Origin of the sequence: Achromobacter deleyi, from assembly GCF_016127315.1 — a bacterium.
Lineage (GTDB): Bacteria > Pseudomonadota > Gammaproteobacteria > Burkholderiales > Burkholderiaceae_B > Achromobacter > Achromobacter insuavis_A.
Map to the genome: position 1 here is coordinate 3,946,480 of NZ_CP065997.1, position 226,464 is coordinate 4,172,943.

The following is a 226,464-nucleotide window of genomic DNA, read 5'->3' on the forward strand; positions in this document are numbered from 1 at the left end:
CGCGGGTAGATGTTGGAGCCGCCGGAAATGATCACGTCCTTGCTGCGGTCGGTCAGCGTCAGGAAGCCCGAGGGGTCGAGCCGGCCGATATCGCCCGTGCGCAGCCAGCCATCCACCAGTGTCTCGGCGGTGGCGGGGTCGTTGCGCCAATAGCCCTGCATCACGGCGTTGCCGCGCACCAGCACCTCGCCCTCGGTACAGAACGGCACCGCCCGCAGCGCGGCGTCGACCACGCGCAGTTCCATGCAGCTTTGCGCGGTGCCAACCGAGGCCAGGCGCGCCGCACGCTCGGGGTGGGCGGCGTCGGCGATCACCTCGCGCGACAGGGCGGTGATGGTCATGGGGCTCTCGCCCTGGCCGTAGATCTGCACGAAGCGCTGGCCCAGCACCGACAGCGCCTCTTCCAGGTCGGCCAGGTACATCGGCGCGCCGCCGTAGATGATGGTCTTGATGCCGCGGCCGTCGTGGCCGCCGGCGCGCGCCTGCTCCACCAGGCGCTTGATCATGGTGGGCGCGGCAAAGAACGACAGCGGACCGGTCTGCTCGGCCAGCGCGAAGATCTCGGCGGACTCGAAGCCGCGCGATTCGGGCACGATGTGGCGCGCCGCCTTGCGTACGTACAGCACGTGGTAGAGCCCGGCGCCGTGGGACATGGGCGCGGCGTACAGCATGCCGTCGCCGGGCTCCACGGTTTCGACGTCGACCGCGTAGCACAGGCCCATGGCCACCAGGTTGCGGTGGCTCAGCATTACGCCCTTGGGCCGGCCGGTGGTGCCGGAGGTGTAGAACAGCCAGGCCAGCGCATCGGCGGCCAGCGCCGCGGGCGGGGCCCAGGGCCGGGCGCCGCGCAGGCGGCCGCGTAGCCGGCGCCGTCGATCTCCAGGTGGCGGCAGCCCGCTGGCAGGCAGTCCGCCGGCAGGTCGTCGAGCCGGTCGGTGAAGACCACGCTGACGTCGGCGTTGGCGGCGATCCAGCCGACCTCTTTCGGATGCAGCTTGGGGTTGATGGGCACCGCCACCGCGCCCAGCCACCAGGCCGCGTACAGCAGCTCCAGGTATTCGACGCGGTTGCGCGCGAACAGGGCCACGCGGTCGCCCGGGGCCAGGCCGTGCTCGCGCCGCAGCCAGTCGGCCAGGGCGGCGGCGCGGCGGGCGAAGTCGCGGTAGGTGGCGTGCAGCCGCAAACCGCGGTGGAGGGCCGGCCGCGCGCCGTGTTCCAGCGCGGCCGCCTGCAACCAGTTGGCGATGTTCATGCCGTCACGCCCGCACGGCTTCGAGCACCGACGCGTAGTTCGCGACGGCCATGCCACCCATGTTGAAGACCAGCCCGAGTTCGGCGCCGGGGCATTGCATGTCGCCGGCGCGGCCGGTCAGCTGGCGGTAGGCCAGCGCGTGCATCGAGACGCCGGTGGCGCCCACCGGATGGCCCTTGGCCTTGAGCCCGCCCGACAGGTTGACGGGCAGGTCGCCGTCGCGCCGCACCGTGCCTTCGGCCAGCACGCGGTGGCCTTCGCCCGGCGCGGCCAGGCCCATGGCCTCGTAGATCAGCAGTTCGGCGATGGTGAAGCAGTCGTGCACTTCGGCGAAGTCCAGGTCCTGCAGCTGGATGCCGGCGTCCGAGTAGGCGCGCTGCATGGCGCGGTGCGGCCCCTCGAAGGCCAGCAGGTCGCGGCCCTCCAGCGGCAGCATGTCGTTGACCTGGGTGGCGGCGCGAAAGCGCACCTGGCGCGCATAGCGCGGCGCGCGCCGCTCGCAGGTCAGGACGACGGCGGCGGCGCCGTCGCTGATGGGCGAGCAGTCGGTCATGCGCAGCGGCGATGCGATCATGGGATTGCGTTGCGAGATCGTGTTGCAGAAGTCGGCGTCCAGCTCGCGCCGCAACTGCGCCAGCGGATTGCGCAGCGCGTTGGCGTGATTCTTGGCGGCGATGGCGGCCATGACCGGCAGCGGATCGGCATAGCGTTCGGCGTATTTCTCGGCCAGGCGCGCGAACTGCTGCGGGAAGCTCATGCCGCTTTCTCGCGGGTCGTTCTTGTAGCCGGCGCCGGCCAGGGCCTCGGTCACTTCCGGGGTGGTGCGCGACGTCATCTTCTCGACGCCGATCACCAGCACGGTACCGGCCGTGCCCGACTGGATCGCGCGCAGGCCGGCGTGGATCGCCGCGGATCCCGAGGCACAGGCGTTCTCGCAGCGGGTGGCGGGCTTGAAGCGCAAGGCGGGATGCGCCTGGTGCACCAGCGAGGCGGGAAAGGCGTCGGGCACCAGTCCCGCGTTGAAATGCCCCAGGTAGATGGCATCGATCTCGGCCGGGTCGACGCCGGCGTCCTCGATCGCCTCGTTGGCCGCCATCACGATGAGTTGCTCAAGATTCAGAGCGTCCAACTTGCCGAACGGCGTATGGCCGCTGCCCACGATCGAAACGCCCGAGTGATCGAACATGTCCTCTCCCCATGCACGGTGATGTGCGGCGGTGGTGTGCTTGTGCGAATCAAGTGTAGGACTGCCTCAATACGTATCTCTATACGTGCATCCACGTATGCGAATACGTAGTGGATCGCGGTTCGCGGTGGCCCGTACGTACCGCGATCATCGCCTTGCGATATCTGGAATCGGGTCGCGCCAGCGTGGCTATATGACGCATGAAATACGACGTAGAGGCCCGTATCAAGGCGCTTTCCGGCAAGTTCACCTGTGTTCTATCCGATGCTCCAGGCAGACGTTCACAAGCGAACGCGATGCGTTTTTTTGCTCGAAGAAATGGGGGTGTACGTACGTGTTTGGAGGCAGTGACGCGTCTGGAATTTTCAAATCATCTGTATAAGAATTCGTCGACGCGAGCATGCGGGCGGCAAGCAACGCACTAGAAAAAAACGTGCTGCCGCCAGGGTCAGAATGTCTTTCATAGGAAGAACAGATCATGACGGGTTTCGTATCGCTTTTGGTTGGAGACGGCAGTGTCCTGGTTCGTTGCGGCGAACTGCTGATGGCTAAGGGACACCGCGTACAGGCAGTGATTTCAACGGATTTGACCGTGCGCGCGTGGGCCGCCAAGGCCGGCATCCCGCAGTACGCCCTGGAAGACGCGGTCAAGCCTGAATCCCGGTTGTCGGCCGACATCCTCTTCAGTATCGGCAACTACGCGGTGATCCCGGACGCGCTGCTCGAGCGCGTGCGGCGCATGAGCATCAACTACCACTATGGCCCGTTGCCGGAATACTCGGGCCTGCACGTACCGGCCTGGGCGGTGTACGACCGCGCCACCGACTACGCCATCACCTGGCATCGCATTGGCGAGATCATCGACGGCGGCGGCATCCTCAAGCGCGTCGCGGTGCCGATCGAATCGACCGATACGGCCCTGTCGCTGGGCCTGAAGTGCGACGAGACCGCCATCCAGAGCTTTGGCGCGCTGGTCGACGACCTGGCCGCCGGCCGTGAAAGCGAGACGCCGCAGGACCTGTCGCGGCGCCGCTATTTCTCGCGCCATTCGCAATTCTCGGCCGAAGGCCTGATCGACTGGCACCAGGACGCGGAACAGATCGCGGCCATGGTGCGCGCCACCGACAACGGGCCGTTCAGCAGCCCGCTGGTGTGGCCCAAGGCGCTGATCGACGGCCGCGTGCTGGCCGTGCGCAAAGTCAGCATCGAGGCGCGCGCCGCGGGCGCGACGCCGGGCGATGTGGTGGCGGCCGACGCCTTCGGCGCCAGCATCGCCACCGGCAACCGCGCGCTGCGCCTGGAGGCGCTGTGCACGCTGGAAGGCGAGGACGTCGCCATCGCCGACCTGGTCAGCGCCGGCAGCCTGCAGGCTGGCGCGCGACTGGCCTCGGTCAGCGAACAGGCCCGCGCCCAGGTCACGGCCGCCGGCACCGCCGCGTCAGGGTCGACGGCCTATTGGCGCGGCCAATGGGCCGCCTGGCAGCCCTATCGCCTGCCGTACGCGCGGCCGGCGGCGGCCGAGACCAATACGGCGCCGATCGTGGGCAAGCTGCCCGCCGCGCCGCAGGGCGCGGGCCGTGAGCAAGCCTTCCTGGAACAGGCCGTGGGAGGCCTGTGCTCCTTCCTGGCGCGCGCTTCGGGCGTGGCGGACATCCACCTGGCCGTGGCGGTGCCGCGCGCCGAGGTGGCAGCGGACTGCCGCGACGTGTTCTGCGCGTGGGCGCCGGTGCTGGCGCGCCTGGACGCGGCGGCGGCGCTGTCGGCCAACTTGGCCTCCGTCGCGGGCGCCCTGGCGCAGGCGCGCCAGCATGGCCTGATCCGGCGCGACCTGATCGGCCGTGACGCCGCGCTCACCGCACGCCACGCGCGCGGTGAACTGACGCCGGACGTGCTGGTGTCCAGCCAGGTGCCGGCGGCCTATGCGGCGGACGAAGACCGGCCGGCGCTGGAATTCGTGCTGCTGGCCGGCAATGAAGCCTTTGAGCTGCATTTCAATCCGCGCAAGATCGCGCGCCGCACCGCGGCCCAGCTGGCCGCGCAGGTGGCCGACTGGTGCCGCCGCCTGCCGGCCTCGGCCGATCGCGCGCTGGGTGACGTCGAGGCGCTGTCGGCGGGAGAGCGGCAATCGCTGCTGGAGCAGTTCAACGCCACCGGCGACGCCGCCACGCTGGGCGCGGTGGTGCATGAACTGTTCGAGCACGCTGCCGCCCAGCACGAGGGCAGGGTGGCGCTGCGCTGTGCCGACCAGGCCATGTCCTATGGCGAGCTGAACGCCGCCGCCAACCGGGTGGCCGGCGTGCTGCGCGCCAAGGGCGTCGGCCGTGGCCAGTTGGTGGGCGTGTGCCTGGACCGTTCCATCGACATGGTGGTGGCGCTGCTGGCCGTGCTGAAGACGGGCGCCGCCTATGTGCCGGTCGACATGGCGTTTCCGGCGGAACGCATCCGCCAGATGCTGGAGGCCGCCCAGCCGGCGCTGCTGATCGCGCCGCCCGCGGCGCGCGACAACAGCCTGAGCGCCTGGGCCGAACGCTGCCTCGACCTGGGCGCGGCCCTGGCTCAGGCCGGCGACGACGGCGCCAACGCGCCGCGCACGGCGCAGCCCGACGACCTGGCCTATGTCATCTTCACGTCGGGATCCACCGGCAAGCCCAAGGGCGTGGAAGTCACGCACGGCGCGCTGGGCAACTTCCTGCTGTCGATGCGCGCCGCGCCGGGCTGCGCGGCCGACGACAGCCTGCTCGCGGTGACCACGATCTCCTTCGATATCGCGGCGCTGGAACTGTTCCTGCCGCTGATCAGCGGCGCCAGCGTGGTGATCGCGCGGCAGCAGGAGAGCCTGGACGGCCAGACGCTGCTGGACCTGATGCGCCGCCACGCCGTCACCATGATGCAGGCCACGCCCACCACCTGGCAGCTGCTGCTGCAATCGGGCTGGCCGCGCGCCGTGTCGCTCAAGCGCCTGCTGTGCGGCGGCGAAGCCCTGCCGCGCGCGCTGGCCGATGAACTGCTGGCGCGCGCCGAGTCGGTGTGGAACATGTACGGCCCGACCGAGACCACCGTCTGGTCCAGCGTCTGGCAGGCGCGGCCGGGCGAGGACATCGTCATCGGCCAGCCCATCGCCAACACCCAGCTGTATGTGCTGGATGCGAACCTGGCGCCGGTGCCGGCCGGCTTTGCCGGCGAGCTGTGCATCGGCGGCGCCGGCGTGGCGCGCGGCTATCACAAGGATGCCGCGCAGACGGCGGCGCAGTTCGGCCCCAATCCGTTCGCGCCCGGCGCCCTGTACCGCACCGGCGACCTGGCCTGCTTCAAGGAGCCGGGCAAGCTGGTGGTGCTGGGCCGCAATGACGGCCAGATCAAGCTGCGCGGTTTCCGCATCGAGCTGGGCGAGGTCGAGGCCGCCGTGGCCAGCCACGACGACATCGGCCGCGCCGTGGTGGTGGGCCGCAACGATCAACTGGTGGCCTACTGCCTGCGCAACAGCGCGCCGGCCAGCGCCGCGCAGGACCGCCGCGCCGAGAGCACCGCGGTGACCGAATGGCGCGATGTCTGGGACCGGGCCTACGAGCCCGGCGCGGCCGACCCGACCTTCAACACCGCCGGCTGGCACAACAGCTACGACGGCCTGCCGTTCGCCGCCGACGAGATGCGCGACTGGCAGCAGCGCACCGTCGACCGCATCCTGTCCACCGGCCCCGAGCGCGTCTTCGAGGTCGGCTCGGGCACCGGCCTGGTGCTGTTCGGCGTCGCGCCCAAGGTCGCCCAGTACCGCGCCATCGACGCCTCCAGCCAGGCGGTCGACCAGATCAACCGCCACCTGGGCGGCCTGCCGCAGGCCTCGTGCGAACACCGCCTGGCCAACGACCTGCCCGAGGTGGCGCCGGGCAGCTTCGACACCGTGGTCATCAACTCGGTGGCGCAGTACTTCCCCAGCGCCGGCTATCTGCTGTCGGTGCTGGACTGGGCCACACAGGCGGTGACCGAGGGCCGCATCTTCGTCGGCGACGTGCGCGACCTGTCGCTGCTGGAGGCGTTCCACGCGGACGTGGCGAATTTCCAGGGCCTGTGCAGCCTGTCGGCCGACGAACTGCGCCGCCGCGCCCAGCGCGGCCTGCGCTCGGAGCGCGAGCTGGCGCTGGCGCCCGAGTTCTTCGCCAACCTGCCGGCGCTGTATCCGCGGATCTCGCGCGTCGAAGTGCTGCTGCGCGACGGCGCCTACGTCAACGAGATGTCGCGCTTCCGCTTCGACGTCATCCTGCACATCGGCGCGCCGGCCGCCGGCCGCGCCAGGCCGCAGGCCATGACGGCGCTCGACTGGCGCCGCGACGGGCTCGACCTGGCGGCGCTGGCGCAGCGCCTGGGCAAGGCCGGCAAGCCGCTGGCCATCGCCAACATCCCCAACGGCCGCCTGGCCGACGTGCACCAGCGCGTGGGCCACGTGCTGGAGGCCAAGGCCACGGCCGAACCGGGCCAGTGGGTCGACCCGCGCGACCTGGCCCAGGCGGCCGAGGCGGCGGGCTGGCGCATGGCGATGCTGCCGAGCCGTTCGCGCGACATCTGGGCGTTCGACGCCGTGTTCTGGCAGGCCGGCGAAACGCCCGAGCTGGGCTGGCACGCGCCGCAGGCGCTCGACCGCGAGGCGCTGGCGCGCTTGGCCAACCAGCCCGCGGCCGGCGCGCCGCCGCGCCCCGCGCTTCAGCGCGTGCTGCGGCCGTGGCTGGAGGCCCGCCTGCCGGGCTACATGATTCCGGACTTCTTCGTCGAACTGGACGAGTTCCCGCTGACGCCGAACGGCAAGATCGACCGCAAGGCGCTGCCCGAACCCACCGAGGTGATGCTGGAGCCGGCGGTGCAGCCCACCAACGAGCTGGAACAGCAGTTGCAGGCGGTCTGGGCCGAGGTGCTGGGGCACGATCGCATCGGCATCAACGACAGCTTCTTCAAGATCGGCGGCAATTCGCTGCGGGTGGTGCGGGTGCAGGCCGAGCTGCAGAAGCTGCTGGGCCGCAACGTGTCGACCTCGACGCTGTACGAGCACTTCACCATCAAGGACCTGGCCGCGCACCTGGCCGGCAACAGGAAGGCCGCGCTCAACACGCCCAAGCGCCGCAACGCGCTGGCCGACGAGCCCATCGCGATCGTCGCGATGGCCTGCCGCCTGCCGGGCAACGTCAACAGTCCCGAGGACCTGTGGAACCTGCTGGAGCGCGGCGGCGACGGCATCGTCGAGGTGCCGCGCGAACGCTGGGACGCGGCCGCCATCTATGACGCCGACCCGGACGCGCGCGGCAAGTCGTACTGCATGCGCGGCGGCTTCGTGACGCCGATCGACCTGTTCGACGCGCCGTTCTTCGGCATTTCGCCGCGCGAGGCGCGGGCGCTCGATCCGGCCCAGCGCATGATGCTCGAAGTCACCTCCGAGGCGATCGAGCAGGCCGGCTATTCGATGGACCAATTGCGCGGCAGCCAGACCGGCGTCTTCATCGGCATCGGCAAGGGCTACCACGAGTACGGCCTGGCGCTGGCCGGCGGCCTGGCCGACCTGGACGGCTATGTCGGCACCGGCTCGGCCGGCAGCACCATGTCCGGCCGGGTCTCGTACGTGCTGGGCCTGGAAGGGCCCAGCATGACGGTGGACACCGCCTGCTCGTCGTCGCTGGTCACCACCCACCTGGCCTGCAACGCCTTGCGCCAGGGCGAGTGCGACCTGGCGGTGGCGGCCGGCGTGACGCTGATGCTGTCGCCCGACCTGCACGTGGAATTCAGCCGCCTGCGCGGCATGTCGCCGGACGGCCGCTGCAAGTCGTTCTCGTCCAGCACCGACGGCACCGGCTGGAGCGAAGGCGCCGCCGTGGTGGTGCTCAAGCGCCTGTCGGACGCGCAGCGCGACGGCGATCCGGTGCTGGCGATCCTGCGTGGCACCGCGGTCAACCACGCCGGCCATAGCGCCAGCCTGACCACGCCCAGCGGTCCCGCGCAGCAGCGCGTGATCCGCCAGGCGCTGGCCATGTCGGGCCTGCAACCGTCGGACATCGATTACCTGGAAGCGCACGGCACCGGCACCAAGCTCGGCGACCCCATCGAGGCCAACGGCCTGGCCGCCGTGTTCGGCGGCAGCCACACGGCCGAGCGGCCGCTGTGGGTCGGCTCGGTCAAGTCCAACCTGGGCCACACCCAGGCGGCGGCCGGCCTGGCCGGCGTCATGAAGGCGGTGCTGGCCATGCACCACGACAAACTGCCCATCACGCTGCACGTGGTCGAGCCGACCCCGGCGGTCGACTGGGCCGCGGCGCAGATGGCGCTGGTGCAGCAGGAGCAGCCATGGCTGGCGGGCGAGCGTCCGCGCCGCGCCGGCGTCAGCTCGTTCGGCATCGGCGGCACCAACGCCCACGTGGTGGTGGAGGAACCGCCCAAGGCCGCCGCGCCGGCCCGCGCCGCCAGGCCGGCGGCGACGCCGGAGTCGCTGCCGTTCGTGCTGTCGGCCTTCACCCTGCCGGCGCTGCGGGCGCAGGCCGACAAGCTGCACCTGCACATGGGCATGAACATCCAGGATCGCTTCCTGGACGTGGCGACCTCGCTGGCCACCACCCGCACGCACTTCCGCAAGCGCCTGGTGGTGTTCGCCAAGGGCAAGTCCGACCTGCTCGACGCGCTGGCGTCATACGGCCGCACCGGCGAGGTGCCGGCGGGCGCGGTCAGCATGGTGGATGAGCGCGACCGCGAATGCCGCGTGGCCCTGCTGTTCACCGGCCAGGGCAGCCAGCTGCCGCGCATGGGCCACGGCCTGTACCAGTCCAACCCGGTGTTCCGCCAGGCGCTGGACGACATCGCGCAGCGCTTCACCACGCTGGAAAAGCCGCTGCTGGAGGTGATGTTCGCCGAGGCCGGCAGCGACGACGCCGCCTTGCTCAACCGCACCGACTTCACCCAGCCAGCCCTGTTCGCGCTGGAGGTGGCGCTGTGGCGGGTGTGGGAAAGCTGGGGCGCGCAGCCCGAGCTGTTGCTGGGCCACAGCATCGGCGAGATCGCCGCCGCCCATGCCGCCGGCGTGTTCGACCTGGACGACGCCTGCCGCCTGGTGGCCGCGCGCGGCCGGCTGATGCAGGCGTTGCCGGCCGGCGGCGGCATGGCCTCGCTGGAAGCCAGCGCCGCCGAGGTCGAGGCCGCGCTGGCATCGCTCGGCCTGGCCGCGCAGGTCTCGCTGGCCGGCCTGAACGCGCCGCAGCAGACGGTGGTGTCCGGCGACCTCGCCAGCATCGAGCAGGTGGTGGCGCACTTCAAGCAGCAACAGCGCAAGGCCAAGCGGCTCGAGGTCTCGCACGCGTTCCACTCGCATCTGCTGGAGCCGATGCTGGGCGCCTTCCGCCAGGTGGCGCAGTCGCTCAACTACGCCACGCCGAAGCTGGCCCTGGTCAGCAGCCTGACCGGCGAACCGGCCCGGCGCGGCGAGATGACCCAACCGGAATACTGGGTGCAGCAGGCGCGCCAGGCGGTGCGCTTCAACGCCGGCATGCGCACGCTCCAGCAGCAGGGCATCAATGCCTTCCTGGAACTGGGTCCGCAGCCGGTGCTGTCCGGGATGGGCGCGGCCTGCCTGGCCGACGATGGCCCGGTGACGTGGGTGACCTCGCTCAATCCGGCCAAGGACGAGACCCAGACCATGCAGAAGGCCCTGGCCGAGCTGCACGTGCTGGGCGCGGCGGTGGACTGGCGCGGCTTCTTCGCCCCGTATGGCGGCGAACGGGTCAAGCTGCCCACCTACGCCTTCCAGCGCGAACGCTACTGGCTCGAGCCCATGCCCACCCGCGCGGTCGGCGCCGGCCTGAACGACGCCAACCACCAGCTGCTGGGCGGCGGCGTGCAGATCGCCGGCACCGACATGACGATGTTCACGACGGTGGTGGCGGCCGACGAACCGGCCTGGGTGCAGGAGCACCAGGTGATGGACGCGGTGCTGATGCCGGGCACGGCGTTCTTCGAAGCGATGCGCGCCGCGGGCCGGCAGGTCAAGGGCCAATGGGACCTGGCCGACGTGATCATCCTGGCGCCGATGGTGCTGGCGCCCGGGGTGTCGCTGCGCATGCAGATCACGGTGGGCGCGGAATCGGGCGGCGCCCGCACGGTGCACGTCTACAGCGCGCCGGAGTCGGACGACGCCGGCGAATGGCAGCTGCACGCCGAAGGCAAGCTGGTGCCGGCCCAGGCCGCGCGCCAGGAGTCGGTCGAACTGCCGCCGCCGGATGGCGATCCGATCGATGTGGCCGCGCTCTACCAGGACCTGCATGAACTGGGCTACGGCTACGGCCCGACGTTCCAGGGCATCAATGCCGCCTGGCACGTGGACGGCGATGTCTGGGCGCGGGTGGCGCTGCCGGAGGCCGCGGTCTCGTCGGCCATCCGCTATGGCCTGCATCCCGCGCTGCTGGATTCGTCGATGCACTCGCTGCTGCTGACCCAGCGCCTGAAGGCGCAGGTGGGCGACGATGTGTTCGTGCCGTTCGAGGCCGAACGCCTGTCGGTCTGGAAGGACGGCCTGGCCGAGGTCTGGGTCAAGGTGGCGGAATTCGAGATGGGCGAGGGCGAATTCTGGGCCTCGCTGGATCTGTACGACACCAGTGGCGAGCATGTCGGCCGGCTGCAGCGCCTGCATGCGCGCCGCATCGACCGCGCGGCGCTGCGGCGCCTGGCGTCGGCCGGCATCGACCGCTTCCTGTTCCGCACCGAGTGGCTGCCGGTCGAGGCGCCCGAGGCCGCGTTCGGCGGCACCTGGGGCTTGCTGGGCGGCGGCGGCACGCCGTGGGCCGACGAGGTGCGCACCCGTCTGATGCAGGCGGGGGCGCAGGTTGTCGACATCGCCCAGCTGAACGAGGCCGAGGCCTGCGATGGCGTGATCCAGTTGTGGGGCGGCGATGGCCAGGTGGTCGAGCCGTCGCACCGCCAGGCCGCCAGCGCGCTGCTGCAGGTGCAGGAACTGGCGCTGGCCGGCTTCGCCAAGCCCGTCATCTGGCTGACGCGCGGCGCGGTCGGCACCAGCAGCGACGATCCGGTGTCCGACCTGGGCGCCAGCCCGTTGTGGGGCCTGCTGCGCACCGCGCGCAACGAGCATCCGGAACTGGCCCTGCGCATCGTCGACCTGGGCGAGACCGCGGCCGACCTGGATACGCTGGCCGCCGCGCTGGCGCTCGAGGGCGAACCCGAGTGCGCACTGCGGGGCGCCAAGGTCCTGGCGCCGCGCCTGAAAAAGGCGCCCGCCAACGCCGGCCTGGTGTTGCCGGCCGAGGGCAACTGGCGCCTGGAGATCGCCACCAAGGGCCGCCTGGACCAGCCGCTGTCGGTGAAGACGCTGGTGGACGAGCCGCTGGCGGCGGGCGAGATCCGCGCCGCGGTCAAGGCCACCGGCGTGAACTTCCTGGACGTGCTGAACGCTCTGGGCATGGTCGAGATCCCGGCGTTAGGCCTGGAATTCGCCGGCGTGGTCACCGAAGTCGGCAGCGCCGTCAAGCACCTGAAGCTGGGCGACCCGGTGCTGGGCCTGGCGCGCGGCGCCTTTGGCTCGGCCATCGTGGTGGACGCGCGGCAGGTGGTGGCCAAGCCCGACAACCTCAGCTTCGAGGAAGCCGCGACCATCCCCATGACCTTCCTGACGGCGTGGTACGGCCTGCACGTGCTGGGCAACATGCAGCCCGGCGAGCGCGTGCTGGTGCATGCCGCGGCCGGCGGCGTGGGCATGGCGGCGGTGCAGCTGGCGCTGCTGCATGGCGCCGAGGTCTACGGCACCGCCAGCGAACCGAAGTGGCCGGCGCTGCGCAAGCTGGGCCTGGCCGATGACCACATCGGCACCTCGCGCAGCCTGGACTTCGCGCAGACCTTCGCCGAAACGGCGCCGGGCCGCGCCTTCGACATCGTGCTGAACTCGCTGGCGCGCGAGTTCATCGATGCCAGCTTCGCCATGCTCAAGCCGGGTGGCCGCTTCCTGGAAATGGGCAAGATCGACCTGCGCGACCAGGCCTGGGTCGAGGCCAACCATCCGGGGGTGACCTACCGCGTCTACAACCTGCCCGAGGCCGGCGTCGAGCGCATCCAGGAAATGCTGGGCGCCATCGCCGCGCTGTTCGCCGAAGGCAAGCTCAAGCCGCTGCCGCTGCGCACCTTCCCGCTGGACAACGCCTCCGACGCGCTGCGCTTCATCGCCCAGGCCCGCCACGTGGGCAAGGTGGTGCTGGTGCCGACGCAACGCCGCGGCATGGTCGATCCGGACGGCGCGGTGCTGGTCACCGGCGGCCTGGGCGGCCTGGGCCGCTACGTGTCGAAGTGGCTGGTGCAGAACCACCAGGTGCGCGAGCTGGTGCTGACCTCGCGCAGCGGCATGCGTTCGCCGGATGCCGAGGCCTTTGTCGCCGAGCTGGCCGAGCTGGGCGCCCGCGCCACCGTGGTGGCGTGCGACGCGGCCGACCCCGACGGGCTGCAACGGGTCATGGGCGAGTTCGGCGAAAGCCGGCCGCTGCGCGGCGTGGTGCACGCGGCGGGGGTGCTGGACGACGGCATGCTCGCCGGCCAGACGCCGGAGCGCTTCGACACCGTGCTCGCGCCCAAGGTCGACGGCGCCTGGCACTTGCACCGCCTGACGCAGGACCTGCCGCTGGACTTCTTCGTGCTGTTCTCGTCGATCTCCGGCGTGACCGGCGCGCCGGGCCAGGGCAACTACGCCGCCGCCAACACCTTCCTGGACGCGTTGGCGCATCACCGCCGCGCCAAGGGCCTGGCGGCGACCTCGGTGGCCTGGGGCGCCTGGGACGGGCAGGGCATGGCCGCGCGCCTGAGCGACGCCGACAAGACGCGTTTCAGCCGCCAGGGCATGGAGGCGCTCGGCCCGACCGAGGCGCTCGACCTGTTCGAGAGCGCCGTGATGAGCGATGCGCCGATGGCCGTGGCCGCGGCGCTCGACCTGGGCCGCCTGCAGCGCACGCTGGAGGACAACAACGGCGGCAGCGCGCCGGCCCTGTACCGCGAACTGTTCAGCCGCGTGGCGGGCGCGCGCGGCGCGGGCGGTGGCGGAGGCGGCGGCGCCGGCCTGCGCAAGCTGCTGGTGGACACCGCGGTCGAGCAGCGCGAGGCCGCGGTGCTCGAAGCGGTGCGCGCCGAAGTGGCCAAGGCGCTGGAGTTCTCCTCGCCGGAGGATGTGGACGTCAGCCTGCCGCTGCAGGATATCGGCATCGACTCGCTCACCGCGGTGCTGCTGCGCAACCAGCTCTCGGACATGACGGGCCTGGCCTTGCCGGCCAAGATCGCCTTCGACCATCCCAACCTGCGGGCGCTGAGCCAGTTCCTGCTGGAGAAGCTGACCGAGGCGGGGCTGGACAGCCAGGAGGCCCCGGCCGAGGCCGGCGCGGCGGCGAAGGAGGCGGCCGGCGGCCGTCGCCTGGACGACCGCGTGGCGCGGCGCGGCTACCTGGAGCCGGAATTGCAGTTCGACAACGTCATGACGATGGAGGCGGAACCGGAAGCGGTGTTCGTCACCGGGTCCACCGGCTTTGTCGGCGCCTTCCTGCTGCACGAACTGCTGCGCGCCAACATCATCGCCTATTGCCTGGTGCGGGCCGACGACGCCGAGAAGGCCATGGCGCGGCAGGTGGAGATCCTGCAGAAATACGATCTCTGGAAGCCGGAATACGCGGCCCTGCTGAACCCGGTGGTCGGCGACCTGACCCAGCCGCTGTTCGGCCTGTCCGAGCACGAGTTCGACCAGCTGGCCGGCCAGGTGGACGCGATCTGCCATTCGGGCGCGCTGGTCGACTGGATGCTGCCGCTGGACAACTACCTGGCGCCCAACGTGGTCGGCACGCACGAGGTGCTGCGGCTGGCCTCGCGCGGCCGCGGCAAGACGGTGCACTTCGTCTCGACCGCCGCGACGCTGCCGCGCCACCAGGGCTACGAGGTGTCCAAGGATGAGCGCGAGTACGGCTACCTCAGCTCCAAGTACATGGCCGAGCAGATGGTGGCGGCGGCGCGCTGGCGCGGGGCGCGGGCCTCGATCTACCGCCTGCCGTTCGTCGGCGCCAGCGCCACCAGCGGCCATTTCCGGCTGGACCGCGGCGACTTCCTGCACAACCTGATCTCGGGTTGCATCGCCATGGGCAGTTTCCCGCTGCTGGGGTCGGACATCGGCGGCGTGCTGCCGGTGGACTACCTGGCCGGGGTGATCGCCCAGGTGATGACGCGCGACCAGGACCGCATCGGCCAGGACTACGACTTCGCCAACCCGCAGGCGCCCGGCTTCAACAGCCTGGTGCAGTACATCCGCGGCGCGGGCGTGCAGGTCGGCAGCGTGCCGTTCGAGCAGTGGAAGGACGACGCCCTGGCGTACGCGCAGGCCAACCCCAAGAGCGCCATCGCGCGCATCGCGGCGGTGCTGGACGGCCTGGGCGTGCAGAGCGACCTGGAGCAGATGTTCGATTGCTTCCCGGTCGGGCGGCAGGTGTTCGGCGGCGAGGTCTATCCGTGCCCGCCGGTCGATGCCAGGCATGTCCAGCCCTATGTGGAGCGGATCGTGGCCGCCATGCCGGCCGCGCAGCAAGCGCAGGAGTTGTCGCCGGTATCCCAGCCGGCTTGAGCAAGTTCGACCCGTCGCCGGGGCAGCGCCATCCAGGCGCTGCCCGCCGGGCGGCGTCCTCAGACCGATTTCCACGACCCGTGGAGGATTTGAATGACTACCCTCGAATTGCAAGAGCAACCACAAACCGCCGCCCCGCAAGAAGCCCAGGGCACCGGCATCTGGCAGAAGACCGGCACCTTCCTGAACGAAGCGGCCGGCGTGCATGCCCGCCACCTGGTGCGCGTGCTGGACCGCTACACCGCGGATCCCGCCGCCGTGGCCTCGCGCCTGCCGCCGAACCGCGCCCTGAACAGCTGCTGCTTCTACCCCGAGCACCAGCCCACCCAGGTCATTCCCATGAACGTGGACGCCGACCTGGCGGGCAAGCTGCGCCGCGAACTGCGGTTGCAGGCCAAGGTGGCGGGCAGCTTCTCGGACACCTCGGTGGGCACCTATTTCCCGCTCTCGACCATGTTCGAGAACAGCGCCCTGTTCATCCCCTCGGCCAAGCGCTTCTACGACCGCAACCAGGACAAGGTGATGGAGCACTTCCCGCAGGCGGCCACCACCGTGGTCAACGCCTTCGTCGTGCCCGCGGGCAAGAAACCCTACGGCACCCATTCGGCCAGCGGCATCGCGCTGCAGATCCCGTCGCTGGTCAAGAAGGGGCTGGGCTTTCCCAAGCACTACAAGAGCTTCCACACCGCCCTGACGCCCACGCCGCTGACGCGCCAGCCGTTCGTCATCTTCGAGGACGCCGAGGTCGAGGCGCCCAACCTCAACTTCGTCTACATGAAGATGCTGGACATGGACCTGGAGCCCGAGGAAAGGGCCGCCATCGACAAGGCCCTGTACCTGTACACCGAAGGGCTGCTGTCCGAGATCGACCTGCCCACGGTGCGCGATTTCCTGATGGCCAAGTACTGGGAAAAGAAATACGCCGACAAGCCGTCCTCGGGCTGGTTCTGCGACTCCAAGGTGGGCCAGGCGCTGTTCTTCGACAACTACCGCGCGCACGCCGACAGCACCTTGCCGCAGGCCACCGAAGACCGCGTCACCATCGACTTCCGCTGCTTCTCCAAGGTGGAGTATCCGGCCGGCATGACCAGCGGCCTGGATTTCATCGTCGATCCCAAGGAACGCGCCTACCAGACCAAGCGCAAGCGCGCCGGCATCGAGTTCCTGCTGACGGCGCTGGGCTACCACGACATCGACGAATTCCTGAAGATGATTTTCGGCTCGCCCTACGGCCACATCAACCCGTTCGAGCTGCTGACCGACCTGCAGTTCGGGGTCTACAACAAGACGCGCCACCATCTGCTCGACCAGAACCTGGACGCGCACTACGAGCGGGTCGAGCGCCTGTACGAGCAGATCGAGCGCGACGGCGAATACGTGCTGCCGGAGCGGGCGCGCCAGTGCCTGGCGGCGATGGCGGGGAGCTGAGCATGGCGCAGCCGACCCCCGACGCGAGCCACGATCCGGCCTTCGCCGCCATCCTGGACCGCTACTTCGCCATCACGCGGGTGCCGTATGACGAGTTCACCCGCGCCTTCCTGCGCCGTTGCCAGTCGTTCTCGGTGAAGGCCAACGGCGGCGTCTACAAGTACTACCGGCGCGGCGCCGGCCCGACGGTGGTGCTGGCGCATGGCATCCACAGCCACCTGGGCAGCATGGTGCCGCTCGCCGAGCAGTTGCTGGACCTGGGCTACGAGGTGGTGCTGTTCGACATGCCGGCGCATGGCGAGGCCGCGGGCAGCGGCACCGACCCGGTGCAGGTGCGCGACTTCATCCGCAAGGTCTGCGCGCGCCTGGGCGAGGTCCACGCGGTGGTGAGCCATTCGCTGGGCGGGCTGTGGGCGTTGTCGGCCATGCACCAGGGCTTTCGCGCCGATGCCTTCGTCTCGATCTCGACGCCGTCCACCACGCGCTTCCTGGTCGAGAAGTTCGTCCAGCTCAACCAGCTGGACGGCGAGGTCGAGGCCCGGCTGTGCGCCGAGCTGGAGCGCCGCTACGGCGCCACGTTGTGGACCGACTACGCGCCCCGCCACATCGCCGGCGCGCTGGAGGTGCCCGGCCTGGTGATCCACGGCGCCAACGACGACTTCGTGCCGCCGGCGCACGCGCAGGAACTGTATGACGCGTGGCCCGGGGCCACGCTGGAGATCGTCGATGGCGCGGGCCACTTCGAGATCCTGGGCCTGAGCGCCGTGGGCAGGCGGGTCGGGGCCTATCTGCAGGAGGCGCCGGTGGCCGCCGCGGCATGACCGGCCCGTCCCGGCGCCGGCGGGGCCGGGGCGTTTCTTCCATAAAACGCTTTTGACAGGACTTGGGATCTCAGATGAAACACGCGACGCAAGTAGAAACCCTGCGGAAAATGTTCAAGCTGCGCGAAGTGGACCGCGACGAGGACATGCTGGGCCGGGTGGTGCAAGTGCCGGCCAGCGTCTATATGGACAATGGCGTGCTGGAGCGCGAACTGGACACGGCCTTTCGCGACTATCCGCTGGTGGTGGGCGCTTCGAGCCAGGTGCGCGAGCCGGGCTCGTACCTGCTCAGTCCCTGGGACCGGCTGCCCTTCGTGGTGGTGCGCGACAAGGGCGGCGCGCTGCGCGCCTTCCTGAACGTCTGCCGCCATCGCGGCGCGCGCCTGGTTTCGGGCAATGAAAAGGAACTGAAGTTCTTCACCTGTCCCTTCCATGGCTGGGTCTACGGCCTGGACGGCGAATTGAAGGGCGTGACCAAGCCCTACAACTTCCCCGAGCTGGACTGCGGCAAGCACAAGCTGGTGGAACTGACGGTGACCGAGCGCTCGGGGCTGGTCTGGCTGCATCCCACGCCGGGCGCCAGCATCGACCTGGACGCCAGCCTGGGCGCCGACATGAGCGACGAGATCGCCGGCTTCAAGCTCGACGAACTTTCCCTGCACAGCCGCAAGGTCAGCACGTTGAACGCCAACTGGAAGCTGCTGCTCAAGACCTACCTGGAGCGCTACCACGTGCCCATCCTGCACAAGAACACCATCGGCCCGGTGTTCGAGAAAGGGGTGATCGCGCACGTCGAGCACGGCCTGCACATCCGCATCGCCGCGGCCAAGACCAACCTGATGGACGCGGCGGCCGCCGATCCGCAATCGTGGCGCATCCTGGACTACGCATCGGTGTTCTACACGCTCTTCCCCAATACGTTCCTGATCAACCACGCCAACATCGTGTCGCTCAATTCCTTCTATCCGATTGCGCCCGACAAGACCATCTGGACCCACGACATGCTGTATCGCGAGGCCGATTACGCGGGCGAGGAAGGGCAGGCGACGCTGGCGCAGCGTTTCGGCAACATCGACGCGGTGTTCCATCGCGAGGACTTCGGCATCGTCGAAGGCGTGCAGGCCGGCCTGCGCTGCGGCGCCAATCCGCAGCACACGCTGGGGCTGGAGGAGGGGTTGCTGGGCATGTTCCAGCACAACATCGACCGCGTGACCGCCTGACGGAGTGCCCGACATGACCGGCATCGATTGGGTCTTTCTCTTCGGCACCGCGGCCATCCTCCTGACGCCGGGGCCCACCAACACCCTGCTGGCCGCGGCGGGGCTGGCGCAGGGCTTGCGGAGGGCCGCGCCGCTGGTGGGATTCGAGCTGGCCGGCTACCTGGTCGGCATCACGGCCTGGGGCCTGTTCCTGGCGTCGGCGCAGACGGCCTATCCCTGGATCGGCATCGTGGTGCGCGTGGCCAGCAGCGTCTACCTGGCTTATGTCGCGGTCAGGATCTGGTGCGCGGCGGGCGAGGACGTGACCACCCGCAGGGAGCCCATCGGCCCCTATGCCTTGTTCATCGCCACCTTGCTCAATCCCAAGGGCCTGGTGTTCGCCTCGACCCTGTTCCCGGCGCATGCCTTCGAGCACGCGCCCGGGTACCTGGCGGCGATGGCGCAATTCGTCTGCCTGCTGGTGCCGATCGCGTTCATCTGGATCAAGTTCGGCGCCGCGCTCGCCGGACAGCGCATCGGCTTCATCAACCCGGAAAGATTGCAGCGCACCGCCGCGCTGGTAATCGGGGTATTCTCTGTATCGATTGTTGGGTCCGCCGTTCGCTTGTCTCTGCTACCAGGATAAAACGACGTATGACGACTGAAAACAAGCTCTCCGCCGTTGCCGCCGCCGACTCGGGCGCCGCGCGCAAGCCTCGCAAGAAACCCTTCATTGCCAGCGTCATCGGCGCCGTGTTCGGCTTTGCCGGCACCGTGGCGCCCGGCGCCACCGCCAAGGTGGTGCAGAAGCTGCTGTTCACGCCGGCGCGGCTCAAGCCCTCGGAACCCGGACGCACCGCGCTGGCCCAGGCGCGCGCCGAACCGCATGAGATCGACGGCCAGACGGTCTATTACTACGTCTGGGGCGACAGCGGCCCGCGCGTGCTGCTGGTGCACGGCTGGGGCGGCGACGCCGCGCAGATGACGGCCTATGTCGAACCGCTGCGCCAGCGCGGCTACCAGGTCGTGGCGATCGACATGCCGGCGCATGGCCGTTCGACCGGCAAGCAGGCGTCGGTGCGCCATTTCGAGCCCTGCGTGGCCCACGCCGCGCAGGCCTGCGGGCCGTTCCACGGCGTGATCGCGCATTCGCTGGGCGCGGCCGCCGTCACCTTCGCCCTGTCGCGCGGCTTCAGCGTCGAGCGCGCGGTGTTCCTGGGCCCGGTCAGCCGCTACGACAGCGTCTGGGAATACTCGCGGCGCATGATGAACCTGCCGCCCAAGGTCATGCCGCTGGTGCTCAAGCGCGCCCAGGACTGGCTCGGCATCACCTTCCCCGAGATGGAGCCGGCCCGGCTGGCGCCGTCCATGAAGACGCCGCTGCTGATCGTCCACGACCGCGGCGATCGCGAAAGCCCCTTCGACGATGCGACCGTGCTGGCGCAGGCCTGGCCGGGCGCCGAACTGGTGGCCACCGAGAAGATGGGGCACACCCGCGCGCTGCGCGATCCTGCCCTGGTGGCGCAGGTGGCGGCCTTCGTCGCGCAATAGCCGGCCGCGCGGCGGGGCGTCCGCGCCGCGCCGGGGCCGGTGCTAGGCGCCTTGTCGTGTGAGCCGACCCTAGGCCAGCGCCATGCTCAGCAGCACCAGCGCCAGCAACGCGACATAGACCCGCGCGTGCAGCCGGTCGGGAATGCGCGGGATCAGCGGCGCCGCCAGCCGGATCCCCGCCAGCGAGCCCAACGCCAGCGCCGCGAAGGCCAGCAGATCGACATAGCCGATGATCCACGGCGCCAGCGGGGCAGGCAGCGCGCGCGCCGCCGCCATGTAGGCCAGCGTGCCGACAATCGCCACCGGCAGCGTCAGCGGATTGGCCATGGCCGCGGCCTTGGCCATCGGCAGGCCGCGGCGGCGCAGCAGCGGCACCGTCATCACGCTGCCGCCCACGCCGAGAAACGTGGCGATGACGCCGATCACCACGCCGCCGCCGACCGTCACGCCCTGGCCCAGCGGCCGCGCCGCGCGCGCTTCGTGCTGCGCCATGAAGCCCTGGCGCAGCAGGCAGTCGAGAATGGTCACGGCCAGGTAGGCGATGAAGGCATAGCGCACCACGTCGCCGCTGGCGCGGGTGGCGGCCCAGGCGCCCAGCAGCGCGCCCGCGCCGATGAAGGCGGCCAGCGGCCAGACGTAGGCCCTCACGATGTTGCCGGCGCGCTGGTGCTTGCGGGTCGCGGCCACCGAGTTGACGATCATCACGCAGGTCGAGGTCGCCACCGCGATGTGCATCGCCGCCTGGCCGATGGCGTCCTGCGCGCCGTGGGTGGCGGTCAGCACGCCGTACAGCACCGGCACCACCACGAAGCCGCCGCCAAAACCGAACAGCACCGTGGTCACGCCGCTCAACGCGCCGAACAGCGCCAATGTCACGTACAGCATTGCATGTGTCCTTTCCGGGGAAAACGCCACGATAGGGCGGCCGGCGGTGGCTTGCTTTCGAGGATTGGACAATAATGTTTGCAATTCGGCCAATCCCCGCCATGCGCAACAGCCACATCGACCTGCACGACCGCCTCGACCGCGCGGTGGTCGCCATCGGCAACGACTATCCGCCCGGCCACCTGCTGCCGGCGCACACGCACCGCCGCGCCCAGCTGCTGTACGGCGCCACCGGCGTCATGCACGTGGTCACCCGCGACGGCAACTGGGTGGTGCCGCCGCAGCGCGCCGTGTGGATCCCGGCCGGCGTGGCGCACCAGGTGCGCATGCAGGACGTCAGCACCCGCAGCGCCTATATCGAACCGGGCGCGGCCCGCGCCGGCAGCGCCGCCTGCGAGGTGGTCGAGGTGTCGCCGCTGCTGCGCCAGCTGCTGCTGGCGGCGGTCGACATGCCGGCCGACTACGACCCGGCCGGCCGCGACGGCGCGCTGGCGGCGCTGCTGCTGCACGAGGTGACGCGCGCGCCGGTGCTGCCGCTGCACATTCCGCTGCCGCGCGACAAGCGCCTGGCGCCGCTGTGCCGCGCCTTCATCGCCGCGCCCGACGTGCGCCAGTCGCCCGAGGCCTGGGCCGGGCGCCTGCACATGAGTCCGCGCACCTTCAGCCGCCATTTCCGCCAGCAGACCGGCATGGCGTTCTCGGCCTGGCGCCAGCGCGCCTGCGTGGTGCTGGCGCTGGCGCGGCTGGCGGCCGGCACGCCGGTGACGGCGATCGCGCTGGACTTCGGCTACCAGAGCCCGGCGGCGTTCTCGACCATGTTCAAGCGCGTGCTGGGCAGTCCGCCCACCAGTTATCTGCACCCGGCCGGTTAAGCGCCGCTGGTGGGCGTCAGCGCCGCAGCTTCATCGATACATCCGTATGCGTGCCGCGATCCAGGTCCGCGCCGCGGGCTTGCTCCCAGGCCGGCAGCGTGAGCAATTCGTTGCCCGTCTCGCCCGACTCGATGCGCCGCGCGATATCGTCGAGCAGCTGGGTACGCGTGGCGAATCCGCGTCCTTGCAGGCCGCGGGCGAATAGCCGGTACGTCAGATTGGGTTCGGCTCCCTTCATCACGCCGAGGTCGAGGATGCGGCCGTGTTCATCGCGCAGCAGCAGGTGGCCGGGACGGGCGTAGATGCGGTAGATGCGCCACGGCGAGGACACCGAGGCGTGGGCGCGCGGCGCGTCGGAGGGGGCGGGGCCGCCGGCCGGTGGCGGCGCGGGCGGCAGCAATTTCACGCAGGCGTTGGCGAAGCGGGCAATGGACCTTCGGATGGCGCTCACGCCGGGTGCGCGCCGCGTGGGCGCGCCGAAGGGACGATGGAAATCGCGTGCGGCGGGGCGTGCGCCGCGCGTTGGCAAAGAACATGGCGCATGGCCGTCTTCCTCCTGGATGGCGATACGGCGAGGTGACGCGCGTTCAAGCACCATCTTTGCAGGATACGCGCTTTATTAGCCGCCGCGTGGATTTGTGCGAGCGTCAATTGGAAACACCCGTTGACTTTCGTTGAACGCACACCCATAGTGAATCGGCAGCTTTTCGAGCATCGTGATCAACGTCCGGTATCGCGCCCCCGTGGGTGCCTCATTGTTCGCCATCCTTTCCTTGACTGGCTTGCTTCCCGGGCAGTGCCCGCCACGCAAGGAGTGAAAATATGGAAACCGGCATTGTGAAGTGGTTCAACGACGCCAAGGGCTTTGGGTTCATCATGCCCGAGAATGGCGGCAAGGACCTGTTCGCGCATTTCTCCGAAATCGTCGGTGACGGCCACAAGGCCCTGGTCGAAAACCAGCGCGTCAGCTATGTCACGGCGCAAGGCGCCAAAGGCCCGCACGCGACGCAGATTCGCGCAATGTGACCCGCGGGCCCGCGTGGCCCCGGGTCCACACAGGAGGATGCATGTTTCCCAACAACATGGTCTACAAGGGATACCGGCTGACTGCCAGCGTGTCCCGCATTGCGGTGGCGGGCAGCCACCGCCCCGCGTTCACCGCGACCGTGGCGGTCGATCTGGCCGGTGATGGCTACCCGTTGCACGATCCACAGTTGGTGCCGCTGTTCGCCTCGGGTGGTTTCGTGTCCTCACCGGTCATGGCGGTGGATGCCGCCATCCACCACGGGCGTGAACTGGTCGACGGCTACGTGAGGCCTGGCGCCCAGGTTCTCGCTCGCTAGAATGCCTCGGCGGGGCGCGCCTCAGGCGACGCCCGCGCCATACCAGAGCACGGCGAAGAAATGGCAGGCCGTGCCGGCCAGCACGAACAGGTGCCAGACGAAGTGGCCGTAGCGCCAGCGGTTGTCGAACACGAAGAACACCACGCCGCCGGTATAGGCCAGTCCGCCGGCCAGCAGCCACCACAGGCCGCCGGTCGGCACCCGCTCCAGCATCGGCTTGACGGCGATGACCACCAGCCAGCCCATCGCCAGGTACAGCCCGGTGGACAGGGCGGGCCGGTCGAGCCGCTTGCTGGCCTTCAGGCCCACGCCCAGCAGCGCCATGCCCCACACCAGGCCGAACAGCGTCCAGCCCCACGGGCCGCGCAGCGCGCCCAGCGCGAAGGGCGTGTAGGTGCCGGCGATCAGCAGGTAGATGGCCGAGTGGTCGAGCACGTTGAAGAGGCGCTTGGCGCGGTTGTCGGGCAGCGCGTGGTAGATGGCCGAGGCCAGGTACAGCAGGCACATGCTGGCGGCGAAGATCGCCGCGCCCGCGATGAAGGCGGCGTCGCCCTGGCGCACGGCCGCGACGATCAGGATCGGGGCGGCGGCCAGCGCGCCGGCCGCGCCCAGACCGTGACTGATGGTGTTGGCGATTTCCTCGCCCAGGGTCTGGCGGCGGTCGTTTGGGAACATGGTTTGCTGGAGGGGGTTAATTAGTCTTAGGGTTTCCACCATAAGGGTTTTGGGCCGCCCGCTCAAGCCGCATCGGAGCACGGGGCGGCGCGCCTTGATTTTCGGCAAACCGGGCGGGCATGGGGGCATTCGAAAAGCTGCGATGGCAAGTTACTGTGTGATACATTTCACTCGCTCAATCAGCCACCCGCAGAGGCGGCGCCACGCGTTATCGAAGGGCTGCGCATCCGGCGAGCCCGCACCAGACTCTTCAAGGGGAGGCGCTTCTATGATTCCGGCAATCGGCCTGATGGTTGGGGCATACATCGTCACGCGCATGACCGCGACGTTGACCCGGCCCGGCACCAGCAAAGTCGTCAAAGTGCTTTCCATCATCACGATCGCGGTGGCGTTGGTGTCCTGTCTGGAATTGCTGACGAGCGGCGCGGCGATCCAGTCCGGGCGGTTCTGAGCCGGGCCGGTCCCGGAGCATGATCAATGGCGCGCAGTCTTACCCATCTGTTTTTCACCGCCGCGAAGAAGCTGAGCCGCATGCAGCGCGCGGCCTTGCGCATCGCGGCGCCCAAGCGGGTGCGGCAGCGCGCCGCGCCGGCGCGGCCGGCCGCCACGACCCGCCCGGCCGCGCACAGCGCCACCGGCGTCGCGGCCCCGAGCCTGGGCAGCGGCCGCTGGGAAGCCTCGCGCCAATTCTCCGACGCCCATGGCCGCGGGCTGTCCTTCGCCCGCTACACGCCGTTGGCCGCGCCGCGCCAGGGCATGCCGCTGGTGGTGATGCTGCACGGCTGTCGCCAGACCGCGCTGGCGTTCGCGCGCGGTTCGCGCATGAACCAGTGGGCCGACGCCGGCGGATTCATGGTGCTGTATCCGCAGCAATCGATGACGCGGCAGGTGCAGCGCTGCTGGCGCTGGTTCCAGCCCGACGCGCAGCACGGCGGCGCCGAGGCCGACCTGATCGCCGCCCTGATCCAGGCCGAGGTGGCGCGCCACGGGCTGGACCCGGAACGCGTCTACATCGCGGGCCTGTCGGCCGGCGCCAGCATGGCCGCGCTGGTGGCGCTGCGCCATCCCACCCTGATCGCCGCGCTGGCGATGCATTCCGGGCCGGTGCTGGGCGACGCCCACAACGCCGCGGCCGGCCTGAACACGATGCGCCGCGGCTCGGTCAAGCCGTTGCTGCCGCTGTTGCAGGGCGTGGCGGATCCGGCCGCGTTCGCGCTCGGCATGCCGGCCATGATCCTGCAGGGGCAGATGGATCCGGCGGTGGCGCCGCGCAATGCCAGGCAATTGTTCGAGCAGTTCCGCGCCCTGAACGGGCTGGCGGCGGACGAGCCGACGGTCGAGCGGGTGCTGGGCCTGGGCACCGAGAAGGCCTATCGCCGCGTCGATCTGCTGCGGGGCCGCAAGATCGTGCTGCGGCTGTGCGAGATCACCCGCGTCGAGCACGGCTGGAGCGGTGGCGATGCCTCGGTGCGCTATCACGCGCGCAGCGGCCCCGACGCCTCGGCGCTGATCTGGCGGTTCTTCCAGGGCCAGCGGCGCGTGGCCGCATAGGGCCGCATAGGGCGGCGCGGCCTCCCGGCGGGCGCGGGGATGGCCGGACGCGGACCGGCGCGTTATTGTTCAGAAAACGGAAACAGAGATGTCGTCCCAGGCGCCGGCCGGCCATCGCGACGCGGCGCTAACATCGCGCCACGCCCGCAGACTTGGCGCCGTTCCCGGCGACCGGCCGGGCAAGCCTATTTGGAACTCATCATCATGTCCCTGTCCATGTACCAGGCCTCGGTGCCTGTCTTCATCCGCGGTTTGAGCGTGCTGGCCACGCTGCTGGAAAAGGGCGCCGCCCACGCGGCCGCCAACGGCATCGATCCGGCCGAGCTGGTCAACGCCCGCCTGGCCCCCGACATGTATCCGCTGTCGGGCCAGGTGCAACGCGCCAGCGATGCCTCCAAGTTCGCCACGCAGCGGCTGTCGCAGGTCGAGTCGCCCAAGTTTCCCGATGAGGAAACCACTTTCGAGCAATTGCAGAAACGTGTCGCCGACACCATCGCCTATCTGCGTTCGGTGCCGGCCGAGGCGCTTGAAGGCGCCGAGGGCCGCAAGGTCACGCTCAGCTTTGGCGAGTTCAAGCCCGAGTTCCAAGGCGACGCCTACCTGCTGACGTTCGCGCTGCCGAACTTCTATTTCCACGTCACCACCGCCTACGACATCCTGCGCCACGCCGGCGTGCCGATCGGCAAGCTGGACTTCCTGGGGCCGTACACGGCCTGACGCGGCGTCCGGGCGGCCCGGACGCCCGCGCCCGTCCGGACGAGCGTCGGACGGGCGCTTGCAGCGGCGTTTCAGCCCTGCTTCCTGGACGGGTCGCCGCAGCCTTCCATCTCGCCCATCTGGGCCATGTTGCGCTGGATCTCCTCGGGCGTCAGGTCTTCCTTGTGGGTGGCGATCGACCAGCGATGGCCGAACGGATCCACCACCTGGCCGTAGCGGTCGCCCCAGAACATGTCCGCCGCCGGCATGGTGACCTGCGCGCCCGCCGCCACCGCCTGCTTGATCGCGGCATCCACATCCTGCACGTACAGGTGCAGCGTCACCGGCGAGCCCTTGAGCGCCTTGGGCCCCAGGCTGCCCCATTCGGGGAAGTCATCCATCAGCATCACCACCGAATCGCCGATGCGGATCGCGGCGTGCATCACCTTGCCGCCGGGAGCCGGCAGGCGCGTCAGTTCCTCGGCGTTGAACGCCTTGCGGTAGAAGGCAATCGCATCCGAGGCGCCTTCGCACACGATGTGCGGGGTCAGGGTGTGCATGCCGTCGGGAATCGCTTTCTTTGCGGGGGTGGCCATGATGTGTCTCCGAAAACCGGGAAGAGGGTTGGGGTACGTGGGGACGGGTCGCGGGGGCGCCTGCGCGTTCCGGTCCGTCCTGTTCCTACGACGAACGGACGGCGCCGGGATCGACAGGCCGCCGCGCCTTTTTTTTCAACCGCGGGCCGACTTGGCCACCAGGGTGCTGAAGCCGCCCCAGCACATGCGCTTGAAATCGAACACGCCCTCGCAGGACATGCCCGTCAGGCGCGGGTCGGCCATGACCTTGGCGTTGATGCGGTCGCGTTCGGCCTTGCTGGCGAACGCGATCCACGAAAACACCACCGTCTCGCCCTCGCGCGCGCTGGCGGCGGCGCTGAACGAGCCGAAGCCCTCGCCGTCGATGTCGTCCGCCACGCACTCGCGGAATTCCAGCGCGCCGTATTCCAGCCAGATCGAGCCGGCCAGCTCGGCCATCTTGCGATAGGCCTCGATGTTGGCCTTGGGCACGCTCAGCAGGTAACCATCTATGTACTGTTCCATCAGATGCTCCTTGACTCCGTGTTGTTGTACGCGCCGCCCGCAAGCCCGCATCGTCGCGGCGGCCGCGCCGGCAGCGATGCCGGTAGATGTCACTGTATCGGGATCGGCGGCGCTTTCAGATAGGCGATTGCGACATTCTTGAGGGTGGATTGCGACAGGTCTGTCGGCGTATGCTTGGCGGCATGAAAAACATCGCTTTCCTGCTGCCGTCCGGCGCCAATATCGCGTCGCTGGAAACGGCCCGGCACGGTTTCCTGGTGGCCAACGAATACCTGGCCGCGCAGGGGCGCGCGCCGCGGTTCCAGGTGCGCACGTTGGCCGCCACGCGCCAGGTCAGCCTGGACGACGGCCGCATCACGGTGCAGGCCGACCTGGTGCTGGACGAGGCCCGCGATATCGACATCTGCATCGCGCCGCCGTTGCTGGGGGCGGTGTCCGACGTGGTGCTGTCCAACCGCGAACTGGTCGAATGGATCGCCCGCCACTACCGCGGCGGCGGCGAAGTGGCCAGCCTGTGCCTGGGCGCGGCGCTGCTGGCCGCCGGCGGCCTGCTCGACGGCCAGCAGGCGGTGGTGCACTGGGCGGCGCGCAACCTGTACGCCAGCCTGTTCCCGGCGGTGGATTGGAGCATCGACCGCGTGGTCCATTCCGGCAACGGCATCTACACCAGCGGCGGCGCCTTCTCGGCCGCGCACCTGGTGCTGCACCTGATCGAGAAATACACCGACCGCGACACCGCCATCTGGTGCGCCAAGTACTTCCAGCTCGACTGGAGCCGCCAGAGCCAGCTGCCGTTCTCGGTGTTCATGGGGCAGAAGGCGCACGCCGACCAGGTGGTGCGCGCGGTGCAGGATTTCATCGAGAGCCGCTACACCGAGAAAATCACCGTCGAGGACCTGGCCGACCGCCATGCGCTCGGCCGCCGCACGCTCGAACGGCGCTTTCGCCAGGCCACCGGCAACAGCATCGTCGAGTACGTGCAGCGCGTGCGCGTCGAGGCCGCCAAGCGGCGCCTGGAAAGCTCGCGCAAGAGCGTGTCGGAAGTGATGTACGAGGTCGGCTACAACGACACCAAGGCCTTTCGCGACATCTTCAACAAGTACTGCGGCATGTCGCCCGTGGGTTACCGCGAGCGCTACCAGTAGCCGGGCCGCCCGCGGCGGCCGTCAGCCCGCGCGCCGGCGGCGGAACGCCAGCCACGCCACGAATCCCGTGAAGGCCGCGACCAGCACGCAGATGATCCAGAAGCCGTGGTGGTCGTCCGACAGCGGGATGCCGCCCACGTTCATGCCGAACAGGCCCGCCATGATGTTGATCGGCAGCGCCAGCACCGTCACCAGCGTCAGGGTGAACAGGGTGCGGTTGTTCTGTTCATCGAGCCGCGCCGTCATTTCTTCCTGCAGCAGCTTGATGCGTTCGACCAGGCCGGCCATGTCGCCCAGCACCACCGAGAATTCCTCGGTGGATTCGCGCAGTTCCTGCACGTCGCGCGGTCGCAGCCAGGCGGGTGGCCGCGCCAGCAGGCGGAACACCGAGCCTGGCTCCGGCGCCAGCGTGCGCTGCAGCCGCACCAGCACGCGGCGGGTGGCGGCCAGGTCCAGGCGCCCCGGGCCGCCGCGCGCGGCCAGGAAATGATCCTCGATGCCGTCGACATCGACGCTGGCCTTGCGCACGATCTCCATCATCAGGTCGGCCTGGTCGCGCATCAGGTGCGCCAGCAGTTCGGCCGGCGACCCGAACGGTTCGCCGCGCCGCACGTGTTCGCGCAGGCGGTCGAGCGAGCGCAGCGGCTTGCGGCGCAGGGTCACCAGCAGCTTGCGGTGCGCGCAGACCCACAGGGTCGAGACCTGCGCCGGGGTGCGGTCGAAATCGAAGATGACGTCGTTGAAGACCGCCACCAGCGCGCCTTCCTGCTGCTCGATGCGGGTTGAGTGGGCCTCGCCGCCCAGCATTGCGATGAAGGTGTCGGGCAGGTCCAGGTGGGCCTGCAGCCAGCGCACGCAGCCGGCCTGCGACAGGTTCAGGTGCAGCCAGAGAAAGGCGCCGTCCTCGGGCGCGTCGCCATCCTGCGCGATGCGCGCCAGCAGGTCGGCGACCGCGGGCGAGGCGATTTCCGTGGCGGGGCCGCCGCCCTTGAACCGGAACGCGCAGATCAGGCCGGAGATGTCGGATTGGTAGTCGGCCGCTGCCGCTGGGGTCGTCATGATGCGCGATGGTGACGCGGCAATGTGACAGTCCCGCGACAACGGGCCGCCGGCCCGCCATCCCCGCTCTGCCGGGGGACCGCGCCACGGGGAAACCCGATATAAAACTTTGCACAGCCTCCATGATCCAGCGTTATGCATGGGCCTCGCGGGCTTGCCGGGCGGATCGGGAATTCGCCGTTGAATCAATGTGTTAGCCGTAGCGGGCGGTGGCCGCCCGAGGCCCGGCGCGGCCGCTTCCGGCCGTTTCCCAATTGCCCGGGCGCATGCATGATGGTGCCTCCTGTCGGGCCCGCCACGGCGCGCCTGTCCATGCATTGGGACTTTTCTTGATGACGGATTTCGATCTGACCTTGCACAACGGCCGTATCGTCACGGCCGACGCCGATTTCGTCGGCGACATCGGCATCGTGGACGGCGCCATCGCCGCGATCGCGGCGACGCTGCCGGCGGGCCGCCGCGCCATCGACGCGGCCGGCCGGCTGGTCATGCCGGGCGGCATCGACAGCCACTGCCACGTGGAACAGCTGTCCAGCATGGGCGTGCTGTGCGCCGACGACTGGCACACCGCCTCGATCTCGGCGGCCCACGGCGGCAACACCACCATCGTGCCGTTCGCGGCGCAGCATCGCGGCCAGTCGCTGCGCCAGGTCGCCGACGCCTACGCCGCCTCGGCCGCCGAGAAATCGGTGATCGACTACAGCTACCACCTGATCATCTCGGACCCCACGCCCGACACGCTCAACCGCGACCTGCCCGAGCTGATCCGCGCCGGCATCACCTCGTTCAAGGTCTTCATGACCTACGACAAGCTCAAGCTGGACGACCGCCAGCTGCTGGACGTGTTCGCCATCGCCGCGCGCGAGGGCGCGTTGCCGATGGTGCATGCCGAGAACAACGACGTCATCAGCTGGATCGCGCGCCACCTGCTGGCGGCCGGCCACACCGCGCCCAAGTACCACGCCGTCAGCCACGATCCGATCGCGGAAAACGAGGCTACCCAGCGCGCCATCAGCCTGGCCGCGGTGCTGGAAGTGCCGGTGCTGATCGTGCACGTTTCAACCCAGGGCGGCGCGCAGGCGATCCACGCCGCGCAGACGCTGGGCGCGCCGGTGTACGGCGAGACCTGCCCGCACTACCTGCTGCTGACCGCCGATGACATCGACATCCCGGGCGTCGAGGGCGCCAAGTTCTGCTGCAGCCCGCCGCCGCGCGACCCGGTGTCGCAGCAGGCGCTGTGGCAAAGCCTGGACAGCGGCACGCTGGCGCTGCTGTCGTCCGACCACGCGCCGTATCGCTACGACGAATCCGGCAAGCTGCCGGCCGGCGACGCCACCACCTTCAAGCAGATCGCCAACGGCCTGCCGGGCCTGGAAGTGCGCATGCCGCTGCTGTTTTCCGAAGGCGTGCGCAGCGGCCGCCTGACGCTGCAGCAGTTCGTGGCGCTGACCTCGACCAACCACGCCCGCATGTACGGCCTGTACCCGAAGAAGGGCACGCTGGCGGTGGGCGCGGACGCCGACATCGCGATCTGGGATCCGGAAAAGACCGTGACCCTGCGCGCCGCCGACCTGCACGACGCGGTCGGCTACACCCCCTATGAAGGCCGCCAGGTCACCGGCTGGCCCACCACGGTGATCAGCCGCGGCGAGGTGATCGTGGACGACGGCGTGCTGCGCGCCGAACGCGGCCGCGGCCAGTTCATCGCCCGCGGCCTGCCCGCCCCGCTGCAGAAGGCGCGCGAGATCAGCCCGCGCGCCGCCTTGCTGCGCAAGATTTTCCCGGCCGTGATCGAGTCCTGAGCGACACGGCCCTCAACGCATAGCGATAGAACCCCCGGAGACTGACATCGTGAGCAACGCAACCCATGCGCGCAAAATGGACCTCGCGGTCGCCCAGATGGGCGCCGTCAACCTGGCCGACACCCGCGCGGTGGTGGTCCGCCGCCTCGTCGAGATGATGCGCGAAGCCGCGGCCCGCAAGGCGGAGTTCGTGGTCTTTCCCGAACTGGCGCTGACCACCTTCTTCCCGCGCTACTGGATGGAAGACGCCGAGGCGGTCGATCGCTTCTTTGAAAAGAGCATGCCCAACGCCGACGTGCAGCCGCTGTTCGACACCGCGCGCGAGCTCGGCATCGGCTTCTACCTGGGCTACGCCGAGCTGACCCCGGAAGGGCGCCAGTTCAACACCGCCATCCTGGTGGACCGCCAGGCCAGGATCATCGGCAAGTACCGCAAGATCCACCTGCCCGGCCATTCCGACCACAAACCCGAGGCGCCGTTCCAGCACCTGGAGAAGAAGTTCTTCGAAGTCGGCGACCTGGGTTTCGGCGTGTGGGAAACCAACGACGTCAAGATCGGCATGTGCCTGTGCAACGACCGCCGCTGGCCCGAGACCTACCGCGTGATGTCGCTGCAAAGCGCCGAGCTGATCGTGCTGGGCTACAACACGCCGTCGCTGAACATCCACTGGAACGAGCCGGCGCACCTGCGCACCACCACGCACGAGATCGTGCTGCAGGCCAGCGCCTACCAGAACGCGGTGTGGGTCGCCGCCGCCGCCAAGTGCGGCCACGAGGACGGCCACCACATGATCGGCAGCTCGATGATCGTGGCCCCGTCGGGCGAGATCGTGGCCCGCTCCAGCGGCGAGGAAGACGAAGTCATCACCGCCCGCATCGACCTGGGCATGGGCCAGACCTTCCGCGACCACGTCTTCAACTTCGCCAAGCACCGCAGCCCGCAGCACTACAAGCTGATCATCGAGCGCACCGGCGCCGGCGAACCGCTGCCCGTGGCGGAAATCGACTAAGCCCGCTTGAGGATTGCCTGCGTCATCGCGGGCAATTCCTTTTTGACGATCTGGGAAAACTGCGTCAGGAAGGCCTTGGCGATGGACGGGGGCGGCTCGATCCGGGAATGAGACACGTACACGAACAGCGGAATCGCCGGCTCGATGCGGCGCACCACCAGCCCGTGCATCAGCGCGTCCGTCAGGCCATACGAGTCCACCAGCGCCACGCCGACGCCCTGGCGCACGAACGAGCACGCCGTCTGCGACGAGCGCACCTCGATCGCCGGGGCCAGGATGTCGTGGCCCTGCGGGTCGAGATGCGCGCAAAGCGTCTCGCCCAGCGGCGTGTCGCGGCTGTAGCCCACCAGCATCTCGCCGGCCAGCATGCCCGGCTGGATCACGCTTTCGCGCGCCAGGCGGTGGCCCGCCGGCAGCACGCAGACGATTTCGCCCTGCGCCAGCTCGGTGGTGATCAGGTTGGGATGTTCCGGCTTGAAGATGGAGATGGCGATGTCGGCGTAGCCCAGCAGCAGCTGCGGCAGCAGCGCGTCCATGCCCAGCGGCCGGTAGCGGATGCGCACGCCGGGGTTGCGGGCGCAGAACTTCGCCGTCGCCGCCGGGATCAACCACTCGCCGAAGCTGGGGCTGGACACCACGCTGACCAGGCCGCCGCCATGGCCGGCCAGGCCCGCGGCCATGTCGTTCAGGCGGTTGACGCCGGCCTGGATCGATTCCACTTCCTGGAACAGCTTGCGCGCTTCCTTGGTCGGATGCAGGCGGCCCTTGAAACGCTCGAACAGCGCATAGCCCAGGCGCAGTTCGATCGACGCCAGCACCCGGCTGATGGCGGGCTGGGTCACGTGCAGCAGCCGCCCGGCCGCGCTCAACGAGCCCGTGATCATGATGGCGTGGAATACCTCGATCTGGCGCAGATTCAACGGCGCGGAAGACCGGACCTTTCCGGGTAATTCAGACATGCTGCGTGATTTCCTCTTGACCTGGGCGAGGCTCGGATGCTTCCCGGCCCGCCTCTACTGCAAGGATTCTACTCAATCGTGCCCAACGCCCGCATTCTCCTCGTAAACCCGAATTCCCTGGACAAAGTGACCGAGGCCATCGGCCGCGCCGTCCAGCCGTTCGGCCATCTGCCGCTGGATTTCCGCTGCCTGACGTCCACCGGCGGGCCGGCCGGCATCCAGAACCAGGCCGAGGCCGACGCCAGCATCGCGCCCATGGCCGAGCTGGTGCGGCGCGAGGCGGCCGCCGCCGACGCCGTCATCGTGGCCTGCTTCAGCGATCCGGGGCTGCACGGCCTGCGCGACCTGGCGCCGGTGCCCGTGCTGGGTATCGGCGAGTGTTCGGTGCTGACGGCCATGAGCATCGGCGCCCGCGTCGGCGTCATCGCCATCGCCGGCGCCGCCATCCCGCGCCACCTGCGCTACTTCCGCGCGATGGGCGTGGCCGACCGCATCTGCGGCGAACTGGCGCTGGACCTGCGCGTCAGCGACCTGGCCGACGCCGAACTGGCGTTCCAGCGCATGGCGGCGGTGGGCAGGACCCTGCGCGACGCCCATGGCGCCGACGTGCTCATCATGGGGTGCGCCGGCATGGCGGACCTGCGCGCGCGGCTGGAAGAGGCCTGCGGCCTGCCCGTGGTAGAGCCGACCCAGGCCGCCGTGGCCATGGCGGTCGGGCGGATCTTCGGCCGCGCCTGAACGGCCCCGGGGGCGGCAGGGCATCGGCCATGCCGGCGCCATGGCGCCCGCATGGCCGATTTGGCGTTATGCCGCCTGCTGCACGTAGTGGCCGGCGGCCACCTGCACCAGTTGCGTCACGACCGGGTCGTCGCCCACCTTGCGGATCGGGCTGGGAATGTCGCGCGCCGCGCGCACGCTGCGCTGGTGGCGGCGGGCGGGGTCCGGCACCGGCACCGCCGACAGCAGGCGCTGCGTGTAGGCATGGCGCGGCCGGTGCAGCACTTCCTGGGTGGGGCCGATCTCGACGATCTGGCCCATGTACATCACCGCTACGCGATGGCTGACCTTTTCCACCACCGCGATGTCGTGCGAGATGAACAGGTACGACAGGCCCATCTCGGCCTGCAGTTCCTTCATCAGCTCGATGACGCGCGCCTGCACCGACACGTCCAGCGCCGACACCGGTTCGTCGGCCACGATGATCTTGGGATTGACGCTCAGCGCGCGGGCGATGCACAGGCGCTGGCGCTGGCCGCCCGAGAACTGGTGCGCGTAGCGGTCCAGGAACTCGCGCGGCAGGCTGACCCGTTCCAGCAACTGGGCGGCGCGCTCGCGGCGCTGCTCGCGGGTGTGGCCGCCATGCACCTTGAGCGGTTCGCTGACCAGGTCCCAGGCGTGCAGGCGCGGGTTGAGCGACGCATAGGGATCCTGGAAGATCATCTGGATGTGGCGCCGCATCGCCCGCATCTGCTCGGGCGTCATGTGGGTGACGTCCTGGCCGGCCAGGCGGATCGAGCCTGCGCTCGGCTGCACCAGCTTCATCAGCAGGCGTCCGGTGGTCGACTTGCCCGAGCCGGACTCGCCCACCAGGGCCAGCGTCTCGCCGGCGCGCAGGTCGAACGATACGCCCTCGACCGCGTGCACGTTGGCCACCACCTTGCCGAACGCGCCGGCCTTGACCGGGAAGCGCTTGGCCAGGCCCGACACTTCCAGCACGGGCGGGCGGTCTTGCACCACGGCTTCGTCGGGGGAGCCGTCGCCCAGCCGCGGCACCGCGGCCAGCAGGTCGCGGGTGTAGGGTTGCGCGGGCGCCTCGAACAGCGTCGCGGTGGCGCTTTCCTCGATCTTGTCGCCGTGCCGCATCACCACCACGCGGTCGGCGATCTCGGCCACCACGCCCATGTCGTGCGTGATGAACAGCACGGCCATGCCGACCTCGCGCTGCAGGTCGCGGATCAGGTCGATGATCTCGGCCTGCACCGTGACGTCGAGCGCGGTGGTCGGTTCGTCGGCGATCAGCAGCTGCGGCCGGCAGGCCAGCGCCATCGCGATCATCACGCGCTGGCGCATGCCGCCGGACAGGTCGCCCGGATACTGCGTCATGCGGCGTTCGGGTTCGGACATCTTCACCGCCACCAGCATTTCCTGCGCGCGCCGCCAGGCCTCCTGGCGCGGGATGTCCTGGTGCAGCAGATAGACTTCGGCCAGCTGGTCGCCCACCGTCATCACCGGGTTGAGCGAGGTCATCGGTTCCTGGAAGATCATCGAGATCTCGTTGCCGCGGATGCGCCGCAGGGCCGATTCCTCCAGCCCGAACAGGTCCACCTCGCGGCCGTCGCGCGGCACGAAGCGGGCGCTGCCGCCGGCGATGCGGCCGCCGGCGCGCTCGATCAGGCGCAGGATCGACAGCGCCGTCACCGATTTGCCGGAGCCGGACTCGCCCACCAGCGCCACCGTTTCGCCGCGGCCGATGGTGAAGTCCAGCGACTTCACCGCCCGATACGGCTGGGCGCGGGCGCCGAACTCGACGCTCAGGCCCTGCACCGCCAGTAAGGTCTCGGTCATGGAAAGTCTCCGTCAGGCGCGGCTGGGAAAGACGCGCGGTGACATGGCGTCGATGTCGCGGCCGGCGTAGTCGCGCTGCGCCACGGTCGCGATGGTCTGCGCCTGGGCGCGTTCCACTTCCTGCATGGCGCGTTCGATGTCGATGGTCAGCAGCTTGCCGTCCTTGACCACCTGGGCGCCGTCCACGTAGACGTCGCGGATGGCGCGGTCGCCGGCCGAGTAGATCAGGCTGCGCAGCGGCTCGCGGCCGGGGCGCATGTACGGATGCGACAGGTCGACCAGCGAGAAGTCGGCCTTGCCGCCGACCGCGATGCGGCCGATGTCGTCGCGGCCCAGCATGCGGGCGCCGTTGATGGTGGCGGCGTTGAACACTTCCTCGGTGGAGGCGGCGCGGAAGTGGCCGGCCTGCAGGCGGGCCACGTAGCAGGCCAGCCGCATTTCATCGAGCATGTTGTGCGGGAAGGTATCGGTGCCGATGCCGACGTTGATGCCAGCGCGCAGGTAGCGGCCCAGGAAGCTCAACGCGATGCCGCGCCGCACGAACACCGTGGGACAGTGCGCCACGTGCGCGCCCGAGCGTTGCAGCAGGCCGAAGTCGTCGGCATGCGGCCAGTACAGCGCGCGGTGGTCGTTCAGGAAGATGCCGTGGCCTATGATGAGGTCGCCATCCAGCAGGCCCTGGTCATCGAGCCATTCGATCGGCGTGCGGCCATGGCGGCGCGTCATCTCCGAGAACTCGACCACGCTCTGCGCGGCGTGGATCTGCATCGGGATGCCCAGGCGGCGCGCGGCTTGCTGCGCTTCCCTGAGCAGTTCGGGCGAGCAGGTGTCGACCTGCGACGGGCACAGCATGGCGCCCAGGCGGCCGCTGGGGTGGTTGATGGCGCTGTCGGCCACGGCCAGGGCGGCCTCGAACGACTTCTGCGCCGCCGCCTCGTCCCAGGTGTATTCGACCGAATGGCCGTCCGTTGTGCGCCAGGCGGCCGAGCGGAACATCGGGCCCAGCACTCCGCGGATGCCGGCCGCCGCCACCACGTCGGCCCAGCCGGGGCGCGGCAGCGACATGTCGACGAAGGTGGTCACGCCGCTCAGCAGCATCTCGGCCATCGCCACCTGGTTGGAATACTGCGCCGTCTCGATGCCCGAGCGGAACACCGGCATGTATTCGTACAGGGAACTCTGGCCCAGCTTGTCGCTGCCCAGCTCTTCCAGCAGGCCGCGGTTGCCGGGCTCGGAAGAGGGGTGGCTGTGGACGTTCACCAGGCCCGGCATCGCCATCAGGCCGTTGCCGGCCACGACCCGGTCGGCCGGCCCGGCGTAGCCCGTGCCGGCGTGGATCACGGTGTCGCCGCGCATCACCAGGTCGGCGTTCTCGATATAGACGTGCGAGCCCAGCGCCTCGTCCCAGGCCACCAGGGTGGCAAGGTTCTTGAAATGGGTGATGCTGGCTTGATTGGTGTCGCTCACGGGAGACTCTCTGTGCTGCGGAATCAGGGGAAAGGCGGCGCGGCGGAAGCCGCGCCGCCCGATGCGGCTTACTTCAACTCGATGTCCAGGCCCTTGTAGGCGGCGGCGCCGAAGATGCCGTGCGCGCGCATCGGCTTCAGGCGCGGCCCGCCCACCAGGTACAGCGAGTCGTGGTACAGCGGAATCCACGCCACGCCGTCGGAGATCTTGGTCAGCGCCTTGGACAGGATGGCGTCGCCGGTCTTGGCGTCCAGCGCCTCGCTGCCCTCGGCCAGCCAGCGGTCGGTGTCGGCGTCCTTCCAGTTCATGCGGTTCGGGGTCGGGATGCTGCTGGACAGGAAGTAGCTGTTGAGCGCCTCGCCCGTGCTCATGTAGCCGAAGCTCATGCTGAATTCATCGAATTCCTGCGTGGCCAGCTTGCCCCAGGCCGAGGTCGAATCGAACAGCTGCACGCGCAGGTCCGCGCCGACCTTCTTCATGTCGCCCTGCACGGCTTCCATGATGTCCTTCCAGTAGCCGGTGATGCCGTAGTGCAGCAGCGACAGCTTTTGGCCGTCCTTGTAGCGGTAGCCGTCCTTGCCCATCTTCCAGCCGGCCTCGTCCAGCAGCTTGTTGGCGGCGGCGGGGTCGTAGCGGTAGGCGTCGTTGGCGCCGGCCGGCGTGCTGGTGGCCAGCATGCTGGTGGCGGGCACGGCTTCGCCGAAGGTGATGGCCTCGGTCAGCGCCTTGCGGTTGATCGCCAGGTTGAGGGCGCGGCGCACGTTCACGTCCGTCAGCATCGGCTTGTCGATCTTGAAGCCCAGGAAGAAGGTCCAGTAGAACGGGTCCGCCTTGCTGACGAACAGGCGCTTGTCGGCCTTCAGGTCCTTGATGGCCCACTGCGGCAGGTAGCGCGACAGGTCGGCCTGGCCGCTCTGCAGCGCGGTCAGGCGGGTGCTTTCCTCGGGCACGATCTTCCAGATGATCTTGTCGACCTTGGGCGTCGGGTCCTTGTAGATCGCCGGGCCCCATTTGTAGCCGGCGTGGCGGGTCAGCACCACTTCATTGCGCGGCGACCAGCTCTGGAAGCAGTACGGGCCGGTGCCGTCGAAGGCCTTGACGCCGTAGTCCTGGCCCAGCGCCTTGACCTGCTCGATGTTGATGACCGAGTGCATGTAGTGCGCCATCTGCTGCAGCAGCTCGTTGTAGGGCTTCTTCAGCTTGTAGACCACGGTGACGTCGTCCGGCGCGGTGATGCTGTCGACCGGGCCGGCGCGCCAGCGCTCCAGGCCCTTGGTTTCCGGGTCCAGCCAGCGGGTGTAGCTGGCCACCACGTCCTTGGCGGTCATCTTGCGGCCGCTGCAGAAGGTGACGTCGTCGCGCAGGTTGAAGGTGTAGGTCAGGCCGTCGGGCGAGACGGTCCAGCTCTTGGCCAGCGCCGGCACCGGCGTCTTCATGTCGTAGTCCAGGCCCACCATGGTGTCGGCGGCCATGAACAGCACCTCGGCCGCGCCGCGCGCGGTGGTGCGGTGCGGGTCGTACTTGTCGGTGTCCAGCTCGCGCAGGATCAGGACGGTCTTCTCGGCCTGCGCCAGCGCCGGCGCGGGCGCGGCCAGCAGGCAGGTCAAGGCCAGCGGCGCGAGGGCCAGTCCCTGGATGATCTTCATGATGTGGTTTCCCCTGTATGGTTTGTGGTGTGGTCGGGCGTGCCGCGGTTCAGAACCGCAGCTTGGGATCGAGCGCGTCGCGCAGGCTGTCGCCCAGCAGGTTGAAGGCAAGCACGATGAAGAAGATGGTCATCGTGGGAATGGTCGAGATGTGCGGGAAGATCTGCAGGAACTTGCGGCCGTCGGCGGCCATGCTGCCCAGTTCGGCGAAGGGCGGCTGCGGCCCCAGGCCCAGGAACGACAGCACCGAGCCCAGCAGGATGGTGTGGCCCAGCTGCAGGGTGGCGTAGATCATCAGCATCGACGAGCAGTTCGGCAGCAGGTAGCGCGTGATCAGGTAGAAGTTGCCGAAGCCCATGGCGTGGCCGGCTTCCATGTATTCCTGCTTCATCACCACCATGGCCGAGCCGCGTGCGATGCGCGCCATGCCGGGAATCGCCGAAATCCCCAGCGCCAGCACCATGCTGGTGGTGCCCGGGCCCATCAGCGCCGACAGGCTCAGGCCGAACAGGATCGCCGGGAACGACAGCAGCACGTCGACCACGCGCATGATGACGCCTTCCAGCGGGCGGTAGTAGGCGGCCAGGATGCCGAGCAGGGCGCCCAGGCCCGAGCCGCCGATCACCGCCAGCACGCTCAGCATCAGCGTGGCGCGGATGCCGTAGATCACGCGCGACAGGATGTCGCGGCCCTGCACGTCGGTGCCCAGCAGGTAGCTGATGCCATCGGCCGAGGTCCAGCCCGGCGCCTTGCGGGCGATGGCCATGTTGGTGGAATACGGATCGTGCGGCGCCAGCCAGGGCGCGAACAGCGCCACCAGCACGATCGCGATCACCGCCAGCAGCGACAGCAGCAGGATCGGATCGCGGCGCAGGCGCGACGCGATGCGCGCCAGCGGCGTGGCCATGGCCTGGGGCGGCAGCCCGCCCATCGAGGAAGTGGTGCCTGCGCTCATGATTTGTTGCCTCGCGGATCCAGGTAGCCGTAGAGCAGATCCACGATCAGGTTGATGAGGATGAAGCCCAGCGCGGTCACCAGGATCGCGCCCTGGGCCAGCGGGAAGTCGCCGGCGAAGATGGCGCCGACCGCCATGCGGCCCACGCCCGGCCAGGAATAGATCTGCTCGGTGACCACCGCGCCGCCCAGCAGGTTGCCCACCTGCAGGCCCACCAGCGTCACGATCGGCAGCAGCGCGTTGCGCAGGGCGTGGCGCAGCAGCACGCGGCCTTCGCCGGCGCCCTTGGCGCGCGCGGTGCGCACATAGTCGCCGCTGAGGGTCTCGATCACGGCGGTGCGGGTGATGCGCGCCACCGGTCCGATCAGCACCGATCCCAGCGTCAGCGCGGGCAACGCCAGCGATTGCAGGCCGGCCAGGGTCCAGATCGGGCCGTTGCGGCCGATGTACGGCAGGATGCCGGCGCCGCCGATGTGCTGCACCAGCAGCAGGCCGACCCAGAACACCGGCAACGACACGCCCACGACCGACAGCGTCATGACGAAGCGGTCGGTCAGCTTGCCGCGGCGGTAGGCCGCCAGCGTGCCCAGCAGGATCGCCAGCGGGATCGACCAGACCACGCTGGCCAGCATCAGCTCGGCCGTCGCGCCGATGGTGCTGCCGATCTCGTCGATGACCGGCACGTTGGAGATCATCGAACGGCCCAGGTCCAGGTGCAGCAGGCGCCACACGTACAGGGACAGCTGCTGGACGATCGACTTGTCCAGGCCCAGTTCCTGGCGCACCTGCGCCAGTTCCTCGGCGGTGGCGGTGGGGCCGGCGATCACGGCGGCAGGGTCCGCCGGCGCGACCTGCAGGAGCACGAAGCACACCACCACCACGCCCAGCAGGACGGGCAGCGAGATCGTGAAGCGGTTGAGGATCTGGCGGATCATGCGAGGCCCGCGCAAGTCATACGGGTTGGCTCGGTGCGCGGCCCGCAGGCGGGCCGTGGGGGGGAAAAGTGAATGGGTCTCGGCATGACACAACCTTGTCTCTGTGTACGTCCAGGTGCTGCGGTGGCCAAAGAATGCCAGCGCGCCCAGGCGCCGTGGACCCAGGGAAATCCACTATGGGAGGACTTGGTCGTGTTTCTCTGTTTCCATGTCAACCGATTGAAAACAAAGGGGTATTTGATGTTTTGCCAACACCGGCGTTACGCCTGCGATAACGGGGTGTTATGACGCCTGCCTAAAGATTGATAGGGCGATCGACAGGGGGGCGACGGCGGCGCCGCGAGCCGGCGCCGCCGTGGGGATCACAGCGTATACCTGAGATTCAGCGCGAAGCGGCGTGGCGCGCCGTAGAAGTTGTAGAACCACGGGTCGCCGACGGCGCTGTAGTAGCGCCGGTCAAACAGGTTGTCCACGGTCAGGCCGATCTCCGCCTGGCGGCTGACCTGGTACTTGGCCAGCAGCCCGACCACCGTGTAGCTGCCTTGCCGTATGGTGTAGCCGTCGCCGGAATTGGAGATGGCGCTCTGCGCCCTGACATTGCCGCCGATGGTCCAGCGCGTGCCGGGCAGGCGGTAGGTGGTGTAGACACGCAGCAGGTGGTCCGGCGTGTTGGCGGCATACGGCTTGCCTTTGTCCTCTCCCTTGGCATAGGCGCTGTGCACGTAGGTATAGCCGGCGCCGAGCTGCCAGCCGGGCGAGAGTTCGCCATTGATGCCCAGGTCCACGCCCTTGCTGACCACCAGGCCCGAAGCCGAGTAGCAATAGCCCTTGCAGATATTGCTTTCATCGTAGGGGACGCTCGGATCCGTCTGCGCCAGGTTGGTCTGTTCCAGGCGGAAGAGGGCGGCGCTGGTGTTCAGCCTGCCGCCCAGGTATTCCCCCTTCAGGCCGATTTCATAATTCTTGCCCACGATCGGGTCGACCGTGCCACCGCTGGCATTGAGGTTGTCCTGCGGCTTGAAGATGTCGGAATAGCTGACGTAGGCCGAGTGTTCGCCGTCGATGTCATAGACCAGGCCGGCATAGGGGCTGACGACACCGCGCTCTTTCTGCGTGGGCACGCCCTCGTTGCGGTATTCGTACCCGCTCACGCGGGTGCCCAGGATGAGCTTGAGCGGATCGGCGAGGTTCAGGCGGGCGACGCCGTAGGCGCCGCGTTGCAGGGTCTCGTTGGGTTTGCTCCAGGGGGCCAGCGGTCCATCGAGCCGGGGGATGTCGGCGTCAAAGCGATAGATATCGACCGGCATGCCCGCGCCGTAGTACCCGCGCGAGCGGGCCTTCAGGGTCGACGCATTCACGCCGAACACCAGTTCGTGGTCGCGGCCGAACAGCGACACCGGCCCACTGGCGTGAAGGTCATAGCTGTTGGCCGAGAAGTCGCGTTTCAGCAATTGTTGGTAGAGGCGCAAGCCATTTCCCGTGGCGGGATCGAGCGTCCCGTACAGATAGCTCGACGCATTGTCCGCCTTGGCCTCGTTGTGACTGTAGCTGGCGCGCAGCTTCCAACCCGCGGGCAACTGCTGCGTCAGGTCGACGGTGTACATCCGGTATTCCTTGTCGATGCCGTCGTTGGCTCCGGCAAAGAACGCGGACCGGCGTAGCCGCAGGTCGCCGCCATCCGGCGCGGTCGGCACGCCCAGGTGGTTGTTGCCCTTGTTGCGCTGCCACTGGAAGCTGGCGCCGATCGTGGTGGTGGGCGTGATGTCGGCATCGACCACGCCGTAGAAGCCCTTTTTATTGTCATAGGCGTGGTCGACGAACGTATCGCTGTCGTCCCACAGCGCCACCGCGCGGCCGCGGACCTTGCCCGACGCCACCAGGGGGCCGGACACGTCGCCGACCAGGCGCCGTTTGTCCCACGACCCCACCTGCGCCTCCAGCTGCGCCTGGAATTGGCCGGTGGGGCGCTTGCGGACCAGGTTGACCGTGCCGCCGGGTTCGCCCGCGCCGGCCAGCAGGCCAGCCGCGCCCTGCAGCACTTCGACCCGATCCAGGTATGCGCTGTCCGGCGCCGGGCTGATGTTGTTTTCGCCGATGCCGATCGGGTTCATCATCCCGTCGTACTGCATTTGCAGCGCGAATCCCCGGCTGAAGAAATTCGCGCCGTCCGCGCCTTGCGAATTCACCACCACGCTGCTGGTGCTTTGCAGCACGTCGTTGATGTCGGTCAGGGCGAAGTCGTCCATCTTCTGCCGCGTGACGACGGTGACGCTCTGCGGCGTTTCTCGCAACGTCAGCGGCAGGCGGGTGGCGGTCGCGGTCGCGCCCGTGGTGTAGGAACCCGTGCCTTCGGTGGCGCCATCGCTGGCGAATCCCGTCACGGCGACTGGCGCCAGCGTGACGGTGCTGTCGCCGCCGGACCGCGGATGCACGATGTAGCTGCCATCGGCGCCGCGGGTGGCGGCCAGTCCCGAGCCATCGAGAAGCCGGGCCAGCGCCGTCTCGGCGCTGAAGCTGCCCTGCAGGCCCGGACTTTGGCGGCCCTGGACCAGGGCTGGCGGCGCGGCCAGCGGCACCCCGGATTCCGTGACGAACCTGGCCAGCGCGGCATCCAGCGGCCCGGCGGGGATGGCATAGTGGCGCAGGCCGGCCTGGCCGGCTTGCGCCTGGGCCTGCGCGGCAGGCGTCCAGGCGCTGGCCAACGCGCCCGCCAGGGTCAGATGGATCAGCGTGGTGAGCAGGACGGGCCGGGCGATCGGACGCGACGGGCGCGGGGCGGCGGATGGGGGGCGGCAAGACATGGGGAACGGACTTCCTGAAGCAGGTGGTTGATGTAACGACCACCTTCGCCACAGGTTCGGTGATCTCTCATGTCCTTAATCGAATGAGAGCCAAAAAAGTAGAAGCGGGCACCCGGTTTTCCCAGGGCAGCGGCAATCAGGCCGGTTCGAGGCTGATCCACCAGGACCAGCGGCGCTGCACCCGGATCGGCAGGACCTGTTCCAGCATGTGCAAGGCGCGCTCCGGCTCGGCCAGCGGAAAACCGCCGAAAACGGGCAGGTCGGCGATTTCGGGCGCCAGGCCCAGATGGCCGCGGAAATACGGCCGCAGATCGGCGATGACCGCGGACAGCGGCGTATGGCGCGCGACCAGCAGGCCGCGGGCCCAGGCTTCGCGGGCGGGATCGGCCTCTTCGCTGGCGGCGATCGCCTCGCGCGAGAAACGCACCTGCTGCCCCGCGTCGATGACGGTCCGGGTCCTGGCCGCGGCCGGGTGGATGGCGACCGATCCCTGGTAGACCGCCAGGAATGTCAGGTCCCGCTCCAGGCGCACGGAAAAACGCGTGCCGAGCGCCTGCAGCCGGCCCTGGGGCGTCTGGACGTAGAACGGCCGTGGGTCGCGTGCCGTATCGACCAGCATTTCCCCGCGCAGCAGGCGCAGCCCGCGCTGCGCGTCGTCGTAGCCGTCATCGATGGCGCTCTGGGCATTGAGCCACACGCGCGAGCCGTCGGAAAGCACCACCGTCCGCACCTCGCCCGTGTCGGTATGCACGTCTGCCGTCCAGGCGTAGGCCCATTCCGGCAGGGCGGTGTGGCGCCAGGCGGCCCAGCCCGTCAAGGCCGTGCCGGCAAACAGTCCCAGGCCGCGCAGGACCTGCCGCCGCCGCCGCGCATGCGCTTGTTCGTAGGCCGCAATCGCGTTGCCACGCGCGGGGCTGGATTTGATCGGCTCGAACCGATGGCTGATGCGTTCGACGTAGCGCCAGGCTTCACGATGCTCGGCGGCCGCGGCCAGCCATTCCTGCCAGCGCCGCCTGTCGTCGGCCCCCGCCTCGCCCGAGTTCAATGTGGCGAACCATTGGGCTGCCTGGCTCAACGCCTGGTGCGGCAACGCGTCTTGCGGCGCGTCGGCGGAGGGACTCAGCACCCGGCTTCCTCCTCGGAACCCGGGCCGCGCGGCTGGCTTGCCGGGCGGGGCGTCACGACCAGCCTGGCTTCCAGTTGCAGGCAATGCAGCATGGCCTGCGCGACGTAGGTCGTGATGGTGCGCGTGGAGACATTCAGTTCACGCGCGACCTCCTTGTGCGTCATGTCGCCCGCAACCGCCATGACGAAGGCGCGCCCGACCTTGGGAGGCAGGGTGCGCAGCATCGCGTCGATTTCGCGCAAGGCCTCCAGCACGATGGCCTGATGCTCGGCGGACGGTGCGACCGCTTCGGGCTGCGCGGCCAGTGTGTCGAGCCACGCCTGCTCGATATTGCGGCGGCGCCAGAGGTCCACGCACATGCCGTTGGCCATGCTGCGCAGATAGCTGCGCGCCTCGGGAGCGCTGCCGAACCGCCGCGGGACCTGGATGAGACGCAGAAAGGCATCGTGCGCGAGGTCGGCCGCGTCGGCGGCGCTGCCCAGCCTGCGGTGCAGCCAACTCTGCAACCAACCGTGGTGATGGCAGTACAGGGATTCGAATTCCGAGCGGGAAACCTGGTTGGGCACGATGCATTCCAGTAAGGAAGGTCGGGGTGTCGCCCGATTTTCAATAGGAATGGATATTATTATCATCCCTTCATGCGGCGCAACCCGACGCCGTCCGCACCCGCCGCGCCAGCCGTTCGAGCAGGGCGCTGGCCAGGCAACCGGCCAGCGCGAACGCCACCGCCACCCACAGGGCCCAGGTGGCGCCGGCGCGGGCATTGAAGGCAAAGCACGCCGCCACCAATGCCGCCCCCATCGTCTGGCCCAGCAGCCGCGCCAGGCCGGACAGGCCACTGGCCACGCTGGCGCGGTGCGCCGGCACGCTGAACATGATGAAGCGCTGGTTGGGCGACAGGAACAGCCCGAAGCCGGTGCCGCACAACGCCATGGACAGCATCACCGCCCACATCGGCGCGCCGGCCGGCAGCCCGCTCGCGGCCAGCAGGCCGGCGGCCAGCAGCGCCAGGCCGATCGCGCCCAGCAGGCTGGCGGACATGCGGTCCGACCACTTGCCCGAGAATGGCGCCAGGCAGGCGCCCATCACCGGCCAGGGCGCGATCAGCATCCCGACCTCGGCGATGTCGCGGCCCAGCGTCCGGTTCAGCAGGAACGGCAGCGCCACCATGGCCGCGCCCTGCGCCGCGAAGGCCAGCACGCACACCAGCACGGCCATCGAAAAGGACGGCAGGCGCAGCAGGTCCAGCGGCACGATCGCGTGCGCGCTCAGGCGTTCGCGGCGCAGCAGCAGCGCCCAGCTCAATGCCCCGAACCCCCAGACCAGCGCGGCGCTCCAGTCCGGCCGCGCCAGCCGTTCCAGCCCCAGCACGGCGAGCCCGAACGCCAGCGCGCACAACACGGCCGCGCCCGCATCGAGCGCTTTGCCATCGCCCGGCGAGCGCGGCAGGTGCCTGCCGGCCAGCGCCAGCGCCACCAGGCAGAAGGGCACGTTCACATAGAACAGCCAGTGCCAGCTCAACACCGTCAGCATCGCCGACGCCAGCACCGGGCCTCCGGCCAGCGACGCCGCCGCGATCATGGCGTTCAGGCCCATGCCCCGGCCCAGTTCCTCCTTGCGGTAGATGGCGCTGACCAGCGCCATGTTGCAGCCCATCAGCGCCGCCGCGGCCAGGCCCTGCGCCGCCCGCGCCGCTTCCAGCGACCACAGCGTCGGCGCCGCGCCGCACCAGACCGAGGCGGCCAGGAACAGCCACAGCGCCGGCAGGAACACCCGCCGGTGGCCGATCTTGCCCGCCAGCGCGGCAAGCGGCAGCATCGTCGCCACCATGACCAGTTGATAGATCGTGACCACGCCGATCACGTCGGCCGCGCTGACGCCCAGCTGCGACGCCATCGACGGCAGCGCCGTGTTGGTCATGGAGGTATCGAGCGTCGCCATCGAGATCGACAGGGACACGGCCAGCATCGCGTAACGGCGCGCGGCGGGTGTCAGGGGAGTGGGGGAGGAAGCGGGGGAAGCAGGCATCGCGGCACGCAGGGAGGCTGAAAAAGGGAGACCGAAAACGGGAAAACGGCCCCAGTATGAAAGTCGCGCTTCTTGCGGTGAATAGCAAAATCCGGAAAGCAGCCTTGCAGATATGAAATACTGGAACCGTTCAGGATTGCCGCGGAACGCGGCGAAAGCGAGGGCGGGGTGAACCGATCGGAAGGCATGGCGCTGCTGGTGGCGGCCGTGGACCAGGGCAGTCTCAGCGGCGCCTCGCGCGTCAGCGGGATTTCATTGGCGTCCGTCAGCCGGCGCATCAGCGCGCTGGAGGAGCGCGTGGGCACCCGGTTGCTGGTGCGCTCGACCCGCGCCCTGCGCCTGACCGAGGCGGGGCAGCGCTATTACGCCGAGGCCAAGCGCCTGCTGGCCGAGATGGACGAACTGGAAAGCAGCATGCGCGTCGATGCCGCCGAGCCCTCGGGCCGGCTGCGCGTCACGGCGCCGACGCTGTACGGCCGGGTGCACCTGCAACCCCTGCTCGCGAAGTTCCTGGTGCAGCATCCCAAGGTCGCGCTCGACCTGCATTTGCTGGATCGCCCCGTCAACCTGCTGGAAGAGGGCATCGACCTGGCCGTGCTGGTCGGCGAACAGCCCAGCTCCAGCCTTGTCGCCCGGCGCCTGGGCTCGATCCGCTGGGTCCTGAGCGCGGCGCCCGACTACCTGGCGCGCCATGGCACGCCCGCCAACCTGCAGGAACTCGCGCAGCATGACGGCCTGGTCTACAGCCATCTGGCGACCGAGGATGCCTGGACGCTGATGGACAAGGGCAGGCCGGCGACCGTGCGGGTGCGCACCCGCATGCGCTCGAACACCGTGGACGGCGTCGTCACGGCCGCGGCGGGCGGCGCCGGCATCGTCTATGCGCCGGCCTGGGCGATCGCGGACCACGTCGCCGCCGGCCGCCTGCAGCCGTTGCTGGTGGCCTCGGAAACCCCGCCCAGGCCGGTGTTCGCGTTGATGACCCACCAGCGGCTGATGGCGGGCAAGGTGCGGTCACTGGTGGAATTCCTCGCCCGGCACCTGCGCGAGAAATCCCTGAATGACCTGTGAGGCCGGGCGAGGGCGCGAGGCGCCCGGCCCGGGCTGGGAGAAGGTCAGCGTCCGTTCACCAGCCTGCCGCGCAGGCATACTGACGTTCAGGGGCCGGGGTTGATCCACGGTTCCCGCAACCGGAGCCATGGCATGGCAGTGCCCCAAGACAAGCAGGAATTGCTGGATGCGATTCGCGTCACCTATGAGAAACTGGCCGCCGATCTGGCGAGCGTGCCGCCCGACCGGGCGCATGACGCCACGCTGGAAGGACACGCGCGCGGCACCACGATGAGCGTGGCCGATCTGGTCGCCTACCTGGTCGGCTGGAACCTGCTGGTGCTCAAGTGGTGCGAGGCCAAGGCCGCGGGGCGGGCCGTCGATTTCCCCGAGACGGGCTATCGGTGGAACGAGCTGGGCCGCCTTGCGCAAAAATTCTATGCGGATCACGCCGGGCAGCCGTATCCGGCGTTGCTGCAACAGTTCGCCACGGTGCAGGCCCGCGTCGTGGCCTGGGTGGCGCAGGCCAGCGACGCAGCCCTGTATGGTTCCCCCTGGTACGAGAAATACACCCAGGGCCGCATGATCCAGCTGAATACGTCTTCGCCTTACGCCAATGCGCGCGGCCGGTTGCGCAAGTGGAAGCGGGCCAACGGACTGACGTGATCCCGGGCGCCGCCAGCCCGGGGCTCCGCGGCCGCCGTGGCGACGCGCCCCACAAATGCCTCCCGCGCTTGAACTTTGAGGATCGTGATGCCGGAAATTGATCGTCCAGCTCCCCTGGTCGACCCCTTGACACGAAATCAACCAACTAGTAGATTGGCTACATCGTAACGCCGCCCAGGCCGTCGCACCCTCCGCCGGATCCCTCCGGCCTCCGCGACGAGCCCGCGGCATATCTTCCCGCAATCCAGGCAATGCCCATGAGTTTGGAACTTTCCCCCCGCGCCACCGAGATCGTCGAGCAGACCCGGTTGCTGCTCGCCACCGGCGGCTATCACGGGTTCAGCTATGCCGACATCTCCGAACGGGTGCGCATCGGCAAGGCCAGCATTCATCACCATTTCCCGACCAAGGCCGACCTCGTGCTGGTCGTGATCAAGCGGCATCGCGAACAGGCCCGCACGGGGCTGGCGGCGCTCGATCAACACGTCGAGGATCCGCAGGCCCGGCTGACGGCCTACACCGAGTATTGGGCAGCCTGCATCCGCGACGGCAGCATGCCGATGTGCATCGGCGCGATGCTGGCGGCCGAGTTGCCGATGATTCCGCAGCCGGTCGCGGACGAGGTCCGCGCCTATTTCGGCGACCTGTCGGCCTGGCTCGGCTCGGTGCTCGCGGCCGGCGCCGCCAAGGGCCAGTTCCGTTTGCGCGACGGCGTGCTGGTCGAGGCGCAGGCGTTCATGTCGACGATCCACGGCGCGATGCTGACCGCGCGGGCGCTCGGTTCGCCCGAGGCGTTCGCGTCGATCGCGCGGGCGGCCATCAAGCAGTTGGCGCCGCCGGCCTGAGCACTACCGATGCGCGCCGCAAGGTGCGCCTTTTTTTGTCTTGCTGTACCGATCAACTAGTTGGTTGTTTTTTTGATTCACCCCGGGCCAGCCGGTCCACCCCTGTCCCCCGCGCCGCTGCTGTCTTCAGCCGGCAGGCAATTCCAAGGAGTCTTACCCATGCCCCATCCCATTTCGCCCCTCGGGGCCGCGCACACGATCATCAGTCTCGTCCCCGCCTTGGCGGGCCTGTACAGCTTCGTCCGCTACCGCGGCATCGACAGCGCGACGCCGGTCGGCAAGGTCTATCTGGGCGGCCTGCTGGCGGCGGTGCTGACGTCGTTCGGCCTGTCCAGCACGGGCGGGTTCAATGCCGGGCATGCGCTGGGCATCCTGGCGTTGCTGTCGGTCGCGGGGGCGCTGTTCCTGTCGCGCCTGTCGCCGCAATCAGGGGCGCGGGCCCATCTGTCGCAGCTGGGGTTCGCGTTCAGTTTCTTCCTGATGTGGGTGCCGGGGATCGCGGAGACGCTGACGCGGCTGCCGGTGTCGCATCCCTTGGCCGACGGGCCGCAGTCGCCGCTGGTGCGCGGTGCGCTGGCGACGTGGTTCGCGATCTTCGTGCTGGGCGCCATCACGCAGCAATGGTGGATCCGTTCGCAGCGCCGCGGCGCGCCGTCCCGCTAGCCAGGTGATGCCGCGCGCGTCGGCGCGCGCGGCCCAAGGGAGTCGCCATGAGCGCCAACGCCATCGAACCGATCGACCCGCTGCGCATCGACGCGATGCGTGACCCGTACCGTCTGGAACGCCTGCACGCGCAATCGCGGGCCGATCGCGCGATGCGCACGCGGGCGGCGGAATTCGCGCGCATCCACGCCGCGCACGCGCAGGCCGTGTCGGCGCCGCCAACGACGGCCGCGTCTCGACCAGCGCCACCGGCCGCGCCCACCGCCACAGCGTCATCCGCGCCGCCCGCCGCAGCCCCGAAAAAGGACGCGCCCGGCGTCGCGCTCGAACCCTTGCGCGACCAATACACGGCGCATTGCCTGAAGCTCGCGATCCAGGCGTTCCGTGATGAACAGGCCCGGCTGCAGGCGCGCACCGTCGCGACCAACCGGGCCGAGCGCGATGCCCAGGCGGCGTTGCAGGCGCGCGCCGAGGCCGCCAATGACCTGGGCACGATCCAGGGCCTGCTGCCGCAACTGCCGTATCGCTTCGTGGCGGGGCTGCCGGCGATCCTGCCGTCGCAGACCGTGGCGGCGCCCGGCCCCGCGCCCATCACGGTGGGGCCGGTGGCGCAGGCCGCGGCCTTGCGCAACGCCACCGACGACGCGCTGGCCGGCGATCCCGCCCAGCGCGCCCGCAACCGCCGACCGCGTCCCAGCGAGGAATGACGCGCGGCCGGCGCAACGCCGGCGGTACGCGCCCGACGCAGCCGTAACGGGCGCGGCCACAGCGGTCCGCGTCGCGGGCATATCGCAGGCACGCACAAGCGCGGCCGCCAGGGCATGCCGGCCAGCGCGCACCACGGCTTCGCATTCAGCGTGCCGTAAATCACCTTTCAAACTGCCTCCAAACCTAGGGTTAGTTCGTGTATCCGGCCATTTTCGGAAGGACTACATTGACTCATTACTTGGAACTAAGTCTCATTTTTTGGAACTTCATGGCCTCACTCGAAAACGCAGCCATCATTCTTCGCCTGATCAATAAGCTCAATCGCAAGGTCACGGTGACGGACCTGGTTGACCACCTGGAGATGCCGAAAAGCTCGGCGTCGCGCCTGTTGGCGCAGATGAAGGAACTGGGGCTGCTGGATCGTGAGGACAGCACCCGCGCCTACGGTCCCGGGGTGATGATCCTGGAACTCTCGCGGATGGTGCGCGAGACCACCTCGCTGTCCGCGCAGATGCAGGACGCCCTCAAGCGCCTCAGCGCGCAGAGCGGCCACACCGGCTACATCTCGGTGCTCGAGGGGCGCGACATCATGGTGCTGCACGTGCAGCAGGGCTCGCATCCGCTGCGCGTCACGACCTATCCCGGACACCGTTCGCCCAGCTGGGCCACCTCGACCGGCCGCGTGCTGCTGGCGCGCGACAGCGACGACAAGGTGGCCAAGCGGCTGGGCAAGCAGCTGCCGTTCATTTCCGACGAAGCGCCGCGAACCGTGCCGGACGTGCTGGCCCGGCTGCGCGACGTGCGCGAGTCCGGCTTCGCCGTGGCGATCAACGAGGCCATCCCGGGGGTGGCCTCGATCAGTTGCGCCGTGAGCGACCCGGTGTCCATGGAGCGCTTCGCCATGTGCCTTTCCTTTCCGGCGGCCCAGGCCGATGCCGCCAGCGTGCAAGCGCTGGCCGCGGACCTGCTGACGGAAGCCAGAAGCCTCGGCCGGATCGTCTGCGATCCGGCCTGGGGATCCCCCGTTCATGCCCTCCATGAGTCAGCACCATGATTGATTCCACCCCCCGCCACGCCGCCCAAGGCGGCGCCTCAGTGCAGGAAGACCCGCACCCGAGAGCGCTCTCGCTGTCCAACCTGGTCCTGCTGGCCGCACTGAGCGTGTTTGGCGCCGTGATCGGCATCCAGCTGATCGTGACCCTGGGCGTGACGCCCAACACGTCCATCATCGGCGCGCTGGTGGCGATGATCCTGGCCCGCGTGCCGATGCGCCTGCTGCGCTCCTACCGTTCGGTCCACACGCAGAACCTGGCGCAGACCGCCATCTCCTCGGCCACCTTCGGCGCGGCCAACAGCCTGCTGCTGCCGCTGGCCATTCCCTACCTGCTGGGCCGCCCCGACATGGTGCTGCCGATGTTCCTGGGCGTGGGGCTGGCGATGCTGCTGGACGCCTACATGCTGTACCGCCTGTTCGGCAGCTCGGTGTTCCCGGCCACCGGCGCCTGGCCGCCGGGCGTGGCCGCGGCCGAAGCCATCAAGGCCGGCGACCAGGGCGGCACGCAGGCCAAGCTGCTGGGCCTGGGCATCGTGGTGGGCGCGGTGGGCTCGTGGTTCAAGATCCCGATGTCGGCGTTCGGCGTGGCCTTCATCGGCAACATCTGGGCGCTGGGCATGTTCGGCCTGGGCCTGTTGCTGCGCGGCTATTCCGAGCCGCTGTTCGGCATGGACATCAACAAACAGTACATCCCGCACGGCGTGATGATCGGCGCCGGGCTGGTGGCGCTGATCCAGGTGGCGATGGTCATGCGCAGCAAGGCCGGCCCCAAGGCCAGCGGCCCGACCGGCCCCAGCGTCGGCAGCAGCCTGCGCCTGGGCGGAGTGGGGTACATCCTGCTGTCCGCCGGCATCTCGCTGCTGGCGGGGCTGTATGCCGACATGCCGGTGCCGATGCTGCTGGGCTTCATCGTCTACGCCGCGTTCGCCGCGCTGGTGCATGAACTCATCGTCGGCATCGCCGCCATGCACTCGGGCTGGTTCCCGGCGTTCGCGGTGGCCCTCATCACCTTGCTGCTGGGCCTGTTGATCGGCTTTCCGCCGCATGCGCTGGCGATCCTGTGCGGCTTCTCGGTGGCGACCGGTCCGGCCTTCGCGGACATGGGCTACGACCTCAAGGCCGGTTTCATGCTGCGCGGCAACGGCGCCGACATGGCCCTCGAACTGGAAGGCCGCAAGCAGCAGCTGATCGCCGCCATGCTGGCGTTCCTGATCGCGATCCCGGTGGTGTATTTCAGCTACGACGCGCTGTTCGCGGGCGGCCAGCTGCCGCCGGTGGCCAAGGTCTACGTGGCCACCATCAACGCCGGCGCCACGCCCGGCATCGCGCAGATGCTGCTGGTGTGGGCCATTCCCGGCGCCATCATCCAGCTGATCGGCGGCCCCAAGCGCCAGCTCGGCGTGCTGCTGGCCACCGGCCTGCTGATCGCCAACCCGCTGGCCGGCTGGGCCGTGGTGGCGGGCATCGCGCTGCGCCTGCTGATCGAGAAGGTCGGCGGCGAAAAGCACCGCAACCACATGGAAGTGTTTGCCGGCGGCATCATCGCGGGCGACGCCATCTTCAGCTTCTTCAACGCCGCCATCACCTCGCATTTTGGCAAGAAGTGATTCCCCCTTCTTGTCGTTTCACCCCGAAAGGAAATCCATCATGAGTCTTTCCCAGACATTGCAGGCCTTCGAAGCGCTGGACAGCGCGCACGCGTCGGGCCACACCGTGGTCAAGCTGCTCGAAAGCTATCCGGACGTGAGCGTCACCGTCACCAAGATCACCGGCGCCAACGGCTCCACCGATTTCGTGCGCATCATGATTCCCGGCGCCCAGGGCAAGCGCGCCGGCGGTTCGGCGCCCACGCTCGGCATCGTCGGCCGCCTGGGCGGCATCGGCGCGCGGCCGGGCCGCATCGGCCTGGTGTCCGACGGCGACGGCGCGGTCGCCGCGGTGGCCGCCGCGCTCAAGCTGGCGCACATGCAGGCGCAGGGCGACGTGCTGGCCGGCGATGTGATCATCGGCACGCACATCTGTCCCGATGCGCCGACCCGTCCGCACGAACCGGTGGATTTCATGGACTCGCCGGTCGACATGAAGGCCATGAACGAGCAGGAACTCAGCGCCGAAATGGACGCGGTGCTGTCGATCGACACCACCAAGGGCAACCGCATCATCAACCACAAGGGCTTCGCGCTGTCGCCCACGGTCAAGCAGGGCTACATCCTGCGGATGTCGGAAGACCTGCTGCGCATCATGGAGACGACCACCGGCCGTCCCGCCGCCACCTTCCCGATCTCGCTGCAGGACATCACGCCCTATGACAACGGCGTGTACCACGTGAACAGCATCATGCAGCCGTCGGTCGCCACCGCGGCGCCGGTGGTCGGCGTGGCCATCACCACCGAGAGCGTGGTGCCGGGCTGCGGCACGGGCGCCAGCCACGAGGTCGACATCGCGTCGGCCGCCAAGTTCGCGGTCGAGGTGGCCAAGGAATTCACCCAGGGCAAGTGCCAGTTCTTCGATCGCGACGAGTACGCGCTGCTGCTCAAGCTCTACGGTTCGCTGGCCCATCTGCAGGGCGAGCAGGCCGGCCAACACTGAACGCAACGCACCGGAGCGCCACCATGTCCGCCACGGCCAAGCTCGGCACCATCACCATCGGTCAGGCCCCCCGGCCCGACATCACGCCGATTCTCGAACGGCACCTGCCGCCCGGCACCGCCAGCGTTCACGCGGGCCTGCTGGACGGCCTGGCGCGGGACGAGATCGAACGGCGCTACGCGCCGCGGGCCGGCCAGGCCACGCTCATCACGCGGCTGCTGGACGGTTCGTCGGTGGTGGTGGACAAGGCCGCCATGCTGGCGCTGCTCAGGCAGAAGATCGCGGCGCTGGAAGCCCAGGGCTGCGCCTTCGTGCTGGTGCTGTGCACCGGCGCGTTCGACGACCTGCGCGCCGCGAGCGCGTGGCTCATCGAGCCGGACCTGATCGTCTCGCCCACGGTCGCCGCCCTGGCGGGCGCGCGGCAGGTGGGCGTGATCGTGCCGCTGGCGTCGCAGGTCGCGTCCGAGGCGCACAAGTGGCATGCGCTGCAACGCGCGCCGCTGTGCGCGGTGGCGTCGCCCTATGCCGACGACAGCGAGTCGCTGGCCGAGGCGGCGCGCGGGCTCAAGCGGCAGGGCGCCCAGGTGCTGGTGCTCGACTGCATGGGTTTCGTCGAACGCCATCGGACGGCGGCCGCGGCGGCGTGCGGCCTGCCGGTGATGCTGTCGAACGCGGTGATTGCGCGGCTGACGGCGGAGCTGCTGGCGCAGGCGGACTGATGCGCGCGTGTTGACGGCGGCTGGCTAGTAACGTATCGTTTTGCGCAGTTACTAGCCAGCTTTCGCCCATGCACTCCCGTTTCGACCGATTCCGCGCCACCCCCCTCGGGCAGCAGCTCGAGGCCCTGATCGACGAGCCCGGCCGCTACCTCGAGTACGCGGCGCTGTCGCGGGTCGGCTTGGCCGCCGTCGCGGCCATCAGCGACGACATCGAGACGGTATTTCCCGAGGTCGCGGCGGACACCACCGCGCGGCAGTTCTGCGGCGCGCTCGTGGCCGACCTGATGCGGCGCCATGGGCACGAGGTGGTGCAGGCGCGCGGCCGCGTGGCGGGCGCGATCTTCAGCTATGGCGCGGTGTTCAGCCCGCGGCCCGTGACGCTGCCGTTTGCCGGCGTCGTCGACGGCCTGGCGCGCATGCCGGACGCACTGGCCGGCCTGATGGCGCGCGTGCCCGCCGCCTGGCGCACCCGCCGGCCCGAGGGCACCGGCTTCTCGGCCACCGAACACGTCTGCCACCTGCGCGACCTGGATACCGTGTTCGCGCAGCGCATCGCGGCCATCCTGGCCGCGCCGCTGCCCCGCATCGATTCCGTCGACGGCACCGCGCTGGCGGCCGAGCGCGATTACCAGGAGCAGGACCCGGACGCCGCGCTGGCCTCGCTGCGCCGCGGCCGGGCGCAGCTGTGCGCCTCGCTGCGCAAGCTGGACGCGGCGGCGCTGGCGCGCTGCGGCCTGCGCGACGGCCTGCACCGCATGACGCTCGAGCAGATCGCGCGCGAGCTGCTGGACCACGACCGCACCCACATCCAGGAACTGGAAGAGCTGCTCGCCGAACTGGCCCCGCCGACCGCTCGCGGCGAAGGCGGCGCCGCATGAGCCGCGCGTCCGCCGCCCCGCCCGTGCTGCTGGTCCACGGCCTCATCGGCGCCTTCGACGTCGCCGCCGGCCTGCCGCGGCACGCCGCGCCGCCGCTGCTGGGCTATGGCGAACACCAGGCGACGCCGCCCGCGCGCATCTCGCTGCCGGCGCAGGTCGAGCACCTGCGCGCGTTCATCGACACGCATTTCGACGGCGTCGCGGTCGACCTGGTGGGGCATTCGGTCGGCGGCGCGGTGGCCATGCTGCTGGCGCATGCCTATCCGCAGCGGGTGCGCCGCATCGTCAATGTCGAAGGCAACTTCACCCTGGCCGACGCGTTCTGGTCGGCATCGGTGGCGCGCATGAGCGCGGCCGGGGCCGACGCCATGCTGGCGGGCTTTCGCGCCGATCCGCTCGGCTGGCTGGGCGGCGCCGTGGCCGAGCCGCGGCCGTGCTGGCACGATACCGCTCGCCGCTGGCTGGCGCAGCAGCCGGCCTCGACGCTGCGCGCCATGGCGGCCTCGGTGGTGGCGGTGACGGGCGCCCCCGCGTACCAGGACACCTTGCGGCAGGTGTTCGAGCGCCATCCGGTGTACCTGTTGTCGGGCGAGCGTTCGCATGCGGGCTGGAACGTGCCTGACTGGGCCTGGCGCGCCTGCGCCGGGCGGCAGGTGCTGGACGGCTGCGGCCACCTGATGATGCTGGAGCGGCCCGAGGTATTCGTGGCGGCGCTGCGCCACTGCCTGGGGCATGACGGCAACTGAGGCGGGCGCATCGGCTATATTGCCAGCGCCCCTTTTTTTCTCGCGGGCCGTCGCCGGCCCCACTGAATCCCATGCCCGAAAAACCCGTCGAACCGCAAGCCGTCCTCAGCCCCAACGCCCGCTACGCGATCTTCATCGTCGCCACGCTGAACCCCGGCGCCGACAACGCCGCCGCCGTGCGCGCCTGGTGTGAAGACGTCGGCAACCTGGTGCGCACCGTCGGCACGCGCGCGGTGGCGGCCGAGCTGTCCTGTGTCTGTGGCTTCGGCTCGGCCGCCTGGGACACGCTGTTCGGCGCGCCGCGGCCCGCTGGCCTGCATCCGTTCCGCGAGATCGGCACGGGCGAGCGCGTCGCCGTGTCGACGCCGGGCGACATCCTGCTGCACATCCGCGCCGAAGCCATGGACGCCTGTTTCGAGCTGGCCACCTTGCTGGTGGCCGCGCTGGGCTCGGCGGCCACGGTGGTCGATGAAGTGCACGGCTTCCGCTATTTCGACCGTCGCGCCATCATCGGTTTCGTCGACGGCACCGAGAATCCGCAGGGCTTCGAACTGCCCGGCTACACCCTGATCGGCGACGAGGACGAAGCCTTCGCCGGCGGCAGCTACGTGCTGGTGCAGAAGTACCTGCACGACATGACCGCCTGGGAAAAGCTGTCCACCGAACAGCAGGAACTCATCATCGGCCGCCGCAAGCTCACCAACGTCGAGCTGTCCGACGACGTCAAGCCGTCGTACTCGCACAGCGCCCTGACCACCCTGGAAGAGGATGGCCAGGAGATCAAGATCCTGCGCGACAACATGCCGTTCGGCCGCGCCGGCGCCGGCGAATTCGGCACCTATTTCATCGGCTACGCGCGTTCGCCCAAGCCGATCGAACAGATGCTCGAGAACATGTTCGTCGGCCGTCCGGCCGGCAACTACGACCGCCTGCTCGACTACAGCCGCGCCGTCACCGGCAGCCTGTTCTTCGTGCCGTCGGCCGAGCTGCTGGACGAACTGGCCGAACGCGAAGGCTGATCGGTCTCAGTCGGGGATCTGCGGCTCCACCAGCCGCATCAGCTGCGCCAGCGATTCCTGCCAGCCCAGGTAGCACATCTCCGGCGGAATCACCGCCGGGATGTTCTCCTGCACCACCGTCATCTCCGTGCCGCAGGAGACCTTGCGCAGCGTGATGGTGGTCTGCATCCGCCCGGGCAGGTTCGGATCGTCGAACTGGTCCGTGTAGCGGATCTTCTCGTCCGGCACCAGCTCCAGGTATTCGCCGCCAAAGTCATGGGCGTGGCCGGTGCCGAAATTACGGAACGACATGCGGTGCTTGCCGCCCACCCGGGCGTCCAGTTCATGGACCTCGCAGGTGAAGCCGTAGGGCGGCAGCCAGCGTACCACCGCGTCGGGTTCGAGGAAGGCGCGGTAGACGCGCTCCGGGGTGGTGCGCAGGACGCGATGCAGGGTCACGGTGCCAGTCGTCATGATGAATCCGCCTTTGAAGGGAAGTTGAGCGTACTGGGTCGACGTTCGAGCATCCCGCGGATCGACATGGCTGGCATGGGGATAAACCCTAGGTCGCCCGTGCGTCCGCCTCCGGCGGCGTTTCCCGCAGCAACACATCCTCATAGAAGGCGCCGATCGGCAGCGCGCGGTCGCGCACCTGGATCTCCAGCACCCAGATGCCGTCGGCGGGCACGAAATCCGCCTGCGCCAGCTGGTGCTTGCCATACAGCGCATGCGGAAAATCCGCCACGCGGTGACCCGGGATCTCGCGCACCAGCTCGCAGCCGTGCCGGCGGGCATGGTCCTCGGCGCGGTCGTACAGGGCAGCGCCGGTCAGGCCCCGCAGCCAGTCCTCGCGGGTGCGCTCGAACACCTGGCGCGCGGCCTCGGCGCAGCGCTCGCGGTCGGCGTCGGCGCCCAGCACGAACGTGTCGCCGTAGTCGCCCTCGTAGCCATCCCAGACCGGGCCGATGTCGACCACGAACACGTCCTCATCGCGCAGGCGGCGCTGGAAATCGGTGGGCTGAACCGCCGGCGATTGCGAGTCCGGGCCGAACCGCACGTAGGTGGGATGCCAGTTGTGCGAGGAGCCCATGCGGCGCAGGTGCGCGTCGGCCGCGTTGACCGCCTCGCGCGTGGTCATGCCGGGCCGCATCAGCGCGGCGATCTCGCGCACCGCGTCGCGCGAGCGGCGGCGCGCCGCGAGGATGCCGTCCAGGGTGAAGTGGCTGCCGACCCGTTCCCAGGGATGGGCGGGGGCGGCCGGCGCGCCGGCGGCGGCCGCGTCCTGCGAGGGCAGGAACGCCTCGGCGTGGAAGCGGTCGCGCGCCAGGCCGGCCGCGCCCAGCCGCTCGCGCGCCGCCCGCACCATCGCGGGGTTGCCGCAGGCGTAGACCACGGCGCCGGCCCAGTCATGGCCGGCGGCCAGGGCGGCGTCCTGCACGTGCCAGGGCCGGGCGGCGTCCGCCCCGGGCGTTTCCGACAGCACGGCGTGCCAGGCGAAGCCGGCGCCCTTGCCCTGCAGCGCATTGAGCAGCGGGCCCGCGTAGCAATCGTCCTCCGTCCGGCCGCCCCAGTAGAGCGTGACGCGCTTGAAGCGCGGGTCCCGCAACGCCTCCATCAGGATCGGGTGGATGCCGGCATAGCCGGTGCCCGTGGCCAGCAGCACCAGGTGTTCGATATCCGCCGCCCAGCCGTCGGCCGGCCAGACGCAGGCGCCTTGCGGGCCTTCCAGCGCCAGCGTATCGCCCGGCATCAGGCGCGGCAGGATGCTTTCGGTGAAGCCGCCGCCGGGCATGCGGCGAATATGGAATTCGAGCTGCGCCGGCGCGGCGGCGACGGGCACGTTGGCGATCGAGAAGGGGCGGTGGCTGCCGTCGTCCAGCAGGAAGCGCACGTGCTGGCCGGCCTGCCAGGTGAAGGCGGCGTCGCCGCGCACTTCGATGACCAGCCGGGTGACGTCGGCCGTCAGCGGCGCGCGCGACAGCACGGTGGCCTCGCGCCGCTGCATCGGCTGGGGCGGGGCCTGCCAATGCGGGAACTTCAGCGTCAGGTCGCTGGTGGCGCGGCATTGGCACATCAGCAGTTCGTCGTCGGCGGGGACGTAGGAACGCTCGTTGGGCGGCGTGATGCGTTCGTGCCGGCCGGCGGTGACCACCGCCCGGCAGGCGCCGCATTCGCCGCGCTGACAGGAAAAGGGCACGGCCGTGCCCTGGGCCAGCGCGGCGTCCAGGATCGAGGTGGCGCCATCGCAGGTGAAATGGCCGTTGGCGAGCGTGATGGTGTAGGTGGACATGGCACGGTTCCGAAAGACGGGTCGATGGGCGTAATGTAGGGATAGAATGGCTGGGTGAAATAGGGCCATTTCCATGAATATGAGCAAGCCACTTATATGAGCAAGCCACTGGTGCGCGATGCCCGGCTGGAATCCAGTCTCGACCTGCCGGTCGACCCGCCGCGCGCCGGCGAGTCCAAGCAGGCCTGGGTGTACCGGCAGATCCGCGAACGGATCCTGCGCGGCGTGCTGCCCTCGGGCGGGCGGCTGCCGTCCACCCGCGACCTGGCGGCGCGCTGGCACGTGGCCCGCTCCACGGTCGAGGCGGCCTACGACCAGTTGCGCGGCGAGGGGTATACCGCCGGCACGGTCGGCTCCGGCACCTACGTGGCGGCGGTCATCCCGGACAATTTCTTCCGCCGGGGCCTGCCGGGCGACGGCGGCGCCGCCAGCGCGCCGCGCCCGGCCGCGACGGCTGCCCGGGTAGCCGCCGTCGCGGGCGGGCCGGCCGCCGCGCCAACCGGGAGCGCCGATCCGTCGGCGCCGTCGCCGCGCCGTGAAGCGTCGTTCATGGCGCGCAGCGCCGATGCCTCTCTGTTCCCCATGGAAACCTGGCGCAAGGGCCTGATGGCCAGCGCCCAGCGCGTCACGCCGGCGCAACTGGCGCACGAGGATCCGCTGGGCTGGCATCCGCTGCGCGAGCAGATCGCCCGCTACCTGGGCGCCGCGCGCGGCATCGCCTGCGACGCCGGCCAGGTGGTGGTGCTGACCGGCATCCGCGACGGCCTGGACCTGAGCGCGCGCCTGCTGCTGACGCCGCAGGACAAGGTGCTGGTCGAGGATCCCGGCTATCTCAACGCCGAGCCGCTGTTCAGCCAGTACACGCGGCACATCGTGCCGATCGCCATCGACGAGCACGGCTTTTCGGTGGCACGCGCCCGGCGCCAGCGCGGCGCCCGGCTGGCGCACGTGACGCCGGCGCATCAGTCGCCCACCGGCGTCACCATGCCCGTGTCGCGCCGCCTGGAACTGCTGGACTGGGCCGCGCAGGCCGGCTGCTGGATCCTCGACGACGACTACGACAGCGAGTTCAGCTACGACGGCGCGCCCCTGGCGGCGCTCAAGAGCCTGGACGGCGGCGACCGCGTGATCCACTTCGGCAGTTTCAACAAGACCCTCTTCAATGCCTTGCGCATCGGTTATGCGGTGGTGCCGCGGTCGCTGGCGCCGGCGTTCGCCCGCGCGCTCTACGTCACCGGACGTTCCTGCAGCGTGATCGAGCAGATGACGCTGGCGGCATTCCTGGAGGACGGCGGTTTCGCGCGCCACGTGCGCAAGGCGCGCTCGGTGTACGCCGGCCGCCGCGACCGCGTCATGGCCATGCTGCGCGAGGCGGTGGGCCCGGCGCCGCTGCGCGTCAGCGGCGAGCAGACCGGCTTTCACCTGGTGTGGTGGCCGCCGTCCGGCTTCGACGTCGCGGCCCTGCTGGCCCGTGCCCGTGACTGGGGCGTGGGCATCCAGCCGGTCGCCGACTTCTGCCGGCGGGTGTCCTGGCCGGACGGCGTGGTCATCGGCTACAGCGCGCGGCAGGACGCCGACCTGGACCGGCTGGAGGCGCTGCTGCGCGAGGTCACGCGCCGCTAGCAGCGGGGCGTGGGACAGGCCTTGGCACAGACGGGCGCCCGCTCGCCAGGCGCGGGCGGTTTTCGTAGCAAAATGCCGCATGGCGTGTCCGCGCACGCCGCCGACTTTCACCGCATTCGATTCACCGCTTTCCAGGATCCTCCATGCCGCAACTCGATCTCTACCAGGTAGACGCCTTTTCCGCCGCGCCCTTCGGCGGCAATCCCGCCGCGGTGGTGCCGCTGGACGCCTGGCTGCCGGACGCCACCTTGCAACGCATCGCCGAAGAGAACAACCTGTCGGAAACCGCCTACGTCGTGCGCCGCGGCGACCAGTACGACCTGCGCTGGTTCACGCCCGCGGTCGAGGTCGACCTGTGCGGCCACGCCACGCTGGCGACGGCCTGGGTGCTGTTCGAGCAGCTCGGCGCCAAGGACGAGGTGCTGCGTTTCGCCACCCGCAGCGGCGAGTTGCTGGTGCGTCGCGCCGGCGATGGCCTGGCGATGGATTTTCCGGCCAGGCAGCCGGTGGCCGAGGCCGTGCCGCCCGGCCTGTTGCAGGCCTTGGGGCTGGCCGAGGCGCGGGCGCTGTACCGCACCGACGACTACCTCGTCGTGATCGACGATGAATCGCTGATCGACGGCCTCGAGCCGGACTTCGCCGCGCTGGCGGCCTTCGACGTGCGCGGCGTGGCGGTGACCGCGCCGTCCGCGCGCCACGATTTCGTGTCGCGCTGGTTCGGCCCGCGGGTCGGCGTCAACGAAGACCCGGTGACCGGTTCCGCGCACACCTCGCTGGCGCCGTACTGGGCGCAGCGGCTGGGCAAGACGGTCCTGAGCGCCGAGCAGGGCGGGGCGCGCAAGGGGCAGCTGCGCTGCGAGGTGCGCGACAACGGTCGCGTCATCATCAGCGGCCAGGCCGCCTTGTACCTGCGCGGCACGATTTTCCTCTGATGCGGCGCGGCGCCGGCCGCCATTACCGAAAACCTATCGCCTCATCAGCACTTCAAATACGCCCCGCGCCGGGGCGCGCCTAGAATCTGCCGTCACAAGATCAAGGACCGGCGCGCCTCGCGCCGCCGGTCACGACAACGAGGAGACGCAGGGCATGGATGCGGTGTGGATAGTGGCGATCGGCGCGGCCGCGGCGGGCTTCGTGCAGGGGCTGTCGGGCTTTGCCTTCGGCATGGTGGCCATGTCGTTCTGGGCCTGGGTGCTGGACCCGCGGCTGGCGGCGGCGCTGGCGGTGTTCGGCGCGCTGACCGGGCAGCTGCTGGCGGTGTTCTCGGTGCGCCGCGGCTTCAACTGGCCGCTGCTGTGGCCGTTCCTGCTGGGCGGGCTGGCCGGCATCCCGCTGGGCGTGCTGGTCCTGCCGCACCTGGACATGGACTGGTTCAAGGCGGTGCTGGGCGCGCTGCTGGCGCTGTGGTGCCCGGTGATGCTAATGGCGCAGCGCCTGCCGCGCATCGGCGGCAACCGCTGGGGCGACGGCGCGGTGGGCCTGGTGGGCGGCGTGCTGGGCGGCATCGGCGGCTTCGCCGGCAGCGTGCCGACGCTGTGGTGCACGCTGCGCGGCTTCAACAAGGACACGCAGCGCGCCGTGATCCAGAACTTCAATCTGTCGATGCTGTCGGTGACCATGGCGATCTACCTGGCCACCGGTATCGTCACGCGCGACATGGCGCCCATGTTCGCGGTGGTGGCGCCGGCCATGCTGATCCCCACGCTGCTCGGCACGCGCCTGTATATCGGCATTTCCGACGTGACGTTCCGGCGCGTGGTGCTGGGGCTGCTGACATGCTCGGGCCTGACGCTGCTGGCGTCGTCGGTGCCGCAACTGCTGGCGCGCTAGCCGGCCGGCGCGGGGCGGCCGGCCGTTCGGCCTGTCTGCGTTCCGTCCTGGCCGACCTGTTCGGCCACGAACGCCAGCAACGCCCGAGTCTTGGCGGGCACGTGGTGGCGTGACGGGTAGTAGGCATGCAGGGGAAAGCGCAGGTCGGCCCAGTCGGGGAACAGGCGCACCAGTTGTCCGGACGCCAGGTAGCGTTCGGCGCCCAGTTCGAACAGTTGGGCGATGCCCTGTCCGGCCAGGCAGGCGCTGTGGACGGTGCCGGGATCGTTCACGGTCAGCGCGCCCCGCGGCTTGACGACCAGCTGGCGGCGGCCCTGGCGGAACTCCCAGGGAAAGGTGCCGCCCGCTTCCGGCTCGCGGAACAGGATGCAGCGATGCGCGCCGTGTTCCAGGTCGCGCGGATCCTTCGGCTTGCCGAAGCGCTGCACGTAGGCGGGCGCGGCCATCGCGAAGACGCGCGTCTCGAACAGCTTGCGGGCCACCAGTGACGAGGCCTGCGGGTGGCCGAAACGCAGCGCCAGATCGAAGCCGTCGGCGACCAGGTCGCCGAGCCCTTCGCGGCAACGCAATTCCACTTCCAGTTCCGGATGGCGATCCAGGAACGCGCCGATGCCCGGACCGAGAATGAGCTGGGCAAACAGCGGATCGACATTGACGCGCAAGCGCCCGCGCACCGACCGCGCAAGGTCGACGGCGTTACCCGTCGCCTCCTCCAGCGCGCCGATCAGCGGCATCACCGTCTCATAGAAGCGGCGCCCCTCATCGGTCAGGCGTACCGAACGCGTGGTGCGCTCGAACACCCGGATGCCAAGCCGCTGCTCGAGCCGCGCGATGGCCCGGCTGACGCCCGATTGCGACATATCCACGGCCTCGGCGGCCGCGCTGAAGCTGCGGGTATCGACCACCGCCGCCATCACGTCCATGCCTTCGAGAAGTTGAGTATCGAGCGTGCGCATTGATGCTCCAGAGTCATGAATGTTATGTGTTCCATGCTATCGCAATTCGGGACCGTGAATTCCACAATCTCGCCTGTCCGGGGTTTCGGGCGCCGCCCGCCCCATTCACTTCCTTTCTCTGGTGGAACGATTCATGGAATTCACGATTAAACCCGCCGGCCCGTCCTCATCGGGCGACGGCGCGCATCCGCCGCACGGCGCCTCGCTGTCGAGGGCGCGCAGCGCCGCCGCCGTGCTGGCGCTGAGCCTGGGATGCTTTTCTTTCGTCAGCACCGAACTGATGCCGGTCGGCGTGCTGCCCGCGATGGCTTCGGGGCTGGAGGTCTCGCTGGGCGAGGCCGGCTACCTGGTGTCGTGCTTTGCCTTCGTGGTGGCGCTGACCGCGACCCCGCTGACCGGGTTGCTCGGGGCCATCAACCGCAAGGCGCTCATGGCCCTGTTGCTGGCGGTCTGCTGCCTGGGCAACCTGGTCACCTACCTGGCGCCCAGCTACGCTGTAGTGCTGGGAGGGCGGGTGCTGGTGGCCGCCGCCATCGGCGTGTTCTGGTCGACCGCGGTGGTGACTGCCGTGCACCTGGTGTCCGCCCGCAACGCGATACGGGCCACCTCGATCGTCTTTGGCGGGGTATCGCTGGCCACGGTGCTGGGCGTGCCCGCCGGCACCATCCTGGGCGAACACCAGGGTTGGCGCGCGGTGTTCGCGGCGCTGTCGATGCTGAGCCTGTGCGTGTTCGCGGTGGTGCTGTGGTCGGTGCCCGCGGTGCGGCTGTCCAGGGCGACGATACGCGGCGCGATGCGCGGCATCCTCAGGAGCCGGGCCTTGCTCGCGGTGTTCGGCGCGACCGCGCTGATCGTCACCGGCAATTTCCTGGCGTACACCTACATCGCGCCCTATCTCGAACAGGTCGCACGGCAGTCGCCGGCCGACATCAGCCTGATGTTGTTGCTGTATGGCGCGGCCGGCGTGCTGGCCAATTTCGCGATTGCGCCATTGGCCGCGCGCGCGCTGCGCGCCAGCCTGGCGCTCGTCACCGCGATGCTGGCCGCCAGTCTGCTGGCCATGCACCTGGCGATCGACAGCCACGCGGCCATGGCCGCCATGATGGTGCTGTGGGGCGCGGCCTACGGGGCGCTGCCGGTGCTGTTGCAGACGTCCGTCTTCAATGGCGCCGCGCGGATCGAGGGCGGGGCGGATGGCGCCACCTCGATCAACGTCGCGGTCTTCAATGCGGCCATCGGCCTGGGCGCGCTGGTCGGCGGGCTGCTCATCAACGGGGCGGGTCCCGCGCGCATTCCGGTCGCGGCGGGCGCGTTTGTCGTGGCGGGGCTGGCGCTGGTCATCGCCAGCGGCCGGCGGGCCGCCTGATCTTCAAGCTTCGCGAGGGCTGCCGGATTGACCGCACCAGGCACGGCGGGCTATGTTCGCCGGAACATCAAATCCGGCTTGAAGATCATGAACCCTTCCCGCATGCTGCCCGGCACGCGCGCCCTGCGGACTTTCGAGGCCGCGGGGCGGCTGCTCAACTTCACCCGCGCCGCGGACGAGGTGGGCCTGACGCCCGCGGCGGTCAGCTATCAGATCAAGGAAATCGAGGACCAGCTGGGCCTGGTGCTGTTCACCCGCAGCAGCCGCAGCATCCAGCTGACGCCGGCCGGCGCGGTCCTGCTGGAAGCCGCCGCCGACGCGCTCGATGGATTGCGGCGCGCGGTCGGCCGCGCCCAGCGCATGGCGCGCGGCGCCGGCCACCTGCGCCTGTCGCTGGAGGCGCGCTTCGCCACTCATTGGCTATTGCCGCGCCTGGCGCGCTTTCGAGCGGCCCATCCGGGCCTGGAACTGACGTTCGACATCAGCGACCAGGTGCGCGATTTCGAGGTGGACGACATCGACGCCGCGATCCGCTTCGGCGCGGGCCGCTACCCGGGTACGCGGGCCGACCGCCTGTTCGCCACGACGCTGGCGCCGATCGCCAGTCCCGCCTTGCTCGCCAGCGGACCCGCCATCGCCTCGCCGCGCGACCTGGCGCACTATCCCTTGTGTCACGTCGATTGCGTGGCCGAGGGCATGGTCTGGCCGGACTGGCGGATGTGGCTGGCGGCGGCCGGCGTGGCGGACGTCGACGCCAGCCGCAGCCTGGCCTTTCCGGATTCCAGTCATGTGGCGCAGGCGGCGCTGGACGGCAGCGCCGTCGGCCTGCTGGAACCGGCCATGGTCGAGGCCGATCTGGCTCGCGGACGGCTGGTCAGGCTGTTCGATATCGACGTCGGCATGGCGCCGGACTTCGCTTATTACCTGGTCTATCCGCAAGGCAGCGCGGAGGATGCGCGGGTGCTGGCGTTGCGGGATTGGCTGCGCCAGGAAGCCGGGACGTTGGACCTGGTGCGGTGACGACGTTCACGAGCGTTCAATCCTCGTCGTTTTCGTCCATGTCATCCAGTCGGGCAAAGACTGCTTTTGCAGGAGACGTTCGGCCTGCCTCGATTTCCTGTTGTCCTTGCAAGAGGATTTGAAGGAGCGCTTGGGCTTGCTCTTGCAGGGGTTCGAGGTGGATATCGTCAGGCATTATCGTGACGCTGCGTTGAGGTCTTGGGGGCAGTTGTCCGTGAATCGCAGGCGGACAAGATGCGACGGGCGAGTTTGGGGCTGCCCATCGCCTTGTCATTGGCAGCCGCGAGCTTACAACGGCCTCATGACCGTTCCAAGCGCCTGCAGGTAGCCTTCAGTCTGACATCAAGGCAGCGCCACCGCCTCCCTGACGCTCGCCGCCAGCATCTGCGCCGTCGCCGCCGACAGCGTCCAGCCCAGGTGTCCGTGGCCGGTGTTGTAGAAGACGCCCGGTCGCTTGCCCGGGCCGACGCGCGGCATCATGTCGGGCATCATCGGCCGCAGGCCGCACCACGGCACCACGCGCGCGGTGCGCACGCCGGGGAAATGGCGGCGGGTCCAGTCCACCAGGGGCTGGATGCGTTCGGCGCGGATGTCCAGGTTGAAGCCGTTGAACTCGGCGGTGCCGGCCACGCGGAAGCGCTCGCCCAGGCGGCTGGTGACGATCTTGGCGGCCTCGTCCAGCAGGCTCACGGTGGGCGCGGCCGCCTGGCTCGCGGCGTCGTCCAGGTGCACGCTGATCGAATAGCCCTTGACCGGGTAGATGTTCAGGCGGTCGCCCAGTTGCCGCGCGAACTGGCGGCTGGCGGCGCCGGCGCAGACCACGATGGCGTCGGCCTCGTGCTGTTCGCGCCGCGCGCCGTCCTCGCGCGCCACGTCCAGCACGTAGGGCAGGCCGTCGCGGCTGATGGCGCGGATGTCGGCATCCTGTTCGAAACGCACGCCGCGCCGCAGGCACGCCTGCGCCAGGCCGCTGGTGAATTTGTGGATGTCGCCGGTGGCGTCGGACGGCGTGTAGAAGCCGCCGTGGCAGGGCGTGCTCAGCGTCGGTTCGATGCCGCGGATTTCCTCCGGCGTGACGGCGTGCCGCTCCAGCCCGCCCTCGCGCAGCAGCGCGTTGGCGCGGCGCGCGGTCTCGAAGCTGGCGGCGTCGTGATAGATGTGCAGGATGCCGCGGCGTTGCAGGTCGAAGTCGATGCCTTCCTCGACCGCCATGGCGTACAGGTGCTCGCGCGCCTCGATCGCCATGCGGGTGGTGGCGATGGTGTTCTGGCGGTAGTTGCGGATCTGCCCCATGAACTGGGCCAGCCACGAATACTTGTGCCAGCTCGGCCGCGGGTTGAGCAGCAGCGGCGCGTTGTGGCGGCCGAGCCAGCGCAGGCCCTTCATGACGGTGGCGGCGCTGTTCCAGACTTCGGCGTTGCTGGCGGACAGCTGGCCGCCGTTGGCGTAGGAGGTCTCCATGGCGGGATAGCGTTGGCGGTCGTAGACGGTGACGTCGTAGCCCAGTTTGCTCAAGGCGTAGGCGGACGTGACGCCGGTGATACCGGCGCCGATGATGGCGATGCGGGGCATGATGGCTCCAGATGGCATGGCCACGACCCAACGGCCGCGGCACCCCATCTGTCTCTGTACCTGAGAGCTTCACCCGCGCGCGGTGGCGCGGGTTCCCCTTCGGTGGGCGCCAGGCGCCTCTCTCCAGATTGTCTAGACCGCGCAGTCCTGTTGCCTGAGAGTTTCCGGGGCGGTTGCTCCGTCGGCGCCCGCCACGGGGGACGGGACTCTTCTGCGGGGTTTTGAATCGACGAAACCGAGAATAGCCAAAATTCGTCGCGCGCGGCACTCAGGGTTAATACCAGGGTGGCGCGGGATTGGCTCTACACTGGGCGCCGACCCGCCGGCACGCGCCGGCCAAGAAAACGATAGGACGATCTCGCATGCGCGCTCCGGCAATGCCTCGTGTTTCCCCGCGGTCCACGACCCCTGCGTTGGCCCTGACCCTGGCCCTGAGCCTGATGCTGGCCGGCGCCGCCTCGGCCGGTCCGGCCGCGACGCCGGCCGCCTCCCCGGCCGCCGGCGCACAGGCGCCCGCCGCCAGGTCATCCACGGCGCCGGCTGCCGCACCCGCCAAGGCCGATCGCGCCACGGCCGCCGTCGACGCCGCGGTGGCCGACGTCATGCGCCAGTACGGCATCGCCGGCATGGCCATCGGCGTCAGCCGCGACGGCGAGCAGCGCTTCTTCAACTACGGCGACGCCTCGCGCGCGCCGCGCCGCGCGGTCTCCAGCGACACGCTGTTCGAGCTGGGCTCGATCAGCAAGACCTTCACCGTCACGCTGGCCGCCTACGCGCAGGCCACGGGGCGCCTGTCGCTGGCCGACAGCCCGGCCAAGTGGGTGCCCGAGCTGCAAGGCAGCGAATTCGCCAAGCTGACGCTGGTGAACCTGGCCACGCACACCGCCGGCGGTTTCCCCTTGCAGGTGCCGGACGCGGTGCAGACCATGGCGCAGCTGATGGACTACCTGAAGGCCTGGACGCCGCAATACGCGCCCGGCACGCGGCGCACCTACGCCAATCCCGGCATCGGCATGCTGGGCGTGGTGGCGGCGCGCGCGCTGGGCGAGCCCTACGTGGTGGCGATGGAGCAGCGGCTGCTTCCCAAGCTGGGCCTGCGCGACACCTACCTGGAAGTGCCGCCGCGCAAGATGCCCGACTACGCCCAGGGCTACGACAAGCAGGACGCGCCGGTGCGCGTGAATCCGGGCGTGCTGGCCGACGAGGCCTACGGCGTGAAGTCCAGCGCCCGCGACATGCTGCGCTTCGTCGAGATCAACCTGGGCACCGCGCCGGTCGATGCCACGCTGCAGCGCGCCATCGCCGAGACCCACACCGGCTATTACCAGCTGGGCGCGATCACGCAGGACCTGATCTGGGAGCAGTACCGCTATCCGGTGTCGGTGGACGATCTGGTGCACGGCAATTCCGCCAAGGTTTCGTTCGAAACCCTGCCGGTCCAGGCGCTGCAACCGCCGCTGGCGCCGCAGCAGGCGGTGTGGATCAACAAGACCGGCGCCACCAATGGCTTCGGCGCCTACGTGGCGTTCGTGCCGTCGCGCAAGCTCGGCATCGTGATCCTGGCCAACCGCAACTATCCCAACGAGGCGCGGGTGCGGCTGGCGTTGCGCCTGCTCAAGGCGCTGGCGCCGTAAAGGCCGCGCCCGCCGCCGGCCTTCATGATCCGACGGTTGCGGCTGCTTCGCCGGCCGTCCTGGCGCCATCGAACTTCGGCAGCAACCCCATGATCTCCAGCCGCGCGCACAGCTCGCCCAGCCGCCGCAGCTTGTACGCCTCCACGTCCACGCCGGCATAGTCGTAGAAGCCTTGGCCCTCGCGCAGGCCGTTGCGCCCCTGTTCCATGTTGCGTTCGATGATGGCCGGGGCCGCGAAGCGCGGATCGAGCGCGCCGGACAGGTAGCGCGAGGCGTAGTAGAGGATGTCGCCGCCGCCCCAGTCGATGAATTCCAGCAGTCCCAGCACCGAGAAGCGCAGGCCGAAGCCCAGCCGCACGGCGGTGTCGATGTCCTCGGCGCTGGCCACGCCTTCCTCGACCATGCGGGCGGCCTCGTTCATGGCCAGGGCCTGGATGCGCGGCACGATGTAGCCGGCCGCCGGGGCGCATTGCACCGGCGTTTTGGCCGCCAGGCGCAGCACCGCCAGCAGCGCCTGCAGGGCCGCGTCGGAGGTCTGCGGGCCGCGGCTCACCTCCACCAGCGGGATCAGGTAGGCGGGGTTGAGCCAGTGCGCGTTGAGGAAGCGGCCGGGCTCGCGCACCATGCCGGCCAGCTCGGTGACCAGGAAGGTCGAGGTGGTGGAGGCGATGACGCTGTCCGCCGCGCAGACCTGGCCGAGCCAGGCGAAGGTGTCGCGCTTGATGTCCAGTTGTTCGGGTACCGCCTCGAACACCACGCGGGCGCGGGCCAGGTCGGCCACGGCGTCCTCGCGCGCCACCAGGCGCACGCGGCCCAGCGCGGTGTCGGCCTGGGCGTCGTCCAGCAGGCCCAGCCGCACCAGGGTGCCCAGTTCGCGCCGCAGTCCGCCCAGCACGCGGGCGAAGGTCTCGGCCCGCTCGCCGCGCGCGCGCGGCTTGATGTCGATCAGCGTGACCTCCAGTCCGGCATGCAGGTACGACAGGGCGATGCCCATGCCCATGCGGCCGGCGCCGATCACGCACAAGGTCCGGTCCATGGTCAGCATCCTTGCGCGAGCAGCGCGGCCATGTCGGCGCGCGACAACGTGTCCAGCCCCAGCGCTTCCAGCGTGCGGCCCTCGGCGTACAGGTCGCGGCCGGCGACGGCCGACGCCACGCTCAGCAGGCCCTGCGCCACCGGCGTGGGCACGCCGGCCCAGCGGCCGGTCGACACCAGGAACGACAGGCCCAGGCGCGTGTCTTCCAGCATGTAGCGGTGCGTGCCCAGGTCGATGGTTTCGCGCCAGTCGCCGCTGTCGGTCAGCTTGCCGTGGGCGCCGCGGCCGTACATCCATTCGTCGCCCTCGCTGGCGTAGTGGTCGGCCAGCGGAAAGTGCGGCGCGGCGTAGCCGAGCGCGGCGCGGATGGCGACGCGTTCGGCGTCCAGCGCGTCGGTCACGCGGCGGATCGACGGCTGCGTGCCTTCGTTGTGGATGTCCCAGCGCTCGAAGTGTTCGAGTGGACCGGCGTTCATCAGGATCAGCGGCGGATGGATCACCGGGCCGGCGTTCATCAGGGCGCCCGACAGCGCGTCCTCGATCGGCTCGACGCTGGGGTAGGCCCGCGCCAGCGTCTCGAACGCGGGGCCGGCCAGACGGCGGGGAAAAACGCCGGTGGGCAGGCGGGTGGCGTAGGCGCTGATGACGACGCGGTCGCCGTGCTTGCGCGCCAGATAGGGCAGCGTTCCGGTCTCGGCGAAGGCGACCTCGGCGCGGTTGCCGGCGTCCTTCAGGGCGCGGGCGAACAGATAGCTGCCGAAGGTGCCGGGCGGCAGGAACACCACCTGGCCGCCGCGCAGGTGCGGCGCCAGTTCGGGCGCCAGCGCGGCGTGCGTGGTCGACGGCAGCGGAATCACCAGCAGCGCCGCGTCCTCGGTGGCGCTGGCCAGGTCGGCGGCCAACGCGATCTGGCCGGGCGCGTCGCCCAGCGCGATGCGGCGCGTGCCGCGATAGTCGGTGACTTCCAGCGCGCCAGCGCGGCGCAGGCCGTCGAAGGCCGCGCCGTCGCGGCGCCACAGGCGCACCTGGTGTCCCTTTTCCGCCAGGTCGGCGGCCGCCGCGTAGCAGCCGTGGCCGCCTCCAATAACACCGATGCGCATAATCAAGCTCCTTCGAGAGAGCTTCGATGCTATCGACGGCGCGCGGGCGAGGCTGCGCCGCACGCGCAAGTTGCATACGGAATCGGCAACGAAATCGGCGCGGGCGGGCGCGGCGCCGTCATGCCGCGATGCGGGGAGGGGCCGCGCGGCGTGTCGCCGCGCGCGTCAACAGGCGCGGGCGCGGCGCTGCCTGAGCGTCTCGGACGGCAGGCAGCCGTAGCGCTTGCGGTAATGCGTGGCGAAGTGGCCGAAGCTGGTCACGCCGCAGCGCAGCAGGATGTCGGTGACGCTGTCGCCGTCGCGCGCCTCGGCCAGCGCCGCGTGCGCCCGCGCCAGGCGGCGGTTGCGCAGGTAGTCGCTGGGGCTCTGCTTGAGGAACTGGGTGAAGCCGTTCTGCAGCGTGCGGATCGAGACGCCGCAATGGGCCGCCAGGTCGGGCAGGGCGATGGGGGCGTCGATGTGGTCTTCGATGTAGTCGCGCGCCCGCCGCACGTGCAGCGGCAACGGCTGGCGGCGGTCGGCGCGCAGGGCCTCGGAGTAATTGTGCGGCAGCTGCATCAGCAGCAGCGACGCCAGGTAATCGGAAAAGCCCGCCGCCAGCGTCTGCGTCACACCCTCGATGGCCGGATGCCGGTACAGCCGGCACAGGTAGTCCAGCGTCTCCTGCACCGCGGCCAGGCCGGGCGAGCCGGGCGCGGCTTCCAGGTCGAACACCAGCGCCTGCCGCAGGGGGCGCTCCAGCAGCTGCTGCAATTGCCGTTCCAGCGCTTCGCGCTCGATGCGCAGGATCAGGCTGCGGCAGTCCTGGCCGATGCGCAGGATGCTGCGTTCGGACGGCGACGAGATGGTCAGGCCGCCCTCGCGCAGGGCGGCGCTGCGCTTGCCCAGCGTGACCTCGCCCGCGCCTTGCAGCGTGACGCGCACCAGGTAGTAGCGGGCGATGTCGCCGGCGTCGATCTCGACCTCGGCGCCGTAGTGCAGGTCGAACAGCGCGGCGCTGCCGAAGAACACGCCGTACAGGCGCGATTGCAGCGGCTCGCCCGGGGCCACGCACATGCGGTGCGACCACAGGTGCTGGCTGACCTGGTCGGTGATTTCGGAGACATTGCCCGAATCCAGCAGGCAATGGCGTTGCAGCGGATAGGTATCGTGGAACATGCTTTCCTGCGCCCCGGGAATAGCCGTTGCGCGCCCGGTATAGAGCCGGCCGGCGCAAAGGCCTACAACAGATGCAGCCATCGAAATGGCGAACCAGACAGCGGGACGCCGCCGCCCTGACGCGGATGGCGCGATCCCGCTGCGATACAAGGGAAAAACATGACGGGCGATACCGGAAACGACGCGGCGCAAAAGCGCTATGCCTACGAGTGGTATGTCGTCCTGATCTGCATGCTAGCGTACATATTTTCGTTCGTCGACAGGCAGATCCTGGCCCTGATGATCGAGCCCATCAAGCGCGATCTGCAGCTCTCGGATACGCAGTTCAGCCTGCTGCACGGGCTGGCCTTTTCGCTGTTCTACGCCTTCATGGGCATCCCGATCGCGCTGCTGGCGGACCGCTATTCGCGGCCCCGCATCATCGCCATCGGCGTGGCCTTCTGGAGCGTGGCGACGGCCGCCTGCGGCCTGTCGAAGAACTTCGGCCAGATGTTCCTGGCGCGCATCGGCGTGGGCGTCGGCGAGGCCGCGCTGTCGCCGGCCACGTATTCGATGCTCAGCGACATGTTTCCGCGCCACAAGCTCGGCCGCGCGGTGGGTATCTATTCGATCGGCTCGTTCATCGGCGGCGGCCTGGCGTTCCTGATCGGCGGCTACGTCATCGACCTGCTCAAGAGCGTGGACAGCGTGCACGTGCCCGGGGTGGGCGAACTGCGGCCGTGGCAGGTGACGTTCTTCATCGTCGGCCTGCCCGGCGTGCTGGTGGCGCTGCTGATCCTGCTGACCGTGCGCGATCCGCAGCGCAAGGGCCTGCGCCACGACGCCAGCGGCCGCGTGCAGAAACCCACGGCGGGCGAAGTGTTCCGCTTCCTGGGGCGCCATCGCGGCACGTTCTGCTGCCACTACCTGGGCTTCTCGTTCTACGCCATGATCCTGTTCTGCCTGCTCGGCTGGACGCCGGCCTTCTACATGCGCAAGTTCGGCATGTCGCCGGTGGAGGCGGGCTACATGCTGGGCACGGTGGTGCTGGTGGCCAACACCGCCGGCGTGTTCTGCGGCGGCTGGTTGATGGACTGGCTGGCGCGGCGCGGCTACAGCGACGCGCCGCTGCGCGCCGGCGTCATCGGCGCGATCGGCATGGCGCTGCCGGCCGTGGCCTTCACCCTGGTGGACGGGCTGTGGCTGTCGGTGGGCCTGCTGCTGCCGGCGATGTTCTTCGCCTCGTTCCCGATGCCGACTTCGACCGCGGCCATGCAGATCCTGCCGCCGAACCAGCTGCGGGCCCAGGTGTCGGCGCTGTTCCTCTTGATCTCCAACCTGGTCGGGCTGGGCCTGGGCACCACGGCGGTGGCGCTGCTGACCGACCGCCTGTTCCACGACCCGGCGGCGGTGGGGCATTCCATGTCGCTGTTGATCGGCGTGGCCACGCTGGCCTGCATCGGCCTGCTGGCGGCCGGCTGCGGCAAATACCGCCGCAGCCTGGCGCGGGAAGAGGGCGAGCGTGCCACCGAAACGGCGACAGCGGTGCCGGCGCCGGCCCGCGCGCCGGCCGGGCAGACGCCGTGAGGCGGAACCTGGGCGCCGGCCTGGGCCTTTGTCCTGGCGCAAACCTGTCGGACCCATGCCTGCCCCGCGGCGCGCCGGTCCGGCGATAATCGCGCGCATGACCTACCAATTACTCAAAATGCTGCATGTCGCCGCCGTGGTCGCATGGCTGGGCGGCTCCCTGTTCGTGTCGCTGTTCCTGCTGTCGTCGCAACCGCCCGACAGCGACGAGGCGCCCAAGGAACGCAAGATGCTGGGCGCGCTGCGCCGCTGGACGCTGTGCGTGACCACGCCGGCGATGGTGCTGGCCTGGCTGGTCGGCCTGCACCTGGCGGTGACCTTCGGCTGGTTCGCGATGACCTGGATCTGGATCAAGATCGCGCTGGCGCTGGTCCTGTCGGGCCTGCTGGGCGTGCAGAGCGCCGCCTTGCGCCGCCAGTCCCAGGGCAGCGCGAAGCGCGCGCCGCTGGTCGACCTGTACGCGCCGCTCACGGTGGTCGCCGCGGCGGTCATCGTGACGCTGGTGGTGGTCAAGCCGTTCTGAGGTATGGCGCGGCGTGACCATGGGGCGCCGCCACTTATGCGCCGGCGCCATATCCAAACACCCCTGTAATAACGACTCAACCAACTATTCGTTCGCGCGCGCAGGGGCCATCCCTAGAATCGTCTGCTCATAACCGTATCGACTGAGAGGCGATTTCCATATGACTCCCCGTACTTACACCGCCCGCGCGGGCACGTTGGCCAAGGCCCTGCTGGGCGCCGTGCTGGCCGCCGCCGCCATGTTCCACGGGCCGGCTTTCTCCGCCGATCCCAAGCCGCTCAAGGTCGGCGTCCGCGGCGGCGTCGACGAGCAGATCTGGGAAGTGGTGGCGCAGGTCGCCAAGAAGAACGGCCTGGCCGTCGAGCCGGTCGTCATCACCGGCACCGCCAGCCCCAACGAGGCGCTCAACAACGGCGATCTGGACGCCAACGCGTTCCAGCACATCCCGTTCCTGAACGACCAGATCAAGCAGCGCGGCTACAAGCTGGTGTCGGTCGCCAATACGCTGATCTCGCCCATTGCCTTCTATTCGAAGAAGTACAAGTCGCTGCAGGCCCTGCCCGAGGGCGCCAAGGTCGGCATCCCCAACGATCCCAGCAACCAGACCCGCGCGCTGGTGATCCTGCGCGACCAGGGCCTGATCACGCTCAAGGACGGCTTCGACCCGGCCACGGGCACCGCCACGCTGGCCGACGTGACCGCCAACCCACGCAAGCTCGACTTCGTCGAAAGCGCCTCGGTGGTGCTGGCGCGCTCGCTGCCCGACGTCGACACCGCCGCCATCGTCAACAGCTTCGCCTACCAGGCCGGGCTGATCGCCACGCGCGACGGCATCGCGGTCGAGAAGAAAGAGAACAACCCGTACGTCAACATCATCGCCGTGCGCGAGAAAGACAAGAACGCGCCCTGGGTGCCGGAGCTGGTCAAGGCCTACCACTCCGAGGAAGTGCGCCAGTTCATCCTGAGCAAGTACGAAGGCTCGGTCATCCCGGTCTTCTGAGTTCGCTCGGGAACACAGCATGATGCAACACGAAATCCCCCTGGCGGATCCGGCCCTGCGGCCCGCCGCCGACGCGGCGCCGGACGCCCACATCGTTTTCGACGGACTGCAGAAACGCTACCAGGGCCCGCAGGGCACGGTAACGGCGCTGGCCGATATCTCCTTTTCCATCGGGCGCGGCGAGGTGTTCGGCATCATCGGCCGCAGCGGCGCCGGCAAGTCGACCCTGCTGCGCTCGATCAACATGCTGGAGCGGCCCAGCGCCGGCCACGTGCGGGTCGACGGCGTGGACGTCGGCAGCCTGGACGAGGACGCGCTGGTCGGCCTGCGGCGCCGCATCGGCATGATCTTCCAGCACTTCAACCTGCTGTCGGCCAAGACGGTGGCGCAGAACGTGGCCTTGCCGCTGCGCGTCGCGGGCGTCAAGCCGGCCGAGGCGCGCGCCAAGGTCGCCGCGCTGCTGGACCTGGTCGGGCTGCGCGACAAGGCCGACACCTATCCGTCCAAGCTGTCCGGCGGCCAGAAGCAGCGCGTGGGCATCGCCCGCGCGCTGGTGCATGACCCGGAAATCCTGCTGTGCGACGAAGCCACTTCCGCGCTCGACCCGGAAACCACGCAGTCGATCCTGGCGCTGCTGCGCGACATCAACCGCAAACTGGGCCTGACCGTGGTGCTGATCACGCACGACATGGCGGTGATCCGCGAGGTCTGCCACCGGGTGCTGGTGCTGGATGGCGGGCGCAATGTCGAGCACGGCGAAGTCTGGCGCGTCTTCGGCAATCCGCGGGCCGACGCCACCCAGGCCTTGCTGCGGCCGTTGCAGCACGACCTGCCGGCCGACCTGGCGGCGCGGCTGGTGCCGGACCTGGCGGGCCGCCCGGGCGTGGCGGTGCTGCGGCTGCGCTTCACCGGCCAGGGCCGGCCGCAAGGGGTGTCGCTGCAGGCGCTGGCCGCGCTGGGGCCGGGCGCGACGCTGCTGCATGGCGGGCTGGACCGCCTGCGCGGCCATGCCCAGGGCAGTTTGCTGGTGTCGGTGCCCGCCGCCGTTCTACAGGAAGAGGCCGCGCGCGCCGCGCTGGTGGCCGATCAGATCAAGGTGCTGGGTTATGTCGCTGCCGATGCTTGATAAATACCTGCAGGCGTTCCTGCAGACGCTGGCCATGGTGAGCGTGTCCGCGGTCATCGCGATCGCCGCCGGCCTGACGCTGGCGGTGGTGCTGACCGTCACGGCGCCGGGCAACCTGTATCCGCGGCCGCGCCTGAACAAGGCGCTGTCGATCACGGTGAACACGTTCCGCGCCATCCCTTTCATCATCCTGCTGGTGGCGATGCTGCCGCTCACGCGCATGCTGGTCGGCACCACGCTCGGCACCTGGGCCGCGATCGTGCCGCTGTCGGCCAACCTGGTGCCGTTCTTCGCGCGCATCGCCCAGGTCAGTCTGAACGACGTCGACCACGGCCTGGTGGAAGCCGCCCGCGCCATGGGCTGCCGCCGCTGGCACATCGTGCGCCATGTGCTGCTGCCCGAGGCCCTGCCGGGCATCATCGGCGGCATGACCGTCAGCGTCATCGCCATGATCAACGCCTCGGCCATGGCTGGCGCCGTGGGGGCCGGCGGCCTGGGCGACCTGGCCATCCGCTACGGCTACGAACGCTATGAAACCCGCGTGATGTTCGAAGTGATCGTGATCCTGATCGCGCTGGTCTCGATCGTGCAATTCACCGGCGAATGGCTCTCGCGCCGCGCCGACCACAAGCGTTGACGGCGGGCGCTGTCCACCCGCCTGAACCGATTCCTGGAGATTTCCCATGTCCGACTCGCAACACCACGGCTTCGCCACCCGCGCCATCCACCTGGGCTACGACCCGCTGGACGAGCAGGGCGCGCTGTCGCCGCCGCTCTACCTGACGTCCACCTACACCCAGGACAGCATCGAGGCCTTCGACCGCATCCGCCTGGGCGAACAGTCGGGCTACGTCTATGGCCGCACCCGCAACCCGACCCAGGCGTTGCTGGAAGAACGGCTGGCCTCGCTCGAAGGGGCCGAGGCTGGCGTGGTCACGGCCTCCGGCATGGCGGCGATCTCGGCCACGCTGCTGTCGCTGCTGCAAAGCGGCGACGAGATCGTGGTCGACCAGATCGTCTACGGCACCGCCTTCACGCTGTTCGCGCAGGGCCTGCCGCGCCTGGGCATCAATGCCGTGTTCGCCGATTTCACGCGGCCGGAGACGGTGGCCGCCGCCATCGGCCCCAAGACCCGCGCCGTCTACTTCGAGACGCCGGCCAACCCCAACCTGCGGCTGGTCGACATCGCCGCCATCTCGGCCATCGCACGCGGCAAGGGCCTGCTGACGATCGTCGACAACACCTTCGCCACGCCGGTGCTGCAACGGCCATTGCAGCATGGCGCCGACATCGTGCTGCATTCGGCCACCAAGTACCTGGGCGGCCACGGCGACCTGTTGGCCGGCGCGGTGGTCGGCCGCAAGCAGCACATCGATGCGATCCGCCTGCAGGGCCTGCGCTACTTCACCGGCGCGACGCTGTCGCCGTTCACCGCCTTCCTGGTGCTGCGCGGCCTGAAGACGCTGGAACTGCGGGTCGAACGCCACAGCGAATCGGCGCTGAAGGTGGCGAAGTTCCTGCGCGAGCACGCCGCGGTGGCCGACGTGTTCTACCCGGGCCTGGCGGGCACCGCCGGCGCCGAGATCGCGCAACGCCAGCAGGCGGCCGGCGGCGGGCTGGTGGCGTTCGAGTTGAAGGGCGGGCTGGCGGCGGGCCGGCGGTTGCTGAACAGCCTGAAGCTGGCGCGCATCGCCGTCAGCCTGGGCGATCCGGAAACACTGATCCAGCATCCGGCCACCATGACGCACGCCAGCTACACCGCCGAAGACCGCGAGAAATACGGCCTGTCGGAAGGGCTGCTGCGCTTGTCGGTCGGGCTGGAAACCGCCGCCGACATCCTGGCCGATCTCAAGCAGGGGCTGGATCAGGCAGCGAACTGACGCGTGATCGCGCCCGGCTCGCCTTCGCGCCGGGCGCCGACGACCCGCGTCAGCGCAGCACCGAGGTCAGGCTGTCGAACTGCTGCGACTCCAGCCGCGCGCGTTCTTCGGTCAGCTGGCGCACCGCCAACTGGTGCGCGCGGAAGCGGTTCAGCAGGCTGTCGCGGTCGAACACGATCTCGTTGTGCTCCACGCGCCACGAGCGGCGGTTGTCGTCGAGCAGATTGATCATCTTCTCGAACTCGTCCAGGGTCTGGCGCTCCAGGTCCCAGTTGCGGGCCAGCGTCGCTCTCTGCTGCGGGCGCGCCCTGATCGCGCCTTCGACCATGCGGTCCTTCTGCTGATCGCTCAGGTCGAGCGAACGGATGGTGACGGGCACGTCGGCCAGCAGCCGCTGGTTCTGCTGGCTGTACTTGCGCACCACGCGTTGCGACTGTTCCAGGATCAGCCGGCTTTCCACCAGGCCACGGTCGCGCGCCAGCCGGTTGGGGATGAAGAGGTCGGACAGCCGCACCTCGTCCAGTTCCTTCATGTAGGCGCGGTACTGCGCCACGCGTTGTCCGAGGATGAGCTTGACGCCGCGCTCGATCTCGCCGTAGACGCCTCGCGCCTTGGGCGTGGCGTCGATGTCCGGCACGTCGCCGGGCGGATGGTCGGGGGCGTTGAGCGCGGCGCGCATCCATTCGCCGGTGCGGCGGATCTCGGCCAGCGCGGTGGCCTTCTGCGTCTCGCGGTAGGCCGAGAAGCCGGCCAGGGCGGCGGCCGCGACCGCCAGCAGCAGGCCGGTGGCGAAGGCCGCGCGCATGCGGTGCAGCGGCGTGCGAAAGCGCTTGAACAGCGACATGACCAGGATCACGACGGCGGCGGGCAGCAGCAGCGCGATGGCGCTGCCGACCGCGCTGCCGAAGCGGTAGCCCATCGATTCGGCCGTGGTGGGGGCGCTGGACGCGCCGTCGGGCTTGAGGATCACCACCAGCAGCCACAACCCGATGTACAGCAGCCAGGTCCACGTCCGCAAGGCGCGGCCGGGCTGCGGCCGAGAGGGCGCCGCCGGCGTCGAGTGGGGCAGCGGCGCGTCGGCGCCGTCCGGGCTCAGGGTGGGTTCTCTACGCGTTTCCACGGCGGGCGGCAGCCACGAAATATTTAGACGCGGATGTTACCGTGGGGGCTTTTCAGGCGCAATGCGGATCGCGCCGCCAGGCCACCCAGGTGCCTTCGCCCTCGAAGTGACGCAGGCCACGCTCGGCCACGGCCAGCCCGTCGCGCAAGGCCTGCAGGTCCAGCCCCGGCATGTGTTGCAGCAGGGCCGGGGGCAGGGCCGCGAGGTCGAGATGTTCCTGGCCGAACTCGACCGCCATCAGCGAGCCTTCGTCGCGGACCCGCACGTACCACAGGCCTTCCATGTAGTCGCCGAACCACGGGTCGGGAAACACCGCCTGGGTGAAGTGGAAGCCGAACTCATGGATGGCCTCCCAAGGCCAGAATTGGCGCCGGCCGCCGGCGTCTTCCGGGCCCATGGCGCGAGTCAAGCCGCTGTCGTCGAAGCGGATGGTTTCGGCGTAGGGATCGGGCGGCGCGGGCGGACCGACGAACAGCCGTTTGAGCAGGGACCACATGGCGGCAAGGGGCAGTCGAAAGAGGACAGCGGGCAGTGTAGCGGCCCGGATTGCTGCAGTAATGTTACAAGCATTGATTCACGTCAACGCCCGGCCCCGGCACGCCAGTTAGGGTAGATGTTTTTTCCTGACGGGTCGCCGGCGACTGGCCGGCCGCCGCGGCTCGGACTTCACGCGCAGCAAGGATTGCAACGATGACAGACAAGACCCCGCAAGCTTCCGTATCGCCCGGCGAGAACAAGGACGCCGCCTCCGCCCCGCGCGCCGCCAAGCGCACCGCTGCGCCGCGCAAGTCCGCCCGATCCGCCAAGGCGGCTAAATCCGCCAAACCCGTCCAGCCGCCCGCATCCGCGCTGGCGACGCCGGCCGGCTTGCCCGCCATTGACCCGGCGATCCAGGCGCGCAAGCGCGTCAATGCGCGCGAAGTCGCTGCGCGCCAGGAGACCTCGGCGGTGCTGGCCGACATCGCCCGCCGCTACCAGATCGGCGAATCGGGCGAGGCCCATGCGGCGTTGCGTTCGGTGATCGAGGAACTGTCGCCCGACGACGCGGTGGCGGTGCATCGCGCGCTGCTCGAAGCCAACGCGCAGGCGCCGGCCGTGCGCCGCAACCCCGACGAGGAACTGGCGACCGACTGGCGCGAAGGCATCTATCCGTACCGCCACCGCATGCTGCGGCGCAACTACGAAAAGCAGAAGTACGCGTTGCAGGTCGAACTGCTCAAGCTGCAGGCCTGGGTCAAGGCCACCGGACAGCGCGTGGTGATCCTGTTCGAAGGCCGCGACGCGGCGGGCAAGGGCGGCACCATCAAGCGCATGATGGAACACCTGAACCCACGCGGCGCGCGCGTGGTGGCGTTGGAAAAGCCGTCCGACACCGAGCGCGGCCAATGGTATTTCCAGCGCTACGTGCAGCACCTGCCCACCGCCGGAGAGATCGTGATGTTCGACCGCTCCTGGTACAACCGCGCCGGCGTCGAGCGCGTGATGGGATTCTGCTCGCAAGACGAATACCTGCAGTTCCTGCGCCAGGTGCCCGACTTCGAGCGCCACCTGGTCACCAGCGGCATCCACCTGGTCAAGTTCTGGTTCTCGGTCAGCCAGGAAGAGCAGCGCCGCCGTTTCCTGCAACGCAAAGTGCATCCGCTCAAGCAATGGAAGCTGAGCCCGGTGGACCTGGCCTCGCTCGACAAATGGGACGACTACACCCGCGCCAAGGAAGCGATGTTCGCGCACACCGACACGGCCGACGCGCCCTGGATCGTGGTGAAGTCCGACTGCAAGAAGCGCGCCCGCCTGAACGCCATGCGTTACGTGCTCAGCCGCCTGCCGTACGACGGCAAGAGCGGCGTGCCGGAGCTGGCGCTGGATCCGTTGATCGTGGGCCGGGCGCTGTAGCGGGCCGGGCGGGGCGTCATTTGCCCCGCATCTGGTCGATCAGGCGCCGGTCGCGCTTGGTCGGCCGGCCGGCCGCGATGTCCAGCGCCGGCTCGGGCGCCAGGCGCCGCATTTCGGCGGCGCGTTCGCGCGCCGCGGCGCTTTCCGGGGTTTCCTCGTACAGCTGGCGCGCCACCGGCGCGGGGCCGCGCACGCCGCTCACCGCCACCACGCGCACGTGCGTGGCCGGGTCTTCCTTGCGGATGCTGACGACGTCGCCGGCGCCGACCTCGCGCGCCGGCTTGGCGGGCTGGCCGTTGACCTGCACCCGGCCCTTGCCGATTTCGTCCGCCGCCAGGCTGCGCGTCTTGTAGAAGCGCGCCGCCCAGAGCCATTTGTCGAGCCGTATCCTGTCCATCGTCATTGCCATCATCAATCGGGTCATCAGTCGGACATGATAGCGGTTCGCGTCAGCGCGGCACTTCGCGCAGCAGCGCGGCGAAGGCGTTGGCGGGCAGCGCGCGGCTGAACAGGAAGCCCTGCATCGCATCGCAGCCTTCCTCGATCAGCATCTGGCGCTGCGCCTCGGTCTCGACGCCCTCGGCCAGCGTGCGCATGCCCAATGAATGCGCCAGCCGCACCACGCCGCGGATCACGGCGGTGGCGGTCGGCACCTTGCCCAGCGCCCAGACGAACGACTGGTCGATCTTGAGCGTGTCGATCGGCAGCCGCACCAGGTACGCCAGGCTCGAATAGCCCGAGCCGAAATCATCCAGCGACGCCGAGATGCCGGCCTCGCGCAGCGCCGCGAGGATGCCGGAGGCTTTCTCGACGTCGCTCATCAGCGAGTTCTCGGTGACCTCTACGTCCAGCAGCGTCGGCGGCACGCCGTGCACCTGAGCCAGGCGCACGATGGTGTTGGCCAGGTCGGGCGCCACCAGCTGGCGCGCCGACAGGTTGAACGAGATGCGCGGCACCGGCAGGCTCTCGGCCAGCCATTCGCTGATGTGCAGGCAGGTGGCGTTGGCGACCCACTCGGTCAGCGCCGACTCCATCGGCGAATCCAGGATCACGTCCAGGAACGCGGCCGGCCCCAGCAGGCCGCGGGTGGGGTGGCGCCAGCGCAGCAGCGCCTCGGCGCCGCACAGCGAGCCGTCGTGCATGCTGATCTGCGGCTGGAAGTGCAGTTCGAACTGGTTGTTGGCCAGCGCGCCCTGGATGTCGCCGCGCAGCGACAGGCGCGCGCCCAGCCCCTGCATCAGTTCGCGGTGATAGACCCGCACCTGGAAGCGGCCGGCCGACTTGGCTGCGTACATCGCCGCGTCGGCGTAGTTCAGCAGCATCTCGGCCGATTCGCCGGGCGAGTTCATCAGCGCGATGCCGATGCTGGCGCCCAGCGAGACCGAACGGCCGTGAATGTCGCTGGGGGTCGACAGGGCGTTCAGGATCGAATTGGCCAGGGCCTCGGCCGCGCGTTCGTTGGTGCCGCGCAGCACCAGCAGGAATTCGTCGCCGCCGACCCGGGCGCAGAAGATCTCCGGCGTGAGGAACTTGCGCAGCCGCTCGGCCACGTCGCACAGCAGCAGGTCGCCCTCGGCGTGGCCGAAGGCGTCGTTGACTTCCTTGAAGCGGTCCAGGTCCAGGAACAGCACCGCCAGGGTGGGGCCCTGCGCGGCCAGCGCGGGCTCGGCCTCGGCGATGGCCGCAGACAGCGTGTCCATGCACTGGCGCCGGTTCGGCAGGCCGGTCAGGTAATCGTGGGTGGCCTGGTACTTGAGCTGGGCGGTCGCTTCGCGTTCGCGCGAGACATCGCGGAACAGGACGGCCAGGCCGCGCTCGTGCGGAAAGGCGCGCGCCTCGAACCAGCTGGCCAGCGGCGCGTAGTAGCCGGTGTGATGCGTGGGCTGGCCGGTCTGCATGGCGCCGCGACAGGCGTCGTAGTAGCCGGTGCCGACCAGGTCCGGACAGCTGTCCCACAGGCCGTGTCCCACCAGGTCCAGCCTGCTGCGTCGCAGCAGGCGTTCGGCGGCCGGGTTCAGGTAGCGCACGCGCCAGTCGCGATCGAGCGACAGGAAGCCGTCGGCCAAGCCGTCGAGCGTGGCGCCGTCGGCGCCGGCCGCGATGCCGGCGTCGGCGGGTGGGGGGAAGGAGGAGGGCTCGTTGCTGTCGTGGTTCATCTCGCTGCGGATTTCCCTGAGCACGCTTGAAGTGCTGTTGTATCGCATCGGGGAGCCGCCGTAAAACCAAAAAAAGGGGCGCCCCGAAGGGCGCCCAAGACCGGCATTCCGGTTGACGGGCGGCATGCGCCCGGCAGTACTCAATCCAGTTTCAGGTCGGCTTCCTTGACCACGCGCTGCCACTTGGCGATTTCGGCGCGGCGGAACGTGTCCAGTTCGGCGGGCGTGGAGCCGATGGGCTCGGCGCCGATGCCTGCGAGCTGTTCGGCGATCTGCGGGTCCTTCAGCACCTTGGCCAGCGCCTGCGACACCTGGCTGACGATCTCCGGCGGCGTGCCGGCCGGCGCGAACACCGCGTTCCACTCATAGGTTTCGTAGCCGGGCACGCCGGATTCGGCGATGGTGGGCAGGTCCGGCGCCGCCTTGGAGCGTTCCGAGCCGCCCACGGCCACCGCGCGCAGCTTGCCGTTCTTCACGTGCTGCCAGGCCGAGCCCATGCTGGCGAACATCACCGGCACCTGGCCGGACATGACGTCGATCATGGCCGGGCCGCCGCCCTTGTAGGCGACGTGCTGCAGCTGGGTCTTGGCCAACAGGTTGAACAGTTCGCCGGCCAGGTGCTGGGCCGAGCCGGGACCGGCCGAGGCGAAGTAGACGTGTTCCTTGCTGTCCGGCTGGCCCAGGCGGATCAGGTCGGCCACGGTCTTGACCTGGTACGACGGGGTCACCACCAGCACGTTGGGCACGCGCAACAGCAGCGACACCGGCGCGAACGCGGTCAGGGTGTCGAACTGCATCTTGGAATGCAGCGCGGGGTTCTGCGCGTGGTTGGACGCGTCCAGCATCAGCGTGTAGCCGTCGGGCTGGGCCTTGGCGACCACGGCGCCGCCGATCATGCCGCCGGCGCCGCCGCGGTTCTCGATGACCACCGGCTGGCCCAGTTCAGCCGCCAGCTTGGGGCCGATCAGGCGGGCCACCACGTCGACCGTGCCGCCGGGCGGGTAGGTCACCACCAGCGTGATGGCGCGCTCGGGGTAGGCGGCGGCAGCAGTGCCGGCGGCGCCAGCCAGCAGACCGGCGGCAGCCAGCAGGCTGGCGCGGCGCGCGAGGCGTTGGAACAGAGGGGTCATCGGAATTCTCCTTGGAATTGGAACAGCCGCAACGGTGTCTCGGCGAGTACGGCGCGCCGTTGCGTGGGGTCGTCGATCCAGTCGTCCAGCCACTGCGTTGCCGCGGGGTAGGACGCCAGGTGGCGATGCTCGGTGTGGGGCCAGTCGCTGCCCCACATGAGGCGGGCGGGCGTGTAGGCGTCCAGCAGTTGCCGCGCGGCCTCGCGGCCGGCGCCGGTACAGGCCGGCGCGGTCCAGTTGCGGTAGGGCGCGGATAGCTTGACCCAGACCTGGCCGCTGGTGGCCTGCCGCAGCAGGTAGCCGAAGCCCGGGTCGGCCACGCCAAGCGCCGGGTCGGGACGACCGAAGTGGTCCACCACCACGCGGCAGCCGGCCTGCAACAGCGCCGGCATGATATCGGCCAGGCGCGCGGCCTGCACGTGGATCTCGACGTGCCAGCCCAGCGCGTTGACGCGCGCCAGCAACTGTTGCCAGGATGGCGTCCGCAGGTCGGGCAGGGCCAGGCCGATCAGGTTGAGCCGAATGCCGACCACGCCGGCCGCGGCCAGGGCCTGCAGCGCGGCGTCGTCGATCGCCGGGTCCACCACCGCCACGCCGCGCAGCCGCACCGGCGCGGCGCGCAGCGCCTGTACCAGGTGGCTGTTGTCGGTGCCCAGGAAGCTGGGTTGCACCAGCACGCCGTGCGACAGCCCGTGCGCGTCCAGCAGACCCAGGTATTGGGTCAGCGGGGCGTCGTAGTCCGGGGTGTGGCGGCGCGTGTCCGCCAACGCCAGGCCCTGCAGGAATACGTGGGCGTGGCTGTCGACGGCGAGGCCGGTGACGGAGGGGGGCAAGGCAGTCTCCTGGGCGGGGTCCGTGCCCCGCGCGTTCTGTAAGGTTCTGTAAGCGGGATTCTATGTAGACAAGGTATAGTTTTCCATTCTGGAAAATTGCTTTATTTATATTGGATCGATATGGAAACCCGGCACTTGCGCTACTTTCTGGCGGTGGTGGACCACGGCAGCGTCAGCCGCGCCTCGGAATGGCTCGGCATCGCCCAGCCGGCGTTGAGCCAGGCCCTGGGCCGCATGGAAAAGGACCTGGGCGTGCGCCTGTTCGAGCGCTCGCGCCAGGGCTCCACGCCGACCCCCGCGGCCGAGGCCATCCTGGAGGACGTGCGCGCCAGCGTCGCGCGCATCGACGCCGCCGCGCGCCGCGCCCGCGAGATCGGCCGCGGCAGCGCCGGCCAGTTGACGGTGGGGCTGGTGTCGTCGGCGCTGTTCGACATGCTGCCGCGGGCCTTGCGCGAGATGCGGCGGCAGGCGCCCGGCGTGCGCGTGATCCTGCGCGAGATGAGCAACGCCGAGCAGGCCGAGGCCCTGCAGACCGGCGAGATCGACATCGGCCTGATGCACACGCCGGTGGCCGTGGGCGGCCGCATGCGCGAGCGCCAGCTGCTGCGCGACCGGCTGGTGGCGGCGGTGCCGGACGAGTTCGACGTCGACCCCGACGGCCAGGTCTCGATGGCGCAGATCGCGCAGGCCGGCCTGGTGATGTATCCGCAATCGCAGCTGCCGGCGTTCTACGCCGACATCCTCGATGCCATGCGCAAGGGCGGCCACGACGCCCACGTGGCGCAGGAAGCCAACCGCACCCTGACCGTGCTGGCGTGCGTGGCCGGCGGCTGCGGCGTCGCGCTGCTGCCCAGCTGGATCCGCTCGATGGATTTCCGCGGCGTGCGCTTTTGCGAAGTGCGCGACGGCGAGCGCCTGCCCAGCTTCGACCTGAGCGCGATCTGGCCGGCCCGGTCGGTGCCGACGCTGGCGGACTTGTTCGCCAACCTGGACCTGGGCGGGCACTGACCTTTCACTGCGCATTCAATCGCGCCGACGAACACTTAAGCCACGCTTAAGACGGCGTTTTCCCCGGAACCGCGACGCCTCCACCGCTCTAAACAGAAACGACGTGAGAGGGGCTGTTCATGGATCTGAACTGGCAGCAGCAGCTGTGGGAAAGCGCGCTCTGGCTGACGCGGGCGTTCGGCATCAGCGCCGTGGCGCTGGCGCTGGCGGCGATGGCGTTGGCACGCTGGACCGACTGGGGGCGCAAATTCTGGCGCCTGGCCTGGCCGTACCTGACGCCGCGGCGCAGTTGGCGGCCGCTGCTGACGCTGGCCGCGCTGTTGTTCCTGGCGATGTTCGCGGTCCGCATGACCGTGCTGTTTTCGTTCTGGTACAACGGCTTCTACAGCGCGCTGCAGGCGCTCGACCCGAACGCGTTCTGGCGCTTCCTGGGCATCTTCTCGGTGCTCGCCACCGTGCACGTGATCCGCAGCCTGATCGACAGCTACGCCGGCCAGGCCTTCGACATCCACTGGCGGGTCTGGCTCAACGACCGCCTGACGCGCGACTGGCTCGGCGCGCGCGCCTACTACCGCGGCCACTTCGTCGGCGAGCCGGTGGACAACCCCGACCAGCGCATCGAGCAGGACATCGCCCTGTTCGTGAGCGGCTCGCGCTCGCTGGCGATCGGCGCGCTCAGCGCGGTGGTGTCGCTGGTGGCGTTCACTTCGATCCTGTGGAACCTGTCGGGCGCGCTGGAGGTGGCCGGCGTCGAGATTCCGCGCGCCATGGTGTTCATGGTGTACCTGTACGTGATGGTGGCCACGCTGTTCGCGTTCCGCATCGGCCGGCCGCTGATTCTGCTGAACTTCCTGTCCGAACGGCTCACCGCCAATTTCCGCTATGCCTTGCTGCGGCTGCGCGAAAATGCCGAGAACGTGGCCTTCTACCAGGGCGAGGAGGTCGAGCGGGTGACGCTGTGGGCGCGCTTCTCGGCCTACATCGCCAACCTGTGGGCGCGGGTCTACCGGGGCCTGAAATTCGACGGCTTCAACCTGGTGGTGAGCCAGATCGCGGTGGTGTTCCCGTTCCTGTTGCAGGCGCAGCGCTTCTTCAGCGGCGCGATCAAACTGGGCGACGTCATGCAGACCTCGCAGGCGTTCGGCCAGGTGCAGGATTCGCTGTCGTTCTTTCGCACCTCGTACGATTCATTCGCCCAGTACCGCGCCACGCTCAACCGCCTGGCCGGCTTCCTCGACGCCAACGCGGCGGCGCGCGAGTTGCCGGCGATCGAGGCGCAGCCGCTGTCCGACGCGCTGGAGATATCGGGCCTGGACGTGTCGCGTCCCGATGGCCACGCGTTGCTGCGGCAGCTGGATCTGTCGCTGCGTCCGGGGCAGGCGCTGCTGATCAAGGGCCCGTCCGGCAGCGGCAAGACCACCTTGTTACGCGCGCTTGCGGGCTTGTGGCCCTACGCCCGGGGCGTGGTGCGGCGTCCGCAGGGCACGGCGGCGCTGTTCCTGTCGCAACGCCCTTATCTGCCGCTGGGCAAGCTGCGCGATGCCGTGGCCTATCCGGGGCAGGCGCACGCCGGCGACGATGCGCGCCTGGCGACGGCCTTGCGGCTGGTGAACCTGGGGCACCTGGCAGGGCGGCTGGATCACGAGGCCGACTGGTCGCGCATCCTCTCGATCGGCGAGCAGCAGCGGGTGGCGTTCGCCCGCGTGCTGTTCAACCGGCCGGCCATCGTGTTCCTGGACGAGGCCACGTCGGCCACCGATGAAGGGCTGGAGCACATGCTGTACGGCTTGCTGCGCGAGCATCTGCCGAGCGCCATGCTGGTCAGCGTTGGCCACCGCAGCACGCTGGATGCGTTCCATACCCATCGGCTGGACCTGGATGGAATGGGCGGCTGGACGATGGGGCCGCTGGCCGCGGCGCCCGGTCCGGTGTGGGCGTGGGCGGCGGCCTAGTGGGCTGACACGGGCACGGGCGGCACCCGCCGTGCCCGGCGCCTGTCAGGTGCCGACCCGCAGCGGGCCGGTCAGCTTGCGCAGCGCTGCGATCACGCTTTGCGCGGTGATGCGGCCGGTCTTGGGATTGGCCGACGGGATGTTCTGGATCTCCATCGAGAACGAGGCGGAATCGGACACCACCTCGACGCGGTGCACGTTGCGCTCCAGCGACGGGTCGGCCCAGATCTCCAGCGTGGTGCGGTCCGGGCCGATGCCGGCCAGCGACACGCTCACCGCCACGTTCAGGTTGGCCGGGAAGCCCACCGCCGCCTCGCGCGGCGAGCCGCGGAAGATCAGGCGCGGCTCGGTGATGCCGTCGATGTCGATGTTGTTGTCGGTCAGGTAGGGCGCGCCCAGCAGGCCGCGCACCGGCTTGCGCGTGATCATCGTGACCGAATGGATCTCGCCCTCGGCGGCGGCGGTGATCGCGTCCAGGCCCAGGATGGCGCCGGACGGCACCAGGATCTGGCCCTGGTGGCGGCGCGCCAGCTCGATCAGGTCGTCGTGGCGCAGCAGCGCGCCGGAGCTCAGCACCACCAGCTTCTTGCCGGCCTTCAGCACCGGCTCGGCCAGTTCGCGGAACACGGCGGCGGGGGCGCACTCGACCACCACGTCGCAATGCTCGGCGAGCTCGCCGATGGTGGTGAACACCGGCTTGGCGTTCTGCCAGGCCACCGCGGGCGCGGCCTTGGGGTCGCGCACGGCCACGGCGGCCAGCGTCAGGCCGGGCAGGCCGGCATCCAGGGATTGCGCCACGGCCTGGCCGATGGCGCCGAAGCCGGCGATGCCGACGCGGTAGCTGTTCATGGAAGATTCCGGAGTTGGGGCGCGAGGCGCCGCCAGGTTCGCAGGCCGGCCGGCGGCAGCGTGGCCGGCCAGGGTCGGCGGTCACTGTAGCGAGGGGCCGGGCGGGCGTCAATCATGGCGGGGCTTACACTCGCGGTCTGCGCCATGCATTCATCGCCAAGGAGAAGGGCCATGCGAATTTCCGCCGAAACCCCCGACGATATCGACGCCATCTTCGCGTTGACCCAGCAAGCCTTCCAGGACCATCCCCACAGCCAGCAGACCGAGGGCTACATCATCGACGCGCTGCGCGCGGGCGGCGCGCTGACGCTGTCGCTGGTGGCGCGCGAGGACGGGCGCGTCGTGGGCCATATCGCGTTCTCGCCGGTGAGCGTCAGCGATGGCGCGGCCGACTGGTACGCGTTGGGGCCGGTGGCGGTGCTGCCGGCGGAGCAGGGCCGTGGCATCGGCACGGCCCTGATCGAGGCTGGACTGGCCGCGCTCAAGGCGCAAGGCGCCGCCGGTTGCGTGCTGGTGGGAGAACCGGCGTACTACACGCGCTTCGGCTTCGCGCGGATGCCGGCGCTGACCTATCCCGGCGTGCCGCCGCAGTACTTCATGGCGCAGGTTTTCACGCGGCCGGCGGCCGGCGAGGTGACGCACCACGCGGGTTTCTCCGCCACCGGTCCGGCGCGCGGCTCGAACTCGCGCCCGCTGTAGTCCCGCGCCACCTCGATCTCGCCGCGCGCCAGCCGCGCCGACCATTCATCCAGCACGCGGCGTTCTTCGGCGCCGACGTCCGCGCCCAGCACCAGCCTCAGCGCATCACCCGCTTCCAGGCCGAAATGCGTGACGCCGCCGACCCGCAGCGCGCCGGCGGCGTGATCGGCCGCGGCGCGTTCCACGCACAGCCCCGAATCGGCCAGCGCCGACGCCAGGTACACGGCCGGATCGCGCGCCACCCAGTCCAGCACATTGCCGATCTGCCACAGGCCATGGCGGCGGCAGGCGCGGCTGATGCCGTCGCGGCCGCCGTCCATCATCGCGAACACCACGCGGGCGCCGCCGGCGGCCAGCGCATCGGTCCAGGCCTCGGCCAGGGCCGGGTCGTGCTGGTTGCCGCAAAAGCCGGTCAGGGGATCGCGCCCGCGCACGCGGCGCACGCCATCGGCATACGCTGCGCGGCCCTTCAGCCCGGGCCGCACGCGCTCGCCCGACAGATGCGCGGCGCCGTCGCGCAGGCCCGCCAGCACGCCGGCCAGGAAAGCGCTGTGCTCCTGCAGGATTTCATAGGATGCGACGTTGGCGGCGTGATGGCTGCCCTGGGTGATGGCGAACTGCGTGCGCCCAAAGCGCGGCGCCACCCGCGCCACCGGCACGTCGCCCTGGCCGCCATGCACGATGACCAGGTCCGGGTCGGCGGCGCACAAGTGCGCGAGGCGCTCGGCGCGCGCGTCGGGGTCGCGGGCCGTGATCCATTCCACCTGCAACGGCTGGCCCGCGCGCGCGGCACGCGTCGCGCCGGCCACCGCGGCCTCGTTGAAGCCGCCGCGGCCGGGTTGGCCGAACAGCACCAGCAACCGGCGCGCGCTCACAGGCTGGCTCCAGTGGCGCGCACCACCGGCCCCCAGGCCTCGGCCTGGCGCCGCACGAAATCGGTGAATTCGCTGGACGACTTCTGCGCCAGCACGAAGCCCTGGCCTTCCAGCTTGGCGCGGAGCTCCGGCGTTTGCAGTACCTGCGCCAGCGCCGCGTGCAGGCGTTCGCTGACGCCGTCGGGCAGGCCCGCCGGACCGGAGAGGCCGACGAAATTCTCGGCCACCAGGCCGGGGTAGCCCAGTTCGCCCACCGCGGGAATCTCGGGCGCCTGCGGCACCCGCTGCGCCGTGGTCACGGCCAGCAGGCGCAATTGGCCGCTGCGCAGGAACGGCAGGTTCTGCGGCAGGGCATCGACCGCCACGCGGATCTGTCCGCCCAGCAGGTCGTTGCGCATCGCGCCCGAACCCTTGTAGGGAATGTGTTCGAGCCGCGCCCCGGTCTGGCGCGCATACAGTTCGCCGACGATCTGGCCGACCGAGGCCAGGCCGCCGCTGCCATACTGCACCGGCGCGGGCTGCGCCTTGATCCACTCGGTCAATTGCGCGAAGGTTTCGACCGGCACCGACGGATGCACCACGAAGGCGGTGGGCACCGCGCCCAGGTACGCCACGTGGCGGAAACTGGCCAACGGGTCGTAGTTATGCTGCGGCATCAGCGCGGGCGAGATCGACAGCGGCGCCGAGTTCGACATCAGCAGGGTGTAGCCGTCGGCCGCGGCCTGCGCCACCTGCGTGGCGCCGATGGTTGAGCCGGCGCCGGGGCGGTTGTCGATGACGATCGACTGGCCCAGCAGGTCGCCCAGCGCCGGCGCGATGACGCGCGCGGCGATGTCGCTGGCGCCGCCGGGCGGAAAGGTCACCACCAGGCGGATGGGCCGTTCGGGCCAGGCGGCGGCGCGCGCCCGGCGCGGACGCGCAAGCGGCAGGGCCAGCGTGCTGGCAAGCAGGAATCGGCGGCGGGTGATCGGCATGGCGAGTCGGCGCTTTGGCGGCAAAGGGCCGTACTGTAGGAAACCATGCCGTCCGCCACAAAGACTTTATGGCGGTTTGCTTATGCCCGCCGCTAGCTGCCTTGCCTGGCCTTGGCCATGTAGTCGACCGTCAGGTTCGACAGGGCGCGCACGCCGTTGATGAGCCCCGATTCGTCCACGTAGAAGCGCGGCGAATGGTTGGGCGCCGCGGTCTCGGGATTGACGTCCTTGGGCGTGACGCCGAGATAGAAGAACATGCCCGGCACCTTCTCCTGGTAGAACGAGAAGTCCTCGGACGCGGTCGACTTCGGTTGCAGGCCGTAGTTGCCTTCGCCCGCCACGCGCCGCAGCGTCGCGCCCATTTCCTCGGTCAGGCCCGGGTTGTTGACGGTGGCGTTGTAGAGCTCGACCACCCGCACGTCGGCCTTGGCGCCGGCGCTTTGCGCGATCAGCGTGGCGGTGCGCGCGATGCGCTGGTGGATGTCCTTCTTCATGCCCTCGTCATACGTGCGGATGGTGCCCGTCATGGCCACGCTGTCCGGCACGATGTTCATGCGGTTGCCGCCATGGATCGCGCCCACGGTGATGACGGCCGGCTCCAGCATGCTGTTGATCTGGCGGCTGGGAATGGTCTGCAGGCCCAGGATGATCTGCGAGCTGACCACGATCGGGTCGATGCCCGACCAGGGCCGCGCGCCGTGCGTCTGCTTGCCGGTCACGTCGATCCAGAACTGGTCGGCAGCGGCCATCGCCGGGCCGCTGCGCCACGACAGCTTGCCCACCGGATAGCTGCTGGACACGTGCAGGCCGAAGATCGCGTCGACCTTGGGATTGTCCAGCACGCCTTCCTGCACCATCATCTTGGCGCCCCAGATCTTCTTGCCGTCCGGCTCGAAGTCGGCCGGGCTTTCCTCGGCCGGCTGGAAGATGAACTTGACGCTGCCGGGCAGCTGGTCCTTCATGCCGGCCAGCACTTCGGCGGTGGCCATCAGGATGGCGGTATGGGCGTCGTGGCCGCAGGCGTGCATCACGTCCACTTCCTTGCCCAGGTAGGTGCCCTTGGCCTGGGAAGCGAATGGCACGTCGACCTGTTCCTTGACCGGCAGCGCGTCCATGTCGGCGCGCAGCGCCACCACCGGGCCGGGCTTGCCGCCCTTGAGCAGCGCCACCACGCCGGTGCCGGCCACGCCGGTCTTCACTTCCATGCCGAGCGCGCGCAGGTGGTCGGCCACCAGCTTGGCGGTGCGCGTTTCCTGGTTGCCCAGTTCGGGGTGCTGGTGGATGTCGCGGCGCCAGGCGATGAGCTTGTCTTCGATGGCCTTGGCGCGCTGGTCGATCTGCGTGGCCAGTTCCGGCATGGGCGCCGGCGCCAGCGGCCCTTGCGTGCCGGGCGCGCTTTGCGCGGCGGCGGGGCCGCTCAGCGCCAGGTGCGCGGCCAGCGCCAGCGGCGCCAAACGGAACAGGATCTTGCGATGTTGCATGGCATGTCTCCTCTTGGTTGTTAACCTGTTATTGGGCGGAGATATTACTGGAGCGCTACCGCGGCGGCGTGCTTGTTACGCCTGCTTAATAACGGCCTGATTTGATTCCGGGCGTTGGAATTCCATGCGCTGGAATTCCGCGCCAAGCCTGGGTTTCATGCGCGCGCTCGGGCATCCATTCAGGCCGCGCGCAACACCGGCCGCGCGCCGCGCGTGACCCACAACAGCAGCAGCGCCGCCAGCAGCGAGGCCGCGCCGGCGCCGGCCATCGCCGCATGGAAGCCGCCCGCCAGCGCATCGGCGAACAACGCCGCCACGCCATCGGGTTGCGCCGGCAGCACGTGCTGGGTGACCGCGATGCGCGCCACCGCCTGCGCGTCCGGCTGGCCCAGCCGCGTCAGCGCCGCGGCCAGGCTGTCGACCGCGCGGCCGCTCATCAGCGCGCCGAGCAGCGCGATGCCGATGGTCATGCCGGTCTGGCGCAGCGCGTTCATGGTGGCCGAGGCCATGCCGGAACGCTCGCGCGGCACGGTCGCCATCACCGCCATGCTGGTGGCCGGCACCGCCAGCCCCATGCCCAGGCCCAGCAGCACCATCAACGAGCCCGACAGCGCATAGGGTGTGTGGGCGTCGAAGCTCATCATGCCCAGCATGGCCGCGCCGACCATGCCGTAGCCGGCGATCATCAGCCGCGGCAAGCCGAAGCGCAGGTTCAGGCGGCCGAACACCGTCGACACGATCCCGGTGGCCACGAATTGCGGCGCCAGCTGCCAGCCGGCCTCCAGCGGCGACAGACCGCGCACGTGCTGCAGGTAGAGCGAGAAGAAGAACAGGCTGCTGTAGGCGCCGAACCCCATCACGAACGACGCGAAGTTGGTGCTGGCGAAGCCGGCGTCGCGGAACAGGCCCAGCGGCAGGATGGGGCGCGCCACGGTGTGCTCGACCCACAGGAAAGCGATCAACCCGATCGCGGCCACCGCCAGCGCCACCAGCGTGCCGGGCGCCTGCCAGCCGTGTTCGCCGGCGGCGATCAGGCCATAGGTCAGCGCACCCAGCCAGATCACGCTCAGGGCCTGGCCGGCCGGATCGAAGGCGGCGTGCTCGGGATGCGCGCTTTCCTGGATGCTCCAGGCGCCCAGCGCGATCGCCACCACGCCCACCGGCAGGTTGATCAGGAAGATGCTCTGCCAGCTGAAATGCGCCACCAGCAGGCCGCCCAGCATCGGGCCGACGATCAGCGAAATGGCATTGCACGAGGCCCACAGGCCGATGGCGCGGGCGCGTTCGCCGGGATCGGGAAAGGCCTGCGTCAGCAGCGACATGGCGCCCGGGATCAGCAGCGCGCCGGCCACCCCCTGCACCGCGCGGCCGGCCAGCAGCAGCGGCAGATTGTCGGCCATGCCGCAGAACGCCGAGCCCAGCGTGAACAACGCCACGCCCGCCAGCCACGAGCGCTTGCGGCCGTAGCGGTCGCCCAGCGGACCGGCCGACAGCATGAAGGCCGACAGGAACAGGGCGTAGGCGTCCACCACCCATTGCAGGCCGGCCATGTCGATGCGCAGCGCGGCCTGCATGGTGGGCAGGGCGACGTTGACGATGCTGATGTCCAGGATGGTGATGAAGCTGCCCAGGTTGACGGCGAACACCAGGGCGCGGCGGCGATTGGGGGTCATTGCGGATGGCCGGGAAAGGAGGGGAAAGCGTATTCTATTAAGTGACTGACCGTCGGTCAATAAATAAAAGGACGCATTCCCAAACGGCACGCCAGGCGCGGCCTCTGCACTGCAGATCGTTGAAAATGAAAGGATTCCCGCTCGCCGCCTACTGCAGCTTGATGCCCAGTTCCTTGATCAGCGGGGCCATCTCGGCGCGGTCGGCCGCGATGGTGTCGGCCAGTTCCTGCGCGCTGCCGCCGATCGGAATCATGCCCAGCGTCGCCATCTGCGCCCGCATCGCGGGCTCCTTCAGGATTTCCGCCACCGATTGCTGGATCCGCGCCACGCGGTCGGCCGGCACGCCGGCGGGCGCCATCAGGCCGATCCACGGTTGCGGCGCGTAGTCGCCCATGCCCGATTCGCGCAGCGTGGGCGTGTCCGGCAGGCCGGGAAAGCGTTCCGGGCTGGTGATGGCCAGCGCGCGCAGGCGGCCGCTGTCGATCAGGCCTTTGGAGCTGGACGGCGCGTCCAGCCCCACGTCGAGCTGGCCGCCGATCAGGTCGTTCTGCGTCTTGCCCGACGAGGACGACGGGATGTACAGCGCCTTGATTCCGGCGCGCCGCGCCGTCTGTTCCCACACCAGGTGGAACGCGGTGCCGACGGAGAACGAGCCCACCGTCAGGTTGCGCGTCTTGCTCTCGCGCACGAAGTCCTGCCAGGTCTTGATCGGGCTGTCGCTGGGCACGATGAAGATGAACGGCGTGCGCGCCACCAGCGCCACCGGCTGCAGGTCCTTTTGCGGATCGAACGGCAGGTGATCGACCGCGAACGGCACGATGGTCACCGACGAGGCCACCACCATGCCCAGCGTGTAGCCGTCCGGCGCCGACTTGACCAGCGCGCCGGTGCTGATGATGCCGGATGCGCCGGGCTTGTTTTCCACCACCACCGCCTGGCCCCAGGCGGTGGACAGCTTGCTGGCGAGCACGCGCAGCATCACGTCCACCGGACCGCCCGGCGGATTGGAGACGATGATCTTGACCGGCTTGTCCGGAAAGGCCGCGCCGGCGGCCGCGGGCAGCAGCAGGACGAGCGCGATGGCAAGTTGCTTGAGCATTGGTATTCCCCTTGTCGATGTTGGACGCGCCGGGTCATGCGCCCGGCGCGGTGCTTCAGGCCAGCGGTTCCAGGTGCGGCGCGGGCGGCCATGCGGGCGCCTCGCCGCGGATGAAGGCGATCCAGGCGCGCTGCGTGGTCCGCGCCAGCGCGGCGGCCTGCGTCGGCGCCAGCCCGCGCAGCATGGGCGCGGCGGCGAAGGCCTCGAGCGTGCCGAAGACGAACGGCAGTTCGATGCAATGGCAGGCCTGGAAGCGCGCCGTGGGCGCCACGTCGAAGCGCGCCAGCCACGCCCGCCGGCCCTGGGCGATGGCGTCCGCGGCCCACTGCCGCGAGGGCGCGCCGAACACGGCTTCGCTGGCCAGTGCGCAGTCGGGACCGTCGCCGCCGGGAAAGGCCGCCATTTCGTCGCGGGTATAGCTGACCAGCACGTCGGCGCGGCCGGCCGCCTGCCGCAAGGCCGGCGCGATGTCGGCGGGCAGCACCGCGCCATCGAGCGCCGGGCCGAACAGGCTGCGGCGGCTGCCTTCGGCCTCCAGGGCCGCCACCACCTCGGGCGCCTGCTGCGCGGCCAGCAGCCGCTCGACCGGCAGCGCGCGGGCCTGTTCGAGCGTGTCGGCGCCGGCGGCGGCCAGGAACACCCGGCCCAGCGCCGCGGCCTGCGCACTGCTGCGAAAGCCGCGGCCGAGCGCGGCGCTTTGCAGGATGGCGCGGCCAAAGCGCGGCCGCCGCGCCAGCATGGCGCAGATCGACGAAGCGCCGGCCGACTGGCCCATCAGCGTGACGCGGGCCGGATCGCCGCCCAGGTCCTGGATGTGGTCCAGCACCCAGTCAATGGCGCATTCCTGGTCCAGCAGCCCGACGTTGGCGGTCTGGCCCGGCAGGTGCAGCCAGCCCAGCGCGGCCAGCCGGTAGTTCACCGCCACCACCACCACGTCGCCCAGCGCCGCCAGGCGCGCGCCGTCGTACCAGTCGAGCGCGCCGCCGCTTTGCCAGGCGCCGCCATGCAGCCACACGACCACCGGCCGGCGGCGCTCGTCGGCGGCGGGCGTCCACACCGTCAGGTGCAGGCAGTCTTCGGATTGCGGCGCGTCGAAGTCGCCCATGGCGCCGCGCAGGCGCGAGGGCAGTTGCGGCGCCACGCTGCCGGGGCGGGTGGCATCGCGCGGCCCGCGCCAGCGGGCCGGCTCGGGCGGCGCGAAGCGCAACGCGCCCACCGGCGGCTCGGCATAGGGGATGGCGCTGAAGCGGCAGACGCCGCCCTCGCGCAGGCCGGTCAACCTGCCGGTGCGCAGGTCGGCCTGAACGGTGTCAGTCATGGTCTTGTCCCTTGTCGTCTTGGTTTCCGGCGGACGGCGTGCAGGGCCGCCGTCCGCTCGGGACTATGGTAGGGACGAATGGGGGCGGGCAGGCATGCCGGTTTCGATCCGGGCCATGCGCAACCCGCATACCTGCGCGGCCGGGCCTACTTCAGGATGCGCGCATCCATGCTGTTGTCGGCCAGCGCCTGGGCCTGCGCCTGGCTCATGCCCAGGTGTTCGTAGAGTGCGTGGAAGTTCTCGGTGACGTAACCGCCGAAGTAGGCCGGATCGTCGGAATTGACCGTGACCTTCACGCCGGCGTCCAGCAGCGACAGGATGTTGTGCTGCGACATGTGCTCGAACACGCGCAGGCGGGTGTTCGACAGCGGGCACACGGTCAGCGGGATCTGTTCGTCGATCAGGCGCGCCATCAGGCGCGGGTCCTCGGCGGCGCGCACGCCGTGGTCGATGCGCAGCACCTTGAGCAGGTCCAGCGCTTCCCAGATGTATTCGGGCGGGCCTTCCTCGCCGGCATGGGCCACGGCCGGCAGGCCTTCGGCGCGGGCGCGGTCGAAGACGCGCTGGAACAGGCGCGGCGGAAAGCCCTTTTCGCTGCTGTCCAGGCCGACGGCGATGAAAGCGTCGCGATACGGCAGCGCTTCTGCCAGCGTGCGCATGGCCTGTTCCTCGGGCAGGTGGCGCAGGAAGCTGAGGATCAGGCCGCTGCTGATGCCAAGCTTTTTGCGGCCGTCTTGCAGCGCCTGGCTGATGCCGTCCAGCACCACCTTGAACGGCACGCCGCGGTCGGTGTGGGTCTGCGGATCGAAGAAGGGTTCGGTGTGCACCACGTTCTGCTCGTGGCACTTGACCAGGTAGTCCCAGGTCAGGTCGTAGAAGTCCTGTTCGGTGCGCAGCACGTCGGCGCCGCGGTAGTACAGGTCGAGGAATTCCTGCAGGTTGCCGTAGTCGTAGGCGGCGCGCAGGGCGTCCATGTCCGGCCACGGCAGCGCCACGCCGTTGCGGTGGGCCAGCCGGAACAGCAGCTCGGGTTCGAGCGTGCCTTCCAGGTGCAGGTGCAGTTCCGCCTTGGGCAGGGTGTTGAGCCAGTCGTACATGGGCGCTCCTAAGAAGAAGATTGGATGGCCTGGGCCAGCGTGTCGGCGAAGGCGCGGGCCTGGCGGGTGCTGGGCCGGTCGCGGCGCCAGATGGCCGCCAGCGGCGAGCGCCGCAGGGCGGGGCGGGGCGCCAGCACCACCACCTCGCCGCGCGCGGCGCGCACCGCCGCGACGCTGCCGGGAAGCATCCACAGGTAGGGTCCGACCGTCAGCAGTTCGCGGCCGAATTCCAGAGACAGGGCGCCGATCATATCCGGAATCGGCAGGCCTTCCCGTAACAGCAGCATTTCCAGTTCGCCGCGGATGCGGCTGCCGGGCAGCGCCGTGATCCACGGGTACGCCACGCAATCGGCCAGCGTCGCCTCGGGCCGTTCCGCCAGCGGATGGGTGGGCGCGCAGGCCAGCACCACGGCGTCCTCCAGCAGGTTGGCCGAGCGGTAGATGCTCGGATCGACCGTGGACGAGAAGCGGCTGATCAGCACGTCCAGCGCGCCGGCGTCCAGGTCCTCGATCAGCCGCTCGTGGGTGCCGATCTCCAGCGTCAGCGTGATGCGCGGATGCCGTTCGCGAAAGCGCGACGCGGCCTGCGCCACCGGCCAGCCGGCGAACATCGAGAAGCAGCCCACCGTCAGGCTGCCCTCGTCGCCGCGCGACAGCGCCGCCAGGTCGATCTCGGCCTTGCGAAAGCCCGTCAGCAGCTGGCGCGCGTGGCGGCACATGGCTTCGCCCAGCGGCGTACAGCTGGTGCCGCGGGCGGTGCGCTCGAACAGGCGGGCGCCCACCAGTTCCTCGATCTCGGCGATGGCGCGCGACAGGCCCGACTGCGTGCTGTGCAGTTGCGCCGCCGCCTTGGACAGGTTGCCCAGCTCGGCGACCGTCAGCACGATCTCCAGGTGCCGGGTGCGGAGTTTTCCTTTGAAGGGCGTCATGGCGGGCGGGGCAGTGGCGATGCGCCGATTATTCTCCGGCGCCGCAGCCTTGGCAACGCGGGGGACGGGTTTCGGTATAGTTGCTCGCCATGGAGACGGACGGGAGCGGGCGATGACGGCGGGATCTGGCGCGAGACTGGCCCTGGCCGCGCGGCGGTTGGCGGCCATGGCGGCATTGGCGGCCCTGGCGGGATGCGGCGTGTCGACGGTGGACGAGGTGCGGGTCGACTGGCCGCCGTTCAAGGACGGCGCGCCGCTGGTGCTGCCGTCGGACCCGGCGCAATGCCCCGACCTGTCCGGCAGCTACCGCGCCGCCGGCGAACTGCGCGCCGGCCAGGCCGATCCCGGCGTGGCCGACTTGCAGCGCCTGCTAGCCAACACGCTCGGCCTGGCCGGCCTGCGCGATACCGCCGCACGGACCTGGCGCCCCACGGCGGCCGCCAGCGTGACTTTCCGCGCCACGCCGGACGGCTGGCGCGTCCAGGCCGACGACGGCCAGGGCGGCGGCAGCGCCGACCTGCTGCCGCTGCGCGCAGGCCGGGCCGGGGCGGATGCGGCGGCGGATGAGCGCTCGCTGGACCCGTTCGGCCTGCAACGCTTCAGCGGTTGCACTCAGGGCCGTTTCTGGATCAGCGCCCGTCGCGACTGGCGCCAGCACGAGTCGATGGGCATGTACCGCACCATGGCGCTGCTGCGGCCGCTGGCGGGCGGGCTGCTGGTTAGCGTGCAGCGCGAGTCGCAGAGCATCGGCCTGCTGCCCTGGTATTCGTCGGACGAGGACCGTTCGCAATATTGGTTCGCGCCGCGCTAGGAGAGCCGCTTGAACGCAGTCGCCGCCATGCCCGCCCGCTTCGTCTCCGGACCGTTGCGCAGCCACGTGCTTGAAATGGTGCTGACCGGCTGGGCCAGCATGCTGGCGGTGTTCGCCGTGGAATTCCTGACCCTGCTCTACCTGGGCACGCTGCGCGACGAGGCGGTGCTGGCGGCGGTGGGCTTCGGTTCGATGACGCTGTTCACCATCACGTCGATCTGCATCGGCGTGACCGTGGGCGGCGCAGCGCAGGTGTCGCGCGCCCTGGGCGCTGGCGACGCCATGCGCGCGCGCCGGCTGGCGGCGGCCTCGCTGCTGCTGATGGCCGCCGCCACGGTGCTGTCGGCGGCCGTGTTCCTGCTGGCCATCGGGCCGTTCACGCGGGCGATCGGGCTGGCGCCGGACGTGCGCGCGCTGCTGCTGTCCTATGTGGCCATCACCGCGCCGTTCTCGGTGGCCATGGGCCTGGGCATGATGCTGTCCAACCTGCTGCGCGCCGCCGGCCGCGGACGCCAATCGATGTGGGTGCTGCTGGCCGGCACCGCCACCGTGGCGGTGCTGGATCCGCTGGTGATCTTCGTGTTCGACGGCGGCATGCGCGGCGTGGCCTGGGCCGGCGGCGTCGGCCGCGTGGCGACGGTGGCGCTGGGCGCCTGGCTGGTGTTCGGCCGCTACCGGCTGGTGGCGCGGCCGGCGCGCGCGAGCCTGCGCGCCGACCTGGCCGCCGTCGGCGGCATCGCGCTGCCGGCGACGCTGAGCGCGCTGGCCACGCCCGCGGCCGTCGTCTTCACCGCGTCCACCTACGCCGGATTCGGCCCCAGCGTCATGGCCGGCGCCACGGTGGTGGACCGGGTGCTGCAGCTGTCGTATTCGCTGTTCTTCGTGCTGCCGGGCGCCATCGGCCCGATCCTGGGCCAGAACCTGGGGGCGGGGCAGTGGCCGCGGGTGCGGCAGACCGTGCGCATCACGCTCGGCCTGGCCCTGGCGTACGGCTTTGGCGCGGCGACGCTGCTGGCCTTGCTGGCGCCGTGGATTCCCGACCTGTTCCAGGTCACCGGACCGGGCCGCGACCTGGTGCTGGTCTTCTGCCGCTACGCCAGCTTCATCTGGGCGCTGAACAGCGTGTTCTTCGTGTCCGTGGCGGTGTTCAACAACCTGGGCTACGCCACTTATGCCACCGCCATCGGCTGGCTGCGCGCCACCGTCGGCACCCTGCCGTTCGTGTGGGTCGGCGCCTACTACGGCGGCGCGCAAGGCGTGCTGCTGGGGCAGACGCTGGGCTTCGCCCTGTCGAGCCTGCTGGCGCTGGCGTTGTGCCGGCGCGTGCTGCGCCAGCCGCCGGCCAGTCTGATGCCCGGCGCGGCCTGAGGCGGCGCCCCGCGACGGTGCCGGCCCAGCCTGGGACCGTGGGTCGCGGCCGTTCGGGCATGGCCCGGCGGGAGCATCCACGGTCCGGCGACGCCCCGTCCCGGTCATTCGATTTCGGTGGCCGGTCGCGGTACGATCCGGGCTGACTTCGATTTTTCAGGATAGCCATGCGACAGCGTCTCCTTCGGGCCCGGATCGATCCCCTTGCGCGCGCGGTCCTCGCCGCCGCGCTGAGCCTCGCCGCCTGCGGCGGCGCCCAGGCCCAGTCGCCTTCTTCCGCCACCGGCACGCGCAGTCCCGGCGTCCAGCCGGCCCCGTCCGGCCCGACGCTGACGCCCAAGCGCAGCTTCGACGACCCGTCCACGCCTGCCCCGGCCGCGGCGCCCGTGCCCGTGCCCGTGGTCACGCCGGACGATACGCGCGCCGCCCCGCCGACGAACGTCCACGCGCCCGCCCCGGCACCTGCACCGGCCCCCGCGCCCGCTACCGCGGCCCCGGCCGCCCAGCCTGCCGCCGCGCCGGCCCAAACGCCCGCCGCGACCGCGACTCCCGCCGCGCCCACGGTCATCATCCCGACCGAGCTCGACACCAAGGCGTGTATCGCCAAGCTGCGCAAGGGCGCCACCGCCAACGGCCTGACCCTGGCCGATTGGGACAAATACACCGCCAAGGCCAAGCTGCTGCCCACCACCGTGGCGTCCGCTCAGGGCCAGCCCGAGGGCCGCGAAAGCTGGTGGGACTACATCGCCAAGACGGTCGACGACGAGCGCGTCAGCGACGGCCGCGCGGTGCTCGCCAAGTACGGCAAGCAGCTGGGCGACATCAGCCAGCAATACCAGGTCGACCCGGCCACGCTGGTCGCCATCTTCGGCATCGAGACCAACTACGGCCGCCAGGTCGGCAAGACCGACGTGCTCAATGCCTGGCTGACCCGCGCCTGCACCGAGAACAAGACGCTGTGGGAAAAGAACGCCTACGCCTCCGTGCGCCTGCTGCGCGACGGCGTGGTGCCGGCCGACAACTTTGTCGGCTCCTGGAGCGGCGCCTTCGGCATGACGCAGTTCATCCCCACCTCGTTCTACGAGCTGGCGGCCGACGGCGATGGCGACGGCAAGATCGATCTGTACAACTCGCTGCCCGACGCCCTGGCCTCGACCGCCAACCACCTGCGCAAGCGCCGCGCCAAATGGACCCATGGCCTGCCGGCGGTGGTGGAAGTGCGCGTGCCGGCCGATGTGGCCGCCGCCATTCCGCCCGCGCCCGACGCCGAATACGTCGGCTCGCAGGACCGCCGCACCATCGCGCAGTGGGCCCAGGCGGGCCTGAAGCAGGGTGACGGTTCCGCGCTCAAGCTGGCCAGCGGCAACGACCAGCAGGCCTACCTGTTCGCGCCCACCGGCGCCAAGGGCCCGGTGTTCCTGGCCACCGTCAATTTCGACGCGATCCTGCACTACAACCAGTCGCGCCGTTATGGGCTGGCGGTGTCGCTGCTGCTGAACCGCCTGCAGGGCGGCCCGGCGCTGGCCACGGCCTGGCCGACGGACGACCCCGGCCTGTCGCGTGCGCAGATCAAGGAAGTGCAGGAGATGCTCAACGCCCGTGGCTATGACGTCGGCACCGCCGACGGCATTCCCGGCGCCAAGACCCGCGACGCGGTGCGCGCCGAACAGGAAAAGCGCAACCTGCCGCAGGACGGCCGCGTCGGCAAGCGCATCTACGACGCGCTCAAGGCCAAATGAGCGCCGCCGATCCCACGCAAACTGTCGACGGCGGCGGGGCAGTGGTCTCGGGCACCCAGGGCTACGGCGAAAACGCCGCGGCCCTGGCCGAGCAATACGAGAGCATCGCCTTCGCCGACGTCCACCGCGACGTGGCGCACCTGATCCCGGCGACGCCGTCGCGCATCGCCGACATCGGCGCCGGTTCGGGCCGCGACGCCGCCGCGCTGGCCCGCATGGGCCACCAGGTGGTGGCGGCCGAGCCCACGCCCGAACTGCGCCGCGAAGGCCAGCGGCGTCATGCGCTGCCCAATCTGGAATGGGTCGACGATGCCCTGCCGGACCTGGACGGCCTGCGCGGATGCGCGTTCGACGTCATCATGCTGACCGCCGTGTGGATGCACCTGGACGCGGACGAGCGCGCCCGCGGCATGGCGGCGCTGGCGGCCCTGCTGGCGCCCGGCGGCCAGATCCTGATGTCGCTGCGCCACGGCCCCGTGCCGCCGGGGCGGCGCATGTTCGACGTCTCGGCCGACGAGACCATCGCGCTGGCGGCCGGCCATGGCCTGTCGGCGCATCACTGCGTCACGCGCGAAGACATGCTGGACCGCGCCGACGTGCACTGGAGCTTCCTGGGCCTGCGGCGCGACTAGGGTGATGATGCCCCGATGGCGGGGGGGCGGGCGGATACAGTCAGGTGTCCACGCTGCGGATGGTGGATAGTGACGGGGCTCACCGCTCTGTATGATGCAAGGCACTCCTTTCGATGGCTGCCGCCTGCCATGATGCCGTCCGCCCTGTTGCCCGAATCCTTCGTCACCCAGCGCCTGCGCGCCGAGCGCATTGCGCCCACCCATCTGCCGTTCATCACCGGGATGCATGCCGACGCCGCGCTCATGGCGACCATGGGCGGCACCCGCGACGCCGCCGCCAGCCGGCGCTACGTCGAGCACAACATGCTGCACTGGGCCGAGCACGGCTACGGCATGTACGTGCTGACCGAGCGCGACAGCGGCGCGCTGGCCGGCCGCGCCGGCCTCAAGCTGGCGTTGGCGGGAAAGATCGAACGGGTCGAGGTGGCGTACGCCTTTCCGCCGGCCTGTTGGGGCCGCGGCTACGCCTCCGAGATAACCCGCGCGCTGCTGACGCTGGGCTTCGAGCGCCTGCCGGTGGACGTCTTGAGCGCCGTGGCGGTGCAGCACAACGCCGCGTCGATGCGGGTGATGGAAAAGTGCGGCATGCGCTGGATCGAGACCACCGGCGAAGGCGAGGCGCGCAAGCTGCGCTACGAAATCCGGCGCCAGCAATGGCGCGCGCTGGCGGGCGCCGATCAGCGCTAACATGCGGGGATGAGTTCCCCGACTGCCCCGAACACCCCGTCGCCCGCCGACGACGATCCGCCGCCCGTACTGCCCGAGGCCCCCGCGCCCGAGGAATGCTGCAACAGCGGCTGCATCCCCTGCGTCTACGACACCTACAACGAAGCCATGGACGAATACCGCGCCGCGCTCAAGGCCTGGCGCGCGCGGCATGGCGAGGCGGGGTAGCGGGCGGGGCTGCCGCGGCGGTTCGCGCCGCCGCGGGAACGGGATGCGCGGGCAACCGGCCGCCCCGACTGTCAGAAATCCACGCTGACCGCCAACTTGACGGTGCGCGGCGTGCCGACCGAGGTGGAGCCATACCAGGCGCCTGACCAGTAGCGCTTGTCCAGCGCATTCTCCACGCTTGCGCGGAAAACCACGTTGTGGGCGGCGAGGCGGGTGGCATAGCGGGCGGCCAGATCGAGCCGTGTCCAGGCGGGTAGTTTCTGCGTGTTGGCGCTGTCCGCGTATTGCTGGCCGGTGTAGATGGCGGCGGCCCGCAGGGTCAGGCCTGGCAATGACGGCATGTCCCATTCCGCGCCCAGGTTGAACAGCCAGCTCGGAACGCCGATGGCCGTCTTGCCATCCAGCAGGCCGGTGCTGCTCTTGGTGTTGATGGCCTTGAGGTAAGTCGCGCCGCCCAGCAGGCGCAGTCCTGCCGCCGCCTCGCCGGCAATGCTCCATTCAATGCCGCGGTTGCGTTGTTCGCCGTCGGGGGCGTATCGGTTGCTGTCGCCGTTCTTGATGAGACTGGGGCGCGTGATCTGGAAGACGGCAAGGGTATTGAGCAGTGTGCCGGCATCCCATTTGGCGCCCACCTCCATCTGTTTGCTCTGGTACGGCGGGAAGACCTCGCCAAAATTGGCGGCGGTGACGTCGGTGACCCGGTCTCCCTGTGACAGGCCTTCGATGTAGTTGGCGTAGACGGAGACCGGCGCGGTCCATGGCTTGATGACCACGCCCATGGCGGGTGTCAGGGCGTGTTCGTCGTAGCGGGTGGTCACGGCGCCCGAGGGCGTATAGTTCTTCGTCCGCACGCGCTGTTGCCGCACGCCCAGCGTCAACAGGTATTCCTCCTTCAGGAACGAAATCGTGTCGGCCAGGGCGATGCTGCTCAGGGTGCTGTCGGACGACTTCGGCAGTGCGGCGGGTCCTGCGGTCAGCGTTGGTGGGGTGGGCGCATAGATGTTCGAGGCCCACATCGTCACGGGCCCCTGGACCGCGCCACCCGTCTGTCGAATGGCGTTGCCGCTCAGGGTGATCTCGTGTCCGACCGGCCCGGTGCGCAGACGACCGCGAATGCCGCCATCGGCCGCATTGGCATTGGAGAAACTCCTCGTGTTCTTGGCCATGCCGATGTAGGCGCCCGAGGGCTGCGCGTTTCTGCCCAGGGCGTTGTTCATGTAGCCGGAACTGCCTTGACGCTTGGTGCCGACCGACGCGAACCCCATCCATTGATCGTTGAAGTCGAACTCGGCCGAGGCGATGAGCGCCTTGCTGTGCTCCGAGGCTCGCGCGCCGGGCAGGGGGTTGAGCTTGGGATCCGGGGCGTCGGGAATCTGGCCGCTGGCAAACGTGGTGAAGAGCGGCATGCCGCCGCGCGTCCTGCCTTCGATGCTGTAGGCGTCCAGCGCGACGCGCAGGCGTTCGCCGCGAAAGTCCAGCGCCAGCGAGCCCAATTCCTTGTTCTTCGACTGGCCATCCAGGGTGGTGCGGCCATCGGACTTGGCGGCATTGACGCGAATGCCGAACGCGTCGTCGCGTCCGAAGCGTCGCCCCATGTCCAGGTGCGCGCCCAGTTCCGAGTCCGCGGAGAGTTTGGCCGTCAGGCGTGTCAGCGGCGTGTCGCCCGCCCGTTTGGGCACCAGGTTGATGACCCCGCCAACGGAACCGCCGGGTGTCATGCCATACAGCAGCGCGCCTGGACCCTTGAGCACCTCGATGCGTTCAAGGAGTTCCGTTGCCACCTGAAAGCCCGGTGTCAGGCCGAACAGGCCATTCCAGGCGAAGTCCGTGCTGGGCATGTAAAACCCGCGCACGTTGAAGAACTCCGTCGGCCCCGCTTCGGGGAACGTCTGCCGCACCGATGCATCCGCGTGCAGCACTTGCGCCACCGTCCCGGCCTGCCAGTCCTCGATCATGCGGGATGTGTAGCTGGTGGTGCTGAACGGCGTTTCCATCACGTCCTTGTTGCCCAGCAGGCCGACGCGGCCTCCACGGGCCACCAGGTCGCCCGCGTAGGGCGTGGGCAGCGCACGAGCCCGGGATTCTGGCGCGCCCGTCACGCGCACCGCGGGCAGCGTGCTGATGGCCGCGCCGTCCGCAGGCAGTGCCTGGCGCAGCGCATAACTGCCATCCGCCTGCCGCACGGCGGCAAGCCCTTGTCCCCGCAGCAGTTCGGCGAAACCCTGTTCGACCGTCATGGTCGCGGACAGGCCCGCGGCACGCTTGTGCTGCGTCAATGCCCCTGGCGCGGAGAGCAGCACGCCGGCCTCTTGCGCGAAACGGGTCAAGGCGGTGTTGAGCGGTCCGGCGGGAATGTCGTAGCGCCGCGCCGGGGCGGTGGCCGGCTGCGCCTGCGCGGTTGGCGTCCAGCCCGCCGTGGCGAGCGTCAAGCCCGCGACGGCCAGGTCCAGCGCCAGCGCCAGCGCCACTGAGCGCAGCGCGTGAGGGGGGCAATGGGGCGCGGCGTTCGCGGGGGCATGGGTTGGGACGGAATGCGGGAGGAAGGCGGAACGGTGCATCAATCGATCTTTCCAAAGGTTCTTCGAGCGGCGAGACGATCGGCGGCGGGCGCAGGGTGGCGGGCGTGTCCGGCCGAGGCCGTGCCGCCAGGGCGGAGTCGACGCCCGTCCAGCCGTAGTCTCTCGCTGTCTAAATCGAATGTGAGACGCAAAAGGGGAACCCGTCCTTGTCCTACAAATGGGGCAAGGCCACTTGCGTGGTCACCCACTGGCGATGGTCAGTGGCGCTGCGGGAGAGGGGCTTTCAGCCGGCTAGTCCGGCCTCGATCAACGCGCATTGCAGCATGGCCTGGGCGATGTATTTCTTGACCATGCGTTCCGAGACGTCCAGCTCGGCCGCGATGGCGTGGTAGGGCGCGCCGTCCACCTGCGCCATGATGAACGCCGTCGCCGCCTTCCGGGACAGCCGGCCGAGCATGGCGCCGATTTCCAGCAGCGTCTCGATGATGATGGCTTGATGCTCGGGCGATGGCGCCATGGGTTCGGGCCGCGCAGCCAGCGTTTGCCGCCACGCCTGTTCGATCTCGCGACGGCGCCAGAGGTCCACGCACAGGCCGCCGGCGGCGGTGCGCAGGTAGGCGCGCGCCTGGCAGACGTTGCTGAAGTCACGGCTCACCGGCTTGGCCAACAGCCGGACGAACGTGTCGTGGGCCAGGTCCGCCGCGTCGGCGGCGTTGCCCAGGCGGTGGTGCAGCCAGCGCTGCAGCCAGCCGTGATGGTCGCAATAGAGCGTTTCCAGCGAAGGAGGGGATGAGTAGGCCAGGACGCTCATGCAGAAATCACCGTGCCGCGGGTGACCGTAGGATCACGGTTTGTCCACCCTTGAAGAATGATTTTTATTATCGGGCTGGCGCAGTCCTTCCAGGCCCAATGACGGCCTGAAGTAGTCTTGTTTTGATGCCGGATGGCAGGCGTTTATTCCGCCGCTCGACGAGACTTCAGCGACTCTCAGATGATGGATCCGGCGTTGGCCACTGCCGGGCCGCATGCAGCACACGCAGCATGCGCACGAGATCGTTCGTCACGTCGTAGATCAATAGATAGTTCGGGTGCGCCACCAGCTCCCGGGTGCCCGCGACACGGCCGGGACGACCCAGGCCGGGATGATCGATCAGGCGTCCCGCCTTCTCTTCAAGAAGTTCATCAAGCGTCAGCGCCGCAATGGGGTTGTCGGCCTCGATGAAATCGTAGATCGCTTCCCGGTCCTGGATCGCTTCGGGCGTCCAGCGCAATGCCCTCACTTGGGTGTTTCAAGCCGGCGACGGGTCGCGGCGCGACGGGCTGCGAATTTGGTTTCGACCTCGGCGGCCGGCACCAGGCGGCCGGCGTTGGCGGAATCCAGGCCCGCTTGCACCTGGCGGCGGAACCAGGCGTCATGCTGGGCCGCTTCCTGTTGTTGCTGGACGTACTCCCGCATGAAGTCGCGCAGAAGCTGCGCGCCGGTGCGGTCTCGGGCCTTGGCGGCCATGGCGAACTCGTTTTTCAAGGCTTCATCCACCCGAAAGGTAAAGGTAGCGTCGCTCATGGTGCGGTTCTCATGTGTTACACGATAAGTGCAGCGTAACATGCCCGTCCCATGGCGCTTGCTGGGATCATTCGCCACACCAGCGAGGAATGCAACAGGGGACGCGGTCAATTGGGTGATATATCGAGCACGCACGTCGGACCGGTGCCCGTGCCGGCGGCGCGACCGCCTCAGCCCGCCAGCTTCATATGGATGATCGGTCGCGGCCGCCCCCCGGCGTCGGTCTCCGAACGGCCCACGTCGACGAACCCGTAGTGCTTGTAGAACCCATGGGCCTGCGGGTTCTGTTCGTTGACGTCGACCCGCAGGCTACCGTGCAGCGACAGCGCGAAATTCAGCAGGCGGCGTCCGGCGCCCTTGCCGCGCTTGTTGGCATCGACGAACAGCATCTCGACCTTGTTGTCGTTCAGGCCCATGAAGCCGGCGACCTCGCCGGCATCGTCCTCACAGACCCAGACCCGCACCGACGGCAGGTAGGTGTTGAGCACCTGCGGGTACATGGCCTGGATTTCCTTTTCGGTCAGGAAAGTATGGGTGGCGCGCACCGACCGGAGCCAGATATCCACCAGGGCGAGGTCGTCGCCGTGGTTGCGTTCTCGGATGTTCATGTCAGACGGGCGGCTTTAGTGTCCGGCGCGGTGGATGTCGGTCGCCGCCAGGACGGTTTCCATTTGCACAGTATGCGCGAAAACGAAGCGGTCCCCGTACACGGTTTCATCCGGAAACTCGGAGATCAGCGCCATCGGCAGCGCTTCCCGGTCGGTTTCCGTGACCTGCACGGGGATGCCGTTCAGCACATCGAATCCGGTTTCGAGCGCGTGCGCGTGGAATAGTTCAAGCTGGCGCGCATTGAATTCGACCAGGCCGGGCACGTTGCGGGCCAGCCGCGCCGTCACGCCCTCGATCAGGCGGCGGGCGCGTTCGCTCCAGCCCGGGTGGTGGCGCAGCACCAGGAAGAAGCCCTTGGGGATGGTCCACAGCTCGAAATTGCGCGGCAGGTAGCCCGAAAGGGGGCGGGTCCACTCGTGGGCCGGGTAGCCGTGCAGGTTGATGTGCAGCTGCGCGCCGCTGATGGCGTGCGCCTGGTGGCGGCCCTCGCGTTCGAAGAACGGCGCGTGCTCGCGGTAGGCGATGTCGTCGCCCAGCGCGCTGTAGCGCGAGGCGTGCAGCATGTGGCGCGGATGCTGTTCGCGCAGGCGGTTAAAGAGCGCGTAGCCGTCCGGGTTCTCGGAGGCGATCAGCGCGAAGTGCGCGTCGCCGCGCGCCTTCAGCGCCTGCGCCGCGCGCAGCGCGCCGACCACGCCGGAGGTTTCGTTGGCATGCTGCGCGCCCGAGATGAAGACCGCCGGGCCCGAGCCGCGCAGGTAGGTGCCCAGCACCGGGCGGCCCTGGCGCGAGACGGCCTGGAAGGCGTCGCCGCCCAGCGCGGCCATGCAGCCGGCGATCTGGGCCGCCGCCAGCGGCTGGCGCAGTTCGGCCAGCGGCGCGTCGAGCGCCGCGGGCGTCACCGGCGCCGGCGGCGCGAAGGGCTCCAGCGTCACCTGCACGCGCGCCGCGCCGTCGTGGCGGCGGATGTCGGGAATGATCTGGCCGGGTTGCAGGCCGCGGTCGCCGGAGGGGCGGCCGGAGTGGTGCTGGAAGTGTTCCAGCAGCGTGAAGTACAGGTCTTCGTGCAGCGCCTCGAAGGTGCTGACGATTTCCTCGTCCACCGGCAGGGCGAAGTCCATGCCGGGCAGGTCGACGCGGATTTCCAGGCGGTCGAAGTACGGCTCGTGCGCGCCCCAGGGATGGTTGCGCACCGTGTCGACGATGCTGCGGAAGGCTTGCTGGTATTCGGTGGACTGGGCCGCGTCGGTCTGCACGGCGCCGTCGGCGTTGCGCACGCGCAGCCAGCCGGTGGGCGACAGTTCGGGCGTGCCGTCCTGCGCCTGGCCGAGCTGGTTGGGCGCGAACACGCGCGCCTCGCGGCGGCTGCCGTCGGCGTAGGCCAGGGCGACGTCGTAGTGCAGGTCCGAGGCGCCCGGCTTCATCGTCACGCGCACGCCTTGCAGCAGCGCCACCAGCGGGTAGGCTTCGAGGGTGAAGCGCTTGGCCTGGGCGTGCTCGTGCAGCGGGTAGCGCAGCTCGACCGACACCAGGCCGTCGCGCTCGACCTCTTCCAGGAAGTAGTGCAGCAGCGGCTTGTAGGCGCTGCGAAAGCGCGCCGTCACGCCGGCCTGCGCCAGCCGCGCCTCGGCCTCGCGGCGCGCATCGACGCCCTCGAACAGCCAGCCTTCGACGGCCGCGCCGCGCCAGGCCGGGGCCTTGTAGGCATGGATCCAGGCGTCCAGCGTGCGGTCGAATGTCTTTTCCAGCAATGCCATCGTCAGTAGTCCTCAAGTGCCTGCCGGAGCAGGCCGCCCCAAGGCGGGGGCATACATTTACACCTTGCCGGTGGGGTCCAGACGGTCGCGCAGCCAGTCGCCCAGCAGGTTCAGGCCCAGCACGGTCAACATGATCGCCAGGCCGGGGAACACGCTCACCCACCACGCCGTCTGCATGTAGGTGCGGCCATCGGCCAGCATACCGCCCCAGCTCGGGATCATGGGATCCACGCCCAGGCCCAGGAAGGTCAGGCTGCTTTCCAGCAGGATATTGTTGGCGACGTTCAGCGTCATCAGGATGACCAGCGGACCCAGCAGGTTGGGCACGATGTGATGGCGGATCATGGCCAGGTCGCGCACGCCGAAAGCGCGCGCCGCCAGCACGAACTCGCGTTCGCGCAGCGCCAGCACCTGGGCCCGCACCAGGCGCGCATACTGCACCCACTGCGAGATGATCATGAAGAAGATCACGTTGAACAGGCCGCCGCCGAGGATGGCGATGAAGGTGATGGCCACCAGGATGAACGGCAGCGCCAGCTGCACGTCGGCAAAGCGCATCACGATCATGTCCCAGAAGCCGCGGTAGTAGCCGGCGATCAGGCCCATGACGATGCCGAGCAGCGCGCCGCCCAGCACCGACGCGAAGCCCACCAGCAGCGAGATCTTGCCCCCGACGATGACGCGCGCCAGCACGTCGCGGCCCAGCGGGTCGGTGCCGAACAGGTGGGCGGCGCTGGTGAAGGGCGCCATCAGGCGGGCGGTCAGGTCCATGGACTCGCCGCCATCGGGGAACAGCCAGCCCGAGGCCAGCACCAGGACGATCATGACGCCGGTCAGCACGGCGCCCAGCACGAATTCCAGCGAGCGGTAGCGGCTGCGCGGCTTGACGGCTTTGGGGGCGGCGGGGGAAGTAGTGGTCTGCATGGGGCTCAGCGCGTGCGGATACGGGGATCGACGATGCCGTAGGCGATGTCGACGATCAGGTTGACCAGGACGATGACGGCGGCCAGCACGGTGACCGTGCCTTGCAGCACCGGGTAGTCGCGGCCGGAGATGGCGTCGAACGCCAGCGTGCCCAGGCCGGGCCAGTTGAACACCATCTCGATGACGACGATGCCGCCGATCAGGCCGCCGAACTGCAGCCCCAGGTAGGTGATGAGCGGAATGGCGCAGTTGCGCAGCGCGTGCTTGTACAGCACGATGCGTTCCTTCAGGCCCTTGCTGCGCGCCACCATGATGTACTGGGCCGACAGCGTTTCCAGCATGGTGGTGCGCACCAGGCGGATGTTGGTGGCCGACAGGATGATCGCCATGGTCAGCGACGGCAGCACCAGGCTGGCCGGACCGCTCCAGCCCGACGGCGGCAGCAGCGGGAAGGTGATCGACAGCAGCAGCACCAGCATCAGCGCCAGCCAGAAGTTGGGGAACGACAGCCCCACCAGCGACAGGATGCGGATCGCCTGGTCGGTGGGCTTGCCGCGCTTGATGGCGGCCTGGATGCCCAGCGGCAGCGAAATCAGGATCGAGGCGATCAGCGAGGTGAACGCCAGCATCAGCGTGGCCGGCAGCGCGTCGCCGATCAGCTTGGCGACCGAGGTGCCGCCCATGAAGCTGCGGCCGAAGTCGCCGTGCAGCAGCCCCTGCATGTAGCTCAGGTATTGCTCGTGGAACGGCCGGTTCAGGCCCAGCGCCTGGCGGATGTTGGCCAGGTCCTGCTCGGTGACGCTGCCCGAGCCCTGGCTGAGCATCAGCGCGGGGTCGCCGGTCAGGCGCACGGCATAGGAGACGAGCAGCGTCACGGCCACGATCACGAAGACCGCCTGCAACACGCGTTTAATCAGAAATCCGGTCATGAGGCTCCGCCAGGGCTTTCGCCCCGGCGAATCAGTAGGGTTAATGCGTCAAATGCTTCACAAACATCGCGACACCCAATCAGGCATCGCCCCCCCCTAGCGGGATGCCGGGGAGCCGGCTTCGCCGGTCCCCTGGCATGCCCCCTTGAGGGGGAAGCGCGCAGCGCTTCGGGGGTGGGCTCTACCGTTTACTCCACGGTCGTATTGACGAACCGGAAGCGGATGTCGCCCGGCACTTCCAGGCCCTTCACGCGCTTGTTCACGCCGACGATGGTGTTCAGGCTGTACAGCGGCAGTTCCAGCGCCTGGTCGGCCACGTAGCCGGCGATCTCCTGCAGCATGGCTTCGCGCTTCTTCACGTCATAGACGGTGCGTTGCGCTTCCAGCATGGCGTTCAGCTTGGGATCGTTGTCGTACGGATTCCACTTCTGGCCCGAGTGGTACATCAGGTAGGCCGTGTTGTCGTAGTCGTAGGTCCAGCCGCCCCACTGGTTCTGCCACATCTCGCCGGTCTTGCCGCCGGGGATGATGTCGTTGAGCAGCACGCCGGTTTCGTACGGCTTGATGGTGGCGCGCACGCCCACCGCCTGCAGATAGCCCGACACCGCCTGGGCCACTTCGCGGAAGTTCGAATCGCTGCCGCGCACGTCGATCTGCACCGTCGCGCCCGGCTTGATGCCGGCGCCGGCCAGCAGCTTCTTGGCTTCGGCGGGGTTGAAGGGCAGGGGCTTCTGCTCGGGGTTGTAGCCGAACGACTGCGGACCCTGGAAGCTGGCGATGGTCTTGGCCTGGCCCAGCAGCAGCTGCTTGACGATGGTGTCGCGGTCCACCGCCAGGATCAGCGCGCGGCGCACGTCGCGGTTCTGGGTGATGCCGTTCTTGGTGTTGTAGCGCAGCGCGAACGCCACCGGGCCGCCGGTCGAGATGACGTCGGCGTTGCCCGACTTCTTGACCGTTTCGATCAGGCCCAGCGGGATCAGCGTGGCGATGTCCACACGGCCGGCCTGCAGCTCGGCGACCTGGGTGCCGGGCTCGCTGATGAAGCGGTACACCACCTTGTCCAGCTTGGGCTTGCCGCCCCAGTAGTCGTCATTGCGCGCCAGGGTCACGTTGACCTTGGGCTGGTAGCTCTCGAACTTGAACGGGCCGGTGCCGACCGGGTGGGTGTTGAAGTTCTCTTCGCCCTTTTCCTGGATGTACTTGGGCGGCACGATCATGGCGCCGTAGCCGGCCAGCTTGGTCAGCAGCACCGGGTCGGGTTGCTTGAGGATGAAGTCGACGGTGTACTCGTCCACCACCTTGACCTCGCCGATCGAGTCGTAGTTCGACTTTTGCGGGCCCTTGGCGCCTTCCGCGCCCAGCAGGCGCTCGAAGGTGAACTTGACGGCCTCGGCGTTGAACGGCTCGCCGTTGTGGAACTTGACGCCCTGGCGCAGCGTGAAGCGCAGGCGCTTGTTGTCGTCCAGGTATTCCCACTTGGTGGCCAGGCCGGGTTGCAGCTTCAGGTCGGCGCCGCGCATGGTCAGCCCGTCGTACAGGTTGCTGCCGACCGAACCCCAGAAGGTCACGAAGGTGTCGATCGGATCCCAGCTGCCCGGATCCTGGTTGATGGCGACGTTGAGCGTGCCGGCCGCGTGCGCGGTCGACAGGACCGCGGGCAGCGCGCCGCCCAGCGCCAGGGCCAGGGCGGTGGCGGTGAAGGTTTTGCGTAGGGAGAGCATGTTCAACTCCAGGGACGGGAAATCGGCCGGGCCGACGTGTGTGTAAGGGGGAGATTCAGGCGGCGCGGGCCACGCGGTGGCCGGGCGCGAATTCAACCAGGGGAATGATCGCCGGCTCGTCGCCCACGCGCCGCACCGGGCTGGGGATTTCGCCCTCGATCAGCGAGGTGTCGATGTGGCGGCCGGGCTCGGCCACCGGCACGGCGGCCAGCAGCTTGCGGGTGTAGGCGTGCTGCGGCGATTCGAAGATCTGGCGGCGCGTGCCCAGTTCCACGATCTGGCCCAGGTACAGCACCGCCACGCGGTGGCTGACCTTCTCCACCACCGCCATGTCGTGGGTGATGAACAGGTACGACAGGCCGCGGTCCTTCTGCAGGTCCATCAGCAGGTTCAGGATCTGCGCCTGGATCGACACGTCCAGCGCCGACACCGATTCGTCGGCGATGATCAGCTTGGGGTCGCTGGCCAGGGCGCGCGCGATACAGACGCGCTGGCGCTGGCCGCCCGAGAACTCGTGCGGATAGCGGCGCGCGTGCTCGGGCTTCAGGCCCACCTGTTCCAGCAGCTCGCCGACGCGGCGCGCGATGGCGGCTTCGTCGCTCAGCAGGCGGTGGGTGCGGATCGGCTCGGCGATGCTGAAGGCCACGGTCTTGCGCGGGTCCAGCGAGGCGTACGGATCCTGGAAGATGTATTGGATCTCCTGGCGCAGGCGCTGGCGGCCGGCGGCGTCCATCGAGAAGATGTCCTGGCCGTTGTAGCGCACCGCGCCGGAGGTCGGCGCCACCAGCTGCTGCAGGGTCTTGCCGATGGTCGACTTGCCGCTGCCCGATTCGCCCACCAGCGCCAGCGTCTCGCCGGGGTAGACGTCGAAGCTCACTTCCTCGACCGCGTGCACGCGGTGGGTGACGCGGCCGAACAGGTTGTGGCCGACGTCAAAGCGCGTGGTCAGCTTCTCGACGCGCAGCACCGGCTCGTCGTAGCGCGCCGTGTCCTGCTCGCGGGTCTCGCCCACTTCGCGCAGCGTGTCGCCTTCCAGCACCGTCTGCGGCGTGCGCAGCGGCAGGTCGCGGCCGGTCAGGCTGCCCAGGCGCGGCACGGCGGCCAGCAGGGCGCGGGTATAGGGATGCCTGGGCGCGCGGAAGATCTCTTCCACCGGGCCCTGCTCGACCTTCTTGCCGCGCAGCATCACCACCACGTCGTCGGCCATCTCGGCCACCACGCCCATGTCGTGGGTGATGAAGATCACGGCCGTGCCCAGGTCGCGCTGCAGTTCGCGGATGGTGTTCAGGATCTGCGCCTGGATCGTCACGTCCAGCGCGGTGGTCGGTTCGTCGGCGATCAACAGGCGCGGCTGGCACGACAGCGCCATCGCGATCATCACGCGCTGGCGCATGCCGCCCGACAACTGGTGCGGGTAGCGGTCCAGCAGCTGTTCGGCGTCCGGCAGGCGCACCTTTTCCAGCAGCGCGCGCGCCGCCTTGCGGGCGGCCGAGCGCGACAACTGCTGGTGCAGCATGATGGCCTCGATGATCTGGTCGCCGATGGTGAACACCGGGTTCAGCGAGGTCATCGGCTCCTGGAAGATCATGGCGATGTCGTTGCCGCGGATCGCGCGCATCTGCTCGTCGGACGCGGCCGTCAGGTCGACCTCGCGGTCGTCGCTGTCGCGGAACAGGATTTCGCCCGAGGTGATGCGGCCGTTGTTGTAGTCCGTCAGCCGCATGATGGCCATGGACGTGACCGACTTGCCCGAACCGGACTCGCCGACGATGGCCAGCGTCTTGCCCGGCCGCACGTCGAAGTCCAGGTTCTCGACGGCGCGGAACACGCCGTTTTCGGTATTGAAGTCCACCGAGACGCCGCGCACGGAGAGCAGCGGCTGGGCGGAAGGGGCGGGAATGCTAGACAACGTGGATTCTCACAGCGAGGTGGCGGCGCGGGCGGCCTGGTCGTACAGGCCCGACAGGGCGCGCAGGGTATTGGCCAGCTGATGGCTGGCATCGTCCGCGGCGGGGGAGTCGATGAAGGGTTTCACCAGGCATTGCTCGCGCACTTCGGCGTAGCGCTGGATCGCGGCCGCGCCGGCGTCGGTGGTGGTGTAGACCACTTCCTTGCCGGTCTTGGCGCTTTGCACCACGCCCAGCCGCTCCAGCTTCTTGAGCGAATAGTTCACCAGGTGGGTGTCTTCGACATTGAGCGTGAAGCAGATGTCCGCCAGTTTCTTGCCGCGGCCGCGATGGAACACGTGGTTCAGCACCAGGATGTCCAGCGAGGTCAGTTCGGGCAGCCCGGCACAGGCCATGCAGCGGACCATCCAGCGATTGAAGGCGTGCGAGGCGATGATCAGGCCGAACTCCACCTCGGACAGCTCCGGGGCGGACGAGGCGAGATGGGAGGAGGAAACAATGGCGTCCCGGACGGAAACAGACATGGGCGGCAGTTGGGGACGGATCGACAATAAAACGTTGGCGAATTATTGACGATTTGTAGATATGCAGGCATCCGGGATAACCCGTGGATATAAGCCGTCCGGGCAGTCATGACCGCGGGTTATTCAAGTCGTGGCGCTGCCGCGGCCGTCCGTCGTTACGCCGTGCCCGCGGACTCGTGCAGCAGCCCCAGGTCGGGCGGCCGGTTCTCGATGATGGCTTCCATGCTGAAGAACCCCGTCACCGTGGACAGCTCGAAATCGGTGATCAGCTTCTGATAGAAGCGGTCGTATCCCGCGATGCCACGGCAGACCACCTGGATCAGGTAGTCCCAGTCGCCGCCGATGCGATAGAACCCGGTCACCTCGGGCAGGCGTTCCACATGCTTGCGGAAGCCGTCGGCCCATTCCTTGGCGTGGTGGCTGGTGCGGATCATCACGAACACCGTCAGGTCCAGTCCCAGCGCGACCAGATTCACCTCGGCGCGGGTGCCGCGGATGATGCCGCAGGCGTTCAGGCGCTGCAGCCGGCGCCAGCAGGCGTTCTGCGACAAACCGACCCGGTCGGCCAGCTCGCGCTGCGACAGCGAACCCTCGCGTTGCAGGCAGGAAATGATATTCAGATCAAACTTGTCAATTTTTTCCATGGTGTCGTTCAAATGATCTGTTTTTGACGATTTTAAGGAAAATTTAGGTGAAGTTTAAAAATTCCTTCCATCGTATGATATTTCGCTGACTTTCCACCCGCCGCATTCCCGTATCCACACCATGTCTACCCAAGCGACCCCGGCCATCACAGGGCCGTTGCGCCAGTTCCAGCAATCCCTGCAATCCTCCGACATCGTCGCCAGCCTGGCCGATGGCCTGATCGGCAAGGACGCCGTCATCGAAGGCCCCTTCGGCCTCAAGCCGCTGGTCTACGCCGACTACGTCGCCTCGGGCCGCGCGCTCATGCAGGTCGAACGCTTCGTGCTCGAGCACGTGCTGCCGTACTACGCCAATTCGCATACCGAGGCCTCGTTCTGCGGCGGCTTCATCACGCGCCTGCGGCGCGAGGCGCGCGCCGTGGTCGGCCGCTGCTGCGGCGCGGGCGACGAGCATGCCGTGATCTTCTCCGGCTCGGGCGCCACCCTGGGCATCAACCGCCTGGTGCACCTGTTCGGCGTGCCGGCCGCGCTCGCGGCGGGCCGCAAGGTGCGCGTCGTCATCGGCCCCTACGAGCATCATTCGAACATCCTGCCCTGGCGCGAATGCGGCGCCGACATCGTCGTGCTGGCCGAAAGCCCGCAGGGCGGCCCGGACCTGGCCGAGCTGGACGCGGCGCTGCGCGCGCCCGACGGCGCGCTGGTCATCTGCGCGCTGTCGGCCGCCTCCAACGTCACCGGCATCGTCGCCGACGTCGAAGCCATCACCCGTCGCGTCAAGCGTGCCGGCGCCAGGATGGTCTGGGACTACGCCGGCGGCGCGCCCTACCTGGAGATGCGCATGACCCCGGCGGCCGACGCGGCCATCGACGCCATCGTGTTCTCGCCGCACAAGTTCATCGGCGGCCCTGGCGCCTCCGGCATCCTGATCGTGCGCCGCGACGCGGTGGCCGTGGCGACGCCCACCTTCCCGGGCGGCGGCACCGTCAAGTTCGTCTCGCCCGGCGGCCATGACTACAGCGCCAGCCTGGAGGCGCGCGAAGAGGCCGGCACGCCCAACGTGGTCGGCGATATCCGCGCCGCGCTGGTGCTGCTGGTCAAGGAAGCGCTGGGCGCCGACCTGATGGCGCGGCGCAACGCCGCCTTCGTGCAGCGCGCGCTGGCCCGCTGGCGGGACGATCCCCGCCTGGAACTGCTGGGTTCATTGAGCGCCCCGCGCCTGCCGATCTTCTCCTTCCGCGTGCGCAACGGCCAGGGCGGCCATGTCCACCAGCAACTGGTCACGCGCATGCTGAGCGATCGCTTCGGCATCCAGGCGCGCGGCGGCTGCGCCTGCGCCGGCCCGTACGTGCACAACCTGCTGGAGATCGACGAGGCCGAGTCGGCGCGCATGCGCCAGGCCATCCTCGATGGCCGCGAGATCGAAAAGCCGGGCTTCATCCGCCTGAACTTCAGCGTGCTGCTGTCCGACGCCAAGGCCGACTTCATCCTCGATTCGGTGCTGGCATTGGCCGCCGACGCGACCGACTTCGAAGACCGCTACGACTTCGATCCCGGCCGCGCCATCTTCTTCCCGCGGCCCGCCCCGGCGGCGGTCGCCTGAGGCGGCGGACCGCCATGCCGCGCGGGGGCGCCGCCCCCGCTGCGTGGCGGCCGCGCTATTGCTTCATGTAGGGACCGCAGGTGTCGATCCAGGCGGTCTTGCGCGCGGCCAGGTCGTCCGGCTGGCTCTGCATCGCGCTCACGGTCTTCTCGGGGAATTTTCCGCCGTCGCGCGCGCACTGCTCGTAGTCATCGACCAGCGCGAACTCCATGTCCAGCAGGTCCAGCCGCCCCTGGCACAGCGGCGCGTTCAGCTCCTGCCAGTTGGCGGTCTCGCGTCCCTTCTGCACCTTCACCGCCTCCTGGTAGCGGACGACGCTGGCGTCGAACCGCGCCACACATTCCTCGGCCGCGTGAGCGGCGCCCAGTGGCAGGGCACAGGCGAGCAGGAGCAGGGCGGACAGGGGGCGGGTCGGGATCATGGACAGGGGCTTCCGGCGCGGCGGGGCCGCGAAATGCGATGGGCGCATCATAACTGCCGCATCCGACAGAATCCGATGCACAACATATCAGACTGGTCCCATAGGCAAGCGCGTGTCTACGCAGCATATTGCTTTCCCTCGAACCAAAGGGGAAGTCATGCTCAAGTTGAAATACGTGGTCAAACGGATGCTTTTCAGGCTGTCTCCTTTCTTGGCCGAGCGCTGCAGTGTCGATTTCAGGATCGACACCCCCAGCCGGGTCTTTCTCGAACAGCAGGTGTTTGGCTACCTGAATAACCAGGCAGTGGTGCAATCCACGGAATCGGAGCTGTTGTTCCTCGGCCTGGATAAGCACAACTGGCACTACCCCAGGCTGTTGCGCGCCAACTTCCATTCGTTGGATATCTCGCCGCGCAGCGAGGTGTATGGCAGGTCCGGGCGGCATTGGCGAGGCGACGCGCTCGAGATGGCCGCGCACTATGGCGCGGACCGCTTCGACGTGGTGATTGCCAATGGCTTGCTCGGCTTCGGTATCGACACCGCGTCGGACCTGCGTCGCCTGCTGGCGCAGTGCCACGCCGTGCTCAAGGCCGAGGGCCTGCTGGTGCTGGGTTACAACGATCTGCCCGAGCGCACCCCCTTCCCGGTGGAGGTGGGGAGCGGGTTTCGGGAGTTCGTTCCCGGCATCGAAGGCGTGGCCAGCTCGCGCCATCTGGTCGATGATGCGTTCCGGCACGTCTATTGCTTCTTCCGAAAGGTCGGAACCCCATGAAAAAGCAGGGCACGCCGTCGCCGCCGCAGGCGGGCCGGTCGAGCGGCGCCTCAGGCTGGTAGTGCTTGCGCGACCGGCATGGCCGCTTCATCCGCCCATTCCACGCGATTGCGTCCGGACATCTTGCCGCGATACAGCGCGGCATCCGCCTGCCGCATGATGTCGTCCAGCGACTGCGTGCCGGCAAAGCCGTGCGACACCCCGATGGTCGCGGTGCAGCGGATCGGCCCCTGCGCGCGGCCGCCAGGCACCTGGGCGTGGGCGATCGCCTCGCGCAGCCGCTCCGCCAGATGCATGGCGCCTTCGCGATTGCTGTCCAGCGCCACCACCACGAACTCTTCGCCGCCCAAGCGGCACACCAGGTCGCCCTGGCGCGCCGTGTGCTGCAGCACTTGCGCCACGCGGCTCAATACCTGGTCGCCGATCTGATGGCCGTGGGTGTCGTTGATCTGCTTGAAGCGATCGATGTCCACGATCAGCAGGTGCGAGGGCGCGGCATGGCGGACCCGGAAGTGCGCCTCCAGCCCGTCCATCAGGCCGCGCCGGTTCAGCAGGCCCGTGAGCGGATCGCGCGTCGCCATGGTGCGCAGCTCATCCGTCAGGCGCCGCAGGATCAGCCACACCACGGCGGGCGGCAGCACCGTGCCCAGGAACGACATATACAGGTAGAAGGCCGTCTGGAACGGACTGCGCATGTCCAGGGCCGGCATGCCGCCATCCAGGATCAGGACGAACTTCACCGCGTTGAGCGCGCAGATGCCGCCCACCAGGAAGGAGAACACGATCATCTCCAGGCGCAGGTCGCGGGCGAAGGTGCGCGCGCCGTACAGCAGCGCCAGCGTCATCGCCAGGAACAGCAGCGCGCACGAAGCCGCCAGCAGCGCATGCCGCGCCGCCGTGCCCCACACGGCCTCCACCAGCACCTGGGCGGCGGTGTAGGCGGCGGCCAGGGCCAGCATGGGGTACAGCACGGGAATCGGCCGGTTGAAGAACCGCGCCGCGCCGAAGACATACGCGACCGGGGCGCACAGCGTCAGGGTGTGGTTGATGATGCTCATGCCCCATGATCCCGGCGGCGGGGCCAGCAATTGCAGGATGTAGGCGATGCCCAGCAGCAGGTGGCCGGCGGCGAACACGTCCGTGCCCATCTTCTTGTCGCGCAACCGCCGGCTGATCAGCAGGAACATGGCGCAAAAGCAAAGCAAGTGCACGCAGAGCATGCCGAGAATGACGGAAGCAACCATGGCGTGGCGCGCTCGGGAGGGGGCGGCAGGAACCGCAATCGCAGGAGGATGGCGGCCGCATGCGCGTGTTGGCATCGCAAACCGCCGCGTTGAGCCGCGTTGGCGCCAGATGGGCCCTTTTAGGCTCGCGAAGTGTAAGTGGAGGTTTCACGCAGCGTCAAGGTTGAAGGCGCGATGCGGCCTCGGGCAGGCGCCGTCCTGCACGGCCCTGTGCTGCATGGAAAACCAGTATGGCAATCGCTCCAAACGCGTCTACCATCGTTCACACGTCAAGGAATCGAAGATCCAATCCACGCACGCGAAATTGGACGCGCCCTCCGGCTGAAGTTCTGTTTTATCAACACGTTACGTTGGAGATGAAAGAGAATGACCGACACCCTCATCCAGGTCGACCTGACCCAGTCCCCGTACGAGAACAAGCAGATCCACAACCGCTGGCACCCGGACATCCCGATGGCCGTCTGGGTCAAGCCCGGCGACGATTTCATCCTGGAGACCTACGACTGGACCGGCGGCGCCATCAAGAACGATGACAGCGCCGACGACGTGCGCGACGTCGACCTGTCGACCGTGCACTTCCTGTCCGGCCCGGTCGGCGTCGAAGGCGCCGAGCCCGGCGACCTGCTGGTGGTGGACCTGCTGGATATCGGCGCCAAGCCCGACAGCCTGTGGGGCTTCAACGGCTTCTTCAGCCGCAACAACGGCGGCGGCTTTCTCACCGACCATTTCCCCCATGCGCAGAAATCCATCTGGGATTTCCACGGCATGTTCACCTCGTCGCGGCACATCCCGGGCGTCAATTTCGCCGGCCTGATCCATCCCGGCCTGATCGGCTGCCTGCCCGACAAGAAGCTGCTGGACACCTGGAACCAGCGCGAGCAGGCGCTGATCGACACCAATCCGAACCGCGTGCCGCCGCTGGCCAATCCGCCGGCGCCCAAGACGGCGCACATGGGCGCGCTGCAGGGCGCCGACCGCGACCGCGCGGCGGGCGAGGGCGCGCGCACCGTGCCGCCGCGCGAGCATGGCGGCAACTGCGACATCAAGGACCTGTCGCGCGGGGCGCGGGTGTTCTTCCCGGTCTACGTCAAGGGCGGCGGCCTGTCGGTGGGCGACCTGCACTTTTCGCAGGGCGATGGCGAGATCACATTCTGCGGCGCCATCGAGATGGCCGGCTGGGTGCACATGCGCGTCACGCTGATCAAGGGCGGCATGGACAAGTACGCCATCCGCAATCCGATCTTCAAGCCCAGCCCGATCACGCCGGCCTACAAGGACTTCCTGATCTTCGAAGGCATCTCGGTGGACGAGGGCGGCAAGCAGCACTACCTGGACGTGAACGTGGCCTATCGCCAGGCCTGCCTGAACGCCATCGAGTACCTGAAGAAATTCGGCTATTCGGGGGCGCAGGCCTATTCGCTCCTGGGCTGCGCGCCGGTGCAGGGGCACATCAGCGGAGTGGTGGACATTCCGAACTCCTGCGCCACGCTGTGGCTGCCGACCGAGATCTTCGATTTCGGCATCCAGCCGTCGGCGTCGGGGCCGGTCAAGCACATCAAGGGCGGCGTCGACATGCCCTTGTCGCGCGACCGCTGAGGCCGGGACCAGGGAGACCGACATGCCCATGTATGACTACGCTTGCGCCGACTGCGGCGAGTTCGCGGCGCTGCGGCCGCTGGCGCAATGGCGCGATCCGGCCGACTGCCCGCAATGTGGGGCCGCCTCGCACCGCATCGTCGGCGGCGCGCCCGCGATCTCGGCGCTGTCGTCGGCCGTCAATCGCGCCCATGCCGCCAACGAACGCAGCGCCAACGAACCGCGCAGCTCGCGTTCCGGGCACGGCATGAACTGCGGTTGTTGTTCGGGCGGACGCACGTCCGGCAAGACCCGTACCACGGCCGACGGCGCCAAGTCCTTCGCCGGTTCGCGGCCCTGGATGATCAGCCACTGACGCTGGCGGCGAGTCCCGTCGATGGCGACCCGCATGCCGGGGCGCCATCGACGGTTCGCCATGCGGTGGCGCGGCGCGTGATCCCGCCGCGTGCAAGGCGCGCGCGGCGTGCCATCGAGCGAGGCAGCCGCCTCGCTTTTTTTATTGCGGCGCGGTTTCCAGCGGCGCCACGGCGGCGCCCTGGATCTTGTGGCGCGCCAGCGCCTCGGCGACGAAACCGCTCTTCTTCATGGCTTCGACGAAGGCGGCCAGGTAGGCGCCGGCCTTGGCGCCGCGGCTCTTGGGCACGCCCATGGCCTGGCGGATCAGCATGAAATGGCCGTCCAGCAGGCGCAGGCCGCCCAGGCGCTGCGCGTCGGCCTGCAGCTGCTGCTTGACGCCGGCGGCCACCTCCATGTTTTCCTGCACGAAGGTGTCGACCACCGCGGGCGAGGTGGGCGCGCGGAACAGCTCGGCGTGCTTGATCTCGCGCGTCAGGTACAGGTCGTAGGCGCTGCCCTTGCCGACCACCACGCGCTGGCCGGCGCGGTCCACTTCTTCCATGCGGGTGATGGGCGAATCATCGCGCACCAGGTAGGCGCCCTCGATCACCACGTACGGCGCGGTGAAGGCGATCTGCTCGCCGCGCAGCGGGTCGATCGCGAAAAAGCCCACGTCGGCCTGCTCGGCGGCGACTGCGTTGACGGATTCGCCGGCGGACTTGAACACCACCAGCTCCAGCTTCACGTCGAGCCGGCGCGCCAGCTCGGTGGCCAGGTCGACCGACACGCCGCCGGGCGCGCCGGTGTCGGGATGGCTGTTGGCCAGGATCGGATTGCCCAGGTTGATGGAGGCGCGCAGCGTGCCCGTCGGGGCAAACGCGTCGAGCAGTTCGTGATCGGTCTTCATGGATCTTCCTTCCTCGGGGGCGCCGCCGGGGTCGGGGGGCGCGGCATGTGCAGCCCAGAGAATAGCCGGAAGCGGAGTGCTTGCGGGGGCACGGCGGCGTCGGCCCCCCGCGACCGGCGCGCGGCCGATTACGCCGCGTTACTGCGCGCGCCGCAGCACGTAGTGCGGCGCCAGCGGGCCGGTCGGGCGGGTGCCGTCGCGGTACAGCATGATCACCTGATTCTCGGCGATGAAATAGCGCTGGCTGTCGCCCGAGGCATCCAGCCGGATGGTGCTGCCATCGGATTCCCAGCTGAACGTGCCGGCCACGGTCTCGGGTTGCGGCTCGCGGTCCAGGTACTGGGTGGCGCGCTCGTAGCGGCCGTCCTTCATCAGCGTCAGGCGGGTGCGGATGCCGGGGCAATCGGCGCAGGGCAGGGTGCCTTCGTAGCTGCCGGGCCAGTCGAGCGCGTTGCGGGCCGTGTGGTTGTCCACGGGCACCGAGCGCGCGCTGATGGGTTTGGAGGGGGTGCAGCCGGCAAGCAGGGCGACTGTCAGGGTGCAGGTCAAGGTGGTTTTCATCATGGCGAGCTCCTGTGTAGCGGTGCGTCCACGATACGGACGCCACGCCATCCTTGCTGAAACGGGATGTAAAGGCAAGGCGCCGCGTGGGGCCGCGATGGCATGCGCGGGGGATCGCCAGGCCGCCTCCTGGCCGCGCTTGTCCGCCGCTGCCCGCGATCCTGGCCGTATCGGCGCGGCGCATCGGGGCGGCCCGCGCTACGCTGGCCGGCAGGCCCGCGGCATGGCGCGGCGGGCGCGAAGGAGTCCATCATGAAGGGAAGCTGCCTGTGCGGCGCCGTGGCCTACGAGGCGGACCGCCTGGCCGGGCCGATCGTCCATTGCCATTGCACGACCTGCCGCAAGGCGCACGCGGCGGCGTTCGCGTCGACCGCGCGGGTCGCGCGCGAGGATTTCCGCTGGACCCGGGGCGCCGCCGCGCTGGGCGCGTACGAATCGTCGCCCGGCAAGATCCGCCACTTCTGCACCGCCTGCGGCGCCCACCTGATGGCGCACTGGGTGGCGCAGCCGCAGGTCATCCTGCGAGTGGCCACGCTCGACGACGATCCCGGCGCGCGGCCGGTGGCGCATATCCATACCGCATACGACGTGCCCTGGCTCGACCACGGGCCGCACGTCGCCGCCTATCCTGGCACCGTGCCGCGCGATAGCGTCGCCCGCCGTCCGGTTCACGCCGCGCGGCGCTTGCGCTACGCTAACGCTCTTTGCGCGCCGCCGCGGCGCGCCCCGAGGATCCCGCAATGAAAGGCGAACACCATTACGACGTCGCCGTGACCTGGACCGGCAACACCGGCAAGGGCACCGCCAGCTACACCGCCTATGCCCGCGACCACCTGGTGCAGGCGCCCGGCAAGCCCGACATCGCCGGCTCGGCGGACCCCGCGTTCCGCGGCGACGCGGCGCGCTGGAATCCCGAAGACCTATTGGTGGCGTCGCTGTCGGCCTGCCACAAACTCTGGTACCTGCACCTGTGCGCGGTCGAGGGCATCGTCGTCACCGCGTATCGCGACGACGCGCACGGCGTGATGCGCGAAGACCCCGAACGTGGCGGCGCCTTCGCCTCGGTCACGCTGCGGCCTGAAGTCACCATCGCCGCGGGCGGCGACGCCGGCCTGGCCGAGGCGCTGCATGCCCGCGCCCATCATTTCTGCTACATCGCCAATTCGGTGAATTTCCCGGTGAACTGCGAGCCGCGCGTCGTCGTGGCCGGCTGATGCCGTCGTTGAAAAGAAACCACGCAATGCTGACGATCTGGGGCCGGCGCAGTTCATTCAATGTGCAGAAGGTCTTGTGGCTGGCCGGCGAACTGGGCCTGTCCTATGAACATGTGCTGGCCGGCGGCCAGCACGGCCTGCTCGATACGCCCGAGTTCCTGCGGATGAACCCGCACGGACGGGTGCCGCTGCTGCGCGAAGGCGACACGGTGGTGTGGGAGTCGCACGCGATCCTGCGCTATCTGGCCGCGCGCCATGGCGCCGAGGCTTTCTGGCCGGCCGATCCTGCGCGGCGCGCGCGCGCCGATGGCTGGATGGACTGGGCCCAGACGGCGCTGCAGCCGGCCTTCCTGGTGGGCGTGTTCTGGGGCTACTACCGCACCCCCGAGCCACAGCGCGACCTGGCCGCCATCGACCGCGCCCTGGCCAATACCCATGCCTGCCTGCGCCAGCTGGATGCCGTGCTGGCCACGCAACCCTATCTGGGCGGCGACGCGCTGACGCTGGCCGACATTCCCGCGGCCACCGCGCTGTACCGCTATTACGAGCTGGACATCGCCCACGCGCCGCTGCCGAACGTGCGCGCCTGGTACGAGCGGCTGCGACAGCGCCCCGCCTATCGCGAACACGTCATGGTGCCGTTCGGCGAATTGAAGGGACGCCTGGATTTCTGACCGGCGCGAGCCTGTTAAGCTGTGGACGGCCGGGGCAAGCATGCGCCGGCGCTTCCTTTTCGACGCCTTTCGCATCATGTCCCTCCCTCTTGCCGAATGGCCCCAGCAGGCCCCCGACCTGGGCATCGCCGGCCTGCGCCTGCGCCCCCTGCGCGAGGCCGACGCCGCCGCCTGGTACGCCTATCTCAGTGACGACAACGTGACCCGCCACACCAGCTGGCAGCTGGACGGCGCGGACGCGCTGGCCGCACTGATCCGGGGTTATGCGGATCCGGTCGCCACACACGCGATTCGCCTGGCGATCGTCGAGGCCGACGACCGCCTGATCGGCACCATCGGGCTGAACGAGATCACCCCGGGCGCGCGCCGCGCCGAGATCGCCTACGACCTGGCGCCGTCGCATTGGCGCCGCGGCATTGCCTCGCAGGCCTGCGAGGCCGTCACCGGCTGGGCCTTGCAGACGCTGGGCCTGGCCCGCGTGCAAGCCACGGTGCTCGACACCAACACCGCGTCGGCCGGCGTGCTGGAGCGCTGCCGTTTCCAGCGCGAGGGGCTGTTGCACCATTACCGCCAGGTGCGCGGCGAACCGCGCCATTTCTGGATCTACGCCCGCATCTGGCCGCCGGCCGTGCAAGGCGCCGAATGCGGCTAGTCCGCGCGCCGGGCCATCGCCCGCCATTGCTTCGCTTCTTTCTTTCGCCACCTTCCGCCGCCATTCCGAGGAAACCATGACGTCCGCCCTGATCGTGATCGACGTGCAACGCGCCTTGTTCGAGACCACGCCCGAACCCGCCGATGCCGGCGCCGTGCTGGCGCGCATCAACGACCTGGCCGCGCGCGCCCGCGCCGCGTCCGTGCCGGTGATCTACGTGCAGCACGAAGCGCCCGGCAGCAAGCTGGCGCATGGCGAGCCGGGCTGGCAACTGGATACGCGGTTGCAGCCGGCGGACGGCGACGCGCGGGTCTACAAGACCACGCCGGATTCCTTCCTGCGCACCGGCCTGGCGGACGCGCTGGCGCAAGCCGGGGCCACCCACCTGGTGGTGTGCGGTTACGCCAGCGAGTTCTGCGTCGACACCACCGTGCGCCGCGCCGCGGCGCTGGGCTATCCGGTGACGCTGGCGGCCGACGCCCACACCACCCAGGACAAGCCGCACGCTGCCGGCGCGCAGATCCGCGCGCATCATAACGCCACGCTCTCGTCCATCTCCAGCTTCGGCGTGAAGATCGCCGCCGTGCCCGCCGCCGACATCGCCTTCGGCGCCGCGCCGGCAAGGTAGGGCGCATGGATCCCGAACTGCTGCAGTTGCTGGTGACGCGCGTCATGCCTTTCGGCAAATACCAGGGGCGGCTGATCGCCGACCTGCCGGGCCCGTACCTGGCCTGGTTCGCGCGCAAGGGCTTCCCGCCGGGCGAGCTGGGGCGCCTGCTGGCGCTGATGCACGAACTGGACCACAACGGTCTCGCTTCCTTACTGGCGCCTTTACGCAAACCATCCGGCAAGCCGCCCGCGCCGCGCTGAACCGGCCGCGGGAAACCGCAAGAAACAAATCTCCTCGCCCGCGTAGCGTCTTGGCACCTCCCGGGGCCACGCCCGCGGCTACGATAGACCGGCGCGCCACCGTGCCGAGCATCGGGCCCGGGCGCGCGCTCAACGAAGAGAGGTCGACATGAAGAGACTCCCGATCACCGCCGTCCTGCTGGCCCTGGCCTGCCTGGGCGGCGCGGCGCAGGCGCAGAGCGCGGCGCCGGTCACGCAGGAATACCAGTATCCCAGCCAGCGTTCCAAGGACGGCAGCCTGTCGCCGCCTTCCACCTTGCGCATGACCGTGACGCCCGATCCCAACGCCGCGCCGCCGGTCGTGATCCGCGATTCGCCCGAAAGCCAGGCCGAGTACGTGCGCTGCCGCGAAGTCTCGGACCGCGCCGCAGTGTCCAACGCCCAGATGCAGGCCGGCGTCGCCCAGTGCCTGCGCGAACTGGAACAGCGCCGCCAGCAGTAGCGGTGGACGGCGCCGCCCGCGATCGCGCGGGCGGGCGCCCTGGCGCCTACGCGTGGCTGGCGGCCGTGGCGGCGCGGGCCGAACCGCGCGCCCAGTGCCAGGTCATCAGGCCCGCGGCCAGCACCACCGGCAGCATGGCCGCGTTCAGGGCCTCCCAGCCGAACGCGTCCAGCGCCGGTCCGGCCGCCAGCGTGGCCAGGGCGGTGGCGGCGTAGCGCAGCATCTCCGCCGCGCCCTGCGCGCGGGCGCGTTCCGAAGGCCGGTAGGACTGCGCCAGCAGGGTGGTGCCGCCGACGAACATGAAATTCCATCCCACCCCCAGGCAGAACAGCGCCGCATAGAACGCCGGCAGCGAGGGCGAGGCCATCGCGATCAGCGAACAGGCCACGTTCAGCAGCATGCCCGCGCCGAGCACCCGCGGCAGGCCGAAGCGCTGGATCAGCGTGCCGGCGAAGAACGCCGGCGCATACATGCCCACCAGATGCCACTGCATGATGTTGGCGCCGTCGCCGATGCTGTGGCTGCAGGCCACCGCCGCCAGCGGCGCGGCGGTCATGATGAACATCATCGACACCGAGCCCACCACGTTGTTGGCCAGCGCGGCGACGAACACCGGCTGGCGCGCCACCTCGCCGAGCGGCCGGGCCGGCAGGCCGGCCTGCGCGTCGGCCGCCGCCGCCGGCGCGTCGATATCGCGGTAGAAGCCGAACAGCAGGGCGGCCGACAGCAGCGCCAGCAACGCCACCATCAGGTAGGCGCCGGCGAACGTCACCGGCGCGAACAGGTCGCGGCTCCAGGCCGCCAGCGCCGGGCCGGCGATCGCGGCGATGACGCCGCCAGTCATCACTACCGAGATCGCGCGGCTCTTGGCGGCCGGCTCGACCGCGTCCGCCGCCGCCAGCCGGTAGTACTGGGCGAACGCCTGGAACACGCCGACCAGCGCGGTGCCGGCGCAGAACATCCAGAAGTCCGACTGGAACACCGCCCACACCGAAATGCCGCCCCCGGCCGCGCCGGCCAGGGCGCCGAGCGCGAAGCCGTTGCGGCGGCCTATCCGCTGCATCAGCAGCGAGGCGAACCAGGTGACCAGCGCGCCGGCCACCGTGATCAGCGCGAAGGGCAGGGTGGACAGCGCCTTGTCGGGGGCCAGCATGTGGCCGGTCAGGGCCGTCAGCGTCAGGTCGATCGAGATGGCAGCGATGAACAGGCCCTGGCACACGGCCAGGATGCGGGCGTTGCGGCGGCCGGTGGCCAGGGAGGGCGAGGCAGGCATGGGGACTCGGGGCAAGGATTGCGGTTTGACAGCGACCACTCTAGCGGCGCACACTTTGGCGTGAATGACATAAATCCCTCGATAAGCGCCAACCCCCACACTAGCCTCCTTCCACCGCCATGACGCACGCCGTGACCTTCCTGCTGGTGCCCGATTTCCAGCTGCTCGACATGTCCGGCCCCGCGGCCGTGTTCCAGACCGCCGGCTTGCTGGCGCGTCGCGCGGACGCGCCGGCCTATGCCGTGCGGGTCGTGTCGGAAACGGGCGGCGAGGTGCGCAGCTCCTGCGGCATCGGCGTGCTGACCGCGCCATGGCGCGACGCGCCGGTGGACACCCTGGTGGTGCCCGGCGGCGAGGGCGCGCGCGAAAGCGCCCTCAGCCCCGCCATGCGCGCCTACCTGCATGCCCAGCGCCAGGCGGGCCGGCGATTGGCCAGCGTCTGCACCGGCGCCCGCGTGCTGGCCGCTGCGGGCCTGCTCGACGGCTTGCGGGCCACCACCCACTGGCGCCACGCCGCTGCGCTGGCGCGCAACCATCCCGCCGTCCGCGTCGAGGCCGATCGCATCCACGTGCGCGACGGCGATACCTGGACCTCGGCGGGCATCACCGCCGGCATCGACCTGGCGCTGGCCATGGTCGAGGCCGACCTGGGCGTGGAGATCGCCGCCGAGACCGCGCGCGAGATGGTGGTCTATCACCGCCGCTCGGGCGGGCAGTCGCAGTTCTCGGCGCTGCAGGACCTGGCGCCCGACAGCGAGCGCATGCGCGCGGTGCTGGAGCATATCCGCGGCAACCTGGGCGCGGCGCTGACGGTGGAACACCTGGCGGAAGTGGCCTGCGTCAGCCCGCGCCAGTTCCTGCGCAGCTTCAAGGCCGAAACCGGCGAGACGCCCGCCAAGGCGGTCGAGCGCATCCGCGCCCAGACCGCGCGGGCGCAGATCGAAAGCGGCGACGGCAGCATCGACAGCGTGGCGCGGCGCGTCGGCTTCACCGACAGCGAACGCATGCGGCGCGCCTTCCTGCGGGTCTACGGCCAGCCGCCGCAGGCCATGCGCCGCGCCGCGCGCAGCCAGGGTTGGCGCGACAGCCCGGAAAACGGTAATAATATTCACTCTCAATAAAGGGGCTCGCCGCGTCGGGTCCGCCGCCGTGACCCACCCGCACCCCGAACTCGACTGGACCGTTTCCGCCGCCACGCCCGCGATGTCGCTGGCCGGCGGCACGCTGCATTTCGAGCGCGGCGAACGGGTGCTGGAGGACCTGGCGCCCGGCCTGAAGCTGGTGCTGGTGCTGGAAGGCGAGCTGCGCTATCGCGTGCCGGGCGCGCCCGCCGCGCAGGTCAGCGGGCCGCTGCTGCACCTGAGCCTGTGCCGCGACGCGCTGCGCATGGAACACGAGTTCGGCGCGCGCCGCTCGCTGCGCTTCGTGTCGCTGCGCACCTCGCTCGACCACCTGCGCGAATCGCTGTCGCTGGAACCGGCGGATGTCGCGCGCCTGCTGCGCGCCCCGCGCGGCGACGCCGCCTATGCCGACGCCAACCTGCGGCTGGCGGCGCCGCTGCAGGCGCTGGGCCGGCAGATGCTGGCCTGCCCGATGCAGGGCGCGCTCAAGCGCATGTACCTGTCCGCCAAGGCGCTGGAGCTGACCGCGCTGGCGCTTGGCGCGCTGCAGCCGGTTCCGGCTGCGCAGGTCCCGCCAGGCCTGTCGCGCGCCGACACCGAGCGCCTGCATCACGCGCGCGACCTGGCGCTGGCCAGCCTGCAGCAGCCTCCGACCCTGCCCGAACTGGCGCGCCGCGCCGGCATCAACGTCAACAAGCTCACCACGGGCTTTCGCCAGCTGTTCGGCTGCAGCGTCTACGCCTTCGTGCGCGAGCAGCGCATGGCGCAGGCGCACGCGCTGCTCGCCGCCGGCGAGATGAGCGTATCGGAAGCCGCCTATGCCTGCGGCTACACCGATTCGCACTTCAGCAAGGCCTTCCAGCGCCGTTACGGCGTGCTGCCGAGCGCGCTGACCAGCGGCCGCTGAACGTCGCCGCCGCGAGCTGCCGGCGGCGGCTGCGCCTGCCCCGAACCCTTTCTGTCATTCGCGCGGTGCGCTCCCGGGTTTCGCGTTCGCCATAGCAAGGCCTATGCAAACGCCTGGGCGTTGCGGTTTCTCCTCGAAATTGTATGAGAATAATTCTCAGTAACAAAGAAGGAGAAGTACGCATGCGTTCACGTTTCAGCCCCCGGGCGTGCAAAAGGGTTGCCCGTTGCTGGCGGCTCTGGCCGGCGACGGCGCTGGTGGCGGCAGGGCCGGCCCTGGCCGATGGCGCCAGGCAGGCGCCGACGCTGCCCGCCGTCACCGTCAGCGGAGCCCGCGAGCCCGCCACGCCGCAGCCGTCGCTGGGCAAGTTGCCGCTCAGCGTGCGTGAAACGCCGCAATCGGTCTCCGTGATCGGCCCGGACCAGATCCGCCAGCAGAACCTGCAAAGCCTGGACGACGTCATGCGCCACGCCACCGGCATCACGGTGCAGCCACACCATCACCTGACCACGGCCTACTTCGCGCGCGGCTTCCAGATCGAATCCTTCGAACAGGACGGCGTGCCGGCGATGATGGGCAACCGCGCCGCCGCGCCCGAAGACACGGCCATCTACGAGCGGGTCGAAATCCTGCGCGGAGCCAACGGCCTGTTGCATGGCGCCGGCAATCCGTCGGCCACCGTCAACCTGGTGCGCAAGCGCCCGCAAAGGCAATTCACCTTCGGCGGCGAACTCAGCGCGGGCAGCTGGGACAACTATCGCACCGAAGTCGATCTGGGCGGGCCGCTGAACGACAGCGGCAGCGTGCGTGGCCGCGTCGTCGGCGTCATGGCCGACCGCGGCTTCTTCTATGAAAACGCGAACCAGAAGACTGGCCTGTTCTATGGCATTGGCGAGGTCGACCTGGGGCCGGACACCGTGTTGTCGGCCGGCCTGCATTACAGCCGCGTGCGCTCGCATCCGCCGCCCAGCATGGGCGGGCTGCCGCGCTACAAGGACGGCGCGCCGCTCGGCCTGCGGCGCTCGGTCAACCTGGAGTCCGCCGGCAGCCGTTCCGACTGGAACACGACGCGCGTGTTCGCCGACCTGGATCACCGCTTCGGCCAGGGCTGGCGCGCGCGGATCAGCGTCGACCATCTCCGTTCCGATTCCGAGATGACGTACCTCACCGTCAATGGCGGGATCGACCGCCAGACTGGCCTGGGCGCCAGGCTGTCGGGCGGCGGTATCCAGTACGACAACAGCCAGACCAGCGTCGACGCCTACGTCGGCGGTCCGGTGGAACTGTTCGGTCGGCGCCACGAATTGCTGTTCGGCGCCAACTCGCTGCGAACCTCGTACGAGAACCTGAACGCCGACGTCACCAGTCCCCAGCTGAACATGCCGATGGACGTGTTCAACTGGCATCCGCGCGACGTGCCCGGCTACGACATTGGCTCCTACAAGTCCGCGGGCGTCAACCGCGAACGGGAGCAGGGCGTGTACGGCATGGGCCGCTTCTCGCTGGCCGATCCGCTGACGCTGGTGCTGGGCGGGCGCATGGATTGGAGCCGGCTGGAATCGCCCAAATCGAGCCAGCGCAACAACGGCAGGTTCACGCCCTATGGCGGCCTGATCGTCGACCTGGACCGGCAATGGTCGCTGTATGGCAGTTACGCGCAGGTGTTCATGCCGCAGACCGACCTGGACCGCAACGGTCAGGCGCTCGATCCGATCACGGGCACCAACTACGAGGCCGGCGTCAAGGGCGAGCTGATGGACGGCGCGCTCAACGTGTCGCTGGCGCTGTTCCAGATCCAGCAGAAAAACCGGGCCCAGGCCGATCCCTCGGTGGCGTGCGTGGGCAGGCGCTGCCCCTCCGTCGCCGGTGGCGAGGTCCGCAGCCGCGGCTTCGAGGCCGAGGCCGCCGGCGCCATCATGCCCTACTGGACGGTGGCGGCGGGCTACACCTTCAACACCACCGCGTACCAGGTGGACACGCGCCGCGAAGGCCAGCCCTACGCCAGCTTCACGCCCAGGCACATCCTGCGCGTGTGGACCGACTACGCCTTGCCCGCGCTGCAGCGGCGCCTGAGCATTGGCGGCGGCGTGCAGGTGCAGTCGGACTTCCACAACGTGGCCGGCCCGATCACGCTGCGCCAGGGCGGTTATGCCCTGGTCGACATGCGCGTGGCCTACCGCGTCGACAAGCACGTCACCGTGGCGCTGAACGCCAACAACCTGTTCGACCGCGTCTACTACCAGCGCCTGAACGACGCCAACTGGACCAACTACTACGGCGAGCCTCGCAATCTCATGCTGACCGTGCGCGCCGAGTATTGATCGCGCCAGGCGTGGCGGCGCCCGCCGCCACGCCATGATCGACCGGCGCCTGATCCGCGCTGGCCGCCAGAAACTTCCGCAATCGATAGCGAGACTTCCGCAATCGCCAGTGGCGGCGCCGGCCGCTCTCTAGAATGGCCTGAGAATAATTCTCAGTAACCAGGAAAGAGGAACGGCGGTGCGATCAAAGTTCAGGAACAGGGCGGCACGGCCGCGCAAGACGGCGGTGCGACATTGGCCGCTTTGGCTGGCGATCACGGCCGCGGGGCCGGCGCTGGCGGACGGCGCCGGCGATGCGGCCACGCTGCCCGCGGTGACGGTCAGCGGAGAACGCGCCGGCGCCGCGCCGGCCCCGACGCTGGGCAAGCTGCCGCTCACGGTGCGCGAGACGCCGCAGTCGATCACGGTCATCGGCCAGGAACAGATGCGGCAGCAGAACCTGCAGAGCCTGGACGAGGTGATGCAGCACGCCACCGGCATCACGGTACAGCCCTATCAACTGCTGACCACCGCCTACTACGCCCGCGGCTTCAAGGTCGATTCGTACGAGCAGGACGGCGTGCCGGTGCTGATGGGCAACATGGCCGCGTCGCCGCAGGACATGGCGGTGTACGAGCGGGTCGAGATCCTGCGCGGCGCCAACGGCCTGCTGCACGGCGCCGGCAACCCCGCCGCCACTGTCAACCTGGTGCGCAAGCGTCCGCAGCGCGAGTTCGCCTTCAGCGGCGCGCTCAGCGCCGGCAGCTGGGACCGCTACCTCGCCGAGGCCGACCTGGGCGGCCCACTCAACGACAGCGGCAGCGTGCGCGGGCGCATTGTCACGGCTTTCGAGGACCGCGGCTATTTCTACGATGTGGCGGACCAGAAGTCGGCGCTGTTCTACGGCATCGGCGAGGTCGACCTGGGCCCGGACACGGTGTTGTCGGCCGGCCTGCAGTACCAGCGCATCCGCTCCACCACCAACATGGCGGGCGTGCCGCGATACAAGGATGGCGGCGACATCGGCCTGAAGCGCTCGACCTACCTGGACGCCGCGTGGGACCGTTTCAACTGGAACACGACGCGCGTGTTCGCCGACCTGGAACACCGTTTCGGCCAGGGCTGGAGCGCCAAGATCAGCGCCAACTACCTCACCGCCGACAGCAACCTGAAGTACGCCGGCGCCTCTGGCGCGATCGACCGCCAGACCGGCCTGGGCTCGGCGCTGATGGGCGGCGCCTATAAATTCGACAACACCCAGGCCAGCGTCGATGCCTACGTCAGCGGCCCGGTGCAACTGTTCGGCCGCCGCCACGAGCTGCTGTTCGGCGGCAATGCCCAGCGCACCACCACCGAGCAGTACACCGGCCAACTGACGCCGGCGCTGCGCGTGCCGGTGAATGTGTTCGACTGGGATCCGCACAGCGTGCCGGAGCCCGGCGTCGGCCCCTACACCTCGCCCGGCGAGACGCGCGCGCGCCAGCACGGCGTGTATGGCATGGGCCGCTTCTCGCTGGCCGACCCGCTGACCCTGGTGCTGGGCGGGCGCATGAGCTGGTGGAACCAGGACGCGCCTGGTTCGCGCCAGCGCATCGACCCGGAATTCACGCCCTACGGCGGCTTGATCGTCGACCTGGACCGCCAGTGGTCGCTGTACGGCAGCTATGCCGAGGTGTTCCAGCCGCAGAGCCAGCTGACGCGCCAGGGCCAGGGGCTGGATCCGGTCACCGGCACCAACTACGAGGCTGGCATCAAGGGCGAACTGATGGACGGCGCGCTGAACGTGTCGCTGGCCGCGTTCCAGATCCGCCAGAAGAACCGCGCGCAGCAGGATCCGGACTGGCCCTGCGTCGGCCAGAACTGCTACTACGTGGCGGGCGGCGAGGTGCGCAGCCGCGGGTTCGAGGCCGAGGCCAGCGGCAACATTACGCCGTACTGGACGGTGGCGGCCGGCTACACCTTCAACACCAGCAAGTACCTGACCGACACGCAGGCCGGCGGCCAGCCCTTCGCCAGCTTCACGCCCAAGCACATCTTCCGGTTGTGGACGAACTATGCGCTGCCCACGATGCAGCGGCGCCTGAGCGTGGGCGGCGGGCTGCAGGTGCAGTCCGGCTACTCGACCGTCTCGGGCCCGGTCACGCTGCGCCAGGGCGGCTACGCGCTGGTGGACCTGCGCCTGGCCTACCGCGTCGACAAGCATCTGACCGCGGCGCTGAACGTCAACAACGTGTTCGACCGCGGCTACTACCAGAGCCTGTCGGGCACGGCGTGGAACAACCGCTACGGCGAGCCGCGCAACGTCATGCTGACCCTGCGGGCCGAGTACTGAGCGGGCGGCGACCGATGGACGGCGCGGACGCGCCGTCCATCCTTTTCTGAAGGAGAGACGAGATGGCGGCAATGAGCCCCGCGCCAGTGTTCGACTGGCTCGATCATTTCATGGCGCTGGCCGGCGATGGCGGCATGCGCGACATCGGCAAGTTGCGGCGCCTGGCGCCGCACGAGGGCTGGCTGGTCGGCATCAAGGCGGCGGCCAGCGATGCCGACGTGCACGGCGACGTCTGGGAACGGCATCCGGCCGGCGAGGAAATGCTCTGTGTGCTGGAAGGCCGCGTCGTGCTGACGCTGATGGACGAGGCCGGCGCCGAGACCGACGTGCTGCTGGACGCGCGGCGCGGCGCCGTGGTGCCGCGCGGCGTCTGGCACCGCCTGCACGTGGCCTGTCCGGCCCGCATCCTGTTCGTCACGCCCGGGCAGGGCAGTGAACATCGCCGCGTGGGCGCGGCAACGCAAGCTTGAAGGAAATCGACGTGAAGCAAACCGCGAACGCGCGCCTGTTCATCATGATCGGCGCGCTCTATTTTTCCCAGGGCATTCCGCTGGGGGTGGCGATGGAGGCGCTGCCGACGCTGCTGCGGCGCGACGGCGCGCCCTTGCACGCGCTGGCCTGGCTGCCGCTGGTGGGGCTGCCGTGGGTCTTGAAATTCCTGTGGGCGCCGCTCGTCGACAACCGCTACCGGCCGGCGCGGGGCCGGCGCCGCAGCTGGATCCTGCCAATGCAGGGCATCGTGCTGGCGTGCCTGGCGGCGGTGGCCGTGACCGGCGTGTCCGCGGCCAGCGCGCCGTGGGTGGTGGCGCTGATGGCGCTGGCCTCGCTGGCCAGCGCCACGCAGGACATCGCCACCGATGGCCTGACCGCCGAGCGCTTCGAGGGCCAGGCGCTGGCGCGCGCCAACGCCGTGCAGGTGGGCGGCACCATGATTGGTTTCTTTGCCGGCGGGCCGGGCTGCCTGGTGCTGGCGGGCTGGCTGGGGCAGGGCGGCGCGCTGGCGCTGCTGGCCGCGGTGGTGGCCTTCAGCCTGCTGATGGCGCTGGGCTGGCGCGAAACCGCGCTGCCCGCCGCCGCCCGGCGCGCCACGCTGGCCGGTTTCGCGCGCCGGCCGGGCGCCTGGGCGCTGGTGCTGGCGGCGTTCCTGTCGGCGATGACGGCGGTGGCGGGCTACGGCCTGTCCAAGCTGTTCCTGGTGGACGCGGGCTGGGCGGTGGAGGCGGTGGGCCGCCTCGGCATGGCCGGGGGCGCGGTGACCGTGCTGCTGGGTTGCGGCGGCGGCGCCTGGCTGGTCGGGCGCATCGGCGCGCGCGGCGCGCTGGCGCTTGGCCTGGCGGCCTCGGGCGCGGCGGCGCTGGCCTGGCTGGCGCAGGCCCAGGGCTGGGCGCCGCAGCCGACGGCAGCTGCCTACGCGGCGCAGGCGCTGGGCGCCTTTGGCGCCGGCGCGGCCTCGGTGGCGATGATGACGCTGGCGATGCGCTTTGCCGCGCGCGGGGCGCAGGCCGGCACCGACATGACCGCGGTGCAGAGCGCGCGCGACCTGGGCGAGATCCTGACCTCGTCGCTCATCACCGGCCTGGCTGCCCGGATGGGGTACGTCACCGGTTTTTCCGGCGGCTTGCTGACCGCCGCCGTGACGCTGGTTTTCGTGGCCGTGGCGCTGCGCCGCCCGGGCTGACATGGCGTTTCGGGCGGTTGCGGCTACACTTGTGCGCCGTTTTGCTTTCAGCCCCCCGAATTTCCATGATTTCCACCGCATGCGGCGTCGACTTCGGCACGTCGAACTCCACCGTCGGCTGGAGCCGCCCCGACCAGCGCGCGCTCCTCGCCCTTGAAGACGGCAAGACCACCTTGCCCTCGGCCATTTTCTTCCACGACGAGGATGCCGAGGTCAGCTACGGCCGGGCGGCCATCTCCGACTACCTGGCGGGCTACGACGGGCGCCTGATGCGCTCGATGAAAAGCCTGCTGGGCAGCTCGCTGATCGACGGCTCCACCGAAGTGCAGGGCCGCTCGATCCCGTTCCGCGTGCTGCTGACGCGCTTCATCGCCGAACTCAAGCGCCGCGCCGAGACCGCCGCCGGCCGCGACTTCACGCGCGCCGTGTTGGGCCGGCCGGTGTTCTTCGTCGACGACAACCCCGCCGCCGACCAGACCGCCCAGGACACGCTGGGCGAGATCGCGCATAGCGTCGGCTTCACCGACATCGAATTCCAGTTCGAGCCGTTGGCCGCGGCCTTCGACTACGAGTCGCAGATCGATCGCGAGGAACTGGTGCTGGTCATCGACATCGGCGGCGGTACCTCCGACTTCTCGCTGATCCGCCTGGGGCCGGGCCGCGCCGCCAAGCCGGACCGCCGCGAGGACATCCTGGCCTACGGCGGCGTGCACATCGGCGGCGTGGACTTCGACAAGCAGCTCAGCCTGGCGCACGTCATGCCGCTGCTGGGCCTGGGCAGCCAGCTGCGCAGCGGCAAGGACGTGCCGTCCACGCAGTACGGCAACCTGGCCTGCTGGCACACCATCAACCAGGCCTACACCCGCAAGGCCGCCGAGCATTTCGCCTATATCCGCGCCGAGGCCGGCGACCGCGACAAGATCGACCTGCTGTTGAACCTGGTCAAGCAGCGCGCCGGCCACTGGGTGGCGGTGCAGGTGGAAGAGGCCAAGATCGCGCTGTCGGAAGGCCCCGCCGCGCGCATCGACCTGTCGCGCATCGCACCCGAGCTGGGCGTGGAGGTGACGCGGCCGTCGTTCGACACCAGCGTGGCGCGCCTGATCGAGAAGATCGAGCAGACCGTCGGCACCCTGCTGCGCGACGCGGGCGTCGCGCCCGTGGACGTCGATACGGTGTTCTTCACCGGCGGTTCGAGCCGCGTGCCGCGCCTGCGCGACTGTGTCTCGGCGCTGGTGCCGCAGGCGCGCAGCGTCGAGGGCGACCTGTTCGGCAGCATCGGCGCCGGCCTGGCGCTGGACGCCCGCCGCAAGTTCGACTGACACGCCCCCGCGGCGCCGGCGCGCCGCTATTTCGCCAGCATCGCCGGCACCCGCGCCGCCAGCGCGTCGATCGCGGCGCGCGTCTTGGACGGCAGGTAGCGCGCCTGCGGCCAGACCGCATGCACGTCCTGCGCCGCCATCCGGTCGCCGTGCATCAGCACATCCAGTTCGCCGGTGCGCACGTAGTGCGTCAGCATCCAGCACGGCAGCCACGCCAGCCCGGCGCCCGCGATGGCGGCGTCGGCGATGGCCTGCAGGTCGTCCAGCCGCAGCCGCGGCGGCAGGTGCAGCTGGATCACCTGGCCATCCTGCCCCATCACCGACCAGCCTTTCTCGACGCCGCCGTGGGCATAGACCACGCCGGCGTGCTGGCGCATCTCGTCCAGCGTGACGGGGCGTCCGTGCGCGGCGATGTAGGCCGGCGAGGCGCCGATGCCCATGGTCTGCAGGCCCAGCCGGCGCGCCGCCAGGCTGGAACTGTCGGGCAGCGGGCCGATGCGGATGCCCAGGTCGTAGCCTTCCTCGATCAGGTCCACCACGCGGTCGTTGAAGGAAATATCGATCTGCAGCTGCGGGTGCTGCGCGGCCAGGTCGCGCAGCACCGGCGCCACGCAATGGCGGCCGAACACCAGCGGCGCGCTGACCCGCAAGCGGCCCTGCGGCGAACGCCGGCCGCTGTCCAGTTCCGCTTCGGCGTCGTACAGCTCGGTCAGCGCCCGCACGCAGCGGTCGTAGTAGGCCTGGCCGGCGTCCGTCAGGCTTTGCTGGCGCGTGGTGCGGTGGAACAGGCGCGCGCCCAGCCGCGCTTCGAGGCGGGCGATCGATTTGCCGACCGCCGAGCGCGTCAGGTTCAGGCGGTCGGCCGCCAGCGCGAAGCTGCCGGCCTCGGCGGCCTGCACGAAGACCTCGATGCCGCCCAGGCGGTCGTGGGAGTAGGGAGTGGCCATGGGGCTTTCCTGCGGATATTGGTTCCAATCGGGCGACATTCAAGTGAATAAATGCCGCCACTGGGTAGTCTTATTCCCCTATATCGTACCCATACCGCGCCGCCCTGTGTTGGCGGCGCTCCGCAACTCACCCAGAGGACATCATCATGCAGGCATACCAGATCACCCCCGGCCAAGGCATCGGCTCGCTCCAGCGCGGGGCGCTGACGGCGCGCGAACCCGGCCCCTTCGAGGTGCGCGTGCGCATCAAGGCCGTCTCGCTCAACTTCCGCGACCTGATGGTCGCCCGCGGCGATTACCTGAAGGTGGCGGGCAGCCCCGTGGTGCCCGCCTCCGATGCCGCCGGCGAGGTGCTGGCGGTGGGCGCCGGCGTCACGCGCTTCAAGGCGGGCGACCGGGTCATGGGCGCCTTCCTGCCGGATTGGATCGACGGCGAACCCACGCCCGCCAACACCGCGCGGGCGCCCGGCGCCGCCAGCGACGGCGTGCTGGCCAGCGAGGTCGTCTTCTCGGAGCATTCGCTGGTGGCGATTCCCGACTCGCTGTCGGACGAACAGGCCGCGACCCTGCCGTGCGCCGCCGTCACCGCCTGGAACGCGCTGTTCGTCGCCGGCCGCGCCCGCGCCGGCCAGACCGCGCTGTTGCTGGGCACCGGCGGGGTCTCGATCTGGGGCCTGCAGCTGGCCAAGGCCGCGGGCCTGCGCGCCATCATCACCTCGTCCAGCCACGACAAGCTGGCGCGGGCCCGCGAGCTCGGCGCCGACGACCTGATCAATTACCGCGACCACCCCGAATGGCAGGACGAAGTGCTGCGCGTGACCGGCGGCGAAGGCGCCCACGTGGTGCTGGAAGTGGGCGGCGAGGGCACGCTGCAACGATCGCTCGCGGCGGTGCGCCATGGCGGCGCGGTCGGCATCATTGGCGGCGTCAGCGGCTTCGCCTCGGTGCCGGTGTCGCCGCTGGCGCTGATCGCCGGCAACAAGCGCCTGGAAGGCATCTTCGTGGGCAGCCGCAAGATGCTGGAAGACGTGGCGCGGTTGGTCGATCGCGCCCGCATCGCGCCGGTGATCGACCGCGTCTATGGCTTCGACGAGGCGCCGGCCGCGTTCGAGCGCCTGGCCTCGGGTCGCCACTTCGGCAAGATCGTCATCCGCGTCGACGCCTGAACGCCGCGCGGCCGCCGGCGCGGAATCGGCGCTGGCCGGCGGCCGCGCGCGCGGCCCGTCGCCAGCGCTTGCGCGCCGCGGCGGTGACGAAGCGATGACGGGCGCGATGGTAAGCTGCAAGCTCTTCGCGTCGGCCGCCTTTGCGCGCCGGCGCCTGCCCCTTCCCACGCCGCGCCATGACCGACAAGCCCGATTCCCATCTGTTCGAAGAACGCGTCTCCAGCGAGCCCGCCTACGACGGCCGCTTCCTCAAGGTCCGCAACGACACGGTCCGCCTGCCCAACGGCCACACCTCGACGCGCGAGTACGTGGTGCATCCGGGCGCCGTGGTGGTGATCCCGCTGCTCGACGACGGCCGCGTGCTGCTCGAGCGCCAGTACCGCTATCCGATCGGCCGCGTCATGACCGAATTTCCCGCCGGCAAGCTCGATCCGGGCGAAGACCCGCTGGCCTGCGGCAAGCGCGAACTGCTCGAGGAAACCGGCTATACCGCCACCCAGTGGGCCCGTGCCGGCGCGTTGCACCTGGCCATCGCCTATTCCACCGAGATCATCCACATCTACTTCGCGCGCGGTTTGCGCGCCGGTCCGCAGCAGCTGGACCAGGATGAATTCCTGGACGTATTCAGCGCCCATCCGGAGGAACTGTTCGCGGCCTGCGCCAAGGGCGAAGTCACCGACGCCAAGACCCTGACCTGCACGCTGTGGCTGCAGAACGTGCTGTCCGGCGCCTGGCAGCTGGACTGGCAGGACCATCCCGCTTGAGCGGGCGCCGGCCTTCCAGGGCCTGCCCTGAAGGCCGGCCCGCGCCGGCGTCCCCACAAGACGAACGATTCCGCCGACCATGCCCGCCTTTCCCGTCCTGGTGCAACCGTCCGGCCTGCGCTTCGAGGCGGATGCCGATTCGACCGTGCTGGCGGCCGCGCAGGCCGCCGGCATCAAGCTGCCCAGTTCCTGCCGCAACGGCACCTGTCGCGCCTGCATGTGCCTGCTGCTGGAAGGCGAGATCGCCTACCGCATCGAATGGCCGGGCCTGTCGCGCGATGAAAAGGAAGAGGGCTGGATCCTGCCCTGCGTGGCCCAGGCCCGTTCGCCGCTGGAAGTCCAGTCGCTGCAGGCCGCGCCCCTCGAGCCCGCGGCGCCGGCGCCGCCCCGGCCGCTGACCGGCGCGCGCCGCTAGGCCAGGTCGCCGGTTTGCCGGCCGTCCCACGCGCCACGCGTCGGATCCTTGGTTGATACGAATCAGCATATAACCGCTATTTTCCAGCTAAATAATTGCCGTACGGCGGCGCATACTGCTTCCATGGCGTCAGGCATCCAGCCTCGCCGTTTTTTTCAGGAGCAGGACATGCTGGATTGGGTGAACTACCAAAAGGAACTGATGGGCCGCATCGGCGAGCTGGGCGCGCTGACGCCCGACACGCTCAAGGGCTACCAGGCGCTGTCGGCCGCCGGCGCCAAGACCGCGCACCTGGATGCCAAGACGCGCGAGCTGATCGCGTTGGCGGTGGCGGTGACGACCCGCTGCGACGGCTGCATCACCGTGCATTCGGCGCAGGCGCTCAAGCACGGCGCCAGCCGCGAGGAAATCGGCGAGGCGCTGGGCGTGGCGGTGGCCTTGAACGCTGGCGCGGCGATGGTGTACTCGGCCCGCGTGCTGGACGCGGTCAACGCGCATCAGCCGGGCTGACGCAAGGGCGCGCGCCGGCCATGCGCCGCGCAGGCGGCGTCAATCGTGCCGGTGCATGGCCGACTGATGCTTGGTGTCGCGCATGGTCGCGTACACCAGCAGCGAAATGAAGATCACGCCCGCCAGGTAGTAGTAGAACCACTCTTCGTGGCCTTGCTGCTTGAACCACAGCGCGATGGCCGGCGCCGTGCCGCCGAAGATCGACACGGTGATGGCGTACGGCACCGCCACGCCGGTGGCGCGGATGTTGGTGGGGAACAGCTCGGCCTTCACCACCGCGTTGATCGAGGTGTAGCCGGCGGTGAAGATCCAGGCCGCGCAGATCAGCAGGAAGGCGATGAATGGCGAGCGCGTGTGCGACAGCGTCATCAGCAGCGGCACGGTGAGTAGCGCGCCGGCGATGCCGAAGAACACCAGCAGCGGCTTGCGCCCGATCTTGTCGGACAGCGCGCCGTACAGCGGCTGCAGGATCAGCGCGAAGATCAGCGACGCGGCGATCACGTAGGTGGTGACGATGTCGGAGAACCCGGCGGTCTGCCGCACGAAGGTCTGCATGTAGGTGGTGAAGGTGTAGAACGCCGCCGTGCCGCCGGCCGTCAGGCCGACCACGATCGCGACCTCGCGCGGATAGCGCAGCAGGCCGCGCAGCGAGCTGGTCTTGGGCTTGCTCTGGCTGGCCTGCTTGTAGGAATCGGTCTCGGGCATGTCGCGCCGCATGAGGGCGGTGATGACGGCCAGCATGGCGCCGATCACGAACGGAATGCGCCAGCCCCATTCCACCAACTGCTCGTGCGTCAGGAACACGTTCTGCAGCAACAGCAGCACCAGGATGGCGCACAGCTGGCCGCCGATCAGCGTGACGTACTGGAAGCTGGAATAGAAGCCGCGGTGGTCCGGGTCGGCGATCTCGGTGAGGTAGGTGGCGCTGGCGCCGTATTCGCCGCCCAGGCTCAGGCCCTCGATGACCCGGGCCAGCGCCAGCAGCGCCGGCGCCGCCAGCCCGATGGATGCGTAGGTGGGCGTGACCGCGATGATCAGCGAGCCGACGCACATCATGCCGACCGAGACCATCAGGGACAATCGTCGCCCGTGGCGGTCGGCCAGGTGGCCGAACAGCCAGCCGCCCAGCGGCCGCACGATGAAGCCGGCGGCGAACAGCGTGGCGGCGTTCAGCTGCTGCACGACCGGGTCGTGCGAGGGGAAGAAGGCGGGGGCGAAGTACAGGGCGAAGGCGGTATAGGCGTAGAAGTCATACCATTCGACCAGGTTGCCCATGGAGCCGACGAAGATCGCCTTGATGCGGCGTTTGGCGTCGGGCATGTCGAGATACGCTTGGCTCATATCTGTCTTCCACGGAGACGGTACCCGCCTATCTTGCGCCTGCCGGCGCGAAAATGCACCCCTGCGCGTGTCCGGGATATTTGTTCAGCTTGATGTCAATAACCGCCGCGCTACTTGCGCGGCGGCTCGATCACCGTGCAGGCGGCCGCGCCGGCGGGCGCCAGGGCGTTCTCGCCCAGCAGCGCGCGCGCGCCGCAGACCGAACCGAACATGCCCTTGTTCTCGTGGCCGACGCCGGTCACTTCGAAGCCGGCGCGGTGCAGCGTCACCGGCCGGTTGCCGCGCGCGGCGACGATGCGTTCGTATTGCAGGTAGGCGGTGCCGCGCGCCAGCCGGGTGGCGCCCTGGGCCTCGGCGCCGCAGGTCTTGTCCAGCAGGCGGTGTTCGGGATTGTTGTCGGCGCCGCCCAGCAGGTAAGTGACGTCGCGCGCCGCGTAGCGGATGAACAGGCGCGTGTCGTCGGTTTCCTGCGCGAACGGGGGCAGCTTGTCGGTGCCGTACTTGTACTGGTTGTAGGTGGGGCAGATGCCGCGCTCGTAGGGCGCGTAGCCCTTGCCGTCGGGACGCGGGCGTTCCTTGGTCAGGTACAGGTAGGACGAGGGATTGGCCACCACGTAGCGCACGGCGATGCCGTCGCGGCGCAGCGGGCCATCGATCTGGTTCAGCACGGCATAGCGTTGCACCAGCTGGGCGCCGCCGGAGTGGCCGGCCAGCACGATGCTGGCCAGGGTCGGCAGGCGCTTGCGGTCGTCCAGGCTGCGCAGCAGGTCGTCGATCACCTGGAACGAGCTGACCGGCGCCGGCCGGCCATTGGCCTGCACGCTGTCCTCGCCGTCTTCCCAGCTGGACTTGCGCCAGGCCGCCATGCCGGCGTAGCCCGAGTCGATCACGCCGACGAAGCGCGGCGCCAGGATCAGGGTGTCGTTGGCGCGGGCCGGGTTGGCCGCCAGCACCGTGGCGACGGTTTCGTAATAGGCGTCGGCGTTGCGCTTGACCCCATGGAACACGATCACGATTTGCTTGATATCGCGCAGGTCGCCGCGCGCCAGGTTCCGGTTAGCATAGACCGGTACCTTGTAGCGGTGGCCGGGCTTGCCCAGTTCGAGCGTCTGCCAGCGCGGAATCACCACCCGCTTGGGGGCGGGCGCGGGTTCATCGTAATCGTAGGGATCGGGCAGCGGCGTCTGCGCGCGCGCCGCCAGGGGCAGAAGGGCCGCCAGGGCCAGCGCCGCCGCGCTCCAGGCCCGGCGCGAATGCGGCGGACGCGGCGCCGGGTGGGGCTGCGCGGCGCCGGCTACGGCTGTGCGGCGCATGGCGCGGGCGGGCGTCAGCAGCCCTCGTGGCCCAGCAGTTGCTTGAGCGCGGGTTGGTCCAGGATGCGGACTTCGCGCTGGTTGATGCGGATCAGGCCGTCGCGCGCGAAGCGCGAGAACAGCCGGCTGACCGTTTCCAGCGTCAGGCCGAGATAGTTGCCGATTTCCTCGCGGCTCATGCGCAGCACGAATTCGGTCGACGAGTAGCCGAGCGACGCATAGCGTTGCGACAGGTTGAGCAGGAACGCGGCCAGGCGCTGTTCGGAACGCATCGAGCCCAGCGACGCCAGCATCTGGTGCGAGCGCGTGATCTCGCGGCTCATCAGGCGGCGGAACTGCTGCTGCAGCGAGGGCAGGTGGGTGGCCACGCGGTCGACTTCGTTCAGGCGGATCACGCAGACTTCGGAGTCTTCCAGGGCGACGGCGGCCGAGACATGCTTGCCCTCGAGCATGCCGTCCATGCCGACGATCTCGCCGGGCAGGTGGAAGCCGGTGATCTGGATCTGGCCGGTGGCGTCTTCGAGCTGCGTTTTCAGGCTGCCGAAGCGCACGCCGTAGACGGCGTCCAGGGGGTGATCCAGCGAATACAGCGTCTTGCCCTTTTCGAGGCGCACGCGCTCTTTCACCAGTTCGTCCAGCTTTTCTACTTCGGCGGCTGCCATCCCGACCGGGACACACACGTGGCCCAACATACACGTGGAACAGTGGGCGGCATCAGGGGCAACGGGAACCCGTTTTTGCATACGATGACCTTTATAGTGCCCGCACCCGGCGGGTAGCCTGGAGGGGCTTAAAGCGTGAAGACAGGTCTCCATTGTAGTCCGTTGTTACTACGGGTGTCTTACGGAGCGTTTTGCAGCGCATTCCTACGGCGGCATCCGGGCCGGACGGGCCTGGCGGTAGGCGACCCAGTCGTCGCCGTCGATGTCCGCCGCCGTCCCGCGCCAGGCCGGGTCGATGGGGTAATACTCGCAGGCCACCGGGGCGGCGCCGGGCGCCAGCGGCCGGGCCAGCACCGGCCGGCGCACGAAGCAGCCGGGCCGCCCGGGCGCGTATTCCTCGATCTCATCCATCAGGGCGACCAGGGCCGGGTCGACCTCGTAGATGTCGCCCAGCACCCGCCGGCCGTCGGCCACCGGGAGCAATCCGGGCCAGTCGCCGAAATCCACCAGCATGCTGGGCACGGTGGCCGCGCCCACATGGCGGGCCGGCGGCAGGCCGCGGCGGGTGGCGGCCTGCGCCAGGTCGTTGATTTCGCCCGCGCGTAGCGTGCCGTAGACAAAAACGTATATGCTCATAGTTCAGATTGTTGCTGCACGCGGATGTGTCCAAGGACATAAAGCCATGAGGCCGGCGAGGTATTGAAATACTCGCATCCGGCCGCATATTCAGGTCATCGAGCCCGCCGGCGCGTATCGGTCAGGCTCACCAACAAGCCACAACGACCATTATGCGATTCGACAAACTGACTACCAAGTTCCAGCAAGCCCTGGCCGACGCTCAGAGTCTGGCCGCCCGCAACGATCATCCCTACATCGAGCCCGTCCACGTGCTGTCGGCGTTGCTGTCCGACGCCGATAGCGGCGCCGGCAGCCTGCTGGCGCGCGCCGGCGTGGCCGTCAACCGGCTGCAGCCGGCCCTGGACGCCGCGCTCAAGGCGCTGCCCCAGGTGCAGGGCGACGACAACGTCCAGGTCGGCCGCGACCTGCAGGGCGTGCTGACCCGCACCGACAAGGAAGCCGCGCGTCGCGGCGACACCTACATCGCCAGCGAGCTGTTCCTGCTGGCCCTGGCCGACGACAAGGGCGAGGCCGGCCGCATCCTGCGCGAAGCGGGCCTGCAGAAAAAGGCCCTCGAGGCCGCCATCGACGCCGTGCGCGGCGGTGAAAACGTATCCGGCGCCGAAGGCGAATCCAACCGCGAGGCCTTGTCCAAGTACACCATGGACCTGACCGAGCGCGCCCGCCAGGGCAAGCTCGATCCGGTGATCGGCCGCGACGACGAAATCCGCCGCACCATCCAGATCCTGCAACGCCGCACCAAGAACAACCCGGTCTTGATCGGCGAACCCGGCGTGGGCAAGACCGCCATCGTCGAAGGCCTGGCGCAGCGCATCGTCAACGACGAAGTGCCCGAGACCCTGCGCGGCAAGCGCGTGCTGTCGCTCGACTTGGCCGCGCTGCTGGCCGGCGCCAAGTTCCGCGGCGAATTCGAAGAGCGCCTGAAGGCCGTGCTCAAGGAACTGTCGCAGGACGACGGCAGCAACATCGTCTTCATCGACGAGCTGCACACCATGGTCGGCGCCGGCAAGGCCGAAGGCGCGATGGACGCAGGCAACATGCTCAAGCCGGCGCTGGCGCGCGGCGAGCTGCATTGCATCGGCGCCACCACGCTGGACGAATACCGCAAGTACATCGAAAAGGACGCCGCGCTCGAACGCCGCTTCCAGAAGGTGCTGGTCGACGAACCGGATGTCGAGTCCACCATCGCCATCCTGCGCGGCCTGCAGGAACGCTATGAAATCCACCACGGCGTCGAGATCACCGACCCGGCCATCGTGGCCGCGGCCGAACTCTCGCACCGCTACATCACCGACCGCTTCCTGCCCGACAAGGCCATCGACCTGATCGACGAGGCCGGCGCCCGCATCCGCATGGAAATCGATTCCAAGCCGGAAGTGATGGACAAGCTCGACCGCCGCATCATCCAGCTCAAGATCGAGCGCGAGGCCGTCAAGAAGGAAACCGACGACGCCTCCAAGCGCCGCCTGGGCGTGATCGAGGACGAGCTCGAGAAGCTGCAACGCGAGTACAACGACTTCGAGGAAATCTGGAAGGCCGAGAAGGCCGCGGTGCAGGGCACCCAGGCCATCAAGGAAGAAATCGACAGCGTGCGCGCCGAGATGGCCGAGCTGCAGCGTAAGGGCCAGTTCGACAAGCTGGCCGAGCTGCAGTACGGCAAGCTGCCCGACCTGGAAGCGCGCCTGAAGGCCGCCGAAGTGGGCGCGGCGCAGGCGGCCGAGGAGGCCGAGGGCGGCGAGGGCCGGCCGCGTCTGTTGCGCACCCGTGTCGGCGCCGAGGAAATCGCCGAGGTCGTGTCGCGCGCCACCGGCATCCCGGTGTCCAAGATGATGCAGGGCGAACGCGAAAAGCTCTTGCACATGGAGGAATACCTGCACAAGCGCGTGGTCGGCCAGGACGAGGCCGTGCGCCTGGTGGCCGATGCCATCCGCCGTTCGCGCGCGGGCCTGGCGGATCCGTCGCGTCCGTATGGCTCGTTCCTGTTCCTGGGCCCCACCGGCGTGGGCAAGACCGAGCTGACGCGCGCGCTGGCCGAGTTCCTGTTCGACTCGGAAGAGCACATGATCCGCATCGACATGAGCGAATTCATGGAGAAGCACTCGGTGGCGCGGCTGATCGGCGCGCCGCCCGGATACGTGGGCTACGAAGAGGGCGGCTACCTGACCGAGGCCGTGCGCCGCAAGCCGTACAGCGTGGTGCTGCTCGATGAAGTCGAGAAGGCCCACCCGGACGTCTTCAACGTGCTGCTGCAGGTGCTGGACGACGGCCGCCTGACCGACGGCCAGGGCCGCACCGTGGACTTCCGCAACACCGTCATCGTGATGACGTCCAACCTGGGGTCGCAGCACATCCAGACGCTGGCCGGCCAGCCGTACGACGTGGTCAAGGAAGTGGTCTGGGGCGAGCTCAAGCAGACGCTGCGGCCCGAGTTCCTGAACCGCATCGACGAAGTGGTGGTGTTCCACGGCCTGGAAGCGCAGCACATCGAGTCCATCGCCCGCATTCAGCTGCGCCGCCTGGCCGAGCGCCTGGAAAAGCAGGAGATGCGCCTGGAAGTGACCGAGCCCGCGCTGGCGGAACTGGCCCGCGATGGCTTCGATCCGGTGTTCGGGGCGCGTCCGCTCAAGCGCGCCATCCAGCAGCAGATCGAGAACCCGGTCGCGCGCTTGATCCTGGAAGGCCAGTTCGGTCCGCGCGACGTGGTGCCGGTGGACTGGCGCGACGGCAAGTTCGTGTTCACGCGCACGTTGCAGTAAATCCGCGGTCCGGTCCGCTCAGGACCGGTGCGCGCCCCGCCCCGGGGACGGTATTCAGGATAGGGACACGCGTCCCTTCCCCGATGCCGTTCCCGGGGTTTTCTTTTGCCCGCCAGACCGGCGCCGGGAAGACGGCGCCGGACCGTGGCGTCACGAGGGCGCGTAGTCCTGCCGCTGCTGGCCCAGCTGCCGGCCCAGGCCTTGAAGCGTGCGCAACAGCAGCGCCAAGCCGCGCCGCGTGTCCTCGTCGCGTGACAGCTGAAACAGCCCGGCCAGGCCCGGCGGATGCGCCTCTCGCATGCCCTGGGCCTGGGCCATGCGCCAGGCGTTGGACGCGGTCCAGGCGGCGCCGCTGACCTGTTCCGATAGCGTGCCCAGTTTTTCCACCATCGGCGCATCGAGCAGGTCGACCAGATCGGAGGCCAGCGCCAGCAGGTCGACAATGTTGTCCAGCCGTCCGCTGTCGGCCAGCGGCTGGAGCTTGTCCGCCAGCTGCGCCAGCGCATCGCCGCCGTTTGCCGCGGGCGGCGCGTCGAACACGGTGGCGCATTGCCCGGTGGTGGGCGGGTTGGTGTCTTGCGGCGCGTTCATAGCATTCCCCTGGCGACGGACCAATACAGGCCCCGGTTGAAGCCATGCCGCAGCAGGCCGCCCAGCTTGGTCGGCGGCGTCGGCCGCACGTCGTGGGTGTAGTCGTACCAAAGCGGCATGCCGGCGTTCAAGCCCATCTGCGCCACCGCCTGCACCCGGCCGTCGTAAGCGCTGCACGGATGCCCCAGGCGGATCTCGCCGGCGATATTGTTGGCGATGACGGGGGCCTGGTTGTGGCATGAGCCGCCGGCCTTGCTGACCGGCAGATCCACGGTGTCGCCGATCACGTAGACATTGCGCAGGCCATAGACCTGCAGGGTCTCGTGATCGGTGGGCAGCCAGCCTTCGTCATTGGGCGCCTGCGAGACTCCCGATTCCAGCACCGCGTCGACCGCGCGGATCGGCGGCGTGGCCATGAGGATGTCGAACGGCTGTTCGACGCCTTCCTCCGAATAGGCGATGCGCCGGTCGGGATCCACCTTGGCCAGCGTGAAGCCACGCTGGAAGCGGATGCCGCGCTGTTCGAAGATGGCCGGTAGCACCTCGCAGGTGGGCTTTTGCAGGAACAGGCAGTTGCGCAGCAGTTGCGAGGTGGTGGGGTAGGTGTAGACGATCTCGACGCGGTCGCGCACGCCGCGACGGCGCAGGTAGTCATCCAGCATCAGCGTGGTCTCGATCGGCGCGATGCCGCATTGGTGCGGCACGTTCGGCGTCTTGGGAAAGGTGACGCTGACGAACACGCGGCCGCGCTCGATCGTGGCCAGGCGGCCGGCCAGTTGCCGCGCCGGCTCGTACTGGTAGAAATGGTCGCCGGCCTCGCGCAGCCCTTCGATGCGCTCGGGCGCGGGTACGCAGCCGGTGGCGATGACGAGATAGTCGTAGCCGTGGCGCTTGCCGCTGCGCGTGTGCAGTTGCTGGGCGTCGAAATCGAAGCGCGTCACCTTGTCGACGCGGAACTCGATCTCGGGCCGCAGCAGGGAACGTTCGGGGCGCTTGAGTTCTTCCTGGAAGAACAGGTTGAACGCCACATACATGAAGGCCGGCTTGTAGTAGTGATCCGGCGAATCGGACAGCAGCATGATGCTGACGCTGCCCGCCGACACCTCGGGATAGAGCTTGTGCACCAGTTGGTTGGCCAACATGGTGCCGCCGACCCCGCCTCCCACGACAACAATTCGCTTGCTCATAAAAATCCTCCGATGAGAATAATCAGGAACCAAGTGCAGTTGCGTCTTTATGTGTAGCAAGTCGGGCGGGGTCGGTCAACCGGATGACGCCTACGGCTTGACCGTCACGAACACCGGATTCGAATAGAACCACAGGTCGTTGTAGTTGCGCGCGTTGATGGCGTTGAAGCGGGCGGCGTTGTCGGTCAGGTCGACCTTGGCGTCCGGCAGCGGTTCGCCGTTGGCGGTCTCGCCGGCCACGTCGGGCGCCAGGTTGGTGCCGCGCAGGCGCAGGTACTGGCTCTTGTCGGCGGTCAGCTTGACCTTGATGACGTTGTAGCCGTCCTTGTCCACGGTCCAGTCCTTGCTCGTGTAGCGGCCCAGCACGCGGGTGCTCGGATTGGTGGCGTTGTCGTATGCCGGCGTGCCGGCGGCGGCGCGGGCGCCGACATCGCCCACGATCAGGTCGACGTGGTGCACGGTCGGCTTGACGTAGGTGGGGTTGCCGCTTTCGATCGGATACTCGTAGTGGTTGCTGGCGGGGCTGCGAAAGCGGATGGTGACTTCCACCTGCTCGCCCTTGGCCGCCGTCAGCTCGCCGCCCATCTGGGCCGTGCCCGAGGCGCCCTGCGCCTGGAATTCGAGCGCGTCGATCAGGTCGCCGAAGACGCCGAACAGGCGGCCGCTCTTCAGGCCCGTGACCACCGCCGCCATGTCCTTGCCGTCCTTCCAGACGTAGGTCTTGGCGTATTCGCCCGGCGCGTAGCCGCTGCTGTACTGGCCGGTGGCGTTGATGCGGAAGTGGAAGTCCGAATCGGCCACGGTCCAGATGTGGCGGCCTTCGCCCAGCAGCGCGTCCCAGGTGCCGCCCAGCTTGGCCACCAGGTAGTCGACGCCGCCGTAGGTGCGGTTGGGCAGGTTGGCCGGCGTGTAGGCCTCGGCGTAGCCGCCGCGGTCGGGTTCCATCTGGTTGCCGACCATGCCTTCGATGGCGAAGAAGATCGACGGCGCCAGGTCGTGCATCTCGCGCAGCTGGCCGATGGTGTACTTGCCGGCATAGCGCGACGGGTGGTTTAGCAGCATGTAGCTGTCGGGGTGCTTGTCGCGCAGCCACTTCAGGGCCGTCAGCGAGTCGGCGTGCGTGGTGTACGCGCGCGTCTGGCCGGCCAGGTCGGCGACCAGCTGCGCGTCGAACAGGTTGGCGGCCTTGTTGGTGTACAGGTATTCGAATTCCGCCACGGCGCGCAGCGACTTGGCGGACATCGGGTCGTTGGTGCCGATGCCGATGTTGACGTGGTCGTGCGTGGGCATGTCCCATTCGAACGACGAGAAGATGATCTTGCCGGCGTAGCGGCCCGCCGCCTGCGCCTGCTTGATGAACGGCACTTCGTAGCGCGCCATGCCGGTCGAGAACGGAATCGAGCCGCCGGGGATGTTGACGCCGGTGTTGTCGCGCGCCGACATGCGCAGGTGGTTCGAGAGCGCGGCCCAGTCGAGTTTGTAGCGGTCGAAGGCCTGGTCCAGCACGCTCTCCAGGGTGGTCTGGGCGTCGTCGGACTGGATCGTGTGCACGTGCAGGTCGCCGGCGCTCCAGGCGCCGGTCTTCACCGGCGGCGCGGGCTCGGTCACGACCGGCGGCGCGCTCGTGTCGTCATCGTCGTCGCTGCCGCCGCAGGCGCTCAGCAAGGTTACGCAAGCCAGCGACAACGGCATCAGGGCCCGCCGCAGGCGGGTTACTTCGAACTGCATTCCATACTCCAGCGTCATGCGGCCCGCACAGGCGCGGCACCGCGAAGGCCCGCACTATGCGGGCCGCGAGTGACGCGGGAATGACAGCTTGCCGTTAGCGGGCGCCGTCCGCCGCATCGGCCAGCGCCTGGCGGATGATGGCCTGCGCGGTCCAGCGCGCGACCTCGGTGACGGCCGGCAATTCCAGGCCCCAGATGTCCTTGAGCACCAGGAATACTTCGGTGCCGTAGACCAGCGACAGCGCCTGCGCCACGCGTTCCTGTTGGGCCGGCGGCAGCGCGTCCGCCAGCGGCGCGATGGCGCGCTTGAGGATGTCGACTCGATGGCCGCGCACCAGCCGCGGTTCGTTGCCGGCGCGGCCGGCGCTGGCTTCGGCGTGCTGCTGCAGCGACACCTGGATGGCCGCGCGCAGCGGCGCCTCGTGGGTCTCCAGGCGCGGATAGGCGAAGCGCAGCAATTCGTCGACGCGGGTGGCTGCGTCGGGCGCGGTCGAGTCCCAGGCCAGGATCGGCCCCAGGCTTTCGTCGACCACGGCGGCGATCAGCGCGCTCTGGCTCGGGAAGTAGCGGTAGGCGGTGGCGCGCGACACCTGCGCGTGTTCGGCCAGCTCGGCCACCGACGGCGTGATGCCTTGCGCCATCAGGCGCTGCGCCGCGTCCAGCAGGATCTTGCGCATCCGCGCGCGCGGCCCGTGCGGCGGTTCGCCGCTGGCGGCGGCCTGGCGGCTGGCGGGCGCGATCAGGCGCGCGGGGGCGGCGGCCGGCTTGCGCGCGGCGGTCGTGGTTTGACGTGAGACGGGTGTCTCAGTATGATTCTTTCGTCTCATTTCTTGATTCTACAGGGCCACGCGCCCCGGACATATATCGAGGCGCGCACCGAGTGTAGCCGCCCGCGGAGGAGTCATGACGCATTCGAATCGGCGGGTTTTCGTGGCCGCCACCTACGACACCAAGGGCCACGAGGCCGAGTATGTGGTCGAGCTGCTCAAGCGCGAAGGCCTGGACGTGGTCTCGGTGGACGTGTCCACCACCGGCGCGGCCAGCGCCGCGCGGGTGCAGGCGCGGGAAATCGCGCGCAGCCATCCGCAGGGCGAGCAGGCCGTGTTCACGGGCGACCGTGGCAGCGCCATTGCCGCGATGGCGCTGGCGTTCGAACGCTACGCCGCCGCCAATCCCGATATCGGCGCCTTGCTGGGTCTGGGCGGCTCGGGCGGCACCGCGCTGATCACGCCGGCCATGCGCGCGCTGCCGATCGGCGTGCCCAAGCTGATGGTCTCGACCATGGCGTCGGGCAATGTCGCGCCGTATGTGGGCCCATCCGATATCGCGATGATGTATTCCGTGACCGACGTGGCGGGCCTGAACCGGATCTCGCGCCGCGTGCTGGCCAACGCCGCCGGCGCCATCGGCGGCGCCTTCCGCCAGGCCGCCACGGCCACGGGCGGCGACAGCCAGCCGGCCGTCGGCATCACCATGTTCGGCGTCACCACCGCCTGCGTGCAGCAGGTCACGCCGCTGCTCGAATCGCGCTATGACTGCCTGGTGTTCCACGCCACCGGCACCGGCGGCCAGTCGATGGAAAAGCTGCTCGACAGCCATCTGCTGTCGGGCGTGCTGGACCTGACCACCACCGAAGTCTGCGACTTCCTGTTCGGCGGCGTGCTGGCCTGCACCGAGGACCGCTTCGGCGCCGTGGCCCGTACCCGCGCGCCGTACGTCGGCTCCTGCGGCGCGCTCGACATGGTCAATTTCGGCGCCATGGATTCGGTGCCCGAGCGCTACCAGGGCCGTACCTTCTACCCCCACAACCCGCAGGTGACGCTGATGCGCACCACCGCGGAAGAAAACCGCCGCCAGGGCGAGTGGATCGCCGACCGGCTGAACCGCTGCGACGGCCCCGTGCGCTTCCTGATCCCGGAAGGCGGCGTGTCGGCGCTGGACGCGCCGGGCCAGGCGTTCTGGGACCCGCAGGCCGACGCCGCGCTGTTCGACGCGCTGGAGTCGCGGCTGGTGCAGACCGCCAACCGCCGCCTGGTGCGCGTGCCGTGCCACATCAACGACCCGCTGTTCGCCCGCGCCGCGGTCGAGCAGTTTCTCGACATCGCAACACACTGAGGATTTCCGCCATGCCGCGCTTCGACCGTAACCAACTGCTGGACAAGTTCCGCGCCATGGTGCGCGCCCGCACCCCCATCGTGGGCGGCGGCGCCGGGACCGGACTGTCCGCCAAGTGCGAGGAAGCGGGCGGCATCGACCTGATCGTGATCTACAACTCGGGCCGCTACCGCATGGCCGGGCGCGGCTCGCTGGCCGGCCTGCTGGCCTACGGCAACGCCAACGAGATCGTGGTCGACATGGGCCGCGAAGTGCTGCCGGTGGTCAAGCACACGCCGGTGCTGGCCGGCGTCAACGGCACCGATCCGTTCTGCGACTTCGACCTGTTCCTGGACGATCTCAAGCGCCAGGGCTTCGCCGGCGTGCAGAACTTCCCCACCGTGGGCCTGATCGACGGCACCTTCCGCGCCAACCTGGAAGAGACCGGCATGGGCTACGCGCTGGAAGTCGACATGATCCGCCTGGCGCACGAAAAGGGCATGTTGACCACGCCCTACGTCTTCAACGAGGACGACGCCGTGGCCATGACAAAGGCGGGCGCCGACATCATCGTGGCGCACATGGGCCTGACCACCGGCGGCTCGATCGGCGCCGAGACCGCGCTGACGCTGGACGATTGCGTCGCCGTCATCGACCGTATCGCGGCGGCCGCGCTGGCCGTGCGTCCGGACGTGATCGTGCTGTGCCACGGCGGGCCCATCGCCACGCCCGAGGACGCCGCCCATATCCTGCGCCATTGCCAGCATTGCCATGGCTTCTACGGCGCCAGCTCGATGGAGCGCCTGCCTACCGAACGGGCGCTGACCGCCGCCACCCGCGAGTTCAAGCAACTGACTTTCTGACAGGAGTCCGCATGCCGCATACCGTCTACACCAGCGCCATCGTCCAGGCGCCGCTGGCCAAGGTCTGGCCGCAGTTCCGTGATTTCAATGGCCTGGCGGGATGGCATCCCGGCATCGCCCAGAGCCGCCTGGAAGAGGGCGGCCGCCACGATGCGGTCGGCTCGGTGCGCTACCTGTCGCTCAAGCCTTCGGGCTTCGTGCGCGAGCAGCTGCTGACGCTGGACGACCCCGGCACGGCGCTGCGCTACTCGATCATCGAGACCGACCTGCCGATGCGCGACTACGTCGCCGGCGTCACCTTGACGGCGATCACCGAGAGCGGCGCCACGTTGGTGGAGTGGTGGGCCGATTTCCGCGTCGAGGGCGACGCCGATTTGCAGGCGGTTGCGACCGCCGTGGGGCAGGGCGTGTTCGCCGCCGGCCTGGCCGCGCTGGACGAGAAGCTGCGCGGCTGAGCCACGCTTATCGTCATGGCGTCGCGCGTCCGCGCGGCGCTTTCGCTTTCGCTCAACCGCGCTTGCGTGTCGCGCCCGCCGCCAGCCGGCAACCGGCCGGCAACGCCGCGCCGCGCAGGTAATCGCGGATGGCGCGGATCAACGCCTCGGCCGCCGGGCTGAGCGCGTATTCCTTGTGGCGGATGATGCACATCGTGCGCACCACCGTCGGCCGCGCCAGCAGCGCGTAGTCCAGTTCGGGCTCCATCACGCGCTGCGCCGCCAGCGCGGGCAGCAGCGCCACGCCCATGCCCGCCTTCACCAGCGCCGCCTGCGAGGTGGTGCTGGAGGCTTCATAGAAGGGCGCCGCCGCCTCGATCGGCAGGTCCGCCCGGGCGCGCAGCAGCGCCATGATGCCGGTCTCGTCCACCACCCCCACCAGCTTGCGGCCGGCCAGGTCGGCCCAGCGCATGGCGCCGTCGCGGCCCGGCCTCAGGCTGGTGTCGTCGCGCCGGTACAGCACCCCGAAGCGGTCTTCCAGCAGCGGATCGAAATGCAGGCCCGGCGCGTCCGCCCAGCGGCTGGTCAGGCCGAAGTCGACCTCGCGCGTGGTCACCTTGCGCTGGATGCGGCCGGAATTGTCGTCGCTGAGATACAGGCGGATGGCGGGATACTGCGCCGAGAACACCGCCGCCGCCGGCGCGATGAGCTGCGTGATGGCCGACGGCGCGGCGGCCACGCCGACGCGGCCGCGCTCCAGTGCGCCAAAGCGCACCACATCCTCGATCACGCCGTCGAAGTCGGCCAGCAGGCGCATCACGCGCGGCAGGAATTCCTCGCCCGCCGCGGTCAGCAGCACGCGCCGGCTGGTGCGCGCGAACAGCTGCGTGGCCAGCGCGTCCTCCAGCTGCCGCACCAGGCTGGTCACGGACGACTGGGTCTGGAACAGGCGCTTGCCCGCGTGCGTGAAACTGGATTCCTGCGCCACCGCGACGAACGCGGTCAGGTGCTTGAGGGTGACGTGCTTGGGCAGGCGATGCATTTCAAATCGAGATAGATAGATCAATAAAAACAATTTTTGCAGATTGATCGGGCGGACGATACTAGGGGCTTCATCAAGGACCAGGGGCGCCCGCGGGCGCCCCGCGAGCGGCCGGTGTCCAAGCCGGCCGCCATCAAGACGGAAGTTGCATGCAGGAAAATCTGGATCTGGTTATTGAAGGCGGCTGGGTGATCGACGGGCTGGGCGGACCGCGCCGGCGCGCCGACGTCGGCATCCGCGGCGAACGCATCGCCGCCATCGGCGACCTGTCGGCCACGCCGGCCGGCCGGCGCATCGATGCCGGCGGCAAGATCGTCGCGCCCGGTTTCATCGACACCCATGGTCACGACGACCTGATGTTCGTGGAAAAGCCGGGCCTGGAATGGAAGACCAGCCAGGGCATCACCTCGGTGGTGGTCGGCAACTGCGGCATCAGCGGCGCGCCGGCGCCCTTGCCCGGCAACACCGCCGCGGCGCTGGCGCTGCTGGGCGATTCGCCGTTGTTCACGGACATGGCCGCGTATTTCGGCGCGCTGCAGGCGCAACGGCCGATGATCAACGTGGCCGCGCTGGTGGGCCACGCCAATCTGCGCCTGGCCGCGATGCGCGACCCGGCGGCGCAACCCAGCGCCGACGAACAGCAGGCGATGGAGCGCATGCTGGCCGAGGCCCTGGAGGCTGGCGCGGCGGGATTCAGCACCGGGCTGGCCTATCAGCCCGGCGGCGTCGCCGAGGCGGCCGAACTGGACGGCCTGGCGCGGGTGGCGGCCGCGCGCGGCGCGCTGCACACCAGCCACATCCGCAACGAGGGCGACGCGGTCGAGGCCGCGGTCGACGAGGTGCTGTCGGTGGGCCGCCGCACCGGTTGCGCCACGGTGCTGTCGCACCACAAATGCATGATGCCGGCCAACTGGGGCAAGAGCGCGGTCACGCTGGCCAACATCGACCGCGCCCGCGCCGACGGCGTGGACGTGGCGCTGGACATCTATCCCTATCCCGGCAGCTCCACCATCCTGATTCCGGAGCGCGCCGACCAGATCGACGACATCCGCATCACCTGGTCGACCCCGCACCCGGAATGCGGCGGCCAGTCGCTGGCCGAGATCGCGGCGCGCTGGGACTGCGACCCGGTCACGGCCGCGCGCCGGCTGTGCCCGGCCGGCGCGATCTACTTCGCCATGGACGAGAACGAGGTGCGCCGCATCTTCCAGCACGAGTGCTGCATGGTGGGCTCCGACGGCCTGCCCAACGACGCGCATCCGCATCCACGCCTGTGGGGCAGCTTCACGCGGGTGCTGGGCCGCTATGTGCGCGAGGCCGAGCTGCTGACGCTGGAGGCGGCGGTGGCGAAGATGACGGCGCTGCCGGCGCGCGTGTTCGGCCTGGCGGACCGGGGCCGGCTGGCCGTCGGCGCCTGGGCCGACGTGGTCGTGTTCGACGCCGACACGGTGCGCGACCGCGCCACCTGGGACGCGCCGACGCTGGCCTCGGCCGGCATCGAGCACGTGCTGGTCAACGGCTGCCCGGTGTTTCCGGCGGCGCCCGAGGCGCACCGCCCCGGCAGGATCTTGCGCCGCGATGCCAGCATCGCGGGCGCGCCGAGTCTTTCCCCATAACAAGCAGAACCGATCCCCACAGGAGACAAACCCGATGATCCGCAAGACTTGCGTCGCCCTGGCGCTGGCCGCCCTGTTGCCGGCGGCCCACGCCGAATTCCCCGACCGTCCCATCACCTTGATCGTGCCGTTCCCGGCCGGCGGTCCCACCGACATCGTCGGCCGGCTGGCCGCGGCCAAGGCCGGCGAGATCCTGGGCCAGCAGATCGTGGTGGAGAACCGCACCGGCGCGTCCGGCACCATCGGCATGGCGGCCACCGCGCGCGCCAAGCCGGACGGCTACACCGTCGGCCTGGCGACCGTCAGCACGCATGGCACCGCGCCGCACCTGTTCCCGAACCTGGCCTACGATCCGGTCAAGGACTTCACGCCGGTCAGCAACCTGGTGACCAGCCCCAACATCCTCAGCGTCAATCCGCAATACCCGGCCAGGACCCTGGCGGAATTCGTGGCGCACGTGCGCGCCAATCCCGGCAAGGACGGCTACGCCAACGCTGGCGCCGGCGGCATCAACGACCTGGGCATGATCTGGTTCCTGCAGATCACCGGCGGCAAGATGAACAGCATTTCCTATCGGGGGTCGGCGCCGGCGCTGACCGACACGGTGGGCGGCGTGGTGCCGGTGATCTTCGACAACTTCCCGTCGTCGCTGCCGTACATCAAGAGCAAGCACCTGCGTCCCCTGGCCATCACCGGCGAGACGCGCAACCCGCGCCTGCCGGACGTGCCGACCTTTGCCGAGCAGGGCTACAAGGATTACGACGTCACCGCCTGGTACGGCGTGGTGGGGCCGGCGGGCATGCCCGCCGAGGTGCGCGACAAGCTGGCGCAGGCCTTCGCCAAGGCGGTGCGCGACCCCGCCACCGCGGCCAAGATGGAGGAGACCGGCGCGTTCCCGCTGGGCAACACGCCGGCCGAATTCGGCGAACAGATCCGCGCCGAGCGCGATCGCTGGAAGACGGTGATCGACCGCGCGCAGATCAAGCTGCAATAGCGCGCGGCGCGAATCCGCGCGGGCCGGCCTGTTGCCGCCGGCCCGGCGCGCGGCGCGGGGAGGGGCCGCGAACGGGAAATTTCAAATAAGATAAACCTCCCGTTACGCGTTACCGGAGGTCGTCATGCTTGACTCGCAAGTCGTGGATCAGATCGGTCGTCACTGGGGTTGGGTGGCATTGCGCGGCGTCGTCGCCATCCTGTTCGGCCTGATGGCCATGTTCATGCCGGCGATCACGCTGTCGGCGCTGGTGCTGGTGTGGGGCGCGTTCGCGCTGGCCGATGGCGTGCTGGCGCTGATCGCGGGTATCCGCATCCGCGACCGGGGCAGGCCGCTGTGGGCGCTGATCGTGGTCGGCCTGCTGGGGGTGGGGGCCGGCATCGCCACCTTCCTGTGGCCGGGCCTGACCGCGCTGGTGCTGCTCTACATCATCGCCTTCTGGGCGCTGGTGGCCGGCGTGTTCCAGGTCATCGCCGCGATCCGCTTCCGCAAGGACATCCGCAATGAGTGGTTCCTGGGGCTGTCGGGGCTGGTGTCGATCCTGTTCGGCGCCATGCTGGTGATGCAGCCGGGCGCCGGCGCGCTGGCGCTGGTGTGGGTCATCGGCATCTACGCCGTGTTCTTTGGCATACTGCTGCTGGTCTTTTCCTTGCGCCTCAAGCAGCATCGCGCGCCCTGATCCATGTCCGCCTACCAGACCCTGATTCCCCTGAATTTCCTGGCCGTGGGGCTGGGCGCCATGCTTGGCGCCTGGGCCCGCTGGCTGGTCAGCCTGTGGCTCAATACCGGGTCCTGGCCCTGGGGCACGCTGGCGGCCAACCTGACCGGCGGCTACCTGGTGGGATTGGTGCTGGCGCTGGTGGCCGGCCATCCCGAGTGGCCGGCCTGGGTGCGGCTGGGGGCCATCACCGGCTTCATGGGCGGGCTGACCACCTTTTCGACCTTCTCGGCCGAGACCGTCGCCATGCTGGAGCGCGGCGCCTATGCCGGCGCGCTGGGCTACGCCGGGATCAGCCTGATCGGGTCGTTGCTGCTGACCGGATTGGGACTGGCGACGGTCAGCCTGCTGCGCTGACGCGCGGGTTCAGCACCCGCGCCGCTTCCAGGCCGCTGCGCACGGCGCCTTCCAGCACCCCGGGATAGCCGGTGTCGGTCCAGTCGCCGGCCAGCGCCAGCGTGGACCAGGGGGTGCTGTTCAACGGCCGGGTCAGGCCCGGCACCGCCGCGAAGGTGGCGCGCTTCTCGATGAACAATTCCGCCGCGGTCACTTCCGGCATCGGCGGCAGCCGCTGCGGATGGCCCGCGGCCTGCTCGGCCACCTGGTCGATCAGGGCCTCGATGGCCTGGTGGCGGTTGCGTTCGGCCAGGCCGGTGGCGGCGCTGGCGACCACCGCCAGTTCGCCGGCCAGGGCGTCGCCGGCCAGTTGCGCGCGGTCGAACAGCCATTGGCCGACGTGGCCGCGGGCGGGCTCCTCGCGCAGCATCATCATGGGTTCGGGTAGCCGCCAGGGGCCGGCCAGCCGCAGGTTGAGCGTGGCGATCGGCAGGTAGTCGAAGGCGCGCAAGGCGTCCAGCAGCCCGGTCGCGCCCGCGGCCCGCAGCGGCGCCTCCAGCAGGCGCGCGGCGAAGGTCGGCGGCACCGCCAGCACGGCGGCGTCGAAGCGTTCCTGGTTGATGTCGATGCCGTCTTCCGACGGCTGCAGCTGGCGCACCGTGCTGCCGTAGCGCATGGTGACCTGGCGCGCGGCGGCATCCGGCCACAGCGCCGACAGGTCGGTGCAGGGCAGCAGCAGGTCGCTGTCCTCGCGGTTGCCGGCCAGGCTGTCGCGCAGCACGCGGGCGAACAGCCCGGCGCTGGCGCTGGCCACGGGGGTGTTCAGGGCGGCCAGGCAGAGCGGCTCCCAGACCTGGCGGATCAGGGCGTCGGATTGGCCGTGGTAGTGCAGCAGCTGCTGCACGGTCCAGTCGCGCGGTGGCGTCCAGGACATGGCGCGCAGGCCGCGCATCAGGCGCAGCGTGGCGAAGCGGTCGGACCACGTCAGGCCGCGCGCGCCCAGGATCGCCACCGCCATGTGCAGGGGCGCGGGCAGGCGCGGCGCCGACAGCCGGAAACGGCCGTCCAGGCTCGCCAGCCGCAGCGACCGGCGCATCAGCAGGGCATCGGGGTTGCGGCCCACCCGGCGCATCAGCGCCAGCGTGTGCTTGTAGGCGCCGGACAGCAGGTGCTGGCCGTTGTCCAGCGGCGACTCGAAGCCGTCGTGGAACACGCGCCGGGCGCGGCCGCCGGGCGTGTGCCCGGCTTCGAAGACGGTGACCTTGGCGCCGGCCTCGCGCAGGGCGACGCTGGCCGCCAGGCCCGCCCAGCCGGCGCCGATGACCGCCGCCTTCACCGTGCCAACCGGCGGACCAGTCCGCGTCCGCCGCCTACCCAGGTCTTCCACGCCAGCCACAGCTTGCGCAGCGGGGTCAGCGAGATGCGCTGGTGCAGCACCTGCCAGTTGTCGCGCTCGATCTCGTCGAGCAGCGCGTGATAGATCGCCGCCATCATCAGGCCGGGACGTTGCGCGCGCCGGTCGACCTCGGGCAGGCTGCGCATCGCCTCGCGGTACAGCTCGCGGGCGCGCTCGGCCTGGAACTTCATCAGGGCCGAGAAGCGCTCGGAATACTCGCCATTCAGGATGTCCGAGGCTTTGACCTCGAACTGCTGCATGTCGTTGACCGGAATGTAGATGCGGCCGCGGCGGGCGTCGTCGCCCACGTCGCGGATGATGTTGGTCATCTGGAACGCCAGCCCGAGCTTTTCGGCATAGACCAGCGTGGCCGGATCGGTGTAGCCGAAGACGCCGGCCGACAGTTCGCCGACCACGCCGGCGGCGTGCCAGCAATACTTGCGCAGGCCGGGCCAGTCCAGGTAGCGGGTCTGGTCGAGATCCATTTCCATGCCGTCGACCACCGCCAGCAGGCGTTCGCGCGTGATCGAACAGCTCTGCAGGTGCGGCAGCAGCGCGCGGGTCACGGGATGGTCGGGCTTGCCGTCGAACATCTGGTCGACCTGCGTACGCCACCACGCCAGCTTGATGCGCGCCAGCGACGGATCGGTGCATTCGTCCACCACGTCGTCGACCTCGCGGCAATAGGCGTACAGCGCCGTGATGGCGCGACGCCGCTCGGGCGGCAGGAACAGGAAGGAATAGTAGAAGCTGGAACCGCTCTTGGCGGCTTTCTCCTGGCAGTACTCGTCAGGGGTCATAGTTGGCAGGGCCGTTTACTTACTTGATTGAGCGCCACAGCATGATGGCCCAGTCCTTGGCGCCCAATTCGGGTCGGTTCATGAATACATCGTAGCCGCACGCCTCGATCCGTTCCAGCACGCGCAGCCCGCCTTGCACCACCAGGCGCAGCTCCAGGCCGATGCGGCCCGGCAGGCGGCGCGCCAGCGGAGCGCCGAAGTGTAGCAGCGCGCGGGTCCGTTCGACCTGGAACGCCATCAGGGCGCGCCAGTCCGGCGTCAGGCGCGCGGCCGCCAGGTCTTCTTCCGAGACGCCGAAGCGGCGCAGGTCTTCCTGCGGCAGGTAGACGCGGTGCTTGTGCCAATCGACCCGCACATCCTGCCAGAAGTTCACCAGCTGCAACCCGGTGCAGATGGCGTCGGACTGCTCGACGTTCCGGGGATCGGCGGCCTCGAACAGGTGCAGCATCAGCCGCCCGACCGGGTTGGCCGAGCGGGTGCAGTAGTCGGCCAGCGTGGCGTAGTCGTCGTAGCGCTTGACGCTGATGTCCTGCTCGAAGGCCGACAACAGGTCGTAGAACGGCGTGATGGGCAGCTGGTGGCGGGCGATGGTGGCGGCCAGCGGCACGAAAATGCCGGCCAGCGCCGGCGCGCCGGGCGCGGGCGTGGCGCCCGGTTCGGCGCCGATGCGGTGCAGTTCGGCGCGGAAGGCCGCCAGTTGGGTCAGCCGTTCGTCGTCGCTGGCGCTGCCTTCGTCGGCGATGTCGTCCGCCGCGCGGGCAAACCGGTACAGATCGGTCACGGCGCCGCGCAGCCTGCGCGGCAGCAGCAGCGAGGCGACGGGAAAATTCTCGTAGTGATCGATGGGCATGGTCTGGTCCTGCTTTCTGACTGCGGTCTGGCCGCGAGGGCCGGATCCCGGTCATTTTAGAGTACGCGCGGCGTCGCGGCCCCGCGCCGCCGGCACGCTGATCAGTTAGACTTAAGCGCCACAGGATCTCATACCATGCCCCGCCCAATTTCAGCCACCGTTTCCGTTTCCGCCCTGGCCCACAATCTGGCTGCCGTGCGCAGCCACCTCGACCAGACCGCTGCCGCGGCCGCCGGCCTGCCGCCGTCGATCTGGGCGGTGATCAAGGCCAATGCCTACGGCCACGGCATCGAGCAGGCCGTCGCCGGTTTTTCCAAGGCGCAGGGGCTGGCCATGCTGGACCTGGACGAGGCCGTACGCTGTCGCGAGGCCGGTTGGGGCGGCCCGATCCTGCTGCTCGAAGGCTTCTTCAATCCGTCCGATCTCGAGATCGTCGACCGCTACCACCTGAGCATCACCGTGCACCAGCGCGAACAGCTCGACATGCTGGCCCGCGCCCGCCTGTCGCGCCGCGTGGACATCATGCTCAAGCTCAACAGCGGCATGAACCGGCTGGGCTTTTCGCCCGCCGCCTATCCCGCCGCCCACGAGCGCGCGCTGCTGCTGCAGCAGCAGGGCGTGATCGGCTCGATCGGCAAGATGACCCATTTCGCCTGCGCCGACGGCCCCCAGGGCATCACCGAGCAGATGGCGGTGTTCAATTCGGTGACGCATAAGATGACCGGGCCCGTCAGCGTCTGCAATTCGGCGGCCACCCTGCGCTTCGCCGAGGTCGCCGTGGGTTCCCAGACCCAGGCGCACTGGGTCCGTCCCGGCATCTGCCTGTACGGCGCCTCGCCCTTCGCCGACGCCGAGGCCAGCACTTTCGGCCTCAAGCCGGCCATGTCGATGCGTTCCGAGATCATCGCGGTGCAGGAACTGAAGGCCGGCGACTTGGTCGGCTACGGCGCGCTGTTCCGCGCCGACCGCGCCATGCGCGTCGGCATCGTCGCCTGCGGCTACGCCGATGGCTATCCGCGCCACGCCGCCACCGGCACCCCGGTGGTCGTGGCCGGCATCCGCACCCGGCTGGTCGGGCGGGTGTCGATGGACATGCTGATCGTCGACCTGGACCCGATTCCGGCCGCCGGCGTCGGCGCCCCGGTGTCGCTGTGGGGCGAAGAAGGCCCGTCGGTGGACGAAGTCGCCCTGGCGGCCGGCACCATCGGCTACGAGCTGCTGTGCGCCCTGGCGCCGCGCGTGCCGGTCACCCGGGACGCCTGATCCTTTTTTGACCAGACCCGGGGCACTTTTCCGGTCCCGGCCTGTCGGATGCCTGACGGCGTCCGTTTTTTTCGCCGGATACCCCCGCCCGCGGCGGCAGGTGTCCGGCATGCAAGAATTGCTACGCAATTTACAAGACAGGTAACGCCGGATGGTGTCTACTTGAAAAACCGGGCGCCCAGGCGCCCGTTTTCGCCCCAGTAACGAACGACGAGGTTTCGATCCATGAAGGACAAATGCGTGCTCATCACGGGCGCCACCAAAGGCATAGGCTGGGCCCTTACGCAACGGCTGTCCGACATGGGTTGTCATGTGGTCGGTATCGCGCGCAATACCGGAGACGTGGACTTTCCGGGCTATCTCTATGCCTGTGACCTGGCCGACGCCGGCCGCACCGAGGAAGTGCTGCGCGAGATCCGCGAGAAATTCCCGGTCGACGCCGTGGTCAACAACGTCGGCATCGCCTCGCCGCAGCCGCTGGGCGAAATCGACCTGGCCACCCTGTACAACGTGCTGGACCTGAACGTTCGCGTCGCCGTGCAGGTGACGCAGGCCTTCATCGAATCGATGAAGGTGCGCCGCGCCGGCCGTATCGTCAACGTCTGCAGCCGCGCCATCCACGGCGGGCTGGAACGCACCGCCTATTCGGCCGCCAAGAGCGCGCTGGTGGGCTGCACCCGCACCTGGGCGCTGGAACTGGCCGAATACGGCGTGACCGCCAACGCGGTGGCGCCCGGCCCCATCGAGACCGAAATGTTCCGCGCCACCCGTCCCGCGGGCAGCGAGGGCGAGAAGCGCGCGCTGGCCTCGGTGCCGATGAAGCGCCTGGGCACGCCGGCCGAAGTGGCCGCCGCCATCGCCTTCCTGCTGTCGGACGACGCCGGCTTCATCACCGGCCAGGTGCTGGGCGTGGACGGCGGCGGCAGCCTGGGCGGCCGCTCCTGATCGCCAGGACTTGGCCAGGCGGCGCGGCCCATGGCTGGCACGCCGTCCGTGGCACAAGATAAAAAACGCCCCATCTGAACTGACCCCCGAAAGTTGGACGAAATCCAACCTTCGGGGGTCAGTTCAGCAGGTGCCGTTTTCTTTTGGCTGCTTGCCGAGGCTCAGTAAGGCCCGCCGGCCTTGGCGACCGGCTTGAGGTCCTTGAACTCGCCCGCCAGCTTCTCGGCCGCGCGCGCCAGCAGCACCGCGTCCACGCCCACCGCCACGAAGGTCGCGCCCAGCGACAGGTAATGCCTGGCCTGGGTCACGCCGCTGTGCAGGATGCCGGCGGCCTTGCCCGACTTGACGATGCGGCCGATGGCCGCGTCGATGGTCCGCGTGACCTCGGGATGCTCGGGCTGGCCCAGGTAGCCCATGCTGGCCGACAGGTCGGCCGGGCCGATGAAGGCGCCGTCGACGCCGTCCACCGCCAGGATGGCTTCCAGCGCGTCCACGCCGCGCGGCGTCTCGATCTGCACCAGCACGCACATCTCGTCGTTGGCGCGTTCCAGGTAGTTGGGGATGCGGTTCCAGCGCGACGAACGCGCCAGCGCGCTGCCCACGCCACGGATGCCCGTCGGCGGATAGCGCACCGCGGCCACCGCCGCCGCGGCCTCTTCGGCCGACTGCACCATCGGCACCAGCAGCGTCTGGGCGCCGGTGTCGAGGATCTGCTTGATCTGCACCGGGTCGTTCCAGGCCGGGCGCACCACCGGCGCCACCGGATAGGCGGCCACCGATTGCAGCTGCGCCAGCGTGGTCTGCAGCGTGTTTGGGGCGTGCTCGCCGTCGATCAGCAGCCAGTCGAAGCCGGCGCCGGCGATGATCTCGGAGGTGTAGGCGCTGGCCAGGCCGGCCCACAGGCCGATCTGGGGCGTACCGGCGCGCAGCGCGCGCTTGAATTGATTGGTCAGGATATCCATGGGCCGCGTGGGGATCAGATGAAGTGGCAGTTGACGGAGCCGAGCACGCCGTAGTCGACGTTGAAGGTGTCGCCGGGGCGCGCGGCCACCGGACGGGTGAAAGAGCCCGACAGGATGATCTCGCCCGCTTCCAGCGCCACCTCATGCGCGGCCAGCTTGTTCGCCAGCCATACTACGCCATTGGCGGGATGGTTCAAGACGCCGGCGGCCACGCCGGTCTCCTCGATCACCGCATTGCGCGACAGGATCGCGCCGATCCAGCGCAGGTCCAGCTCGCCGATCTTCACCGGCCGTCCGCCCATCACCACGCCGGCGTTGGCGGCGTTGTCGGCGATGGTGTCGAACACTTTGCGCGGACGCTTGCTGTCGGGGTCGATGCCGTGCGAGCGGGCATCGATGATCTCCAGCGCCGGGATCACGTAGTCGACCGCGTCGTACACCTGGAACAGCGTCACGTTCGGGCCCTGCAGGCGCTTGCCCAGCACGAAGGCCAGTTCCACCTCCAGCCGCGGCAGGATGAAGCGGCCGGCGGGAATGTCGCCGCCGTCCTCGAAGAACATGTCGTCCAGCAGCATGCCGAAATCGGGCTCGTCGATCTGCGACGACAGTTGCATGGCGCGCGAGGTCAGGCCGATCTTGTGGCCGCGCTTGACGCGGCCCTCGCCCAGCTTGATGTCCATCCAGGCGCGCTGGATGGCATAGGCGTCGGCGATGGTGATGTCGGGATGCTCCAGCGAGATCTGGCGGATCTGCTGGCGGCTGCGTTCAGCGTCGTGCAGGCGTGCGGCCAGGGCGCGCACGGTGGTGGTGTCGAGCATGCGAAGGTATCCAGGTAAGAAGGGGAATCAGGCGGGGTAGGGCACCAGCGTGTTGACGAGCCGGCCGATGCCGTCGATCTCGGTCACGACCTCGTCGCCCGGCTGCACGTTGACGATGCCGTCGGGCGTGCCGGTCAGGATCAGGTCGCCGGGCGACAGCGTCATGAAGCCGCTGAAGTACGCGATCAGGGCGGGGATGTCGAACACCATGTCGCGGGTGTTGCCGCGCTGGGTCTCGACGCCGTTGACGGTGGTGCGCAGGTCCAGGTTCATCGGGTCGGCGACGTCGTCGCGGTCCACCAGCCACGGCCCCAGCGGGGTGCAGGTGTCGCGGCTCTTGACGCGCAGGTTGGGGCGATACCAGTTCTCCAGGTAGTCGCGCAGCGCATAGTCGTTGGCCACGGTGTAGCCGGCCACGTAGTCGTAGGCCTGCTCGCGCGTCACGTCGCGGGCGGTCTTGCCGATCACCACGGCCAGCTCGCATTCGTAGTGCATGAAGCCCACGTCGGCCGGGCGCAGCGTCTGCGCGCGATGGCCGACGAAGGTGTTGGTGGCCTTGAGAAAGCCCAGCGGTTCGGCGGGCGCCTTGAACGCCAGCTCCTTGGCGTGGTCGGCGTAGTTGATGGCCAGCGTGAAGGTGGTGCGCGGCTCGATCGGCGGCAGCCAGGTCACCGCCTCCTCGGCCAGCAGGCGGCCGTCCGCCAGGCGGATCTGGCCGTTGCCGGCGTCGGTGGCGGCGTGGATGGCGCCTTCGTAGGCGATGCGTGCGTGTTTCATGGCGGGTTCCGTGGGGCGCCTCAGGCGCCGGCGATGAGCGTGTTGCCGAGCGTGCCGACCTGGGCGATGCGGATCTCGTAGCGTTGGCCCGCGCGCGCCAGCGGCGCATCGGCGCGGGCCCCGGCCAGCAGGATGTCGCCGGGCTCGAAGCTCATGAAGGCGGTGACGTCGGCGATCAGCCGGGCCACCGGCCGCACCAGGTCGGCGGTGCTGGCGCGCTGCGCCAGTTCGCCGTCGATCCAGACCTCGATGCCGAGCGCGTCCGGATCCGGCACCGCCGCGGCCGGCGCCAGCGCCAGGCCGATCGGGCAGAAGCCGTCGCGGCACTGTTGCTTGAGCGCGGGACGGAAGTAGCTGTCGTGCGGCGCCGACAGGTCGGCCACCACGCGATAGCCGGCCACGTGGGCCAGCGCCTCGGCTTCGCTGACGCGGCTGGCGCGCCGGCCGAACACGATGCCCAGGGTGGCGCCGATGCGCACCTCGGGCACGTCGGCCGGCAGCGTGATGGCGTCGCCGTCGGCGGCATGGGTATTGGCCGGCTTGATGTACAGCACCGGCGCGCGCGGCGCGGCCTGGTAGGGCGGCGCGTTCACCGCCTCGCCCAGCGCGGCCAGCGCCTGGCGCGTATTGAGCGCGGCGCCCACCACCGTGCGCGGCAGCGCGGCGGCGCGGGCCGCCAGGTAGTCACGATAGTTGCTGTGCTTGTAGTTGAGCACCGCGTCGGCTTCCTCGACCTGCAGCGACAGGCCCAGCGGCCGACGCGCCATTTCCGGCGCCAGCGCGTCGCGCAGCGCCTGGAACGCGCGTTCGCCCAGGGCCGCCTGCTGCGCGGCGCTGCGGCCGTGGCCGATGCGCAGCAGCACGTGGACAAAGGCATTGTCGGGATGGCCGTCGGCGATCAGGTAATCGTCGACCCGCACGGCGCGGGTGCGCGCGCCGGCCAGCGGATACAGGCTGCCGTCGCCAACGGCGGCGTCCTGCACCGCGCGCATCAGGGCGCGGGTGTCCAGGTCCAGGTTGGCGGAGTACTCAATCCAGATATGTGGCATGACAGGCGCGGGACCAGCCCTCTCCGGCATATTGTTAGCATGTTAATTATCATAGTGAAAAAGCGGGGCCGCGGCAATCGCCGGCGCGCCCGCGCGACAGGGGTTTTCCGCCGTTGACAGCGCCATCGCCGGCGCATAAAGTTAACGAGTTAACTAAATTGTCGGGCCGCCCGCCGCATCGGCGCCGGCCGTCCGCGAAAGGCGAGGAGACGCACGTGAGCATCAAGCACTGGATCAACGGCAAGCAGGTCGACAGCGCCGACCGCTTCACCACCTTCAACCCGGCCACGGGCGAGGCCATCGACGAGGTGGCCGCCGGCGGCCAGGCCGAGGTCGACGCCGCCGTGGCCGCCGCGGCCGACGCCTTTCCCAAGTGGGCCGGCACGCCCGCCAAGGAACGCGCGCGGCTGATGCGCCGCCTGGGCGAACTGATCGACCGCAATGTGCCGCAGCTGGCCGAACTGGAAACGCGCGACACCGGCCTGCCGATCTCGCAGACGCGCAAGCAGCTGATCCCGCGCGCGTCCGAGAACTTCACCTTCTTCGCCGAAGTCTGCACCCGCATGAACGGCCATACCTATCCGGTGGACGACCAGATGCTGAACTACACGCTGTACCAGCCGGTCGGCGTGTGCGCGCTGGTGTCGCCGTGGAACGTGCCGTTCATGACTGCGACCTGGAAGACCGCGCCCTGCCTGGCGCTGGGCAACACCGCGGTGCTGAAGATGTCGGAGCTGTCGCCGCTGACGGCCGACCAGCTCGGCCTGCTGGCGCTGGAAGCCGGCATTCCGCCCGGCGTGCTGAACGTGGTGCAGGGCCATGGCGCCACCGCCGGCGACGCGCTGGTGCGTCATCCCGGCGTGCGCGCGATCTCGTTCACCGGCGGCACCGTCACCGGCAAGAAGATCATGGCGAACGCGGGCGGCATCAAGAAGTTCTCGATGGAACTGGGCGGCAAGTCGCCGGTGCTGGTGTTCGACGACGCCGATGTCGAGCGCGCGCTGGACGCGGCGCTGTTCACCATCTTCTCGCTCAACGGCGAGCGCTGCACCGCGGGCTCGCGCATCTTCGTGCAGGAATCGATCTACGACGACTTCGTGCGCCGCTTCGCCGAGCGCGCCAGCCGCCTGGCGGTGGGCGACCCGACCGACGAGGCGACCCACGTGGGCGCGATGATCACGCGCCAGCACTGGGAGAAGGTCACCGGCTACATCCGCCTGGCCGGCGAAGAGGGCGCGCGCATCCTGGCCGGCGGCGCCGACGCGCCGCTGGGCCTGCCGGCGCACCTGGCGGGCGGCCACTTCGTGCGGCCCACGGTCCTGGCCGACGTCGACAACCGCATGCGCTGCGCCCAGGAAGAGATCTTCGGCCCGGTCGCCTGCCTGATCCCGTTCAAGGACGAGGCCCACGGGCTGGCGCTGGCCAACGACGTCAAGTACGGCCTGGCTTCCTATATCTGGACTAGCGATATCGGCCGCGCCCACCGGCTGGCGCGCGGCATCGAGGCCGGCATGGTGTTCATCAACAGCCAGAACGTGCGCGACCTGCGCCAGCCGTTCGGCGGCACCAAGGAATCCGGCACCGGCCGCGAGGGCGGGGAATACAGCTACGAGGTGTTCGCCGAGATCAAGAACGTCTGCGTCTCGATGGGCAGCCACCACATCCCGAAGTGGGGCGTCTGAACCCCATCCGGCACGACAACAAGGAGACACGCATCATGGGCAAGCTCGCGCTGGCGGCCAAGGTAACGCATGTGCCGTCCATGTACCTTTCCGAAATGCCCGGCCGCCACCACGGCTGCCGCGAGGCCGCGATCCAGGGGCACCGCGCCATCGGCCAGCGTTGCCGCGACCTGGACGTGGACACGCTGGTGGTGCTGGACGTGCACTGGCTGGTGAACGCCGGCTATCACGTCAATTGCCACGAACGCTTCGGCGGCCGCTACACCAGCAACGAGCTGCCGCACTTCATCAAGGACATGGACTACGCCTACCGCGGCGATCCGGCGCTGGGCCGGCGCATCGCCGAGTGCGCCAGCGCCGCCGGCGTGGCCACCCGGGCGCACGAGATCGCCAGCCTGGAGCTGGAGTACGGCACGCTGGTGCCGATGCGCTACATGAATGGCGACGACCGCTTCAAGGTGGTGTCGGTGGCGGCCTGGTGCGCCTGGCATTCCCTGGACGACAGCCGCCGCTTTGGCGCGGCGCTGCGCCAGGCCATCGAAGAGAGCGACAGCCGCGTCGCGGTGCTGGCCAGCGGATCGCTGTCGCACCGCTTCAACGACAACGGCAGCCCCGAGGCCGCCATGCACCAGATCAGCCGCGAGTTCTACCGCCAGGTCGACCTGCGGGTGGTGGACCTGTGGCGCCAGGGCGACTGGAAAACGTTCTGCGCCATGCTGCCGGAATACGCCGACCTGTGCGTGGGCGAGGGCGGCATGCACGACACCGCCATGTTGCTGGGGCTGCTGGGCTGGGACGCCTACGACCGGCCGGCCGAGATCGTCACGGACTACTTCACCAGTTCGGGCACGGGCCAGATCAACGCGATCCTGCCCGTGCCGGACTGATTCATTCGGCCGGATCGCGCTTGATCAGGTCGACCATCGCGTCGACGTCGGCGTACAGGCGGTCGAGCAATTCCTTGCCGATCCGGTCCTCGATTTCCTGGTACTTGGCATCGACCTGCGGCCGCATGCGGTCGATCAGCTTGTTGCTCTTGGGCGTCAGCGAGATTTCCTGGCGCCGTTGATCCGCGTTCGAGCGAACCCGCTTGATCAGGCCCTGTTCTTCCATGCCGGCCAGCATGCGGGTCAGGCTGGGGCTGAGGATCTGGCAGCTGCGGGCGATCTGGTTCGGTTCCATCGCGCCGACTTCGCTCAGCGTGCGCAGCACCCGCCATTGCTGTTCGGTGACGCCGGCCGCGTGCAGGATCGGGCGGAAGTGCGCCATCAGGGTTTCACGCGCGTAAAGCAGCAGGTGGGGGAGGTTGCGGTGGTGGAAGCTCGGACTCATGTTGGCCATGTTAGCAAGAAGCCGATCAGTTTCTGACCGGATCTCGGGGGTATCAACGTCCAGGCCCGCAACGAAGGCGGGCCTGGACGGGTAAAACGGAACGCGGAAACGGGGTCAGGACGCGGGATTCTGCTGCGCCAGTTCCTGCAGGTCGTCGGGCAGGGTCAGGTCGGGGGCGCCTTGCTGCAAATCGCGCAGCGCCGTCACGGCCTCGTCTTGCTGGTCGTCCTGCATCAGCGCGCGGATGTGCGCCACGCGGGCCTCGATGTCCTGCTCGCTGAAGGCGACCGGCTCGCTGCTGGCCGCTTCGGCCGGCTGTTCGGCGGCGGCCGTGGCGACGGCCGGCGCGGCCTCGACGCTGGCCTGCTGGGCCGGGACGGCGGCGGGCGCGTCGGCGGGCGTCTGCACCGCGGCGCGCTGCACCGGGGCCGGCGCCGGCTGCGGCGCGGGCGCTTCGGCGACCGCCGGCCGCGGCGCCGGGCTGCGTTCGATGCTGATGGCCGGCTCGTGCGACACAGCCAGTTGCGGCGTCATGTCGGTCATCTCGGCGCTTTCGCGCATGTCGGTCCAGGCGAACAGGCCGGCGACCAGCGCCGCGCAGGCGGCGGCGGCCCAGCCCGGGTGCCAGCTGCGGCCGGGATGCCAAGTGCGGCGCACCGCCGCATCCAGTTCGGGGCTGCCGCCGGCCCTGGGCTTGCGATACAGGGCGCGCAAATCCAGTTCGTCGTCTTCGTCGAAGGGGGGGCGATAGGTAATGCTCATGCGCGTACTCCTCGCGCATACGCCTGGTGGCAAGGCGTATCCGCGTCTGACCTTAGCCTGTGCCGCGCCGGTGGTCCGGCGGTCTCGTCCAGGGGCGGGTCGTGTTCCGGTTTAGGTGGCCGTGTCTGCGGCCCAAGCGTGTTGCGATGCGCCGCGATTCCCGTCGTGCCGTCCTGGGGGGCGGCGGCGCCGGGTATGCCGCCAAATAACCGGCGGTTCAACATTGCGCATCACCCGGTGATTATGCGCGATTTGCAGAAATCTGCCAGCGAATTTCTTCTGTTTGCATGGTGTAACTGTGACGCGTCCCTGTTTATGCAAGCGAATTGAAAGCTGGCTGCACCAGGGCGGGGCAGAACCGGCTCGTTTTTGCGCGCCGCGCCGACGCGCCGGCGGCTCCCGGGCGCCGCCGTGTGCCGGTAAACTGGCGCCCATGGCCAAAACCCGAACCGTCTATGTGTGCGCCGAATGCGGCGGCACCACCCCGAAGTGGCAAGGCAAGTGTCCGCACTGCAACGCCTGGAACACCCTGGAAGAAACCGTGGAGTCGGCCGCGCCGGCCGCCGCGGCCTCGCACCGCTACGCGCCGCTGGCCTCCAGCAGCCCGGTGCGCAGCCTGTCCGAGATCGAGGCGCGTGAAACGCCGCGCACCCCCACTGGGCTGGAGGAGTTCGACCGCGTGCTGGGCGGCGGCCTGGTGGCCGGCGCCGTGGTGCTGATCGGCGGCGACCCCGGCATCGGCAAGTCGACCCTGTTGCTGCAGGCGCTGGCCTCGCTGTCGGAAAGCACCAACGTCCTGTACGTCACCGGCGAGGAATCGGCCGAGCAGGTGGCGCTGCGCGCGCGCCGGCTGGGGTTGCAGACTGGCAACGTCAACCTGCTGGCGGAAATCCGCCTGGAGGCGATCCAGGCCGCGGTGTCCGAGCAGAAGCCCAGCGTGGCGGTCATCGATTCGATCCAGACCCTCTACAGCGGCGAGCTGACCGCCGCGCCCGGCTCGGTGTCGCAGGTGCGCGAGTGCGCCGCGCAGCTGACGCGCCTGGCCAAGCAGACCGGCATCGCCATCGTCATGATCGGCCACGTCACCAAGGACGGCGCGCTGGCCGGCCCGCGCGTGCTCGAGCACATCGTCGACACGGTGCTGTACTTCGAGGGCGACACGCATTCGTCGTTCCGCCTGGTGCGGGCCTTCAAGAACCGCTTCGGCGCGGTCAACGAGCTGGGCGTGTTCGCCATGACCGACCGCGGCCTGCGCGGCGTGGCCAACCCGTCGGCGCTGTTCCTGTCGCAGCACGAGCAGCAGGTGGCCGGCTCCTGCGTGATGGCCACGCAGGAGGGCACGCGCCCGCTGCTGGTCGAGATCCAGGCGCTGGTGGACAGCTCCCACGCGCCCAACCCGCGCCGCCTGACGGTCGGCCTGGAGGGCAACCGCCTGGCGATGCTGCTGGCGGTGCTGCACCGCCATGCCGGCGTCTCGACCTTCGACCAGGACGTGTTCGTCAACGCCGTGGGCGGGGTGCGCATCACCGAGCCCGCCGCCGACCTGCCGGTGCTGCTGGCCATCATGTCGTCCCTGCGTGACCGGCCTTTGCCGCGCGGCCTGATCGCCTTCGGCGAAGTCGGCCTGGCGGGCGAGATCCGGCCCGCGCCGCGCGGCCAGGAACGCCTGCGCGAAGCCGCCAAGCTGGGTTTCTCGATCGCGCTGATTCCCAAGGCCAACGCGCCGCGCCAGCCCATCGAGGGGCTGGAGATCTGGGCGGTCGACCGGCTCGATGCCGCGCTCGACAAGCTGCGCTGACGGGAGCCCCACGTGAGTGTGTTGCTGATCGCCCTGTGCCTGGGCGCGGGGTGTCTTATCGGTTTCATGGGCGGCGTGCTCGGCATCGGCGGCGGCATGATCGCGATTCCGGCGCTGGTGCTGCTGATGGGCATGTCGCAGCAGCTGGCGCAGGGCACCGCGCTGATCATGGTGCTGCCGACCATCATGATGGCGGTGCGCAAGTACAACCAGCAGACCCGCATCGACCGCCGCGTGGCGCTGGCCGGCGCGGGCGGCGCGGTGGTGTTCACCTGGGTCGGCGCGCGGCTGGCGCTGGGCATCGATTCGGGCGTGCTGCGCCTGAGCTTCGCCGTGTTCCTGTTCTTCATCGCGCTGTTCTACGCCTGGCAGACCTGGCGCGCCGGCCGTGCCCGGCGCGCGCCCACGGCCGGCAGCAACGCCCCGGTGTTCACGCCGCGCCGCGCCACCGCGCTGGGCGTGCTGTGCGGCACGCTGGGCGGTTTCTTCGGCGTGGGCGGCGCGGTGCTGGCGGTGCCCATCATCACCACGGTGTTCCGGCTGCCGCAGACCACCGCGCAGGCGTTGGCCCTGTGCATGGTGATTCCCGGCTCGGCGGTGGCGCTGGCAACGTACTCGTGGGCCGGCCAGGCCGACTGGCTGGTGGGCCTGCCGCTGGCGGCGGGCAGCCTGCTGTTCGTGCCGGTCGGCGTGCGGCTGGCCTATCGCCTGCCTGAACGCAAGCTGAGAGCCAGCTTCGCGGCAATGCTGTTCGCCACCGTGGCGCTGCTGATATTTGAAAGCTGAGCCCCGCGGCGCGGGAGTCGATTGTCACGATCCCATGACGAAGCGTTAACGTCGGAAAGGACGCGAAAATTCCGCGCCTCGGGCTGAACCTTCGGCGGGGCGCGGGTTCCAACGGAGTACGGGTCATGCGGCGATGTTGCCGCCCCGTGTCGGAAAGGCCGGAGGGGCAGCCCTCGGGTCTTCACCACTAGGAGTTCATGTAATGACGACTCACTCCCGTATCGCTGCGTTCCTGTCCACTTCGGCCTTGTGCCTCGGTCTCGCTGCCGCGCCTTCGGCGTTCGCGGCGGGCGCCGATGCCACGACCAAGTCGGGCGATACCAAGACCCAGGCGCAGCACAAGCATCACAAGTCCGACAAGACGTCCGCCAAACAGGGCACCGAGAAATCGGGCGCCTCCAAGATGGACAAATCGGGCGCCGCCACGGCGCCCGCGAAGTAAGGCAGTCACGCAGCACCGGGCCGCGAGGTCCAATAGTTCCTTTGCACGGCGGACGGGTCTTCGGGCCTGAAAGTCGAAAGCCTCTCGGTATGGGCGCCGAGAGGCTTTTTCGTTTGTGTTGCCTGGGTTTGCGTTGCCAGTATTCGTGCCACATGCGCGGAAGCCGACGGCGCTGGCCGCGCCGCGATGCCCGCCGGCCTCAATCCACCGGCGTGACCACGCGGCCGGTGTCGAAATACGCCGCCAGGTTCTCCAGCATCAAGTCTTCCATCGACTGGCGCGTTTCCAGCGTGGCGCTGCCGATGTGCGGCAGCAGCACCGCCTGGTCGCTCTTGATCAGCGCCTCGGGCACCTTGGGCTCGTGCTCGAACACGTCGAGCGCGGCGCAGCCAAGCTTGCCGGCTTCCAGCGCGGCCACCAGCGCCGCCTCGTCGATGACCGGACCGCGCGCGATGTTGACGATGATGCCGCGCGGGCCCAGCGCCTCCAGCACTTCGCGGTTGACCAGGTGGCGGGTGGCGGGGCCGCCCACGGTGGCCACGATGAGGAAGTCGGCCCAGGCCGCCAGGTCGGTCAGCGAGGCCTCGTAGCCGTAGTCGATGTCGTCGCGCTTCCTGCGGTTGTGATAACGCACCTGCATGTCGAAGCCGATGCCGCGGCGGGCGATGGCCTCGCCGATGCGGCCCAGGCCCACGATGCCGAGCTTCTTGCCGCTGACGCGCTGGCCCAGCGGAATGCTGCCGTGCACCTGGCCCCACTGGCCGGCGCGCACGAATCGTTCGCCCTGGCCCATGCGGCGGGCGCCGGCGATCAGCAGGCCCCAGGCCAGGTCCGCCACGCAATCGGTCAGCACGTCGGGCGTGTTGCTGACTTGCACGCCGCGCGCGTGCGCCGCCTGCACGTCGATGGTCTCGTAGCCCACGCCCCAGCTGCAGATGGCCTTCAGGTCGGGCAGGGCGTTGATCAGTTCGGCGTTGGCGCCGAAGTTGGCCGAGGTGACGACGGCGGTGACGCCCTTGCCCAGTTCGGCCAGGGCGGCCTTGCGATCCGGCTGCTTCCAGAGCTCGATGACGTCGTAGCGCTCGGCGAGGCGCTGATTGGCGGAGGGCGAGCCGGCCAGCGAGCCGACCTGGATGATGCGATGCTTGGTGGTCATGTTGTCGTACAGGTGGGTGGCGAAACCTTCATGCTACTTGATCCGGCCTTGAATCCGGCTGAGAGGGCGCGGGCCGCGGGAGCATCCCCGGGCCGCATCGCCTGGCGGCCTTATTCCAGCTGGATGTCGGCCTTCTGGATCACGTCCTTCCAGCGCTTGACCTCGGCCTGCTGGAACGCGCTGAACTGCTGCGGCGTGTTGGCCACCACTTCGAAGCCCAGCCCCTGCAGCGTCTTCTCGGTCTGCGGATCGCGCAGCGCGGTCTGCAGCGCCTGGGTCAGCTGCTGCACCACGGCCGGCGGCGTGCCCTTGGGCACGGCGAAGCCCTGCCACGAATACACCACCATGTCCTTGATGCCGGCCTCGGCCAGCGTCGGCACGTCGGGCAGGTCCGCCGCGCGCGCCTCGCCGGTGATGGCCAGCGCCTTGAGCTTGCCGGCCTTGATGTGGGTCTGCACCGCGCCCAGATTCTGGAACGACACGTTGACCTGGCCGCCCATCAGGTCGGCGATGGCGGCGCCGCCGCCGCGGTACGGCACGTCCACGCCCGAGGTCTGGGTGCGCTGGCGGAACATCACCGCCGACAGGTGGTCGGACGAACCCGTGCCCGACGAGGCGTACGACACCTTGCCGGGATTCTTGTTGGCGTAGTCGACCAGCTCGGCCACCGTGTTGGCCGGGAACGACGGCGAGGCCACCAGCACGTTGGGGTTGCGCACCGCCTGGGTCAGGTACTCGAAGTCCTTGCTCGGGTTGTACGAGAGGTTCTTGTACAGCGCCTCGTTGATGGCGAAGGTGCCGATCGAGCCGACCATCATGGTGTAGCCGTCGGCGGTCGAGCGGGCCAGCGCCTGGGCGCCGATGGCGCTGTTGGCGCCCGGCTTGTTCTCGACCACGAAGGTCTGGCCCAGCGCCTTGGTCAGCCCCGGCGTGACGCTGCGCGCCGTGATGTCGGACGAGCCGCCCGGCACGAACGGCACGATCATCGTGACGGGCTTGGTGGGATAGCCGGCGGCGTGAACCGCCGGCCCGGCAAGCAGCGCGGCGGCGGACAGCGCGATCGCGCCCATCGATTTGTTCATGGTGTCTCCTGGTTCGCGTGATGATGAAGAACCCGGCGCCCACGCGTGGCGGCCGGATCCGGATCGGCGCGGGTCAGTCGACCTTGGCGCCCGATTGCTTCACGACCGCGGCCCATTTGACGGTTTCCCGCGCCATGAACTGGGTGAACTGCGCCGGCGTATTGCCCGACGGCGTGGCGCCCTGGGCCTGCAGCTGTTCGCGCACCGGCGCCTGCCGCAGCGCCGCGGCGACATCGCGCTGGATCTTGTCGACGATTGCCGGCGGCGTGCCGGCCGGGGCCAGCAGGCCGAACCAGCTGGACGCCTCGTAGCCCGCCACGCCGGCCTCGGCCAGCGTCGGCACGTCCGGCAGCGCCGGCGAGCGCGTGGCGGTGGTGACCGCCAGCGGCCGCAGCTTGCCGCTCTTGATGAAGCCCATCGACGACGGCAGGTTGTCGAAGATCAGGTCGGAGGAACCCGCCATCACGTCGGTCAGCGCGGGGCTGCTGCCCTTGTAGGGCACGTGCGTCATGCGGGTGCCGGTCATGGTCTGGAACAGCTCGCCCGACAGGTGGGTCGACGTGCCGTTGCCGGTCGAGGCCATGTTGACGCTGCCGGGGTTGGCCTTCAGGTACTTGATCAGGTCCGCCACGTTGCGGATGCCGTGCTTGTCGGCGAAGCCGGGATTCAGCTCGAGCACGTTGGGCACCGGGATCACCAGCGTGACCGGGGTGAAGTCCTTGACCGGATCGTAGGGCAGCTTGGCGTAGACGGACTGGTTGATGGCGTGGGTGCTGACGGTGCCCATCAGCAGCGTGTAGCCGTCGGCGGTGGCGCGGGCCGCCTCGGCGGTGCCGACGTTGCCGCCCGCGCCCGCCTTGTTGTCCACCACCACCGCCTTGCCCCAGGCCTTGCCCAGTTCGGCCGCGACCACGCGCGCGGCGATGTCGGCGGTGCCGCCGGCGGGGAAGGGCACGATGATCCTGACGTCGCGCGCCGGGTAGTCGGCGGCGCGCGCGGCGCCGCAGGGCAGCAGGGCTGCCGCGGCCAGACAGGCGGCAAGGGCCAGGCGGCCTCGCAAGGGGGCTGCAAGCATGGAAGTCGTCTCCTCGTGTGCGCGTGGCCGCGCATCGTTTGTGGGGGTGTTCCTGCCGGGACGGGCCCGGGACTGAATGCTGCCGGCGTCTGTCGCGCCTTGCCGTCGTGCTAGCGATGACTTGTAAAACGAATATAGGTATTGAGGGTCTACTTGTCAACCAAGTATACTTTTTACGCATCACTCATCTAACAACTGGATTCCGCGCCGGAATCCGCCAGGAGACTCCGCCATGAAAACCTCCCCGGTCACCGTCCAGGACCTGCAGCGTTCCGTCATCGCGGTGCCGCCGCTGGCGCGTCATGCGGACCTGTCCCTGAACGAGGGCGCCAACCAGAAACTGCTGCGGCACCTGGAGGCGGGCGGCGTGCGCAACGTGATGTACGGCGGCAACGCCAACTTCTACAACGTCGGCGTGGGCGAGTACGCCCGCATCGTCGACATGCTGGCCGCACTGGCCGGGCCGGACACCTGGATCCTGCCGTCGGTCGGCCCCGATTTCGGCAAGATGATGGACCAGGCCGCGCTGCTGCGTTCGCGCGCCTTCCCCACCGCGATGCTGTTGCCGATGTCGTTTCCGTACACCGACGCCGGCCTGGCCGATGGCGTGCGCCGCTTCACCGACGCGCTGGGCAAGCCCGCGGTGGTCTACATCAAGTCCGCCGATTACCTGGCGCCGGCCACGGCCGCGCGCCTGGTCGAGGAGGGCCGCATCGTCGCCTTCAAGTACGCGGTGGTGCGCGAGGAACCCGCGCGCGACGCCTACCTGTCGGCGCTGCTGCAAAGCGTGGACGCCAACCGCGTGGTCAGCGGCATCGGCGAACGGCCGGCCATCGTCCACTACCGCGACTTCGGCCTGAAGAGCTTCACGTCCGGTTCGGTCTGCGTCGCCCCGCGCGGCTCGATGCGCCTGCTGCATCTGCTCAAGGAAGGCCGCTACGACGAGGCCGAAACGGTGCGCGCCCACTACCTGGGCCTGGAGGATTGCCGCGACGCGATCAGCCCGATCCGCGTGCTGCACGACGCCGTGACCCTGTCCGGCGTGGCCGACATGGGTCCGATGCTGCCGCTGCTGACCGGCATCTCCAGCGCCGAGCGCGAACGGGTCGCGCCGGTGGCGCGCGCGCTGGCTGAATGGGATTGCGAGACCGCCGCGGCCTGATGACCGCGCGCACGGCATTGACGGTACGATGAGCGCTGTCAACCGGCCTGTGCGACGTTCCTTTCAGTGTGAACAGGCCCTAGGAGGTTTCGTGGCCCGACCCAAAGCATCGCCCCCGTCCGCGCCGTCCGCATCCGCCGAGCCGGATGCCATGGGCGCGCTGGTGCTGGAACGCGGCCACCGAGTGCGGCTGGCCGACCAGCTGTATGGCCAGATCTTCGAGCAGATCGTCGCCGGCAATCTCAATGTCGGCGACAAGCTGCCTTCCGAGAACGAGATCTCCGAGCGCTTCGGCGTGTCGCGGCCGGTGGTGCGCGAGGCGCTGCTGCGCCTGCGCGCCGATGGCCTCATTACCGCCCACCAGGGCCTGGGCACCTTCGTCAGCCACCAGCCGGCGCCGCGCCTGACGGCCTTCAGCGACGTCGGCAACGTCGGCGCCTATCTGCGCGCGCAGGAGCTGCGCGTGGCGCTCGAGGGCGACGCAGCGCGGCTGGCCGCGCTGCGCCGCACCGACGAACAGCTGCAGAAGATCGAGGCCGCGCACGCGGCCTTCGCCGACAGCCTGGCGCGCGGCCAGATGTCGGCCGAGGCCGACCTGGCGTTCCATGCCAGCATCACCGAAGCCACCGGCAACGACTTCTATCTCGGGGTGCTGGAAAGCATCCACGAGTCCATCAACGGCTTCATGCGGCTGACGCTCAACCTGACCCGCACCGGGTCGCGCCAGCGCGCCCAGCGCGTCCTGGACGAACACACCACCATCCTCGAGGCGATCCGCGCCCAGGACGGCGAGCGCGCCCGGGTCGCCATGCAATTCCACCTGGGCCAGGCGCGTCACCGGCTGGTCGACCGCGAACGCGATTGACCGGCCCGCGCGCCGTCCAGGCCCCACATTGGCAACAGCAGGAGAGATCGAGTGCAAGGCAATGGTTCGGCAGGGATAGCGGCATCGGCGGGGCGGGTGCGCGAGCAGATTCTGACGGTGTTGCAGGCCTGGGGCATGGCACCCGACCTGGCCGCCATCACCGCCGGCCTGATGGCCGAGACGGATCTGCTGGGAATCGACTCGCACGGCATCTCGATGCTGCCGGCTTATGAAGAGAAATGGCGCGCCGGCTCGCTTAAGCTCGACGCGCGGCCGCGCGTGGTGCGCGACGGCGGCGCCAGCGCGCTGCTGGACGGCATGGGCGGACTGGGCTATCCGGTGTCGGCGCAGGCCATGAACCTGGCCGTCGACAAGGCGCTGGAACATGGCGTGGGCGCGGTGTCGGTCTGCAATTCGCATCACTTCGGCGCGGCCGGCGTCTATGCCCGCATCGCGGTCGAGCGCGGCGTGGTCGGGCTGGTGACCAGCAGCGCCAACGGCGTCATCATGGTGCCCACGCGCGGCGCCATGCCCATGCTGGGCACCAACCCCATCGCCTTCGGCGCGCCGGCCGCCCACAACGAGCCGTTCGTGCTCGACATGGCCACCACCACGGTGGCGGCCAACAAGGTCAAGGTCTACGACTTTCTCGGCAAGCCGCTGCCGCCGGGCTGGGCGGTGGACGGGCAGGGCGCGCCGGTCACCGCGGCCGATGCCGCCATGCAGTTCATCTTCAAGCATCCCGAGGGCGGACTGACGCCGCTGGGCGGCACGCCGGCCATGAGCAGCCACAAGGGCTACGGCCTGGCGATGATGGCGCAGATCCTGGGCGGCACGCTCAGCGGCAGCGCGCTGGCGGCGCGCCGCAACGTCACGCGGCGTCCGGGCGAGCCGGACGACGTTGGCCACTTCTTCCTGGCGCTCAACCCCGACGCCTTCCGCGCCAGCGGTTCGTTCGAGTCGGACATGGACGACCTGATCGACACGCTGCACGACACGCCGCCCGCGCGGCCCGACGAGCCGGTGCTGGTGGCTGGCGAGCCCGAGGCCGCCGAGCGCGCGCGCCGCCGCGAGCAGGGCATTCCGATCTCCGCGGCGCTGGCGATGCGCCTGCGCGAGATCTGCGAGCGCGCCGCGGTGCCTTATCTGCTGGACTGAGTCACCCGTCCGGTCGCATGACGTTTTTCCCGCCGCGCGGGCCTGCCCGCGCGGTGATCCACCGACCCGGCCACCGGGCGACAAGCATTAGAAAAACACGACAAGGAGACAACCATGCAAGACAAGACATCGCCGGCGCGCCGCCGGCTGGGGCTGGCCGCCATCGCGTTGGGCGCGGCCGCCGCGCTGGCCCCGGGCCTGCTGCTGGCGCAGGAGTGGCCGACGCGGCCGGTCAAGCTGATCGTGCCGTTCCCCGCGGGCGGCAGCACCGATGCGGTCGGCCGCCTGCTGGCCGCCGAGCTGTCCAAGGAGCTGGGCCAGAGCGTGGTGGTCGAGAACAAGGGCGGCGCCAACGGCAACATCGGTTCCGACGTGGTCGCCAAGGCCGAGCCCGACGGCTACACGCTGCTGCTGTCGGGCGTGGGCTCGAACGCCATCAGCTATTCGCTTTACCAGAGCATGCCGTACCGCGACAGCGACTTCGTCCATATCTCGCTGCTGGCCACCGGCCCTAACGTGCTGGTGGCCAACATGGAATTCCCGGCCACCAACTTCGCCGACTTCATCAAGCTGGTGCGCGCCAATCCCGGCAAGTACACCCACGCCAGCTCGGGCAACGGGTCGTCCGGCCATCTGGCCATGGAGATGCTCAAGCAGGCCGCCAAGCTCGACCTGGTGCACGTGCCCTACAAGGGCGGCGCCGCGGCCATCACCGACATGATCGGCGGGCGTGTGTCGGTGATGTTCCTGAACCAGGACTCGCTGCTGCCGCAGGTCAAGTCCGGCAAGCTGCGCGCCCTGGCGGTGGCCAGCGCCCAGCGCAACCCGGCCTATCCGGATACGCCCACGGTGGCCGAATCCGGCTACCCCGGCTTTGCCGCCGAATCGTGGTTCGGCCTGTCGGCGCCCGCCAAGACGCCGCCCGCGGTCATCCAGCGCCTGAACCAGGCCACCGTGAAAGCCCTGGCTTCACCGGATATCCGGCAGAAGCTGGAAAGCGTAGGCTTCGTGGTGGTGGGCGACGACCCCAAGGCGTTCTCGGCCTTCGTCCAATCCGAAATCAACAAGTGGGGCGCGGCGGCCAAGGCCTCCGGCGCCCGCATGGACTAGCGTCCGGTATCAGCACACCCCGCGCGCCGGGCGGCGCCGGGGCTTCATTCGATGGGAAACACGCAGCGATGACTTCACCCTTGCCCAACCGCTTTCGCCAACGCATCCTGGCGCGCGAGCGCCTGATCGGTTTCTGGATGTGCATGTCCAGCCACGTCACCGCGGAAGTCGCGGGCCTGGCCGACTTCGACTGGCTGCTGCTGGATGGCGAGCATTCGCCCAACACCGTGCCGATGTTCCTGCAGCAACTGCAGGCCCTGCAGGGCAGCGCCAGCGCCGCCATCGGCCGGCCGTCCTGGAACGACCCGGTCGAGATCAAGCGCCTGCTCGACATTGGCTTCTACAACCTGCTGATTCCCTTCATCGAATCCGAGGATGACGCGCGCCGCGCGGTGGCCGCGACCCGCTATCCGCCGCAGGGCATGCGCGGCGTGGCCGGGATGCAGCGCAGCAACCGCTACGGCACCGTGCCCGATTACCTCAAGACCATCAACGACAACATATGCGTGCTGCTGCAGATCGAGAGCCGTCCCGGCATCGAGGCGGTCGACGCGATTGCCTCGGTCGAGGGCGTGGATGGCGTCTTCATCGGCCCGTCGGACCTGGCCGCGGCCCTGGGCCATCTGGGCAATCCGGGCCATCCGGAAGTGCAGGAAGCGATTCGCCACCTGTACCAGCGCGTCTCCGCGCAGGGCAAGGCGGTGGGCATCCTGGCGCCGGTGCAGGCCGATGCGCGCCGCTACCTGGACATGGGCATGCACTTCGTCGCGGTCGGCACCGACCTGGGCGTGTTCAAGCAGGCCACCTTCGCCTTGCGCGAGGCCTTTCCCACCTGAGCCGGTTTGATCGCGCGGCCGTCGCATTCGCCACGGCCGCGATCCGCCTTATTGCTCCAGCGCCAGCAGGTCGGCGACCGTCTGGCGGCGGCGGATCAGGCGCGCCTCGTCGCGGTCCAGCAGCACCTCGGCCGCCAGCGGCCGGGTGTTGTAGTTCGAGGACATCGACGCGCCGTAGGCGCCGGCGTTGTGGAACACCAGGAAGTCGCCGATGCGCGGCTGCGGCAGCGACTGGTCCGAGACCACGCCGCCGGCATCCTGCGTGAATACGTCGCCCGATTCGCACAGCGGACCGGCCACGGCGACGCGGGTCTCGGCCGTCGGCGGCGTGGCGCCGTCGGGCGCGTGCACCGAGATGCGGTGGTAGCTGCCGTACATGGCCGGGCGCATCAGGTCGTTGAAGCCGGCGTCCACCAGCGCGAAGTCGCGTTCGGGACGGCGGTTGATCGCATGCACTTCGGCCACCAGCGCGCCGGCCTCGGCCACCAGGAAGCGGCCGGGTTCGATCTCCAGGCGCACCTCATGGCCCAGGCGCTGTTCGATGCGCTTGCGGGCCGCGTCCCACTGCTCGAAATAGTGGTCGCAATCGATGCGCGGCTCGCCCTCGCGATACGGAATCGACAGGCCGCCGCCGGCCGAGATGGCCTCGATGTCGTGGTCCAGCGAGGCAACCACGTCGACCATCGCGTCGCACACGCTCGACAGGTGGCCGTAGTCCACGCCCGAACCGATGTGCATGTGGATGCCGACCAGCTTCAGGCCGTAGCGGCGCACGATGCCGATGGCGGCCGCGACGTCGTCGATCCAGATGCCGTGCTTGCTTTGCGGGCCGCCAGTGTTGGTCTTGTTGCTGTGGCCGTGGCCGAAGCCCGGGTTGATGCGCAGCCACACGCGGTGGCCCGGGGCGTGCTGGCCGACGCGTTCGAGCATGTCGAGCGAGCCGGCGTTGACGGTGATGCCGTGCTTGATCACGGTGGCCAGGGTGGCGTGGTCGATCAGGTCGGCCGTGAACACCACGCCGGCCGGCTCGCCCGCGGGCTCGAAGCCGGCGGCCAGGCTGCGCTCGATCTCGCCCAGCGACACCGCGTCCACCATCACGCCCTCGGCGCGCATCAGGCGCAGGATGTGCAGGTTGGAGCAGGCTTTCTGCGCATAGCGGATGACGTCGAAGCGGCGCAGCTGGGCGATGCGCTCGCGGATGACGGCCGCATCGTAGACCCACAGCGGGGTGCCGTGCTCGGCGGCGAGTTGGGTGAGTTGGCGCGGATCGAAAGCCATTGCGGGGTGAACCTTGTAGCGGTGACGGGGTAGGGAATCAGGGCAGCATCATGCCTGCGCCAGGTCATCCAGTAAAATGCTTAGATTTTCCACATCGATTCATTCCTGATATGGGTTTGGCATGCTGACGCATCGACACATCGAAGTTTTCCGCGCCCTCATGATCGCGGGCAGCGTGACCAAGGCCGCCGACCTGCTGTTCACCTCGCAGCCCACCGTCAGCCGCGAGCTGGCGCGCATGGAGCAGGCCATCGGCTTCGCCCTGTTCGAGCGCGTGCGCGGCCGCCTGAGGCCCACCATGCCGGCGCTGGCGCTGTACGACGAGGTGCGGCAGTCATACGCCGGGCTGGAGCGGGTGGCGTCCACCGCGGCGCGCCTGCGCGCGTTCCAGGACGGGCAGCTGGCGGTGATCGCGCTGCCGGCGTTTTCGCATTCGCTGCTGCCGGGCGCGTTCCGGCGCTTCAGCCAGGACTACCCGGGCGTGAGCCTGGCGCTGGAGGCGCAGGAATCGCCGTTCCTGGAGGAATGGCTCACGGCCCAGCGCTACGACCTGGGCCTGACCGAGCACGAGCTGGAGCCGGCCGGCACCCGGCTGGAATTATTGCTGGAGGTGGATGAGGTCTGCGTGCTGCCCGACGGCCATCGCCTGCTGGCGCGGCCGGCGCTGGAGCTGGCCGATTTCGCCGGCGAGCCATTCGTCAGCCTGTCGTCCAGCGACCCCTACCGGATCCAGATCGATGAGGCGTTCGCGGCCGAGAACGTGCTGCGGCGCGCGATCATCGAAACGCCGACGGCGGTCTCGTTATGCGCATTCGTGCGCCAGGGGCTGGGCCTGGCCATCGTCAACCCGCTGACGGCGCTGGATTTCATCGGCCGCGGCCTGCATATCCGCCCGTTGCGGCGGTCGTTCCCGTTCCGGGTCAACCTCGTGTTTCCGGAACACCGGCCCAAGAACCCGCTGGTGGATGCGTTTACCGCGACCCTGCGCGACGAGGCGCAGCAGATCCGCGTCCGCCTCGCGGCCCGGCAGGACTGACAGGCGCTGCCGGCCCTCGGGCCCGTGAGGCAAGGGGGGGCGGCGGCGGGCAAATAGGCAACAGGCAACAAAAAAGGATGCCCGTGGGCATCCTTCTTCATTTGCCGTATTCATGACGCCCTGCAAGGCAGGGCGGCATAATGGCTTAGGCCAGCGCCTTGATGGCGGCAGCCAGGCGGCTCTTGTGGCGAGCGGCCTTGTTCTTGTGGATGATGTTCTTGTCAGCCACGCGATCGATCACGCTCGACGCCTTCTGGAACACGTCGCCAGCCGCAGCCTTGTCGCCGGCGGCGATGGATTGGCGAACGCGCTTGATGGCGGTGCGCAGCATCGAGCGCAGGCTGGAATTGTGCTTGTTGCGCTCAACGGATTGGCGAGCGCGCTTGCGGGCTTGGGCGGTATTGGCCATGTTGCTATGTAAGTTGAATTCGGCAAAGTCGAACATTTTAGCAAGTCCCCGGGGGATTGCAAGCTTTAAATGCCGTGTCTGCCGATGGAGCGCCCGTCAACCGGGCGGGGGGCGCTGCGAGGAAACCCTCGGACTGCAGGGCCCGGGTAGCTTGACCCGGGCTTCAGACCGCGCGGGCATCGAAGGAATCAACGCCTGATTGGCCCTGCTGCGCCTACTGGATAAAAACACCGTGCTGAGTATACAACGGAAGCGGCTTTTCGTTACAGCCCCGTGTCAGCGGGCGTGGTCAGGCCGCGACGTTGATCGAGACGAACCAGGGCGTATAGCGCCGCACGTGGATGGGCATCATGTCTTCGAGCGCGGTCAGCGCCGCGTCGGTGTCGTCGAGCGGGAAATGGCCGGACACCGGCAGGCCGCCGGCGGCCATGGAGACGCGCAGGGAGCCGCTGCGATAGGGGCGCAGGGCGGCGATGATCTCGGCCAGCGGGCGGCCGCGGGCGTCGACCCAGCCCGATTCCCAGGCGGCCTCGGCCATGAGTTCGGCGCGCGGGGTGTCGATGCGCGAGGCGTCGAAGCGCGCCCCGGTGCCGGCCCGCACGATGCCGTGGGCGCCGGCCATGGTCTCCACCACCACCTCGTGCTCGTGCACCACGACCACCGTGCGCTGGGCCTGCTGGCGCACCATGTAGCGGGTGCCCAGGGCGCGCACGGTGCCCTCGGCGGTCTGCACCAGGAAGGGCCGGCGGGCGTCGGGCGCCACCGATACGGTGACGGCGCCGTCCAGCAGCCGTACCTGGCGGTAGGCGGGGGTGAAGTCCAGGTTGACGCGGCTGCGCGCGTCCAGCAGCAACTGGCTGCCGTCGGAAAGCTGGTAGCGGCGGCGTTCGCCCGTGGCCGTGGCGGCATCGGCCGCGACGTTGCTCAAGGGGTAGAAGGCGTTGCCGACGTACGCGGCGCAGGCGCCCGCGCTGGCGAGCGCGAGCGAACCCGTCAGGAAGCGCCGGCGCGGCGGCACGACGACGGGTGGCGTGACGGCAGGCGCGGGCGCCACCAGCGGCGGGGGCGGCGAGGCGGTCGTGGCGTAACCGGCAGGATAGGCGTCGCCCAGCCGGCCGAAGCCTGAACCCGCCAGAGTGCCCGTCAATTGTTGCCAGGCATTCTCATGCAGAGGGTCGGCCGCGCGCCACGCCAGGAAATCGTTGTAGTCCTGCGCCGTCGCTTTACCGGAGCGTAGCAGCAGTAACCAATTGATGACTTGGTCCGCCATGGGTTGTCCTTGGGCGTACTTCACTTCAAGCTGCCGCCTGGGGGCCAGGCGGGAATCCTTTCGATGGCAATTTGTAAATAATAAAGGTTTTTTACCAAAGATTACCGGCCGCTTGTCAATTCTTGACGAATCAAATGCAAAAAAAAGCCGGCGGGTAGCCGGCTTTTTGCTGAGATTGGGGTGCGAACCCCGGAAATTAGCGGGCGGACCGGCGTCCGAAATCTCGGGGACGGAACCCAAACAGTAACAACATGCCGAAGTAGACCGCCGCGCTGGCCGCCAATACGCCAGTCAGCCACAGCGCGCGATGGCCGGCATGGGCCTGCAGGCCGATCCAGTCAATACGGCCATCGGCGTAGAGCAGCAGCGCGGCCAGGGCCGCCAGGGCCGGGATCAGGCGCAGGGCGAAGCGGCCCCAGCCCTCGCCGGGCCGGTAGACGCCGCGACGGCGCAGGCCGATCAGCAACGCCAGCGCGTTCAGGCAGGCGCCCAGGCCGATCGCCAGCGCCAGGCCGGCGTGGGCCATCAGCGGCACCAGCGCGACGTTCATCAGCTGGGTCAGGATCAGCACGCCGATGGCGATCTTCACCGGGGTGCGGATGTCCTGCTTGGCGTAGAAGCCGGGCGCCAGAATCTTCACCGCCAGCAGGCCGATCAGGCCGGCCGAATAGGACATGACCGCCAGCCGGGTCTGCAGCACGTCCTGGGACGAGAACGCGCCGTAATGGAACAGCGTGGCCACCAGGCCGTCCGACAGCAGCGCCATGCCCACCGCCGCGGGCAGGCCCAGCAGCAGCACCAGCCGCAGGCCCCAGTCGAGCAGGGCGCTGTAGCCGTCGTGGTCGTCGCGGGCGTGGGCCGCCGACAGGCTGGGCAGCAGCACGGTGCCCAGCGCCACGCCCAGCAGGGCCGTCGGGAATTCCATCAGGCGGTCGGCGAACGACAGCCAGGTGACGCTGCCGGGCGTGAGCCAGGTGGCGATGTTGGTGTTGATCAAGAGCGAGATCTGCGCCACCGACACGCCCAGCGTGGCCGGCGCCATCTGCTTGAGGATGCGCTGCACGGTGGGGTCGGCCCAGGCCTCGCGAAAGCGCAGCGAGAAGCGCGGCGTCATGCCCAGCCGCGCCAGCGCGACCCATTGCACCGCCAGTTGCGCCACGCCGCCGGCCATCACGCCGATGGCCAGCGCGTAGACCGGCACGTCCATGCGCGGCGCCAGCCACAGGCAGGCGGCGATCATGGCCAGGTTCAGCAGCACCGGCGTGAACGCCGGCACGGCGAAGCGGCGCCAGGTGTTGAGCACGCCGGAGGCGAATGCGATCAGCGACATGCAGAAGATGTAGGGGAACATCATCCGCGTCATCCAGACGGCGGCGCCGAATTCGGTATCGCGGGCCGCGCCGCGCAGGCCGCTGGCCATGGCCGACACCACCCACGGCGCGGCGATGATGCCGATCAGCGTGACCGCCATCAGGGCCATGGTCAGCAGCAGCGCCACCCGGTCCAGCAGCGTGCGGACCTCGGCCTCGGAGCGGTTGTTGCGGGCATGGCCCAGGATCGGCACGAAGGCCTGGGCGAAGGCGCCTTCGGCGAACAGCCGGCGCAGCAGGTTGGGAATGCGGAAGGCGACCCAGAAGGCGTCGGTGATGGGGCCGGCGCCGAAGGCGCGCGCCACCAGGACGTCGCGGGCCAGGCCGGAAATACGGGACAGCAGGGTCAGGCTGCTGACGGTGGCCGCCGAACGGAACAGGCTCATTGAGGTGACTGCAAAAGAAAAAAAGCCCCCCGGGAAATTGGGGGGGCGTGGGGGCATTTTTACTTTGGAGGCATCCGGATGGCGCCATCCAGGCGGATCGTTTCGCCGTTCAGCATGTCATTGGTGATGATGCTCTGCACCAGCTTGGCGTAGTCCTCCGGACGGCCCAGGCGGGCGGGGAAGGGGATGCTGGCGGCCAGCGAATCCTGCACTTCCTGCGGCATGCCGAAGATCATCGGGGTGCCGAAGATGCCGGGGGCGATGGTCATGCAGCGGATGCCGGTCTTGGCCAGGTCGCGGGCGATCGGCAGGGTCATGCCGGCCACGCCGGCCTTGGAGGCGGCATAGGCCGCCTGGCCGATCTGGCCGTCGAACGCGGCGACCGAGGCCGTGTTGATCATCACGCCGCGCTCGCCGGTGGGCTCGGGCGTGTTGCCGCTCATGGCCTCGGCGGCCAGGCGCATCATGTTGAAGCTGCCGATCAGATTGATCGACACGACCTTCTGGAACAGGTCCAGCGGGTGCGCGCCGTTCTTGCCGACGATCTTGGCGGCCGGCGCCACGCCGGCGCAGTTGACCAGGCCGAACAGGGTGCCGAGTTCCTTGGCGGCGGCGACGGCGCGCTGGCCGTCGGCCTCTTGCGTCACGTCGCAGTGCACGTAGCGCTGGCCCAGTTCCTTGGCCAGTTCCTCGCCAGGGCCGTCCTGCAGGTCGGCGATGACGACCTTGGCGCCGTTGGCCACCAGCATGCGCACGGTGCCGGCGCCCAGGCCGGATGCGCCACCGGTAACGATGAATACCTTGTTCGCGATTTCCATGTCTCTACCACCAGATCAATTCAAGGGATGAAAGCGGCGCGGCGGGCGCCGGATGCGACAAGGCCTTCGGGCCGGGGCCGGAACGCATCGCGTCCGGCCGGCGCCGAAGGCCTGGAGCCATCGAAGCGCCCGGTCAGCTCTTGACGGCTTCGAACAGGCGCGACTTGATTTCCTCGACCGCGCCGACGCCGGAGATCTTGCGATACTTCGGCGCGTCGGCGGGGCTTTGCTGCGCCCACGTCGAGTAATAGTCGACCAGCGGACGGGTCTGCTGGCGGTACACGTTCAGGCGGTTGCGGACGGTGTCCTCGCGATCGTCGTCGCGCTGGATCAGGTCTTCGCCGGTGATGTCGTCCTTGCCTTCGACCTTGGGCGGGTTGAAGCGCACGTGGTAGCTGCGGCCGCTGGGCTGGTGCACGCGGCGGCCGCTCATGCGTTCGATGATGTCTTCTTCGGGGACTTCGATTTCCACCACGTAGTCCAGCTTGACGCCGGCGCTCTTGAGCGCGTCGGCTTGCGGGATGGTGCGCGGGAAGCCGTCGAACAGGTAGCCGTTGGCGCAGTCGGGCTGCTTCAGGCGGTCCTGGACCAGGCCGATGATGATCTCATCCGAGACCAGGCCGCCAGCATCCATGACCTTCTTGGCTTCGATGCCCAGGGGCGTGCCGGCCTTGACCGCGGCGCGCAGCATGTCGCCCGTGGAAATCTGGGGAATGCCGAAATGCTGGGTGAGAAACGCGGCCTGAGTGCCTTTGCCGGCGCCGGGAGGTCCGAGCAAGATGAGACGCATGAGTGCTCCTGAATGGGGTTTAATTTTTGTGATCCGAGCGATTATGCCGCAATGCAACAGCCTCTGCGGGGCCGCGCCATGCGAAATAACCCTTATATACGATTGCTATAGATCAAGCGAACGCGTTCCAGGTCGGCCGGGGTATCTACGCCGGCGGCCGGAGGGTGCGACGCCCGATGGACGACGATGACGTGGCCGTGCTCCATCGCGCGCAGCTGTTCCAGCGACTCGAACCGTTCCAGCGCGCCTTGCGGCAGGGTCGGGTAGCGGCGCAGGAACGACACGCGGTAGGCATACAGGCCGATGTGGTGCCAGGCGGGCAGGCCGTCGGCCAGCACGCGCTCGCCGCCGGCCAGCGCGTCGCGCGCCCACGGGATCGGCGCGCGCGAGAAATACAGCGCGCGGCCGTCGACGGCGCAGACCAGCTTGACCACATTGGGGTTGAACAGCGCCTGGGCGTCCGCCAGCGGACAGGCGCAGGTGGCGATGTCCGCCTCCGGGCTGTCGGCCAGGCGGGCGGCCACGGCGTCGATGAGTTCGGGTTCGATCAGCGGTTCGTCGCCCTGCACGTTGACGACGATGGCGTCGTCGGGCAGGCCCAGCTGTTCCACGGCCTCGGCCAGGCGGTCGGTGCCGGTGGGATGATCGCCGCGGGTCATCAGGGCGCGCAGGCCGTGGGCCCGGGCGGCGTCCCGGACGCGAGCGTCATCCGTGGCGATGTAGACCTGCGAGGCGCCCGATTGTGCCGCGCGCTCGGCCGTGCGCACCACCATCGGCTTGCCGGCGATGTCGGCGAGCGGCTTGTCGGGCAGGCGGGTCGAGGCGGTCCGCGCCGGGATCAGGGCGATGAAGCTCACGATGCGGGCGGGTCAGGAGGAAACGGGCGCGTCGTCCAGCGAGCGCGCTTCCGATTCAAGCATGACGGGAATGCCGTCGCGCAGCGGGAACGCCAGGCGGTCGGCGCGGCAGACCAGTTCGGCCTGGGTCCGGTCGTGTTCGAGGCGGCCCTTGCACAGGGGGCAGACGAGGATGTCGAGAAGGCGGGATTCCATGACCGGGATTCTAAAACAGTTTGGGCGCGCGCAGCCCGCGATCGGCCCGCGCCGCGCAGACAGTGGCGGGGCGCGGCGCGGCCGGCCAGGTTGTTCTGTTAATTATTGTCATGTTTTGACGCTCGCGCTAGAAATTCCGGGACGGATGGTCGCTATGATGCGCCGCGACATGAGGAAAGAGGAAAAACAGAACAATGGATTCCAACACCATTCGCATCGGGTTGATGCTCATCATCCTGGTGTGGTCGGTCATCAGCGCCATCACCTATATGGCGCGCCGCAGCGACAACAAGGGCGCGCTGCGCGAACTCAAGCAGGAAGGCCAGCCGCTGCGGCGGCTGAGCGCGGAGGAACAGGCGCTGGTGCAGCCGTTCCTGGTGCGGCCCGCCAAGCCCACCGAAAGCGTCGCGCTCCTGAATGACGGCGTGTTCCCGTTGCGCGGCGCCTTCGTGCGCCACGGCCTGGAATCGGGCCACGGCGCGGCCACCATGCACGACACGCTGGGCGGCGTCGACGTGGTGCTGCCCTACGATGCGCGGGACTATCTGCGCGAGGACAACCAGGCCGAAGTGGTGATGACGGAGAAATTCGCCATCGTGGTGGCGCTGAACGGCGCATTCGACCTGGCCGGCGGCCGCGAGCGCGAGACGCGCCGACAGAAGCAGAACCAGCAATGGTCCAGCGGCAAGCTCGGCGCGATGCAGAACGTGGTCGATGCCGACGCGGTCGCCGCGGATGGCACGGACCAGACGCCAGACGCCCAGGCCGAGCACGAGTTCGCGCAGGCCATGCGGGTCGAGATCCTCAGCCAGCGCGAGGAAACGCCCGCCGAGATCGCCTGGCGCCAGCCGGCCGGCATCGCCTTCTGGCCCGCCCTGTCGTGGCTGGCGGCGTTCATCTGCCTGGGCGTGGCCGCGGCGGGCGGCGGCCTGGCGTGGCTGGCATCGGCCGCCGCGCCCGCGCTGCTGGCCGTCTGGCTGACCTGGCGCCGCCGGCCGCTGGGCGCGGCGCAGAAGGTGAACCGGGTGCGCGGCGAACTGAACGCGATCGTGCTGACCAATCCGGCCAATGCGCAGGCGGTGTCGACCCAGTTGTTCCTGGGCGACAAGGTGCCGGTGACGCTGCCCGACCATTGGCGCGCCAACCTGGAACTGCCGGACGACGGCCGCGTCGACGTGGACCTGCGGGTGCAAGACTACGCCGTGCTGCGCCTGGGCAACCGCTTTTCCGTCGATGAGGAACAGCGCCTGTTCCCGCGGGTGGCCTGGGGCCGTCACGTGACGCTGGCGCTGGCCGGCCTGATCGCCGGCGCGGCGATCGGCCTGATCGGCGGCGACGATCTGCGCGGCGACATCGCGCTGGCGTCGGCCTGGGCGCGCGGCGCGCAGCCGCGGGTCTACGACTCGGCCACGGCCCTGACCCAGGATCCGCCCGCGCCCGGCGAGGTGGTGGCCTTGAAGGGCGCGGGCCGCTGCCAGTTCCAGCCGCACGCGTACCGCCAGGATGACGTGCGCTTCGACTGCGAGCGGATCCGCTGGCAGGGCGATGCGATCCAGGCCGACGACCTGCGGCTGGCGCCGGCCGCGCTGCAACTGTATTCGGGCGGTTTCCTGAAGACCCGGCCCAACCCGATGATGGACATGCTGGTCCGCAACCAGGTCTACGGCAGCCTGGCCGGCAATCCGCTGGCCGCCTACAACGCCCGCAACGTGTCGGCGGTGACGGTGAACCGCGTGACCGATCTGGTGCTGACCATCGAGCTGGCCTGCGAGACCGCCACCGGCCCGGCCATCGCCGAATGCGACCGCCTCAAGGCCGAGACCGTCGACAGCCTGATGCTGGCGCGCGACGAGCCGGACACCTGGCTGGCGCTGTTGCGGCTGGCGCAGGGCGGCGCCTTCAAGCAAAAGGGCAATGCCGACGAGGGCGTCATCATCACGCGCGCCGCCAACCTGCTGCGCGGCCTGGCCAGGAGCAGCATGGAGCCGCAGGTGCAGGAGGCCATGGCGCGCGCGGGCAATGCGCTGATGGCGCGCCAGCGCGGCGGCGTGGTGCTGCAGGTGTGGCCCGGCCGCTACGCCGATCTGCCGCAATTGCCGCCGCGCGACGAGACGCAGGACCTGCTGCAGGCGTGGACCCAACAGACCGTGATGCTGGCGGCCGACGGCGCCCGGCCGTTCCAGGTCGGCGGCGTGGTCACGGCGGTCGAGCGCGAAGCGTCGGGCGAGGTGGTCGTCGACATCGATGCGCGGCGCTCGCTGGACGATCCGTGGCCGTCGCTGGCGCGCGTGATCTGGCTGGCGTTGGCGTTGTTGCTGCTGCTGGTGCATGTGCCGCTGGCGGCGCTGCGGCTGCGCGCGGCGGCGGCCCGCAAGCGCGGCCTGGCGGAATACGCCACGCGTCCGGTCGCGACGCGCGCGGCGTTCTTCTAAGGCTGGCGCGGGGCGCGCTGGCGCAGCGTCCGCGCCAGCCAGTCGAACAGTTGCGGGTCGGAGAAGCCGGCCCGCACCGGCACTTCCCACAGGCGCGCGTCGTGCAAGGCGGCGCACTTGATGGCGTCCTTGGACGTGACCAGGATGGCCTGCGCGGCCAGCGCCTGGAATGGCGATCTGGCGTAGTCGTGGTGGTCGGGCAGGGGCAGGGTGGCCGCCAGCGCGATGCCCTGGCTCCGCAGCGTGGTGAAGAAACGTTCCGGGTTGCCGATGCCGGCGGCCGCGGCCACGTCCGGCTGGCCGGCGAAGGCCGCCAGCGGCCGGCGCGCGCCGCCCTCGATCTGGCGGGCCTCATCGGGCTCCAGCCACATGGCGACCTGGCGCGGCCCGGCGCCGGCTGGCGCCGCCGCGCGGCCGTCCGGCACGCCGATATTGGTGATCACTGCGTCCACCTCATGCAGCCGGCTGGCCGGCTCGCGCAAGGGGCCGGCGGGCAGCAGCCGGCCGTTGCCGACGCCGCGCGGATCCTGCACCACGATTTCCACATCCCGCGCCAACGCCAGGTGTTGCAGGCCGTCATCGGACACGATCACATCGACGCGCGGATGCGCGGCCAGCAGCGCCTGCGCGGCCAGCGCGCGGCGCGGGTGGACCGCCACGGGGGCGCCGGTGGCGCGCGCGATCAGCGCCGGCTCGTCGCCGAATTGGGCCGCCTCCAGTTCCCCCTGGCCGACGCGCGGCTGCGGTCCCAGCTTCACGCCGTAGCCGCGGCTGACCACGCCGGGCGTGTAGCCGCGGGCGCGCAGCGCGTCGACGGTGGCGATGACCATCGGCGTCTTGCCGGTGCCGCCCACGAAGATATTGCCGATCACCACCACCGGCACCGGCGCCCGGTAGGCCGTCGCGCGGCCGTCGCGGTAGCGCGCGCGCTTGCGCGCCACCACGCGGGCGGTCAGCGCGGACAGCGGGCGCAGCAGGGTGGAGAGCCAGCCGCCGTGCTGCCATTGGCGCGCAAGCAGCGAGGCCTTGGGGCGGGACGCGCTCACCGGGTGGTCTGGGCGGCGAAGTTGACGCGGCCGATGCCGGCCAGGCGGGCCGCTTCCATCACGTTGATCACGGACTGGTGCGTGGCCTGGGCGTCGGCGTTGATGACCACCAGCGGTTCGGTCTTGCCGGCGGCGGCCTGGCGCAGCACGTCGGCGATCTCGGGCGGCGTGGAGACGTCGATCAGGGTGCCGTTGAGCGCATAGCGCCCATCCTGGCTGATCGCCACTTCCAGCGCCGGCGGGGTTTCCTGCTCGGCGGAGGCCTGCGGCAGCGTGACCTTCAGTTGCGTGAAGCGGGCGAACGAGGTGGTCGCCGCCAGGAAGATGAGGATGACCAGCAGGACGTCGATGAGCGGGATCAGGTTGATGTCCAGCTCGTCGCGGTCGCCCCGGGAGCCCCGGAAATTCATGGACGGTCCTCGCGCGCGGCGGAGGCGGGCGAGACCGCGCGCGCCAGCCGCGCGGCCGACAGTTCCATGGCGTTCAGGTAGCCGTCGACCCGGCTGCGCAGATAGCGGTGCGCGATCATGGCGGGGATGGCGATGAGGATGCCGAAGCCGGTGTTGTACAGCGCGATCGAGATGCCGCGCGCCAGCTGGGCGGGGTCGCCGCCGCCGGGGGTGTACGAACCGAAGATCTCGATCATGCCGACCACGGTGCCGAACAGGCCCATCAGCGGCGCGACCACGGCGATGGTGCCGATGGCGGGGATGTAGCGGCTCAGGTCATGGGCCACGGCGCGGCCGGTGTCCTCGACCACGCTGCGCAATTCCTCGCGCGGCAGGTGGCGGTGGCGCATGACCTCGGCCAGCACCCGGCCGAGCGGCGAATTGCGTTCCAGGCGGCTCAGGGATTCGGGCGAATCCTGGCGGTTGCGCAGCATCTCGGCCACTTGTTCGTTCAGGCCGCGCGGCATGACCTGGCTGCGGCGCAGCGACAGGAAGCGCTCGAAGATCAGCGCAAGACCCAGCACGGACGTCGCCAGCAGGGGCCAGATCGGCCAGCCGGCCTCGCGCAAGATGGAAAGCAAAGCGGTCAACTCCAGGTGCACCGGGGGGCGGGGAGGGCCACGCGCCGGCATCTGCTCAAGCCGAAACTGTAACGGCGCGGCGGGGATGTGGCAAGGGCGGCCGGCCGGCAAAACTATCCACAGAATTTGTGGATAATTCTGTGCAAAACTTCGCCGGAACGCTTGCGGGCACAGGGCTTGCGCTTGTTTGCTCCAAATTCGAGCAACCGCGTATGGTCAGAAATTCCATAAAAATCATGTTCTTAGGTCGAATTTGCTAGCTTTCGGGCCTGCCGCGGCAAAAATGCCCGGACGCGGTATCATGGCGGCCCGCTACGTATGCCCTGTGGACAGGTACGCATCGGAAAGCCTTATGACAATTGAACTTGCAGTCACAAACAACGTATTTGCGCGGGATATCCTGACAGTTGCCCAGCTGAACCAAGCAGTGGGGCAGTTGTTGGAGCGCAGCATCCCGGCACTGTGGGTTCGCGGCGAGATTTCCAACTTCACGCAGGCGGCTTCCGGGCATTGGTACTTCACGCTCAAGGACAGCCGCGCCGCCGTGCGCGCCGTCATGTTCCGGGGCCGCGCCAGCGCGGTCGGCTTCGTGCCGCGCGCGGGCGACCAGGTCGAAATCAGGGTCAGGGTGTCGCTGTACGAACCGCGCGGCGACTACCAGCTGCAGGTCGACGCCATGCGCCGCGCCGGCCTGGGCAATCTGTACGAAGCCTTCCTGCGCCTGAAAGAGCAATTGAACGCGGAAGGCCTGTTCGATCCGGCGCGCAAGCGCGAACCGGTGCCGTTGCCGCGCGCCATCGGCGTGATCACCTCGCTGCATGCCGCCGCGCTGCGCGACGTGCTGTCGGCGCTGGCGCGGCGCGCGCCGCAGGTGCCGGTCATCATCTATCCGGCGCCGGTGCAGGGCGCCGACGCGGCCGCCCGGCTGGCCGCGCAGGTCCGCCTGGCCAACGCCCGCGGTGAAGTCGATACGCTGCTGCTGGTGCGCGGCGGCGGCAGCATCGAGGACCTCTGGAGCTTCAACGACGAAGCCCTGGCCCGCGAGATCGACGCCAGCGCCATCACCACCATCAGCGGCGTCGGCCACGAAACCGACTTCACCATCGCCGACTTCGTCGCCGACGTGCGCGCGCCGACGCCGACCGCGGCCGCCGAGTTGGCCTGCGTGCCGCGCTCGGAACTGCTGGGCCGCGTCATGTACGCGGCCGAGACGCTGGTGCGCGGCCAGCAGCGCCGCCTGGAACGCGCGGCGCAGCGGCTGGACCGCGCCGCCGCGCAACTGGTGTCGCCGGCCCAGCGGCTGGAGCACCAGCGCGAGCGCCTGAACAGCCTGAGCTACCGGCTGGCCTCGGCCTGGGCCGGTCCGCAGGCCCGGCGCGGCGCCCGCGTCAACCTGCTGGCGCAGCGCCTGGCGCATCGTGTCCCGGACACCCGCCGCGGCGCCGAACGCCTGGCCGCCGTGACGCGCCAGCTGGGCCAGGCGCACGCGCGCCTGCTGGCGCGGCGCCGCGACCAGCTGGCCGCGGCCGGCGCGCAACTGCGCGCGCTCGATCCCGGCAACACGCTGGCGCGCGGGTATGCTATCGCCCGGGACGCCGACGGCCGCATCGTGCGCGATGCCGCCGGCCTGGCGGCGGGGCAGGGCCTGGACCTGAGCTTCGCGCAGGGCGGCGCCCGGGTCGAGGTCACGCAGGTGCGCGAGACGCGCGATCTCTGAAGCGCCGCGAACGGGCGGTAGTGGGACAACACGGCCCTCGGGGCCGGCCGGCAGGGATGGAACGATGCGGTTGAACCAACCACGCAAGCCTGCGCGTCGCATGCGCCAGGCCGCTATGCTGGCGGCGCTGATGGCCGCCGTGACACTGGCGGCGACGCCGCCGGCGCGGGCCGAGGGCGGCGCCACCAAGGCGCGCAACAAGTCCGAGGCCGATGCGCGCGGCCGCACGTCGGCCCCCGTATCCGCGCCCGCCGATACCGCGGCTCCCGCCGAATTCCAGATCGACCCGCCCCCGCCTTCGGCCGCGCCGACGTCCGAGGCGCCACCGCCCCCGGCCGCGCCGTCGGCCCAGTCCAAGCCACCGTCCGATTGCGACTGCGCATCGCCCTACCGCGAGTACCGGGCGGCCGAGACCGCCGAGACTCGCGCCTTGTTCAGCGCCGTCGCCGCCGGCGACGAGGCGGCCTTCACCGCCGCGCTGGCCAAGGTGAAGCAGCCGGGCGACTACGCGCGGGAAGGCGTGCCGCTGTTGCACGCGCTGCTGATGCCGGCGGGCAAGCGCGGCAAGCACGTGTATTGGGACATGCCGGCGGACGAGGCGGCGCGCCTGCGCCAGGCCTATCAGGCCGCGCTGCCGGCGCGCACCCGCATGCTCGCGGCCTTGCTGGCGACCCAGCCGGCGCTCGACGACATCACCTACGAATCGCGCCGCCCGTCGCTGCAACTGGCCCTGCTGTACGGCACGCCTGAGATCCTGGACATGTTGTTGGCCGCCGGCGCGCGGCCCGACCAGCGCGGCGACGAGAACAAGACCCCGCTCGAATTCCTGCTCAATCGCGATTTCGAATTCGCGGTGCGCATGACCTACCTGCCGCGGCTGGTCGACCGCGCGCAGACCACGCGCATGGTGCTGGCGCTGCTCAAGGCCGGCGCCGCGCGCCCCTTTGCCTACATCGACGAGCACGCCGACGACGCCACGCGCCAGGCCTTCAAGGATGCGCAGGGTGAGCCGCGCCGGGCCGCGGACTACCTGGCGTGGGGGCCGCTGGTGGAGCTGACCGAAGGCGCCGAGGTGGTGCGGGCGCTGGCCGCCACCGGCACCCGGCCCGCCTATGGCGACGGCGTCAGTCCGCTGGCGCTGGCGGCCTATGGCGGCAATGCCGGCGCGGTCACGGCGCTGGCCGAGCTGGGGCCGCGCACGACGCCGGAGACGGGCTATGGCGCCAGCGGCGACCGCGACCTGTGGCTGGACGCGGCGCAGGCGGCGGTGGCGGCGGGACGCGGCGACATCGCCGTGCCGCTGCTGCGCGCCGGCATGCCGTTCAACCAGCGCGGGCCGCAGACCGGCGACGCGGCGGTCTTCCTGAGGATGGAGGCCGACGAGCGCCCCATCATGAACCTGGCGGCCCGCAAGGGCGACGTCGCCGTGCTGCGGCGCCTGCTGGCGCTGGGCGCGGCGGTCGATGGCGACGGCGCCGAACAGAACGGCGACACGCCCCTGGCGGACGCGGTCGGCGCCCGCCAGGCGGATGCCGTGCGAGTGCTGCTGGCCGCGGGCGCCAACCCCGCGCTGGTGCGCGAAGGCTATGACCGCAAGTCCGCGCTGCAACGCGCGATCGAGGCCGACGACGCGCCGTTGCTGCACGACCTGCTGGCGGCCACGCCGCCCGCCACCTTGCAGGCCCTGCTGGCCGACCCCGCGCGTTCGCCCCTGGCGCAGGCGTTGCGCCAGCCGGGCAAGCAGGGCGCGGCCATGTTGCGGAACCTGGTCGACGCCGGCCTGGACCTGAAGACGCTCGACGCCGGCGCCATCCGCCAGGCGCTGGAGAACCGCGACACCGAGATGGCCGCGTACCTGATCGCCGCCGGCGTGCCCGTCAATCCGCCAGCGACGGCCGCGGCCTTGGACGATCCCTACGACAACAAGGGGGTGCCGCCGCTGCTGGTGGCGGTGACCTCGGGCCAGGCGGCCATGGTCGATGCGCTGCTGGCCAAGGGCGCCGACCCGCTCGGCCTCGCGCCGGACGGCCGCAGCGCCCTGTATTGGGCCATCGGCGGCGGCGATGGCGCCATGCTCGACCGCCTGCTGGGCGCGGGCGCGCGGCTCGACGATCCACGCCTGCCGCGCGCGCCCGCCAGCCATGCCTTGCTGAACGCGGCGTTGGCTTCCGGCGACATGGCGCTGGTCAAGCGGGTGGAGCAGGGCGGCAAGCAACCGCTGGCCGACGCCTGCCTGCCGTCCGGCGGTGAATACGCGCTGCTCGATCGGCCAGGGTATTTCGCGCAATTGCAGGCGGCGGGCTATACCGGCGCGCGGACCGAATGCGCGCGCAAGGAGGGGACCCTGCCGCAGCGCCTGCTGTCGGCCTTGCTGCGTGATCGGCAGTTGGCGATCGCGCGCCGCGATACGGTGATCGACGTGCTCACGCGCCTGAAGGCCGTGGGGGGCGACCTGGACGCGCGCCAGGACGAAAGCGGCGATACGCCGCTGGTGGCCGCCATCCAGCTGGGCCGCGCCGATCTGGCCGACGCCTTGCTGGCGGCGGGCGCCAGCCCCGACGCCGCCGATGCGCAAGGCCGCAGCCCGGCGTGGGCGGCACTGGCCAGCGGGCAGCCGGACATGCTGGCGCTGCTGGCGCGGCATCATGCGCGTTTCGACGGAGCGGCGGCGCCGTCGGGCCAGTCGTTCAGCCAGACGCTGGCATGCCAGGCCGCGCCCGCGTTCGCCGCCACATTGCAGGCCGCTGGCGCGTCGCTCAAGCAAACCTGCCCGGCCGCGTCCGGCGCCGCCAAGACGCTCGGCAAAGCGGCGGTGCGCGTCGCCGGCCATTACTACCTGCGCGGCATGCGCGAAGTCGGCAGCGAGCTGCTGCTGTCGCCCGATGGCCGTTTCGATTACCTGATGAGCTACGGCGCGATGGACATCCAGGCCAGCGGCACCTGGCGCCTCGACGGCAAGCAGGTGCGCCTGGACACGCCGCCGATCCAGCCCTTCTCGGCGATCGCGCAGGTCGGCGCCGACACGCGGCCCGCCGAGGGCGACGACCTCACGGTCCGCGTGTACTACCAGGGTCGGCCGGTCAAGGTCGATGTGGCGATGTCGTCCGCCAGCGCCGATTACGCCGGCACGCCGAAGCAGTCCGAAGGCGCTGATGGCGTCAGCGCGCCGATCGCGCCGGGTGAACTCAAGGCGCTGGCGGTGTTCGTGCCGCTGCCTTCCGGAGCGCGCTGGCACAGCGTGGATGTGAGCAAGTCCGATATCGCATCGCGCGCGTTGCGCATCGATCTGGACCTGCCAGAATCCGCCAGTCGCACACCGTTGCATATGACATTGGCGGTGCGCGAGGACGGCACGCTGGTGGCCGCGCAAGGCGGGCGTGAACTGCGCTATGAGAAAGAGTAGCGTTTACGCGCGCAAGGCATAAACACATGCCCGTTAACCCCGCGCCGCCGCGGGGTTAACGCGGTATCCTCGCAGAGTTGCCGATACAATTGAACGGCTTGATCGTGCACTCAACAGAAGGAACCGACACATGGCACATACTCTTCCCCCCCTGCCTTACGAACTGGACGCGCTGGCTCCGCACATCTCGAAAGAGACGCTGGAGTTCCACTACGGCAAGCATCACCAGACCTACGTCACGAACCTGAACAACCTGATCCCGGGCACCGAGTTCGAGACCCTGTCGCTGGAAGACATCGTCAAGAAGTCCTCGGGCGGCATCTTCAACAACGCCGCGCAGATCTGGAACCACACCTTCTACTGGAACAGCCTGGCTCCCAAGGCCGGTGGCGCGCCGACCGGCAAGCTGGCCGACGCCATCAACGCCAAGTGGGGCAGCTTCGACGCCTTCAAGGAAGCCTTCAACAAGTCGGCCGCCGGCAACTTCGGTTCGGGCTGGACCTGGCTGGTCAAGAAGGCCGACGGTTCCGTCGACATCGTCAACACCAGCAACGCCGCCACCCCGCTGACCACGGCCGACAAGCCGCTGCTGACCTGTGATGTCTGGGAACACGCGTACTACATCGACTACCGCAATGCCCGTCCCAAGTACCTGGAAAACTTCTGGGCCCTGGTGAACTGGGACTTCGCGGCCAAGAATTTCGCCTGATTCCGCTGCGCGCCCGGCGCGCATCGCAGGGCCGAGGCCCCTCGCATCGCGAGGGGCCTTTTTGTTTTTGGCGCTTTCAAAACCCGGATGACATGCTGGATTACAGGCTGGAATTTTGTATATTGTCGAATCCATTTTGTAGAAAATGAGAATGAATCTCCCTCTCTTTCTGGCTACCGCGGGGGAAAGGTCCCGCTATTGTTGAAGGCAGTCTGCGGCTGAGCCATGGGGCCAACGATCGCGGCATGCCCGCCATAAAACACCGTGGTGTTTGACGGGAAGGGAAGCATGTTGCGGTATTTCAAGGGCTTGCATATCGGCGCGCGCATCGGCGTGCGCCTGTCGGGGGCGTTCCTGATGGTGGCGCTGCTGGGCGGCATCATCGGCGCGTTCGGGGTTTGGGGGCTGTCCCGCATCAACAGCATGAACGACCAGATCGCCGAGATCGAATTGCGCGGACTCTCGGACATCAAGGAAGCCAACATCAGCCTGATCGCGGCGGGGCGCGCCCGCAAGAGCTATCTGGCGGCGTCCACCGATGCGGAGCGCCAGGCGTTGCGCCAGCAGTTCGATCAATCGCTCGACAAGCTCGAGCGCATGCGTGCCAAGGCCGCCACTTCCTTCATCCGCGAAGACGGCAAGCGGTTGATGGCGCAGTTCACGGAAGCCGAAGAGGTCTGGAAGCGGGATTCCATCGAATTCCTGCAGCAGGCGCAGAAGTATCCGCTGGCGCACATCGATCCGGAGATCGTGGATCAGACCAAGCGTGCGGCGGCGGCATCGGACAAGGCGGAGAAGCTCATGGGCGAGCTTGCGTTGGCCAAGGAACGGGCCGCCGAGCAGGCCGTGGAGAAAGTGTCCGAGCTGTACCGGAGTACGCGCCTGATCATGATCGTGTTGTCCATCGCGGGGGTGGCCCTCGGGCTGCTGCTCGGCTGGCTCGTGACGCGCGGCATCACGCGGCCCCTGGGTCAGGCGGTGGGTGCGGCGCGCCGCGTCGCCAACGGCGACCTCAGCGGCAACATCCAGGTCACGTCGCGCGACGAGACGGGTGATCTGATGGCCGCGCTCAAGGCCATGAACGAGAGCTTGTCATCCATCGTGCGCGACGTGCGCGACGGTTGCGAGAGCATCGCCACCGCGTCGGCGCAGATCGCGCAGGGCAATGCCGACCTGTCGCAGCGCACCGAGGAACAGGCCGCTTCCCTGGAGGAGACCGCCGCCTCGATGGAGCAGCTGACGAGCACCGTACAGCAGAACGCCAGCAATGCCGGCGAGGCCGAAAGGCTCGTCACCCAGGCTTCGGCCGTGGCGGCGCGCGGCGGCGAAGTGGTCGACGTCGTGGTGCGGACCATGAGCGAGATCTCCGAGAGTTCGCGCCGTATCGCCGATATCACCAGCGTGATCGACGGTATCGCGTTCCAGACCAACATCCTGGCGCTGAACGCCGCGGTCGAGGCCGCGCGCGCCGGCGAACAGGGCCGCGGCTTCGCGGTGGTGGCGGGCGAGGTCCGCACTCTGGCGCAGCGCTCCGCCGTCGCGGCCAAGGAAATCAAGGCCCTGATCGACGAGTCCGTGCATCGCGTCGAGGGCGGCACGCGCCAGGCCGACGAGGCCGGCAACACCATGCGCGAGGTGGTGGAAAGCGTGCGCCAGGCCGCCATCCTGGTGCACGAAATCGCCAGCGCTTCGGCCGAGCAATCCACCGGCATCGGCCAGGTCAACCAGGCCGTGGCGCAGATGGATACCGTGACCCAGCAGAACGCTGCGCTGGTGGAGCAGGCCGCCGCCGCGGCCGGCAGCATGCAGGACCAGGCCGGCCGCCTGGCGCAGCAGGTGCGCCGGTTCAAGGTCAATGCCGGCGCGGTGGCGGTGGCTGCCGAACCGCAGGCCCGCCTGATCCAGGCTGGCCGCTCGACGCCCCATCCGCCGGCCGCCTTGCAGCGCCAGGAACCCGCGGTGACGCACCCGGCCCTCAAGCACAGCGGCGACGACGACTGGTCGTCGTTCTGAAAGGCGTGGCGCCGATGTGAGCGGGCACATTGTGGGCTGGCAGTCAGGCGGCAATGGTAAGGTTAGCGACGTCTGGTTTCGCCGTACCTTGCCGCCCGGCCCCGCCCATGTCCCTGCCCACTCCGTTACGCCGCATCGCCACCCGCTTGCGCCATCTCCTGCGTCGCAAGTTGCGGCAAACCAACCGCCTGTCGCGCAAGAGCCTGCAGATGGCGCTGTTGCTGGGCGGCGCGGCGCTGGTCGCGCTGGTGTCGCTGGGCTTCGCTTACCTGGCTGATCTCGCATTGGAATGGAACCGCGAATGGGTCGGCCACGCCGGCTGGCTCGCGCTGCTGGTGCTGCCATGCGCCTTGGCCGCGCTGCGCTGGGCCACGCTGCGGTTCGCGCCCAACGCCGCGGGCAGCGGCATTCCCCAGGTCATCGGCGCCTTGTCGCTGCCGCCCGGCCCCGGCCAGCGCAGCCTGGTGTCCCTGGCGCAGGTGCTCTGGAAGATCCCGCTGGCGTTCTTCGGCATGCTGGCGGGCGCCTCGATCGGCCGCGAAGGGCCGTCGGTGCAGGTCGGCGCCGCCGTCATGCTGGCCTGGGGCGATTTCTGGAAGCGCCGCGGCCTGCAACTGCGCGGCTTCCACGCCAACGAGCTGCTCGCCGCCGGCGCGGCGGGCGGCCTGGCCGCGGCCTTCAACGCGCCGCTGGCCGGCGTCATCTTCGCCATCGAGGAACTGGGCCGCGGCACCGTGTTGCGCTGGCAGCGCCTGGTGCTGATCGGCGTGCTGGCGGCGGGCTTCCTGGTGGTCGCGATCCAGGGCAACAACCCGTACTTCGGCACCTTTGCCGGCGCGCCGCTGGCCCACGGCATGTTGTGGTGGGTGCTAATCTGCGCCGCGCTCAACGGCGCGCTGGGCGGCATCTTCGCGCGCCTGCTGGGCAAGGGGGCGGCCGCGATGGCGCCCGCGGCCTGGCGCGCCTGGATCCGTGCCCATCCCATCTGGACCGCCTTCGCCATGGGCGTGGTGCTGGCGCTGATCGGCCTGGCCACCGCCGGCAGCGTCTACGGCACAGGCTATGGCGCCGCGGCCGACCTGCTGTCGGGCGAAACCCAGCACGCCTTGCCCGCCGGCTTCGGCCTGGCCAAGCTGGCGGCCACGGTGGCCTCGTACTGGGCCGGCATTCCCGGCGGCATCTTCACGCCCGCGCTCACCACCGGCGCCGGCATCGGCCACCACATCTGGGAATTGGCGGGCGAGGGCGTGGACCAGCGCGTGCTGGTGCTGGTGTCGATGGCCGCATTCCTGGCCGCGGCTACGCAGGCGCCGCTGACGGCCAGCGTGGTGGTGATGGAAATGACGGGCAGCCAGCCGATGCTGTTCTGGCTGCTGGTCGGCTCGCTGCTGGCCTCGGGCGTGTCGCGCCAGTTCTGCCCGCAGCCGTTCTACCATCTGGCCGCCGGACGCTTTCGCCGCCAGGCCATCGTCGAGGCCGGACGCGCCGCGCGCGCGGGCACGCCGACGCCGTGAGGGCAGGGCCGGCGCGTGTACGGTGAGTGAACAGCAGCTGGACACCGTCCGTTGTGCGGACATCTGCGGGATGCACCAACTTGGCGCGAAACCGCTGCGTTAAGATCGTCCGCATTCGATTCCTCCACTTCAATCCGAGCATCTCATGACCGTGCATGCCTATATTTGTGACGCGATTCGCACCCCCTTCGGCCGCTACGGCGGCGCACTGGCTTCGGTGCGTCCCGACGACCTCGCGGCCGTAGCCATCAAGGCGCTGGTGGCGCGCAATCCTGGCGTGCGCTGGGAAGAAATCGACGATGCCATCCTGGGCTGCGCCAACCAGGCCGGCGAAGACAACCGCAACGTCGCCCGCATGGCCACGCTGCTGGCCGGCCTGCCGGTCGAAGTGCCCGGCGCCACGGTCAACCGCCTGTGCGGTTCGGGCCTGGACGCGATCGGCAGCGCCGCGCGCGCCATCCGCGCCGGCGAAGCCGGGCTGATGCTGGCCGGCGGCGTCGAAAGCATGAGCCGCGCGCCGTTCGTCATGGGCAAGGCCGACAGCGCCTTCTCGCGCAACGCCGCGATCTACGACACCACCATCGGCTGGCGCTTCATCAACAAGCTGATGAAGGCCCAGTACGGCGTCGACTCGATGCCGGAAACCGCCGAGAACGTCGCCGACGATTTCAAGATCAACCGCGAAGACCAGGACCTGTTCGCGCTGGCCAGCCAGCAGAAGACCGCCCGCGCCCAGAAGGAAGGTTTCTTCGACGCCGAGATCGTGCCGGTCTCGATCGCCCAGAAGAAGGGCGATCCGCTCGTCGTGTCCAAGGACGAACACCCGCGTGAAACCAGCCTGGAAGCGCTGGCCAAGCTCAAGGGCGTGGTCCGCGAAGGCGGCACCGTGACCGCCGGCAACGCCTCGGGCGTGAACGACGGCGCCGCCGCGCTGCTGCTGGCCGACGAGAAGGGCGCCGCGCGCCACGGCCTGACGCCGCGCGCCCGCGTGGTCGGCATGGCCACCGCCGGCGTCGCGCCGCGCATCATGGGCATCGGCCCGGCGCCCGCCACCCGCAAGGTGCTGGCCCAGACCGGCCTGACGCTGGACCAGATGGACGTGATCGAACTGAACGAAGCGTTCGCCGCCCAGGGCCTGGCCGTGCTGCGCCAGCTGGGCATCGCCGACAACGACCCGCGTGTCAATCCCAACGGCGGCGCCATCGCCCTGGGTCACCCGCTGGGCGCCAGCGGCGCCCGCCTGGCCACCACCGCCATCAACCAGCTGCACCGCACCGGCGGCCGCTACGCGCTGTGCACGATGTGCATCGGCGTGGGCCAGGGCATCGCCCTGATCATCGAGCGCGTCTGATTTTGGCGACGGCCCCGCGGGGCCGGGCCTGCCGCCGCGGCGCCGCCGTGACGGCATGGCCAAACGACAAGGGAGCCCGTGGGCTCCCTTGTTGCGTGAGAAGGATCGCGGCTGGCTCAGGGCAGGCCGTCGATTTTCCTGCCGGCCTTCATGCCGTGGCTGTCGTACCAGCCTTGCGCCATTTCCAGCGCGTAGCGCACCGGTTTCTTGGAGCAGTGGGTGTCGTCGGTCTGGGGCGCCATGTCCTCGATGTTGACGATCGTGCCGTCGTCGGCGATAAAAGCGATCGACAGCGGCAAAAGGGTGTTGCGCATCCAGAAGCACTGCACGTCGGGCTGTTCGAAAACGAACAGCATGCCGTCGTTGCCGGCCAGTTCCTTGCGGAACATGAGGCCGTCGCGGCGGCTGGCTTCCGTGTTGGCGACTTCTGCGCGGATAATATGGATGCCGGCGGCCAGTTGCGCGATGGGCAGCGTCGGTTGCGGTCCGGTCGGCGTCTGGGCGCCGGCCGCCACGGGCAGCGCCAAGGTGGCGGCGCCGAGCAGCGCGGCTATCGCGCCGCGCGCTGCCGATTTAATGAACGCTGTTTTGAGCAACGCACGACCAACATGAAACAAAGCAGCATTCTTCAGCATAACCAGACGCGGTAATCGCAGTAATAAGAAAATAACAAGGCGGGGCCCGAAAGCCCCGCCTGATAATGGCGCAACCTTACCGTTGCGCTTTAAAGAGTAACTCAGGCAGCGGTGATATTGAGCGCCTGTTTGCCTTTGGGCCCCTGGATAATCTCGAAAGCCACTTTCTGGCCTTCTTTCAGGGTTTTAAAACCATTCATCTGGATGGACGAGAAGTGGGCGAACAAATCTTCACCGCCGTCGTCGGGCGTAATGAAGCCGAAACCCTTTGCATCGTTGAACCATTTGACGGTACCCGTCGATTTGGGATTGTCCCCTTGGACGGCGGTTGCGGTCGTATCAGACATGCGGACTGCCTCATTGAATCGTATGTTGACGAAGGGCATCGCGGCCTAGACCCCTGTCCCCCCTCCGGCCTCCTGGCAGGTTTTCGATGAATTGAAAACCCCAGAATGCGTGGATAATGCGCCGCTTTTCTTTGCCGAGTCAAGTATGGAAACTACGCATTTCTACGTGTAATTTTGCGTAAGTTACATGCAAGCCGTCCCCTGATTAAATAGAATAGCCGCCCTATGAGTTCTACCTTGGATACCCAGCATGATTTGGCCGTCGAGAAGGCACCGGCTCGCGCCGCGCCGCCTCCGATGTACCAGGTCCTGTTGCTGAATGACGACTACACCCCGATGGAGTTTGTCGTGAAGGTGCTGCAGAAGTTCTTCAACAAGAATCACGAAGAGGCCACGCGCATCATGCTGCAGGTGCACCACGAAGGCCGTGGCGTCTGCGGCGTCTATCCGCGCGACCTGGCCGCCACCCGGATTGCCCAGGTGGCCCAGTATGCGCGGGCGCGCCAGCATCCTTTGCAGTGCGTGATGGAACCGGTCTGAACTCGCAAGAACAGCGCCGCCGGGAAAGGCGGCGTTCTGCTGTACAGGGTTGCAAAGCAGGAACCGCGCACCGAGAAGCGCGCGGCAATATCAGGTCGGCAGCTCCGCCGCAAAGGAGCATTGCATTCGAGTAGGCGGGGAGGTTTGCCGTGAGTGGAAAGAACAGCAAGACCTGGCTGGCGGTAGCCGGCGCGATCGTGGTGGCCGGCGCCATCGGCGTGGGCTGGTGGATGGGCAAGGGCGGTCAACCGTCCGCGCCCGCGACGCCGCAGACGGCCACGCCGGCGGCAACGACCCCGGCGCCCGCCGCCGCGGCCGGCGGCGCCAAGCCCGAGGCCTTGCCGGCGGCGGCCACGGTCGGCAGCGCCGACCCGTTCGCGGTCCTCAATTGCCAACCTCGCCAATACAACGACTCGCTGTCGCTGGCGGTCACCTTCACCCAGCCGGTCGAGGCCAAGGCCGACCTGAGCAAGTTCCTGCAGGTGACCGACACCGGCGCCGCCTCGGGCAAGGCCGACCAGGACACCGAGCGCAGCGCCAACGGCATGCAACCGGCTTCGGTGCAGCCGGGCGACGCCGCGCCCAAGGGCAAGATCGTCCAGGGCAACTGGGTGGTCGGCTCCAATCCGCGCATGGTGTACTTCCCCTACGTCCAGCCGCAACGCTCGTATTCCGTCGCGGTGCGCGCGGGCCTGCCGGGCGCCGGCGACAAGGTCGCGCTGGGCAGCGCCTCGCATTGCGACGTGGTCACCGACGCCATGCCGCCCTCGTTCTATTTCGCCAGCCGCGGCGTGGTGCTGCCGGCCGGCCAGAATGGCGGCCTGCCGGTGGCGACCGTCAACATGCCCGAGGTCGACGTGCAATTCCTGCGCGTGGCGCCCGAGCGCGTGCCGGAACTGTTCGAGAGCGTCCTGGGCATCGGCCGCAACACGGCTTCGTCGGACGATGACGAATCCGGCGGCTACGACGAAGACGGCTGGCGTTATTCCGACAACCGCGGCCTGAAGGGCTCGGTCAGCAACTGGGACCTGGATCGCCTGAATTCGCTGACCACCAGCGTCTACCAGGGCCGCTTCCTGACGGACGACAAGCCGAACCGCCGCCACGTCACCTTCCTGCCGGTCGAAGGCATCAAGGAACTGCAGGAGCCCGGCATCTACATCGCGGTGATGAGCCAGCCCGGCCGTTTCCGCTATGAATACCAGGTCACCTATTTCTACGTCAGCGACATCGGCCTGCACGCGCGCCGCTACAGCGACCGCATCGAGGCCTACTCGGTGTCGCTCAAGAGCGGCCAGGCGATCTCCGGCGCGGTGTTCGAACTGGTGGACGGCGCCGGCAAGACGCTGGCCAAGGCCCAGGCCGACGGCCAGGGTCACGTGCGATTCGATGGCACCTTCACCAATGCCCGCGTCATCCGCGCCTCGCGCGACAAGGAAATGACCGTGCTGGCGCTGGCCGAACCGGCGCTGGACCTGTCCGAATTCGATACCGGCGGCCACATTTCCCGCCCCAACAACCTGTTCGTCTACGCCGGCCGCAACCTGTACCGCCCCGGTGAAACCTTCCATGTGTCGGTGCTGCCGCGCGACCTCGACGGCCGCGTGATGCCGCCCGCGCCGCTGACCGCCACCCTCAAGCGCCCCGACGGCCGCGTGGTCTCGACCAACCTGTGGCAGCCCGCCAAGGACCTGCAGGGTTACGTCGAGCGCGCCATCGACCTGCCGCCCGACGCCCAGACCGGCGCCTGGATGCTGGAACTGCGCGTCGACCCCGCGTCGCGCGTCGCGGATGCCTCGTGGAAGTTCCAGGTCGAGGAATTCCTGCCCGAACGCATGAAGATGGCGCTGACGTCCGACCAGGATGTGTTGTCGCCGAACGACACGCTGACCATCGATGTGCAGGGCGACTACCTGTATGGCGCGCCCGCCGCCGGCAACCGCCTGCTGTCCAGCTTCCAGGTCAAGCGCGACCGCTATGCGCTGCCGCAGCAATGGCCCGGCTTCATCTTCGGCGACGTGGATGACGATTCGCGCCGCCATTTCGAGGAACTGCCGGAAGCCGCGCTGGATTCGACCGGCGCCGCGCAGCTTGAGGTCGAACCGCGCACCGAAGGCACCCATTCGCCGATGAAGGTGCGGGTCTCGGCCAGCCTGCTGGAATCGGGCGGCCGTCCGGTGGTGCGCTCGATCGAGCGCAGCGTCTGGCCCGCCGACAAGCTGATCGCCGTGCGTCCGCAGTTCGACAACGATGTCGCGCGCGAAGGCGCCCCGGCCACGTTCGAAGTGCTGCGCGTGGACGCGCAGGGCAAGATCGCGCCGCTGGCGCAGGCCCAGATGCGCCTGTACCGCGAGGAACGCCAGTACTACTGGCGCTTCGATGACCAGCGCGGCTGGAACAGCGGCTATACCGAAACCGAGGAACTGCTCGATTCGCGCGCGATCGCGCTGAATGACCGCAGCCAGTTCACGGTGCCGGTCAAGTGGGGCCGCTACCGCCTGGAAATCGCCGATCCCGAGACCGGCGAGACCCTGCGCTACCGCTTCTATGCGGGCTGGGACGCCCAGGACGCCGACGCCATGGGCAACCGCCCCGACCGCGTCCAGATGAAGCTGGAAGGCGTGCCCGCCAAGCCGGGCGACAGCGTCAAGCTGACCCTGACGCCGCCGCACGACGGCCAGGCCCTGATCACCGTCGAAGGCGACCGCATGCTGTGGTCGACCTGGGTGGCCGTGAAGGCGACCGGCACGCAAGTCGAGATCCCGATCGACAAGAGCTGGAAGCGCCATGACCTGTACGTGGCCGCGGCAGTGTTCCGCCCCGGCAGCGAAGGCGACCGCGTGACCCCGGCGCGCGCGCTGGGCCTGACGTTCCTGCCGATCGCCAGCGCCGACCGCAAGCTCGACGTCAAGCTGACGGCCGCCGCCAAGACCGAACCCGAGACCAAGACCACGGTCCGCGTGAAGGTCGATGGCGCCCAGGGCAAGCTGGCCATGGTGACGCTGTCGGCGGTCGACGTCGGCATTCTCAACATCAACCAGTACCGCACGCCCGATCCGCTCGACTTCTTCTTCGGCAAGCACCGCTACGCGCCCGAACTGCTGGACATGTACGGCAAGCTGATCGAGAAGATGGACGGCACCAAGGGCAAGCTGAAGTGGGGCGGCGACGCCGCCATGCGCGGCGACAGCAAGAGCCTGCCCAAGAAGGTCAAGCTGGTCGACCTGTTCTCGGGTCCGGTCAAGCTCAACGACAAGGGCGAGGCCGACATCCCGCTGGACCTGCCCGACTTCAACGGCACGCTGCGCCTGATGGCCGTCGCGTTCACCGCCGACAACTTCGGCAGCACCGACACCGAAATGGTGGTGGCGGCGCCGATCGTGGCCGAGCTGAACACGCCGCGCTTCATCACCCCGGGCGACCAGGCCGCCATCGCGCTGGACGTGACCAACCTGAGCGGCTCCGACCAGAAGGTGACGGTCAAGCTGGAAGCGCTGGATCCGGTCGGCATCGTCGACGGCACCCGCACCGTGACGCTCAAGGACAAGCAACGCACCACGCTGCGCTTCACCGCCAGCACCACCGGTTCCTACGGCCTGGGCCTGATGCGCCTGACCGTGGACGGGCAGGGCGGCGCCAAGCCGATCCACATCGTGCGTGAATCGGTGCTGCAGGTGCAGCCGGCCTACGCGGCCGAGCGCCAGATGCGCCGCCTGCGCCTGAACCCGGGCGAGTCCAACGCGCCGCAGGCATCGTGGGTGGCGTCGTACTACCCGGACTCGACCACGATCAGCATGACGGTCTCGAACCGTCCGCCGATCAACGTCAACCGCGTGGTCGAAGGCCTGCTCAACTACCCGTATGGCTGCACCGAGCAGACCATCAGCGCGACCCTGCCGTGGGTGCTGATCGACGAGGAAGCCGCCAAGCAGTTCGGCCTCAAGCCGCGTACCCAGGCCGAGCGTGAAGCCAAGGTCGCCGGCGCCATCGGCCGCCTGTCGGGCATGCGCAACGCCGTCGGCTCCTACAACCTGTGGAGCAGTTCGTCGGCGCGCGACGTGTGGCTGACGGCCTATGCCGTGGGCTTCCTGCAGGATGCGCGCGACAAGGGCTTCACCATCCCCGAAGCCTCGCTGGACCGTTCGCGCCAGTGGCTGCTGGAGCAGGTGCAGCAGAGCAGCGGCTCGTTCGGCACCTGGTCGGCCAACCTGAAGCGCGACTTCGAGTCGGGCCGCCTGGACAGCAGCGGGCTGAACGTGCTGCGCGAAGACCACCGCCGGTTCGCCGGCCTGGCCACGGCCGCCCTGGCGCTGGCGCGCGACAAGAAGGCGCCGCTGTCCACGGTGCGCCAGCTGTTCGACAACTACCAGGACCGCGCGCGTTCGCCGCTGCCCCTGATCCAGTTGGCCGCCGCGTTCAAGCTGATGGGCGATGAAGGGCGCATGAAGAGCGCGCTCGACCTGGCCATGACGCGCGAGTACGGCATCACCCGCCGCGCCAACAGCTACTACGACGATTGGCTGGGCGACTACGGCAGCGCGGTGCGCGACTATGCGCTGGCCTATGCCCTGGCCAACCAGTACGAGCTGCGCCATGACCGCGTCGAGAACCTGATGACGCAACTGGCCGCGCGCATGGGCAACCGTTCGTACCTGTCGACCCAGGAACAGATGGCCCTGCTGATGGCGGCGCGCGCCGCGGGCGGCGACAAGTCGACCCCGTGGCAGGCCGCGCTGACCGTCAATGGCGTGCGCAAGGAACTGGAAGGCGGCAGGTCCGACCGCACCGTGTCGCTGACCGCGGCCGACCTGGCCGGCACCCAGCTGACCAACACCGGCAGCCAGTCGCTGTTCATCGAGTACGACATCCAGGGCAGCCCGACCACGGTGCCGGCGCCGCGCAGCGACGTCATCCAGCTCAAGCGCGGCTGGTACCGTCCGGACGGCAAGCCGTGGGATGGCGGCACGCTGCAGACCGGCGACATGCTGGTGGTGTGGGTCCAGGCCAGCGCCAACCAGAACATTCCGGACGGCCTGCTGGTGGACCGCGTGCCGGCCGGTTTCGAGGTCGAGAACCTGAACCTGTCGCAAAGCCCCGAAATGCAGGACTGGAGCATCGGCGGGCGCCGCGTGGCCGACGCGATGGCCGACCCCAACATCAAGCACCGCGAATTCCGCGATGACCGGTATGTGGCGGCGGTCTCGCTGGGCCGCGGCAAGGTGGATGTGTTCTACCTGGTGCGGGTCGTGACGCCGGGCCGTTATTCGGTGCCGTCGACCGTGGCCGAAGACATGTACCGGCCCGAGATCCGTGGCGTAGGCGAGCAATGGAGCACGGTCGAAATCCGCGATCGCAGCGCCAAGCAGCGTCCTTGAACACCGCCGCCACCCCGCCGGCGGGCGCCTCGCGCGCCCGCCGCTGGCGGCGGCGCGGACTCTTCGCGGCCAGCGTGCTTCTCGCGCTGGCCGCGTTGTTATTCGTGTTCGACCGCCTTTATCCCCTGCCTGCCATCGACTCCGGCGGCGCGGCCGTGGTGGTCGCCGCCGACGGCACGCCGCTGCGCAACTATCCCAGCCGCGACGGCATCTGGCGCTACCCGGTCAAGCCCGACCAGGTGTCGCCGCACTACCTCGATACCCTGCTGACCTACGAGGACCGCTGGTTCTACTGGCACCCCGGGGTCAATCCGGTGTCGCTGGCGCGGGCCGGCTGGCAATGGGCCACCAACCGCCGCATCGTCTCGGGCGGCTCGACCCTGACCATGCAGGTGGCCCGCCTGATCGACCCGCAGCTGGCCGGCAAGCCGTCGCGCTCGATGAGCGCCAAGCTGCGCCAGGCCTGGCGCGCGGTGCAGCTGGAGATGCACTACAGCAAGGACGAGATCCTGTCGCTGTACCTGACCCACGCGCCCATGGGCGGCATCGTCGAGGGCGTGGAAATGGGGTCGCGCCTGTGGCTGGGCAAGCCGGCGCGCGATCTGAGCCCGGCCGAGGCCGCCATGCTGACGGCCTTGCCGCAGGCGCCGTCGCGGCTGCGGCCGGACCGCCATCCCCAGGCCGCGCAGACCGCGCGCGACAAGGTGCTGGACCGCATGGTGGAACTGGGCCGCTGGACGCCCGCCGAGGTGGCCGACGCCAAGATCGAGCAAGTGGTGGCGCCGCCGCTGCGGGCCCGCTGGCTGGCGCCGCTGGCCGCGCAGCGCCTGTTGCAGGAGGCCGGCCGCCCGGCGGCCGGTTCGCGCCGCCCCGGCAGCCGCCCGCCGCTGCTGACGTCGACCCTGGACGCCGACATGCAGGCCGCGGTCGAGCGCATGCTGCTGGACCGGGTCGACAACCTGCCGCCCAAGGTCTCGATGGCGGTGCTGGTGATGGACAACGACTCCCTTGAGGTCAAGGCCTACGCCGGTTCCGCCGACTTTTCCGATGATTCCCGATACGCGCACGTGGATATGGTGCGCGGGGTGCGTTCGCCCGGCTCGACCCTCAAGCCGTTCCTGTACGCGCAGGCCCTGGACGACGGCCTGATCCACTCGGAAAGCCTGCTGATCGACGCGCCGTTGTCGTTCGGCGGCTACGCCCCGGGCAATTTCCAGGCGGCGTTCTCCGGGCCGGTGAGTGTGGCGCAGGCGCTGCAGCGCTCGCTCAACGTGCCGGCGGTGGACCTGCTGGACCGGGTCGGACCCACCCGTTTCGCCTCGGTTATGCTGACGGGCGGGGTCTGGTTACGTTTGCCGGCCGGCGCCGAGCCGAATCTGAGCTTGATTTTGGGCGGGGGCGGCACCACATTGGAAGAATTGGTCGGCGCTTATCGGGCCCTGGCCCGTGGCGGCATCTCCGGGCGTCCGCGCCTGCGGCCGGAGCAGCCGCGGGTCGAGTCCCGTATGATGAGTGCTGGCGCGGCCTGGATCGTGCGCGACATCCTGGAAGGCGGCGGCCACCCGGACCGGCCCTTTTACCAGTCGGGCAGTCCGGCCCGGCAACTGGCCTGGAAAACCGGGACGAGTTTCGGATTCCGGGACGCCTGGGCCGTCGGGGTGACCGACAGCTGGACGATCGGGGTATGGGTGGGCCGTCCCGACGGCACGCCCAATCCCGGGTTTTTCGGGGCGAATGTGGCGGCGCCGCTACTGCAGGACATCGTGGCGGCGTTGCCGGAAGGCGCCCAGCACCTGCGCGTGCGGCCGGCCTCGGTACAGGCGGTGGTTACGTGCTGGCCGCTGGGTTACCGGCTGGGCAGCGTGCCGTCGGGGCAATGCCCCGAGCAGCGCGCGGCCTGGGCCTTGAACGACACGGTGCCGCCGTCGTTCGCCGGCTACGCCGATGCCACGCAGGGGCCGTTGCGCCTGGGTGGCGTGGCTACCGGCTCGGTGCTGCGGCCCGTGCCGGGCGGCACGCAGGTGTCGGTGGATGTGGATGTGCAGGGCGCTGAGGGTGAAGTATGGTGGATGCTCGATGGTCGCGTGGTGGGTCATGCCGCGTCGGGTCGTCCGTTTAATCTGGTGCTGACGCGGGACGGGCGGTATACGTTGACCGTCATGGACGCGCAAGGCCGCCACGACAGCGTGGTTTTTGAAATCGCTGGCGTTACGCCCTGATCGGCATAGAATATGAATCGTGTATTTGACCGCTTCGATGCGTTACGGAGGAAGCGTGATTTCCCAAGAGCTTGAAGTCAGCCTGCATATGGCTTTCGTCGAGGCCCGTTCGGCCCGACACGAATTTATTACCGTCGAGCACCTGCTGCTGGCGTTGCTCGACAACGCTTCCGCGGTTGAAGTGTTGCGCGCCTGCGCCGCCAATCTGGATGACCTGCGCCGCAACCTGCGTCAGTTCGTTTCGGAAAACACGCCGGTGATCCCCAGCGGCGCGGAAGTCGACACCCAGCCCACGCTGGGTTTCCAGCGCGTGATCCAGCGCGCGATCATGCATGTGTCCGCGGGCGGCACCGGCAAGAAGCCGGTCACCGGCGCGAACGTGCTCGTGGCCATTTTTGGCGAAAAGGATTCCCACGCCGTGTACTACCTGCAACAGCAGGGCGTCACGCGGCTGGACGTGGTGAATTTCCTCTCGCATGGCATTACCAAACAGCCACAGGTGGAGTCCGCCGCCGTGCAGAAAGAGCAGCAAACCAATGGTGAAGAGCAGGGCGAATCGCGCCAGTCGCCGCTGGACCAGTATGCGACCGACCTGAACGCCGCGGCGTTGGCTGGCCGCATCGATCCGCTGATCGGGCGCGAGCACGAAGTCGAGCGCGTGATCCAGGTGCTGTGCCGCCGCCGCAAGAACAACCCGCTGCTGGTCGGCGAGGCCGGCGTGGGCAAGACCGCCATCGCCGAGGGCCTGGCCTGGCGCATCACGCGCGGCGAGGTCCCCGAGATCCTGCAGGCCGCGCAAGTGTTCGCGCTGGACATGGGCGCGCTGCTGGCGGGCACCAAGTACCGCGGTGATTTCGAGCAGCGCCTGAAGGGCGTGCTCAAGCAGATCCGCGGCAATCCCGACGCGATCCTGTTCATCGACGAAATCCACACGCTGATCGGCGCCGGTTCGGCCTCGGGCGGCACGCTGGACGCCTCCAACCTGCTCAAGCCGGCCCTGTCCTCGGGCCAGCTCAAGTGCATCGGCGCCACCACGTATACGGAATACCGCGGCGTCTTCGAGAAAGACCACGCGCTGTCGCGCCGTTTCCAGAAGATCGACGTGCCGGAACCCAGCGTCGAGCAGACCGTGCAGATCCTGCGCGGCCTGAAGAGCCGCTTCGAGGAACACCACAACGTCCGTTACTCGGCCGCCGCGCTGTCGGCCGCCGCGGAACTGTCGGCGCGCTTCATCAACGACCGCCACCTGCCTGACAAGGCCATCGACGTGATCGACGAGGCCGGCGCCGCGCAGCGCCTGCTGCCGCGTTCGCGCCAGAAGAAGGTGATCGGCAAGGTCGACATCGAGAACATCGTTTCCAAGATCGCGCGCATTCCGCCGCAGTCCGTCTCCAACGACGACCGCAGCAAGCTCGCCACGCTGGACCGCGACCTCAAGACCGTGGTGTTCGGCCAGGACAACGCCATCGAGGCGCTGTCCGCCGCCATCAAGATGGCGCGCTCGGGCCTGGGCAAGCCGGAAAAGCCGATCGGCGCTTTCCTGTTCTCCGGCCCCACCGGCGTCGGCAAGACCGAAGTCGCGCGCCAGCTGGCCTTCACGCTGGGCGTGGAGCTGCTGCGCTTCGACATGTCCGAGTACATGGAACGCCACGCGGTGTCGCGCCTGATCGGCGCGCCGCCGGGATACGTCGGTTTCGACCAGGGCGGCCTGCTGACCGAGGCCATCACCAAGCAACCGCACTGCGTGCTGCTGCTCGATGAAATCGAAAAGGCCCACCCGGACGTCTTCAACATCCTGCTGCAGGTCATGGACCACGGCACGCTGACGGACAACAACGGCCGCAAGGCGGACTTCCGCAACGTCATCGTCATCATGACGACCAACGCGGGCGCCGAGACCTTGAACCGTCCGTCCATCGGCTTCGCCAATTCGCGCGTGGTGGGCGACGAAATGGCGGAAATTCGCCGCATGTTCACGCCCGAGTTCCGCAACCGCCTCGACGCGATCATCCCGTTCGCGCCGCTGGACCGCGAGATCATCCTGCGCGTGGTCGACAAGTTCCTGATGCAGCTCGAAGACCAGCTGCACGAGCGCCGCGTCGAAGCCGTGTTCACCACGGCCCTGCGCGAGCACCTGGCCAAGGAAGGCTTCGACCCGCTGATGGGCGCGCGGCCGATGCAGCGCCTGATCCAGGACACCATCCGGCGCGCGCTGGCCGACGAGCTGCTGTTCGGCAAGCTGGTCGATGGCGGCACCGTCACGGTGGACCTGGACGAGGCCGGCAAGGTCACGCTCGACTTCGACGACCACGGCAAGCCGCCGTCGGCCGCCCCGGACAAGCAGGAAGTCGAACTCGTCGAATAGGCCTATGAGTAGCGCGGAGAGCCAGCCGCTGATCGAGTGCGAACACTGCGCAAGCATCTATCGCCGACATCAGCTCGAACCTGGCGAGACCGCCAATTGCGCCCGCTGCGGCACCATTCTATGGCGCTACAGCGGGCTTAGTTTGTCCAATTGGCTGGCGCTCGCCATCGCCGCGCTGATCATCTTCGGCGTGGCCAACGCCTACCCGGTCGCTTCGATGTCGGTGCAGGGCATGGTGCAGCAGGCCTCGCTGCTCGATGCCATCGGCATCACCTGGCGCCAGCAACACTACGCGGTGGCGGTCATGACCGGACTGGCGGGCTTTGTGCTGCCGCTGGTCCAGCTGGCCGTCCTGCTGTGGGTGCTGGGCCCCTTGTCGCGCGGCGCCGAGCCGGCGGCCTTTCGTGGCGCGATGCGGCTGCTGGGCATGTTGCGGCCGTGGTGCATGGTGCCGGTGTTCCTGCTGGGCGTGCTGGTGGCGGTGGTCAAGCTGGCCGGCATGGCGGCGGTGTCGCCCGGCATCGGCCTGATCGCCTTCGGCATCCTCACGATTTTCCTGACCATGCTCGGCCGTCTCACGCCGCACGTGCTGTGGCGCTATGCCGAAAGCGAGGGCGTGGTGCCGGTGCACGTGCCCGAGGCCGGCCCCGACGTGGTGCTCACCGGCTGCCATGTCTGTGGCCAGGTGCAGGCGGTGCCGCGCGCCGACGACGCCGAGGCCGAGCACCACTGCGTGCGCTGCCACGCCGTGGTGCACTACCGCAAGCCCGACCACCTGGCCCGCACCTGGGCGCTGTTGCTGGCGGCCGTGGTGTTCTATATTCCCGCCAATGTGCTGCCGGTGATGAAGGTCAGCTCGGTGCTGGGCGACAGCGCCCACACCATCCTGGGCGGCGTGGTGGAACTGTGGGACATGGGTTCCTGGGACATCGCGCTGATCGTTTTCATCGCCAGCGTGGCGGTGCCGCTGACCAAATTGCTGGCGCTGATCCTGTTATTGTTGACCGAGCAATGGCGCAGCACCACCAACCTGCGCCCGCGCACCCGGCTGTACCAGATGGTCGAATTCATCGGCCAGTGGTCGATGCTGGATGTGTTCGTGGTGATCCTGCTGGCGGCCCTGGCCGATTTCCAGGGCCTGATGGAAATCAGTGCCGGCGCGGGCGCCGCGGCGTTCGGCGTGGTCGTCATCCTGACCATGCTGTCCGCCATGAGCTTCGACCTGCGCCGCAGCTGGGACCTGGAAGAAACGAGTGAATTGGACGCTCCGGAGCCGGCTGCGGACCGGCGCCCGGCGTCCGCCGCTGGCGCGCAAGCGGGCTGACGCCAGCACGATTGCGGCGCGTGGGCCGGAAGGTCGCGCGCCGTTCAAAGAAGAAAAGGAAAACCGATGTCCGACCAAGCACCTGGATCTGGTGAAGAGAAGTACGCGTCACCCACGATCTCGCGCAAGCGCAAGAGCCGGATTTCATGGATCTGGCTGGTGCCGATCGTCGCGGCGCTGATGGGCCTGTCGCTGGTGGTGCGGACCTGGATGCAGGCCGGCCCCGATCTGTCGATCGAATTCAATACCGCCGAAGGGCTGGAAGTCGGCAAGACCCAGCTGCGCTACAAGGACGTGAACGTCGGCACCGTGCGCTCGATCGGCTTCAACGCCGACCGCAGCAAGGTGGTGGTGCAGGCCGAGCTGTCCAAGGACGTGGCCGACCTGGCGCGCGAGGGCACCAATTTCTGGGTGGTGCGCCCGCGCCTGGACGTCAGCGGCGTGTCGGGCCTGGGCACCTTGCTGTCCGGCGCCTACATCGGCGTGGACGCGGTCGAGGGCAAGGATGCGTCCAAGAAGGCGACCAAGCTGCACTTCGTCGGCCTGGAGACGCCGCCGGCCGTCACCCATGACCGCGCCGGCAAGCGCTTCAAGCTCAAGGCCTCGGACCTGGGTTCGCTGGACATCGGTTCGCCGGTGTATTTCCGCCGCATCAACGTGGGCCGCGTGATCGGCTATGCGCTCGACAAGACCGGCAACGCGGTCAACGTCGAGGTGTTCGTGGACGCGCCCAACGACAAGTTCGTCACCAACGGCACCCGTTTCTGGAACGCCAGCGGCGTCGACTTCAGCGTCAATGCCGAAGGCCTGAAGGTGCGCACCCAGTCGCTGGTGTCGATGGCCGTGGGCGGCGTGGCGTTCGAGCCGGTCTACAGCGTGCGCGATGGCAGCACGCCGGCGCCGGCCGATGCCCACTTCGAGCTGTATGCCACCGAGGCGGCCGCCAAGGCCAATCCCGATGGTGAGGCCTTCCCGATCCGCATGCGCTTCGACCAGTCGATCCGCGGCCTGGCGGTGGGAGCGGCGATCGACTTCTCGGGCATCACGCTGGGCAACGTCACGCAGATCAACATGGACTTCGATCCCGTCAGCAAGCGCTTCTTCGCGCTGGTCGACGCGACGCTGTATCCGGAGCGCCTGGGCCGCGTCTACGAGGACGTGCGCGAACACGCCATCAAGGACGGCGACGAGGCCGGCGGCCGCCTGCTCGGCATCATGATAAAGCATGGCCTGCGCGCTCAGCTGCGCACCGCCAACCTGCTGACCGGCCAGTTGTACGTGGTGCTGGACGAGTTCCCCAACGTCAAACCGGTGGAATTCAAGATGTCCAACCCGGCCATGATCCCGACCGTGCCGGGCAACCTCGACCAGCTGCAGCAGCAGGTCAGCAACATCGTCGCCAAGATCGACAAGATCCCGTTCGACAAGATCGGCGAGGACTTGCGCACCACGCTGGCCAGCACCTCCAAGCTGATGACGCGCCTGGACAAGCAGGTGGCGCCGGAAGCGCAGGCCGTTCTCAAGCAGGCGCGCGATTCCATCGCCAACCTCAATGGCTTGCTGGCCTCGGATGCCTCGCTGCCGGTCAACGCCGAGAAGGCCATGCAGGAACTGAGCCGCGCCGCCCGCTCGCTGCGCGCGCTGGCCGACTTCCTGCAATCCAACCCCGAATCGCTGCTGCGCGGCCGCGGCAGCGACCCGATCCCCGGCGCCGGCCCCGTCAGGAACTGAACCTATGACCCACTTCCGTTTCCGTCCCGTCCGCGCCGCCGCGCCGTCCCTGCGCCGCGGCCTGGCGGTGCTGGCCCTGCCGCTGCTGCTGGCCGCCTGCGCCTCGTCGCCGCCGGTTCATTACTACACCCTGCAGGGGCCGGCGCCCCAGGCGCCCGCCGTGCCGCGGGCGGCGGCGCCGTTCCTGCTGGAAGTGCAGGGCGTCAACGTGGCGTCGCAGGCCGACCAGCCGCAACTGATGGTCCGCACCGGCGACGGCAGCGTGGCGGCGCTGTATTCGGAGCGCTGGACCTCGCCGCTGGGCGACGAGATCCGCGGCGCCTTGTCCGATGCGCTCAAGCACGACCTGGGCGCGCTCGACGTGCAGGTGGTCAAGCCCGGCCCGACCGCGCCGGTGTGGCGGGTGCAGACCGACGTGCAGCGCTTCGACCTGGTGTCGGGCCGCATGGCGCAACTGGACGCCACCTGGCGGGTGCGGCCGGTCAACCTCAAGGGCAACGGCCTGCTGTGCCGCAGCGTCGTGACCGAAAACGTGTCCGAGGCGGGCGTGCCCGCGCTGGTCGCGGCGCAGCAGCGCGCGGTGGCGGCGCTGGCGGGCGCGATGGCGTCCGCCATCCGCGGGCAGACGCCGGACAGCGCCGGCGCGGTGCAGATGCTGGGCTGCTCGCCGCTGCCCGAATCCGGCAAACCGTAAAAAGGGACGGGCAGGGCCTCAAAACCTGCCGTGATCTCAACCGGTTAACCCCTAGGGTTAACCTTAATACAAAGCCGGTTGCAACCTGACTAGCATACGGTCCTACCGATGCCGGGCCCCTTTGTGGGCCCGGTGTGACCTCTGCCATGCGACAGGAAGCAATCTCTTATGGCCAGCACCACCCTCGGCGTCAAGGTCGATGACGCGCTGCGCGACCGCCTGAAGGCCGCCGCGCAAAAACTCA

General features: G+C 69.3%; 200 protein-coding genes, 1 pseudogene and 2 riboswitches (2 of these 203 cut by a window edge). Of the genes and pseudogenes, 108 read left to right on the forward strand and 93 right to left on the reverse strand.

Annotation, left to right across the window (positions count from 1 at the left end; genetic code table 11):
* The 3 genes in view from I6I07_RS17960 to I6I07_RS17965 are tightly spaced (at most 4 nt apart) and all read right to left on the reverse strand, a layout consistent with a single transcriptional unit that may run on beyond the window.
* Window positions 1–851: the 5' portion of a class I adenylate-forming enzyme family protein gene (locus I6I07_RS17960; RefSeq protein WP_420094590.1), read on the reverse strand. Its footprint begins 283 nt before the window's first position; the window shows 851 of its 1,134 coding nt (coding positions 1–851); the start codon lies at window positions 849–851; the stop codon falls past the left edge of the window.
* Entirely contained in the window at window positions 749–1,252 is a 504-nt protein-coding gene (locus I6I07_RS31915; protein ID WP_420094508.1) for an AMP-binding protein, read from the reverse strand. The genes I6I07_RS17960 and I6I07_RS31915 overlap by 103 nt, the downstream gene beginning before the upstream one ends.
* A gap of 4 nt (window positions 1,253–1,256) precedes the next feature.
* Window positions 1,257–2,438, reverse strand: a complete 1,182-nt coding sequence (locus I6I07_RS17965) for an acetyl-CoA acetyltransferase (RefSeq protein WP_198483113.1) — start codon at window positions 2,436–2,438, stop codon at window positions 1,257–1,259.
* Window positions 2,439–3,030: 592 nt separating this feature from the next.
* Between I6I07_RS17965 and I6I07_RS17970 the strand changes: the two genes are divergently transcribed.
* The 6 genes from I6I07_RS17970 (at window position 3,031) to I6I07_RS17995 (ending at window position 20,047) form a co-directional block, all read left to right on the forward strand.
* Complete coding sequence (locus I6I07_RS17970) at window positions 3,031–15,048, forward strand: polyketide synthase (protein WP_198483114.1); 12,018 nt, start codon at window positions 3,031–3,033, stop codon at window positions 15,046–15,048.
* Window positions 15,049–15,141: 93 nt separating this feature from the next.
* Window positions 15,142–16,476: a hypothetical protein gene (locus tag I6I07_RS17975; protein ID WP_198483115.1), complete on the forward strand. Its 1,335-nt coding sequence runs from the start codon at window positions 15,142–15,144 to the stop codon at window positions 16,474–16,476.
* A 2-nt stretch (window positions 16,477–16,478) separates the two neighbouring features.
* Entirely contained in the window at window positions 16,479–17,297 is an 819-nt protein-coding gene (locus I6I07_RS17980) for an alpha/beta fold hydrolase (RefSeq protein ID WP_232625632.1), read from the forward strand.
* Between the two features lie 74 nt (window positions 17,298–17,371).
* Window positions 17,372–18,517, forward strand: coding sequence for an aromatic ring-hydroxylating oxygenase subunit alpha (locus tag I6I07_RS17985; RefSeq protein WP_198483117.1), 1,146 nt, complete (start codon window positions 17,372–17,374; stop codon window positions 18,515–18,517).
* 13 nt (window positions 18,518–18,530) lie between these two features.
* Entirely contained in the window at window positions 18,531–19,142 is a 612-nt protein-coding gene (locus I6I07_RS17990) for a LysE family translocator (protein ID WP_198483118.1), read from the forward strand.
* Window positions 19,143–19,150: 8 nt separating this feature from the next.
* Entirely contained in the window at window positions 19,151–20,047 is an 897-nt protein-coding gene (locus I6I07_RS17995; protein WP_198483119.1) for an alpha/beta fold hydrolase, read from the forward strand.
* A 69-nt stretch (window positions 20,048–20,116) separates the two neighbouring features.
* Here I6I07_RS17995 and I6I07_RS18000 read toward each other — a convergent pair whose 3' ends face one another.
* Window positions 20,117–20,932 (reverse strand): sulfite exporter TauE/SafE family protein, encoded by an 816-nt coding sequence (locus I6I07_RS18000; protein WP_198483120.1) that lies wholly within the window; start codon window positions 20,930–20,932, stop codon window positions 20,117–20,119.
* A 101-nt stretch (window positions 20,933–21,033) separates the two neighbouring features.
* On the opposite strand from I6I07_RS18000, the gene I6I07_RS18005 reads away from it, so the two are divergent.
* Window positions 21,034–21,804 carry an AraC family transcriptional regulator gene (locus I6I07_RS18005; RefSeq protein WP_198483121.1) on the forward strand — a complete coding sequence of 257 codons (771 nt, stop codon included), beginning with the start codon at window positions 21,034–21,036 and terminating at the stop codon, window positions 21,802–21,804.
* A 16-nt stretch (window positions 21,805–21,820) separates the two neighbouring features.
* Here I6I07_RS18005 and I6I07_RS18010 read toward each other — a convergent pair whose 3' ends face one another.
* Window positions 21,821–22,255 carry a hypothetical protein gene (locus I6I07_RS18010; RefSeq protein WP_198483122.1) on the reverse strand — a complete coding sequence of 145 codons (435 nt, stop codon included), beginning with the start codon at window positions 22,253–22,255 and terminating at the stop codon, window positions 21,821–21,823.
* 371 nt (window positions 22,256–22,626) lie between these two features.
* On the opposite strand from I6I07_RS18010, the gene I6I07_RS18015 reads away from it, so the two are divergent.
* Together I6I07_RS18015 and I6I07_RS18020 are read left to right on the forward strand one after the other, a co-directional pair.
* A complete protein-coding gene (locus I6I07_RS18015; RefSeq protein WP_006385404.1) occupies window positions 22,627–22,830 on the forward strand; it encodes a cold-shock protein in 204 nt (67 codons plus the stop codon).
* Window positions 22,831–22,871: 41 nt separating this feature from the next.
* A complete protein-coding gene (locus I6I07_RS18020; RefSeq protein WP_006396218.1) occupies window positions 22,872–23,147 on the forward strand; it encodes a hypothetical protein in 276 nt (91 codons plus the stop codon).
* A gap of 21 nt (window positions 23,148–23,168) precedes the next feature.
* Here the strand turns inward: I6I07_RS18020 and trhA are convergent, their stop codons facing one another.
* Window positions 23,169–23,822, reverse strand: coding sequence for a PAQR family membrane homeostasis protein TrhA (trhA, locus tag I6I07_RS18025; protein ID WP_198483123.1), 654 nt, complete (start codon window positions 23,820–23,822; stop codon window positions 23,169–23,171).
* A gap of 268 nt (window positions 23,823–24,090) precedes the next feature.
* Here trhA and I6I07_RS18030 point away from each other — a divergent pair, with 268 nt between their 5' ends.
* From I6I07_RS18030 to I6I07_RS18040, 3 genes are all read left to right on the forward strand, one after another.
* Entirely contained in the window at window positions 24,091–24,273 is a 183-nt protein-coding gene (locus I6I07_RS18030) for a hypothetical protein (RefSeq protein WP_006396220.1), read from the forward strand.
* Between the two features lie 26 nt (window positions 24,274–24,299).
* Window positions 24,300–25,373, forward strand: a complete 1,074-nt coding sequence (locus I6I07_RS18035) for an alpha/beta hydrolase family esterase (RefSeq protein WP_198483124.1) — start codon at window positions 24,300–24,302, stop codon at window positions 25,371–25,373.
* 204 nt (window positions 25,374–25,577) lie between these two features.
* Window positions 25,578–26,090: a DUF1993 domain-containing protein gene (locus I6I07_RS18040; protein WP_198483125.1), complete on the forward strand. Its 513-nt coding sequence runs from the start codon at window positions 25,578–25,580 to the stop codon at window positions 26,088–26,090.
* A 71-nt stretch (window positions 26,091–26,161) separates the two neighbouring features.
* Here the strand turns inward: I6I07_RS18040 and I6I07_RS18045 are convergent, their stop codons facing one another.
* Window positions 26,162–26,665 carry a VOC family protein gene (locus I6I07_RS18045; RefSeq protein WP_116522291.1) on the reverse strand — a complete coding sequence of 168 codons (504 nt, stop codon included), beginning with the start codon at window positions 26,663–26,665 and terminating at the stop codon, window positions 26,162–26,164.
* A gap of 135 nt (window positions 26,666–26,800) precedes the next feature.
* Window positions 26,801–27,169 carry a DUF1428 domain-containing protein gene (locus I6I07_RS18050; protein ID WP_061074042.1) on the reverse strand — a complete coding sequence of 123 codons (369 nt, stop codon included), beginning with the start codon at window positions 27,167–27,169 and terminating at the stop codon, window positions 26,801–26,803.
* Between the two features lie 170 nt (window positions 27,170–27,339).
* On the opposite strand from I6I07_RS18050, the gene I6I07_RS18055 reads away from it, so the two are divergent.
* Window positions 27,340–28,314, forward strand: coding sequence for a GlxA family transcriptional regulator (locus tag I6I07_RS18055; protein ID WP_198483126.1), 975 nt, complete (start codon window positions 27,340–27,342; stop codon window positions 28,312–28,314).
* Window positions 28,315–28,335: 21 nt separating this feature from the next.
* On the opposite strand, the gene I6I07_RS18060 is transcribed toward I6I07_RS18055, so the two are convergent.
* The gene (locus I6I07_RS18060) at window positions 28,336–29,373 is read right to left on the reverse strand and encodes a transporter (protein ID WP_006396206.1); all 1,038 of its coding nucleotides are present in this window, start codon (window positions 29,371–29,373) and stop codon (window positions 28,336–28,338) included.
* Window positions 29,374–29,705: 332 nt separating this feature from the next.
* On the opposite strand from I6I07_RS18060, the gene hydA reads away from it, so the two are divergent.
* Both hydA and I6I07_RS18070 read left to right on the forward strand, forming a co-directional pair.
* On the forward strand, window positions 29,706–31,175 hold the full coding sequence (gene hydA / locus I6I07_RS18065; protein ID WP_198483127.1) for a dihydropyrimidinase: 1,470 nt from the start codon (window positions 29,706–29,708) through the stop codon (window positions 31,173–31,175).
* Between the two features lie 76 nt (window positions 31,176–31,251).
* Window positions 31,252–32,184 (forward strand): N-carbamoyl-D-amino-acid hydrolase, encoded by a 933-nt coding sequence (locus I6I07_RS18070; RefSeq protein ID WP_006396204.1) that lies wholly within the window; start codon window positions 31,252–31,254, stop codon window positions 32,182–32,184.
* Here the strand turns inward: I6I07_RS18070 and I6I07_RS18075 are convergent.
* Window positions 32,181–33,143, reverse strand: a complete 963-nt coding sequence (locus tag I6I07_RS18075) for a LysR family transcriptional regulator (RefSeq protein WP_198483128.1) — start codon at window positions 33,141–33,143, stop codon at window positions 32,181–32,183. The two genes, I6I07_RS18070 and I6I07_RS18075, sit on opposite strands and share 4 nt — an antisense overlap.
* Before the next feature lie 78 nt (window positions 33,144–33,221).
* Between I6I07_RS18075 and I6I07_RS18080 the strand changes: the two genes are divergently transcribed.
* On the forward strand, window positions 33,222–33,881 hold the full coding sequence (locus tag I6I07_RS18080) for an aspartate/glutamate racemase family protein (protein WP_232625633.1): 660 nt from the start codon (window positions 33,222–33,224) through the stop codon (window positions 33,879–33,881).
* Between the two features lie 66 nt (window positions 33,882–33,947).
* On the opposite strand, the gene I6I07_RS18085 is transcribed toward I6I07_RS18080, so the two are convergent.
* The 9 genes from I6I07_RS18085 to I6I07_RS18125 form a co-directional block, all read right to left on the reverse strand.
* Window positions 33,948–35,708: an ABC transporter ATP-binding protein gene (locus I6I07_RS18085; RefSeq protein ID WP_198483130.1), complete on the reverse strand. Its 1,761-nt coding sequence runs from the start codon at window positions 35,706–35,708 to the stop codon at window positions 33,948–33,950.
* A gap of 12 nt (window positions 35,709–35,720) precedes the next feature.
* A complete protein-coding gene (locus tag I6I07_RS18090) occupies window positions 35,721–37,175 on the reverse strand; it encodes an amidohydrolase family protein (RefSeq protein ID WP_198483131.1) in 1,455 nt (484 codons plus the stop codon).
* A gap of 68 nt (window positions 37,176–37,243) precedes the next feature.
* Complete coding sequence (locus I6I07_RS18095) at window positions 37,244–38,821, reverse strand: ABC transporter substrate-binding protein (protein ID WP_198483132.1); 1,578 nt, start codon at window positions 38,819–38,821, stop codon at window positions 37,244–37,246.
* A gap of 49 nt (window positions 38,822–38,870) precedes the next feature.
* The gene (locus I6I07_RS18100) at window positions 38,871–39,776 is read right to left on the reverse strand and encodes an ABC transporter permease (RefSeq protein ID WP_232625634.1); all 906 of its coding nucleotides are present in this window, start codon (window positions 39,774–39,776) and stop codon (window positions 38,871–38,873) included.
* On the reverse strand, window positions 39,773–40,711 hold the full coding sequence (locus I6I07_RS18105) for an ABC transporter permease (protein ID WP_198483133.1): 939 nt from the start codon (window positions 40,709–40,711) through the stop codon (window positions 39,773–39,775). Before I6I07_RS18105 ends, I6I07_RS18100 begins: the two co-directional genes overlap by 4 nt.
* Window positions 40,712–41,073: 362 nt before the next feature.
* The gene (locus I6I07_RS18110; RefSeq protein WP_198483134.1) at window positions 41,074–43,512 is read right to left on the reverse strand and encodes a TonB-dependent siderophore receptor; all 2,439 of its coding nucleotides are present in this window, start codon (window positions 43,510–43,512) and stop codon (window positions 41,074–41,076) included.
* A 136-nt stretch (window positions 43,513–43,648) separates the two neighbouring features.
* Entirely contained in the window at window positions 43,649–44,638 is a 990-nt protein-coding gene (locus I6I07_RS18115; RefSeq protein ID WP_232625635.1) for a FecR domain-containing protein, read from the reverse strand.
* Entirely contained in the window at window positions 44,632–45,204 is a 573-nt protein-coding gene (locus I6I07_RS18120; protein ID WP_232625636.1) for a sigma-70 family RNA polymerase sigma factor, read from the reverse strand. Before I6I07_RS18120 ends, I6I07_RS18115 begins: the two co-directional genes overlap by 7 nt.
* Before the next feature lie 70 nt (window positions 45,205–45,274).
* Entirely contained in the window at window positions 45,275–46,666 is a 1,392-nt protein-coding gene (locus I6I07_RS18125) for an MFS transporter (RefSeq protein ID WP_232625637.1), read from the reverse strand.
* A 168-nt stretch (window positions 46,667–46,834) separates the two neighbouring features.
* On the opposite strand from I6I07_RS18125, the gene I6I07_RS18130 reads away from it, so the two are divergent.
* The 12 genes from I6I07_RS18130 (at window position 46,835) to I6I07_RS18185 (ending at window position 57,603) form a co-directional block, all read left to right on the forward strand.
* The gene (locus I6I07_RS18130) at window positions 46,835–47,737 is read left to right on the forward strand and encodes a LysR family transcriptional regulator (protein WP_232625638.1); all 903 of its coding nucleotides are present in this window, start codon (window positions 46,835–46,837) and stop codon (window positions 47,735–47,737) included.
* Between the two features lie 132 nt (window positions 47,738–47,869).
* On the forward strand, window positions 47,870–48,382 hold the full coding sequence (locus I6I07_RS18135; protein WP_198483136.1) for a ClbS/DfsB family four-helix bundle protein: 513 nt from the start codon (window positions 47,870–47,872) through the stop codon (window positions 48,380–48,382).
* Window positions 48,383–48,639: 257 nt separating this feature from the next.
* On the forward strand, window positions 48,640–49,227 hold the full coding sequence (locus tag I6I07_RS18140) for a TetR/AcrR family transcriptional regulator (protein ID WP_198483137.1): 588 nt from the start codon (window positions 48,640–48,642) through the stop codon (window positions 49,225–49,227).
* Window positions 49,228–49,386: 159 nt separating this feature from the next.
* The gene (locus I6I07_RS18145; protein ID WP_198483138.1) at window positions 49,387–49,890 is read left to right on the forward strand and encodes a hypothetical protein; all 504 of its coding nucleotides are present in this window, start codon (window positions 49,387–49,389) and stop codon (window positions 49,888–49,890) included.
* A gap of 47 nt (window positions 49,891–49,937) precedes the next feature.
* A complete protein-coding gene (locus I6I07_RS18150; RefSeq protein WP_198483139.1) occupies window positions 49,938–50,597 on the forward strand; it encodes a hypothetical protein in 660 nt (219 codons plus the stop codon).
* 269 nt (window positions 50,598–50,866) lie between these two features.
* Window positions 50,867–51,652, forward strand: coding sequence for an IclR family transcriptional regulator (locus I6I07_RS18155; protein ID WP_198483140.1), 786 nt, complete (start codon window positions 50,867–50,869; stop codon window positions 51,650–51,652).
* Window positions 51,649–53,259 carry an OPT/YSL family transporter gene (locus I6I07_RS18160; RefSeq protein ID WP_198483141.1) on the forward strand — a complete coding sequence of 537 codons (1,611 nt, stop codon included), beginning with the start codon at window positions 51,649–51,651 and terminating at the stop codon, window positions 53,257–53,259. The genes I6I07_RS18155 and I6I07_RS18160 overlap by 4 nt, the downstream gene beginning before the upstream one ends.
* A gap of 40 nt (window positions 53,260–53,299) precedes the next feature.
* Window positions 53,300–54,241 (forward strand): DUF1177 domain-containing protein, encoded by a 942-nt coding sequence (locus I6I07_RS18165; RefSeq protein ID WP_198483142.1) that lies wholly within the window; start codon window positions 53,300–53,302, stop codon window positions 54,239–54,241.
* 23 nt (window positions 54,242–54,264) lie between these two features.
* Window positions 54,265–54,960: an AroM family protein gene (locus I6I07_RS18170; RefSeq protein WP_198483143.1), complete on the forward strand. Its 696-nt coding sequence runs from the start codon at window positions 54,265–54,267 to the stop codon at window positions 54,958–54,960.
* Between the two features lie 68 nt (window positions 54,961–55,028).
* Window positions 55,029–55,838 carry a DinB family protein gene (locus I6I07_RS18175; protein ID WP_198483144.1) on the forward strand — a complete coding sequence of 270 codons (810 nt, stop codon included), beginning with the start codon at window positions 55,029–55,031 and terminating at the stop codon, window positions 55,836–55,838.
* Complete coding sequence (locus I6I07_RS18180; protein WP_198483145.1) at window positions 55,835–56,584, forward strand: alpha/beta fold hydrolase; 750 nt, start codon at window positions 55,835–55,837, stop codon at window positions 56,582–56,584. Before I6I07_RS18175 ends, I6I07_RS18180 begins: the two co-directional genes overlap by 4 nt.
* A gap of 71 nt (window positions 56,585–56,655) precedes the next feature.
* The gene (locus I6I07_RS18185) at window positions 56,656–57,603 is read left to right on the forward strand and encodes a Dyp-type peroxidase (RefSeq protein ID WP_198483146.1); all 948 of its coding nucleotides are present in this window, start codon (window positions 56,656–56,658) and stop codon (window positions 57,601–57,603) included.
* Window positions 57,604–57,609: 6 nt separating this feature from the next.
* Here I6I07_RS18185 and I6I07_RS18190 read toward each other — a convergent pair whose 3' ends face one another.
* A complete protein-coding gene (locus I6I07_RS18190; protein WP_198483147.1) occupies window positions 57,610–58,056 on the reverse strand; it encodes an SRPBCC family protein in 447 nt (148 codons plus the stop codon).
* Window positions 58,057–58,144: 88 nt separating this feature from the next.
* Window positions 58,145–59,872, reverse strand: coding sequence for an NAD(P)H dependent flavin oxidoreductase family protein (locus I6I07_RS18195; RefSeq protein WP_198483148.1), 1,728 nt, complete (start codon window positions 59,870–59,872; stop codon window positions 58,145–58,147).
* 96 nt (window positions 59,873–59,968) lie between these two features.
* Here I6I07_RS18195 and I6I07_RS18200 point away from each other — a divergent pair, with 96 nt between their 5' ends.
* The 3 genes from I6I07_RS18200 to I6I07_RS18210 all read left to right on the forward strand — a co-directional run bounded on the left by I6I07_RS18200 (window position 59,969) and on the right by I6I07_RS18210 (window position 63,325).
* Complete coding sequence (locus I6I07_RS18200; protein WP_232625639.1) at window positions 59,969–61,495, forward strand: PLP-dependent aminotransferase family protein; 1,527 nt, start codon at window positions 59,969–59,971, stop codon at window positions 61,493–61,495.
* A gap of 143 nt (window positions 61,496–61,638) precedes the next feature.
* Window positions 61,639–62,427, forward strand: coding sequence for a PhzF family phenazine biosynthesis protein (locus I6I07_RS18205; protein ID WP_198483149.1), 789 nt, complete (start codon window positions 61,639–61,641; stop codon window positions 62,425–62,427).
* Window positions 62,428–62,581: 154 nt separating this feature from the next.
* Complete coding sequence (locus I6I07_RS18210) at window positions 62,582–63,325, forward strand: sulfite exporter TauE/SafE family protein (RefSeq protein WP_198483150.1); 744 nt, start codon at window positions 62,582–62,584, stop codon at window positions 63,323–63,325.
* On the opposite strand, the gene I6I07_RS18215 is transcribed toward I6I07_RS18210, so the two are convergent.
* Entirely contained in the window at window positions 63,322–64,281 is a 960-nt protein-coding gene (locus tag I6I07_RS18215; protein ID WP_198483151.1) for a LysR family transcriptional regulator, read from the reverse strand. The two genes, I6I07_RS18210 and I6I07_RS18215, sit on opposite strands and share 4 nt — an antisense overlap.
* Before the next feature lie 133 nt (window positions 64,282–64,414).
* Between I6I07_RS18215 and I6I07_RS18220 the strand changes: the two genes are divergently transcribed.
* Both I6I07_RS18220 and I6I07_RS18225 read left to right on the forward strand, forming a co-directional pair.
* Window positions 64,415–65,647 (forward strand): MFS transporter, encoded by a 1,233-nt coding sequence (locus I6I07_RS18220; RefSeq protein ID WP_198483152.1) that lies wholly within the window; start codon window positions 64,415–64,417, stop codon window positions 65,645–65,647.
* Window positions 65,648–65,734: 87 nt separating this feature from the next.
* Complete coding sequence (locus tag I6I07_RS18225) at window positions 65,735–66,667, forward strand: LysR substrate-binding domain-containing protein (RefSeq protein ID WP_054435283.1); 933 nt, start codon at window positions 65,735–65,737, stop codon at window positions 66,665–66,667.
* Window positions 66,668–67,009: 342 nt separating this feature from the next.
* Here the strand turns inward: I6I07_RS18225 and I6I07_RS18230 are convergent, their stop codons facing one another.
* Window positions 67,010–68,239 carry a D-amino acid dehydrogenase gene (locus I6I07_RS18230; RefSeq protein ID WP_006396170.1) on the reverse strand — a complete coding sequence of 410 codons (1,230 nt, stop codon included), beginning with the start codon at window positions 68,237–68,239 and terminating at the stop codon, window positions 67,010–67,012.
* A gap of 44 nt (window positions 68,240–68,283) precedes the next feature.
* A riboswitch (glycine riboswitch) is annotated at window positions 68,284–68,370 on the reverse strand.
* A 1-nt stretch (window position 68,371) separates the two neighbouring features.
* Window positions 68,372–68,463, reverse strand: a riboswitch (glycine riboswitch).
* Between the two features lie 153 nt (window positions 68,464–68,616).
* Between I6I07_RS18230 and ampC the strand changes: the two genes are divergently transcribed.
* A complete protein-coding gene (gene ampC / locus I6I07_RS18235; protein WP_198483153.1) occupies window positions 68,617–69,873 on the forward strand; it encodes a class C beta-lactamase in 1,257 nt (418 codons plus the stop codon).
* Window positions 69,874–69,895: 22 nt separating this feature from the next.
* Here the strand turns inward: ampC and I6I07_RS18240 are convergent, their stop codons facing one another.
* From I6I07_RS18240 to I6I07_RS18250, 3 genes are all read right to left on the reverse strand, one after another.
* Window positions 69,896–70,909 carry a 3-hydroxybutyryl-CoA dehydrogenase gene (locus I6I07_RS18240; protein ID WP_198483154.1) on the reverse strand — a complete coding sequence of 338 codons (1,014 nt, stop codon included), beginning with the start codon at window positions 70,907–70,909 and terminating at the stop codon, window positions 69,896–69,898.
* 2 nt (window positions 70,910–70,911) lie between these two features.
* Window positions 70,912–72,009, reverse strand: a complete 1,098-nt coding sequence (locus tag I6I07_RS18245) for an NAD/NADP-dependent octopine/nopaline dehydrogenase family protein (protein WP_198483155.1) — start codon at window positions 72,007–72,009, stop codon at window positions 70,912–70,914.
* A 165-nt stretch (window positions 72,010–72,174) separates the two neighbouring features.
* Window positions 72,175–73,167 carry a helix-turn-helix domain-containing protein gene (locus I6I07_RS18250; protein WP_054490201.1) on the reverse strand — a complete coding sequence of 331 codons (993 nt, stop codon included), beginning with the start codon at window positions 73,165–73,167 and terminating at the stop codon, window positions 72,175–72,177.
* Window positions 73,168–73,326: 159 nt separating this feature from the next.
* Here I6I07_RS18250 and I6I07_RS18255 point away from each other — a divergent pair, with 159 nt between their 5' ends.
* The 6 genes from I6I07_RS18255 (at window position 73,327) to I6I07_RS18280 (ending at window position 79,262) form a co-directional block, all read left to right on the forward strand.
* Window positions 73,327–74,733 (forward strand): spinster family MFS transporter, encoded by a 1,407-nt coding sequence (locus I6I07_RS18255; RefSeq protein WP_198483156.1) that lies wholly within the window; start codon window positions 73,327–73,329, stop codon window positions 74,731–74,733.
* Between the two features lie 97 nt (window positions 74,734–74,830).
* Window positions 74,831–75,256 carry a CopD family protein gene (locus tag I6I07_RS18260; protein ID WP_035360619.1) on the forward strand — a complete coding sequence of 142 codons (426 nt, stop codon included), beginning with the start codon at window positions 74,831–74,833 and terminating at the stop codon, window positions 75,254–75,256.
* A gap of 160 nt (window positions 75,257–75,416) precedes the next feature.
* Window positions 75,417–76,256 carry a MetQ/NlpA family ABC transporter substrate-binding protein gene (locus I6I07_RS18265; RefSeq protein ID WP_198483157.1) on the forward strand — a complete coding sequence of 280 codons (840 nt, stop codon included), beginning with the start codon at window positions 75,417–75,419 and terminating at the stop codon, window positions 76,254–76,256.
* A 19-nt stretch (window positions 76,257–76,275) separates the two neighbouring features.
* Window positions 76,276–77,382, forward strand: a complete 1,107-nt coding sequence (locus tag I6I07_RS18270; RefSeq protein ID WP_198483158.1) for a methionine ABC transporter ATP-binding protein — start codon at window positions 76,276–76,278, stop codon at window positions 77,380–77,382.
* Window positions 77,363–78,019: a methionine ABC transporter permease gene (locus I6I07_RS18275; protein ID WP_198483159.1), complete on the forward strand. Its 657-nt coding sequence runs from the start codon at window positions 77,363–77,365 to the stop codon at window positions 78,017–78,019. The genes I6I07_RS18270 and I6I07_RS18275 overlap by 20 nt, the downstream gene beginning before the upstream one ends.
* Window positions 78,020–78,065: 46 nt before the next feature.
* Entirely contained in the window at window positions 78,066–79,262 is a 1,197-nt protein-coding gene (locus tag I6I07_RS18280) for a trans-sulfuration enzyme family protein (protein WP_198483160.1), read from the forward strand.
* 49 nt (window positions 79,263–79,311) lie between these two features.
* Here I6I07_RS18280 and I6I07_RS18285 read toward each other — a convergent pair whose 3' ends face one another.
* Both I6I07_RS18285 and I6I07_RS18290 read right to left on the reverse strand, forming a co-directional pair.
* A complete protein-coding gene (locus I6I07_RS18285) occupies window positions 79,312–80,382 on the reverse strand; it encodes a hypothetical protein (protein WP_198483161.1) in 1,071 nt (356 codons plus the stop codon).
* Between the two features lie 52 nt (window positions 80,383–80,434).
* On the reverse strand, window positions 80,435–80,878 hold the full coding sequence (locus I6I07_RS18290; RefSeq protein ID WP_198483162.1) for a hypothetical protein: 444 nt from the start codon (window positions 80,876–80,878) through the stop codon (window positions 80,435–80,437).
* Between the two features lie 194 nt (window positions 80,879–81,072).
* Here I6I07_RS18290 and ppk2 point away from each other — a divergent pair, with 194 nt between their 5' ends.
* On the forward strand, window positions 81,073–82,275 hold the full coding sequence (gene ppk2 / locus I6I07_RS18295) for a polyphosphate kinase 2 (protein WP_198483163.1): 1,203 nt from the start codon (window positions 81,073–81,075) through the stop codon (window positions 82,273–82,275).
* A gap of 16 nt (window positions 82,276–82,291) precedes the next feature.
* On the opposite strand, the gene I6I07_RS18300 is transcribed toward ppk2, so the two are convergent.
* The 4 genes from I6I07_RS18300 to I6I07_RS18315 all read right to left on the reverse strand — a co-directional run bounded on the left by I6I07_RS18300 (window position 82,292) and on the right by I6I07_RS18315 (window position 86,394).
* Window positions 82,292–82,672: an RNA-binding S4 domain-containing protein gene (locus I6I07_RS18300; RefSeq protein WP_198487584.1), complete on the reverse strand. Its 381-nt coding sequence runs from the start codon at window positions 82,670–82,672 to the stop codon at window positions 82,292–82,294.
* A gap of 52 nt (window positions 82,673–82,724) precedes the next feature.
* On the reverse strand, window positions 82,725–84,455 hold the full coding sequence (locus tag I6I07_RS18305) for an EAL domain-containing protein (protein ID WP_232625641.1): 1,731 nt from the start codon (window positions 84,453–84,455) through the stop codon (window positions 82,725–82,727).
* A 116-nt stretch (window positions 84,456–84,571) separates the two neighbouring features.
* Entirely contained in the window at window positions 84,572–85,561 is a 990-nt protein-coding gene (locus I6I07_RS18310; RefSeq protein ID WP_198483164.1) for a tripartite tricarboxylate transporter substrate binding protein, read from the reverse strand.
* The gene (locus I6I07_RS18315) at window positions 85,558–86,394 is read right to left on the reverse strand and encodes an amidohydrolase family protein (protein ID WP_198483165.1); all 837 of its coding nucleotides are present in this window, start codon (window positions 86,392–86,394) and stop codon (window positions 85,558–85,560) included. The genes I6I07_RS18310 and I6I07_RS18315 overlap by 4 nt, the downstream gene beginning before the upstream one ends.
* Before the next feature lie 120 nt (window positions 86,395–86,514).
* Between I6I07_RS18315 and I6I07_RS18320 the strand changes: the two genes are divergently transcribed.
* Both I6I07_RS18320 and I6I07_RS18325 read left to right on the forward strand, forming a co-directional pair.
* Window positions 86,515–87,402 carry a LysR family transcriptional regulator gene (locus I6I07_RS18320; protein WP_198483166.1) on the forward strand — a complete coding sequence of 296 codons (888 nt, stop codon included), beginning with the start codon at window positions 86,515–86,517 and terminating at the stop codon, window positions 87,400–87,402.
* A gap of 119 nt (window positions 87,403–87,521) precedes the next feature.
* A complete protein-coding gene (locus I6I07_RS18325) occupies window positions 87,522–89,354 on the forward strand; it encodes an ABC transporter ATP-binding protein/permease (protein ID WP_198483167.1) in 1,833 nt (610 codons plus the stop codon).
* Between the two features lie 45 nt (window positions 89,355–89,399).
* Here the strand turns inward: I6I07_RS18325 and I6I07_RS18330 are convergent, their stop codons facing one another.
* On the reverse strand, window positions 89,400–90,203 hold the full coding sequence (locus tag I6I07_RS18330) for an aspartate dehydrogenase (protein ID WP_006396149.1): 804 nt from the start codon (window positions 90,201–90,203) through the stop codon (window positions 89,400–89,402).
* 171 nt (window positions 90,204–90,374) lie between these two features.
* Between I6I07_RS18330 and I6I07_RS18335 the strand changes: the two genes are divergently transcribed.
* The gene (locus I6I07_RS18335) at window positions 90,375–90,902 is read left to right on the forward strand and encodes a GNAT family N-acetyltransferase (RefSeq protein WP_198483168.1); all 528 of its coding nucleotides are present in this window, start codon (window positions 90,375–90,377) and stop codon (window positions 90,900–90,902) included.
* Here the strand turns inward: I6I07_RS18335 and I6I07_RS18340 are convergent.
* The 8 genes and pseudogenes from I6I07_RS18340 to I6I07_RS18375 all read right to left on the reverse strand — a co-directional run.
* A pseudogene (locus I6I07_RS18340) lies at window positions 90,854–91,777 on the reverse strand (BMP family ABC transporter substrate-binding protein); the annotation flags it as partial. The gene I6I07_RS18335 and the pseudogene I6I07_RS18340 sit on opposite strands and share 49 nt — an antisense overlap.
* A complete protein-coding gene (locus I6I07_RS18345; RefSeq protein WP_198483169.1) occupies window positions 91,774–92,751 on the reverse strand; it encodes a Bug family tripartite tricarboxylate transporter substrate binding protein in 978 nt (325 codons plus the stop codon). The pseudogene I6I07_RS18340 and the gene I6I07_RS18345, both read right to left, overlap by 4 nt.
* Window positions 92,752–92,843: 92 nt before the next feature.
* Entirely contained in the window at window positions 92,844–94,232 is a 1,389-nt protein-coding gene (locus I6I07_RS18350) for an amidohydrolase (protein WP_198483170.1), read from the reverse strand.
* 179 nt (window positions 94,233–94,411) lie between these two features.
* The gene (locus I6I07_RS18355; RefSeq protein ID WP_198483171.1) at window positions 94,412–95,905 is read right to left on the reverse strand and encodes an MFS transporter; all 1,494 of its coding nucleotides are present in this window, start codon (window positions 95,903–95,905) and stop codon (window positions 94,412–94,414) included.
* A gap of 148 nt (window positions 95,906–96,053) precedes the next feature.
* The gene (locus tag I6I07_RS18360) at window positions 96,054–97,004 is read right to left on the reverse strand and encodes a Bug family tripartite tricarboxylate transporter substrate binding protein (protein ID WP_198483172.1); all 951 of its coding nucleotides are present in this window, start codon (window positions 97,002–97,004) and stop codon (window positions 96,054–96,056) included.
* A gap of 55 nt (window positions 97,005–97,059) precedes the next feature.
* Window positions 97,060–98,322, reverse strand: a complete 1,263-nt coding sequence (locus I6I07_RS18365) for a carboxylesterase family protein (protein WP_198483173.1) — start codon at window positions 98,320–98,322, stop codon at window positions 97,060–97,062.
* Window positions 98,323–98,468: 146 nt separating this feature from the next.
* The gene (locus I6I07_RS18370; protein ID WP_198483174.1) at window positions 98,469–99,419 is read right to left on the reverse strand and encodes an adenosine deaminase; all 951 of its coding nucleotides are present in this window, start codon (window positions 99,417–99,419) and stop codon (window positions 98,469–98,471) included.
* An 8-nt stretch (window positions 99,420–99,427) separates the two neighbouring features.
* Window positions 99,428–100,348, reverse strand: coding sequence for a LysR family transcriptional regulator (locus tag I6I07_RS18375; protein WP_198483175.1), 921 nt, complete (start codon window positions 100,346–100,348; stop codon window positions 99,428–99,430).
* A 112-nt stretch (window positions 100,349–100,460) separates the two neighbouring features.
* On the opposite strand from I6I07_RS18375, the gene I6I07_RS18380 reads away from it, so the two are divergent.
* The 6 genes from I6I07_RS18380 (at window position 100,461) to I6I07_RS18405 (ending at window position 105,792) form a co-directional block, all read left to right on the forward strand.
* Complete coding sequence (locus tag I6I07_RS18380) at window positions 100,461–101,159, forward strand: hypothetical protein (RefSeq protein WP_232625642.1); 699 nt, start codon at window positions 100,461–100,463, stop codon at window positions 101,157–101,159.
* 9 nt (window positions 101,160–101,168) lie between these two features.
* Entirely contained in the window at window positions 101,169–102,527 is a 1,359-nt protein-coding gene (locus I6I07_RS18385; RefSeq protein WP_198483176.1) for an MATE family efflux transporter, read from the forward strand.
* Between the two features lie 167 nt (window positions 102,528–102,694).
* On the forward strand, window positions 102,695–104,266 hold the full coding sequence (locus I6I07_RS18390) for a lytic murein transglycosylase (RefSeq protein WP_198483177.1): 1,572 nt from the start codon (window positions 102,695–102,697) through the stop codon (window positions 104,264–104,266).
* A complete protein-coding gene (locus tag I6I07_RS18395; RefSeq protein ID WP_198483178.1) occupies window positions 104,263–104,898 on the forward strand; it encodes a class I SAM-dependent methyltransferase in 636 nt (211 codons plus the stop codon). Before I6I07_RS18390 ends, I6I07_RS18395 begins: the two co-directional genes overlap by 4 nt.
* 129 nt (window positions 104,899–105,027) lie before the next feature.
* Window positions 105,028–105,585 (forward strand): GNAT family N-acetyltransferase, encoded by a 558-nt coding sequence (locus I6I07_RS18400; protein WP_232625643.1) that lies wholly within the window; start codon window positions 105,028–105,030, stop codon window positions 105,583–105,585.
* 9 nt (window positions 105,586–105,594) lie between these two features.
* Entirely contained in the window at window positions 105,595–105,792 is a 198-nt protein-coding gene (locus tag I6I07_RS18405; protein ID WP_198483179.1) for an oxidoreductase-like domain-containing protein, read from the forward strand.
* Between the two features lie 71 nt (window positions 105,793–105,863).
* On the opposite strand, the gene I6I07_RS18410 is transcribed toward I6I07_RS18405, so the two are convergent.
* From I6I07_RS18410 to I6I07_RS18465, 12 genes are all read right to left on the reverse strand, one after another.
* A complete protein-coding gene (locus I6I07_RS18410) occupies window positions 105,864–108,260 on the reverse strand; it encodes a TonB-dependent receptor (RefSeq protein ID WP_198483180.1) in 2,397 nt (798 codons plus the stop codon).
* 334 nt (window positions 108,261–108,594) lie between these two features.
* Complete coding sequence (locus I6I07_RS18415; protein ID WP_198483181.1) at window positions 108,595–109,122, reverse strand: sigma-70 family RNA polymerase sigma factor; 528 nt, start codon at window positions 109,120–109,122, stop codon at window positions 108,595–108,597.
* 166 nt (window positions 109,123–109,288) lie between these two features.
* Window positions 109,289–109,591, reverse strand: a complete 303-nt coding sequence (locus tag I6I07_RS18420; RefSeq protein ID WP_198483182.1) for a type II toxin-antitoxin system RelE/ParE family toxin — start codon at window positions 109,589–109,591, stop codon at window positions 109,289–109,291.
* Window positions 109,588–109,875, reverse strand: coding sequence for a CopG family ribbon-helix-helix protein (locus tag I6I07_RS18425; protein WP_054430290.1), 288 nt, complete (start codon window positions 109,873–109,875; stop codon window positions 109,588–109,590). The genes I6I07_RS18420 and I6I07_RS18425 overlap by 4 nt, the downstream gene beginning before the upstream one ends.
* Before the next feature lie 170 nt (window positions 109,876–110,045).
* Window positions 110,046–110,483 carry an acetyltransferase gene (locus tag I6I07_RS18430; protein WP_198483183.1) on the reverse strand — a complete coding sequence of 146 codons (438 nt, stop codon included), beginning with the start codon at window positions 110,481–110,483 and terminating at the stop codon, window positions 110,046–110,048.
* A 15-nt stretch (window positions 110,484–110,498) separates the two neighbouring features.
* Window positions 110,499–112,238 carry a peptidase M14 gene (locus tag I6I07_RS18435; RefSeq protein WP_198483184.1) on the reverse strand — a complete coding sequence of 580 codons (1,740 nt, stop codon included), beginning with the start codon at window positions 112,236–112,238 and terminating at the stop codon, window positions 110,499–110,501.
* Between the two features lie 57 nt (window positions 112,239–112,295).
* On the reverse strand, window positions 112,296–113,162 hold the full coding sequence (locus tag I6I07_RS18440; protein WP_198483185.1) for an ABC transporter permease: 867 nt from the start codon (window positions 113,160–113,162) through the stop codon (window positions 112,296–112,298).
* 5 nt (window positions 113,163–113,167) lie between these two features.
* Window positions 113,168–114,091 (reverse strand): ABC transporter permease, encoded by a 924-nt coding sequence (locus I6I07_RS18445; RefSeq protein WP_006385014.1) that lies wholly within the window; start codon window positions 114,089–114,091, stop codon window positions 113,168–113,170.
* A gap of 188 nt (window positions 114,092–114,279) precedes the next feature.
* Complete coding sequence (locus I6I07_RS18450) at window positions 114,280–115,812, reverse strand: ABC transporter substrate-binding protein (RefSeq protein ID WP_198483186.1); 1,533 nt, start codon at window positions 115,810–115,812, stop codon at window positions 114,280–114,282.
* 55 nt (window positions 115,813–115,867) lie between these two features.
* Window positions 115,868–117,721 carry a dipeptide ABC transporter ATP-binding protein gene (locus tag I6I07_RS18455; RefSeq protein ID WP_332840419.1) on the reverse strand — a complete coding sequence of 618 codons (1,854 nt, stop codon included), beginning with the start codon at window positions 117,719–117,721 and terminating at the stop codon, window positions 115,868–115,870.
* A 9-nt stretch (window positions 117,722–117,730) separates the two neighbouring features.
* Window positions 117,731–118,243 (reverse strand): winged helix DNA-binding protein, encoded by a 513-nt coding sequence (locus I6I07_RS18460; protein ID WP_054430353.1) that lies wholly within the window; start codon window positions 118,241–118,243, stop codon window positions 117,731–117,733.
* Window positions 118,244–118,398: 155 nt separating this feature from the next.
* Window positions 118,399–118,887: an Lrp/AsnC family transcriptional regulator gene (locus tag I6I07_RS18465; protein WP_198483187.1), complete on the reverse strand. Its 489-nt coding sequence runs from the start codon at window positions 118,885–118,887 to the stop codon at window positions 118,399–118,401.
* Between the two features lie 121 nt (window positions 118,888–119,008).
* Here I6I07_RS18465 and I6I07_RS18470 point away from each other — a divergent pair, with 121 nt between their 5' ends.
* Entirely contained in the window at window positions 119,009–120,487 is a 1,479-nt protein-coding gene (locus I6I07_RS18470; RefSeq protein ID WP_198483188.1) for an aminotransferase class V-fold PLP-dependent enzyme, read from the forward strand.
* A gap of 55 nt (window positions 120,488–120,542) precedes the next feature.
* Here the strand turns inward: I6I07_RS18470 and I6I07_RS18475 are convergent, their stop codons facing one another.
* A complete protein-coding gene (locus I6I07_RS18475) occupies window positions 120,543–120,908 on the reverse strand; it encodes a hypothetical protein (protein ID WP_198483189.1) in 366 nt (121 codons plus the stop codon).
* Between the two features lie 157 nt (window positions 120,909–121,065).
* Between I6I07_RS18475 and I6I07_RS18480 the strand changes: the two genes are divergently transcribed.
* The gene (locus I6I07_RS18480) at window positions 121,066–121,680 is read left to right on the forward strand and encodes a class I SAM-dependent methyltransferase (RefSeq protein ID WP_198483190.1); all 615 of its coding nucleotides are present in this window, start codon (window positions 121,066–121,068) and stop codon (window positions 121,678–121,680) included.
* 50 nt (window positions 121,681–121,730) lie between these two features.
* On the opposite strand, the gene I6I07_RS18485 is transcribed toward I6I07_RS18480, so the two are convergent.
* On the reverse strand, window positions 121,731–122,924 hold the full coding sequence (locus tag I6I07_RS18485; RefSeq protein ID WP_198483191.1) for a GGDEF domain-containing protein: 1,194 nt from the start codon (window positions 122,922–122,924) through the stop codon (window positions 121,731–121,733).
* Between the two features lie 366 nt (window positions 122,925–123,290).
* Between I6I07_RS18485 and fmdA the strand changes: the two genes are divergently transcribed.
* Window positions 123,291–124,520 carry a formamidase gene (gene fmdA / locus I6I07_RS18490; RefSeq protein ID WP_198483192.1) on the forward strand — a complete coding sequence of 410 codons (1,230 nt, stop codon included), beginning with the start codon at window positions 123,291–123,293 and terminating at the stop codon, window positions 124,518–124,520.
* Between the two features lie 22 nt (window positions 124,521–124,542).
* Entirely contained in the window at window positions 124,543–124,875 is a 333-nt protein-coding gene (locus I6I07_RS18495; RefSeq protein WP_198483193.1) for a zinc ribbon domain-containing protein, read from the forward strand.
* Between the two features lie 141 nt (window positions 124,876–125,016).
* Here the strand turns inward: I6I07_RS18495 and I6I07_RS18500 are convergent, their stop codons facing one another.
* The gene (locus tag I6I07_RS18500) at window positions 125,017–125,763 is read right to left on the reverse strand and encodes an ABC transporter substrate-binding protein (protein ID WP_198483194.1); all 747 of its coding nucleotides are present in this window, start codon (window positions 125,761–125,763) and stop codon (window positions 125,017–125,019) included.
* A gap of 138 nt (window positions 125,764–125,901) precedes the next feature.
* On the reverse strand, window positions 125,902–126,327 hold the full coding sequence (locus I6I07_RS18505; protein ID WP_061074104.1) for a copper resistance protein NlpE: 426 nt from the start codon (window positions 126,325–126,327) through the stop codon (window positions 125,902–125,904).
* A 249-nt stretch (window positions 126,328–126,576) separates the two neighbouring features.
* On the opposite strand from I6I07_RS18505, the gene I6I07_RS18510 reads away from it, so the two are divergent.
* From I6I07_RS18510 to I6I07_RS18540, 7 genes are all read left to right on the forward strand, one after another.
* The gene (locus I6I07_RS18510; RefSeq protein WP_232625644.1) at window positions 126,577–127,068 is read left to right on the forward strand and encodes a GFA family protein; all 492 of its coding nucleotides are present in this window, start codon (window positions 126,577–126,579) and stop codon (window positions 127,066–127,068) included.
* Window positions 127,065–127,538, forward strand: coding sequence for an OsmC family protein (locus I6I07_RS18515; RefSeq protein ID WP_116520328.1), 474 nt, complete (start codon window positions 127,065–127,067; stop codon window positions 127,536–127,538). The genes I6I07_RS18510 and I6I07_RS18515 overlap by 4 nt, the downstream gene beginning before the upstream one ends.
* Window positions 127,539–127,564: 26 nt before the next feature.
* Window positions 127,565–128,212, forward strand: a complete 648-nt coding sequence (locus I6I07_RS18520; RefSeq protein ID WP_116520327.1) for a glutathione S-transferase family protein — start codon at window positions 127,565–127,567, stop codon at window positions 128,210–128,212.
* Window positions 128,213–128,288: 76 nt separating this feature from the next.
* The gene (locus tag I6I07_RS18525; RefSeq protein WP_198483195.1) at window positions 128,289–128,864 is read left to right on the forward strand and encodes a GNAT family N-acetyltransferase; all 576 of its coding nucleotides are present in this window, start codon (window positions 128,289–128,291) and stop codon (window positions 128,862–128,864) included.
* Window positions 128,865–128,940: 76 nt separating this feature from the next.
* The gene (locus I6I07_RS18530) at window positions 128,941–129,492 is read left to right on the forward strand and encodes a cysteine hydrolase family protein (protein ID WP_198483196.1); all 552 of its coding nucleotides are present in this window, start codon (window positions 128,941–128,943) and stop codon (window positions 129,490–129,492) included.
* Between the two features lie 5 nt (window positions 129,493–129,497).
* Complete coding sequence (locus I6I07_RS18535) at window positions 129,498–129,734, forward strand: DUF3820 family protein (protein ID WP_198483197.1); 237 nt, start codon at window positions 129,498–129,500, stop codon at window positions 129,732–129,734.
* A 148-nt stretch (window positions 129,735–129,882) separates the two neighbouring features.
* Window positions 129,883–130,215 (forward strand): hypothetical protein, encoded by a 333-nt coding sequence (locus tag I6I07_RS18540; protein ID WP_198483198.1) that lies wholly within the window; start codon window positions 129,883–129,885, stop codon window positions 130,213–130,215.
* A gap of 46 nt (window positions 130,216–130,261) precedes the next feature.
* Here I6I07_RS18540 and I6I07_RS18545 read toward each other — a convergent pair whose 3' ends face one another.
* The gene (locus I6I07_RS18545) at window positions 130,262–131,488 is read right to left on the reverse strand and encodes an MFS transporter (RefSeq protein WP_198483199.1); all 1,227 of its coding nucleotides are present in this window, start codon (window positions 131,486–131,488) and stop codon (window positions 130,262–130,264) included.
* A 119-nt stretch (window positions 131,489–131,607) separates the two neighbouring features.
* Here I6I07_RS18545 and I6I07_RS18550 point away from each other — a divergent pair, with 119 nt between their 5' ends.
* The 7 genes from I6I07_RS18550 (at window position 131,608) to I6I07_RS18580 (ending at window position 141,145) form a co-directional block, all read left to right on the forward strand.
* On the forward strand, window positions 131,608–132,609 hold the full coding sequence (locus I6I07_RS18550; protein ID WP_198483200.1) for a GlxA family transcriptional regulator: 1,002 nt from the start codon (window positions 131,608–131,610) through the stop codon (window positions 132,607–132,609).
* Window positions 132,610–132,637: 28 nt separating this feature from the next.
* Complete coding sequence (locus tag I6I07_RS18555) at window positions 132,638–133,516, forward strand: helix-turn-helix transcriptional regulator (RefSeq protein ID WP_232625645.1); 879 nt, start codon at window positions 132,638–132,640, stop codon at window positions 133,514–133,516.
* A gap of 182 nt (window positions 133,517–133,698) precedes the next feature.
* On the forward strand, window positions 133,699–135,837 hold the full coding sequence (locus I6I07_RS18560; RefSeq protein WP_232625646.1) for a TonB-dependent siderophore receptor: 2,139 nt from the start codon (window positions 133,699–133,701) through the stop codon (window positions 135,835–135,837).
* Between the two features lie 226 nt (window positions 135,838–136,063).
* Window positions 136,064–138,148 carry a TonB-dependent siderophore receptor gene (locus I6I07_RS18565; protein ID WP_198483201.1) on the forward strand — a complete coding sequence of 695 codons (2,085 nt, stop codon included), beginning with the start codon at window positions 136,064–136,066 and terminating at the stop codon, window positions 138,146–138,148.
* 71 nt (window positions 138,149–138,219) lie between these two features.
* Window positions 138,220–138,618 (forward strand): cupin domain-containing protein, encoded by a 399-nt coding sequence (locus tag I6I07_RS18570; protein WP_116520321.1) that lies wholly within the window; start codon window positions 138,220–138,222, stop codon window positions 138,616–138,618.
* 44 nt (window positions 138,619–138,662) lie between these two features.
* Window positions 138,663–139,826, forward strand: coding sequence for a RhtX/FptX family siderophore transporter (locus I6I07_RS18575; protein WP_198487591.1), 1,164 nt, complete (start codon window positions 138,663–138,665; stop codon window positions 139,824–139,826).
* A gap of 65 nt (window positions 139,827–139,891) precedes the next feature.
* Window positions 139,892–141,145 carry an Hsp70 family protein gene (locus I6I07_RS18580; RefSeq protein WP_006396091.1) on the forward strand — a complete coding sequence of 418 codons (1,254 nt, stop codon included), beginning with the start codon at window positions 139,892–139,894 and terminating at the stop codon, window positions 141,143–141,145.
* Between the two features lie 26 nt (window positions 141,146–141,171).
* On the opposite strand, the gene I6I07_RS18585 is transcribed toward I6I07_RS18580, so the two are convergent.
* Window positions 141,172–142,092 (reverse strand): LysR family transcriptional regulator, encoded by a 921-nt coding sequence (locus I6I07_RS18585; protein WP_006396090.1) that lies wholly within the window; start codon window positions 142,090–142,092, stop codon window positions 141,172–141,174.
* A 146-nt stretch (window positions 142,093–142,238) separates the two neighbouring features.
* Between I6I07_RS18585 and I6I07_RS18590 the strand changes: the two genes are divergently transcribed.
* The 4 genes from I6I07_RS18590 (at window position 142,239) to I6I07_RS18605 (ending at window position 144,947) form a co-directional block, all read left to right on the forward strand.
* Window positions 142,239–143,258, forward strand: a complete 1,020-nt coding sequence (locus I6I07_RS18590) for a zinc-dependent alcohol dehydrogenase family protein (protein ID WP_198483202.1) — start codon at window positions 142,239–142,241, stop codon at window positions 143,256–143,258.
* A 176-nt stretch (window positions 143,259–143,434) separates the two neighbouring features.
* Entirely contained in the window at window positions 143,435–144,022 is a 588-nt protein-coding gene (locus I6I07_RS18595) for an NUDIX domain-containing protein (protein WP_035361760.1), read from the forward strand.
* Window positions 144,023–144,101: 79 nt separating this feature from the next.
* Window positions 144,102–144,437 (forward strand): 2Fe-2S iron-sulfur cluster-binding protein, encoded by a 336-nt coding sequence (locus I6I07_RS18600; protein ID WP_198483203.1) that lies wholly within the window; start codon window positions 144,102–144,104, stop codon window positions 144,435–144,437.
* A gap of 168 nt (window positions 144,438–144,605) precedes the next feature.
* Window positions 144,606–144,947, forward strand: a complete 342-nt coding sequence (locus tag I6I07_RS18605) for a carboxymuconolactone decarboxylase family protein (protein ID WP_198483204.1) — start codon at window positions 144,606–144,608, stop codon at window positions 144,945–144,947.
* A 39-nt stretch (window positions 144,948–144,986) separates the two neighbouring features.
* Here the strand turns inward: I6I07_RS18605 and I6I07_RS18610 are convergent, their stop codons facing one another.
* From I6I07_RS18610 to I6I07_RS18625, 4 genes are all read right to left on the reverse strand, one after another.
* Window positions 144,987–146,288 carry an MFS transporter gene (locus I6I07_RS18610; RefSeq protein ID WP_006396085.1) on the reverse strand — a complete coding sequence of 434 codons (1,302 nt, stop codon included), beginning with the start codon at window positions 146,286–146,288 and terminating at the stop codon, window positions 144,987–144,989.
* A gap of 110 nt (window positions 146,289–146,398) precedes the next feature.
* Window positions 146,399–147,601, reverse strand: a complete 1,203-nt coding sequence (locus I6I07_RS18615) for a hypothetical protein (RefSeq protein WP_232625647.1) — start codon at window positions 147,599–147,601, stop codon at window positions 146,399–146,401.
* A gap of 14 nt (window positions 147,602–147,615) precedes the next feature.
* On the reverse strand, window positions 147,616–148,344 hold the full coding sequence (gene fnr, locus I6I07_RS18620; RefSeq protein ID WP_198483205.1) for a fumarate/nitrate reduction transcriptional regulator Fnr: 729 nt from the start codon (window positions 148,342–148,344) through the stop codon (window positions 147,616–147,618).
* A gap of 123 nt (window positions 148,345–148,467) precedes the next feature.
* Window positions 148,468–148,899 carry a gamma-glutamylcyclotransferase family protein gene (locus I6I07_RS18625; RefSeq protein ID WP_198483206.1) on the reverse strand — a complete coding sequence of 144 codons (432 nt, stop codon included), beginning with the start codon at window positions 148,897–148,899 and terminating at the stop codon, window positions 148,468–148,470.
* A 152-nt stretch (window positions 148,900–149,051) separates the two neighbouring features.
* Here I6I07_RS18625 and clpB point away from each other — a divergent pair, with 152 nt between their 5' ends.
* Window positions 149,052–151,658 carry an ATP-dependent chaperone ClpB gene (clpB, locus tag I6I07_RS18630; protein WP_198483207.1) on the forward strand — a complete coding sequence of 869 codons (2,607 nt, stop codon included), beginning with the start codon at window positions 149,052–149,054 and terminating at the stop codon, window positions 151,656–151,658.
* 150 nt (window positions 151,659–151,808) lie between these two features.
* Here clpB and I6I07_RS18635 read toward each other — a convergent pair whose 3' ends face one another.
* The 4 genes from I6I07_RS18635 to I6I07_RS18650 form a co-directional block, all read right to left on the reverse strand.
* Window positions 151,809–152,249: a DUF1641 domain-containing protein gene (locus I6I07_RS18635; RefSeq protein WP_198483208.1), complete on the reverse strand. Its 441-nt coding sequence runs from the start codon at window positions 152,247–152,249 to the stop codon at window positions 151,809–151,811.
* Window positions 152,246–153,436 (reverse strand): NAD(P)/FAD-dependent oxidoreductase, encoded by a 1,191-nt coding sequence (locus tag I6I07_RS18640; protein WP_198483209.1) that lies wholly within the window; start codon window positions 153,434–153,436, stop codon window positions 152,246–152,248. The genes I6I07_RS18635 and I6I07_RS18640 overlap by 4 nt, the downstream gene beginning before the upstream one ends.
* A 90-nt stretch (window positions 153,437–153,526) precedes the next feature.
* Window positions 153,527–155,164, reverse strand: coding sequence for an S-layer protein (locus tag I6I07_RS18645; RefSeq protein WP_198483210.1), 1,638 nt, complete (start codon window positions 155,162–155,164; stop codon window positions 153,527–153,529).
* Window positions 155,165–155,258: 94 nt separating this feature from the next.
* Window positions 155,259–155,906, reverse strand: coding sequence for a TetR/AcrR family transcriptional regulator (locus I6I07_RS18650; RefSeq protein WP_232626128.1), 648 nt, complete (start codon window positions 155,904–155,906; stop codon window positions 155,259–155,261).
* A 160-nt stretch (window positions 155,907–156,066) separates the two neighbouring features.
* Here I6I07_RS18650 and I6I07_RS18655 point away from each other — a divergent pair, with 160 nt between their 5' ends.
* Genes I6I07_RS18655 through I6I07_RS18665 form a run of 3 tightly spaced genes read left to right on the forward strand, consistent with a single transcriptional unit; the run spans window position 156,067 to window position 158,575 of the window.
* Window positions 156,067–157,278 carry a Tm-1-like ATP-binding domain-containing protein gene (locus tag I6I07_RS18655; RefSeq protein WP_198483212.1) on the forward strand — a complete coding sequence of 404 codons (1,212 nt, stop codon included), beginning with the start codon at window positions 156,067–156,069 and terminating at the stop codon, window positions 157,276–157,278.
* Between the two features lie 11 nt (window positions 157,279–157,289).
* Window positions 157,290–158,120: a phosphoenolpyruvate hydrolase family protein gene (locus I6I07_RS18660; protein WP_198483213.1), complete on the forward strand. Its 831-nt coding sequence runs from the start codon at window positions 157,290–157,292 to the stop codon at window positions 158,118–158,120.
* Between the two features lie 11 nt (window positions 158,121–158,131).
* Window positions 158,132–158,575, forward strand: coding sequence for an SRPBCC family protein (locus I6I07_RS18665; RefSeq protein ID WP_198483214.1), 444 nt, complete (start codon window positions 158,132–158,134; stop codon window positions 158,573–158,575).
* A gap of 52 nt (window positions 158,576–158,627) precedes the next feature.
* On the opposite strand, the gene I6I07_RS18670 is transcribed toward I6I07_RS18665, so the two are convergent.
* Window positions 158,628–159,596 carry a LysR family transcriptional regulator gene (locus tag I6I07_RS18670; protein ID WP_061074122.1) on the reverse strand — a complete coding sequence of 323 codons (969 nt, stop codon included), beginning with the start codon at window positions 159,594–159,596 and terminating at the stop codon, window positions 158,628–158,630.
* A 149-nt stretch (window positions 159,597–159,745) separates the two neighbouring features.
* Between I6I07_RS18670 and I6I07_RS18675 the strand changes: the two genes are divergently transcribed.
* The 4 genes from I6I07_RS18675 to crcB all read left to right on the forward strand — a co-directional run bounded on the left by I6I07_RS18675 (window position 159,746) and on the right by crcB (window position 163,281).
* Window positions 159,746–161,212 carry an N-acyl-D-glutamate deacylase gene (locus I6I07_RS18675; RefSeq protein WP_198483215.1) on the forward strand — a complete coding sequence of 489 codons (1,467 nt, stop codon included), beginning with the start codon at window positions 159,746–159,748 and terminating at the stop codon, window positions 161,210–161,212.
* A gap of 34 nt (window positions 161,213–161,246) precedes the next feature.
* Window positions 161,247–162,206: a tripartite tricarboxylate transporter substrate binding protein BugE gene (locus I6I07_RS18680; RefSeq protein WP_198483216.1), complete on the forward strand. Its 960-nt coding sequence runs from the start codon at window positions 161,247–161,249 to the stop codon at window positions 162,204–162,206.
* A gap of 124 nt (window positions 162,207–162,330) precedes the next feature.
* Entirely contained in the window at window positions 162,331–162,885 is a 555-nt protein-coding gene (locus tag I6I07_RS18685; protein WP_006396071.1) for an HdeD family acid-resistance protein, read from the forward strand.
* Between the two features lie 3 nt (window positions 162,886–162,888).
* Window positions 162,889–163,281 carry a fluoride efflux transporter CrcB gene (gene crcB, locus I6I07_RS18690; RefSeq protein ID WP_198483217.1) on the forward strand — a complete coding sequence of 131 codons (393 nt, stop codon included), beginning with the start codon at window positions 162,889–162,891 and terminating at the stop codon, window positions 163,279–163,281.
* Here crcB and hpnE read toward each other — a convergent pair.
* From hpnE to hpnC, 3 genes are read right to left on the reverse strand one after another with little or no spacing between them, the layout of a single operon-like run.
* Window positions 163,265–164,596: a hydroxysqualene dehydroxylase HpnE gene (gene hpnE / locus I6I07_RS18695; RefSeq protein ID WP_198483218.1), complete on the reverse strand. Its 1,332-nt coding sequence runs from the start codon at window positions 164,594–164,596 to the stop codon at window positions 163,265–163,267. The two genes, crcB and hpnE, sit on opposite strands and share 17 nt — an antisense overlap.
* Complete coding sequence (hpnD, locus tag I6I07_RS18700) at window positions 164,593–165,456, reverse strand: presqualene diphosphate synthase HpnD (protein WP_006396068.1); 864 nt, start codon at window positions 165,454–165,456, stop codon at window positions 164,593–164,595. Before hpnD ends, hpnE begins: the two co-directional genes overlap by 4 nt.
* Window positions 165,457–165,475: 19 nt before the next feature.
* A complete protein-coding gene (gene hpnC / locus I6I07_RS18705) occupies window positions 165,476–166,306 on the reverse strand; it encodes a squalene synthase HpnC (protein WP_198483219.1) in 831 nt (276 codons plus the stop codon).
* Between the two features lie 135 nt (window positions 166,307–166,441).
* On the opposite strand from hpnC, the gene alr reads away from it, so the two are divergent.
* The gene (gene alr / locus I6I07_RS18710; RefSeq protein WP_198483220.1) at window positions 166,442–167,569 is read left to right on the forward strand and encodes an alanine racemase; all 1,128 of its coding nucleotides are present in this window, start codon (window positions 166,442–166,444) and stop codon (window positions 167,567–167,569) included.
* A gap of 225 nt (window positions 167,570–167,794) precedes the next feature.
* A complete protein-coding gene (locus tag I6I07_RS18715) occupies window positions 167,795–168,514 on the forward strand; it encodes an SDR family oxidoreductase (protein ID WP_006396065.1) in 720 nt (239 codons plus the stop codon).
* Between the two features lie 161 nt (window positions 168,515–168,675).
* Here the strand turns inward: I6I07_RS18715 and hpaI are convergent, their stop codons facing one another.
* The 4 genes from hpaI to I6I07_RS18735 are packed head-to-tail and all read right to left on the reverse strand — an operon-like array spanning window position 168,676 to window position 172,120.
* The gene (hpaI, locus tag I6I07_RS18720) at window positions 168,676–169,476 is read right to left on the reverse strand and encodes a 4-hydroxy-2-oxoheptanedioate aldolase (protein ID WP_198483221.1); all 801 of its coding nucleotides are present in this window, start codon (window positions 169,474–169,476) and stop codon (window positions 168,676–168,678) included.
* Window positions 169,477–169,490: 14 nt separating this feature from the next.
* Window positions 169,491–170,294: a 2-oxo-hept-4-ene-1,7-dioate hydratase gene (gene hpaH / locus I6I07_RS18725; RefSeq protein ID WP_198483222.1), complete on the reverse strand. Its 804-nt coding sequence runs from the start codon at window positions 170,292–170,294 to the stop codon at window positions 169,491–169,493.
* A 27-nt stretch (window positions 170,295–170,321) separates the two neighbouring features.
* Entirely contained in the window at window positions 170,322–171,071 is a 750-nt protein-coding gene (locus I6I07_RS18730; protein ID WP_198483223.1) for a fumarylacetoacetate hydrolase family protein, read from the reverse strand.
* 20 nt (window positions 171,072–171,091) lie between these two features.
* On the reverse strand, window positions 171,092–172,120 hold the full coding sequence (locus tag I6I07_RS18735) for a fumarylacetoacetate hydrolase family protein (RefSeq protein ID WP_198483224.1): 1,029 nt from the start codon (window positions 172,118–172,120) through the stop codon (window positions 171,092–171,094).
* A gap of 215 nt (window positions 172,121–172,335) precedes the next feature.
* Between I6I07_RS18735 and hpaE the strand changes: the two genes are divergently transcribed.
* Together hpaE and hpaD are read left to right on the forward strand one after the other, a co-directional pair.
* The gene (hpaE, locus tag I6I07_RS18740) at window positions 172,336–173,802 is read left to right on the forward strand and encodes a 5-carboxymethyl-2-hydroxymuconate semialdehyde dehydrogenase (protein ID WP_198483225.1); all 1,467 of its coding nucleotides are present in this window, start codon (window positions 172,336–172,338) and stop codon (window positions 173,800–173,802) included.
* A gap of 35 nt (window positions 173,803–173,837) precedes the next feature.
* Window positions 173,838–174,689 carry a 3,4-dihydroxyphenylacetate 2,3-dioxygenase gene (hpaD, locus tag I6I07_RS18745; protein ID WP_198483226.1) on the forward strand — a complete coding sequence of 284 codons (852 nt, stop codon included), beginning with the start codon at window positions 173,838–173,840 and terminating at the stop codon, window positions 174,687–174,689.
* A 1-nt stretch (window position 174,690) separates the two neighbouring features.
* On the opposite strand, the gene hpaR is transcribed toward hpaD, so the two are convergent.
* Together hpaR and I6I07_RS18755 are read right to left on the reverse strand one after the other, a co-directional pair.
* Window positions 174,691–175,134, reverse strand: a complete 444-nt coding sequence (gene hpaR, locus I6I07_RS18750) for a homoprotocatechuate degradation operon regulator HpaR (RefSeq protein ID WP_035361752.1) — start codon at window positions 175,132–175,134, stop codon at window positions 174,691–174,693.
* A 114-nt stretch (window positions 175,135–175,248) separates the two neighbouring features.
* A complete protein-coding gene (locus tag I6I07_RS18755) occupies window positions 175,249–175,896 on the reverse strand; it encodes a hypothetical protein (protein ID WP_198483227.1) in 648 nt (215 codons plus the stop codon).
* A 433-nt stretch (window positions 175,897–176,329) separates the two neighbouring features.
* On the opposite strand from I6I07_RS18755, the gene radA reads away from it, so the two are divergent.
* The 3 genes from radA to I6I07_RS18770 all read left to right on the forward strand — a co-directional run bounded on the left by radA (window position 176,330) and on the right by I6I07_RS18770 (window position 178,922).
* Window positions 176,330–177,694 (forward strand): DNA repair protein RadA, encoded by a 1,365-nt coding sequence (gene radA, locus I6I07_RS18760; protein ID WP_006396055.1) that lies wholly within the window; start codon window positions 176,330–176,332, stop codon window positions 177,692–177,694.
* Between the two features lie 12 nt (window positions 177,695–177,706).
* Window positions 177,707–178,480, forward strand: coding sequence for a sulfite exporter TauE/SafE family protein (locus tag I6I07_RS18765; RefSeq protein WP_198483228.1), 774 nt, complete (start codon window positions 177,707–177,709; stop codon window positions 178,478–178,480).
* A 202-nt stretch (window positions 178,481–178,682) separates the two neighbouring features.
* Window positions 178,683–178,922 carry a hypothetical protein gene (locus tag I6I07_RS18770; protein WP_006396053.1) on the forward strand — a complete coding sequence of 80 codons (240 nt, stop codon included), beginning with the start codon at window positions 178,683–178,685 and terminating at the stop codon, window positions 178,920–178,922.
* Between the two features lie 199 nt (window positions 178,923–179,121).
* On the opposite strand, the gene I6I07_RS18775 is transcribed toward I6I07_RS18770, so the two are convergent.
* From I6I07_RS18775 to I6I07_RS18785, 3 genes are all read right to left on the reverse strand, one after another.
* Window positions 179,122–180,078 carry a 2-hydroxyacid dehydrogenase gene (locus I6I07_RS18775; protein WP_198483229.1) on the reverse strand — a complete coding sequence of 319 codons (957 nt, stop codon included), beginning with the start codon at window positions 180,076–180,078 and terminating at the stop codon, window positions 179,122–179,124.
* 110 nt (window positions 180,079–180,188) lie between these two features.
* The gene (locus tag I6I07_RS18780; protein WP_198483230.1) at window positions 180,189–181,160 is read right to left on the reverse strand and encodes a Bug family tripartite tricarboxylate transporter substrate binding protein; all 972 of its coding nucleotides are present in this window, start codon (window positions 181,158–181,160) and stop codon (window positions 180,189–180,191) included.
* Window positions 181,161–181,233: 73 nt separating this feature from the next.
* On the reverse strand, window positions 181,234–182,235 hold the full coding sequence (locus I6I07_RS18785) for a tripartite tricarboxylate transporter substrate binding protein (protein WP_198483231.1): 1,002 nt from the start codon (window positions 182,233–182,235) through the stop codon (window positions 181,234–181,236).
* A gap of 232 nt (window positions 182,236–182,467) precedes the next feature.
* On the opposite strand from I6I07_RS18785, the gene I6I07_RS18790 reads away from it, so the two are divergent.
* From I6I07_RS18790 to garL, 5 genes are all read left to right on the forward strand, one after another.
* Window positions 182,468–183,397, forward strand: a complete 930-nt coding sequence (locus tag I6I07_RS18790) for a dihydrodipicolinate synthase family protein (protein WP_198483232.1) — start codon at window positions 182,468–182,470, stop codon at window positions 183,395–183,397.
* A 151-nt stretch (window positions 183,398–183,548) separates the two neighbouring features.
* On the forward strand, window positions 183,549–184,262 hold the full coding sequence (locus I6I07_RS18795; RefSeq protein ID WP_006396048.1) for a FadR/GntR family transcriptional regulator: 714 nt from the start codon (window positions 183,549–183,551) through the stop codon (window positions 184,260–184,262).
* 51 nt (window positions 184,263–184,313) lie between these two features.
* Window positions 184,314–185,420, forward strand: coding sequence for an Ldh family oxidoreductase (locus I6I07_RS18800; protein WP_198483233.1), 1,107 nt, complete (start codon window positions 184,314–184,316; stop codon window positions 185,418–185,420).
* Window positions 185,421–185,534: 114 nt separating this feature from the next.
* Window positions 185,535–186,530 carry a Bug family tripartite tricarboxylate transporter substrate binding protein gene (locus tag I6I07_RS18805; RefSeq protein ID WP_198483234.1) on the forward strand — a complete coding sequence of 332 codons (996 nt, stop codon included), beginning with the start codon at window positions 185,535–185,537 and terminating at the stop codon, window positions 186,528–186,530.
* A gap of 68 nt (window positions 186,531–186,598) precedes the next feature.
* On the forward strand, window positions 186,599–187,366 hold the full coding sequence (gene garL, locus I6I07_RS18810; protein WP_198483235.1) for a 2-dehydro-3-deoxyglucarate aldolase: 768 nt from the start codon (window positions 186,599–186,601) through the stop codon (window positions 187,364–187,366).
* Between the two features lie 48 nt (window positions 187,367–187,414).
* On the opposite strand, the gene lysA is transcribed toward garL, so the two are convergent.
* A complete protein-coding gene (lysA, locus tag I6I07_RS18815) occupies window positions 187,415–188,644 on the reverse strand; it encodes a diaminopimelate decarboxylase (protein WP_198483236.1) in 1,230 nt (409 codons plus the stop codon).
* A gap of 121 nt (window positions 188,645–188,765) precedes the next feature.
* On the opposite strand from lysA, the gene I6I07_RS18820 reads away from it, so the two are divergent.
* Window positions 188,766–189,680: a LysR family transcriptional regulator gene (locus I6I07_RS18820; RefSeq protein ID WP_198483237.1), complete on the forward strand. Its 915-nt coding sequence runs from the start codon at window positions 188,766–188,768 to the stop codon at window positions 189,678–189,680.
* A 145-nt stretch (window positions 189,681–189,825) separates the two neighbouring features.
* Here the strand turns inward: I6I07_RS18820 and rpsT are convergent, their stop codons facing one another.
* The 7 genes from rpsT to I6I07_RS18855 form a co-directional block, all read right to left on the reverse strand.
* Entirely contained in the window at window positions 189,826–190,089 is a 264-nt protein-coding gene (gene rpsT / locus I6I07_RS18825) for a 30S ribosomal protein S20 (protein ID WP_025135824.1), read from the reverse strand.
* A 289-nt stretch (window positions 190,090–190,378) separates the two neighbouring features.
* On the reverse strand, window positions 190,379–191,359 hold the full coding sequence (locus tag I6I07_RS18830; protein ID WP_198483238.1) for a FecR family protein: 981 nt from the start codon (window positions 191,357–191,359) through the stop codon (window positions 190,379–190,381).
* A 196-nt stretch (window positions 191,360–191,555) separates the two neighbouring features.
* Window positions 191,556–193,115 carry a murein biosynthesis integral membrane protein MurJ gene (gene murJ, locus I6I07_RS18835; RefSeq protein WP_198483239.1) on the reverse strand — a complete coding sequence of 520 codons (1,560 nt, stop codon included), beginning with the start codon at window positions 193,113–193,115 and terminating at the stop codon, window positions 191,556–191,558.
* Window positions 193,116–193,174: 59 nt separating this feature from the next.
* On the reverse strand, window positions 193,175–193,933 hold the full coding sequence (locus tag I6I07_RS18840; RefSeq protein WP_006396039.1) for a 3-hydroxyacyl-CoA dehydrogenase: 759 nt from the start codon (window positions 193,931–193,933) through the stop codon (window positions 193,175–193,177).
* Window positions 193,934–194,066: 133 nt separating this feature from the next.
* The gene (adk, locus tag I6I07_RS18845; RefSeq protein ID WP_006396038.1) at window positions 194,067–194,723 is read right to left on the reverse strand and encodes an adenylate kinase; all 657 of its coding nucleotides are present in this window, start codon (window positions 194,721–194,723) and stop codon (window positions 194,067–194,069) included.
* A gap of 92 nt (window positions 194,724–194,815) precedes the next feature.
* Window positions 194,816–195,580, reverse strand: a complete 765-nt coding sequence (gene kdsB / locus I6I07_RS18850) for a 3-deoxy-manno-octulosonate cytidylyltransferase (RefSeq protein WP_198483240.1) — start codon at window positions 195,578–195,580, stop codon at window positions 194,816–194,818.
* 12 nt (window positions 195,581–195,592) lie between these two features.
* Window positions 195,593–195,775 (reverse strand): Trm112 family protein, encoded by a 183-nt coding sequence (locus I6I07_RS18855; protein ID WP_006396036.1) that lies wholly within the window; start codon window positions 195,773–195,775, stop codon window positions 195,593–195,595.
* 194 nt (window positions 195,776–195,969) lie between these two features.
* On the opposite strand from I6I07_RS18855, the gene I6I07_RS18860 reads away from it, so the two are divergent.
* Entirely contained in the window at window positions 195,970–198,207 is a 2,238-nt protein-coding gene (locus tag I6I07_RS18860; protein WP_198483241.1) for an IgaA/UmoB family intracellular growth attenuator, read from the forward strand.
* Here I6I07_RS18860 and lpxK read toward each other — a convergent pair.
* Genes lpxK through I6I07_RS18875 form a run of 3 tightly spaced genes read right to left on the reverse strand, consistent with a single transcriptional unit; the run spans window position 198,204 to window position 200,283 of the window.
* Window positions 198,204–199,253, reverse strand: a complete 1,050-nt coding sequence (gene lpxK, locus I6I07_RS18865) for a tetraacyldisaccharide 4'-kinase (RefSeq protein WP_198483242.1) — start codon at window positions 199,251–199,253, stop codon at window positions 198,204–198,206. The two genes, I6I07_RS18860 and lpxK, sit on opposite strands and share 4 nt — an antisense overlap.
* Complete coding sequence (locus tag I6I07_RS18870) at window positions 199,250–199,663, reverse strand: ExbD/TolR family protein (protein ID WP_054430107.1); 414 nt, start codon at window positions 199,661–199,663, stop codon at window positions 199,250–199,252. Before I6I07_RS18870 ends, lpxK begins: the two co-directional genes overlap by 4 nt.
* A complete protein-coding gene (locus I6I07_RS18875; RefSeq protein ID WP_061074149.1) occupies window positions 199,660–200,283 on the reverse strand; it encodes a MotA/TolQ/ExbB proton channel family protein in 624 nt (207 codons plus the stop codon). Before I6I07_RS18875 ends, I6I07_RS18870 begins: the two co-directional genes overlap by 4 nt.
* 352 nt (window positions 200,284–200,635) lie before the next feature.
* Between I6I07_RS18875 and xseA the strand changes: the two genes are divergently transcribed.
* The 6 genes from xseA to pcaF all read left to right on the forward strand — a co-directional run bounded on the left by xseA (window position 200,636) and on the right by pcaF (window position 210,990).
* Window positions 200,636–202,000: an exodeoxyribonuclease VII large subunit gene (gene xseA, locus I6I07_RS18880; RefSeq protein WP_198483243.1), complete on the forward strand. Its 1,365-nt coding sequence runs from the start codon at window positions 200,636–200,638 to the stop codon at window positions 201,998–202,000.
* A 100-nt stretch (window positions 202,001–202,100) separates the two neighbouring features.
* A complete protein-coding gene (locus I6I07_RS18885; protein ID WP_232625648.1) occupies window positions 202,101–205,403 on the forward strand; it encodes an ankyrin repeat domain-containing protein in 3,303 nt (1,100 codons plus the stop codon).
* 130 nt (window positions 205,404–205,533) lie between these two features.
* Window positions 205,534–206,112 carry a superoxide dismutase [Fe] gene (gene sodB / locus I6I07_RS18890; protein ID WP_054430101.1) on the forward strand — a complete coding sequence of 193 codons (579 nt, stop codon included), beginning with the start codon at window positions 205,534–205,536 and terminating at the stop codon, window positions 206,110–206,112.
* Window positions 206,113–206,400: 288 nt separating this feature from the next.
* A complete protein-coding gene (locus I6I07_RS18895) occupies window positions 206,401–208,125 on the forward strand; it encodes a methyl-accepting chemotaxis protein (protein WP_269784295.1) in 1,725 nt (574 codons plus the stop codon).
* Window positions 208,126–208,232: 107 nt separating this feature from the next.
* Window positions 208,233–209,639 carry a chloride channel protein gene (locus I6I07_RS18900; RefSeq protein WP_198483245.1) on the forward strand — a complete coding sequence of 469 codons (1,407 nt, stop codon included), beginning with the start codon at window positions 208,233–208,235 and terminating at the stop codon, window positions 209,637–209,639.
* Window positions 209,640–209,784: 145 nt separating this feature from the next.
* Window positions 209,785–210,990 carry a 3-oxoadipyl-CoA thiolase gene (gene pcaF / locus I6I07_RS18905; RefSeq protein WP_006396026.1) on the forward strand — a complete coding sequence of 402 codons (1,206 nt, stop codon included), beginning with the start codon at window positions 209,785–209,787 and terminating at the stop codon, window positions 210,988–210,990.
* Between the two features lie 116 nt (window positions 210,991–211,106).
* Here the strand turns inward: pcaF and I6I07_RS18910 are convergent, their stop codons facing one another.
* Entirely contained in the window at window positions 211,107–211,625 is a 519-nt protein-coding gene (locus tag I6I07_RS18910) for a DUF192 domain-containing protein (protein ID WP_232625649.1), read from the reverse strand.
* Window positions 211,626–211,726: 101 nt separating this feature from the next.
* A complete protein-coding gene (locus tag I6I07_RS18915; protein ID WP_006220277.1) occupies window positions 211,727–211,972 on the reverse strand; it encodes a cold-shock protein in 246 nt (81 codons plus the stop codon).
* Between the two features lie 225 nt (window positions 211,973–212,197).
* On the opposite strand from I6I07_RS18915, the gene clpS reads away from it, so the two are divergent.
* From clpS to putA, 8 genes are all read left to right on the forward strand, one after another.
* Window positions 212,198–212,512: an ATP-dependent Clp protease adapter ClpS gene (gene clpS / locus I6I07_RS18920; RefSeq protein ID WP_006383989.1), complete on the forward strand. Its 315-nt coding sequence runs from the start codon at window positions 212,198–212,200 to the stop codon at window positions 212,510–212,512.
* Window positions 212,513–212,742: 230 nt separating this feature from the next.
* Window positions 212,743–217,887 carry an alpha-2-macroglobulin family protein gene (locus I6I07_RS18925; RefSeq protein ID WP_232626131.1) on the forward strand — a complete coding sequence of 1,715 codons (5,145 nt, stop codon included), beginning with the start codon at window positions 212,743–212,745 and terminating at the stop codon, window positions 217,885–217,887.
* Complete coding sequence (pbpC, locus tag I6I07_RS18930; RefSeq protein WP_198483247.1) at window positions 217,884–220,106, forward strand: penicillin-binding protein 1C; 2,223 nt, start codon at window positions 217,884–217,886, stop codon at window positions 220,104–220,106. The genes I6I07_RS18925 and pbpC overlap by 4 nt, the downstream gene beginning before the upstream one ends.
* A 55-nt stretch (window positions 220,107–220,161) precedes the next feature.
* Window positions 220,162–222,471, forward strand: coding sequence for an ATP-dependent Clp protease ATP-binding subunit ClpA (gene clpA, locus I6I07_RS18935; RefSeq protein WP_061074563.1), 2,310 nt, complete (start codon window positions 220,162–220,164; stop codon window positions 222,469–222,471).
* Window positions 222,472–222,475: 4 nt separating this feature from the next.
* The gene (locus tag I6I07_RS18940; RefSeq protein WP_198483248.1) at window positions 222,476–223,795 is read left to right on the forward strand and encodes a PqiA/YebS family transporter subunit; all 1,320 of its coding nucleotides are present in this window, start codon (window positions 222,476–222,478) and stop codon (window positions 223,793–223,795) included.
* A 66-nt stretch (window positions 223,796–223,861) separates the two neighbouring features.
* Entirely contained in the window at window positions 223,862–225,526 is a 1,665-nt protein-coding gene (locus tag I6I07_RS18945; RefSeq protein WP_198483249.1) for an intermembrane transport protein PqiB, read from the forward strand.
* A 4-nt stretch (window positions 225,527–225,530) separates the two neighbouring features.
* Complete coding sequence (locus I6I07_RS18950) at window positions 225,531–226,220, forward strand: PqiC family protein (protein WP_232625650.1); 690 nt, start codon at window positions 225,531–225,533, stop codon at window positions 226,218–226,220.
* A 168-nt stretch (window positions 226,221–226,388) separates the two neighbouring features.
* Window positions 226,389–226,464, forward strand: the beginning of a protein-coding gene (gene putA / locus I6I07_RS18955; protein WP_198483250.1) for a trifunctional transcriptional regulator/proline dehydrogenase/L-glutamate gamma-semialdehyde dehydrogenase. The gene runs 3,746 nt beyond the window's last position; the window shows 76 of its 3,822 coding nt (coding positions 1–76); it begins with the start codon at window positions 226,389–226,391; its stop codon lies off the right edge, out of view.

Excerpts from the sequence above, each read along its gene's own strand:
- I6I07_RS18230 (WP_006396170.1), bottom strand. The coding sequence starts at position 68,239 with ATGCCCCGCATCGCCATCATCGGCGCCGGTATCACCGGCGTCACGTCC.
- I6I07_RS18840 (WP_006396039.1), bottom strand. The coding sequence starts at position 193,933 with ATGGAAATCGCGAACAAGGTATTCATCGTTACCGGTGGCGCATCCGGC.
- I6I07_RS18820 (WP_198483237.1), top strand. The coding sequence starts at position 188,766 with ATGCTGACGCATCGACACATCGAAGTTTTCCGCGCCCTCATGATCGCG.
- I6I07_RS18335 (WP_198483168.1), top strand. The coding sequence starts at position 90,375 with ATGCGAATTTCCGCCGAAACCCCCGACGATATCGACGCCATCTTCGCG.
- I6I07_RS18100 (WP_232625634.1), bottom strand. The coding sequence starts at position 39,776 with ATGAGCGCAGGCACCACTTCCTCGATGGGCGGGCTGCCGCCCCAGGCC.
- sodB (WP_054430101.1), top strand. The coding sequence starts at position 205,534 with ATGGCACATACTCTTCCCCCCCTGCCTTACGAACTGGACGCGCTGGCT.
- I6I07_RS18110 (WP_198483134.1), bottom strand. The coding sequence starts at position 43,512 with ATGTCTTGCCGCCCCCCATCCGCCGCCCCGCGCCCGTCGCGTCCGATC.
- xseA (WP_198483243.1), top strand. The coding sequence starts at position 200,636 with ATGACAATTGAACTTGCAGTCACAAACAACGTATTTGCGCGGGATATC.
- I6I07_RS18270 (WP_198483158.1), top strand. The coding sequence starts at position 76,276 with ATGATGCAACACGAAATCCCCCTGGCGGATCCGGCCCTGCGGCCCGCC.
- I6I07_RS18350 (WP_198483170.1), bottom strand. The coding sequence starts at position 94,232 with ATGCAACATCGCAAGATCCTGTTCCGTTTGGCGCCGCTGGCGCTGGCC.
- I6I07_RS18045 (WP_116522291.1), bottom strand. The coding sequence starts at position 26,665 with ATGGCCACCCCCGCAAAGAAAGCGATTCCCGACGGCATGCACACCCTG.
- I6I07_RS18525 (WP_198483195.1), top strand. The coding sequence starts at position 128,289 with ATGTCCCTCCCTCTTGCCGAATGGCCCCAGCAGGCCCCCGACCTGGGC.
- I6I07_RS17995 (WP_198483119.1), top strand. The coding sequence starts at position 19,151 with ATGACGACTGAAAACAAGCTCTCCGCCGTTGCCGCCGCCGACTCGGGC.
- I6I07_RS18345 (WP_198483169.1), bottom strand. The coding sequence starts at position 92,751 with ATGCCGATCACCCGCCGCCGATTCCTGCTTGCCAGCACGCTGGCCCTG.
- I6I07_RS18670 (WP_061074122.1), bottom strand. The coding sequence starts at position 159,596 with ATGCATCGCCTGCCCAAGCACGTCACCCTCAAGCACCTGACCGCGTTC.
- I6I07_RS18320 (WP_198483166.1), top strand. The coding sequence starts at position 86,515 with ATGGAAACCCGGCACTTGCGCTACTTTCTGGCGGTGGTGGACCACGGC.
- I6I07_RS18540 (WP_198483198.1), top strand. The coding sequence starts at position 129,883 with ATGAAGAGACTCCCGATCACCGCCGTCCTGCTGGCCCTGGCCTGCCTG.
- hpnC (WP_198483219.1), bottom strand. The coding sequence starts at position 166,306 with ATGCCCATCGATCACTACGAGAATTTTCCCGTCGCCTCGCTGCTGCTG.
- ppk2 (WP_198483163.1), top strand. The coding sequence starts at position 81,073 with ATGACAGACAAGACCCCGCAAGCTTCCGTATCGCCCGGCGAGAACAAG.
- I6I07_RS18915 (WP_006220277.1), bottom strand. The coding sequence starts at position 211,972 with ATGTCTGATACGACCGCAACCGCCGTCCAAGGGGACAATCCCAAATCG.
- I6I07_RS18510 (WP_232625644.1), top strand. The coding sequence starts at position 126,577 with ATGAAGGGAAGCTGCCTGTGCGGCGCCGTGGCCTACGAGGCGGACCGC.
- I6I07_RS18020 (WP_006396218.1), top strand. The coding sequence starts at position 22,872 with ATGTTTCCCAACAACATGGTCTACAAGGGATACCGGCTGACTGCCAGC.
- fmdA (WP_198483192.1), top strand. The coding sequence starts at position 123,291 with ATGACCGACACCCTCATCCAGGTCGACCTGACCCAGTCCCCGTACGAG.
- I6I07_RS18795 (WP_006396048.1), top strand. The coding sequence starts at position 183,549 with ATGGGCGCGCTGGTGCTGGAACGCGGCCACCGAGTGCGGCTGGCCGAC.
- I6I07_RS18550 (WP_198483200.1), top strand. The coding sequence starts at position 131,608 with ATGACGCACGCCGTGACCTTCCTGCTGGTGCCCGATTTCCAGCTGCTC.
- hydA (WP_198483127.1), top strand. The coding sequence starts at position 29,706 with ATGACGGATTTCGATCTGACCTTGCACAACGGCCGTATCGTCACGGCC.
- I6I07_RS18060 (WP_006396206.1), bottom strand. The coding sequence starts at position 29,373 with ATGACGACCCCAGCGGCAGCGGCCGACTACCAATCCGACATCTCCGGC.
- I6I07_RS17985 (WP_198483117.1), top strand. The coding sequence starts at position 17,372 with ATGAAACACGCGACGCAAGTAGAAACCCTGCGGAAAATGTTCAAGCTG.
- I6I07_RS18105 (WP_198483133.1), bottom strand. The coding sequence starts at position 40,711 with ATGATCCGCCAGATCCTCAACCGCTTCACGATCTCGCTGCCCGTCCTG.
- I6I07_RS18515 (WP_116520328.1), top strand. The coding sequence starts at position 127,065 with ATGAAAGGCGAACACCATTACGACGTCGCCGTGACCTGGACCGGCAAC.
- I6I07_RS18600 (WP_198483203.1), top strand. The coding sequence starts at position 144,102 with ATGCCCGCCTTTCCCGTCCTGGTGCAACCGTCCGGCCTGCGCTTCGAG.
- clpS (WP_006383989.1), top strand. The coding sequence starts at position 212,198 with ATGAGTTCTACCTTGGATACCCAGCATGATTTGGCCGTCGAGAAGGCA.
- I6I07_RS18240 (WP_198483154.1), bottom strand. The coding sequence starts at position 70,909 with ATGGACCGGACCTTGTGCGTGATCGGCGCCGGCCGCATGGGCATGGGC.
- I6I07_RS18925 (WP_232626131.1), top strand. The coding sequence starts at position 212,743 with ATGGGCAAGGGCGGTCAACCGTCCGCGCCCGCGACGCCGCAGACGGCC.
- I6I07_RS18310 (WP_198483164.1), bottom strand. The coding sequence starts at position 85,561 with ATGACCCCTCTGTTCCAACGCCTCGCGCGCCGCGCCAGCCTGCTGGCT.
- clpB (WP_198483207.1), top strand. The coding sequence starts at position 149,052 with ATGCGATTCGACAAACTGACTACCAAGTTCCAGCAAGCCCTGGCCGAC.
- I6I07_RS18040 (WP_198483125.1), top strand. The coding sequence starts at position 25,578 with ATGTCCCTGTCCATGTACCAGGCCTCGGTGCCTGTCTTCATCCGCGGT.
- I6I07_RS18035 (WP_198483124.1), top strand. The coding sequence starts at position 24,300 with ATGGCGCGCAGTCTTACCCATCTGTTTTTCACCGCCGCGAAGAAGCTG.
- I6I07_RS18575 (WP_198487591.1), top strand. The coding sequence starts at position 138,663 with ATGATCGGCGCGCTCTATTTTTCCCAGGGCATTCCGCTGGGGGTGGCG.
- I6I07_RS18330 (WP_006396149.1), bottom strand. The coding sequence starts at position 90,203 with ATGAACAGCTACCGCGTCGGCATCGCCGGCTTCGGCGCCATCGGCCAG.
- I6I07_RS18215 (WP_198483151.1), bottom strand. The coding sequence starts at position 64,281 with ATGCGCACGCTCGATACTCAACTTCTCGAAGGCATGGACGTGATGGCG.
- I6I07_RS18570 (WP_116520321.1), top strand. The coding sequence starts at position 138,220 with ATGAGCCCCGCGCCAGTGTTCGACTGGCTCGATCATTTCATGGCGCTG.
- I6I07_RS18430 (WP_198483183.1), bottom strand. The coding sequence starts at position 110,483 with ATGAACATCCGAGAACGCAACCACGGCGACGACCTCGCCCTGGTGGAT.
- I6I07_RS18770 (WP_006396053.1), top strand. The coding sequence starts at position 178,683 with ATGACGACTCACTCCCGTATCGCTGCGTTCCTGTCCACTTCGGCCTTG.
- I6I07_RS18290 (WP_198483162.1), bottom strand. The coding sequence starts at position 80,878 with ATGTGGTCCCTGCTCAAACGGCTGTTCGTCGGTCCGCCCGCGCCGCCC.
- I6I07_RS18140 (WP_198483137.1), top strand. The coding sequence starts at position 48,640 with ATGAGTTTGGAACTTTCCCCCCGCGCCACCGAGATCGTCGAGCAGACC.
- I6I07_RS18775 (WP_198483229.1), bottom strand. The coding sequence starts at position 180,078 with ATGACCACCAAGCATCGCATCATCCAGGTCGGCTCGCTGGCCGGCTCG.
- I6I07_RS18200 (WP_232625639.1), top strand. The coding sequence starts at position 59,969 with ATGAGCAAGCCACTGGTGCGCGATGCCCGGCTGGAATCCAGTCTCGAC.
- I6I07_RS18805 (WP_198483234.1), top strand. The coding sequence starts at position 185,535 with ATGCAAGACAAGACATCGCCGGCGCGCCGCCGGCTGGGGCTGGCCGCC.
- I6I07_RS18400 (WP_232625643.1), top strand. The coding sequence starts at position 105,028 with ATGATGCCGTCCGCCCTGTTGCCCGAATCCTTCGTCACCCAGCGCCTG.
- I6I07_RS18605 (WP_198483204.1), top strand. The coding sequence starts at position 144,606 with ATGCTGGATTGGGTGAACTACCAAAAGGAACTGATGGGCCGCATCGGC.
- I6I07_RS18160 (WP_198483141.1), top strand. The coding sequence starts at position 51,649 with ATGATTGATTCCACCCCCCGCCACGCCGCCCAAGGCGGCGCCTCAGTG.
- I6I07_RS18085 (WP_198483130.1), bottom strand. The coding sequence starts at position 35,708 with ATGACCGAGACCTTACTGGCGGTGCAGGGCCTGAGCGTCGAGTTCGGC.
- I6I07_RS18165 (WP_198483142.1), top strand. The coding sequence starts at position 53,300 with ATGAGTCTTTCCCAGACATTGCAGGCCTTCGAAGCGCTGGACAGCGCG.
- I6I07_RS18950 (WP_232625650.1), top strand. The coding sequence starts at position 225,531 with ATGACCCACTTCCGTTTCCGTCCCGTCCGCGCCGCCGCGCCGTCCCTG.
- I6I07_RS18585 (WP_006396090.1), bottom strand. The coding sequence starts at position 142,092 with ATGGCCACTCCCTACTCCCACGACCGCCTGGGCGGCATCGAGGTCTTC.
- I6I07_RS18405 (WP_198483179.1), top strand. The coding sequence starts at position 105,595 with ATGAGTTCCCCGACTGCCCCGAACACCCCGTCGCCCGCCGACGACGAT.
- I6I07_RS18145 (WP_198483138.1), top strand. The coding sequence starts at position 49,387 with ATGCCCCATCCCATTTCGCCCCTCGGGGCCGCGCACACGATCATCAGT.
- ampC (WP_198483153.1), top strand. The coding sequence starts at position 68,617 with ATGCCTCGTGTTTCCCCGCGGTCCACGACCCCTGCGTTGGCCCTGACC.
- I6I07_RS17965 (WP_198483113.1), bottom strand. The coding sequence starts at position 2,438 with ATGTTCGATCACTCGGGCGTTTCGATCGTGGGCAGCGGCCATACGCCG.
- I6I07_RS18470 (WP_198483188.1), top strand. The coding sequence starts at position 119,009 with ATGTCTACCCAAGCGACCCCGGCCATCACAGGGCCGTTGCGCCAGTTC.
- I6I07_RS18545 (WP_198483199.1), bottom strand. The coding sequence starts at position 131,488 with ATGCCTGCCTCGCCCTCCCTGGCCACCGGCCGCCGCAACGCCCGCATC.
- hpaH (WP_198483222.1), bottom strand. The coding sequence starts at position 170,294 with ATGCTCGACACCACCACCGTGCGCGCCCTGGCCGCACGCCTGCACGAC.
- I6I07_RS18945 (WP_198483249.1), top strand. The coding sequence starts at position 223,862 with ATGTCCGACCAAGCACCTGGATCTGGTGAAGAGAAGTACGCGTCACCC.
- I6I07_RS18005 (WP_198483121.1), top strand. The coding sequence starts at position 21,034 with ATGCGCAACAGCCACATCGACCTGCACGACCGCCTCGACCGCGCGGTG.
- adk (WP_006396038.1), bottom strand. The coding sequence starts at position 194,723 with ATGCGTCTCATCTTGCTCGGACCTCCCGGCGCCGGCAAAGGCACTCAG.
- I6I07_RS18170 (WP_198483143.1), top strand. The coding sequence starts at position 54,265 with ATGTCCGCCACGGCCAAGCTCGGCACCATCACCATCGGTCAGGCCCCC.
- I6I07_RS18475 (WP_198483189.1), bottom strand. The coding sequence starts at position 120,908 with ATGATCCCGACCCGCCCCCTGTCCGCCCTGCTCCTGCTCGCCTGTGCC.
- I6I07_RS18480 (WP_198483190.1), top strand. The coding sequence starts at position 121,066 with ATGCTCAAGTTGAAATACGTGGTCAAACGGATGCTTTTCAGGCTGTCT.
- I6I07_RS18015 (WP_006385404.1), top strand. The coding sequence starts at position 22,627 with ATGGAAACCGGCATTGTGAAGTGGTTCAACGACGCCAAGGGCTTTGGG.
- I6I07_RS18395 (WP_198483178.1), top strand. The coding sequence starts at position 104,263 with ATGAGCGCCGCCGATCCCACGCAAACTGTCGACGGCGGCGGGGCAGTG.
- I6I07_RS18275 (WP_198483159.1), top strand. The coding sequence starts at position 77,363 with ATGTCGCTGCCGATGCTTGATAAATACCTGCAGGCGTTCCTGCAGACG.
- I6I07_RS18625 (WP_198483206.1), bottom strand. The coding sequence starts at position 148,899 with ATGAGCATATACGTTTTTGTCTACGGCACGCTACGCGCGGGCGAAATC.
- fnr (WP_198483205.1), bottom strand. The coding sequence starts at position 148,344 with ATGCAAAAACGGGTTCCCGTTGCCCCTGATGCCGCCCACTGTTCCACG.
- I6I07_RS18360 (WP_198483172.1), bottom strand. The coding sequence starts at position 97,004 with ATGCTCAAGCAACTTGCCATCGCGCTCGTCCTGCTGCTGCCCGCGGCC.
- I6I07_RS18730 (WP_198483223.1), bottom strand. The coding sequence starts at position 171,071 with ATGAAACACGCACGCATCGCCTACGAAGGCGCCATCCACGCCGCCACC.
- hpnD (WP_006396068.1), bottom strand. The coding sequence starts at position 165,456 with ATGACCCCTGACGAGTACTGCCAGGAGAAAGCCGCCAAGAGCGGTTCC.
- I6I07_RS18645 (WP_198483210.1), bottom strand. The coding sequence starts at position 155,164 with ATGCAGTTCGAAGTAACCCGCCTGCGGCGGGCCCTGATGCCGTTGTCG.
- I6I07_RS18505 (WP_061074104.1), bottom strand. The coding sequence starts at position 126,327 with ATGATGAAAACCACCTTGACCTGCACCCTGACAGTCGCCCTGCTTGCC.
- I6I07_RS18485 (WP_198483191.1), bottom strand. The coding sequence starts at position 122,924 with ATGGTTGCTTCCGTCATTCTCGGCATGCTCTGCGTGCACTTGCTTTGC.
- hpaR (WP_035361752.1), bottom strand. The coding sequence starts at position 175,134 with ATGAGTCCGAGCTTCCACCACCGCAACCTCCCCCACCTGCTGCTTTAC.
- I6I07_RS18665 (WP_198483214.1), top strand. The coding sequence starts at position 158,132 with ATGCCGCATACCGTCTACACCAGCGCCATCGTCCAGGCGCCGCTGGCC.
- I6I07_RS18220 (WP_198483152.1), top strand. The coding sequence starts at position 64,415 with ATGGAATTCACGATTAAACCCGCCGGCCCGTCCTCATCGGGCGACGGC.
- I6I07_RS18715 (WP_006396065.1), top strand. The coding sequence starts at position 167,795 with ATGAAGGACAAATGCGTGCTCATCACGGGCGCCACCAAAGGCATAGGC.
- I6I07_RS18940 (WP_198483248.1), top strand. The coding sequence starts at position 222,476 with ATGAGTAGCGCGGAGAGCCAGCCGCTGATCGAGTGCGAACACTGCGCA.
- I6I07_RS18195 (WP_198483148.1), bottom strand. The coding sequence starts at position 59,872 with ATGTCCACCTACACCATCACGCTCGCCAACGGCCATTTCACCTGCGAT.
- I6I07_RS18790 (WP_198483232.1), top strand. The coding sequence starts at position 182,468 with ATGAAAACCTCCCCGGTCACCGTCCAGGACCTGCAGCGTTCCGTCATC.
- garL (WP_198483235.1), top strand. The coding sequence starts at position 186,599 with ATGACTTCACCCTTGCCCAACCGCTTTCGCCAACGCATCCTGGCGCGC.
- I6I07_RS18075 (WP_198483128.1), bottom strand. The coding sequence starts at position 33,143 with ATGTCTGAATTACCCGGAAAGGTCCGGTCTTCCGCGCCGTTGAATCTG.
- I6I07_RS18225 (WP_054435283.1), top strand. The coding sequence starts at position 65,735 with ATGAACCCTTCCCGCATGCTGCCCGGCACGCGCGCCCTGCGGACTTTC.
- crcB (WP_198483217.1), top strand. The coding sequence starts at position 162,889 with ATGTCCGCCTACCAGACCCTGATTCCCCTGAATTTCCTGGCCGTGGGG.
- I6I07_RS18355 (WP_198483171.1), bottom strand. The coding sequence starts at position 95,905 with ATGACCCCCAATCGCCGCCGCGCCCTGGTGTTCGCCGTCAACCTGGGC.
- I6I07_RS18685 (WP_006396071.1), top strand. The coding sequence starts at position 162,331 with ATGCTTGACTCGCAAGTCGTGGATCAGATCGGTCGTCACTGGGGTTGG.
- I6I07_RS18460 (WP_054430353.1), bottom strand. The coding sequence starts at position 118,243 with ATGTCTGTTTCCGTCCGGGACGCCATTGTTTCCTCCTCCCATCTCGCC.
- I6I07_RS18830 (WP_198483238.1), bottom strand. The coding sequence starts at position 191,359 with ATGGCGGACCAAGTCATCAATTGGTTACTGCTGCTACGCTCCGGTAAA.
- I6I07_RS18535 (WP_198483197.1), top strand. The coding sequence starts at position 129,498 with ATGGATCCCGAACTGCTGCAGTTGCTGGTGACGCGCGTCATGCCTTTC.
- I6I07_RS18190 (WP_198483147.1), bottom strand. The coding sequence starts at position 58,056 with ATGACGACTGGCACCGTGACCCTGCATCGCGTCCTGCGCACCACCCCG.
- I6I07_RS18435 (WP_198483184.1), bottom strand. The coding sequence starts at position 112,238 with ATGGCATTGCTGGAAAAGACATTCGACCGCACGCTGGACGCCTGGATC.
- I6I07_RS18610 (WP_006396085.1), bottom strand. The coding sequence starts at position 146,288 with ATGAGCCAAGCGTATCTCGACATGCCCGACGCCAAACGCCGCATCAAG.
- I6I07_RS18135 (WP_198483136.1), top strand. The coding sequence starts at position 47,870 with ATGGCAGTGCCCCAAGACAAGCAGGAATTGCTGGATGCGATTCGCGTC.
- I6I07_RS18735 (WP_198483224.1), bottom strand. The coding sequence starts at position 172,120 with ATGCCACATATCTGGATTGAGTACTCCGCCAACCTGGACCTGGACACC.
- I6I07_RS18150 (WP_198483139.1), top strand. The coding sequence starts at position 49,938 with ATGAGCGCCAACGCCATCGAACCGATCGACCCGCTGCGCATCGACGCG.
- I6I07_RS18780 (WP_198483230.1), bottom strand. The coding sequence starts at position 181,160 with ATGAACAAATCGATGGGCGCGATCGCGCTGTCCGCCGCCGCGCTGCTT.
- I6I07_RS18180 (WP_198483145.1), top strand. The coding sequence starts at position 55,835 with ATGAGCCGCGCGTCCGCCGCCCCGCCCGTGCTGCTGGTCCACGGCCTC.
- I6I07_RS18155 (WP_198483140.1), top strand. The coding sequence starts at position 50,867 with ATGGCCTCACTCGAAAACGCAGCCATCATTCTTCGCCTGATCAATAAG.
- I6I07_RS17980 (WP_232625632.1), top strand. The coding sequence starts at position 16,479 with ATGGCGCAGCCGACCCCCGACGCGAGCCACGATCCGGCCTTCGCCGCC.
- I6I07_RS18280 (WP_198483160.1), top strand. The coding sequence starts at position 78,066 with ATGTCCGACTCGCAACACCACGGCTTCGCCACCCGCGCCATCCACCTG.
- I6I07_RS18560 (WP_232625646.1), top strand. The coding sequence starts at position 133,699 with ATGCGTTCACGTTTCAGCCCCCGGGCGTGCAAAAGGGTTGCCCGTTGC.
- I6I07_RS18325 (WP_198483167.1), top strand. The coding sequence starts at position 87,522 with ATGGATCTGAACTGGCAGCAGCAGCTGTGGGAAAGCGCGCTCTGGCTG.
- I6I07_RS18885 (WP_232625648.1), top strand. The coding sequence starts at position 202,101 with ATGCGCCAGGCCGCTATGCTGGCGGCGCTGATGGCCGCCGTGACACTG.
- I6I07_RS18755 (WP_198483227.1), bottom strand. The coding sequence starts at position 175,896 with ATGAGCATTACCTATCGCCCCCCCTTCGACGAAGACGACGAACTGGAT.
- pcaF (WP_006396026.1), top strand. The coding sequence starts at position 209,785 with ATGACCGTGCATGCCTATATTTGTGACGCGATTCGCACCCCCTTCGGC.
- I6I07_RS18000 (WP_198483120.1), bottom strand. The coding sequence starts at position 20,932 with ATGCTGTACGTGACATTGGCGCTGTTCGGCGCGTTGAGCGGCGTGACC.
- I6I07_RS17990 (WP_198483118.1), top strand. The coding sequence starts at position 18,531 with ATGACCGGCATCGATTGGGTCTTTCTCTTCGGCACCGCGGCCATCCTC.
- I6I07_RS17975 (WP_198483115.1), top strand. The coding sequence starts at position 15,142 with ATGACTACCCTCGAATTGCAAGAGCAACCACAAACCGCCGCCCCGCAA.
- I6I07_RS18205 (WP_198483149.1), top strand. The coding sequence starts at position 61,639 with ATGCCGCAACTCGATCTCTACCAGGTAGACGCCTTTTCCGCCGCGCCC.
- lysA (WP_198483236.1), bottom strand. The coding sequence starts at position 188,644 with ATGGCTTTCGATCCGCGCCAACTCACCCAACTCGCCGCCGAGCACGGC.
- I6I07_RS18265 (WP_198483157.1), top strand. The coding sequence starts at position 75,417 with ATGACTCCCCGTACTTACACCGCCCGCGCGGGCACGTTGGCCAAGGCC.
- murJ (WP_198483239.1), bottom strand. The coding sequence starts at position 193,115 with ATGAGCCTGTTCCGTTCGGCGGCCACCGTCAGCAGCCTGACCCTGCTG.
- I6I07_RS18530 (WP_198483196.1), top strand. The coding sequence starts at position 128,941 with ATGACGTCCGCCCTGATCGTGATCGACGTGCAACGCGCCTTGTTCGAG.
- I6I07_RS18210 (WP_198483150.1), top strand. The coding sequence starts at position 62,582 with ATGGATGCGGTGTGGATAGTGGCGATCGGCGCGGCCGCGGCGGGCTTC.
- I6I07_RS18590 (WP_198483202.1), top strand. The coding sequence starts at position 142,239 with ATGCAGGCATACCAGATCACCCCCGGCCAAGGCATCGGCTCGCTCCAG.
- I6I07_RS18440 (WP_198483185.1), bottom strand. The coding sequence starts at position 113,162 with ATGCAGACCACTACTTCCCCCGCCGCCCCCAAAGCCGTCAAGCCGCGC.
- I6I07_RS18030 (WP_006396220.1), top strand. The coding sequence starts at position 24,091 with ATGATTCCGGCAATCGGCCTGATGGTTGGGGCATACATCGTCACGCGC.
- I6I07_RS18785 (WP_198483231.1), bottom strand. The coding sequence starts at position 182,235 with ATGCTTGCAGCCCCCTTGCGAGGCCGCCTGGCCCTTGCCGCCTGTCTG.
- alr (WP_198483220.1), top strand. The coding sequence starts at position 166,442 with ATGCCCCGCCCAATTTCAGCCACCGTTTCCGTTTCCGCCCTGGCCCAC.
- I6I07_RS18675 (WP_198483215.1), top strand. The coding sequence starts at position 159,746 with ATGCAGGAAAATCTGGATCTGGTTATTGAAGGCGGCTGGGTGATCGAC.
- I6I07_RS31915 (WP_420094508.1), bottom strand. The coding sequence starts at position 1,252 with ATGAACATCGCCAACTGGTTGCAGGCGGCCGCGCTGGAACACGGCGCG.
- I6I07_RS18860 (WP_198483241.1), top strand. The coding sequence starts at position 195,970 with ATGGATTCCAACACCATTCGCATCGGGTTGATGCTCATCATCCTGGTG.
- I6I07_RS18365 (WP_198483173.1), bottom strand. The coding sequence starts at position 98,322 with ATGACTGACACCGTTCAGGCCGACCTGCGCACCGGCAGGTTGACCGGC.
- trhA (WP_198483123.1), bottom strand. The coding sequence starts at position 23,822 with ATGTTCCCAAACGACCGCCGCCAGACCCTGGGCGAGGAAATCGCCAAC.
- I6I07_RS18425 (WP_054430290.1), bottom strand. The coding sequence starts at position 109,875 with ATGAGCGACGCTACCTTTACCTTTCGGGTGGATGAAGCCTTGAAAAAC.
- I6I07_RS18640 (WP_198483209.1), bottom strand. The coding sequence starts at position 153,436 with ATGAGCAAGCGAATTGTTGTCGTGGGAGGCGGGGTCGGCGGCACCATG.
- I6I07_RS18635 (WP_198483208.1), bottom strand. The coding sequence starts at position 152,249 with ATGAACGCGCCGCAAGACACCAACCCGCCCACCACCGGGCAATGCGCC.
- radA (WP_006396055.1), top strand. The coding sequence starts at position 176,330 with ATGGCCAAAACCCGAACCGTCTATGTGTGCGCCGAATGCGGCGGCACC.
- I6I07_RS18185 (WP_198483146.1), top strand. The coding sequence starts at position 56,656 with ATGCCCGAAAAACCCGTCGAACCGCAAGCCGTCCTCAGCCCCAACGCC.
- hpaD (WP_198483226.1), top strand. The coding sequence starts at position 173,838 with ATGGGCAAGCTCGCGCTGGCGGCCAAGGTAACGCATGTGCCGTCCATG.
- I6I07_RS18520 (WP_116520327.1), top strand. The coding sequence starts at position 127,565 with ATGCTGACGATCTGGGGCCGGCGCAGTTCATTCAATGTGCAGAAGGTC.
- I6I07_RS18415 (WP_198483181.1), bottom strand. The coding sequence starts at position 109,122 with ATGAGCGTCCTGGCCTACTCATCCCCTCCTTCGCTGGAAACGCTCTAT.
- I6I07_RS18870 (WP_054430107.1), bottom strand. The coding sequence starts at position 199,663 with ATGAATTTCCGGGGCTCCCGGGGCGACCGCGACGAGCTGGACATCAAC.
- I6I07_RS18070 (WP_006396204.1), top strand. The coding sequence starts at position 31,252 with ATGGACCTCGCGGTCGCCCAGATGGGCGCCGTCAACCTGGCCGACACC.
- I6I07_RS18390 (WP_198483177.1), top strand. The coding sequence starts at position 102,695 with ATGCGACAGCGTCTCCTTCGGGCCCGGATCGATCCCCTTGCGCGCGCG.
- I6I07_RS18495 (WP_198483193.1), top strand. The coding sequence starts at position 124,543 with ATGCCCATGTATGACTACGCTTGCGCCGACTGCGGCGAGTTCGCGGCG.
- I6I07_RS18680 (WP_198483216.1), top strand. The coding sequence starts at position 161,247 with ATGATCCGCAAGACTTGCGTCGCCCTGGCGCTGGCCGCCCTGTTGCCG.
- I6I07_RS18260 (WP_035360619.1), top strand. The coding sequence starts at position 74,831 with ATGACCTACCAATTACTCAAAATGCTGCATGTCGCCGCCGTGGTCGCA.
- I6I07_RS18900 (WP_198483245.1), top strand. The coding sequence starts at position 208,233 with ATGTCCCTGCCCACTCCGTTACGCCGCATCGCCACCCGCTTGCGCCAT.
- I6I07_RS18595 (WP_035361760.1), top strand. The coding sequence starts at position 143,435 with ATGACCGACAAGCCCGATTCCCATCTGTTCGAAGAACGCGTCTCCAGC.
- hpaI (WP_198483221.1), bottom strand. The coding sequence starts at position 169,476 with ATGGATATCCTGACCAATCAATTCAAGCGCGCGCTGCGCGCCGGTACG.
- I6I07_RS18050 (WP_061074042.1), bottom strand. The coding sequence starts at position 27,169 with ATGGAACAGTACATAGATGGTTACCTGCTGAGCGTGCCCAAGGCCAAC.
- I6I07_RS18375 (WP_198483175.1), bottom strand. The coding sequence starts at position 100,348 with ATGACGCCCTTCAAAGGAAAACTCCGCACCCGGCACCTGGAGATCGTG.
- I6I07_RS18895 (WP_269784295.1), top strand. The coding sequence starts at position 206,401 with ATGTTGCGGTATTTCAAGGGCTTGCATATCGGCGCGCGCATCGGCGTG.
- I6I07_RS18255 (WP_198483156.1), top strand. The coding sequence starts at position 73,327 with ATGACGGGCGATACCGGAAACGACGCGGCGCAAAAGCGCTATGCCTAC.
- I6I07_RS18095 (WP_198483132.1), bottom strand. The coding sequence starts at position 38,821 with ATGAAGATCATCCAGGGACTGGCCCTCGCGCCGCTGGCCTTGACCTGC.
- I6I07_RS18855 (WP_006396036.1), bottom strand. The coding sequence starts at position 195,775 with ATGGAATCCCGCCTTCTCGACATCCTCGTCTGCCCCCTGTGCAAGGGC.
- I6I07_RS18380 (WP_232625642.1), top strand. The coding sequence starts at position 100,461 with ATGACGGCGGGATCTGGCGCGAGACTGGCCCTGGCCGCGCGGCGGTTG.
- rpsT (WP_025135824.1), bottom strand. The coding sequence starts at position 190,089 with ATGGCCAATACCGCCCAAGCCCGCAAGCGCGCTCGCCAATCCGTTGAG.
- I6I07_RS18465 (WP_198483187.1), bottom strand. The coding sequence starts at position 118,887 with ATGGAAAAAATTGACAAGTTTGATCTGAATATCATTTCCTGCCTGCAA.
- I6I07_RS18250 (WP_054490201.1), bottom strand. The coding sequence starts at position 73,167 with ATGTTCCACGATACCTATCCGCTGCAACGCCATTGCCTGCTGGATTCG.
- I6I07_RS18300 (WP_198487584.1), bottom strand. The coding sequence starts at position 82,672 with ATGGACAGGATACGGCTCGACAAATGGCTCTGGGCGGCGCGCTTCTAC.
- I6I07_RS18615 (WP_232625647.1), bottom strand. The coding sequence starts at position 147,601 with ATGCGCCGCACAGCCGTAGCCGGCGCCGCGCAGCCCCACCCGGCGCCG.
- I6I07_RS18445 (WP_006385014.1), bottom strand. The coding sequence starts at position 114,091 with ATGACCGGATTTCTGATTAAACGCGTGTTGCAGGCGGTCTTCGTGATC.
- I6I07_RS18055 (WP_198483126.1), top strand. The coding sequence starts at position 27,340 with ATGCTTGGCGGCATGAAAAACATCGCTTTCCTGCTGCCGTCCGGCGCC.
- I6I07_RS18245 (WP_198483155.1), bottom strand. The coding sequence starts at position 72,009 with ATGCGCATCGGTGTTATTGGAGGCGGCCACGGCTGCTACGCGGCGGCC.
- I6I07_RS18910 (WP_232625649.1), bottom strand. The coding sequence starts at position 211,625 with ATGCTGAAGAATGCTGCTTTGTTTCATGTTGGTCGTGCGTTGCTCAAA.
- I6I07_RS18660 (WP_198483213.1), top strand. The coding sequence starts at position 157,290 with ATGCCGCGCTTCGACCGTAACCAACTGCTGGACAAGTTCCGCGCCATG.
- I6I07_RS18655 (WP_198483212.1), top strand. The coding sequence starts at position 156,067 with ATGACGCATTCGAATCGGCGGGTTTTCGTGGCCGCCACCTACGACACC.
- I6I07_RS18580 (WP_006396091.1), top strand. The coding sequence starts at position 139,892 with ATGATTTCCACCGCATGCGGCGTCGACTTCGGCACGTCGAACTCCACC.
- I6I07_RS18370 (WP_198483174.1), bottom strand. The coding sequence starts at position 99,419 with ATGTACGACTGGCTCAACACCCTGCCCAAGGCGGAACTGCACCTGCAC.
- I6I07_RS18500 (WP_198483194.1), bottom strand. The coding sequence starts at position 125,763 with ATGAAGACCGATCACGAACTGCTCGACGCGTTTGCCCCGACGGGCACG.
- I6I07_RS18125 (WP_232625637.1), bottom strand. The coding sequence starts at position 46,666 with ATGCCTGCTTCCCCCGCTTCCTCCCCCACTCCCCTGACACCCGCCGCG.
- I6I07_RS18175 (WP_198483144.1), top strand. The coding sequence starts at position 55,029 with ATGCACTCCCGTTTCGACCGATTCCGCGCCACCCCCCTCGGGCAGCAG.
- I6I07_RS18450 (WP_198483186.1), bottom strand. The coding sequence starts at position 115,812 with ATGCTCTCCCTACGCAAAACCTTCACCGCCACCGCCCTGGCCCTGGCG.